At 69.0% G+C, this 226,467-nt stretch carries 216 protein-coding genes, 1 tRNA gene, 3 pseudogenes and 1 riboswitch (1 of these 221 only partly in view); of the genes and pseudogenes, 80 read left to right on the top strand and 140 right to left on the bottom strand.

Translation table 11 applies throughout. From position 1 onward, the window contains the following. Positions 1 to 243 (top strand): hypothetical protein (locus AC25YV_RS08660; protein WP_488123445.1); only part of this gene is annotated, 243 nt, incomplete at its 5' end. 34 nt (positions 244 to 277) lie between these two features. On the opposite strand, the gene rocD is transcribed toward AC25YV_RS08660, so the two are convergent. Next, a complete protein-coding gene (gene rocD / locus AC25YV_RS08665; protein ID WP_488123446.1) occupies positions 278 to 1,504 on the bottom strand; it encodes an ornithine--oxo-acid transaminase in 1,227 nt (408 codons plus the stop codon). 11 nt (positions 1,505 to 1,515) lie between these two features. Then, a complete protein-coding gene (ddaH, locus tag AC25YV_RS08670) occupies positions 1,516 to 2,388 on the bottom strand; it encodes a dimethylargininase (protein ID WP_488123447.1) in 873 nt (290 codons plus the stop codon). A 228-nt stretch (positions 2,389 to 2,616) separates the two neighbouring features. Between ddaH and AC25YV_RS08675 the strand changes: the two genes are divergently transcribed. After that, entirely contained in the window at positions 2,617 to 3,462 is an 846-nt protein-coding gene (locus AC25YV_RS08675) for a PIG-L deacetylase family protein (RefSeq protein WP_488123448.1), read from the top strand. 41 nt (positions 3,463 to 3,503) lie between these two features. After that, positions 3,504 to 4,238 (top strand): hypothetical protein, encoded by a 735-nt coding sequence (locus AC25YV_RS08680; RefSeq protein WP_488123449.1) that lies wholly within the window; start codon positions 3,504 to 3,506, stop codon positions 4,236 to 4,238. Between the two features lie 163 nt (positions 4,239 to 4,401). Here AC25YV_RS08680 and AC25YV_RS08685 read toward each other — a convergent pair whose 3' ends face one another. Next, positions 4,402 to 8,094 carry a proline dehydrogenase family protein gene (locus AC25YV_RS08685; protein WP_488123450.1) on the bottom strand — a complete coding sequence of 1,231 codons (3,693 nt, stop codon included), beginning with the start codon at positions 8,092 to 8,094 and terminating at the stop codon, positions 4,402 to 4,404. Between the two features lie 154 nt (positions 8,095 to 8,248). Here AC25YV_RS08685 and AC25YV_RS08690 point away from each other — a divergent pair, with 154 nt between their 5' ends. After that, positions 8,249 to 9,181 (top strand): LysR family transcriptional regulator, encoded by a 933-nt coding sequence (locus AC25YV_RS08690; protein ID WP_488123451.1) that lies wholly within the window; start codon positions 8,249 to 8,251, stop codon positions 9,179 to 9,181. On the opposite strand, the pseudogene AC25YV_RS08695 reads toward AC25YV_RS08690, so the two are convergent. Then, positions 9,178 to 10,106, bottom strand: a pseudogene (locus AC25YV_RS08695) (IS481 family transposase). The gene AC25YV_RS08690 and the pseudogene AC25YV_RS08695 sit on opposite strands and share 4 nt — an antisense overlap. Before the next feature lie 158 nt (positions 10,107 to 10,264). Here AC25YV_RS08695 and AC25YV_RS08700 point away from each other — a divergent pair. Together AC25YV_RS08700 and AC25YV_RS08705 are read left to right on the top strand one after the other, a co-directional pair. Next, complete coding sequence (locus tag AC25YV_RS08700) at positions 10,265 to 10,771, top strand: N-acetyltransferase family protein (RefSeq protein ID WP_488123452.1); 507 nt, start codon at positions 10,265 to 10,267, stop codon at positions 10,769 to 10,771. 6 nt (positions 10,772 to 10,777) lie between these two features. Further along, entirely contained in the window at positions 10,778 to 11,533 is a 756-nt protein-coding gene (locus AC25YV_RS08705; protein ID WP_488123453.1) for a coenzyme F420-0:L-glutamate ligase, read from the top strand. A 14-nt stretch (positions 11,534 to 11,547) separates the two neighbouring features. Here the strand turns inward: AC25YV_RS08705 and AC25YV_RS08710 are convergent, their stop codons facing one another. The 4 genes from AC25YV_RS08710 to AC25YV_RS08725 are packed head-to-tail and all read right to left on the bottom strand — an operon-like array spanning position 11,548 to position 15,908. Continuing rightward, on the bottom strand, positions 11,548 to 12,363 hold the full coding sequence (locus tag AC25YV_RS08710) for an MBL fold metallo-hydrolase (protein WP_488123454.1): 816 nt from the start codon (positions 12,361 to 12,363) through the stop codon (positions 11,548 to 11,550). Further along, positions 12,363 to 14,168, bottom strand: a complete 1,806-nt coding sequence (locus AC25YV_RS08715) for a cytochrome b/b6 domain-containing protein (RefSeq protein ID WP_488123455.1) — start codon at positions 14,166 to 14,168, stop codon at positions 12,363 to 12,365. Before AC25YV_RS08715 ends, AC25YV_RS08710 begins: the two co-directional genes overlap by 1 nt. 3 nt (positions 14,169 to 14,171) lie before the next feature. Then, the gene (locus tag AC25YV_RS08720; protein WP_488123456.1) at positions 14,172 to 15,122 is read right to left on the bottom strand and encodes an electron transfer flavoprotein subunit alpha/FixB family protein; all 951 of its coding nucleotides are present in this window, start codon (positions 15,120 to 15,122) and stop codon (positions 14,172 to 14,174) included. Positions 15,123 to 15,131: 9 nt separating this feature from the next. Beyond that, entirely contained in the window at positions 15,132 to 15,908 is a 777-nt protein-coding gene (locus tag AC25YV_RS08725; protein WP_488123457.1) for an electron transfer flavoprotein subunit beta/FixA family protein, read from the bottom strand. A 166-nt stretch (positions 15,909 to 16,074) separates the two neighbouring features. On the opposite strand from AC25YV_RS08725, the gene AC25YV_RS08730 reads away from it, so the two are divergent. Continuing rightward, complete coding sequence (locus tag AC25YV_RS08730; protein WP_488123458.1) at positions 16,075 to 16,611, top strand: MarR family winged helix-turn-helix transcriptional regulator; 537 nt, start codon at positions 16,075 to 16,077, stop codon at positions 16,609 to 16,611. 13 nt (positions 16,612 to 16,624) lie between these two features. Here the strand turns inward: AC25YV_RS08730 and AC25YV_RS08735 are convergent, their stop codons facing one another. Next, positions 16,625 to 17,401, bottom strand: a complete 777-nt coding sequence (locus tag AC25YV_RS08735; protein ID WP_488123459.1) for an enoyl-CoA hydratase — start codon at positions 17,399 to 17,401, stop codon at positions 16,625 to 16,627. A 146-nt stretch (positions 17,402 to 17,547) separates the two neighbouring features. Between AC25YV_RS08735 and AC25YV_RS08740 the strand changes: the two genes are divergently transcribed. From AC25YV_RS08740 to AC25YV_RS08765, 6 genes are read left to right on the top strand one after another with little or no spacing between them, the layout of a single operon-like run. Continuing rightward, the gene (locus AC25YV_RS08740; protein WP_488122753.1) at positions 17,548 to 17,835 is read left to right on the top strand and encodes a WXG100 family type VII secretion target; all 288 of its coding nucleotides are present in this window, start codon (positions 17,548 to 17,550) and stop codon (positions 17,833 to 17,835) included. Positions 17,836 to 17,872: 37 nt separating this feature from the next. Beyond that, positions 17,873 to 18,205, top strand: a complete 333-nt coding sequence (locus tag AC25YV_RS08745; RefSeq protein WP_488123460.1) for a hypothetical protein — start codon at positions 17,873 to 17,875, stop codon at positions 18,203 to 18,205. A 12-nt stretch (positions 18,206 to 18,217) separates the two neighbouring features. After that, positions 18,218 to 19,570, top strand: a complete 1,353-nt coding sequence (locus AC25YV_RS08750) for a hypothetical protein (protein ID WP_488123461.1) — start codon at positions 18,218 to 18,220, stop codon at positions 19,568 to 19,570. Continuing rightward, positions 19,567 to 20,229, top strand: a complete 663-nt coding sequence (locus AC25YV_RS08755) for a hypothetical protein (protein WP_488123462.1) — start codon at positions 19,567 to 19,569, stop codon at positions 20,227 to 20,229. The genes AC25YV_RS08750 and AC25YV_RS08755 overlap by 4 nt, the downstream gene beginning before the upstream one ends. Beyond that, positions 20,226 to 20,825: a hypothetical protein gene (locus AC25YV_RS08760; protein WP_488123463.1), complete on the top strand. Its 600-nt coding sequence runs from the start codon at positions 20,226 to 20,228 to the stop codon at positions 20,823 to 20,825. The genes AC25YV_RS08755 and AC25YV_RS08760 overlap by 4 nt, the downstream gene beginning before the upstream one ends. Further along, entirely contained in the window at positions 20,822 to 21,439 is a 618-nt protein-coding gene (locus AC25YV_RS08765) for a hypothetical protein (RefSeq protein WP_488123464.1), read from the top strand. The genes AC25YV_RS08760 and AC25YV_RS08765 overlap by 4 nt, the downstream gene beginning before the upstream one ends. 12 nt (positions 21,440 to 21,451) lie before the next feature. On the opposite strand, the gene AC25YV_RS08770 is transcribed toward AC25YV_RS08765, so the two are convergent. Together AC25YV_RS08770 and AC25YV_RS08775 are read right to left on the bottom strand one after the other, a co-directional pair. Further along, the gene (locus tag AC25YV_RS08770) at positions 21,452 to 22,624 is read right to left on the bottom strand and encodes an acyl-CoA dehydrogenase family protein (protein WP_488123465.1); all 1,173 of its coding nucleotides are present in this window, start codon (positions 22,622 to 22,624) and stop codon (positions 21,452 to 21,454) included. 125 nt (positions 22,625 to 22,749) lie between these two features. Continuing rightward, entirely contained in the window at positions 22,750 to 23,040 is a 291-nt protein-coding gene (locus AC25YV_RS08775) for a LysR family transcriptional regulator (RefSeq protein WP_488123466.1), read from the bottom strand. 94 nt (positions 23,041 to 23,134) lie between these two features. Here AC25YV_RS08775 and AC25YV_RS08780 point away from each other — a divergent pair, with 94 nt between their 5' ends. Then, positions 23,135 to 24,799: a flavin-containing monooxygenase gene (locus tag AC25YV_RS08780; protein WP_488123467.1), complete on the top strand. Its 1,665-nt coding sequence runs from the start codon at positions 23,135 to 23,137 to the stop codon at positions 24,797 to 24,799. 24 nt (positions 24,800 to 24,823) lie between these two features. Here AC25YV_RS08780 and AC25YV_RS08785 read toward each other — a convergent pair whose 3' ends face one another. Next, complete coding sequence (locus tag AC25YV_RS08785; protein WP_488123468.1) at positions 24,824 to 26,068, bottom strand: acetyl-CoA hydrolase/transferase family protein; 1,245 nt, start codon at positions 26,066 to 26,068, stop codon at positions 24,824 to 24,826. Between the two features lie 92 nt (positions 26,069 to 26,160). On the opposite strand from AC25YV_RS08785, the gene AC25YV_RS08790 reads away from it, so the two are divergent. Genes AC25YV_RS08790 through AC25YV_RS08810 form a run of 5 tightly spaced genes read left to right on the top strand, consistent with a single transcriptional unit; the run spans position 26,161 to position 29,987 of the window. Continuing rightward, positions 26,161 to 27,327, top strand: coding sequence for an acyl-CoA dehydrogenase family protein (locus AC25YV_RS08790; RefSeq protein WP_488123469.1), 1,167 nt, complete (start codon positions 26,161 to 26,163; stop codon positions 27,325 to 27,327). 2 nt (positions 27,328 to 27,329) lie between these two features. Further along, the gene (locus AC25YV_RS08795) at positions 27,330 to 28,088 is read left to right on the top strand and encodes a FadR/GntR family transcriptional regulator (RefSeq protein WP_488123470.1); all 759 of its coding nucleotides are present in this window, start codon (positions 27,330 to 27,332) and stop codon (positions 28,086 to 28,088) included. Positions 28,089 to 28,109: 21 nt separating this feature from the next. Beyond that, a complete protein-coding gene (locus AC25YV_RS08800; RefSeq protein WP_488123471.1) occupies positions 28,110 to 29,021 on the top strand; it encodes a hydroxymethylglutaryl-CoA lyase in 912 nt (303 codons plus the stop codon). Positions 29,022 to 29,046: 25 nt separating this feature from the next. After that, positions 29,047 to 29,523 carry a MaoC family dehydratase gene (locus AC25YV_RS08805; protein WP_488123472.1) on the top strand — a complete coding sequence of 159 codons (477 nt, stop codon included), beginning with the start codon at positions 29,047 to 29,049 and terminating at the stop codon, positions 29,521 to 29,523. Beyond that, entirely contained in the window at positions 29,520 to 29,987 is a 468-nt protein-coding gene (locus tag AC25YV_RS08810) for a nuclear transport factor 2 family protein (RefSeq protein ID WP_488123473.1), read from the top strand. Before AC25YV_RS08805 ends, AC25YV_RS08810 begins: the two co-directional genes overlap by 4 nt. A gap of 4 nt (positions 29,988 to 29,991) precedes the next feature. On the opposite strand, the gene AC25YV_RS08815 is transcribed toward AC25YV_RS08810, so the two are convergent. The 14 genes from AC25YV_RS08815 to AC25YV_RS08880 all read right to left on the bottom strand — a co-directional run bounded on the left by AC25YV_RS08815 (position 29,992) and on the right by AC25YV_RS08880 (position 44,845). Next, the gene (locus tag AC25YV_RS08815) at positions 29,992 to 31,140 is read right to left on the bottom strand and encodes a thiolase C-terminal domain-containing protein (RefSeq protein ID WP_488123474.1); all 1,149 of its coding nucleotides are present in this window, start codon (positions 31,138 to 31,140) and stop codon (positions 29,992 to 29,994) included. Further along, positions 31,137 to 31,532, bottom strand: a complete 396-nt coding sequence (locus AC25YV_RS08820; protein ID WP_488123475.1) for a Zn-ribbon domain-containing OB-fold protein — start codon at positions 31,530 to 31,532, stop codon at positions 31,137 to 31,139. Before AC25YV_RS08820 ends, AC25YV_RS08815 begins: the two co-directional genes overlap by 4 nt. Positions 31,533 to 31,536: 4 nt before the next feature. Then, positions 31,537 to 33,081, bottom strand: a complete 1,545-nt coding sequence (locus tag AC25YV_RS08825; protein WP_488123476.1) for an AMP-binding protein — start codon at positions 33,079 to 33,081, stop codon at positions 31,537 to 31,539. Then, positions 33,078 to 34,094, bottom strand: coding sequence for an acyl-CoA dehydrogenase family protein (locus AC25YV_RS08830; protein ID WP_488123477.1), 1,017 nt, complete (start codon positions 34,092 to 34,094; stop codon positions 33,078 to 33,080). The genes AC25YV_RS08825 and AC25YV_RS08830 overlap by 4 nt, the downstream gene beginning before the upstream one ends. Next, positions 34,091 to 35,287 (bottom strand): acyl-CoA dehydrogenase family protein, encoded by a 1,197-nt coding sequence (locus tag AC25YV_RS08835; RefSeq protein WP_488123478.1) that lies wholly within the window; start codon positions 35,285 to 35,287, stop codon positions 34,091 to 34,093. Before AC25YV_RS08835 ends, AC25YV_RS08830 begins: the two co-directional genes overlap by 4 nt. Next, entirely contained in the window at positions 35,284 to 36,204 is a 921-nt protein-coding gene (locus tag AC25YV_RS08840) for an LLM class flavin-dependent oxidoreductase (protein WP_488123479.1), read from the bottom strand. The genes AC25YV_RS08835 and AC25YV_RS08840 overlap by 4 nt, the downstream gene beginning before the upstream one ends. Before the next feature lies 1 nt (position 36,205). Then, entirely contained in the window at positions 36,206 to 37,000 is a 795-nt protein-coding gene (locus tag AC25YV_RS08845; protein WP_488123480.1) for an LLM class flavin-dependent oxidoreductase, read from the bottom strand. 14 nt (positions 37,001 to 37,014) lie between these two features. After that, positions 37,015 to 38,205 (bottom strand): ABC transporter substrate-binding protein, encoded by a 1,191-nt coding sequence (locus tag AC25YV_RS08850; protein WP_488123481.1) that lies wholly within the window; start codon positions 38,203 to 38,205, stop codon positions 37,015 to 37,017. 120 nt (positions 38,206 to 38,325) lie between these two features. Further along, positions 38,326 to 39,474 carry an ABC transporter substrate-binding protein gene (locus AC25YV_RS08855; protein ID WP_488123482.1) on the bottom strand — a complete coding sequence of 383 codons (1,149 nt, stop codon included), beginning with the start codon at positions 39,472 to 39,474 and terminating at the stop codon, positions 38,326 to 38,328. A gap of 8 nt (positions 39,475 to 39,482) precedes the next feature. After that, complete coding sequence (locus tag AC25YV_RS08860; protein ID WP_488123483.1) at positions 39,483 to 40,370, bottom strand: MaoC/PaaZ C-terminal domain-containing protein; 888 nt, start codon at positions 40,368 to 40,370, stop codon at positions 39,483 to 39,485. Positions 40,371 to 40,422: 52 nt separating this feature from the next. Further along, the gene (locus AC25YV_RS08865; protein ID WP_488123484.1) at positions 40,423 to 41,511 is read right to left on the bottom strand and encodes an acyl-CoA dehydrogenase family protein; all 1,089 of its coding nucleotides are present in this window, start codon (positions 41,509 to 41,511) and stop codon (positions 40,423 to 40,425) included. 70 nt (positions 41,512 to 41,581) lie between these two features. Further along, a complete protein-coding gene (locus AC25YV_RS08870) occupies positions 41,582 to 42,193 on the bottom strand; it encodes a TetR/AcrR family transcriptional regulator (RefSeq protein ID WP_488123485.1) in 612 nt (203 codons plus the stop codon). 85 nt (positions 42,194 to 42,278) lie between these two features. After that, positions 42,279 to 43,463, bottom strand: coding sequence for an acetyl-CoA acetyltransferase (locus AC25YV_RS08875; protein WP_488123486.1), 1,185 nt, complete (start codon positions 43,461 to 43,463; stop codon positions 42,279 to 42,281). Then, positions 43,463 to 44,845, bottom strand: coding sequence for a hypothetical protein (locus tag AC25YV_RS08880; RefSeq protein WP_488123487.1), 1,383 nt, complete (start codon positions 44,843 to 44,845; stop codon positions 43,463 to 43,465). The genes AC25YV_RS08875 and AC25YV_RS08880 overlap by 1 nt, the downstream gene beginning before the upstream one ends. Positions 44,846 to 44,957: 112 nt before the next feature. Between AC25YV_RS08880 and AC25YV_RS08885 the strand changes: the two genes are divergently transcribed. From AC25YV_RS08885 to AC25YV_RS08895, 3 genes are read left to right on the top strand one after another with little or no spacing between them, the layout of a single operon-like run. Then, complete coding sequence (locus tag AC25YV_RS08885; protein ID WP_488123488.1) at positions 44,958 to 46,148, top strand: acyl-CoA dehydrogenase family protein; 1,191 nt, start codon at positions 44,958 to 44,960, stop codon at positions 46,146 to 46,148. Then, a complete protein-coding gene (locus tag AC25YV_RS08890) occupies positions 46,145 to 47,176 on the top strand; it encodes a TIGR03617 family F420-dependent LLM class oxidoreductase (protein WP_488123489.1) in 1,032 nt (343 codons plus the stop codon). Before AC25YV_RS08885 ends, AC25YV_RS08890 begins: the two co-directional genes overlap by 4 nt. After that, positions 47,173 to 47,643: a nuclear transport factor 2 family protein gene (locus AC25YV_RS08895; RefSeq protein WP_488123490.1), complete on the top strand. Its 471-nt coding sequence runs from the start codon at positions 47,173 to 47,175 to the stop codon at positions 47,641 to 47,643. The genes AC25YV_RS08890 and AC25YV_RS08895 overlap by 4 nt, the downstream gene beginning before the upstream one ends. A 7-nt stretch (positions 47,644 to 47,650) precedes the next feature. Here AC25YV_RS08895 and AC25YV_RS08900 read toward each other — a convergent pair whose 3' ends face one another. Further along, complete coding sequence (locus AC25YV_RS08900; protein ID WP_488123491.1) at positions 47,651 to 48,613, bottom strand: nuclear transport factor 2 family protein; 963 nt, start codon at positions 48,611 to 48,613, stop codon at positions 47,651 to 47,653. A 193-nt stretch (positions 48,614 to 48,806) separates the two neighbouring features. Between AC25YV_RS08900 and AC25YV_RS08905 the strand changes: the two genes are divergently transcribed. Genes AC25YV_RS08905 through AC25YV_RS08930 form a run of 6 tightly spaced genes read left to right on the top strand, consistent with a single transcriptional unit; the run spans position 48,807 to position 54,755 of the window. After that, the gene (locus AC25YV_RS08905) at positions 48,807 to 49,607 is read left to right on the top strand and encodes an SDR family NAD(P)-dependent oxidoreductase (protein WP_488123492.1); all 801 of its coding nucleotides are present in this window, start codon (positions 48,807 to 48,809) and stop codon (positions 49,605 to 49,607) included. A 28-nt stretch (positions 49,608 to 49,635) separates the two neighbouring features. Then, on the top strand, positions 49,636 to 50,820 hold the full coding sequence (locus tag AC25YV_RS08910; protein ID WP_488123493.1) for a thiolase family protein: 1,185 nt from the start codon (positions 49,636 to 49,638) through the stop codon (positions 50,818 to 50,820). Between the two features lie 2 nt (positions 50,821 to 50,822). Next, positions 50,823 to 51,794: an amidohydrolase family protein gene (locus AC25YV_RS08915; protein ID WP_488123494.1), complete on the top strand. Its 972-nt coding sequence runs from the start codon at positions 50,823 to 50,825 to the stop codon at positions 51,792 to 51,794. Then, positions 51,791 to 53,353 (top strand): class I adenylate-forming enzyme family protein, encoded by a 1,563-nt coding sequence (locus AC25YV_RS08920; protein WP_488123495.1) that lies wholly within the window; start codon positions 51,791 to 51,793, stop codon positions 53,351 to 53,353. Before AC25YV_RS08915 ends, AC25YV_RS08920 begins: the two co-directional genes overlap by 4 nt. Beyond that, positions 53,350 to 54,234: an LLM class F420-dependent oxidoreductase gene (locus AC25YV_RS08925; protein WP_488123496.1), complete on the top strand. Its 885-nt coding sequence runs from the start codon at positions 53,350 to 53,352 to the stop codon at positions 54,232 to 54,234. Before AC25YV_RS08920 ends, AC25YV_RS08925 begins: the two co-directional genes overlap by 4 nt. 5 nt (positions 54,235 to 54,239) lie before the next feature. Beyond that, complete coding sequence (locus AC25YV_RS08930) at positions 54,240 to 54,755, top strand: nuclear transport factor 2 family protein (RefSeq protein WP_488123497.1); 516 nt, start codon at positions 54,240 to 54,242, stop codon at positions 54,753 to 54,755. Positions 54,756 to 54,786: 31 nt separating this feature from the next. Here the strand turns inward: AC25YV_RS08930 and AC25YV_RS08935 are convergent, their stop codons facing one another. The 5 genes from AC25YV_RS08935 to AC25YV_RS08955 are packed head-to-tail and all read right to left on the bottom strand — an operon-like array spanning position 54,787 to position 59,058. Then, complete coding sequence (locus tag AC25YV_RS08935) at positions 54,787 to 55,698, bottom strand: SDR family NAD(P)-dependent oxidoreductase (protein WP_488123498.1); 912 nt, start codon at positions 55,696 to 55,698, stop codon at positions 54,787 to 54,789. A 39-nt stretch (positions 55,699 to 55,737) separates the two neighbouring features. Further along, entirely contained in the window at positions 55,738 to 56,457 is a 720-nt protein-coding gene (locus AC25YV_RS08940) for an ABC transporter ATP-binding protein (protein WP_488123499.1), read from the bottom strand. Continuing rightward, on the bottom strand, positions 56,387 to 57,238 hold the full coding sequence (locus AC25YV_RS08945; RefSeq protein ID WP_488123500.1) for an ABC transporter ATP-binding protein: 852 nt from the start codon (positions 57,236 to 57,238) through the stop codon (positions 56,387 to 56,389). Before AC25YV_RS08945 ends, AC25YV_RS08940 begins: the two co-directional genes overlap by 71 nt. After that, a complete protein-coding gene (locus AC25YV_RS08950; protein WP_488123501.1) occupies positions 57,235 to 58,137 on the bottom strand; it encodes a branched-chain amino acid ABC transporter permease in 903 nt (300 codons plus the stop codon). Before AC25YV_RS08950 ends, AC25YV_RS08945 begins: the two co-directional genes overlap by 4 nt. 33 nt (positions 58,138 to 58,170) lie before the next feature. Further along, a complete protein-coding gene (locus AC25YV_RS08955) occupies positions 58,171 to 59,058 on the bottom strand; it encodes a branched-chain amino acid ABC transporter permease (protein WP_488123502.1) in 888 nt (295 codons plus the stop codon). A 186-nt stretch (positions 59,059 to 59,244) separates the two neighbouring features. On the opposite strand from AC25YV_RS08955, the gene AC25YV_RS08960 reads away from it, so the two are divergent. Continuing rightward, a complete protein-coding gene (locus AC25YV_RS08960) occupies positions 59,245 to 59,997 on the top strand; it encodes an SDR family NAD(P)-dependent oxidoreductase (protein WP_488123503.1) in 753 nt (250 codons plus the stop codon). Positions 59,998 to 60,073: 76 nt separating this feature from the next. On the opposite strand, the gene AC25YV_RS08965 is transcribed toward AC25YV_RS08960, so the two are convergent. From AC25YV_RS08965 to AC25YV_RS08985, 5 genes are read right to left on the bottom strand one after another with little or no spacing between them, the layout of a single operon-like run. Continuing rightward, positions 60,074 to 61,252 (bottom strand): thiolase family protein, encoded by a 1,179-nt coding sequence (locus tag AC25YV_RS08965; RefSeq protein ID WP_488123504.1) that lies wholly within the window; start codon positions 61,250 to 61,252, stop codon positions 60,074 to 60,076. Further along, positions 61,249 to 62,433 carry a bifunctional 2-methylcitrate synthase/citrate synthase gene (locus tag AC25YV_RS08970; protein WP_488123505.1) on the bottom strand — a complete coding sequence of 395 codons (1,185 nt, stop codon included), beginning with the start codon at positions 62,431 to 62,433 and terminating at the stop codon, positions 61,249 to 61,251. Before AC25YV_RS08970 ends, AC25YV_RS08965 begins: the two co-directional genes overlap by 4 nt. 1 nt (position 62,434) lies before the next feature. Continuing rightward, positions 62,435 to 63,337, bottom strand: a complete 903-nt coding sequence (gene prpB, locus AC25YV_RS08975) for a methylisocitrate lyase (RefSeq protein ID WP_488123506.1) — start codon at positions 63,335 to 63,337, stop codon at positions 62,435 to 62,437. Further along, positions 63,337 to 64,863, bottom strand: coding sequence for an MmgE/PrpD family protein (locus tag AC25YV_RS08980; protein WP_488123507.1), 1,527 nt, complete (start codon positions 64,861 to 64,863; stop codon positions 63,337 to 63,339). Before AC25YV_RS08980 ends, prpB begins: the two co-directional genes overlap by 1 nt. A gap of 25 nt (positions 64,864 to 64,888) precedes the next feature. Then, on the bottom strand, positions 64,889 to 65,563 hold the full coding sequence (locus AC25YV_RS08985; protein ID WP_488123508.1) for a GntR family transcriptional regulator: 675 nt from the start codon (positions 65,561 to 65,563) through the stop codon (positions 64,889 to 64,891). Between the two features lie 146 nt (positions 65,564 to 65,709). Here AC25YV_RS08985 and AC25YV_RS08990 point away from each other — a divergent pair, with 146 nt between their 5' ends. Continuing rightward, on the top strand, positions 65,710 to 66,240 hold the full coding sequence (locus tag AC25YV_RS08990; protein ID WP_488123509.1) for a ribonuclease H family protein: 531 nt from the start codon (positions 65,710 to 65,712) through the stop codon (positions 66,238 to 66,240). 4 nt (positions 66,241 to 66,244) lie between these two features. Here the strand turns inward: AC25YV_RS08990 and AC25YV_RS08995 are convergent, their stop codons facing one another. The 4 genes from AC25YV_RS08995 to AC25YV_RS09010 all read right to left on the bottom strand — a co-directional run bounded on the left by AC25YV_RS08995 (position 66,245) and on the right by AC25YV_RS09010 (position 70,760). Next, positions 66,245 to 66,793: a TlpA family protein disulfide reductase gene (locus AC25YV_RS08995; RefSeq protein ID WP_488123510.1), complete on the bottom strand. Its 549-nt coding sequence runs from the start codon at positions 66,791 to 66,793 to the stop codon at positions 66,245 to 66,247. Continuing rightward, positions 66,790 to 67,251 (bottom strand): hypothetical protein, encoded by a 462-nt coding sequence (locus AC25YV_RS09000; protein WP_488123511.1) that lies wholly within the window; start codon positions 67,249 to 67,251, stop codon positions 66,790 to 66,792. The genes AC25YV_RS08995 and AC25YV_RS09000 overlap by 4 nt, the downstream gene beginning before the upstream one ends. A 95-nt stretch (positions 67,252 to 67,346) precedes the next feature. Further along, the gene (locus AC25YV_RS09005) at positions 67,347 to 67,940 is read right to left on the bottom strand and encodes a hypothetical protein (RefSeq protein ID WP_488123512.1); all 594 of its coding nucleotides are present in this window, start codon (positions 67,938 to 67,940) and stop codon (positions 67,347 to 67,349) included. A 162-nt stretch (positions 67,941 to 68,102) separates the two neighbouring features. After that, a complete protein-coding gene (locus AC25YV_RS09010; protein WP_488123513.1) occupies positions 68,103 to 70,760 on the bottom strand; it encodes a M6 family metalloprotease domain-containing protein in 2,658 nt (885 codons plus the stop codon). Positions 70,761 to 71,147: 387 nt separating this feature from the next. Here AC25YV_RS09010 and AC25YV_RS09015 point away from each other — a divergent pair, with 387 nt between their 5' ends. The 4 genes from AC25YV_RS09015 (at position 71,148) to AC25YV_RS09030 (ending at position 76,744) form a co-directional block, all read left to right on the top strand. Then, positions 71,148 to 72,794: an ABC transporter substrate-binding protein gene (locus AC25YV_RS09015; protein ID WP_488123514.1), complete on the top strand. Its 1,647-nt coding sequence runs from the start codon at positions 71,148 to 71,150 to the stop codon at positions 72,792 to 72,794. A 95-nt stretch (positions 72,795 to 72,889) separates the two neighbouring features. Then, positions 72,890 to 73,987 (top strand): ABC transporter permease, encoded by a 1,098-nt coding sequence (locus AC25YV_RS09020; protein ID WP_488123515.1) that lies wholly within the window; start codon positions 72,890 to 72,892, stop codon positions 73,985 to 73,987. A 7-nt stretch (positions 73,988 to 73,994) separates the two neighbouring features. After that, entirely contained in the window at positions 73,995 to 75,071 is a 1,077-nt protein-coding gene (locus AC25YV_RS09025; protein ID WP_488123806.1) for an ABC transporter permease, read from the top strand. Then, a complete protein-coding gene (locus AC25YV_RS09030; protein ID WP_488123516.1) occupies positions 75,068 to 76,744 on the top strand; it encodes an ABC transporter ATP-binding protein in 1,677 nt (558 codons plus the stop codon). Before AC25YV_RS09025 ends, AC25YV_RS09030 begins: the two co-directional genes overlap by 4 nt. Before the next feature lie 73 nt (positions 76,745 to 76,817). Here the strand turns inward: AC25YV_RS09030 and AC25YV_RS09035 are convergent, their stop codons facing one another. The 4 genes from AC25YV_RS09035 to rlmN form a co-directional block, all read right to left on the bottom strand. Further along, positions 76,818 to 77,615, bottom strand: a complete 798-nt coding sequence (locus AC25YV_RS09035) for a TIGR03943 family putative permease subunit (protein WP_488123517.1) — start codon at positions 77,613 to 77,615, stop codon at positions 76,818 to 76,820. Continuing rightward, positions 77,609 to 78,940: an Ig-like domain-containing domain gene (locus AC25YV_RS09040; RefSeq protein ID WP_488123518.1), complete on the bottom strand. Its 1,332-nt coding sequence runs from the start codon at positions 78,938 to 78,940 to the stop codon at positions 77,609 to 77,611. Before AC25YV_RS09040 ends, AC25YV_RS09035 begins: the two co-directional genes overlap by 7 nt. Next, positions 78,930 to 79,925 (bottom strand): permease, encoded by a 996-nt coding sequence (locus tag AC25YV_RS09045; protein WP_488123519.1) that lies wholly within the window; start codon positions 79,923 to 79,925, stop codon positions 78,930 to 78,932. The genes AC25YV_RS09040 and AC25YV_RS09045 overlap by 11 nt, the downstream gene beginning before the upstream one ends. Before the next feature lie 70 nt (positions 79,926 to 79,995). Continuing rightward, positions 79,996 to 81,273 (bottom strand): dual-specificity RNA methyltransferase RlmN, encoded by a 1,278-nt coding sequence (gene rlmN / locus AC25YV_RS09050; protein WP_488123520.1) that lies wholly within the window; start codon positions 81,271 to 81,273, stop codon positions 79,996 to 79,998. Between the two features lie 90 nt (positions 81,274 to 81,363). Between rlmN and AC25YV_RS09055 the strand changes: the two genes are divergently transcribed. After that, positions 81,364 to 82,215, top strand: coding sequence for a Cof-type HAD-IIB family hydrolase (locus tag AC25YV_RS09055; protein ID WP_488123521.1), 852 nt, complete (start codon positions 81,364 to 81,366; stop codon positions 82,213 to 82,215). A 37-nt stretch (positions 82,216 to 82,252) separates the two neighbouring features. On the opposite strand, the gene AC25YV_RS09060 is transcribed toward AC25YV_RS09055, so the two are convergent. From AC25YV_RS09060 to AC25YV_RS09070, 3 genes are read right to left on the bottom strand one after another with little or no spacing between them, the layout of a single operon-like run. Then, on the bottom strand, positions 82,253 to 83,101 hold the full coding sequence (locus tag AC25YV_RS09060) for an SDR family oxidoreductase (protein ID WP_488123522.1): 849 nt from the start codon (positions 83,099 to 83,101) through the stop codon (positions 82,253 to 82,255). Next, positions 83,098 to 83,874 carry an enoyl-CoA hydratase/isomerase family protein gene (locus AC25YV_RS09065; protein WP_488123523.1) on the bottom strand — a complete coding sequence of 259 codons (777 nt, stop codon included), beginning with the start codon at positions 83,872 to 83,874 and terminating at the stop codon, positions 83,098 to 83,100. Before AC25YV_RS09065 ends, AC25YV_RS09060 begins: the two co-directional genes overlap by 4 nt. Continuing rightward, positions 83,871 to 84,632 (bottom strand): SDR family NAD(P)-dependent oxidoreductase, encoded by a 762-nt coding sequence (locus tag AC25YV_RS09070; protein ID WP_488123524.1) that lies wholly within the window; start codon positions 84,630 to 84,632, stop codon positions 83,871 to 83,873. Before AC25YV_RS09070 ends, AC25YV_RS09065 begins: the two co-directional genes overlap by 4 nt. 97 nt (positions 84,633 to 84,729) lie before the next feature. Here AC25YV_RS09070 and AC25YV_RS09075 point away from each other — a divergent pair, with 97 nt between their 5' ends. Beyond that, complete coding sequence (locus tag AC25YV_RS09075) at positions 84,730 to 85,077, top strand: DUF488 domain-containing protein (protein WP_488123525.1); 348 nt, start codon at positions 84,730 to 84,732, stop codon at positions 85,075 to 85,077. On the opposite strand, the gene AC25YV_RS09080 is transcribed toward AC25YV_RS09075, so the two are convergent. The 3 genes from AC25YV_RS09080 to AC25YV_RS09090 form a co-directional block, all read right to left on the bottom strand. Continuing rightward, positions 85,078 to 85,866 carry an energy-coupling factor transporter transmembrane component T family protein gene (locus AC25YV_RS09080; protein ID WP_488123526.1) on the bottom strand — a complete coding sequence of 263 codons (789 nt, stop codon included), beginning with the start codon at positions 85,864 to 85,866 and terminating at the stop codon, positions 85,078 to 85,080. Next, the gene (locus AC25YV_RS09085; protein ID WP_488123527.1) at positions 85,863 to 87,344 is read right to left on the bottom strand and encodes an ABC transporter ATP-binding protein; all 1,482 of its coding nucleotides are present in this window, start codon (positions 87,342 to 87,344) and stop codon (positions 85,863 to 85,865) included. The genes AC25YV_RS09080 and AC25YV_RS09085 overlap by 4 nt, the downstream gene beginning before the upstream one ends. Before the next feature lie 2 nt (positions 87,345 to 87,346). Beyond that, positions 87,347 to 87,973 carry an ECF transporter S component gene (locus AC25YV_RS09090; RefSeq protein WP_488123528.1) on the bottom strand — a complete coding sequence of 209 codons (627 nt, stop codon included), beginning with the start codon at positions 87,971 to 87,973 and terminating at the stop codon, positions 87,347 to 87,349. Beyond that, a riboswitch (TPP riboswitch) is annotated at positions 87,967 to 88,076 on the bottom strand. It overlaps the preceding gene by 7 nt. A gap of 39 nt (positions 88,077 to 88,115) precedes the next feature. Between AC25YV_RS09090 and AC25YV_RS09095 the strand changes: the two genes are divergently transcribed. Beyond that, positions 88,116 to 89,597, top strand: a complete 1,482-nt coding sequence (locus AC25YV_RS09095; RefSeq protein WP_488123529.1) for a D-alanyl-D-alanine carboxypeptidase family protein — start codon at positions 88,116 to 88,118, stop codon at positions 89,595 to 89,597. A gap of 4 nt (positions 89,598 to 89,601) precedes the next feature. On the opposite strand, the gene AC25YV_RS09100 is transcribed toward AC25YV_RS09095, so the two are convergent. Genes AC25YV_RS09100 through AC25YV_RS09115 form a run of 4 tightly spaced genes read right to left on the bottom strand, consistent with a single transcriptional unit; the run spans position 89,602 to position 92,990 of the window. Beyond that, positions 89,602 to 90,540, bottom strand: a complete 939-nt coding sequence (locus tag AC25YV_RS09100) for a DnaJ domain-containing protein (protein ID WP_488123530.1) — start codon at positions 90,538 to 90,540, stop codon at positions 89,602 to 89,604. Positions 90,541 to 90,598: 58 nt separating this feature from the next. Then, positions 90,599 to 91,114: a hypothetical protein gene (locus AC25YV_RS09105; protein ID WP_488123531.1), complete on the bottom strand. Its 516-nt coding sequence runs from the start codon at positions 91,112 to 91,114 to the stop codon at positions 90,599 to 90,601. Continuing rightward, entirely contained in the window at positions 91,111 to 91,932 is an 822-nt protein-coding gene (locus AC25YV_RS09110) for an LssY C-terminal domain-containing protein (RefSeq protein ID WP_488123532.1), read from the bottom strand. The genes AC25YV_RS09105 and AC25YV_RS09110 overlap by 4 nt, the downstream gene beginning before the upstream one ends. Next, positions 91,929 to 92,990: an enoyl-CoA hydratase/isomerase family protein gene (locus tag AC25YV_RS09115; protein ID WP_488123533.1), complete on the bottom strand. Its 1,062-nt coding sequence runs from the start codon at positions 92,988 to 92,990 to the stop codon at positions 91,929 to 91,931. The genes AC25YV_RS09110 and AC25YV_RS09115 overlap by 4 nt, the downstream gene beginning before the upstream one ends. 115 nt (positions 92,991 to 93,105) lie before the next feature. On the opposite strand from AC25YV_RS09115, the gene AC25YV_RS09120 reads away from it, so the two are divergent. Together AC25YV_RS09120 and AC25YV_RS09125 are read left to right on the top strand one after the other, a co-directional pair. Next, positions 93,106 to 94,092, top strand: a complete 987-nt coding sequence (locus AC25YV_RS09120) for an ATP-binding cassette domain-containing protein (RefSeq protein WP_488123534.1) — start codon at positions 93,106 to 93,108, stop codon at positions 94,090 to 94,092. Next, complete coding sequence (locus AC25YV_RS09125; RefSeq protein WP_488123535.1) at positions 94,089 to 94,898, top strand: ABC-2 transporter permease; 810 nt, start codon at positions 94,089 to 94,091, stop codon at positions 94,896 to 94,898. The genes AC25YV_RS09120 and AC25YV_RS09125 overlap by 4 nt, the downstream gene beginning before the upstream one ends. Here AC25YV_RS09125 and AC25YV_RS09130 read toward each other — a convergent pair. Further along, entirely contained in the window at positions 94,891 to 95,316 is a 426-nt protein-coding gene (locus tag AC25YV_RS09130; protein ID WP_488123536.1) for a hypothetical protein, read from the bottom strand. The two genes, AC25YV_RS09125 and AC25YV_RS09130, sit on opposite strands and share 8 nt — an antisense overlap. Before the next feature lie 104 nt (positions 95,317 to 95,420). Between AC25YV_RS09130 and cofG the strand changes: the two genes are divergently transcribed. The 4 genes from cofG to cofC are packed head-to-tail and all read left to right on the top strand — an operon-like array spanning position 95,421 to position 100,925. Next, positions 95,421 to 97,823 (top strand): 7,8-didemethyl-8-hydroxy-5-deazariboflavin synthase CofG, encoded by a 2,403-nt coding sequence (gene cofG / locus AC25YV_RS09135; protein ID WP_488123537.1) that lies wholly within the window; start codon positions 95,421 to 95,423, stop codon positions 97,821 to 97,823. Beyond that, a complete protein-coding gene (locus tag AC25YV_RS09140) occupies positions 97,823 to 99,283 on the top strand; it encodes a flavin-containing monooxygenase (protein ID WP_488123538.1) in 1,461 nt (486 codons plus the stop codon). The genes cofG and AC25YV_RS09140 overlap by 1 nt, the downstream gene beginning before the upstream one ends. After that, positions 99,280 to 100,317, top strand: a complete 1,038-nt coding sequence (fgd, locus tag AC25YV_RS09145) for a glucose-6-phosphate dehydrogenase (coenzyme-F420) (RefSeq protein WP_488123539.1) — start codon at positions 99,280 to 99,282, stop codon at positions 100,315 to 100,317. The genes AC25YV_RS09140 and fgd overlap by 4 nt, the downstream gene beginning before the upstream one ends. Next, positions 100,314 to 100,925, top strand: coding sequence for a 2-phospho-L-lactate guanylyltransferase (gene cofC / locus AC25YV_RS09150; RefSeq protein ID WP_488123540.1), 612 nt, complete (start codon positions 100,314 to 100,316; stop codon positions 100,923 to 100,925). Before fgd ends, cofC begins: the two co-directional genes overlap by 4 nt. Positions 100,926 to 100,939: 14 nt before the next feature. On the opposite strand, the gene cofD is transcribed toward cofC, so the two are convergent. From cofD to AC25YV_RS09180, 6 genes are all read right to left on the bottom strand, one after another. Then, complete coding sequence (cofD, locus tag AC25YV_RS09155) at positions 100,940 to 101,911, bottom strand: 2-phospho-L-lactate transferase (protein WP_488123541.1); 972 nt, start codon at positions 101,909 to 101,911, stop codon at positions 100,940 to 100,942. Between the two features lie 9 nt (positions 101,912 to 101,920). Continuing rightward, the gene (locus tag AC25YV_RS09160; protein ID WP_488123542.1) at positions 101,921 to 102,760 is read right to left on the bottom strand and encodes a uroporphyrinogen-III synthase; all 840 of its coding nucleotides are present in this window, start codon (positions 102,758 to 102,760) and stop codon (positions 101,921 to 101,923) included. Positions 102,761 to 102,931: 171 nt separating this feature from the next. Then, positions 102,932 to 103,210 carry a hypothetical protein gene (locus AC25YV_RS09165; RefSeq protein ID WP_488123543.1) on the bottom strand — a complete coding sequence of 93 codons (279 nt, stop codon included), beginning with the start codon at positions 103,208 to 103,210 and terminating at the stop codon, positions 102,932 to 102,934. Further along, entirely contained in the window at positions 103,200 to 103,601 is a 402-nt protein-coding gene (locus tag AC25YV_RS09170; protein WP_488123544.1) for a phage holin family protein, read from the bottom strand. Before AC25YV_RS09170 ends, AC25YV_RS09165 begins: the two co-directional genes overlap by 11 nt. 1 nt (position 103,602) lies before the next feature. Continuing rightward, positions 103,603 to 103,998 (bottom strand): hypothetical protein, encoded by a 396-nt coding sequence (locus AC25YV_RS09175; RefSeq protein WP_488123545.1) that lies wholly within the window; start codon positions 103,996 to 103,998, stop codon positions 103,603 to 103,605. A gap of 94 nt (positions 103,999 to 104,092) precedes the next feature. Beyond that, on the bottom strand, positions 104,093 to 105,508 hold the full coding sequence (locus AC25YV_RS09180; RefSeq protein WP_488123546.1) for a protoporphyrinogen/coproporphyrinogen oxidase: 1,416 nt from the start codon (positions 105,506 to 105,508) through the stop codon (positions 104,093 to 104,095). 59 nt (positions 105,509 to 105,567) lie between these two features. Here AC25YV_RS09180 and AC25YV_RS09185 point away from each other — a divergent pair, with 59 nt between their 5' ends. Next, a complete protein-coding gene (locus tag AC25YV_RS09185; protein ID WP_488123547.1) occupies positions 105,568 to 106,140 on the top strand; it encodes an HhH-GPD-type base excision DNA repair protein in 573 nt (190 codons plus the stop codon). 44 nt (positions 106,141 to 106,184) lie between these two features. Here AC25YV_RS09185 and AC25YV_RS09190 read toward each other — a convergent pair whose 3' ends face one another. From AC25YV_RS09190 to AC25YV_RS09205, 4 genes are all read right to left on the bottom strand, one after another. Continuing rightward, positions 106,185 to 107,573, bottom strand: coding sequence for a glycine--tRNA ligase (locus tag AC25YV_RS09190; protein WP_488123548.1), 1,389 nt, complete (start codon positions 107,571 to 107,573; stop codon positions 106,185 to 106,187). 94 nt (positions 107,574 to 107,667) lie between these two features. After that, positions 107,668 to 107,991, bottom strand: coding sequence for a DUF4870 domain-containing protein (locus AC25YV_RS09195; RefSeq protein WP_488123807.1), 324 nt, complete (start codon positions 107,989 to 107,991; stop codon positions 107,668 to 107,670). Positions 107,992 to 108,075: 84 nt separating this feature from the next. After that, entirely contained in the window at positions 108,076 to 108,996 is a 921-nt protein-coding gene (locus AC25YV_RS09200) for a hypothetical protein (RefSeq protein WP_488123549.1), read from the bottom strand. Positions 108,997 to 109,000: 4 nt separating this feature from the next. Further along, on the bottom strand, positions 109,001 to 109,186 hold the full coding sequence (locus tag AC25YV_RS09205) for a hypothetical protein (RefSeq protein ID WP_488123550.1): 186 nt from the start codon (positions 109,184 to 109,186) through the stop codon (positions 109,001 to 109,003). A 198-nt stretch (positions 109,187 to 109,384) separates the two neighbouring features. Between AC25YV_RS09205 and AC25YV_RS09210 the strand changes: the two genes are divergently transcribed. The 3 genes from AC25YV_RS09210 to purU all read left to right on the top strand — a co-directional run bounded on the left by AC25YV_RS09210 (position 109,385) and on the right by purU (position 112,012). Beyond that, positions 109,385 to 109,588 carry a hypothetical protein gene (locus tag AC25YV_RS09210; RefSeq protein WP_488123551.1) on the top strand — a complete coding sequence of 68 codons (204 nt, stop codon included), beginning with the start codon at positions 109,385 to 109,387 and terminating at the stop codon, positions 109,586 to 109,588. Positions 109,589 to 109,673: 85 nt separating this feature from the next. Continuing rightward, positions 109,674 to 111,071, top strand: coding sequence for an MFS transporter (locus AC25YV_RS09215; RefSeq protein WP_488123552.1), 1,398 nt, complete (start codon positions 109,674 to 109,676; stop codon positions 111,069 to 111,071). A gap of 59 nt (positions 111,072 to 111,130) precedes the next feature. Further along, positions 111,131 to 112,012 (top strand): formyltetrahydrofolate deformylase, encoded by an 882-nt coding sequence (purU, locus tag AC25YV_RS09220; RefSeq protein ID WP_488123553.1) that lies wholly within the window; start codon positions 111,131 to 111,133, stop codon positions 112,010 to 112,012. A gap of 16 nt (positions 112,013 to 112,028) precedes the next feature. On the opposite strand, the gene AC25YV_RS09225 is transcribed toward purU, so the two are convergent. Beyond that, on the bottom strand, positions 112,029 to 114,011 hold the full coding sequence (locus AC25YV_RS09225; RefSeq protein WP_488123554.1) for a M13 family metallopeptidase: 1,983 nt from the start codon (positions 114,009 to 114,011) through the stop codon (positions 112,029 to 112,031). A gap of 64 nt (positions 114,012 to 114,075) precedes the next feature. Between AC25YV_RS09225 and AC25YV_RS09230 the strand changes: the two genes are divergently transcribed. Further along, positions 114,076 to 115,398, top strand: a complete 1,323-nt coding sequence (locus tag AC25YV_RS09230) for an MATE family efflux transporter (protein ID WP_488123555.1) — start codon at positions 114,076 to 114,078, stop codon at positions 115,396 to 115,398. 24 nt (positions 115,399 to 115,422) lie between these two features. On the opposite strand, the gene AC25YV_RS09235 is transcribed toward AC25YV_RS09230, so the two are convergent. Then, a complete protein-coding gene (locus AC25YV_RS09235) occupies positions 115,423 to 116,067 on the bottom strand; it encodes a TrmH family RNA methyltransferase (RefSeq protein WP_488123556.1) in 645 nt (214 codons plus the stop codon). 33 nt (positions 116,068 to 116,100) lie between these two features. Between AC25YV_RS09235 and AC25YV_RS09240 the strand changes: the two genes are divergently transcribed. Continuing rightward, positions 116,101 to 116,736: a metal-dependent transcriptional regulator gene (locus tag AC25YV_RS09240; protein WP_488123557.1), complete on the top strand. Its 636-nt coding sequence runs from the start codon at positions 116,101 to 116,103 to the stop codon at positions 116,734 to 116,736. 2 nt (positions 116,737 to 116,738) lie between these two features. Here AC25YV_RS09240 and AC25YV_RS09245 read toward each other — a convergent pair whose 3' ends face one another. Next, positions 116,739 to 117,683, bottom strand: coding sequence for an SDR family NAD(P)-dependent oxidoreductase (locus AC25YV_RS09245; protein ID WP_488123558.1), 945 nt, complete (start codon positions 117,681 to 117,683; stop codon positions 116,739 to 116,741). A 93-nt stretch (positions 117,684 to 117,776) separates the two neighbouring features. On the opposite strand from AC25YV_RS09245, the gene AC25YV_RS09250 reads away from it, so the two are divergent. Further along, entirely contained in the window at positions 117,777 to 118,586 is an 810-nt protein-coding gene (locus AC25YV_RS09250) for an HAD-IIA family hydrolase (protein WP_488123559.1), read from the top strand. Positions 118,587 to 118,775: 189 nt separating this feature from the next. Here the strand turns inward: AC25YV_RS09250 and AC25YV_RS09255 are convergent, their stop codons facing one another. Both AC25YV_RS09255 and pyrE read right to left on the bottom strand, forming a co-directional pair. Continuing rightward, complete coding sequence (locus tag AC25YV_RS09255) at positions 118,776 to 122,831, bottom strand: family 78 glycoside hydrolase catalytic domain (RefSeq protein ID WP_488123560.1); 4,056 nt, start codon at positions 122,829 to 122,831, stop codon at positions 118,776 to 118,778. 361 nt (positions 122,832 to 123,192) lie between these two features. Then, complete coding sequence (pyrE, locus tag AC25YV_RS09260; RefSeq protein ID WP_488123561.1) at positions 123,193 to 123,771, bottom strand: orotate phosphoribosyltransferase; 579 nt, start codon at positions 123,769 to 123,771, stop codon at positions 123,193 to 123,195. Between the two features lie 41 nt (positions 123,772 to 123,812). On the opposite strand from pyrE, the gene AC25YV_RS09265 reads away from it, so the two are divergent. Then, the gene (locus tag AC25YV_RS09265) at positions 123,813 to 124,652 is read left to right on the top strand and encodes an exodeoxyribonuclease III (RefSeq protein ID WP_488123562.1); all 840 of its coding nucleotides are present in this window, start codon (positions 123,813 to 123,815) and stop codon (positions 124,650 to 124,652) included. An 11-nt stretch (positions 124,653 to 124,663) separates the two neighbouring features. On the opposite strand, the gene AC25YV_RS09270 is transcribed toward AC25YV_RS09265, so the two are convergent. Continuing rightward, positions 124,664 to 125,272, bottom strand: coding sequence for a dihydrofolate reductase family protein (locus tag AC25YV_RS09270; protein ID WP_488123563.1), 609 nt, complete (start codon positions 125,270 to 125,272; stop codon positions 124,664 to 124,666). A 175-nt stretch (positions 125,273 to 125,447) separates the two neighbouring features. Here AC25YV_RS09270 and AC25YV_RS09275 point away from each other — a divergent pair, with 175 nt between their 5' ends. Then, on the top strand, positions 125,448 to 126,716 hold the full coding sequence (locus AC25YV_RS09275; protein ID WP_488123564.1) for a sensor histidine kinase: 1,269 nt from the start codon (positions 125,448 to 125,450) through the stop codon (positions 126,714 to 126,716). After that, positions 126,713 to 127,372, top strand: coding sequence for a response regulator (locus AC25YV_RS09280; protein WP_488123565.1), 660 nt, complete (start codon positions 126,713 to 126,715; stop codon positions 127,370 to 127,372). The genes AC25YV_RS09275 and AC25YV_RS09280 overlap by 4 nt, the downstream gene beginning before the upstream one ends. 125 nt (positions 127,373 to 127,497) lie before the next feature. Here the strand turns inward: AC25YV_RS09280 and AC25YV_RS09285 are convergent, their stop codons facing one another. Continuing rightward, complete coding sequence (locus AC25YV_RS09285; protein ID WP_488123566.1) at positions 127,498 to 128,067, bottom strand: NADPH-dependent FMN reductase; 570 nt, start codon at positions 128,065 to 128,067, stop codon at positions 127,498 to 127,500. A gap of 216 nt (positions 128,068 to 128,283) precedes the next feature. Here AC25YV_RS09285 and AC25YV_RS09290 point away from each other — a divergent pair, with 216 nt between their 5' ends. From AC25YV_RS09290 to AC25YV_RS09310, 5 genes are all read left to right on the top strand, one after another. After that, positions 128,284 to 129,168, top strand: a complete 885-nt coding sequence (locus AC25YV_RS09290) for an ABC transporter ATP-binding protein (protein WP_488123567.1) — start codon at positions 128,284 to 128,286, stop codon at positions 129,166 to 129,168. Next, complete coding sequence (locus AC25YV_RS09295) at positions 129,165 to 130,283, top strand: ABC transporter permease (protein WP_488123568.1); 1,119 nt, start codon at positions 129,165 to 129,167, stop codon at positions 130,281 to 130,283. Before AC25YV_RS09290 ends, AC25YV_RS09295 begins: the two co-directional genes overlap by 4 nt. Positions 130,284 to 130,410: 127 nt before the next feature. Further along, the gene (locus AC25YV_RS09300) at positions 130,411 to 131,550 is read left to right on the top strand and encodes a type III polyketide synthase (protein ID WP_488123569.1); all 1,140 of its coding nucleotides are present in this window, start codon (positions 130,411 to 130,413) and stop codon (positions 131,548 to 131,550) included. Continuing rightward, entirely contained in the window at positions 131,547 to 132,251 is a 705-nt protein-coding gene (locus AC25YV_RS09305) for a methyltransferase domain-containing protein (protein WP_488123570.1), read from the top strand. The genes AC25YV_RS09300 and AC25YV_RS09305 overlap by 4 nt, the downstream gene beginning before the upstream one ends. Further along, entirely contained in the window at positions 132,244 to 133,383 is a 1,140-nt protein-coding gene (locus AC25YV_RS09310; RefSeq protein WP_488123571.1) for an FAD-dependent oxidoreductase, read from the top strand. The genes AC25YV_RS09305 and AC25YV_RS09310 overlap by 8 nt, the downstream gene beginning before the upstream one ends. A 14-nt stretch (positions 133,384 to 133,397) precedes the next feature. On the opposite strand, the gene AC25YV_RS09315 is transcribed toward AC25YV_RS09310, so the two are convergent. From AC25YV_RS09315 to AC25YV_RS09335, 5 genes are all read right to left on the bottom strand, one after another. After that, the gene (locus AC25YV_RS09315; protein ID WP_488123572.1) at positions 133,398 to 134,240 is read right to left on the bottom strand and encodes a UbiA family prenyltransferase; all 843 of its coding nucleotides are present in this window, start codon (positions 134,238 to 134,240) and stop codon (positions 133,398 to 133,400) included. Between the two features lie 62 nt (positions 134,241 to 134,302). After that, positions 134,303 to 134,770 carry a hypothetical protein gene (locus tag AC25YV_RS09320; protein ID WP_488123573.1) on the bottom strand — a complete coding sequence of 156 codons (468 nt, stop codon included), beginning with the start codon at positions 134,768 to 134,770 and terminating at the stop codon, positions 134,303 to 134,305. 25 nt (positions 134,771 to 134,795) lie between these two features. Then, positions 134,796 to 136,988, bottom strand: coding sequence for an ATP-dependent Clp protease ATP-binding subunit (locus AC25YV_RS09325; protein WP_488123574.1), 2,193 nt, complete (start codon positions 136,986 to 136,988; stop codon positions 134,796 to 134,798). Positions 136,989 to 137,159: 171 nt separating this feature from the next. Further along, a complete protein-coding gene (locus tag AC25YV_RS09330) occupies positions 137,160 to 138,380 on the bottom strand; it encodes a glycosyltransferase (protein ID WP_488123575.1) in 1,221 nt (406 codons plus the stop codon). Between the two features lie 7 nt (positions 138,381 to 138,387). Beyond that, positions 138,388 to 139,596, bottom strand: a complete 1,209-nt coding sequence (locus AC25YV_RS09335; RefSeq protein WP_488123576.1) for a glycosyltransferase — start codon at positions 139,594 to 139,596, stop codon at positions 138,388 to 138,390. A 114-nt stretch (positions 139,597 to 139,710) separates the two neighbouring features. Between AC25YV_RS09335 and AC25YV_RS09340 the strand changes: the two genes are divergently transcribed. Both AC25YV_RS09340 and AC25YV_RS09345 read left to right on the top strand, forming a co-directional pair. Next, positions 139,711 to 140,301 carry a hypothetical protein gene (locus tag AC25YV_RS09340; protein WP_488123577.1) on the top strand — a complete coding sequence of 197 codons (591 nt, stop codon included), beginning with the start codon at positions 139,711 to 139,713 and terminating at the stop codon, positions 140,299 to 140,301. A 19-nt stretch (positions 140,302 to 140,320) separates the two neighbouring features. After that, complete coding sequence (locus AC25YV_RS09345) at positions 140,321 to 141,721, top strand: DUF2252 domain-containing protein (RefSeq protein ID WP_488123578.1); 1,401 nt, start codon at positions 140,321 to 140,323, stop codon at positions 141,719 to 141,721. Here AC25YV_RS09345 and AC25YV_RS09350 read toward each other — a convergent pair. Genes AC25YV_RS09350 through dnaK form a run of 4 tightly spaced genes read right to left on the bottom strand, consistent with a single transcriptional unit; the run spans position 141,691 to position 145,604 of the window. Continuing rightward, the gene (locus tag AC25YV_RS09350) at positions 141,691 to 142,140 is read right to left on the bottom strand and encodes a heat shock protein transcriptional repressor HspR (RefSeq protein WP_488123579.1); all 450 of its coding nucleotides are present in this window, start codon (positions 142,138 to 142,140) and stop codon (positions 141,691 to 141,693) included. The two genes, AC25YV_RS09345 and AC25YV_RS09350, sit on opposite strands and share 31 nt — an antisense overlap. Positions 142,141 to 142,153: 13 nt before the next feature. Beyond that, on the bottom strand, positions 142,154 to 143,149 hold the full coding sequence (locus tag AC25YV_RS09355; protein ID WP_488123580.1) for a DnaJ C-terminal domain-containing protein: 996 nt from the start codon (positions 143,147 to 143,149) through the stop codon (positions 142,154 to 142,156). A 12-nt stretch (positions 143,150 to 143,161) separates the two neighbouring features. Then, positions 143,162 to 143,743 (bottom strand): nucleotide exchange factor GrpE, encoded by a 582-nt coding sequence (locus AC25YV_RS09360; RefSeq protein WP_488123581.1) that lies wholly within the window; start codon positions 143,741 to 143,743, stop codon positions 143,162 to 143,164. Between the two features lie 4 nt (positions 143,744 to 143,747). Further along, complete coding sequence (gene dnaK / locus AC25YV_RS09365) at positions 143,748 to 145,604, bottom strand: molecular chaperone DnaK (RefSeq protein WP_488123582.1); 1,857 nt, start codon at positions 145,602 to 145,604, stop codon at positions 143,748 to 143,750. A gap of 258 nt (positions 145,605 to 145,862) precedes the next feature. Here dnaK and AC25YV_RS09370 point away from each other — a divergent pair, with 258 nt between their 5' ends. Continuing rightward, positions 145,863 to 147,260, top strand: coding sequence for an MFS transporter (locus tag AC25YV_RS09370; protein ID WP_488123583.1), 1,398 nt, complete (start codon positions 145,863 to 145,865; stop codon positions 147,258 to 147,260). Positions 147,261 to 147,508: 248 nt separating this feature from the next. Here the strand turns inward: AC25YV_RS09370 and AC25YV_RS09375 are convergent. Next, positions 147,509 to 148,119: pseudogene (locus tag AC25YV_RS09375) on the bottom strand (BCCT family transporter); the annotation flags it as partial. 122 nt (positions 148,120 to 148,241) lie between these two features. After that, positions 148,242 to 148,847 carry a dCTP deaminase gene (gene dcd, locus AC25YV_RS09380; RefSeq protein WP_488123584.1) on the bottom strand — a complete coding sequence of 202 codons (606 nt, stop codon included), beginning with the start codon at positions 148,845 to 148,847 and terminating at the stop codon, positions 148,242 to 148,244. A 76-nt stretch (positions 148,848 to 148,923) separates the two neighbouring features. On the opposite strand from dcd, the gene AC25YV_RS09385 reads away from it, so the two are divergent. Next, positions 148,924 to 148,994: transfer RNA gene (locus tag AC25YV_RS09385), tRNA-Gly, on the top strand. A gap of 113 nt (positions 148,995 to 149,107) precedes the next feature. On the opposite strand, the gene AC25YV_RS09390 is transcribed toward AC25YV_RS09385, so the two are convergent. The 6 genes from AC25YV_RS09390 to AC25YV_RS09415 all read right to left on the bottom strand — a co-directional run bounded on the left by AC25YV_RS09390 (position 149,108) and on the right by AC25YV_RS09415 (position 154,219). Further along, positions 149,108 to 149,407 carry a metal-sensitive transcriptional regulator gene (locus AC25YV_RS09390; protein WP_488123585.1) on the bottom strand — a complete coding sequence of 100 codons (300 nt, stop codon included), beginning with the start codon at positions 149,405 to 149,407 and terminating at the stop codon, positions 149,108 to 149,110. Positions 149,408 to 149,416: 9 nt separating this feature from the next. After that, positions 149,417 to 151,093, bottom strand: a complete 1,677-nt coding sequence (locus tag AC25YV_RS09395; RefSeq protein WP_488123586.1) for an FAD-dependent oxidoreductase — start codon at positions 151,091 to 151,093, stop codon at positions 149,417 to 149,419. Positions 151,094 to 151,118: 25 nt separating this feature from the next. Further along, complete coding sequence (locus AC25YV_RS09400; protein ID WP_488123587.1) at positions 151,119 to 151,283, bottom strand: hypothetical protein; 165 nt, start codon at positions 151,281 to 151,283, stop codon at positions 151,119 to 151,121. Positions 151,284 to 151,469: 186 nt separating this feature from the next. Then, positions 151,470 to 152,462, bottom strand: a complete 993-nt coding sequence (locus AC25YV_RS09405) for a hypothetical protein (protein ID WP_488123588.1) — start codon at positions 152,460 to 152,462, stop codon at positions 151,470 to 151,472. Further along, positions 152,459 to 152,782, bottom strand: a complete 324-nt coding sequence (locus AC25YV_RS09410; RefSeq protein WP_488123589.1) for a hypothetical protein — start codon at positions 152,780 to 152,782, stop codon at positions 152,459 to 152,461. Before AC25YV_RS09410 ends, AC25YV_RS09405 begins: the two co-directional genes overlap by 4 nt. Positions 152,783 to 152,941: 159 nt before the next feature. After that, a complete protein-coding gene (locus tag AC25YV_RS09415) occupies positions 152,942 to 154,219 on the bottom strand; it encodes a serine hydrolase domain-containing protein (protein WP_488123590.1) in 1,278 nt (425 codons plus the stop codon). Positions 154,220 to 154,291: 72 nt separating this feature from the next. Here AC25YV_RS09415 and AC25YV_RS09420 point away from each other — a divergent pair, with 72 nt between their 5' ends. Continuing rightward, positions 154,292 to 154,603, top strand: a complete 312-nt coding sequence (locus tag AC25YV_RS09420) for a DUF2470 domain-containing protein (protein ID WP_488123591.1) — start codon at positions 154,292 to 154,294, stop codon at positions 154,601 to 154,603. 67 nt (positions 154,604 to 154,670) lie between these two features. Next, positions 154,671 to 155,327: a biliverdin-producing heme oxygenase gene (locus AC25YV_RS09425; RefSeq protein WP_488123592.1), complete on the top strand. Its 657-nt coding sequence runs from the start codon at positions 154,671 to 154,673 to the stop codon at positions 155,325 to 155,327. Between the two features lie 10 nt (positions 155,328 to 155,337). Here the strand turns inward: AC25YV_RS09425 and AC25YV_RS09430 are convergent, their stop codons facing one another. After that, positions 155,338 to 156,720, bottom strand: coding sequence for an ATP-dependent DNA helicase (locus AC25YV_RS09430; RefSeq protein ID WP_488123593.1), 1,383 nt, complete (start codon positions 156,718 to 156,720; stop codon positions 155,338 to 155,340). A gap of 97 nt (positions 156,721 to 156,817) precedes the next feature. On the opposite strand from AC25YV_RS09430, the gene AC25YV_RS09435 reads away from it, so the two are divergent. After that, positions 156,818 to 157,897, top strand: a complete 1,080-nt coding sequence (locus AC25YV_RS09435; RefSeq protein ID WP_488123594.1) for a hypothetical protein — start codon at positions 156,818 to 156,820, stop codon at positions 157,895 to 157,897. On the opposite strand, the gene AC25YV_RS09440 is transcribed toward AC25YV_RS09435, so the two are convergent. The 18 genes from AC25YV_RS09440 to AC25YV_RS09525 all read right to left on the bottom strand — a co-directional run bounded on the left by AC25YV_RS09440 (position 157,869) and on the right by AC25YV_RS09525 (position 173,866). Further along, positions 157,869 to 159,854 carry a bifunctional copper resistance protein CopD/cytochrome c oxidase assembly protein gene (locus AC25YV_RS09440; protein WP_488123808.1) on the bottom strand — a complete coding sequence of 662 codons (1,986 nt, stop codon included), beginning with the start codon at positions 159,852 to 159,854 and terminating at the stop codon, positions 157,869 to 157,871. The genes AC25YV_RS09435 and AC25YV_RS09440 overlap by 29 nt on opposite strands. A gap of 135 nt (positions 159,855 to 159,989) precedes the next feature. Beyond that, positions 159,990 to 160,277: an HU family DNA-binding protein gene (locus AC25YV_RS09445; RefSeq protein ID WP_376126992.1), complete on the bottom strand. Its 288-nt coding sequence runs from the start codon at positions 160,275 to 160,277 to the stop codon at positions 159,990 to 159,992. 96 nt (positions 160,278 to 160,373) lie between these two features. Then, positions 160,374 to 161,522, bottom strand: coding sequence for an alpha/beta hydrolase (locus AC25YV_RS09450; protein WP_488123595.1), 1,149 nt, complete (start codon positions 161,520 to 161,522; stop codon positions 160,374 to 160,376). A gap of 78 nt (positions 161,523 to 161,600) precedes the next feature. Next, positions 161,601 to 161,906, bottom strand: coding sequence for a 30S ribosomal protein S14 (rpsN, locus tag AC25YV_RS09455; RefSeq protein WP_488123596.1), 306 nt, complete (start codon positions 161,904 to 161,906; stop codon positions 161,601 to 161,603). 4 nt (positions 161,907 to 161,910) lie between these two features. Beyond that, positions 161,911 to 162,081, bottom strand: coding sequence for a 50S ribosomal protein L33 (gene rpmG / locus AC25YV_RS09460; protein ID WP_165140426.1), 171 nt, complete (start codon positions 162,079 to 162,081; stop codon positions 161,911 to 161,913). Further along, entirely contained in the window at positions 162,081 to 162,317 is a 237-nt protein-coding gene (gene rpmB / locus AC25YV_RS09465) for a 50S ribosomal protein L28 (RefSeq protein ID WP_488123597.1), read from the bottom strand. Before rpmB ends, rpmG begins: the two co-directional genes overlap by 1 nt. Positions 162,318 to 162,424: 107 nt before the next feature. Continuing rightward, positions 162,425 to 163,099: a DNA-3-methyladenine glycosylase gene (locus AC25YV_RS09470; RefSeq protein ID WP_488123809.1), complete on the bottom strand. Its 675-nt coding sequence runs from the start codon at positions 163,097 to 163,099 to the stop codon at positions 162,425 to 162,427. Beyond that, on the bottom strand, positions 163,096 to 164,490 hold the full coding sequence (locus AC25YV_RS09475) for a hypothetical protein (protein ID WP_488123598.1): 1,395 nt from the start codon (positions 164,488 to 164,490) through the stop codon (positions 163,096 to 163,098). The genes AC25YV_RS09470 and AC25YV_RS09475 overlap by 4 nt, the downstream gene beginning before the upstream one ends. Then, entirely contained in the window at positions 164,480 to 165,232 is a 753-nt protein-coding gene (locus AC25YV_RS09480) for a TIGR03943 family putative permease subunit (RefSeq protein ID WP_488123599.1), read from the bottom strand. Before AC25YV_RS09480 ends, AC25YV_RS09475 begins: the two co-directional genes overlap by 11 nt. After that, positions 165,225 to 166,265 (bottom strand): permease, encoded by a 1,041-nt coding sequence (locus AC25YV_RS09485; protein WP_488123600.1) that lies wholly within the window; start codon positions 166,263 to 166,265, stop codon positions 165,225 to 165,227. Before AC25YV_RS09485 ends, AC25YV_RS09480 begins: the two co-directional genes overlap by 8 nt. After that, on the bottom strand, positions 166,252 to 166,665 hold the full coding sequence (locus AC25YV_RS09490; protein ID WP_488123601.1) for a Fur family transcriptional regulator: 414 nt from the start codon (positions 166,663 to 166,665) through the stop codon (positions 166,252 to 166,254). Before AC25YV_RS09490 ends, AC25YV_RS09485 begins: the two co-directional genes overlap by 14 nt. Positions 166,666 to 166,674: 9 nt before the next feature. After that, positions 166,675 to 167,532, bottom strand: coding sequence for a metal ABC transporter permease (locus AC25YV_RS09495; RefSeq protein WP_488123602.1), 858 nt, complete (start codon positions 167,530 to 167,532; stop codon positions 166,675 to 166,677). Then, positions 167,529 to 168,335, bottom strand: coding sequence for a metal ABC transporter ATP-binding protein (locus tag AC25YV_RS09500; protein WP_488123603.1), 807 nt, complete (start codon positions 168,333 to 168,335; stop codon positions 167,529 to 167,531). Before AC25YV_RS09500 ends, AC25YV_RS09495 begins: the two co-directional genes overlap by 4 nt. Next, on the bottom strand, positions 168,332 to 169,273 hold the full coding sequence (locus AC25YV_RS09505; RefSeq protein WP_488123604.1) for a metal ABC transporter solute-binding protein, Zn/Mn family: 942 nt from the start codon (positions 169,271 to 169,273) through the stop codon (positions 168,332 to 168,334). Before AC25YV_RS09505 ends, AC25YV_RS09500 begins: the two co-directional genes overlap by 4 nt. A 44-nt stretch (positions 169,274 to 169,317) precedes the next feature. Next, entirely contained in the window at positions 169,318 to 170,607 is a 1,290-nt protein-coding gene (locus AC25YV_RS09510) for a dihydrolipoamide acetyltransferase family protein (protein ID WP_488123605.1), read from the bottom strand. Positions 170,608 to 170,638: 31 nt separating this feature from the next. After that, complete coding sequence (locus tag AC25YV_RS09515; RefSeq protein WP_488123810.1) at positions 170,639 to 171,604, bottom strand: alpha-ketoacid dehydrogenase subunit beta; 966 nt, start codon at positions 171,602 to 171,604, stop codon at positions 170,639 to 170,641. Positions 171,605 to 171,612: 8 nt separating this feature from the next. Next, positions 171,613 to 172,749 (bottom strand): thiamine pyrophosphate-dependent dehydrogenase E1 component subunit alpha, encoded by a 1,137-nt coding sequence (locus AC25YV_RS09520; protein ID WP_488123606.1) that lies wholly within the window; start codon positions 172,747 to 172,749, stop codon positions 171,613 to 171,615. Positions 172,750 to 172,753: 4 nt separating this feature from the next. Beyond that, complete coding sequence (locus AC25YV_RS09525) at positions 172,754 to 173,866, bottom strand: histidinol-phosphate transaminase (protein WP_488123607.1); 1,113 nt, start codon at positions 173,864 to 173,866, stop codon at positions 172,754 to 172,756. 90 nt (positions 173,867 to 173,956) lie between these two features. On the opposite strand from AC25YV_RS09525, the gene AC25YV_RS09530 reads away from it, so the two are divergent. Continuing rightward, positions 173,957 to 174,355, top strand: coding sequence for a phage holin family protein (locus tag AC25YV_RS09530; RefSeq protein ID WP_488123608.1), 399 nt, complete (start codon positions 173,957 to 173,959; stop codon positions 174,353 to 174,355). Here AC25YV_RS09530 and AC25YV_RS09535 read toward each other — a convergent pair. The 3 genes from AC25YV_RS09535 to AC25YV_RS09545 all read right to left on the bottom strand — a co-directional run bounded on the left by AC25YV_RS09535 (position 174,303) and on the right by AC25YV_RS09545 (position 178,663). After that, positions 174,303 to 175,673, bottom strand: a complete 1,371-nt coding sequence (locus AC25YV_RS09535) for a WXG100 family type VII secretion target (RefSeq protein WP_488123609.1) — start codon at positions 175,671 to 175,673, stop codon at positions 174,303 to 174,305. The genes AC25YV_RS09530 and AC25YV_RS09535 overlap by 53 nt on opposite strands. After that, positions 175,670 to 175,921 carry a hypothetical protein gene (locus AC25YV_RS09540; RefSeq protein WP_488123610.1) on the bottom strand — a complete coding sequence of 84 codons (252 nt, stop codon included), beginning with the start codon at positions 175,919 to 175,921 and terminating at the stop codon, positions 175,670 to 175,672. The genes AC25YV_RS09535 and AC25YV_RS09540 overlap by 4 nt, the downstream gene beginning before the upstream one ends. A 93-nt stretch (positions 175,922 to 176,014) precedes the next feature. Continuing rightward, on the bottom strand, positions 176,015 to 178,663 hold the full coding sequence (locus AC25YV_RS09545) for an ExeM/NucH family extracellular endonuclease (RefSeq protein ID WP_488123611.1): 2,649 nt from the start codon (positions 178,661 to 178,663) through the stop codon (positions 176,015 to 176,017). A gap of 145 nt (positions 178,664 to 178,808) precedes the next feature. Here AC25YV_RS09545 and AC25YV_RS09550 point away from each other — a divergent pair, with 145 nt between their 5' ends. Further along, positions 178,809 to 179,315: a low molecular weight protein-tyrosine-phosphatase gene (locus AC25YV_RS09550; RefSeq protein ID WP_488123612.1), complete on the top strand. Its 507-nt coding sequence runs from the start codon at positions 178,809 to 178,811 to the stop codon at positions 179,313 to 179,315. Between the two features lie 27 nt (positions 179,316 to 179,342). Further along, positions 179,343 to 180,725, top strand: coding sequence for an adenylosuccinate lyase (gene purB, locus AC25YV_RS09555; RefSeq protein ID WP_488123613.1), 1,383 nt, complete (start codon positions 179,343 to 179,345; stop codon positions 180,723 to 180,725). Here the strand turns inward: purB and AC25YV_RS09560 are convergent. From AC25YV_RS09560 to AC25YV_RS09600, 9 genes are all read right to left on the bottom strand, one after another. Further along, positions 180,722 to 181,030 (bottom strand): amino acid transporter, encoded by a 309-nt coding sequence (locus AC25YV_RS09560; RefSeq protein ID WP_488123614.1) that lies wholly within the window; start codon positions 181,028 to 181,030, stop codon positions 180,722 to 180,724. The genes purB and AC25YV_RS09560 overlap by 4 nt on opposite strands. After that, positions 181,027 to 181,728 (bottom strand): acyl-CoA synthetase, encoded by a 702-nt coding sequence (locus AC25YV_RS09565; RefSeq protein ID WP_488123615.1) that lies wholly within the window; start codon positions 181,726 to 181,728, stop codon positions 181,027 to 181,029. The genes AC25YV_RS09560 and AC25YV_RS09565 overlap by 4 nt, the downstream gene beginning before the upstream one ends. 142 nt (positions 181,729 to 181,870) lie before the next feature. After that, positions 181,871 to 182,659 (bottom strand): thioesterase family protein, encoded by a 789-nt coding sequence (locus tag AC25YV_RS09570; protein ID WP_488123616.1) that lies wholly within the window; start codon positions 182,657 to 182,659, stop codon positions 181,871 to 181,873. An 84-nt stretch (positions 182,660 to 182,743) separates the two neighbouring features. Beyond that, positions 182,744 to 183,310 (bottom strand): hypothetical protein, encoded by a 567-nt coding sequence (locus AC25YV_RS09575; RefSeq protein ID WP_488123617.1) that lies wholly within the window; start codon positions 183,308 to 183,310, stop codon positions 182,744 to 182,746. 84 nt (positions 183,311 to 183,394) lie between these two features. Continuing rightward, complete coding sequence (locus AC25YV_RS09580; protein ID WP_488123618.1) at positions 183,395 to 184,378, bottom strand: sensor histidine kinase; 984 nt, start codon at positions 184,376 to 184,378, stop codon at positions 183,395 to 183,397. Next, the gene (locus AC25YV_RS09585) at positions 184,375 to 185,058 is read right to left on the bottom strand and encodes a response regulator transcription factor (protein ID WP_488123619.1); all 684 of its coding nucleotides are present in this window, start codon (positions 185,056 to 185,058) and stop codon (positions 184,375 to 184,377) included. Before AC25YV_RS09585 ends, AC25YV_RS09580 begins: the two co-directional genes overlap by 4 nt. A 23-nt stretch (positions 185,059 to 185,081) precedes the next feature. Beyond that, on the bottom strand, positions 185,082 to 185,651 hold the full coding sequence (locus tag AC25YV_RS09590) for an NADPH-dependent FMN reductase (RefSeq protein WP_488123620.1): 570 nt from the start codon (positions 185,649 to 185,651) through the stop codon (positions 185,082 to 185,084). A gap of 104 nt (positions 185,652 to 185,755) precedes the next feature. Continuing rightward, a complete protein-coding gene (locus AC25YV_RS09595) occupies positions 185,756 to 186,574 on the bottom strand; it encodes an ABC transporter permease (protein WP_488123811.1) in 819 nt (272 codons plus the stop codon). Positions 186,575 to 186,585: 11 nt separating this feature from the next. Continuing rightward, positions 186,586 to 187,452 carry an ABC transporter ATP-binding protein gene (locus AC25YV_RS09600; RefSeq protein ID WP_488123621.1) on the bottom strand — a complete coding sequence of 289 codons (867 nt, stop codon included), beginning with the start codon at positions 187,450 to 187,452 and terminating at the stop codon, positions 186,586 to 186,588. Between the two features lie 153 nt (positions 187,453 to 187,605). On the opposite strand from AC25YV_RS09600, the gene AC25YV_RS09605 reads away from it, so the two are divergent. Further along, positions 187,606 to 188,001, top strand: coding sequence for a PPOX class F420-dependent oxidoreductase (locus tag AC25YV_RS09605; RefSeq protein WP_488123622.1), 396 nt, complete (start codon positions 187,606 to 187,608; stop codon positions 187,999 to 188,001). Positions 188,002 to 188,011: 10 nt separating this feature from the next. Here the strand turns inward: AC25YV_RS09605 and AC25YV_RS09610 are convergent, their stop codons facing one another. The 4 genes from AC25YV_RS09610 to AC25YV_RS09625 are packed head-to-tail and all read right to left on the bottom strand — an operon-like array spanning position 188,012 to position 194,842. Beyond that, on the bottom strand, positions 188,012 to 190,717 hold the full coding sequence (locus AC25YV_RS09610) for a TIM barrel protein (protein ID WP_488123623.1): 2,706 nt from the start codon (positions 190,715 to 190,717) through the stop codon (positions 188,012 to 188,014). Positions 190,718 to 190,761: 44 nt separating this feature from the next. Continuing rightward, a complete protein-coding gene (locus tag AC25YV_RS09615) occupies positions 190,762 to 192,525 on the bottom strand; it encodes a thiamine pyrophosphate-binding protein (RefSeq protein ID WP_488123624.1) in 1,764 nt (587 codons plus the stop codon). Next, entirely contained in the window at positions 192,522 to 193,397 is an 876-nt protein-coding gene (locus AC25YV_RS09620; RefSeq protein ID WP_488123625.1) for a citryl-CoA lyase, read from the bottom strand. Before AC25YV_RS09620 ends, AC25YV_RS09615 begins: the two co-directional genes overlap by 4 nt. Beyond that, entirely contained in the window at positions 193,394 to 194,842 is a 1,449-nt protein-coding gene (locus tag AC25YV_RS09625; protein ID WP_488123626.1) for an aldehyde dehydrogenase family protein, read from the bottom strand. The genes AC25YV_RS09620 and AC25YV_RS09625 overlap by 4 nt, the downstream gene beginning before the upstream one ends. 265 nt (positions 194,843 to 195,107) lie before the next feature. Between AC25YV_RS09625 and AC25YV_RS09630 the strand changes: the two genes are divergently transcribed. The 6 genes from AC25YV_RS09630 to dctP all read left to right on the top strand — a co-directional run bounded on the left by AC25YV_RS09630 (position 195,108) and on the right by dctP (position 202,682). Beyond that, complete coding sequence (locus AC25YV_RS09630; protein WP_488123627.1) at positions 195,108 to 198,086, top strand: outer membrane protein assembly factor BamB family protein; 2,979 nt, start codon at positions 195,108 to 195,110, stop codon at positions 198,084 to 198,086. A gap of 99 nt (positions 198,087 to 198,185) precedes the next feature. Continuing rightward, on the top strand, positions 198,186 to 198,800 hold the full coding sequence (locus tag AC25YV_RS09635; protein ID WP_488123628.1) for a hypothetical protein: 615 nt from the start codon (positions 198,186 to 198,188) through the stop codon (positions 198,798 to 198,800). 261 nt (positions 198,801 to 199,061) lie between these two features. Further along, positions 199,062 to 199,658, top strand: a complete 597-nt coding sequence (locus AC25YV_RS09640; protein WP_488123629.1) for a TRAP transporter small permease — start codon at positions 199,062 to 199,064, stop codon at positions 199,656 to 199,658. Positions 199,659 to 199,661: 3 nt separating this feature from the next. After that, positions 199,662 to 200,939, top strand: coding sequence for a TRAP transporter large permease (locus AC25YV_RS09645; protein ID WP_488123630.1), 1,278 nt, complete (start codon positions 199,662 to 199,664; stop codon positions 200,937 to 200,939). Between the two features lie 32 nt (positions 200,940 to 200,971). Continuing rightward, positions 200,972 to 201,421, top strand: a complete 450-nt coding sequence (locus AC25YV_RS09650; RefSeq protein ID WP_488123631.1) for a type II 3-dehydroquinate dehydratase — start codon at positions 200,972 to 200,974, stop codon at positions 201,419 to 201,421. 199 nt (positions 201,422 to 201,620) lie between these two features. After that, entirely contained in the window at positions 201,621 to 202,682 is a 1,062-nt protein-coding gene (gene dctP / locus AC25YV_RS09655) for a TRAP transporter substrate-binding protein DctP (protein ID WP_488123632.1), read from the top strand. Positions 202,683 to 202,737: 55 nt separating this feature from the next. On the opposite strand, the gene AC25YV_RS09660 is transcribed toward dctP, so the two are convergent. Both AC25YV_RS09660 and AC25YV_RS09665 read right to left on the bottom strand, forming a co-directional pair. Beyond that, positions 202,738 to 203,505, bottom strand: coding sequence for an IclR family transcriptional regulator (locus tag AC25YV_RS09660; protein ID WP_488123633.1), 768 nt, complete (start codon positions 203,503 to 203,505; stop codon positions 202,738 to 202,740). A gap of 3 nt (positions 203,506 to 203,508) precedes the next feature. Next, on the bottom strand, positions 203,509 to 204,264 hold the full coding sequence (locus AC25YV_RS09665) for an IclR family transcriptional regulator (protein ID WP_488123634.1): 756 nt from the start codon (positions 204,262 to 204,264) through the stop codon (positions 203,509 to 203,511). Between the two features lie 90 nt (positions 204,265 to 204,354). Between AC25YV_RS09665 and AC25YV_RS09670 the strand changes: the two genes are divergently transcribed. Beyond that, positions 204,355 to 205,269 carry a shikimate dehydrogenase gene (locus AC25YV_RS09670; RefSeq protein ID WP_488123635.1) on the top strand — a complete coding sequence of 305 codons (915 nt, stop codon included), beginning with the start codon at positions 204,355 to 204,357 and terminating at the stop codon, positions 205,267 to 205,269. A 31-nt stretch (positions 205,270 to 205,300) separates the two neighbouring features. Continuing rightward, positions 205,301 to 205,948, top strand: a complete 648-nt coding sequence (locus AC25YV_RS09675; protein ID WP_488123636.1) for a TetR family transcriptional regulator — start codon at positions 205,301 to 205,303, stop codon at positions 205,946 to 205,948. Here AC25YV_RS09675 and AC25YV_RS09680 read toward each other — a convergent pair. The 7 genes and pseudogenes from AC25YV_RS09680 to dnaB all read right to left on the bottom strand — a co-directional run bounded on the left by AC25YV_RS09680 (position 205,917) and on the right by dnaB (position 213,489). Further along, positions 205,917 to 206,465, bottom strand: a complete 549-nt coding sequence (locus AC25YV_RS09680) for an IclR family transcriptional regulator (RefSeq protein WP_488123812.1) — start codon at positions 206,463 to 206,465, stop codon at positions 205,917 to 205,919. The genes AC25YV_RS09675 and AC25YV_RS09680 overlap by 32 nt on opposite strands. A gap of 36 nt (positions 206,466 to 206,501) precedes the next feature. After that, a pseudogene (locus AC25YV_RS09685) lies at positions 206,502 to 206,678 on the bottom strand (helix-turn-helix domain-containing protein); the annotation flags it as partial. After that, entirely contained in the window at positions 206,675 to 207,418 is a 744-nt protein-coding gene (locus tag AC25YV_RS09690; RefSeq protein WP_488123637.1) for an IclR family transcriptional regulator, read from the bottom strand. The pseudogene AC25YV_RS09685 and the gene AC25YV_RS09690, both read right to left, overlap by 4 nt. A 150-nt stretch (positions 207,419 to 207,568) precedes the next feature. Beyond that, positions 207,569 to 209,584: a ThuA domain-containing protein gene (locus tag AC25YV_RS09695; protein ID WP_488123638.1), complete on the bottom strand. Its 2,016-nt coding sequence runs from the start codon at positions 209,582 to 209,584 to the stop codon at positions 207,569 to 207,571. Positions 209,585 to 209,728: 144 nt separating this feature from the next. Next, positions 209,729 to 210,820 carry a Gfo/Idh/MocA family protein gene (locus tag AC25YV_RS09700; RefSeq protein WP_488123639.1) on the bottom strand — a complete coding sequence of 364 codons (1,092 nt, stop codon included), beginning with the start codon at positions 210,818 to 210,820 and terminating at the stop codon, positions 209,729 to 209,731. Next, positions 210,817 to 211,761 carry a YncE family protein gene (locus AC25YV_RS09705; protein WP_488123640.1) on the bottom strand — a complete coding sequence of 315 codons (945 nt, stop codon included), beginning with the start codon at positions 211,759 to 211,761 and terminating at the stop codon, positions 210,817 to 210,819. The genes AC25YV_RS09700 and AC25YV_RS09705 overlap by 4 nt, the downstream gene beginning before the upstream one ends. Positions 211,762 to 212,115: 354 nt before the next feature. Continuing rightward, complete coding sequence (dnaB, locus tag AC25YV_RS09710; protein ID WP_376129058.1) at positions 212,116 to 213,489, bottom strand: replicative DNA helicase; 1,374 nt, start codon at positions 213,487 to 213,489, stop codon at positions 212,116 to 212,118. Between the two features lie 469 nt (positions 213,490 to 213,958). Between dnaB and AC25YV_RS09715 the strand changes: the two genes are divergently transcribed. Together AC25YV_RS09715 and AC25YV_RS09720 are read left to right on the top strand one after the other, a co-directional pair. Further along, positions 213,959 to 214,915 (top strand): hypothetical protein, encoded by a 957-nt coding sequence (locus tag AC25YV_RS09715; protein ID WP_488123641.1) that lies wholly within the window; start codon positions 213,959 to 213,961, stop codon positions 214,913 to 214,915. 80 nt (positions 214,916 to 214,995) lie between these two features. After that, positions 214,996 to 216,114, top strand: coding sequence for a chaplin family protein (locus tag AC25YV_RS09720; protein WP_488123642.1), 1,119 nt, complete (start codon positions 214,996 to 214,998; stop codon positions 216,112 to 216,114). A gap of 206 nt (positions 216,115 to 216,320) precedes the next feature. Here AC25YV_RS09720 and rplI read toward each other — a convergent pair whose 3' ends face one another. The 4 genes from rplI to rpsF form a co-directional block, all read right to left on the bottom strand. Next, positions 216,321 to 216,773, bottom strand: a complete 453-nt coding sequence (gene rplI, locus AC25YV_RS09725) for a 50S ribosomal protein L9 (RefSeq protein WP_488123643.1) — start codon at positions 216,771 to 216,773, stop codon at positions 216,321 to 216,323. 10 nt (positions 216,774 to 216,783) lie between these two features. After that, positions 216,784 to 217,038, bottom strand: a complete 255-nt coding sequence (gene rpsR, locus AC25YV_RS09730; protein WP_045276591.1) for a 30S ribosomal protein S18 — start codon at positions 217,036 to 217,038, stop codon at positions 216,784 to 216,786. 83 nt (positions 217,039 to 217,121) lie between these two features. After that, the gene (locus tag AC25YV_RS09735; RefSeq protein WP_488123644.1) at positions 217,122 to 217,664 is read right to left on the bottom strand and encodes a single-stranded DNA-binding protein; all 543 of its coding nucleotides are present in this window, start codon (positions 217,662 to 217,664) and stop codon (positions 217,122 to 217,124) included. Between the two features lie 5 nt (positions 217,665 to 217,669). Continuing rightward, on the bottom strand, positions 217,670 to 218,059 hold the full coding sequence (gene rpsF / locus AC25YV_RS09740; RefSeq protein WP_488123813.1) for a 30S ribosomal protein S6: 390 nt from the start codon (positions 218,057 to 218,059) through the stop codon (positions 217,670 to 217,672). 238 nt (positions 218,060 to 218,297) lie between these two features. Between rpsF and AC25YV_RS09745 the strand changes: the two genes are divergently transcribed. Next, entirely contained in the window at positions 218,298 to 219,470 is a 1,173-nt protein-coding gene (locus tag AC25YV_RS09745) for a hypothetical protein (protein WP_488123645.1), read from the top strand. A gap of 50 nt (positions 219,471 to 219,520) precedes the next feature. Here AC25YV_RS09745 and AC25YV_RS09750 read toward each other — a convergent pair whose 3' ends face one another. Next, positions 219,521 to 220,948, bottom strand: coding sequence for a CCA tRNA nucleotidyltransferase (locus AC25YV_RS09750; protein WP_488123646.1), 1,428 nt, complete (start codon positions 220,946 to 220,948; stop codon positions 219,521 to 219,523). Positions 220,949 to 221,021: 73 nt separating this feature from the next. After that, a protein-coding gene (locus AC25YV_RS09755) for a Calx-beta domain-containing protein (protein WP_488123647.1) crosses the window boundary here: on the bottom strand, positions 221,022 to 226,467 show its final stretch. 22,091 nt of this gene lie beyond the right edge of the window; the window shows 5,446 of its 27,537 coding nt (coding positions 22,092-27,537); the start codon falls outside the window, past its right edge; its stop codon occupies positions 221,022 to 221,024.

Raw genomic sequence — 226,467 nt, forward strand, 5'->3', positions numbered from 1 at the left:
CCCCAGGCGTTCGGCCTCAAGCCAGCCCGCCGGGCAACTTCTCTATCTTATGTCTTGCTTCGCGCCTGTCAAATCGGCGTTTCCGACGTGATGTCGGCTACAGCAGTCAATGACGACTTCGCGAAGCTAGATCGGCTGCTGTCGTTTGGCTTCAAGCCATCCCGCCCGGCAGCTCACTCAGTGTATGTCCTGTTCCGCCTCCGTCAAAATCGGCGTTTCCGGCGGGCCGATCGGCCGTGCTGAAGACGCTCGATCCGCCCGCCCGCCCGTCTGAGACTCACGCGCCGAGCGCGACCCGCAACTGCTCGACGGCCCAGTCGAGCTCGGTCACCCGCACGACCAGGGGCGGGGCGAAGCGCACCGTCTGCCCGTGCGTGTCCTTCGCGAGCACGCCCCGCGCAAGCAGTCGTTCGGCGACCTCGCGACCCGTCCCCACGGCGGGGTCGATGTCGATCCCCGCCCACAGTCCGGCGCTGCGCACCGCCGTGACCCCGTGACCGAGGAGCGCCGTGAGCTTCTGCTCGAGGTGTTCACCGAGCGCGAGGGCACGGGATTGGAACTCGCCCGACTCCAGCATCTCGACGACCCTCAGCCCGACCGCGGCGGCGAGCGGATTGCCGCCGAAGGTCGACCCGTGCTCACCCGGTCGGATGACACCGAGCACATCGCGATCGGCCACGACGGCAGACAGGGGCAGGATGCCGCCACCCAGCGCCTTGCCGAGCAGATAGACATCGGGCACGACCTGTTCGCGGTCACACGCGAACGTCGTGCCGACGCGGCCGAGCCCCGATTGGATCTCGTCGGCGATGAAGAGCACCCCGTGACGCGTGCATATCTCGCGGACCGCTCGCAGATACCCCTCGGGGGGCACGATGACACCCGCCTCGCCCTGTACGGGCTCGATCAGCACGGCGGCCGTGTGGGGTGTGATGGCCGCTTCGAGCGCCGCGGCATCGCCGAACGGCGCGTGCACGAAGCCAGGTGCGAACGGGCCGAAGCCATCGCGCGCCGACCGGTCATCGCTGAAGCCGACGATCGTTGTCGTGCGCCCGTGGAAGTTGCCGTGCGCGACGATGATCTCGGCCGCATCCGTCGGGATGCCCTTGACCCGCTCACCCCACGCCCGCGCGACCTTGATGCCGGTCTCGACTGCTTCGGCGCCCGTGTTCATCGGCAGCACGAGCTCTTTGCCGGCGAGTTCGGCCAGCGCCTCGGCGAAGACCCCGAGCCGGTCGTTGTGGTACGCGCGACTCGTGAGGGTCAGCCGTTCGAGCTGTTCGCGGGCGGCAGCCAGCAACGCCGGATGCCCGTGCCCGAAGTTGAGCGCCGAGTAGGCCGACAGCAGGTCGAGGTACCGCTTGCCCTCGACGTCGGTGACCCACGCGCCGTCGCCGCGCGCGATGACGACGGGCAGCGGGTCGTAGGTGCGCGCGACGTGCTCGGCCTCAGCGGCGATGATGGCCGCGGTCGTGGCATCCGTCAGGAACATTTCGGTGGTCATGACTCTCCCCCTCAGCGTCGCAGTTCGAGCGTGCAGCACTTGATGCCGCCGCCGCCCAGAAGCAGCTCCGACAGGTCGACGAGCACGGGGTGGTAGCCCCGTGCTCGCAGCTGCGCTTCGAAGCCCTTCGCGCGCGGCGAGATGATGACGTTGCGGCCGTCGCTGGCGGAGTTCAACCCGAAGACAGCGCCATCCTCGTCGGATACGCGGATCGCATCGGGGAAGCGCTCAGCGAGCACGCGCTGCGAGCGTTCATCGAAGGCGTGCGGCAGGTACGCGATGTTGGCGCGCTCGACGCCTCCGTCGCCTTCGACGGGGTCGAGCACTGTGAGCGCGGTGTCCAGGTGGTAGAACCGCGGGTCGACGAGGCCGAGCGAGACGACCTCCTTGCCGAAGACCTCGCCGAGCTCCCGGTGGCTGTCATCGGACGAGCGGAACCCCGCCCCGGCCAGAATCGTGTCGCCCACGAGCAGGAAGTCACCCTCACCCTCGTTCACCTCGCGCGGCTCGACGACGTCGAATCCGGCATCGCGGAACCAGTCCATGAACGCCGGCCCTTCGGGCACGCGCTCGGCGAAGCGGAACTTCGCACCGTAGGCGACGCCGTCCACGATGAAGCCGCCGTTGGCGGTGTAGACCATGTCGGGAAGGCCGGGCACGGGGTCGATCAGCTGCACGTCGTGACCGAGCGAGACATAGGTGTCATAGAGCGTCTGCCACTGCCGCACGGCGAGCGCCGTGTCGGTGGGCCGGGTGGGCTCCATCCACGGATTGATCGTGTAGCTGACCGTGAAGTGCTCGGGCCGGCACATGAGATACGTGCGGTGCTGCTGCATGCGGTTCACGGTGACGATGTCCTCGGGCACGGTGTTCGGCGTAGGCATGATGCTCCTTGCGGAATCCGGCGGACGCTGTCCACAGGCCCGGCGGGACTCGCAGAGGGGAGTCGGCGACACGGGCACGCCAGTGAATATTCTGACACGGCCGACCGGGCGGCGCCTGAGCGCCCGGTGTGTCGCATCACAACATCGCAACCCGTCGATTCTCGGATGCCGCCCGCTTTAGGATGCTTCGACCGTCACAGCCGACGGCACCCGAACACCGGAGCTCTCATGCGCAAGCGCTGGATCGCGCTCATCGTCGTCGCCGCCGTGCTCGTCGTCGCCCTCGTCGGCGGCTACTGGGCCGGCCGCAGCCTGTTCCATATGCCCACGGCGAAGGGCGTCGACTCGGTCATCGGCGAGATCGGCGGCGAGCGCGTGCTCGGCGTCTTCGCGCACCCCGATGACGAGCAGACGGTCAACGGCCTGTTCTGGCGGGCGAAGGACCGCGACGGCGCCTACACCGCCATGATGACGGCGACCGCCGGCGAGGCCGGACACCAGGTTCCCGTGGTGGCACGGCAGGATGACCTGGGCATCGTGCGTACGGCCGAAGCCCTCAAGAACAGCTTCAACCTCGGCGTCGATGAGCACGAGGTATGGGACTACCCCGACGGCGGCGTGCCCGACGTTTCCGAGGAAGAGCTCGTCGCCCGGCTCGTGGACACCATGAAGCGCGTGAAGCCGGACGTCGTCGTCGGCTTCTGGCCGGCCAGCGGCGCAACCGGCCACAAGGACCACATGCGGATGGGCCGCGTCACCGAGCTCGCGATCACAGAGCTCGCCGCCGAGGAAGGCCCGTACACAGGACCGGGTCACCTCGTCTACACGATCAGTCCGACCACGGCGCTGTCGCTCTTCGGCGGCGAACAGGGGGCGCTGGTCGTCGCGAACCAACCCGATCCCGAGTTCGCGATGTCGGCGGAGGTCGGCAAGAAGCACGAGGGCTGGGAGATCCATGCGTCGCAGGCGGACTACCTGCAGTCGGCGTACTCGCTGCCTGCATGGCTGGTCTACCTGCTGTGGGACGAGGAGTTCTACCACGTCCGCGATCTTCAGCAGGATCCGATCCGATGACGCCATCGACGCCGACCCTCGCGGTCTGAGATCCTGTGCCCATGGCCCGCCGATCCGCCGAGGAAACACGACGCCTCATCCTGGACGCCGCGCTGCAGCTGCTGTTGCAGCGCGGCGCCACCGCGGGTGTTCAGCACATCCGCCTGCAGGAGGTGCTGCGCTCGGTCAAGCTGACCACGGGGGCCGCGTACCGCATCTGGGCCGACCAGGACGAGTTCCATCGCGAGCTCGCCGTCGAGATGGTCAGGCTCCGGTTCGCCGAACCCGTCGCGAGCGCGTCGAACGCGATCCGCGACGTGCTCGAATCCGAGGGCACGATGAACGACGTCGTGCGCGCGGCGGCTCGGGATCACGTCACGTACGCGTCGCGGTTCCACCTGACGCCGAACTCCCGCGATTCCCACGCCTTCATCACGGCGCTCGCTCTGCGCACGGCCGCAAGGGCCCGGCCCGAGCTGCGCGAAGCGAGCGCCGAGCGCCATCGCGAATCGATCGAGTCCTTCGCGGTGTTCTATTCCGAACTGCTGCAGCGGTTCGGTTACCGGCTGCGCACGCCCTTCACGATCTTCGATTTCGCCGAAGCCATGGCCGCTCTCGGCGAGGGATACGCAGTGCGTGTCGCCGAGGGGCTGGATCACCCGGTCTACGTCATCCCTGATGATGCCGAGGCGCCGCCCGGAGAGTGGACGCTGTTCGGCATCTCGATCCTGGGACTTCTGTCGGCGTTCACGGTGCCCATCGAGACAACGGAGCATGCCCCGGCCGACCCGCGCTGAGGCGGACGACCGGGGCAGCTGGTCCCACTATTCGGACGAGCCGCACGAGACCGGAGCCCGGCGGCACGATTCGTCCCCCGGGACAATCGTCACCACTGGCATACGCGGCGTCCAGAAAGATAAGTTCTTTTCCTTCAGGACGCCGCGCACGCGTGCGGACGCGTCAGATGACGTCTTCCGACCACGGGTCGGCGTTGCCGAACCGGTGGGCGGTGATGGTGATCGACTGCTCGCGCAGGAACGGCAGCAGCTCGAGGCGTCCCGCCGTCGTGACCTCGTCGTGGTAGACCGCGACGTCGGGGTTGCCACCGGTCGCCTCGGCGATGCCGTGGCGCACCGCAGCGATGGCCTCGGGTGAGCCGACGAGGCGCACGCGCTCGACGGGCTCAGCGCCCTCGAGCGACGCGGCGATGCGCGAGGTCCACTCGGCGTCGGACTCGACCCAGACCGTGACGCCCACGTCCGACAGGACGCGGCGCACAGCCGGGGGCAGACCCACGGGCGTGGAGACCGTGAACGGGGCGCCGGCGCGGATGCCCGCGACGACGACGCGCAGCAGCGCCTGCCACGTGGCGTCACCCGTGGCGCGGACCGTGACGCCCGGGGCCGGACGGTAGCGGAACAGGTTGCGCTCGACGCCGAGGCGCGAGACGTCCTTGACCTGACCGAACTCGCGGTCCCACGCGATGGCGTCCGACAGGGCGCCGCGGCGCAGCCACTCGAACTCCTCGTAGCCCAGCGACGGCTGAGCCGCCTCGATGACCGAGGTGATGCGCGTGTCGAGGCCGCGCAGGTGCAGGGTCGCCGAGGTCGATCCCCCAGCCGATGCGCGCCACGATCCGAGTCCGATGAGGTAGTTCGGGCCACCGGCCTTCGTGCCTGCGCCGACCGACGAGCGCTTCCAGCCGCCGAACGGCTGACGTTGGACGATGGCACCCGTGATGCCGCGGTTGACGTACAGGTTGCCCGCCTCGACGCGGTCGAGCCACGTCGCGAGGTCGTCGGGGTTCTGCGTATACAGACCCGCCGTGAGGCCGTAGGCCACGGCGTTCTGCATCTCGATGGCCTCGCTCAGCGAGCTCGCGTGCATGATTCCCATGACGGGGCCGAAGAACTCCTCGCGGTGGAACCGCGAGCCGTTGCGCACGCCGGTGCGCACGCCGGGGGTCCAGAAGCGGCCCTCGTACTTCTCGGCATCCGCACCCTCGATCGTGATGCGCTCGGGCTTGACGAGCCACTGCTCGCCCTCGTCGAGGGTCGTCAGCGCCCACTTGAGCTTGCCCTGGGGAGCCTCGATGACGGGGCCCACCTCGCTCATGGGGTCGGTGGGCAGGCCCACACGCAGCGACCGGGTCGCGTCGACGACCTGGCGGGCGAAGCGCTTCGAGCGCGCGACGGGGCCGACGAGGATCGCCAGCGACGCCGCCGAGCACTTCTGGCCCGCGTGGCCGAAGGCGCTCTTGACGAGGTCGCCCGCCGCGAGGTCGAGGTCGGCCGACGGCATGATGATCATGGCGTTCTTGCCGCTGGTCTCGGCCAGGAGCGGCAGCTCGGGGCGCCACGAACGGAACAGCGCCGCCGTCTCCCACGCACCCGTGAGGATGACGCGGTCGACGTCGGGGTGCGAGAGCAGACGGCGACCGAGGTCGCCCTCGTCGATGTCGACGAGCGCGAGCACCTCACGGGGCACACCGGCCTTCCACAGCGCTTCGGTGACGACGGCCGCGCAGCGACGCGCCTGGGGCGCAGGCTTGAACACGACGGCCGAACCGGCCGCGAGCGCGGCGAGCACGCCACCGGCGGGGATGGCGACGGGGAAGTTCCACGGCGGCGTGACGACGGTGAGACGCTCCGGCACGAAGACGGCGCCGCTGACGCTGTCGAGTTCGCGCGCCGTCGCGGCGTAGTAATTGGCGAAGTCGACGGCCTCGCTCACCTCGACGTCGCCCTCGGCGAAGACCTTGCCCGTCTCGGATCCCGCGACCTCGATCAGGTCGCCACGCCGGGCTTCGAGTTCGCGCGCGGCGGCCTGCAGCACGGCGGCACGCTCTGCGGCGGGCTTGGCGCCCCACGCGGCGGCGGCGTCGCGCGCCTGGGTGATGATCGTCTCGAGCACGTCGGCGTCGTCGACGCGCGCGGCCTTGATGGTCTCGACGCCGGCGGTGGACTGCTCGACACGGCTGAGGATGTCGTTCGCCCAGTCGCGGTTGACCCCGAGTGCCGGGTCGCTGTCGGGTGCGTTCGCGAAGCCGGGGGCGCCCGCAGAGGGCTGGCCCGACTCGCGCGGCGCGTAGACGGCGGTCTCGACGTATGCGTCACCGGCGAACATCTGCGATTCGGCGGTGGGTTCGATCGGCGCCGTGTCGGCGGGCTCTGCACTGGCTGTGCGTGCAATGCCGAGCACGGCCTGAGTGAGGCCTTCCTCTTCGGCGGCGTTCTCGCGGCGAAGCGCCCGAGCGCCCGCACGCGTGAGGCCCTCGGCCGACTCGAGCGTGCGGTTCTGCGTGCGGTTCGGGCCGATCGCCAGGGTCGGGTCGACGGCGCGGGCGAGCGAGGCCGTGAAGCGGTCCTGCTCGCGCTGGAACATCGTCGCGTCGTCGGCGAGGTCGAACGCCGCCGAGAGGAAGTTCTCCTGGGATGCCCCCTCTTCGAGGCGTCGCACGAGGTAGCTGATCGCGACGTCGAACTCGTCGGGACGCACGACCGGGACGTAGAGCAAGACGGGACCCACATCACGGGACACCGCTTCAACCTGGCCCTGGGCCATTCCCAGCAGCATCTCGAAGTCGATGCCGTCACGCACACCGCGCTGGCCGGCGAGCAGCCAGGCGTAGGCGATGTCGAAGAGGTTGTGGCCGGCGACGCCGATCCGCACGGCGGCGGTGTTCTCGGGGTGCAGCGCCTCGTCGAGGCAGCGGATGTAGTTGGCGTCCGAGTCGACCTTGGTGTTGTAGGTCGCCAGCGACCAGCCGTGCACGGCCGCGTCGACGTGCTCCATCGCGAGGTTCGCGCCCTTGACGAGGCGGACCTTGATGGGCGCGCCGCCGTCGGCGACCCGCTGCTGAGCCCACTTCGTGAGGTCGCGCAGCGCCGGGGCGGCATCCGGCAGGTATGCCTGGAGCACGATCCCGGTCTCGAGCGACGTGAGCTCGGCGCGCTCGAGGATGCGCTTGTAGACCGCGATCGTCAGGTGCAGGTCGCGGTACTCCTCCATGTCGAGGTTGATGAACGTGCCGTTGGATGCTGCCGTGAAGTACAGCGGCAGGAGACGATCGACGACCAGGTCGACGACGTCATCGAACGCCCACATCGAGATGTGGCTTGCGATCGCCGAGACCTTGACCGACACGTAGTCGACGTCGGGGCGGCGGATGAGCTCGTGGATGCCCTCGAGGCGACGCAGCGCTTCGCTCTCGCCGAGCACGGCCTCGCCGAGCAGGTTGATGTTGAGGCGGGCGCCGGACTCGCGGATCTTCGCGATCGCCGGGCCGAGCTTCTCGGGCCGCGCGTCGATGATCAGGTGCCCGACCATCTCGCGCAGAACACGCCGCGCGATCGGCACGACGGGCGAGGGCAGGATGGGCGCCACGGCGCCACCGAGCTGTACGGCGGAGCGCAGGTACCACGGGAGGAAGTTCGGCACGAGCGGCGCGACCCGCTTGAGGTTCGTGGCTGCGGCCGTCAAGCTCTCGGGGCGCATCACACCGTCGACGAAGCCGAGCGTGAAGGGCAGGCCATTGGGGTCTTTCAACACCCCCGCGAGGCGCTCGGCGGAGGGGTCGACATCCGCTCGAGCGGCTTCTTCCACCCATCGCTTTGCAAGGGCGATGGAATCAGCGGCGATATCTATCGTCACGTCGTTGCTCACTATCTTTCAACTCCCGGAAGGCAGGGTCGACCACGCCCGGCACACGGGCTTCAACTCCTCAACTGTGCGGCATCCGACCCGTTGGAAAAAGTGGCCATCTATAATCAATACCGTTCTAGAAGTGCCACGAATGGTGGGGGCCATGTTCGAACTTCGACGCTTACGGATGCTGCATGAGTTATCGCTGCGCGGAACGCTGGCGGCCGTGGCCGAAGCGTTGTCGTACAGCCCTTCGACGATCTCTCAGCAGCTCGCGCTGCTGGAGCGCGATGCGGGGGTGCGCCTCATGGTTCCCGAGGGGCGCCGCGTGCGCCTGACCGAGCAGGGCAGAGCCCTCGCGGCGCACGCCGCGCGGGCTCTCGATCTCGAGGAGAGCATCCGCGCCGAGCTCGAGACGATCGAGCCGGGCATCGCACCCGTGCGCATCGCGATCATGCAGACCGCCGCGCTCTCCCTCGCCCCGTCGCTCTTGCGCATCGTCGCCGAGCGGGAGCCCGCTCTGCGGATCGACATGGCCCAGGTGCCGCCCGAAGAGGGCTTGTTCGAGCTCGAGGCCCGCGGCTTCGACCTCGTCGTGGCCGAGCAGTACCCCGGGCACACGCGTGAGCACCGGTCCGGGCTCGAGCGCGATGTGCTCGGCAGCGACCCCGTGCGCATTGCACTGCCGCCCGACGACCCCGCGACATCGCTCGCCGATCTCCGCGATCGCGTGTGGGTCATGGAGCCCACGGGGACGGCCGCACGACAGTGGGCCGTGCAGCAGTGCCGCGCCCTGGGCTTCGAGCCCGAAGTCCGCTTCGAACTGCCCGATCTCGTGTCGCACGTGCGGCTCATCTCGGCCGGCTACGCGGTGGGCATCCTGCCCGACCTGCTGTGGGCGGACCCCGCCTCGCCCGTCAAGCTCCTCGACCTGCCCGGGTCACCCACGCGCGAGGTATTCACATCGGTGCGCTCCTCGTCGACGGCGCATCCGCACATCCGTGCCGTGCGCCAAGCGTTGCGCGACGCTTACACCGAGACGGCAGCGCGCACGGCGGACCAGCCGTTCACGCCGACGCAGCCGGGCGACGCCTAGGTGTGATGTCCAGGCAGGTTGTCGAGTCTTCTGATCGGCGCCGAGCCGATTGCGGAGGGTCGCCTGTGGTGATTGTAGAAGTGGATCCACCTGGGCAGGGCGGCGCGACGCTCGGTCTCTGACGGGTAGAACTTGGCATATGCCCAGCCGTCGGCGAGGGTGCGATGGGAGCGCTCTATCTTCCCGTTCGTCTGCGGCCGGTACGGGCGGGTCCGTTTGTGCTGGATGCCGAGGTCTGCGCAGGCGTCGCGGCACGCGTGTGAGCGATAGCAGGCACCATTGTCGGAGAGCCCGCGTTCGACGGTGACGTTCCGGTCGTGGAACCAGGCCGTGGCGCGGCGCGGCGCAGGACGCTGATCGCGGTCTCGGATCGCTCATCAGCGTGCATCTCGACGTATGCGACGCGCGAGTGATCGTCCACGACGGTATGCAGGTAGCCGATCCCGAGCCGGGGCTGATGGAGGGCGTTGCGGTTCACGCCAGTCATCGCGTGCCGGTTCCGGGTGCCCGCGGCACGGCCGAGGAAGCGATGCCCGCCACCGTCCGGGATGTTGCCGAACTTTGTGACATCGACGTGGATCAGCGAGCCGGGATAGTCATGCTCATACCGACGGATCGGCTCACCGGTGACCCGGTCGATTCGGCTGAGCCGGTTGATGCGGCAACGCACGAGCAACGGTTGACGGCGCCAGGCCCAGCTCGCCCGCGATCCAACCGGTCCGAGCCGGCGTCGCCACCTCGCGCGCACGATCCGCTTGACCAGCGGGAGCGGCGTCTTGGTCGGCATCGAGCGCGGGCGGCTGGACCGGTCCTGCATTCCCGCGACGCCCTCAGAGCGCCATCGAGCCGCCCACTTCCGCGCGGTCACGGTCGAGGCCATGTACCCCAGGAGGTCGAGATCGGTGGGCAGCGTGCGCACGCGCACCCGTCCGACGGCGCGGGGGTCGATGAGTCCGTTCCGACGCACGAGGAGCTTCGTTCGCAGGATCGTCAGGAGGGTGCGCCAGATCACGTTCACGAGGAGCGATGCTGGGCGAATCAGGCGGATTTCGTGTCCTCGCGCGGCCAGCGTAGAGTCTGGCCATGGAAGCCGAAAGCCAGACAGACGTCGTTGTCCGTCCGGTCCGCGACGTCGACGCCGAAGCACTCGGTCGCGTCCACGCCACGTGCTGGCACGAGACCTACGACCACCTCATCAGTAAGGCGAACCTCGAGAAGATCTCGCCCCGCCGGATGGCGGAGCTGTGGACCCACTGGGCTGCGCAGGGTCCCGAGTTCACCATGACAGCCGCGCTCGTCGACGGCGAGATCGTGGGCTTCGCCGGTTCCGGACCCGCCCGCGACAAGGACGCCCCCGCGTTCCGCGAGCTCTATTTCATCTATCTGCTGAGCGCCTATCACGGCACGGGCATCGGCCAGAAGCTCTTCGACTCGGTCACCGCGAAGGACGAGCCGCTTTACCTCTGGGTCGCCGAAGACAACCCGCGTGCGCACAGGTTCTACGAGCGCAACGGGTTCACGCTCGATGGCGCCGCTCACACCGAGCCCTTCCTCGGTGAGATGCTCACCGAGGTGCGGTTCGTCCGCTGACCCACGGTGTTGCAGGTCTGGGCCCTAGCGGGCATTCCCGAGATCACCCCGGGAACGGATCTCGTCGCGGTCGTCGGGGATGCCGCGGGCGACACCCTCGCCGACGGTGACATCGTCGTCGTGACGTCGAAGATCGTGTCCAAGGCCGAAGGCCGAATCATCTCGGCCGACGACCGCGAAGATGCCATCACGGCGGAGACCGTTCGCACTGTCGCGACCCGCACGGCGCGGTTCGGTCACCGGACGCGCATCGTGCAGAACCACCTCGGCATCGTCGCGGCAGCCGCCGGCGTCGACGCATCGAACACCCCCGAAGGCACGGTGCTTCTGCTGCCGGTCGACCCGGATGCCTCGGCGCGAGCCCTCGCCCAGGGGCTGCGCGCCCGTCTCGGCGCCCGGGTCGGCGTCATCATCACCGACACGCTCGGCCGCGCGTGGCGCGAGGGTCAGACCGATGCGGCGATCGGTGCGGCGGGGGTTCACGTCTTCGAGGACCTGCGCGGCCAGACCGACGCTGAGGGCCGCGAACTCGTCGTCACTCAGCCGTGCGTCGCTGACGAACTCGCCGCGGCGACCGACCTCGTCAAGGGCAAGGCGTCGCGGCTGCCCGTCGCCGTCGTGCGCGGTCGCGCCGACCTCGTCGGCCCGCTCGATCTTCCCGGCGCGCGCTCGATCGTGCGCCCGCTCGAGCGTGACATGTTCCGCCTCGGCGCCGACGAAGCCTATGCCGAGGGGTTCGCCGCGGGAGCGGCATCCGTCTGAAGCCGGGACAGGTCTCAGCCGGCGAGGTAGGCGAGTTGCGCGGTCGTCGAGGCCTCGGCGGCGAAGCGCACGGCGGGAGCGATCTGCGGGTAGACCCGGTCGGTGACGGCAGCCACCGTGTCGGCGTCGGTCGCCGCGGACATGCCGAGGTCCGCCAGCGCCTGCTGGACCTCGTGCAGGCGCTGGCGCCGGTGCTCGAGGTAGCGACGAGCCGTGGTGGCCAGGTCGGGGAGGACCGGGCCGTGCGCGGGAAGCGCGAGGGTGCCGGCGCCTGTGAGCTGCAGGGTGTCGAGCGACGAGAGGTAGGCGCCGAGCGAGCCATCAGGGTGGGCGATGATGGTCGTGCCGCGCCCGAGGATCGTGTCGCCGGTCAGCACCGACGCGGTCGGGAAGGCGTCGAGCGTGGTGTCGTCGGGCAGCCGCAGGCACACCGAGTCCGCCGTGTGACCCGGCGTGTGCAGCGCCTCGATCCGCAGGCCCGCGACCTCGAGCAGCTCGCCGGGCTGCAGGGCCGCGGCGCCCTGACAGAGGGCCTGATCCCACGCGCGCACCGGGGCGCCCGTCCGCCGGGCGAGTTCGGGGGCGGCCTCGACGTGGTCGATGTGGTGGTGCGTGAGCAGAATGAGCTCGACAGGACCCTCGGCCGTGATCCGTGCGAGGTGGTCGTCATCGAGCGGACCCGGGTCGACCACGACGGCGCCCGTGGCGCCGGGAGCGCGCAGGACGTACGTGTTCGTGCCGTTGAGCGTCATCGGCCCCGCGTTGGGCGCGAGGATCCGTGTTGTGAGCGCGCTCGTCACCGCCCTGATCGGCAGCGCGTCGGCGGCCATCAGCGCGAGCTGACCTTGCCGAACAGGCGCGCGATCGGGGCCAGGACGAGCGGGCGCGCGGCGACCCAGGCGATCGCGATGACAGCCATCGAGGCGACGAAGAACCAGAACCCGGTCCAATTCTCGGCATAGGCGTTGGGGTCCGTCGACCCCAGTGCCGCATACATGTGGTTCAGGTTGCGCAGGGCTCCCGTCGCGAACACGAGGAAGACGTGGATCGCGATGAACACGACGAAGTACAGCATCACCGGGAAGTGCACGGCACGCGCCCACTCGACCGGGTAGAGCCGGTTGAGGGTCTTGGCCTTCTTGGGCCAGATGCCCGACATGCGGACGCCCGTGATGATGGCCAGCGGCGCAGCGATGAACACGGTCGTGAAGTACGCCAGCTGCTGCACGCTGTTGTAGTTGACCCACCCGTTTTCGGTCGGCCAGTCGAGCGAGATGTACTGCAGGATGGCCGAGAGGGCGTTGGGGAAGACTTCCCAGCTCGTCGGGATGATCCGCATCCACTGCCCCGAGACGAACAGCAGCACGACGAAGACGACGCCGTTGACGACCCACAGGATGTCGAGCGACTGGTGAAACCACAGGCTCAGGCTGATCTTGCGCTTGCTGTTCGTGCGCGGCGACCAGAAGGCGGTCGGACGCTTCTCGGTGCGCACCCGCAGACCCGACCGGATGATCAGCACGATGAGGAAGACGTTGAAGAAGTGCTGCCACCCCAGCCAGGCGGGGAACCCGACCGGCGCGCCCTCGGGCAGGTGGTACTCGCCGGGGTAGGCGGCGAGGAAGTCCTGCAGCGGTTCGAGTGAGAGCAGCCACCGCACGGCGACGACGGCCATTCCGGCGGCGAAGAGCAGACCGGCGCCGGCGACGAGCACCGCACCGGCCCACTGACCGCGGGTGAACGCTCCGATGCGCTCGGGCTCGGGAGCCGTCGCGACGACACCCGAGCGGCGCTGACGCTCGAACTCCTGCGCCGCGGCGCCCTGCCACACCGTGCGGGTGAAGGGCAGCGGCACCGAGACATCGCGAACGGATGCCGCGGGCACGACATCACCGACAGGTGCCGGCGCGGCGGTATCGGGCGCGGTGGTCTCGGCCGCCGTGTTCTCGGGCGGCGTGGCCTGAGGCGCTTCCACTGTGGTGACGGCGGTGTAGTCCGCGGGGGGCCAGGGGTCTCCGCCTGCTACGCGCGGCAATCCGCGCCGCACGGCGTGCGAGGTGGCGCCGGATGCCGACGGGCTCGCTGCCGCAGCCGGAGCGGCCGCGCTCGGTGCTGCCGGCGCCGGCGATTCCGCCGCCGACGGCTTGTCGGTCGCGGCCGGGGCGGCGGCGCCTGTAGCAGGGGTGGTCGGCGCCGGGGCGGCGGCCGGTGCCGCGGAGGCGGCGGGGGCAGCGGCGGCGCCTGCTGCGGCGAAGGATGCCGGGGGCCACGGCTCGCCGCCGGCGACGCGCGGCAGTCCACGGCGCACGGAGCGCGCAGCAGAGGCCACGGGCGTCGCGGCAGCCGCGGACGCTGGTTCATGTGCCGCAGAACGCTCGTCGGCAGCATCCGAAGCAGCAGATTGCGGCAACTCAGTCTCGGGCGCCGGAGCCGAGGCCGAGGCCGCGGCGACGTCCCGCGTCACCGCGCGCTCTTCGGCGACCGCGGGAGCGGCGGCGGCAGCGGGCGCCACGTCGGCCGTCGGCGCCGCAGCCGGGGAGCCGCCCTCTACCGGCGCTTCGCCGGCGGGAGGCCAGGGGTCTCCGCCGGGCCGCCGCGGAAGCCCACGACGAATCGTGCGCCCGAAAGTCGCCACGGGTTACGCCTTCTTCTTCGCCTCGAGGGCGGCGATCAGCTGCGGAACGACCGTGAACAGGTCGCCCACGACGCCGAAATCGGCGATCTCGAAGATGGGGGCGTCGCCGTCTTTGTTGATCGCGACGATCGTCTTGGCCGTCTGCATGCCCGCCTTGTGCTGGATCGCACCCGAGATGCCCAGAGCGACATAGAGCTGCGGCGCGACCGACACACCGGTCTGGCCCACCTGGAACGACTGCGGCACGTAGCCCGCATCCACCGCTGCGCGGGACGCGCCCACGGCGGCGCCGAGCGCATCGGCGAGGTCGTTCACGAGCTCGAACTTCTCTGCCGACCCCAGGCCACGACCACCCGAGACGACCTTGGCCGCACCGCGCAGTTCGGGGCGGGACGACGCCACGACCGCTTCCTGCAGGTCGCCGAACGTCGCCGACGCACGGCCGGATGCCGCAACCTCGAGCGTCTCGACCGTCGGCGAAGCGACCGCCTCGGCGCGCGTGTCCACGGCGCCCTGGCGGATCGTGATGACGGGTGCTCCGAAGGTCACGGCCGAATCCACGTTGTACGCACCGCCGTACACGGAGTGCCGCGCCACGACGCCCTCATCGTCGCGACCGACGCCGACGGCATCGGCGGCGATCCCGGAGCGGGTGCGGGCTGCGAATCGCGCCGCCGCCTCACGGCCCTCGACCGAGTGCGACAGCAGAACGGCATCGGGCTGCACGCGAGCGGCAGCCGCCGTGAGCGCGTCGACCCGGTCACCGGATGCCACGAGCACCGATGCCGCACCGAGCGCAGCGGCATCCTGCGCGAGCTTCTCGTCGCCGATCACCAGCGCGACGGGCGTTCCCACCTCAGACGCCGCGCCGAGCAGTCCCGCCGACGACTTCGCCAGCTCGCCCGAGGGCATCGTGTCGAGGAAGACCAGAATCGAATCCGCAGCAAACGCCATCTCAGTTCCTCACACCAGTCGGTTCTGCACGAGGAATTCCGCGAGCTTCTCGCCCGCATCGCCCTCATCGACGATCTTGACCCCCGCTTCACGCGGCGGCTTCTCACTCAGGCCGACCACGATCGACCGCGACGCGTCTGCGGCGAGCGCCTCGATACCGAGGTCAGCCAGCGACAGCGTCTCGAACGGCTTCTTCTTCGCCGCCATGATGCCCTTGAAGTTGGGGAACCGCGCGTCCGGCAGCGCCTCGGTGATCGAGATGACCGCCGGGAACGTCGCGGAGACGTCGACCGTGCCGGCATCCGTCGCACGAACGCCCGACACCGAGCCGTCGCCGATCTCGACCGACGAGAGGTTCAGTGCGGCCGGAGCATCGAGCATCTCGGCGATCATCGCCGGCACCATGCCTCCCGAACCGTCCGTCGACTGGTTGCCCGCGATGACCAGGTCGAACCCGATCTTCTTGAGCGCCGCGGCGAGGACCTCAGCCGTCAGGACCATGTCGGCGCCGAGCAGCTCTTCGTCGATGACCTGCACGGCAGAGGCCGCGCCCATCGCGAGTCCCTTGCGCACGGTCGCCTGCGCCGACTGGGGCGCCATCGACAGCACCACGACCTCGGTGTCCGCATTCTTATCGGCGTACGACAGGGCCACCTCGAGCGAGCGCTCACCGATCTCATCGAGAACAGCCTCGGACGCGGCACGATCTGCCAAGCCCGTCTCAAGACTCAGCTTGCGGTCACCATAGGTGTCCGGTACTTCCTTGACCAGGACGACGATCTTCATCGAACACACTCCTCACACCTGCGCCGAGTCTATCTGCGGTTTATCTGCGTATCCAATCGAGGGCGATCTGCGGGGATCCCGCCGCATAACCCGACCGTGTGTATACATTGAGGCGAATTCCGGGGATGATCCGCCCGACCGGTACCGTGGACTCAGGAGGACACCCATGGCCAGACGCGGACCGTTGCCGGTCGATCCCATCGCTGAAGCCAAGCGTCAGTGGATCTCGCACGGGTGGACGGATGCCGCCGCCGGAATGTCCGCCGTCACGAGCATCATGCGCGCGCAGCAGCTCATGCTGGCGCGCATCCACACGACGCTCAAGCCCTTCGGGCTGTCCTTCGCGCGCTACGAGATGCTGCGGCTGCTCGCCTTCACCCGTGAAGGACGGATGCCGATGGCCAGCGCGATCGCGAGATTGCAAGTGCACCCGACGAGCGTCACGAACACCGTCGACCGGCTCGTGCGCGACGGCTTCGCCGAGCGCGAGCCCCACCCCGAGGACGGCCGCGCCGCGATGCTCGTGCTCACCGGAACCGGGCGCGAACTCGTCGAGCGTGCGACGGCTGCGCTGAACACCTCGGTCTTCGAGAGCCCCGGCCTCGGCGACGACGACACGGCCGAACTCGTGCGCATCATCGCCCGGCTGCGCAAGGCGTCGGGCGACTTCACCGATCCTCGGCCGCTTCCCGACCCCCTGTGAGCCGACCCGCGGGTCAGCGGTGCCGGAACTCCGGCGCGCGCTTCTCGCGGAACGCCGACATGCCTTCGCGCTGGTCGTCGGTGTCGAACAGCGACGAGAAGACGTGCTTCTCCAGACGCAGGCCCTCGGCGAGCGGCGTCTCCAGCGCCGCATCCAGCACGGACTTCGCCGCGTACAGCGACGGCAGCGACTTCGACGCGATGGTCTCCGCCAGCTTCGACGCTTCGTCGAGCAGGTCGGCGGCGGGCACGACGCGCGAGGCGAGGCCGGAGCGCTCGGCCTCGTCGGCACCCATCATGCGCCCCGAGAGGATGAGGTCGGCCGCTTTGTAATAGCCGACGGCGCGCTGGAGCCGCTGCGACCCGCCCATACCGGGGATGACGCCGAGGTTGATCTCGGGCTGACCGAACTTCGCGGTGTCGGCGGCGAGGATGATGTCGCACATCATCGCGAGTTCGCAGCCCCCGCCGAGCGCGAAGCCCGAGACGGCGGCGATGACGGGCGTGCGGACGGCGGCGAAGTCTGCCCAGCCGCCGAAGTGGTCGCCGATCAGGATGTCGAGTCCGGACATCGACTCCATCTCTTTGATGTCCGCGCCCGCCGCGAATGCGCGCTCCGAGCCCGTCAGCACGATCGCCCCGATGCCGCTATCGGCATCGAAGGCGGAGGCCGCGGCGACGACCTCACGGCACACCTGCGTGTTGAGCGCATTGAGCGCTTCGGGGCGGTTCAGGGTGATCCAGCCGACGCGGCCGCGCGTCTCGACGAGGATCGTTTCGTACTCGCTCATGGGGGGTCCTCCATCGGATGTCCTCGTTCGATCATGTCGCACGAGATGGGCAGGTGGGTATTCCTCCCCATAGGGAGCACGGCGCGGCCTCGGTTAGCCTGTGTGTCGACCGGGGGACTCCCGGCGCACACACGAAGGGGTGGATGATGGCTGACTTCAAGGCTTCCTATGGCGAGATGGACGCGATGGCGGGCAAGCTCGAGACCGGTCGCGAAGAGATCGGTGACGTGCTTCGTCGCCTCAAGGCCGACGTCGATCGCCTACTGGGCGACGACTTCAAGACCGAGCACGCCTCGGGCAAGTTCGGCGAGGGCTACAACGAGCTCACGACGGGTCTCGAGAAGGCCATCGAGGGCATCAGCGACATGGGCGAGTCGCTGCGCAAGATGATGCAGGCCATCAAGGACACCGACCAGGCACTCGCCGGCAACTGATCGCCGAGTCGGCGACGCGCACGGAAGGAGGCCGGTTGTGCCCGACATCTATCTGAACATGCAGGAGCTCGACGAGGTCGTCGCCGGGCTCGACGCCTCGATCGCGGAGTTCGACGAGGCGACGACGGTGTCCCGCGGCATCCAAGACGCCATCGGCCGACCGGACGGTCGCGGGTCGCTGCGCGGACGCGCCGCCGACTTCGAGAACGACTGGAACAACACCCGCGACGATCTGAAAGAGAACCTCGATCAGATCCGCAAGCACCTGCAGGACATCATCGACGGCTGGCGCAATTGGGATGCCGAGGCCGCCGCCGCGATGCAGTCCAACGGAGCCGACAACGATCCCGCGCTTCATCAGCCACGGTAAGGACGCACACCCGTGACTCTCACCTCACCACAGCACAATGTGCTGCGCCGCCTCGAAGGCACTCCGTCCGACATCGACCGGTACGGAAACGACCTGAAGGATGCCGCACGCGCCATGCGGAGCACTGCGACGCAGCTGCGCAGGATCAGCGAGGGCACGCGGCAGATCGCCGAGTCCGTCGATGCCGTCCGCGAGGTCGCCGGGGAAACGCATCCCGAGCTCACCAAGGCGGCGACGCGCTACAGCCGCACCGGCACCGCGTTGACGACCTACGCCGGCAAGCTCGAGACGGCGCAGGACGCGATCCACCCGCTCATCCCGAAGATCGAGTCGGCGCATCAGACGGTGCAGACCAAGCGCCACGAAGAGCGCGAAGCCGAGTCTCGGGTGCGCGATCACGCGTTCCAGATGCCGTGGGAGGCCGACGTCACCGACGCTCAGAAGCAGCAGGCGCTGACGGACCAGACAACAGCGCGGTCGGCGACCGAGACCGCCGAGGGCACGCTCGAATCGCTGTGGGGCAGCTTCGACCGGTCGTTCTCGACGTGGTCCGGCGCCTACGACGAAGCGGTGAACGGCATCGAGGACGCCTTCGACGCCGCCGACAACAACGACGCGTGGGGCGAGGACCTGCTGCCCGTGCTCGGCTGGATCGCCGTCGGGCTGGCCGTGGTCGCGCTGTTCGTGACGGGGCCGATCGCCCTCGCGATCGCCGCGATCGGCGCGGTCATCGGCCTTGTCATGCTCACGATCAACGCGTTGAAGTTTGCCAAGGGCCGCGGCAACTGGCTCGACCTCACGATGTCGATCGTCGGCATCATCCCGTTCGCGAGACCCCTCATCCAGGGGATGCGCGGCGGCCTCGCGGGGCTCCGGGGCACGTCGGCGCTGTTCTCGACCGGTCGCGCCGTGCTGCGTCAGTCGGTGCGCTCGACGTTCCCCCGGTTCGGCTACGCGCCGATGTCGGGCGGAGTCTTCTCGCGGGTCGGTGCGGCGGGCCAGAACACGTGGAACGCCACGAAGAACGCCTGGTACGGCACGCGGTCGTGGGTGCGCAGCAACAGCCTGCTCGGCCGATTCTCGATGCGCGACTTCTTCGTCGACCGCCCGATCATGAACGCCTTCCGCGGCGGGCACAACTCGGTCACGAGCTTCTCGAACTTCCTCTTGCGCAACGAGGGCACGGTCGGCAACGCCGCGGCCGCGTGGGCGCGCAGCGGGTCTGTCGCGGGCATGGCGCCCTCGTCGGCCGCGCAGATCGCGAGCCGTTTCGAGTTCGCCGGCACATGGATCGCGAACAGCGACTTCATCGGCTCGAGCGTGTCGGAGCGATTCAACTCGTTCCGAGGAGCATTCGCGCAATGAGCCCGCGGTCCCGGCAGTTCGCGTATGAGTTCGTCGACGACGCGGACCGACGCCGCGAGAAGCGCCTCGGGCTCGTGTGGCTGCCGATGTCGATCGGCCTACTCGCCTCGCTGCTGTTCATCATCATCACCGTGGTGAACTTCCTCGCTTCGGGCATCCCCGATCTGCAGAGCGGATCGAGGGCGTGGGAATCGGACGTCGCGTTCCCCCTCATCCCGCTTCCCTCGTGGCTCACGATCACGGTGGGCTTCCTGCCGCTCGTCACGGCGGTCCTCATCTGGCCACTCGTCGACAAACGGCACGCGCCGCTCGTGAGCAACACGATCCTGTACACCGCGACGGTCTTCCTGCTGCTGCCGGTCTTCTTCGCGCTGACCTACACCGAGCCGAGCCCGTTCACGGACGGCGACCGCACGATCGGCTGGCACTGGCTCGCGATCCCCGTCGTCGTGGTCGCGCTCATCGCGCTCATCATCCGGCGCGTGACCCTGCGCCCCTCCCCCGTGCCCGAAGAGCCGGAGGACCCGTTCTTCGAAGAGGCCGTTGCCCTCCGCCGCCGCGCGCGGAACAGCCGCCGACACCGCGAGACACTCGAATCCGATCTTGCCGATGTCGCCGCGCGGCGCGCGGCAGCGGGCATGACGGGACGAGAGCTGTGAGCGATCAGGGTGCACGCGGCATCGGCTTCTCGATGCTGTTCCCCCCGGGGTGGCAGGAGTTCCGGCCCGATATCGAGAGCGAGAAGGCCCTCACCGAGCTGGCCACCGCGGGTGCGCGTGACGTCGGCCGCGCCGACGTCGTGATGGCCATCCGCCAGCACGTCCATCGCATGTTCGAAGGCCTGCGCCGTCGGCGTGCGGTCGGGGTGCACCTGCCCGTCGCCGTGCCGAACGACCTCACCGTGCCCGCGTCTCTCACGGTCGTCCCCGTGCAGGTCACGGCCGGTTCGACGCTGGACCGCGCCGTCTCGGGGCTCGCGACGGGCCAAACGCCCGAGCCCGTCGACGTCGACGGCACGCGGTGGTACCGGTGGATCGATCGCCAGGACACGCTCGAGGGGTCTGACGAGGCCGGCTCGACGACGATCCACTACGTCATCCCCCGCCCCGACGACGCCGCCGAGGCCACGGCGGGTCTGCACCTGCTCTTCGCCATCACGATGCTCGCCGAAGACCGCGACAGCGAGTTCGCCCACGCACTCGAAAGCCTCGGTCACGGCATCATCGGAACCTTCGCGTGGGGGCAGCGCACATGACCGAGTACATCATCGACCTCAACGAGAACGACTGGCTGGGAGTGCCCCCCGGGTTCCCCTATCTGCAGTGGGCGGATGCCGCGGCCTGGGCCGCTGATCTCGCGGCCGCCGCCGTGCCCGATGACGCCGAGCAGCGCGCCGTGTTCGAGGCGATGGCACTGAGCGTCGCGTCCGAGAGGCCGCCGCAGGTCGATCAGGCGCTGTGGTTCGCGCCGCTTGACGGACGAGGCATGGGAGTCGCCTACCTCAGCGTCTTCGAGCAGGACTCCGAGACGCCCCCCGTCGCCGACCTCGCGGTGCTCGGGCTGGATTCGCCCACACCGGTGCAGGTCACCAAGCACACCTCGGTCCCGTTCGGCGAAGTCGTGCAGTCCGCCGCGACGATTCGACTCTCCGACGTCGGCGGGGCTCCGGGCGACGGCGTCGCGGGAAGCATCCGGACCGTCGGCATCGCGGGCGGGCTCGTGTTCATGCTCAACGCGGTCGATGAGAACCTCGATGTGCTCGCGATGATGCAGGAGCCTCTGCTCGAGGTGATGGAGGGGATCCGCCTCCTGCAGGGCGAAGACGATCTCGACCGCGCGGTCGCCCGCATCCTCAGCGGCGACACCTGACGCCTCCCGCTGCTAGCGCAGCACCTCGCGCCCGATGATGACGCGCATGATCTCGTTCGTGCCCTCGAGGATCTGGTGCACGCGCAGGTCACGCACGACCTTCTCGATGCCGTAATCCTGCAGGTAGCCGTAGCCTCCGTGCAGCTGGAGAGCGCGGTTGGCGATGTCGAAGCCGGCATCCGTCGCGTAGCGCTTGGCCATGGCACACTGCATGGCCACGTCGGGAGCGTGGGCGTCGATGGCGGCTGCGGCATCGCGTACGAGGGCGCGCGCGGCGCGCAGCTCGGTGGCCATGTCAGCGAGGGCGAACTTGATGCTCTGCTTCTCGGCGATGGGCTCGCCGAACGTGAAGCGCTCCTTGACGTAGCGGATCGCCTGGTCGAGCGCCCACTGGGCTCCGCCGAGTGAGCAGGCCGCGATGTTGATGCGGCCGCCGTTGAGGGCCGACATCGCGATGCGGAAGCCGTGACTCTCGCCGCCGAGCACGTTCGCGGCGGGGACGCGCACCTCATCGAGGATGACCTGGCGCGTCGGCTGCGCCTTCCAGCCCATCTTCTTCTCGGTGGCGCCGAACGACAGTCCGGCCGCGTCGCCCGGCACGAGGAAGGCGGTGATTCCGCGCGCTCCCGCGCTGCCTGAGCTCGTCGAAGGGTCGGTACGCGCCATAACGACATAGACGGATGCCTCGCCCGCACCCGAGATGAACTGCTTGACGCCCGTCAGCACGAACTCGTCGCCGTCGCGGATGGCGCTCGTCGTGATCGCGGCAGCGTCGGAGCCCGCTCCTGGCTCGGTGAGGCAGTACGCGCCGAGGTCGCCCATCGTCGTCAGGCGCGGCAGCCATTCGGTGCGCTGGGCGTCGTCGCCGTAAGTGTCGATCATCCAGGCGACCATGTTGTGGATCGTCATGTAGGCGGCCATCGTCGGGTCGCCGTACGCGAGGGCCTCGAAGATCTCGACCGCTTCGGCGCGGCCGAGGCCAGCGCCACCGACGTCTTCGCTCACGTAGATGCCGCCGAGGCCGAGCTCACCGGCGCGGTGCAGCACGTCGCGCGGAAAGTGGGACCGCTCATCCCAGTCCAGGGCGTGCGGAGCGAGTTCAGCCTGCGCGAATTCGCGTACGGCGTCGAGGATCGCCTCGCGCTCGTCGGCGGTGAGCGTGCTCGCCATGCTCGTGGTGGACATCGACGTCTCCTTCCTGCACAGCCGAAGGAGACGTTGTGAGTCGATTCGGCAGCAGATCACGTGCCGACTGCGGCACGGTGATCACTTTACATGGAAGACCTAATAACTAGGCGGGGGGCCTGTCATTACCGAGGTGACGTCACATGCCCCGCTGCGAAGTCACGGGCATACGCTTCGAAGCGCCTGACCTCTTCGACGATCTCGCGACAGTGCTCGGCGAATTCGCGCGCGGCGGGCGTCGGCTTGATCGACCGCCCATCCGGCACGAACAGCCTCACGCCCAAGCTCCGCTGCAACCAGCTCATCTGGCGGGAGACCGCGGCGGCCGAGTAGCCGAGCGCGCGAGCTGCCCCGACGACGGATCCATGGTCCATGACGGCCACGAAGGTCTTGAGCACGGGCAGGTTGGCGATCATCGCGGCCTCCTGGGATAGCGCAGCCGGAGAACGACCGTTGTCCGCGGCGCCCCCATGCTAACATTTGAGCAAGCGCTTGATTTATGGAGGACACATGAACCGTGCGAAGGATGCCGCGACGATGCCCGACTTCGTCGAGTACTTGATCGTCGGCGCGGGCGTCTGCGGACTCTGCCAGCTGCAGAAGCTCGTCGACATGGACGTCGATGTCCTGCTCGTGGACGCCAACGCCGACCTCGGCGGCACGTGGTTCAAGAACCGCTACCCCGGCTGCCGCTTCGACTCGGAGTCGTACACCTACCAGTACTCGTTCTCGAAGGAGATGCTCGAGGAGTGGGACTGGTCCGAGCGCTTCGCCGCCCAGCCCGAGACCCTCTCGTACCTCAACTACTTCGCAGACAAGTTCGATCTGCGACCCCACATCCGCTACAACTTGTCGGTCGTCTCGATGCAGTGGCTCGAAGACGAGCTGCTCTGGGCCGTCGGCTTCGCCGACGGCCGCACGATCAAGGCCCGGTTCCTCCTCTCGGCGATCGGCATCCTCTCGGCGCCGACCTATCCCCGCATCGACGGCATGGACACGTTCGAGGGCGTCGCCGTCCACACGTTCGACTGGCCCGAAGACCTCGATGTCACCGGCAAGCGCGTCGCCGTCATCGGCACGGGAGCGAGCGGTGTCCAGGTGATCACGGACATCGCCCCGCACGTGGACCAGCTGTACGTCATGCAGCGCGGCGCCAACTGGGGCGCTCCGCTGGGGAACAGCCCCATCTCGCCCGAAGAAATGGCCGACTTGCGCTCGCGCTACGACGAGATCTTCCAGTGGTGCAGCGAAACACCCGCGGGGTTCATCCACCGGCCGAGCCGCGAACTCAGCACGGACGTCACCCGCGAGGAGCGCCTCGCGCGCTGGCACGAGCTGTACAACGGGTCGGGTGCCGGCATGTACATGGGCAACTACCGCGACACGATGATGAAGGAAGAGCCCAACGCCGAGCTGTCGGAGTTCATCGCCGAACGCATCCGCGAGCGCGTGCAGGATCCGCGCATCGCCGAGATCCTGATCCCGAAGGATCACGGCTTCGGCACGAAGCGCGTCGCCGGGGAGTCCGGCTACTACGAGGTCTTCAACCGCGACAACGTCGAGCTCGTCGATCTCAAGGCGACGCCCATCACCGAGATCACACCCCGCGGCATCCGCTTCGGCGAGACCTCGGGCCGGCAGCCGATCGACGTCGACGTCATCATCTACGCGACGGGATTCGACGCCGTGACGGGGCCGTTCGACAAGATCGACATCGTCGGTGCAGACGGGCTGCGCCTGCGCGACAAGTGGGCCGCCGGTCCGATCACATGCTTCGGCGTGCAGGTCACGGGCTTCCCGAACCTGTTCATCCTCGCGGGCCCGCAGTCAGGCTCGGCGTCGGCGAACTTCCCGCGCGGCATCGAGGACGTCGTGAACTGGATGACGGGCTTCATCCGCGTCATCGAAGCCGACGGCATCGTGCGCGTCGAAGCGCGCGCCGAGGCGGAAGCCGAATGGACCGAGCACGTGCACGACATCAACGCGAAGATGCTCATGTCCAAGACGCGCTCCTGGTTCAACGGCCACAACAAGAACCTCGATCGCGACGACGCGCCGCGCGCGATGGTCTATCTCGGCGGCGGGCCCCGCTTCCGTCGGCGTCTCACCGAGGAGTCCGAGAACGGCTATCCGAGCTTCGACGTCGAACACGCCTCCGTCGGCGCGAGCCGCTGACCCCGGGGCGAGGATGTGCCGCTGCTAGGCGGATGCCTCGAGCTCGGCGCGATGCTCGGGCGCGGCCACCGCGATGAGGGCTTCGCGGCGCTCCCGTTGCGACGCACCGCGCAGCCGGGCGACGCCGTGCTCGGTCACGACGGCATCGACGCTGTGGTGCGGTGCCGTGATGAGGTCTCCCGCCCCGTGTGCTGCCACGATCGTCGAGTGACCGCGCGCCGTCGTGGCGGCGAGCGCGATGATGCGCATACCGCCCGGCGAGAGGTGCGCGCCCTCGGCGAAGTCGGCGCTGCCGCCCACCCCCGAGATGACGCCGCCTCGGACGGTCTCGGACACCACCTGACCCGACAGGTCGACCGCGACGGCGGAGTTCACCGAGACGAACGACGAGATGGCGGCGATCGCCACGGGGTGGTGGATGCGCTGCGAATCGTGCATCTCGATCGCGGGATTGTCGTCGGCCCACTCCATGAGTTCGCGAGAACCGAGGATCTCGACCGTCTGCACGGGCGGGCCGCCGGCTGCGTGGATCGCCTCGATGAGCGGGCGCGTCGGATCGGAGATCATGCCGTGCAGCCGGAGCGAGCGCTCGCCGCCCACGCGGGACAACTCGGTGGCGACGGCGTCGCCGATCGCGCCGATCCCCAGTTGCACCGTGGATCCGTCGGCGATGATCCCGGCGACGTGCCGGGCTACGGCGGAGGCGGCGGGGGTCGGAGGTGTCATCTCGGTGACCGGCATCGGCACGTCGGACTCGACGAAGCGGTCGATCTCGGAGACGTGGATGCGGGTGTCCCCCCGAGTACGCGGCACATCGTCGGCGATCTCGGCGATGACCAGGCCCGCCAACGCCGCAGCCTCACGCGTGTAGCTCGCAGAGGGACCGACATTGCAGAAGCCCTCGGCGTCGGGGCGGCTCACGCGGATGAGGGCGACGTCCGCCTCGGCGAGGACGAGTCGCGGCACGTCGACGAGACGGAGCGGCGCATACTCGACGAGGCCCTCTCGGCGCATCGCCCGGATCTCGCCGTGCACATGCCAGCTGCGCACCTTCAGGGCGCCCGCGGCGACGGCCGGCCGCAGGTGCGGATCCCCCATCGTGAGGCCGAGCGTGAGGGTCACCGCGCCCGCGTCGGCGGCCCGCCTCCCGAGGGCACGCAACAGCGTCAGCGGGGTTCCGCAGGCGTTCCCCGCGACCAGTCGTGTTCCGGAAACGAGGTCGCTGACAGCTGCGTCAGCGGTCACGTACTCAAGCTGCAGGGCATTCATATATCCGAATATTAGAGGCTTGACGCCGCCGTTGACAGCATCACTACAATGTCTCTGGACTTAATATCCGCATATTTCAACGAGGAGATCCCGTGGACTTCGAAGAACCCGAACACCTGCGCGACATCCGCAAGGCCGTCCGAGGTATCTGCGATGGGTTCGGCCCGGAGTACTGGCGCCGATGCGATGACCAGCACGAGTTCCCCTGGGACTTCTACAACGCGATGGCCGAAGCGGGCTGGGTCGGGATCTCGATCCCCGAGGAGTTCGGCGGCGGGGGCGGCGGCATCACCGAGGCATCCATCGTGCTCGAAGAAGTCGCTGCCTCGGGTGCCGCCATGAACGGCGCGAGCGCCCTGCATCTCTCCATCTTCGGGATGAACCCCGTCGCCAAGCATGGTTCGCAGGAGATGAAGGAGACCTACCTGCCTCTCGTCGCCTCGGGCGAGATGCACGTCGCCTTCGGCGTCACCGAGCCCGACGCCGGCACGGACACGACGTCCATCACGACGCGCGCCGTGCGAGACGGCGACGAGTACGTGGTGCATGGCCAGAAGGTATGGATCACGAAGGCGCACATCGCGGACCGGGTCCTGCTCCTCACCCGCACGACCCCGCTCGACCAGGTCGACAAGCGCACCCGCGGGATGAGCCTCTTCTTCGCCGATCTGAAGGCACCGGGCGTTCAGGTGACCGAGATCGACAAGATGGTGCGCAACGCCGTCGGGTCATGCGAAGTGCGCTTCGACGGACTGCGCGTGCCCGCGAGTGACCTGCTCGGCGAAGAAGGCCGCGGCTTCACCTACCTGCTCGACGGCTTGAACCCCGAGCGCATCCTGATCGCCGGCGAAGCAGTCGGCATCGGCCGGGCTGCGCTGGCGCAGGCGACGAAGTACGCGAAGGAACGCGTCGTGTTCGGCCGCCCGATCGGCAAGAACCAGGGCATCTCGTTCCCGCTCGCCGAAGCCCACATGCGGCTCAAGGCCGCTGAGCTCGCTGTGCGCGAGGCGTCGTGGCGCTACGACCAGGGACTGCCCTGCGGCGAACAGGCCAACGCAGCGAAGTTCCTCGCCTCGGACGCCGCCTTCTTCGCCGCCGACTGCGCCATGCAGACCCTCGGCGGCTATGCCTATGCGAAGGAGTACGACCTCGGACGGTACTGGGCCGAGGCGCGCCTCATGAAGAGCGTTCCCGTGCCGCAGCAGATGGTGCTCAACTACATCTCCGAGCACGCCCTCGGCCTGCCGCGCTCGTACTGACGATGTCCGAGTCGCCCGAACACACCGCGCGCCGCGCACGCCCCCGCAAGCCCGTCGTGCTCGCCGAGGCGATCTCGGACGGCATCGTGAGCGCGAACCTGCGACCGGGCGACCGGCTCCCGGTCGAGGCGGACATGGCGACGCAGTATCAAGCCGGTCGCGCGTCGATCCGAGAAGCGCTGCGCATCCTCGAGGCCGAGGGCATCGTCCAGACGCGGGTCGGGTCCGGCGGGGGCGCCTTCGTCGCCCACCCCCGGCGCGAGACGATCGCCCGACCACTGTCGGTGCTGATGCGTACGAGCGACATCGGCCTGCGCGAGATCCTCGAGGCGCGACTGCTGATCGAGCCCACCCTCGCCGCATCCGCCGCCGCGCGCTGCACACCCGAGGACGCCGAGCGTCTGCAGCGGGCGAACGACGCACTCGAAGGACTCGATGAGGGCGGCGAAGAGTGGCGGGTGCGCAATCGCGAGTTCCACAGCCTGATCGCCGAGGTCGCCGACAACCGTCTGCTGGCGCTCATGTGGGACATCCTCAGCATGATCGCCGACGGTCACGACGCCGGGGTGCGGTACCCCGCACACTCGCTGAGCCTCGCCGAGGCCGCGCACCGCAAGATCCTCCGCGCCATCATCGCCGGCGACGCCGAGGGTGCGGCGGCGGCGATGCACACCCACCTTCAGGCGATGGTCGATCATGTCGCCCGCTATTACCCGCAGCTGCTCGGGGAACCGGTCGCGATCGTGCGGTCGCACATCTGACGACGAGACGAAGGAACACGCATGACGACACTCCCCGCTTCCGTGGTCATCTACGAAGTCGGCGCACGCGACGGGCTGCAGAACGAGTCCGCAGTCGTGACGACCGACGACAAGATCGAGTTCATCCACCGACTCGCAGCCGCTGGCCTCACCACGATCGAGGCGACGAGCTTCGTGCACCCGCGCTGGGTGCCGCAGCTCGCCGACGCTGAAGACGTTCTCGCGGGGCTCGACCTCGCGAGCGACGTCGAGCTTCCTGTCCTCGTGCCCAACGAGCGGGGTCTCGATCGGGCGATCGCCGCCGGCGTCGAGCACATCGCGATCTTCGGCAGCGCGACGGAGTCGTTCGCGCAGAAGAACCTGAACCGGTCTGTCCACGAGCAGTTCGAGATGTTCGCCCCCACGGTCTCTCGCGCGCGCTCTGCCGGCATGGACGTGCGGGCATACGTGTCGATGTGCTTCGGTGACCCCTGGGAGGGCGACGTGCCCGTTGCTCAGGTCGTCGACGTCGGCCGCCGGCTGTTCGACCTCGGCGCGTCCCAGCTGTCGATCGGCGACACGCTGGGCCTTGCCACGCCCGGTCGCGTGCACGATCTGATCGGAGCCTTCCAGGACGCCGGTCTGGCCACCGACGACCTGGCCGTGCATTTCCACGACACCTACGGGCAGGCGCTCGCCAACTCGTATGCCGCGCTCCAGGCCGGCATCCGCACGTTCGACGCGTCCGCCGGCGGCCTCGGCGGCTGCCCTTACGCTCCGGGCGCGGCCGGCAACCTGGCAACCGAGGACCTCGTCTGGATGCTCGACGGCCTCGGGATCACGAGCGGCGTCGACGTCGCGCGTCTCGCCGAGACGAGCCGGTGGATGTCGGAGAAGCTCGGGCGACGGTCGACGTCGCGCGTCGTGCAGGCCCTCGGTTCGACCGAGGCCTGAGAACCCCTGCAGAAGGAGACCGCAAATGACGGTGCACACGCGGCGCGGCCGCTATTACGAAGAGATGATCACGGGCGACGTCTACCGGCACGACCCGGGCCGCACGATCACCGAGGCGGACAATGTGTTCTTCTCCAGCATGACCCTCAACAGCCAGCCGATGCACATGGATGCCGTCGCGGCCGCCGAGTCCGAGTTCGGCCAGCGGCTGGTCAACAGCATGCTGACGCTCTCGATCGTGTGCAGTATCGGAGGGCCGGACGTCACGATGAAGACGACGATCGCGAACCTCGGCTTTCAAGGGATCGATTTTCCCGCTCCCGTCTTCATCGGCGACACGCTGTACTGCGAGACCGAGATCGGCGACAAACGGCTGTCGTCATCGCGTCCGGGTCAGGGGATCGTGACGCTCGAGCACCGTGGCCGCAATCAGGAGGGCGTGCTCGTCTGCCGCGCCGTGCGCACGGCGCTTGTGCGGTGCCTTCCTGAGGAGGCCCCGTGAGCGACGCGCGGGAGGACCTCCGGTCTCTCGCGGCTCGGGTGCGCGAACTCGAGGACGTGCGTGCGCTCGAGCAGCTGGTCGCTCGGTACCACACCCTGTGCGACGGCGGGTGGGCGGGCCCGAGCCATGCCGACCCCGACGCTCTGGCTGACCTGTGGACAGCCGACGGGGTCTACAGCATCAACCCCCGGCGCCCCCCGTGTCGCGGGCGCGACGAGGTGCGGGCCCAGTTCGTGCGCCTGCAGACCTCGATGCCCTGGATTCTGCACACGTTCACCAACAGCGACGTTCGAGTCGCCGGTGACACCGCAACGGGGGTCTTCACGGGCACCGCGTTCTATCGCCGTGAAGATGGCAACCACATCGTCGTCGGCACCTACACCGGCGAGTTCGCCCGCACGCCCGACGGGTGGCGCTTCGCCTCGTGGGTCGCCGACCTCGCCCACGGCTCGGTCCTCAGCTGAGCGGCTACAGCGTCGCGGCGCTGCCGAGGACGAGCGTGCCCGAGCTCATGAACATGCCGCCTACACCCGTCGCGACGCTGACGTCGACGCCCTCGACCTGAGCGGGCGCCGTGCCGCGGATCTGTCGCACCGACTCCTGAATCGCGAACATGCCGTACATGCCGGTGTGCGTGTACGAAAGCCCTCCGCCGTTGGTGTTGAGCGGCAGGCGCCCACCCGGAGCGGTGTTGCGGTCAGCCACGAACCCGGGGGCTTCACCGCGGCCGACGAAGCCCAGGTCCTCGAGACCATAGAGCGGGACGTGCGCGAAAGCGTCGTAGATCATCAGGTGATCCACCTCGTCGTGCCGCACGCCGGCCTGAGCGAAGGCGCGTTCGCCGCCCACCCGGATCGCGCGCGATGACGTCAGGCTCTCGAGCCCGGCGACGGTCGATGATTCACTCGACTCGCCGGCGCCCAGAACGTATACGGGCGTGGCCGCGAGATCGCGCGCCCGTTCGGCCGACGTGAGCACGAGGGCTCCCCCGCCGTCGGTGACCAGGCAGCAGTGCAGCAGATGCACGGGATCGGCGATGACCGGTGACGCGAAGACGTCCTCGACCGTGATCGGGTCGCGCAGCTTCGCGCGAGGGTTCATCGCGGCCCACTCGCGCTGGATCACCGGCACGAGTGCCAGTTGCTCACGCGTCATCCCGTAGGTCGCCATGTACTCGCGGACACCGATGGGAAAGAGCGAAGGCGCCCCGACCGGGCCGTAGGGCACCTCGAACTGGCCCATGGGCGACTGCGGTGCGGGAGCCCAGGGCAGCATCCCGATGCGGGAGCGCCCGGACTCGCCGTGCGTCACGAGCACGGTCTCGCACAGCCCCGATGCGATGGCAGCCATCGCGTGCCTCACGTGGAGCATGAAGGACGACCCGCCGACGTTCGTGCCGTCGAGGTACTGCGGGACGATGCCGAGGTAGTCGGCCACATCGTTCGGCATCTCGCCCGCCGAAGCGACACCATCGACATCGGCGGGAGTGAGCCCGCAGTCCGCCAGGGCGTTCAGCGCAGCATCCACGTGCAGTTCGATCGCCGACTTGTCGGGAATGCGTCCGAGATCGGTCGTCTCGGACGCGCCGACGATCGCGACAGCGCCGCGCAGGTTCATACCGTGGTCCCTTCGGGCTGGAAGTACACGACGCGACGATCGCCGCGTTCCTCGAAGACGGCACGCACCGCGGCGCCGACGGACAGCGCTTCCGCCTGCTCGGCGATGATGCCGGCGAACATGCGGGGGCCTTCGGCGAGTTCGATGATGCCGAGGGCGTACGGGGGGTCGAAGCCCTGAGGTCCACGGTGGTTGACGACGAACGACAGCAGCCGACCGGTGCCGGCAGCGTCGACGAGTTCGACCCCACGGTGGCCGCAGCGGGGGCAGGAGCTTCGGGGATAGAGGAAGAACGACGCGCACGAGAGACAACGCGGCACCGTGAGGCGGCCCTGGTCGATCGCATCGAACCAGGCCTGCGTATCGGGGGTCGGGGTGGCGACGGGTTTCATGAAGTCACTTCGCGATCAGGTCGGGGATGAGGTGCTTGCGCAGCTTGCCGTTCTCGCCGCGCGGCAGGGCGGCGACGACATCGAGCCGACGCGGCACCTTGTAGCGGGCGAGCCGCGTCGTGAGGAACTGCAGAACGGCCTCGGTGGCATCGGCCGCAGCGGTGGCGAGAGCTGAGCCCGGCACGGCCTCGACGACGGCGCAGACCTTCTCACCCCACTCCGCGTCGGGGAGGCCGACGACTCCGGCATCGCGCACGTCGGGGTGCTCGAGGAGGGCCGCCTCGATCTCGGCGGGGTAGATATTGACCCCTCCCGAGACGATCACTTCGGACACGCGGGCGTGCAGAAAGAGGTACCCGGCCTCATCGAGGCAGCCGATGTCGCCGACGGTCACGTAGTCGCCGTGCCGCGTGGCGTCGGTCTTGTCGGGGTCTCCCCGATAGACGAAGGCGTGTGCCCCCATGCGAAGGAATACGGCACCGGATTCGCCGGCCGGCACCGGCTCGCGGGCCTCATCGAGGATCTGGACATCGGCTCCGGGCTGGGGACGACCGACGCTCCCCGGGCGTTCGAGCCACTCGTCGCTGCTGATCGCCGTGCCCGCCGCTTCGGTCGCGCCGTAGTACTCCCACACGACGGGGCCGAACCACTCGATGATCGCGCGCTTCACGCTTTCGGGGCACGGCCCCGCGCCGTGTACGAGGTTTCGCATCGAGCTCACGTCGTAACGCGCCCGAATGTCGTCGGGCAGGCGCAGCAGCCGGTGCAGCTGCGTCGGCACCATGTGGGTCGTCGTGACTCGCTCCTCCTCGATGAGCCGCAGCGCCGTCTCGGCGTCGAAGCGCTCCATCAGGACGACGGCATGGCCGAAGTGAAGCGAGGTCACCGCGAGCCCGCTGACCGCCGTGTGACTGAGGGGAGAAGTGACCAGGTGGATGCCCTCGTCGAGCGGCGTGATGCCGAACATGCCGAGCTGCCACTGGGCGCCGGCGGCGAACACATCGTCGGGATCACCGCTCGCGAGCGCACGGGCGACGCCCTTGGGGCGCCCGGTCGTCCCTGAGGTGTACCCGAGGAATGCTCCCGGGGAACGCTCCGGCGGCGTGCTGTCGGGGAGCCCTTCGAGCACCGCCGAGAGGTCACGGAACCCGGCGTCGGCACCGAACGAGAAGCAGACGTGCGGGTCGAGCCGGCTCTCTGCCACCGCCGAGGCGACGACATCGGCGTAGGCCGACGACGTGAACAGGGCGACAGGGGCCGCATCGCCGATGATGTACGCGATCTCGTGCGCAGTGAGAGCGGTGTTGACGGGCACGTAGTAGACGCCGGACTGCTGGCAGGCCAGGGCCAGCGCCAGCGCGAGCGGCTCGTTGGAGACGACCCCGACGACCCGGTCCCCGCGCTGCGCCCCGCTCTCGCGCAGCAGGCGCGCGATGCCGTTGTTGAGCGACAGGAGCTCGCCCCTCGAGACGACACGCCCATCGGCACAGACGACGGCACGCCCGCCCGGCTCTGCTGCGGCGAGGCGCCAGAAGCCCAGCTCGGTCATGCCTCGTCCAGTTCGGCCAGCAACTGGCGCGCGAGACCCCGGCGCAGCTGTCGGGTGGTGCCGTACGCAGCCGACAGACTCATGACGCGCTTGAGCCAGATCTGAAGCTCGTACTCCCAGGTGAAGCCGATACCCCCGTGCAGCTGCAGGCTCTGCACATTCGCGGCCTGCCCCGCGTCGCCGGCATAGGCCTTCGCGGCCGCGGCGCGGCGCATCGCATCGGGGGCGTCCACGTCGTCGAACGCCGACAACGCCGCCGATGTCGCCATGTCGACGCGGACCGCGACATCGGCGATCTTGTGCTTCACAGCCTGGAAGGATCCGACGGGACGATCGAATTGCTTCCGCATCCCGACGTACTCCACGGTGATATCCAGGAGGCGACGGGCCGCGCCCGCGAGAAGGCATGCAGCACCCGCGACGGCGAGGGCACGAGCACGACGCACACGCTCGGCCGGCACCGCGAGATCGACGCCGGGGCCGTCCGTCTGGACGATGCCGAGCGGACGCAGCGGGTCGAGCGCGGCGGCATCCGTCACCGTGAACTGCTCAGCCGTGAAGGCACGCACCGAGTCGTCGGCCCCGATCTCGATCAGCAGGTCGGCGTCGTGTGCGAAAGCGACGTGCGCGGCGCTGTCGAGTCGCAGGGCGACGATCGCTTCGCCCGCGGCGATCTTCTCGAGCCAGGTGCCGGCATCCGACCATGGCGAATCGCCGAGAACGGATGCCGCCACCACCGCGGTCTCGAGGAAGGGCTCGGGCACGGCGTGCCGACCGAAGGCGAACAGCACGCCCGAGAGGAAGGCGGTGTCGAGGCCGAGTCCCCCGTGCTCGTCGTCGATGAGCGCCGACAGGAGCCCCGCATCGGCGAGCTTCGCCCAGAGTTCATCGGTGTGTGCCTGGCCGCGGTCGAGGAGCACGCGCAGATGCTCGACGGTGCACGCGCGGTCGAGGATGGACTCGCTGAGCTCGAGGAGCTCGCGGTGGTCGGGGTCGAGGACGGTATCGATCATCTCCGGCTCTCCGTGGGCAGTCCGAGCACGCGCTCGCTGATGATGTTGCGCTGGATCTCGTTCGTGCCGCCGAAGATCATGGCAGCACGGGCGTACCAGTAGCGGTGATGCCAGTCCGCCCAGGCGCGGCGAGTGCGCTCGTCGGCGTCGGGAACGGCTGCGGGGTCACCGACCACCGCCGCGTCTTCGTCGAGCAGCCGCAGCCCCGCGTCGAAGATGTCGAACTGCATCTCGGTCCAGAAGATCTTGTTGATGCTCGCCGTCGCGGTGAGATCGACGCCTGCCTCGGCAAGCTTCGCGAGCCGGTAGACGTTCGAGCGGTACACCTCGGTCTCGACAAGGACGCGCCCCAGCTCGTCGAGCACGGCGCCGTCGTCTTCGGCACCCCGCGCACGCACGAGCCGCGCGAGGTTCTCGACGTCCTTGGTGTATTTGGCGTGGTCGCCGAACACCGCACCGCGCTCGAAGCCGAGCGTCGACATCGCGACGGCCCACCCGCCCCCGATCTCACCCACGACGTTGTCGACGGGCACCCGAACATCGGTGAAGAAGATCTCCGCGAAACCCTGCGTGCCGTCGACCATCGTGAGCGGCCGCACCTCGACCCCCGGCGATCGCAGGTCGATGCAGAGGAACGTGATGCCGTCGTGCTTGCGCGCGGCGCCGGAGTCGGTGCGCACGAGAGCGAAGATCCAATCGGCGAACCCGCCCATCGAGGTCCAGATCTTCTGCCCGTTGACGACGAAGTCGTCGCCGTCGCGATCTGCCCGTGTGCGCAGCGACGCGAGATCCGACCCTGACTCCGGCTCGCTGAATCCCTGACACCAGATCGTCCGGCAGCTGAGGATGTCGGGGATCCACCGCGCGCACTGCTCGGGTGTCCCGTGCTGCATCAGGACCGGCCCGAGCAGGTAGAGACCGCCCATGTTGATCCGCTCGGGGGCGCCGGCCCGGTAGTACTCCTCGCCGAAGACGATCGAGCGTCGCAGGCCCGCATCCCTCCCGCCGTACTGCGCCGGCCAATCGATGGCGGCGTAACCACCCTCGAAGAGCACGCGCTCCCATTCGCGGTGCTGATCGAATCCCTCGCGCTCGGTCCACGGCTCGAGCGGTTCGGCGGGCACGTGCTCGGTGAGCCACGTACGCACCTCACGTCGGAAGTCGGCGATGCCGGCGTCGTCGTCTGCGGTCATGCTGCGAGCTCCAGGGTCTCGGATACCGCCGAAAGCTGATCGGCGAAGGTTCGGGTGTCGGTGCGCAGGGAGATGTTCACGGCGTCTGCGCCGAGGCGTGCGTAGCCCTCGACGATCGCGGGAAGAGCATCGATGTCGCCGCTGAATCGCAGTCCTGCGACGACCTGCTGGTCGGCGAGGTCGCGGCCGCTCGCGCGCACCCGTTCGCTGTACGTCGCGTAATGCTGCGCGAACTCCGGCATCGTGAGGTTCCACGGGTACCACCCGGTCGCGACCTGCGCCGCACGACGGATCGCCGCCGGCGAGTGGCCGCCGACCAGCATGCGCGGGAACGGCGCCGTCGAAGCGGGGAAGAGGTCCTCGTCGTGCCACTCACGCTGCATGTCGATCATCATCTGCTCGCAGCGCTTTCCCCGCGTCGTGAAGTCGGTCTCGCACGCTTCGAGCTCCTCCGACGACCAGCCGACGCCGACGCCGAGATCGAAGCGATCGCCCGTGAGTTCGCCGACCGTCTTGAGTTCGCGCACGATCATGCGGGGATTGCGCAACGGCAGCAGCATGACCGAGGTTCCGAAACGGAGCCGTGTCGTGGCCTGGCAGACATGCACGGCGGTCTGGAAGACATCGAGAAGCCCCTGATCTGCCGAGGCTTCGACGCGCGGCTTGCCGTCGACCGTCTTGTTGTGCACTTCGGCGGTGTCGGGATTCGTCGCCGATGGCGCAGCGGGGTACGGGTAGGCGGAGGCGTACTGATCGAAGAAGAGGATGTGCTCGGGCAGCCAGATGCCCGTGAAGTTCAGGTCCTCGGCTGTCTGCGCGAAAGCGCGGATGAATCCGGGGTCGCGCTCAGGCGACCCGTCGAAGAGGTCGACCAGTCCGATTTGCATCGGCCGGCCGGTCGTCGTCAGTGCGACCATGTCAGGCCACCGCCTTCTCGATGTCACCGGGCGTCGGGATGCTGCCGAAGTACGACACGAGCTCGTCGACGCCCAGCGCTGCCGCTGTTGCGCGGTCCGGCCGTTGCGACGCGGGCACAACCCACGTCAGCCGGACATCGTCCGCCGCATGACCGAGGACATCGTCGAGGACTGCTCGGGCCGAAGCCACGTCGTCGACATGGGCCGACCACACCGTCCACCCCTGCGGTGCACCGTTCACCGCGACGTACCGCTCCAGCCGATCGGCGGTCGTCGCCCGCAGGTGCGTGAGGGGAATGCGATCCCCCGCAGGCTTGGGCAGCGAGATGGCGCCGTCGAAGGAGATGTGCGGACGGGAAGAGCTCGCGCGGCGCTTCGTCCAGAGCGCGTGCATCGCGGCCGTCTGATCGATGACCTGCCCGAGCTGATCCTCGGCGCCGGGCCGACTGTCATCGATCAGCGCGGCCGGCGGCGGTGCGAGGTCGATGCCATGCTCGACCCTGCCTCCGCTGAACCAGTCGAGCGTGGCGATCTGCTTCGCCCGCACCGGCGCGCTGTATAGGGAGGGGATGTCGCCGGAGACCACGAGCCGCAGAGCGCTGCTCGCGCCGGCGACGACGTGGAGTCCGAGCGTCGGCTCGTACGACCGGTCGGCGAGAACCTCGCGATCCCCCGGTGCCCACCAGGAGGCGACCGCGCAGTCTTCTGCTGCACGGACCGCCGCCCGGAGGGCATCAGCGAGCGAGACGCCGCCATCGAGTCGGAAACTGCACGCGACACCGGTGTCCGGCGACATCCCCGTCGTCACTGTCAGCTGTTCCAGTCCACGAGCGTTCCGTCACCGGTCCACTCGAGGTAGAGACCCGGAGCGTCGAGGCTCGCCTGGCCACCGGTGTACGTCAGCGGACCGTAGACCGAGTCCTGCTCCGTGATCTTCTCGAGTGCTTCGGCGACCTTCTGCGGGTCGGAGCTGCCGGCGGCCTTGATGCCCTCGGCCATCAGCCACATGGCGGTGTAGCCCTGCGCACCGTACATGTCGGGGACCTCGCCGTACTCGGCCTCGTAGGACTTGACGAACGAGAGGGCCGTGTCGTTGGTGTTGAAGCCTGCGTGGAAGGGCGACATGAAGATCGTGCCCTCGAGTCCGCCACCAGACGTCGTGAAGAGCTCTTCGCTGTCGACGCCGTACGTGGTCAGGAGCGGCTTGTCATAGCCCCGCTCGCGCATCGACTTCGCCAGGAGCGCCGTCGGGGTGCCGAGCGTCGATCCGATGACGGCGTCGGGGTCGAGCGCCTCGATCTCGGTCGCGGCCTGCGTGTAGTTCGTGTCCGCCCCCGACGTTTCGATCGTCTTGAGGATCTCGACGCCGTTGCGCTCGAGAGCAGCCGCCCACACCTTCGAGTCGCCGACCATGCCGTCGTTGTCCGCCGTCACGACGATGACGGCGGTTTCGATGCCCTCACCGGGAACGACGGCGTCAACGAACTGGTCGTACATGCCGCCCTCTTCGGCGGGCAGGATGACGGGGCGGTAGACGTACGGCGGGTTCGCGAGTCCTGCGAGGATCGCAGAGGTGACGATTGCAGGGGTCTGCGCGTCTTCGATGACGGGAGCCAGCGCGCCGGCCTCGGAGGACAAGCCACAGCAGAGGATGCCCGAAGCACCGTCAGCCGCGTACTGGTTGAAGATCGCGATGGCCTGCGCCGGGTCGCCCTTGATGTCGTCGATGCGGAGGTCGATCGTGGATCCCTCACCGAGGAATCCGCTCTCGTTGATCTCCTTGACGGCGAGCTTCGCTCCGTCGGCGATCGGGACACCAGCGAAGGCAGCCGGGCCGGACAGGATCGCCGGGAAACCGACGATGTACTCGGTGGCCGTGCCGTCGTCGGCGGCCTGCTCGCCGGAAGCACAGCCGGCGAGCCCGATCAGTGCGGCGGCGGCGATCGTGGCGATCGCGGCTCGCGTCCGCAGTCGGCGGGGGGTAGTGGTGGGAGACATCATCGTCCCTTCTTCGGGTTATTCGTGAATGTGAAGCAAGCACTTGATTTTGACATAGCGGACCGGAAGGCGCAACGGTCAAGCCGCGGTCGGGCGGGAACGACTCGAACCCGACCGCGGGACTCACTCGCCGAGCCGGGAGAGCGCCCCGTCGGCGCCCCAGACCAGTTGCAGCGCCGGCTCTGCGACTGCCGCTTGACCCCCGTCGTAGGTGAGCGAACCGTACACACTCTCCTGCTCGGAGATCGCAGCGAGGGCCTCGCCGACCGCGACGGGGTCCTCGCTTCCTGCATCGCGGATGCCCGTGGCAAGAAGCCAGGCCGCTGTGTAACCCTGCGCAGCGAACATGTCGGGCGCGGTGCCGTAGGACTCCTCATATGCGGCGGCGAAGTCGGCCGCAAGGTCATTGAGGGGATAGAGGGCCTGGAACGGCGTCGGGAAGATGGTGCCGGCCATGGCACCGGCCGACGCGTCGTAGGCCGCGCGACTGTCGGCGCCGACGTTGGAGACGATGGGCTTGTCGTACCCCAGTTCACGCAGAGCCTTGGCGAGATTCGCGGTCGACGAGCCGATCGTGCTCGCCACGACGACATCGGGGTCGAGAGCGATGATCTGCGTCGCCGGACCGATGTACGACGTCTCAGCGACCGGCACCTCGACCGTCCGCTGCAGTTCGACGTCGTTGCGCTGCAGGCCTTCGGCGTAGACAGCGGCATCCTGGACCATCGCGTCGTTGTCGCTGTTGACGACCATGACCGCGGTCGCGTACTCACCGCCGCCGAAGACGGCGTCGAGGAACTGGTCGTATACGCCACCCGGGCTCGACGGCACCTCGAACGGCCGGAACAAGTGCGGCGGATCGGCGAGCCCGTCGAGGATCGAGACGGTGACGACGCCCGGCGTCGCGCCCTCTTGCAGAAGCGGCAGCAGCGCCCCGGCTTCGCCGCCGAGCGTGCAGCAGAGCACGCCGACGGCGCCGGATGCTTCGGCCTCTTTGTACCCCGCGATCGCTTTCGCGGGGTCGCCGGCCGTGTCGAAGAACTCGAGCTCGATCGTCGACCCGTCACCGAGGAAGCCGGACTCGTTGATCTCGTCGATCGCCAGCTCGATGCCCTGAGAGACCGGGATGCCGGCGAACGCGCCGGGCCCGGACTGCACGAGGGGCGCCGAGACCTTGTACACGGTCGCCTCGCCCGCAGCCCCTCCGCCGTCGTCGGCGGCGCAGCCGGAGAGCGCCAGGGCGCCCGCGACGAGAACCGCAGCAGTGCGCATCCGATGTGTCATGACTGCACCTCTTTCTTTTCAGGCCCCGCCGTCGCCGCGGGGACGAGAGTCACTTCACCGCGATCGATGACGAGCTCGTCCTGGCTCGTGAGCACCTGGAACGCGGCACCCTCCGCCGTGCTCCACGCGCGCAGACGGAGCGGATCTCCGGGCAGGACAGGACGCACGAAGCGGCCGGACATCGCACGGAACGGTGCGACGTCTCCGCCGCAGAGCTCGTTCACAATGAGCCGAGCGGCGAATCCGTATGTGCACATGCCGTGCAGGATGGGTCGTTCGAACCCCCCGCGGGCGGCGAACGACGGGTCAGAGTGCAGCGGGTTGCGGTCGCCGGTCAGCCGGTAGAGCAGGGCTTGATCACGGCGAGGAGTGAACGGCACGTCGACATCGGGCGGCACGTCGGGTGCCGACCACACCGCACTCGGTCCCCGCTCGCCGCCGAAGCCGCCGGCACCGCCGAGGAACGCGCCCGTCCGGCTGCGAGCAAGGAGCGCGTCGCTCGCTTCGTCTCGCAGTTCGGTCTCGGTCCAGACGATCGCGTGCGGGTCTTTGTCCCACATCTCGGTGATCGTCGTCGTGACGCGCGCGCGCCCCTCCGCCGGCAGCGGACCCGAGACCTCGAACGACTGCTCGGCCTGCACGGCGCGCGTCGGGTCGTAGGTGCCGACGTCGGGCATGCCGCCGACGAACCCGAGCACGACCGCGAAGCTAGGGATCACCTGCTGGGGCGTGCCGTCGGTGTTCTCCGTCGTGAAGGCGAGCTCCTCGGCGGGATCAGCCTGCCCCGCCCCGACGGAGAGGGCGTAGAGCAGCGATTCGCGGGTGCTCCAGCGAACGATCTCCGGCTCCGTGCGGAAGCCGAGACGGGAGGGGTCAAGCGGCATGGTCGCCTCCATTGGCGGGTGAGGGTGCGGGCGCACCGGGGCGGAACGGCGGTCAGAGCCCGCTCAGGCTGGCAACGATCGCGCGATGCGCCGTCGGCGTGCCGTAGAGCGCGCGCGACGCGACGACGCGACGGAAGTGGTGGGAGACCTCGTGCTCCCATGTGAAGCCGATACCGCCGTGCACTTGGATCGATTCGCGCAGCACCTGCATCGCGGCGTCGCCGGCCCGGGCCTTGGCCGCTGACACCGCGAAGCGCCACCCCTCGTCGGAGGGATCGGTCGCGACGGCGGTCGCGACGGCGCTGTAGGCGGTCTGCAGGTCGCCGTACATGTCGACGAGCTTGTGCTTGATGCTCTGGAACGACGCGATCGTGCGACCGAACTGCTCCCGCACGAGCGAGTAGTCCCGCGCGAGCGCGAAGGCGCGCAGCCCGGAGGAGAGCAAGTCGACACTCGTGAGGAGCGCTCCGACCCGCCACGCCTCGGCGAGCGCGCCGGTCACAGGATCACCGGTCGAGAGGATCCTCGCCGGGGCATCGATGAGGTCGAGCGTCGCAAGCCCCCGCCCCGGGTCAACCGAGTCCATCGCGGTGCGGCGCAGACCCGGGGCGTCCGCGTCGACGACGACCACGGATGCGCGACCGTCGGCATCGATCGCGGGCACGAGGAACGCCTGGGCATGCATTCCGCTGTCGACGAAGGTCTTGCGGCCGGAAACACGGCAGCCCTCGCCCACGCCGCCGGCGCGGGTCTCGACGTCGAGCGATGCACCGTGATCGTCTTCGTGGAACGCGACGACCGCGACGAGGCCTTCTTCGGCGATCGCCCGCTGCACGCCGGACTCGTCCTGCGGATCGATGAGCCGCAGGAGCCACACGGCGCTGCCCGCGGTCGCCGTGAGAGGTCCCGACCACCCCACCCGTGCGGCCTCGGCGACGGCAGCGGCCAGCTCGGTCATCGAGGCGCCCTGACCGCCGAAGTCGTCATCGACGAGCAAGCTCGCTGCGCCGACCTCCTCGACGAGAGCGCTCCACAGGGGCGGGCGCCCGTCACCGTTCGTGCGGCTGACCTCCCACGGGCTGCGTTCGTCCATGAACCGCGCGAACACGGGACTGATCTCGGGACTGAGGGGTGCGAACACCGGAAGGCTCCTCTTCGTTGAACAAGCGCTTGCTTTCCCCAGGACAGGGGTGGGCCGTTCGGCCGGGAGATCAGCTCGGTGCGCGGACGCCCTCGAGCAGGATCGCGGTTTGAATGGCGATGATGTCGTCGATGCTCGCGCTGCCACGCGGATCGAACCAGCGGATCACGGCCTGGACGGCACCCATGATCGTCCGGTAGACCATGCGTGCGTCGATGTCGCTGCGCAGCGAACCCCCGTCGATGCCTTCTTGAATCGTGCGCAGCCAGATCTTCTCGATCTGAGCCTGGCGCTCGTGGATCTCGGCCATCGGCCGCACGTACTGCCAGTCGTTCTGCAGGATGGTGAGGTGCTCACGGTGCGTCACCGTGCCGCGCAGAGCTTCGGCGAGCAGCTTCTCAAGCCGTGGCACCGCGCCCTCGGTCTCTTCGATGGCGCGCTCGTACGCGCGGATCTGCTTGTCGAGGTACTCCACGAGCACCTGCTCGACGATCGATTCCTTGGAGTCGAAGTAGTAATAGAGACTGCCCGAGAGCATGTCGGCTTCGTCGGCGACATCGCGGACGGTCGCCGACGAGAAGCCGTTGCTCGCGAAGACCTTCGCGGCGGCGCGCAGGATGACCTCTTTGCGCGCGACCCCTGCGGGAGAGCCCGCGGACCTGCGCCGGGTGGTGGTTGTCACTGTGGGTTCCCCCTCTGGGACTGCTCCGGCTTCGGGGGAATACTACCGAAGCGGTGCCCGCAGACCGCATGAGCCGCGCGGAACATCACGGCTGACCCGACACGATCGTCACGAGACTCACAAGGTCGCCGGGGCTCCCGCCCTGGTTCTGGATGAGCCCGTACCGGGGGTCGGCGATCTGGCGTTCGCCTGCCTCGCCGCGGAACTGCAGCCACATCTCGTACATCATCCGCAGGCCGCTCGCGCCCACGGGGTGCCCGAAGCTCTTGAGCCCGCCGTCGACGTTGACCGGCAGTGCGCCGTCGCGGTCATAACGCCCCTCGAGCACGTCGCTCCACGCACGGCCGCGTTCCGAGAATCCGAGCTCCTCCATCAGCACGAGCTCGGTCGGCGTGAAGCAGTCGTGCACTTCGGCGAGCGAGATCTGGGATGCCGGGTCGGTAATGCCCGCCTGGGCATACGCCCGCTGCGCCGACACCGCCGCCTCGGAGAGGTCGGAGTAGTCGTAGTCGCTGTCGAAGCGGCCCGTTCCGGACCCCGCGTCGTGGGCGAGTGCGTGGATAAAGAGGGGGCGGTCGGTGTACTTGTAGGCATCCTCCGCTCGCACGATGACGGCGGCCGCGGCGCCGTCGGCCACCCCCGAGCAGTCGAACACGCTGAGGTTGCCCGCCAGCGCAGGGGCCGCGGCGATCGTCTCCTTCGAGACGACCTTGCGGAACTGAGCACGAGGATTGAGCGCGCCGTTCGCGTGGTTCTTCCACGCGATATGCGTCATCGCCTCTTTGATCTGCTCTTCCGAGACACCGTACCGACGCGCGTAGGCGGGGACGATCATCGAGTACATGGCCGGTGCGCTGAGCACGGCGGGGGTCCCGTCGTTGGGAACGCTCGGCATCTCGAGACCCGAGTAGCCGGCGTCCTTCAGCTTCTCGCCGCCGACCGCCATGACGATGTCATAGGCGCCCGATGACACCGCGAAGCACGCGTTCCGGAAGGTCTCCGAACCGGTGGCGCACATGTTCTCCACGCGTGTGACGGGCTTGTGCGAGATGTTCAGCGGTCGCGTGAGCGTGAGGCCGGACACCCCGGACACCATCGAGCCGAGCCAGAAAGCGTCGACGTCCTGCACGTCGAGGCCACCCGCGGACGCGAGCGCGCCATGGGTCGCTTCAACCAGGAGGTCGTCGACCCCGCGATCCCAGTGCTCGCCGAAGGCGGTGCACGCCATCCCGACGATCGCCACCGGGTTCTTCAGCGCATGCGTTCCCATCAGCCGACCTCCTCGTCGTGCGGGCGGACCTTCCACACATAGTTGCGTACGCCGTTGGCGCCGACGTTCGCGAGGCGGAACGTCGGGCGGACCTGATCGCCGATCTTGAACGAGCGACCGACGGCATCCGTCATCTCGCACTCGAATCGGCCGCCGCCCTCGAAGTCGACCGCGACGACCTTGGCGGGCAGTTGGATGGATTCGGAGAGCCAGTCGTCGGTGAAGGTCGCGACGCGACCCGGCACGTCGACCATCGAGACCGGTGTGAAGCCGTCTGTGGCCGAGCACTTCAGGCATACCCGGCGCGGCGGCATGTTGCGGTAGCCGCACGAGGTGCACTCGCCGGCGACGAAGCCGAACTTCCACGCCGCGGTGCGACGTGCCGCCGGAGGCACGGGGGGACGCACGTCAGGCCGACGGGCGGGTTCGCGCGGAAGCAGCCCCCGCCAGGACAGGAACTCGCCGTAGCCGATTGGGTAGCCACTCGACATCGCCCCCGCGACACCCGAGTCACGCGGTGCGTGCTTCGCCGTCATGCGAAAGACGAAGGCGTCGGCTCCGTCCGCACCGTGCACGACGAGCACGCTCTGCCCCGGCGTCGCCGCGTCGAGGACGGCAGCGAGCCGCACCGCGAAGTCGGCCGCACCGACGTACCCGAATCCGCAGGCGTCGCTCGCCGCGAGCTGCTCGGGGTGGAACCCGCGACGCACGACACCCGCGGCACGGGCGTGGGGAGTGCTGACGACGACGTGATCGACCTGATCGCGGTCCATGCCCGCACGTTCGAGCGCCTCGGTGAGCGCGCCTTCCATGAGCGGGACGTATTCATCGACGGCGAAGCGCTCTTCCCATGTGCGCGTGCGAGCCGAACCAGGCTCGCGCCAGCGGTCGAGGAACTCGCTCGTGACAGAGGCCTGCCCGATGAGCTCGGCGAGGGGATCCGGTCCGATCACGAAGGCGGCGGCTCCGTCAGCGCCCGCCGACTCGTCGGCCGACGCGGGGAGTCCGTAACGGATGTCACTCATTGAGACGACCGAGGAACCCGACGCCAGTCCCGCGCGCAAGGCGCCTGCACCGCCGCGCAGCGCGCCGCCGACGTCGAAGGCTGCGACGTGCTCGCCGAGACCGGACGCGACCGCCACGGTGGAAGCGTTGGACTTCTCTTCGTAGGCGGGGCGACTCGTCGCGAACCACAGCGTTTCGACACCCGTTGCGTCTTTCAAGGCGCGGCGAGTGGCCTCGACTGCCATCGTCGTGGTGTCCTCGTCGTAAGAGGCGACGGGCCGAGCGCCCTTCGCACGGATGCCGAGCACGCGAGCCGCGTCGGACAGGTCGAGCCGCGGGGCGGGCACGTAGGCACTGTAGGTCTCGATGCCGATCACGACACGTCCTCTCGGCGACTGACAGTTTAAATCAAGCACTTGCTTTGCTAGTGTACGAAGTCAGTCACCGCCGACGCAACCGATGTCGGAACGGGTCGGCCAAAGGAGGACGATGACGAGCGTGAGCGAGGCGCAGTTCCGAGAAGAGGTCACCGCGGCACTCGACGCGTTCACCGAGCGCCGACAGACCGATGCCTCTGCAGGCCCTGCCGATGACCGGGTGTCGGTCGTCGCGGAACGGTCGGAGGGCGAAGCGGAAGAGCTGGCCGAGCTGCGCCGCTACCGTGCGTACCTGGCCGACTGCGGCCTCGCCTGGGTCGATGGCCCGAAGCAGCACGGCGGACGCGAGCTTCCGTCGTCGTTCGGCGCGCTGCTGCGCGACATCGAAAGCGAGTACGTCCTGCCCGACGACGGGTACCTGCGCTTCAGCGTCTCGACGCTGTCTCCGACCCTGCTCGCGCACGGCACCGACGCCCAGCGTGACGACCTGCTCCCCCGCCTGCGCGCTGCCGACGTCATCGCGTGTCAGCTCTACAGCGAACCAGGTGCCGGATCCGACCTCGCAGGTCTGTCGACACGCGCGGAGCGCTCCGGCGACGGCTGGCTCATCTCGGGCCAGAAGGTGTGGAGCTCCGGCGCCCACTTCAGCGACCTCGGCCTGTGCATCGCCCGGACCGATCCGTCGACGTCGAAGCATGCCGGCCTCACGACGTTCCTCGTCGACATGCGCGCGCCGGGTGTGGAGATCCGCCCCATCCGCCAGCTGACCGGAGGCGCGTCGTTCGACGAGGTGTTCTTGACCGACGTCTTCGTTCCCGACAGCGCACGCGTGGGCGACGTCAACGGGGGCTGGTCGGTCGTCGTGACGTCGCTCCTCAACGAGCGCTCCGCGATCGGCCGCGAAGTGGGCGTCGACGCGACGCTCGTCGATCGACTCGTGGATCTGGCCCGCACCTCGTCGACGCCGCTCGACGAGCGCACCCGCGACGCCGTCGCCGACGTCGTCGTGCGCGCGTGGGCAGCCCGACTCACGACCGAACGCATGCTCGGATCCGACGGCACGCCCGGGCCCGAGCTGGCCCTGACGAAGCTCCTCACGACCGATCTGCTCGCGCAGATCAGCGACATCTCCGCCGACATCCTCGGCGCGGCGCACGTCGCCGACACGGGCGCCTGGGGCACATACGCCTGGTCCGAGCTCACGCTCGGACTGCCGGGTCTGCGCGTGGGCGGCGGCACCGACGAGATCCTGAAGAACGCCGTCGGCGAGCGGGTCCTCAACCTTCCGAAGGACGCGCGATGAAGATCGACATGGGCATGATCGGTGCGACGGGAGCCGAATGCGGCCCGATCGCGTCTGCCGCGGAGCGCCAGGGATTCGATGCCGTCTGGGCCAGCGAAAGCGTGACCGATTCGTTCCTGCAGTCTCAGGCGGCCCTTCTGCAGACCTCTCGGCTCACCGTGGGGACGGCGATCGCCGTCGCGTTCGCCCGCAACCCGATGTCGACGGCATACGCCGCCTGGGATCTTGCCGCGACATCGAAGGGGCGGTTCATTCTGGGCCTCGGCAGCCAGATCAAGCCGCACATCGAGCGTCGGTTCTCGATGCCGTGGTCGGCGCCGATCGCGCGGATGCGCGATTACCTGCTCGCCCTCGAGGCGATCTTCACGTCGTGGCGCGACGGATCGAAGCTGGACTATCGGGGCGACGTCTACCAGCACACACTCATGACGCCGGTCTTCACACCACCGCACCACGAGTACCGCATTCCGCTCATGGTCGCGGCGGTCGGCGAGCGCATGACCGCCCTCGGCGCCGAGCTCTGCGACGGACTGCTGCTGCACGGCATGACCACGACCGCCTATCTCGATGGCGTGACCCTGCCCGCCGTCGAACGCGGGCTCACCGCGTCGGGGCGCACGCGCGAGTCGCTCGAGCTGTATGTGCCGCTCTTCCTCGTGATGGGCGACACCGAGGAGCAGATCGCCGAAACCGCGCGCAAGACTCGTGAGCAGATCGCTTTCTACGCCTCGACGCCGGCCTATTCGGCGGTGCTCGAGAGCGTCGGCTACGACGCTCTGCAACCCGAGCTTCAGCGCCTGTCCCGCGAAGGCCGCTGGGCCGAGATGGCCGACCTCATCGATGCGCCCCTCTTCGACGCGATCGCACTGACGGGAACGCCGGACGAGATGCCCGATCTCTGCCGTGCGCGCTTCGGCGGACGCGTGGACCGGATCTCGTCCTACTACGGCTGGCCTGTCGACGATCCCGATCGCCTGCGCGAAATCCTCGCGCGCTTCCACGACGCCCCCTCGGAAGGGACACGATGACAAGACTCACCGCCGCAGACCTGGTCGCCCGCGCTGAGATCGCGGACACCCTGCACGCATACAGCCGCGGTGTCGATCGCCGCGACATCGACCTGCTCGCCGACCTCTTCACGGCCGATGCCACGTTCGACTACGGGCACGGCAACGTGACGACAGGCCGCGAGGCGCTCCGAGCGCTCTTCGTCACGGCGACGGGCAAGTACATCGCGACGAGCCACCACGTGTCGACGATCGCCTACCTGCGTCTTGATGAGCACAGCGCCTCGACGATCAGCTACGTCTACGCGTTCCACGACACGGGCGACGTGCACTTCCACATCTGGGGATGCTACGAAGACGAGCTCGTCGACGACGGGGAGCGCTGGCGGATCGCTGCCCGCAAGGTGCGCACGGCCGGTGCCGGCACGGCCGACTCCGACGTCCTGCCGGAACGATTCGAGCGCTACCTGCGCGCTGCGGTGGACTGAGCACACCTCACAGCGGCAGCTCGTAGACATCGAATGCGTGCTGCGTGTCGCAGTACTCGCGCACCTCGTCGATGAGCCCGTCGCCGCGCACCGACAGCACGAACGCGTACCGGTTCTGGTAGCGACGCCCGTTGTCGAGGCGCACGCCCTCGCCGATCGCCTCGACGCACACGAGCCCCGTGCCGGCATCATCTTCGATGAGTCGGTGCGCACGCACCCGCAAGCCGTCGACGTACGCCGCCTGCAGCTGCGAGATTCGCTCGCCGCGCTGCGAGACGAGCACGCGACCGACGACGAGCATGTCGGGGTCACGGTCGACGTGGCCCTCGACGTCGGACCAGCGGCGGTCCGCGCCGCCGTCGGCCCACCACGTGGCATCGGGCGTGAACAGCGCGAAGAAGCCGTCCTGGTCTCCCGCCGAGATCGCATCGAGGAGGGCGAGCGCTGCGCGTCCGGGGGCGCCTCGCGGATCGAGCACGACCGCAGGGAGGTGCGCGGCCTCGGACCGCCGATCGAGGTGCCGACCGTCGAAGACGTCGGCTGCGTGCCGCGTGTCGAGATACTCCCGCACAGACAGCACGAGCCCGTCGCCGACCTCGATGACGAAGCAGTACCGATTGCGGTACGGGCGCTCCCCCCGGTAGAGGCCGTCGCCTGCGACCTCGAGCACGGCGAAGGGCCCGCGCGCGAACGAACGGCGCACGATCTGCCGCACGCCGCCGGGAAAGCGCTCGCGAACCCCTGCGAGGCCGTCGCACTTGACCTGCGCGTCCATCTCACCGTGCAGCGGCCAGCCGCGCGCGTCGCCCGGGTCGACGCCGAACACGCCGCTTGCCCGATCGAGTCCCGTGTCGACCCACCAGGTCGCGCCCGGGGCCATCCACGACCGCACGGCTTCGGCATCGTTCGCGTCGAGCGCGCTCATGAAGGCAAGAGCGACGTCGAGCGTGCGTGTCGGGGCGGATTCCATCGTCACTCCTTTGTTGAGCAATCGCTTGATTGACTATGAGAAAACCACAGGATTCCGCGGATTCGCAACCCTTTCGACCCCTTCATACGCGTTGCGTAGATCAAGCACTTGCTCTACAGTCGGATCACCGCCGACGACGCCGAGAAGGACTGACGATGATGCCGATGAGCCGCCCTCCGAGAGGGGCCGACCAATGACCGCCGGTCGGCTCGCGGGCCGCGTCGCCTATGTGCTCGGCGGAGGCAGCGACGGTCCCGCTCGCCCCGGCGAGAAGATCGCGATCGGCAACGGCCGCGCGATCGCGATGCGCTTGAGCGCCGAAGGTGCGACCGTCGTCGTCGGCGACAAGGTGCTCGAACGCGCCGAGACGACCGTCGAGAATCTCACCGGCCAGGGCCTCGCCGTCGAAGTGGATGCCGCAGACCCGGAATCGTGCCGAGCCGCTGTACGCGCCGCCGCCGGCCTCACCGGGAGCCTCGACATCGTCGTGTGCAACGTCGGCGTGTCAGGGCGCGAGCCGCTCAAGGTTCAGTCGCTCGAGGACTGGGAGTTCGCCGATGACGTGAACGTCCGTTCGCACTGGATCACCGCTCAGGAAGCCCTCCCCACGATGCTCGACCAGCAGCGCGGGGCCTTCGTGTTCGTCGGGTCCACAGCCGGCATGCTGAGCAGCCGCCGCTCGCTGTCGTACGAGGCGACCAAGGCCGCGCAGCTCGCCGTCATGCGCCATGTCGCCGTCCGCTACGCCGACCGCGGCATCCGAGCCAATGCGGTCGTGCTCGGCAACATCGATTCCGCGCTCGTGAGACGCGAGTTCGGCGCCGACGCATCGAACGCTCGCGCCGCCGTCGTGCCGATGCGGCGCGAGGGCACGCCGGAAGAAGCGGCATCCGCGGTGAGCTTTCTCGCCAGCGACGACGCCGGATACATCACGGGCCAGAGCCTGATCGTCGACGGCGGCGTGAGCGCCGCGTGGCCGATCCCGCCGCGGTGATGTCAGACGTGAAGACAAAGGAGTCAGCGTGAACAGTCAAGTCGTCGTGAGCGGCGTCGGAATGCACCCGTTCGGGAAGTTCCTCGATCTCTCGATGAAAGACATGGCCCGCGTCGCCGTCGAGGCTGCCCTCGCCGACGCGCAGATCGGCGTGAAGGACGTGCAGGCGCTGTTCTTCTCGAACGCGCTGGCCGGTCTCATCACGGGCCAGGAGTGCATCCGCGGCGAGGTCACGGTGTACCCGCTCGGGCTCGCCGGCATCCCGATCCACAACGTCGAGAACGCGTGCGCGTCGGGCGGCAATGCGCTGCACCTCGCGTGGATGGCCGTCGCCTCGGGCATGTACGACACCGTGCTCGCGCTCGGCGTCGAGAAGGCGAACCACGAGGACAAGCAGCGCACGTTCAGCGCGTACGCCGCCGGTATGGACGTCGAGCAGGGATTCGCCACCGGCGAGGGTGCGGGTCAGGAACGCAGCCCGTTCGTCGACCGTCAAGCGAAACTCGCCTCCGCGCTGTTCGATGACCGAGGCGTCACGATGGAGGGACTCGCGCGGGTCACGTCTCGCTCACTCGAAGCAGCCCGACTCAATCCCTTCGCGCACCGCCGGTTCGGGGGGAGCCCCGAAGACGTCCTCAACGCGCGAGTCGTCGTCGAGCCCCTCACCGTGCTGATGAGTTCGCCCGTGAGCGACGGCGCCGCCGCCGTCGTCGTGACGAGTCGGCCCGACGTCGTGAAAGCCGCCCGCTCGGTGCCGATCCTCGCCTCACGGATGGCGACGCGGCCTCCGCGCGACGAGCCGGACGCGCCCAACGCCGTCGAGGCGTCGGCGATCGCCGCCTACGAGCAGGCCGGCCTCGGCCCCGACGACATCGACCTCGCCGAGGTGCACGACGCGTCGGTCGCCTACGAGCTGATGGCCTGGACCGACACCGGCCTGTGTGCGCCCGGTGACGAACAGCGGTGGGCGATGGAGGGCGTGACGGCGGCGGGTGGCGCGCTGCCCGTCAACCGCTCGGGCGGCCTGGTCGGCCGAGGCCACGCGCTCGGTGCGAGCGGCCTCGCGCAGGTGCACGACGTCGTCGCACAGCTGCGCGGCGAAGCGGGCGAGCTGCAGCTGGACAAGACCGACCGAGCCCTCGTGCAGATCGGGGGCGGCGTCGTCGACTGGCTCACGGCCGCCTCCAGCGTGCACATCCTCGGAAAGGCCTGACCGTGGCGGACGACCTCGTCATCGACGCCCACATGCACGTGTGGGACGCATCGTGGCTGCCCGAGGGCCTCCGACTGGCGTGGGCGCGGCAGGGCGCGGGGCGCCGGCTTCCCGAGCGCGACCCGCAGGACATCCTGCCCCACGTGGCCTCGGGGCAGAGCGACCCGGATGCCGAACTCACGATCCGCGCGTTCGACCGCGCCGGTGTCGCGGCCGGACTCGTCCCCGTGGTCGACTGGACGATCGTCGGCGCTCCGGCCGGCGAGCACCTTCCGACGGCGCAGCTCAACGCGCGCTACGAGCAGCTGTGCACCGAGCGCGAGGGGCGTCTGTTCTTCGCGGCGGGCATCGACCCGCGGCATCCCGATGCCCACACCCTCTTCGACGAGGTCGTGTCCCATCCACACTGCCGCGGAGTGAAGCTCTACCCCGCCGCCGGCTGGGACCTCACCGACCCGGCGTTCGACTGGGTCTTCCAGGCTCTTGTCGAGCGCGACCTTCCCGCTGTCATCCACTGCAGCCCGCTCGGCGGCGACCCGCTGCAGGTCATCCGCTCCCGGCCCGGCGCCGTTGCAGCCGTGCTCGCCAATCACCCGACACTGCGTGTCTCATTCGCTCACGCGGGCATCGAAGCGTGGTGGGCCGAAGCCCTGGACTGCGCGACGGGCTGGCAGCACGCGTACCTCGAGCTGTCGCTCTGGCAGCGTGTCGCCACCCGGGATTACCGCGAGTTCCGGCACCGTATCAAGCTGATGCGCGACCAGCTCGGCGCCCACCGCCTCGTGTTCGGGTCCGACATCATGCGCGGCACCAAGCACGATCCCGACGGTGCCGACCTCGAGAATTGGATCGCGCAAGTGCGCGATCTCGCGTCGCCCTACGAGGGTTCCGCCCCCGTCTTGTCCGAGGAGGAACTGGGTTTCTTTCTCGCCGACAACGCCATCCGCCTGTTCGACCTCAAGGAATTCGCATGAGTGCCACTCTCGGTGAGCTCTTCGCCCACGCTGGTCACCGCTTCACCCACAACGTCGCGATCGAATCGTGCGGACAGCAGAGGACGTTCGGCGAAGTGATCGAGCGCGGCTGGCGGCTCGCGCACGCGCTCCGGGACCGTGGCATCACCGCCGGCTCCCCCGTCGCCGCGCTGCTGGGCAACCGCGTCGAGTCGCTCGAGGTGTACGTGGGCCTGGCACTCGGCGGCTACACGACGGTGCACGTCAACGATCGGCTCACGTCGGCCGAGGTCGACTACGTCCTCTCGGATTCCGGAGCCGTCGCACTCATCCACACCGACACAGCGTCCGAGACCGCCGCGGGTGTGAGCTGCCACGCGCAGCTGCGTGCGTGGCTGGCCACCGGCGATGTCCCCCCGGAGGGCGCCGAGTCGTTCGATGAAGCTCTCGCAGCGGCATCCGCCGACCCCCTGCCGATCACTGCGGAGCCCGAGGACACGGCGCTCATCGGATACACCAGTGGCACGACCGGGTTCCCCAAGGGCGTGCTCGTGAGCCACCGCGCCGTCGTGAACTGCATCAAGCTCGTGCCGTTCGCCTACCGCCTCCCCCTGCGGGGTCACGCGGCCTTCGCGGGCGGGTGGTCGTTCGTCTCGGGGCTGTGGGGCGTCATCTTCCCGCACTTCTACACCGGAGGCACGGTCTCGTTCGTCCCCGGCGTGACGCCGGACGAGCTCGGGCGGCACATCGTCGAGCGCGGATCGACGTTCGCGCTGGGCCTCACTCCCCTGATCCCGGGGCTGCTCGAGGCGATCCACCTGCACCCGCGCGTCCTCGACACGCTGCAGACCGTCCTGCACTCGGGAGGACCGCTTCCTCCCGAGTTCGCCCAGAAGCTCGTCGGCGTCATCGGCGATCGCCTCGTCGAGACCTACGGCATGACCGAGGTGATCGGGCCCATCACGATCACCAACCGCAGCGATTACCGAACGGGCGGCCCCGAGCGCATCTTCGAGTCCGTCGGGCGCCCCCTGCCGACATCGTCGATGCGGGTCGTCGATGCCGACCGCAACACGCTCGGACCTGGTGAGATCGGCGAACTCGTGATCTCGGCCGACACGATGTTCTCGGGATACCACAACGCCCCGGAGAAGACAGCGGCCGTCCTGAGCGATGGCGAGTACTTCACGGGCGACCTCGGCTACCGCGACGAGGACGATTACTACTACCTCACGGGCCGCGGGCAGGACCTCATCCTGAGCGGCGGCGCGAACGTCTACGCCGCCGAGGTCGAGCGGGTGCTGCTGCTCATGGACGACATCCTCGACGCCGCCGTCTTCGGCCTGCCCGACGAGAAATGGGGCGAAGCGGTCTCGTGCGCGCTCGTGCTCGCGGATGGGTCGACCGTGACGGAGGACGACATTCGCGCGTTCGCGCGCGGACAGCTCGCCGGCTACAAGAAGCCGGTGCACGTCTTCATCGTCGACCAACTGCCGCGCAACGCCGGCATGAAGGTGATGAAGCACGTTTTGAAGGAACAGCTCGAAGAGCGAATCGAACAGACGAAGGTGGACGCATGAAACTCGGCATCAGCGAGATCTTCACCGGCACGGGGACCCGTTCGGGATCCTGGGCCACCGACGCCGCCCAGCTGATCGAAGAGATCGGCTACAACTCCGTGTGGCTGCCCGAGCACGTCGTGTTCTTCCCCGAATACACGTCGCAGTATCCGTATGAATCCGGCGGTGCCGAAGAAGTGCACCGGATGCTGGGAGTCATCGACCCGCTCGTGCTGGCCTCGAGCATCGCTGCTGCCACGAAGACCCTTCGCATCGGCACGTATGTCTTCGTCGTGCCGCAGCGTAACCCCATCATCACCGCGCGACAGGTGGCCAGTGTCGATCAGCTGAGCGACGGCCGCTTCGAGTTCGGCGTCGGCGTGGGGTGGTCCGAAGAGGAGTACTCCGCCCTCGACGTGCCGTTCGGCCGCAGAGGGGCCCGTATGGACGAGTACCTCGCCGCGATGCGGGCGCTCTGGTCGCCGGAGGAGCTCACGAGCTTCTCGGGCGAGTTCGTGGACTTCCCTCCCCTGTACTGCTTCCCCAAGCCCGCGCAGCCGCGCCTGCCCATCATCGTGGGCGGCAACAGCGACGCGTCCCTGCGGCGCATCGTCGAGTTCGGTGACGGGTGGGCAGGCTACAGCCGAACACCCGAGGACATCGAGGTCTTCATCGAGCGTCTGTCGACGCTCATGGATGCCGCGGGCAGGAACATGTCGGAGCTGTCGCTCAAGGTCGGCAGGCGCAGCAAGGGAAAGACCGAGCAGGACTGGGAGAACGACCGCGCCTACATCGACCAGGTGATGCGGCTCGGCATCGACGAGGTCGTCGTCTCACCCCGGATCGGCGACGAGAACTACGAGCGCGACATGAGGCGATTCGCCGAGATCGTCGGCCTCTGACCATCATGGCCACCGTCTCGAGCGTGGAGCGACTCCTCGCGGAAGACGCGATCCGCCGCGCCCTGGTGGAGTACTGCCGCGGTGTCGACCGCGGCGACGCCGCGCGAGCGGTGCGCTCGTACCACCCGGACGGCGTGGACCACCACGGCACGTGGGACGGCGTCGCCGCGGCGGATCTCCCGGGCGCGCTTGCGCGTCTGGTCGCGCGCACGCGCTCGACGGTGCATCTGCTCGGACCGTCGACGTTCGACTGGCGCGCCCCTGACGAGGTCGCCGTCGAGTCCGACGTACTCGCGCTGCACGAGATCGTCGGCGACGACGGTCGACGGGTCGAGCACCTGCACGGGCGCTACCTCGACGTCTTCACGCTGCGAGATGGCGAGTGGCGGATCAGCGAGCGGACATTCGTGCACGACATCGACTTCCTCGACGATCGCGGCCTCGACGCCTATCCGCGAGGCATCTTCGCGAACGGCGAGCGCGGCGACCAGGACCCCGCCGCAACGCACCGCGCCCGCTGACCTCACGGGCAGCGGGCGCGGTGGGCGGGCGTCAGGCGTCTGCGGAAGCCTCGGTGCTCAGCATCCCGACGAGCAGCTCGAACTCCTGCTGGAACGTCTCCATGACCTGCGCATTCGAGACGTCGTTGAGCGCGTCCCAGTTGTCGCGGAGCTCCTCAGGGCTCAGCGATCGGGAGAAGTACCCGGGCGTCTGGGCGATCACGACGCGCGCGACCCTTCCGCCACCGACGTTGTAGGCCTCACCCGTCGTCGTGCACTCGTCCGCGCTCAGCCACACCACGACGGGCGCGACGAGGCTCGGGTCGAGCCGGTCGGCGAACTCGCCGAGCAGGTTCTCGGTCATGCGGGTGCGCGCGCCCGGTTCGATCGCGTTGACCTGGATGCCATGGCGAGCGCCTTCGATCGCGAGCGTCTTCGTGACGCCCCAGATCGCCGCCTTGGCCGCACCGTAGTTGGCCTGGCCGAAGTTGCCGAAGAGACCCGCCGCCGACGTCGTGTTGACGATGCGACCATGCCCCTGCGCGACCATGACGGGCCACGCCGCCTTGCTCATCCAGGCGGTTCCGCCCAGGTGCACGGCGAGGACGGGGTTCCACTCGTCCTCGGTCATCTTCGCGAACGACTTGTCGCGCAGGATGCCGGCGTTGTTGATGAGGATGTCGAGGCGACCGTACGTCGATGTCGCGAGCTCGACGATCTTCGTCGCGCCCTCGAGTGTGCTGACGTCGTTCGTGTCGGCGATCGCGGCGCCCCCCGCGGCGACGATCTCGTCGACGACCTCCTGTGCCGGTGACGTCCCGGCGCTGCCGTCGAGCGCCCCGCCGCGGTCGTTCACGACGACCGTCGCGCCCCGCGAGGCGAGGGCCAGTGCGTGCTCGCGGCCGAGACCGCGGGCTGCTCCCGTGACGATCGCCACGCGGCCGTCCAGACTGATGTCGGTCATTGATTCACATTCCTTGTCTCTGAGCCGCATGCGGCCGGATCAACCGAACAGGGCCGCCATCACCTCGGAGCTGCCGCGCACCTCGTCGGGTGTTCCGTGCGAGACGATCCGGCCGCGCTGCATGACGTAGACCTCGTCGCTCACCTCGAGGGCGAGCTCTGCGTTCTGCTCCACGAGCAGGATCGTCGAGCCGCTGCGGTGCAGCGTCTCGATGGTCTGGAAGAGGATGTCGACGATCGAGGGGGCGAGCCCCATCGACGGCTCGTCGAGCAGCAGCACCTGCGGCATCGTCATGAGAGCGCGACCGAACGCGAGCATCTGCTGCTCGCCACCGCTCAGTGAGGCGGCGAACTGGTTGCGACGCTCGGCCAGGCGAGGAAAGAGCTCGAAGACGCGGTCCAACTCGTCCTTGCGCTCGGCGCGTGTGCCGCGGCCGCTGAACGAGGACAGCTCGAGGTTCTCGAGCACCGTCAGCGGCGGGGCGACGCGGCGTCCCTCAGCGACCAGCGCGACACCCGAGCGGACGACGCGATGGCACGGCCACCCTGTGATGTTCTTGCCCCCGACGGTCACGGTGCCGCTGGACTGCTTGTGCAGCCCAGCGATCGTGTTGAGCGTCGTCGTCTTGCCTGCGCCGTTCGAGCCGATCAGAGCGACGAGCGTGCCCTGAGCGACCTCGATGTCGACCTCACGAACCGCCGGAATCGCGCCGTACCCGGCGGAGAGTCGCGATACGCGCAGCATCGGATCGTTTGCCAAAGTAGGCCTCCTTCACGTCGTCCTGTTCGAGACACCAGGTCGGTGCCCCCTCGGCGAGCAGCACGCCGGAGTTCATGACCGAGACGGACTCGCAGAACTCCTCGACCAGGCGCATGTTGTGCTCGATCAGGATGAGGGTGTGGCCGAGCTCCTTCAGCCGGACCAGCAATTGGCCCACCTGTTCGGACTCGGCGTCGTTCATTCCGGCCGTCGGTTCGTCCAGCAGCAGGATCCGCGGACTGGTCGCGAGGGCGCGGGCGATCTCAACGCGGCGCTGGTCGCCGTAGGAGAGCGTCTCAGCCAGCGTCGAGTGCGGGGCTGTGCACCCCACCATGTCGAGCAGCTCGGCGGCGCGCTCGCGCACCGCCTTGCGCTCGCGACGCTCGGCGGGGCTCATCAGGATCGCTCCAGCGATCGTCGAGGAGCGCTGCATGTAGGCACCCGCGATGACCGTCTCGATGACACTCAGCCCGGGGAACAGCCGGATGTTCTGGTAGGTGCGCGCGACACCGAGTCGCGCGATGTTGAACGGCTGCATGTGGGTGACGTCGTCACCGAAGACTTTCACGTGCCCTGCGTCGGCGCGCACGAAGCCGCTGATCATGTTGAGCACGGTCGTCTTGCCGGCGCCGTTGGGGCCGAGGATCCCGTGCACGCGCTGCTTGGGCACCTTGATCGTGACGTCGGCGACGGCCTTGAGTCCACCGAAGGTCTTGGTCAGGTCGACGATGTCGACGGCGAGCTCTTCGCCCGGCGCGAGCGGGTGCTGCGGATCGGTCATGACGTCGCCCCTGCCGTGATCTGCTCCTGCGAGTTCGACTGTGCGGACCCGGCGTCGGGCTTCTTGGCCCTACGACTGTCCCAACGCGCTCGCAGCAGTCGCATCCGTCGCATGTCGACCAGGCCGCGGGGCAGGTAGATGATGATGACGACGAGAAGAATGCCGGTCACGACCCGGTCGAAGTCGCCCATCGGTCCGCGCAGCAGCTCGGGGAGGATCGTGAAGACGATCGCGCCGACGATCGGGCCGAGCCAGTAGAACGCGCCGCCGAGGACGACAGCGGCAAGACTCACGAAGCCGAGGTGCGTATAGAAGGTGTCGGGGCCGATGTACTGCAGGAAGCTCGCCTGCAGAACCCCGGCCGCGCCGCCGAGGGCGCCCGAGATGACCATGCCGATGAACTGCACGCGGCGCGGTGAGATCCCGAGCGTCTCTGCGACGGCAGGATCTTCGCGCACGGCGTCTGCGGCGAGGCCGAACCGCGACGCGCCGAGGCGCCACATGACGAAGCCGGCGACGACGAGCACGCCGATGAGCCACAGCCATGAGCCGAGCTCGCCCGGCACGCGGGTTCCCGTCGCACCGCCGGTCAGTTCGGGCACGTTCAGGATGATGACGCGACCGATCAGCACCATGGCGATCGTGGCCATCGCGAGGTAATGGCTGTCGAGTCTGATGAGAAGGAGCGCCGTGATCGCACCGACGACCGCGCCGACGAAGATGCACAGGACGAATGCCACGACGGCGGGAAGCCCCATCGAACCGACGAGATAGGCGAAGGTGAAAGCGGTGAAGGCGCCGAAGAACACCGGAGCGAGACTCAGGACACCGGTCCAGAGCGACGCATAGATGGCGAGGGCGAAGAGGGCGCTGACCCCCGCGAACTGCAGGGTGGTCAACCAGGCTGTAATACTCACAAGTCGGGCTCCCAGTCAGGCTCGGACGAATTGACGTTCGCGGAAGATGCCCCGGGGCCACGCGACGAGCACCAGCAGCAGGATTCCGAAGGTGATGGCGTCGCGGAATCCGGACGAAATGTACTGGGCGCTCATGACCTCGAGGACGCCGATCGCCAGGCCCGCGATCGCGGCGCCGCGGATGTCGCCCCACCCGCCGACGACGACGGCGGCGAAGCCCTTGAGCAGCAGCGCCTCACCGAGGCTGAACGAGACGTTGTTGTCGGAGAGTGCCGCGAGGACGCCCGCAAGACCGGCGATCGCGCCGGCGAGGAAGGCCACCGCGATGAGCGTGTTGCGCGAGTTGACGCCCACGATCGTCGCCGAGGGGGTGTCGGCGGAGACCGCGCGGACGGCGGCGCCGAAGCGCGTGCGCGTCAGAAGCATGTGGACGCCGGTCACGACGACGATGAGTGCGATGACGCTGTACAGCTGAGCCGGGAGGATCACGAAGCCGCCGATGCGGAACGCCTCGGTCTGCACCGACCCGGCGGGGTAGCTCGTGGCCGACGGACCCGCGAACGCCTCGGCGGCAGCGAGGAGAACGATCCATATGCCGATACTCGCGATGATGGGGGCGAACGTGCCCGCTTTGCGCTTGCGCAGCGGCTCGAAGGCCAGAACATCGGATGCCACGCCGAGAATACCGGCGAAGAGGACGCCCGCGAGCAGCGCGACCCAGAAGTTCACGCCGACTTCGGCGACGAGCCAGTACGAAGAAAGGGCGCCCCACGTCGCGAACGTTCCGTGAGCGACATTCAGGATGCCCATGCGTGCCAGGATCAGAGAGAAGCCGATGGCGAAGAGGGCGTAGATCGACCCGAGCGCCAGGCCATTCATCAGCTGCTGAATCAGGAGTTGCACGAAGGCCCTCTTTCGTGTGCGCCGTTTCGGATCATGTTCTGAATCAAGCGCTCGCTTGACTTCGATGTCAACGAGCCCAGTGTATGCCACCGCGCCCCGGGCATGTCAAGCATTGGAATGCACTTCATCAAGCGCTTGCTCGACAGGGGCGAGGCGGACCATTAGCCTCCTCGGTAGGGGGTATCCGTGGATCTGCAGCTGAACGATTCGATCGCGCTCGTGACGGGCGCGAGCGCGGGCATCGGCCGCGCGACAGCGACCCTTCTCGCGGCGGAGGGCGCCCACCTCGCCCTCTGCGCTCGGCGCGGCGATGCCCTGCGTGAGCTCGCAGATGAGATCGAGCGATCCGGGGGCCACCGGCCCCTCATCGTCGAGGCGGATCTCATCGAACCGGGTTCTGCCACCGCGGTCGCGACCACCACGCGCCAGCACTTCGGCCGACTCGACGTGCTCGTGAACGTTGCAGGCGCGGCCGAACAGCCCGGCACCGTGCTCACCGAGGAGATCTGGCAGCGTCAGTTCGAACTGAACTTCCACTCGAAGCGGCGCCTCACCGAAGCCGTCCTCCCGATGCTGCGCACGAGCGGGCGCGGCCGCGTCGTCAACTTCGTGGGTCTGCTCGAACCCCTCGTGGTCTCCGCGGCGCAGGCAGCCGTCGCCGCGTGCATCCTCTGGTCCAAAGCCCTGTCGCGCGACGTGGCGGCCGACGGCGTCACCGTCAACTGCATCGCGCCCGGCCGCATCGACAGCGAGCAGGTGCGCCGCGCGATGCCCGACGGCGCTGCGAAGGAAGAGTTCATCGCCCGCCGCATCCCCGCCGGTCGCTTCGGGACGCCCGACGAAGCCGCGGCGCTCGTCGCGTTCCTCGCGTCCGGCCCTGCTTCGTACATCACGGGCGACATGTTCAGCGTCGATGGCGGGATGCACTGGTCGGCCTGACACGCACGGACCACCGGTCCCGCGAGGCTCGGCAACGAGATCAGGGTGATGCCGAGCCTCACGGGGTCACACGGCTCTACCCGTCCCACCTCTTGATGAGCGCCGCGAGCGCCTGCCCGCCGCCGATGCACATCGTGACGACGGCGTACTCGAGGTCGCGTCGCTGCAGATCCAGCGCGGCCCGCACCGTGAGGATCGCACCCGTCGCACCGACCGGGTGTCCGAGCGCGATCGCGCCGCCGTACGGGTTGACTTTCGCCGCATCCAGACCTGCGTCACGGGTCACCGCGATGGCCTGCGACGCGAACGCCTCGTTGAGCTCGATGACGTCGACGTCGGCGGGCGTCAGCCCGGTCTGCTCCCACAGGCGCGCAAGCGCGAAGACGGGCGCATAGCCCATCAGCTCGGGCTCGTTGCCGGCCGTGGCGACGGCCTCGATGGTCGCGAGCCCCGACAAGCCGCGCTCACGGACGTCCGACGCGCGCATGAGCACGGTCGCCGCCGCGCCGTCGTTGATGCCCGACGCGTTGCCGGCCGTGACCGACCCGCCCTCGCGGAACGCCGGGCGCAGCCCCGCGAGCACCTCGAGGGTCGTGTCGGGGCGGGGGTGCTCGTCGGTTGACACCTCGACGGGCCGCCGGCCCCCCGAGGACACGGCGACGATCTCTTCGGCGAACACCGCGCGCGCGGCATATGCCCGGCGCTGCGATTCGAGCGCGAACTCGTCCTGTTCGACGCGCGAGACGCCGTACTTGTCGGCGACGTTCTCGGCCGTGACACCCATGTGCTCCTTGCTGAACGGATCGGTCAGGATCGCCAGCGTGCCATCGAGCAGCTTGCGATCGCCGAGCCGGCCGTTGCCGCGGGCGGTGAAGTCGAGGAACGGGGTCCGCGACATCGCCTCGTTGCCGCCGGCGACGACGACGTCGACCCCGCCCCACAGCAGCGCCTGTGCGCCCGACCAGATCGCCTGCAGGCCCGACCCGCACAGCCGGTTGACGTTGAAAGCGGGCACGCGCGGCGAGAGCCCCGCCGCGAGCGCCACGCGGCGCGCGTTGTAGGCATCCGGACCGACCTGCGAGATGTTGCCCATGACGACTTCGCCGACGTCGGACCCGTCGACGCCCGATCGAGCCAGCGCCTCGGTGACGGCGGCCGCCCCGAGCTCGTACGCGTCGACATCCTTCAGCGAGCCGCCGAACGACCCGATGGGCGTGCGCGCGCCGCCGACGATGACGATCTTCTCGCGCGTCACCCCGCGGACTCCTCTGCACGCTCGGCGGCGGCCACCATCGCCTCATCCGGAACGTAGCCCTCGATGTGGCGCTCGTCGGGTCCGTTGTACTCGGACAGCGGGCGGATGAGCGCATTCGAGGCGAGCTGCTCGAGGATGTGCGCGGTCCACCCGGTGACCCGCGCCGCGACGAACAGCGGCGTGAAGGTCAGCGTGTCGAAGCCCATCAGGTTGTAGGCCGGCCCCGACGGGTAGTCGAGGTTCGGGTAGATGCCCTTGCGTGCGACGAACTCGGACTCGAGGGCGTCGTACAGCGCCGCGACATCGGGACGGTCGTAGTGCTCGACGAGCGTGTCGAGGGCGGCCTTCATCGTCGGCACACGCGAGTCGCCGCGTTTGTAGACGCGGTGGCCGAAGCCCATGATCTTGCGCTTCTCCGCCAGCGCCGTCTCGAGCCACTCCTCGACGTTCCCGGCATCGCCGATCTCGTCGAAGATGTGCAGCACCGCCTCGTTGGCCCCGCCGTGCAGCGGACCCTTGAGCGCACCGATCGCGCCGACGACGGCCGAATACAGGTCGGACAGCGTCGAAGCGATGACGCGACCCGTGAACGTCGAGGCGTTGAACGAGTGCTCGGCGTACAGGATCATCGAGCGGTTGAAGGCGTCGATGACGACATCGTCGACGTCTTCGCCGAACGTCATCCAGAGGAAGTTCGCGGCGTAGTCCAGGTCATCGCGCGGCGGCACGGGCTCCTGCCCGCGGCGGCGACGCTGACCGTACGCGACGATCGCCGGAAGAGACGCGAACAGCCGGATGCTGCGCGCGAGGTTCTCGTCGGGATTGCCCGAGGCATCGAGCACCGAGCCCGAGCCGGCGAGGTCGCGCGCGCCGATGAGGCTGACCGCGGTACGCACCTCGTCCATGGGGTGAGCATCCAGCGGCACACGGTCGATGACGGCGCGCACGTCGGGGTGCAGGGCGCGGTGCTCGCGCTCGACGGCCCGCAGGTCAGCGAGCTGGGAATCGGTCGGCAGCTCGCCGTGCCACAGGAGGTAGGAGACCGCCTCGAACGACTGGGTCGCCGCGAGCTCCTGCACGGGGTACCCGCGGTACAGCAGCGAGTTGGTCTCGGGGTTCACCTTCGACACGGCCGTGTAGTCCACGACGACGCCGGCGAGGCCCTTCTTGATGTCGGTCATGTCAGTCCTTTTCGATCTGGAAGTTGAAGACGCTCGTGTCGAAGTGGTTGTACTGCTCGTAGTCGATCAGCTCGTACAGGTCGGCGCGGTGCTGCATCTCGCCGAGCTTCGACGTGAGGTGCCCCTCATCGGTGAGCGTATCGAGAGCGCGTGACGCCGCACCCATCGCGATACGCAGCAGTGACACCGGCCAGATCACGATGTTGACTCCGACATCGCGCAGCTGGTCGACCGAGAAAAGGTCGGACTTTCCGAACTCCGTCATGTTGGCGAGGATGGGCACGTCGACCGCGGCACGGACCGCCGCGAACTCCTCGAGCGAGCGCATCGCCTCGGGGAAGATCGCGTCGGCTCCCGCGTCGACGAGCGCCTTCGCGCGGTCGACGGCGGCCTGCACCCCGTCGACCGCTGCGATGTCGGTGCGCGCCATGATGAGGAAGTTCGGGTCGCGTCGCGCGTCGGCGGCGGCCCGGATGCGCTTGATCGCCGTGTCCTGATCGACGACCGACTTGCCGTCGAGGTGACCGCAGCGCTTGGGGTTGATCTGGTCCTCGATGTGGGCGCCGGCGATGCCGGCGTCCTCGAGCGTCTGGATCGTGCGGGCGACGTTCATCGGCTCGCCGAAGCCGGTGTCGGCGTCGATGATGGCCGGGAGGTCGGTCATGCGCGCGATCTGCTGACCGCGCGCGGCGACCTCGGTCAGCGTCGTCAGCCCGATGTCGGGCAGGCCGAGGTCAGCCGAGAGCACGGCACCCGAGATGTAGACGCCCTCGAAGCCCTTGCGCTCGATGAGTCGCGCGCTGAGCGGGTTGAACGACCCGGGAAAGCGCAGCAGCTCCCCCGTCGCGAGCCGCTCGCGGAACGCCCGGCGCTTCTCGGCGGGCGAGACGGTGGAGTACAGCATCAGAAGAGGCCCTTGGGGGCGGGAGCCGATGCCAGCACGCCGGGCTTGGCGACGATCGTGAGCTGGCGCACCTCTTCGGGCGTGAGCTCGGGCAGACGCTCAGCCAGCGCCAGGAAGCGCTCGATCTCGGCCTCTTCGAGCACGGGCTCGGCCAGGATCCGGAACTTGCGGACGTAATCGGCGCGGGCGAACGGGCGCGCGCCGAGGGGGTGCGCGTCGGCGACGGCGATTTCGTCCTCGATCACGGTCCCGTCGGTCAACGTGATGACGACGCGGCCGCCGAAGGCCTTCTCGCTGGGGTCCTCCGAGTGGTAGCGACGCGTCCACTCGGCATCCTCGGCCGTCGTGATCTTGTGCCACAGCGCCACGGTGTCCTCGCGGCCCGCGCGCTCGGGAGCGTACGAGTCGACGTGGTGCCATCCGCCGTCCTGAAGGGCGACGGCGAAGATGTACGGGATGGAGTGGTCGAGCGTCTCGCGCGACGCGGTCGGGTCGTACTTCTGCGGGTCGTTGGCGCCCGAGCCGATGACGTAGTGCGTGTGGTGCGACGTGTGCAGCACGATGGACTCGACGTTGGCGGGGTCGGTCGCCTCGGGGTGCTCGCCGTTCAGCTTGCGCGCGAGGTCGATCCACGCCTGCGCCTGGTACTCGGCCGAGTGCTCCTTCGTGTACGAATCGAGGATGCCGCGCTTGGACTCGCCCGGAGCCGGGAGCGGCACGTCGTACGACGCGTCGGGTCCGTCGAGCATCCAGGCGACGACGCCGTCTTCGCCTTCGTAGATCGGCGACGGCGAGGTCTCGCCGCGCATCGCGCGGTCGACGGCCTCGATCGCGAGCTTGCCGGCGAACGCGGGGGCGTGTGCCTTCCACGTCGAGATCTCGCCCTTGCGGGACTGGCGGGTCGCCGTCGTCGTGTGCAGCGCCTGGCCGACGGCCTGATAGATGGTCTCGACGTCGAGGTCGAGCAGGGTGCCGATGCCGGCGGCGGCCGACGGGCCGAGGTGGGCGACGTGGTCGATCTTGTGCTTGTGCAGGCAGATGGCGCGCACGAGGTCGATCTGCACCTCGTAGCCGGTCGCGAGGGCGCGCACGAGCGCGGCGCCGTCGGAGCCGACGTGCTGGGCGACGGCGACGATCGGCGGGATGTTGTCGCCGGGGTGCGAGTAGTCGGCCGCGAGGAAGGTGTCGTGGTAGTCGAGCTCACGCACGGCGACGCCGTTGGCCCACGCCGCCCACTCGGGCGACGTGCGACGGTCCAGCGAGCACCCGAAGACGGTCGCGCCGTCACCCGAGACCGAGACGGCGTGGTCCAGCGCCTGCTGGCGGGCCGCGCTCACGGGGCGACGGGTGAGCGATGCAGCGGCGACCGCGGCGTTGTCGATGACACGGTTGATGATCATGTCGACGACGTCGTCGTCGACGGCGACGGGGTCGGCCGCGACCTCGGCGATGTGCCAAGCCAGCTGGTCCTCGCGCGCGAGGTTCTCATCGCTGCGGTGGACGCGGAGGTGGTGGGTGACGGTCATGATGTGCCTTTCAGGAACGCGATGCTCAGCCCGATTCGGCGACCGCGATGACGGGTATCCCCGCGGTCGTCGTGCCGATCGAAGCATCGAGGATGGTCGCGAGCGCATTGTGCAGGTGCACGTGCGTCGCATGCGCAGCGAGTTCGGCGTCGCCCGTGGCGATCGCCGATGCGATCAGGCGGTGCTCGTCGACGGATGCCGCGAGCCTCGCCGGGTTGTCCCGCGCGAGCCGTCGGACGCGCACGAGGTGCGTGCGAATCGTCCGGAGCGCGGAGGTCAGGTAGTCGTTGGCGACCGAGGCGTCCAGCGCCTCGTCGAAGCGCCGGATGAGCGCGTAATAGGCCTCGCGGCCGTCTTCGGCGCGCAGGCTGGCGTGCGAGAATTCGTCGGCGAGGGCGGCGAAGGTGGCGGAATCTCCGCGCCGGGCGGCCAGGCGCGCGGCGGTCTCTTCGAGCGCGCGCCGCACCTCGAACAGCTCGAGGATGTCGTCGGCGTCGACGTCGGTGACGACCGTGACGCGGGGCGACTGCTGCGCGACGAGCCCGTCTGCCACGAGGCGCCCGAGCGCTTCACGCAGCGGCGTGCGGCTGACGCCGAGGCGGGCGGCCTGTTCGACTTCACCGAGGACGGTTCCCGGGGCGAGGACACCCGACTGGATCTCGTCGAGAAGAGTGGCGTACGCGCGGTCACTGGCTCGCATCGGCGCCCCCTTTCCTCCCGCTAGCGTATACACAAACCGCTTCAAGAGCCAATAACGCCTCCCTTCGCGGCACCGAGCGTATACAAACTGCGTCTGGGGTGCCCGCGAGGTGCCGGCCGTCCGCCGCGGCCGGGTAGCCTTGCTCGGTGACCGACGCATCCCCCTACACCGTGGCCACCGACGGCGCCTGCAAAGGCAATCCCGGACCCGCCGGATGGGCGTGGGTCGGCGAAGACGGCGAGTGGGCCGCCGGGTCGCTGCCGGTCGGCACGAACAACATCGGCGAGCTGATGGGCCTGCTCAAGGCCATCGACGACCACCGCGACGTCGCCCACCTCATCGTGCAGGCCGACTCCCGCTACGCGATCGACACATACGAGAAGTGGATGGACGGGCACCGGCGCCGCGGCTGGAAGACCTCGAGCGGGGCACCGACGAAGAACATCGACCTGCTCGAGCAGCTCATCGTGGCGCGCGACGCCCGCCGCGCGGCGGGCCTGCCCGATGTCGTCCTCGAGCACGTGCGCGGCCATTCCGGGCACGTGCTCAACGCGTGGGCCGACGAGCGAGCCGTGCGGGCGTCGGAGCACGCCGCTAAGGGCATCGCGAGCGAATGGTCATCGCTCGGCGCACAGGAGCGCATCGATGTGTCGGTGGCTCCGAAGAACGGGCGCTGAGCCCCTATTCGAGGAGCGCGGCGAGTTCGTCGTCGAGCTGCTCGGCGGTCGCACCACCGGGCCACATGCGCACGATCCCGCCGGCAGAGTCGAGGACCGCCGTCACGGGCGGCTCGACGACGGCGTAGCGGTGGAAGAGCTGGCCGTCGCGGTCCATCACGACGGGCACGTCATCGGCGTTGTCGCGCAGGAACTCCTGCAGCGCTTCGTCGTCCTTGTCAGACGACACGAAGACGACGTGCACGTCATCGCCGTGCTCTTCGGCCGCCTCGGTGAGCAGCTCGGCCTGGCCGACGCACTGCGTGCACCAGCTCGCCATGAACTGCACGAGCGTGACTCGCCCCGTGAACAGGTCGGCAGAGTCGACCTCGGCGCCGTCGGCGAGCTCGGCGGTGAACGACGGCGCGGGCACAGCCTCGGCGACCGTCGCCTGCGATGATCCGGTGCCCTCGGGGAGCGCGTCGGCGCCGCCGAGCGTCGATGCGGCGGTGCAGCCGGTGAGTGCGAGCGCGAGTGTTGCACCGGCGGCGAGGACTGTCAATCGGCGCTTCATTGCGTGCCCTTCATGGCGGGTTCGGGGATGAGGATCGTGGGGATTCCCTCGGCGTCGGGGAGGTATGTGAAGGAGCCGTAGGACTTCTCGGCGACCACGACATCGTAGGTCGCATCGCCGGCGAGGTTTCCGGCGTCGAGGGAGAAGATGCAGATCGTGGGGATGCGCGGCGTCCCCTCGAAGTCGATGTCGCTCGCCTCCTTGGCAACCCCGGGCGTGAGCGTGGCTCGGAACGCCTCGTCGCCGGAGGCATCCGTCAGCACGACCTCGGCACCAGCGTGGATGTGCCGATACGCACCGGTGCCAGCGCAATCATCGCCCACCGCCCGCAGCGAGCCGTCGCCGACGGCGATCTGCAGGGGCCGATCAGGGGCACCATCCCCGGCGCCGCCGGAGCATGCCGCCAGCAGGGGAAGCACCATGAGGGCCCCCACGATCGTGGCCGTCGTTCGTCTCATCACCATCGTTCCTTCGTGCCTCCGTCATTCAGGGTGTCATCGGATCCACGCGGAGAGGCCGCACCCGTGGGGCACGGCCTCTCGCGTGTGAAGGTTTACTCGAAGAGCGAGAGCGTCATCACCGAGGTGTAGCTGCCCGTGGCGGCAGCGGTGGCTGCGACCTTGAGGGTCAGGTCGGCGGTGGCGTCCCAGGAGCCCTGGTCGTAGGTGCCTTCCTGGTCGGTGTTCATGTAGAGCAGTTCCTGGTCGACCAGGCCGGGGCCCTCGTCCAGGACGCCCTCGACGTCGCCACCGACGGAGACGGCACCGTCGGTGTCCTGAGCGGTCTGCGGCGACCAGCCGAGGAACTCCGCACCGATGCTGTTCGTGCCGGAGGTGAAGGCGCTGGCGGTGCCCATCACGTACCAGGGGGTGGTGGGAACGACAGAGCGCGTGTCGGTGACGGTCACGGTGGGCAGCATGCCCGTGAACTCGCGGACCATCGGGTCGCCGGAGTCCTGCTCGGTGAGCGAGGTCTCGTTCGCGGCAACGCTCATCGCGAGCACGCCCGAGGGGTAACGGTCGGTGACCTCGACGTTGATGTTCACCGAGCCGTTGTCAACGACCTCGTCAGCGGTGGCGACAGCAGCACCGGCCGAAGCCAGCAGCAGCGTGCCGAATGCCATCGCGCCCACGCGGGTGGCAGTCATGTTCTTCATTGCGGGTTGTTTCCTCTTTTTTGAGCGGAATTCCGACCCTCGGCTGAGGGGCGGCTTCTTCGGATAGAGATCTGTTGCTTGGGGCGGCGCAGGGCAGCCACGCGGGTGCCGCTCCGGGGTGGGAAGCCCCACCCCGGAGCGGCAGGAGGGCTATCAGCCCGCCGGGTAAGCGGCGTACGGAGCCGTGGCCGTCTTGACCACGACCTGACCGTCGAAGTCGAGGGTCGAGGTGACCGTCGCCTCTCCAGCCGGGACCGAAGCCAGTCGCGAGTTCACCGAGACCGAGACCGTCTTGCCCGGGGCGACGTTCGTGAACGTCTTGGAGCCGTAGGCAGTGGTGATCTCGATGTCCGCAGGCACCGTCGCGTTGTTCGTCGCCGACACCGACAGGTAGACCTTGCCCGCGAGGGTGCGAGCGGTCGTCTCTGCCGTCACGGCGTCACCGATGGTGAAGTCGAACGTCTTCGTCGCGGACGCGTTGCCCGCGATGTCCCGCGCGTTGTAACGGAGCGTGTACGCACCGTCCGCGAGGGCGACCGTGGCCGTGTGCGTCGCCGAGGTGGCGCCGCCCGCAGCCGAGGACGTGCTCTTGATGAGCGTGCCGCCCTGGTAGACGTTCGCGGTGATGGTGGCAACACCGGTGTCATCGGTCGACGCGAGCTCGATGGAGAGCTCGTCGTGCGGGCCGACGTACGACGGCGAGACGAGGTTCGTCTCGGGACGCTGCGTGTCGACGACGCACTCGATCGTCGACGTCGCCGCCGGGTTGTTCTCAGACGTCGCCGTGACCGAGACGCGGGCGCCGTTGGTGCCCTCGCCGTCGCGGTAGACGTAGACCGGCACGTCGACCGTCTCGCCTGCCGTTGCCGTCACGATGGCGCTCGGGGTGTGAGCGTTCCAGCCCTCACCCGCGACCGTCGTCGAGATGCGGTAGATGTCGCTGTTGGCAGCGGCATCCTCGACAGCGGCGCCCGTGTTGGTGAGCGGCACGACGCACTGTGCGATCTGACCCTGCTCGACGGCTTCCTTGCCCGCCGTGATGGCCGGCTGCGCGAGGCTCACGCCACGCTGCTGCGGACCGGCGTTGCCGATCGAGCGAACGGCCACGTCGTACTCGAGGAGGCCGGTCTCGTCGCGACGCATCTCTTCGATGTAGAAGTGCAGTCCGTTGAGTTCGTCGACGTACTCGTACTCCGAGCCGGAGTTGACCCCGGCGTGGAAGAGGGCGTCGTTCAGCTGGCGCTGGTCACCGCGCGTGATCGGAACCGGCACACCGTCGCCACGGATGTAGTCGAGCGTGTCGATGTCCTGCGGGTTGGCGTCGATCGTCCAGAGGAACGGGTTGCGGTCGGCAACCTTCGTCTTGGCGATCATGACACCGGCGTCGGGCTGGTACGAGTCCGTGCCCATGCGGTCGATGACCTCGAGCGTGTAGTGGTTGAAGCCACCACCGTCGCAGTCCCACTGCGCGCGGCGCGTGCACGTGCCGGTGGACTTGTCGCCACCGTCGAGCGCGAGGTTGATGCCCGTGAGGCGGTTCTCCTGCATGACGGCGCGGCTGAGGATGTTCGCCGTGATCGAGCCCTTGGCGGCGATCTCGGTCGTCGAGGTCTGCAGCACGTTGTCTTCGCCGATGATGCCGAGGTTCAGACGGTTGCGCAGAGCAACGCCGGCGGGGGCGGAGCCACCCTGCACCGAGGGGATGTGCCAGCGCGTGTGCGTGCCACCGGGGCCGTTGAACGAACCGCGGGCCATGATGTCGAACGGACCGGAGGTGTCGCGCAGCGGTCCGCCGTCAGCGGCATCCGTGCCGTACGGGTTTCCGTAGTTGTCCGCGATCTCGAGGATGTGCGCGAACTCGTGCGCGAACGTTCCCATACCCGAGGACTCGGCCTGCGTCGAGTTGCCGGCGCGGGTCGCGGTCGGGAAGTTGGCGTTCGGCCAGTGGCTGATCGCTGCCTTCCACGACGTCCAAGGGATGTAGCGCGTCTTGGCCCAGTTGGCCATGTTGTTGCCGTTCTGATCCGGCGCGAAGCCGTTCTCGTCACGGGGCGGGCCGAACGCGTCCGGCACGTCTTCGGGCGTGGCGAACATCATCTGACCGAACTCTTCCCACGTCGAGGACTCGTCCTGGCCGGCCGTGATGTAGAAGACCTGGTCGAACTGCGTCAGCGGGTCGGCGACCTCGAGGTCAGCAGACCACAGACGGTTCGCGTCGGTGCGGATGACCTTGTTGCAGGTGTCGCCCTGCGGGCAGAACGCAGCGTTCGGGCGGTTGAAGCTGTCGTTCAGGCCGTACTCGTGGATCTTGCCCGGCATCTGGTAGGGGCCGAAGGCCTCCATCTGGACGCTGATGCGGCCGCCGGACTGCTCCATCCAGTAGTCGTTGAGCGTCTGACCGTTGTTCAGCTCGCTCGGCTTGTTGAGCAGGTCGAGGTAGAACTGCGGCACGTCCTCACGAGCGACCGGTTCGAAGCCCGCGGTCGGGTTCTTGAACGCGTCGGACTCAGGCTCCTGCGTCACGACGAACGGCTGGTCCGTGAAGTCGAGCAGAACGATGGCACCGTTGAAGGTCGTCAGGCTGCCTTCGGTGTCGTTCGCCCAGTCGGTGTTCGGAACGGGAACGTAGTCCTCCGTCGTCATGTCGTCCATGTTGACCCAATTCTGCGGGTCGACCGGCTCGAGCACCGACGGGTCGATGATCGGGTCGGCGGGCGCTGCAGTGGCTGCCTGGCCGGCGATGGCGCCGGTCATGACGACACTGAGGGCGGCCGTGGCGGCAAGCCCTGCGCGCCAGCTGCGCGAACGCATTCGGCGTGGTGATGTCAAGAGATCACTCCTCTGATTCTTGGTGCGTGCGCCTCCGCACCCGTGGGCAGCGTTACCCCCAGAAAGGCACACACGTGTGACTTGTAGCATGTCACGCACTCAGGCCCCCTGGGAATCGGGAAAAGTGGACTGTACTCTTCGGAAAGAGTGATGAGTGCCGCATCTACCGGCAAGTCCCGCGTCGTTTCGCGGTTATTATGCGTTAACAGCATCCGTTCGCGCGCAACCCCTCCGGAGCGCGATGTTACGGTTCCGCATACGTCCGAAACCGCGAGAAATCGCTGTGATAGGACTGATACGTCACACAGCGCGCGAGGCTGCTTCTGTGGTCTCGTCCTTCAGCGCTGAACCCTTGCAGACAGGAGAAGCATGGCAACCGCTACGACTACTGGTCGTCGCATCGTCATCGGCCTCGGTGGAGCGGCGGCATTTGCCCTCGTTCTCGCCGGATGCGCCGGTGGATCGACGCCCGATGGCACCGACGAGGGCAACACGGGCGGTGAGGCCATCACCATCGGTACGACCGAGCAGGTGACGGCCCTCGACCCCGCGAACGCCTACGACAACGGGTCCTTCACGGTCATGAACCAGATCTACCCGTTCCTCATGAACTCGGTCCCCGGCGACGCCGAGGTCAAGCCCGACATCGCAGAGTCGGCCGAGTTCACGGCGCCGAACGAGTACACGGTCACCCTCAAGGAGGGCCTGACCTTCGCCAACGGCAACGAGCTGACGTCGTCCGACGTCAAGTTCTCGTTCGACCGCCAGCTGGCGATCGCGTCCGAGACCGGCCCGTCCTACCTGCTCGGCGCGCTCGAGTCGGTTGAGGCCCCGGATGACCTGACGGTCGTCTTCACGCTCACGTCCGAGAACGACCAGACCTGGCCCCAGGTGCTTTCGAGCCCCGCCGGCCCGATCGTCGACGAAGAGGTCTTCCCGGCCGATGAGGCGCTTTCGGACGACGAGATCGTCGCGGCCCAGCCGTTCGCCGGTCAGTACGTCATCGAGAGCTACGACTTCAACAACCTGATCTCGTACAAGGCGAACGACAGCTACAACGGCCTCCTCGGTGCGCCGCTGACCTCTGAGGTCAACGTCAAGTACTACACCGACGCGTCGAACCTGAAGCTCGACGTCCAGGAAGGCAACATCGACGTCGCGAACCGTACGCTGTCGGCCACCGACATCGACGACCTCCGCGGCAACGACAACGTCAAGGTCGTCGACGGCCCGGGTGGAGAGATCCGCTACCTCGTCTTCAACTTCAACACGATGCCCTACGGCGCCACCACGCCCGAGGCTGACCCGGCGAAGGCTCTCGCCGTCCGTCAGGCCATCGCCAACGTGATCGACCGTGACGCCATCGCCGAGCAGGTCTACAAGGGCACCGTTGAGCCCCTGTACTCGTACCTGCCCGAGGGTGTCCCCGGCGCCACCGTGTCGCTGCGCGACGCGTACGGCGACGGCAACGGTGCGCCCGACGTCGACAAGGCCACGGCAGTCCTCGAGGCCGCTGGTGTCGCGACGCCCGTCGAGCTCAACATCCAGTACGTCGCTGAGCGTTACGGCCCCTCGTCGGGTGACGAGTACGCCGTCATCAAGGACAGCCTGGACTCGAGCGGTCTGTTCACGACGAACATCCAGTCCACCGAGTGGGTCACCTACTCGAAAGACCGCGTCGCGGACGCGTACCCGATCTACCAGCTCGGCTGGTTCCCGGACTACGCTGACCCTGACAACTACCTGACGCCGTTCTTCGCCACGGAGAACTTCCTCGCGAACCACTACTCGAACGCCGACGTCGACGCGCTGCTCAAGCAGCAGGGCTCGACGATCGACTTCGACGAGCGTCTTGCGCTCATCGAGGAGATCCAGGAAGTCGTCGCGGGCGAACTGTCCACGCTCCCCTACATCGCGTTCGCTCAGAACGCAGTGACGGGCACGGACGTGTCGGGCGTCGAGAACACTCTCGACCCGACGTTCAAGTTCCGCTACGGCGTTATCACCAAGGGCTGATCGCTCCGCGTTCAGTCTGAGAGGAGGTGGTCCGACCACGTCGGACCACCTCCTTATTTTCTTGCCAGCCCCATCCGACCCGAGGATCCGACCCCATGACCACGACGGCAACCCCGCAAGAGGCGCCGGCGTCTCCACGGAGCACACGCCAGAAGAAGACACGTTCCTCCGGTGGCAGCCTGTGGCGCTATATCCTGATCCGCTTCCTGCTGATCTTCCCCACGATCTTCATCCTCGTCACCCTGGTGTTCGTGCTCATGCGCACGACCGGTGACCCCATCACCGCCGCTCAGGGCGGACGTCTCCCCCCAGACAAACTCGCTGAACTGATCGCAGCTGCCGGCTATGACCGGCCGCTATGGCAGCAGTACTTCGAGTACCTCGGTCAGCTGCTGCGCTTCGACCTCGGAACGACGCTGACCACGAACCGCCCCGTGGCCGAGGTGCTGGTCACCTACGGTCCGGCGACGTTCGAGCTCGTCTTCTTCTCCGTCATCGTGGCGCTGATCGTGGGCGTCCCGCTCGGCGCCGTGGCCGCGTACTACCGCGACCGCGGTCAGGACGCCGTCCTGCGCGTGTCGGCGATCCTCTTCTACGCCACTCCCGTCTTCTTCTCGGGTCTCCTGCTCAAGCTCGTCTTCGCCGTGTGGCTGAAGTGGCTCCCGGTCGCCGGCCGGGCCTCCACGGGGGCGGAACTGCAGATGATGCGCTTGGACGACTCCTCGGGCTTCTACACGATCGACGCCTTCCGCACGGGCAATCCGGCCGTCATCGCCGACGTGCTCTCACACGCTGTCCTCCCGGCGATCGCGCTCGGCCTGCTCACGGCCGGCGTCTTCCTCCGCCTCGTGCGCACCAACATGATCGGCACGCTGTCCACCGATTACGTGGATGCCGCTCGCTCGCGCGGCGTGAGCGAGCTCCGCCTCGTGCGCAAGCATGCGTTCCGGCCGGCGCTCATCCCGATCATCACCGTCATCGGCATGCAGATCGCGCTCCTGCTGGGTGGCGCTGTCCTCACCGAGACGACGTTCGAGTGGAAGGGGCTCGGGTTCATGCTCGCCCAGTTCCTCCAATCACGCGACTTCGTCGCCGTGCAGGGCATCGTCGTGCTGCTCGCGGTGATCGTCGCGCTCACCAACTTCCTCGTCGACATCGTCGCGGCGATCATCGACCCGCGAGTGAGGTACTGACATGACGATGACCACCACCGTTCCCCTCCCGCCCCGTCAGAAGCAGTCGCTCCTGAGCCGCCTGCCGGTGGTGCACCAGCTGCGCCAGTCCGTCGGACTCCAGCGCGGCATGCTCATCGCGGGCCTCGTCATCACGTTCATCTTCATCCTGACGGCACTGCTGGCTCCGTACATCTCGCCGTTCAGCTTCAACCAGCGCCGCGGCGAAGACGGCGTCTTCGGTGCACAGCAGCCGCCGTCCGGCGAACACCTGCTCGGAACGACCGTCGGCGGTTACGACGTGCTGTCGCGCGTCATCTGGGGCGCCCAGACCGCACTCCTGGTGATCGTCGTCGCCGTAGCGCTGTCGATCTTCATCGGGGTGCTCCTCGGACTCGTCTCCGGGTATCTCGGCGGCTGGGTCGACCGCGTCCTGGTCGTCGTCTGCGACGCCATCTACGCGTTCCCCTCGCTCCTTCTCGCGATCGTCATGTCGATCGTGATCTCGGGCGGGCAGTCGAGCCTCATCGGGGGTGTGATGGCGGCGGCGATCTCGATCACGGTCGTCTTCATCCCGCAGTACTTCCGGGTCATCCGCGCAGAAACCGTCCGGATCAAAGCGGAGGCGTACGTCGAGTCGGCCAAGATGCTCGGCGCGTCGAACCGTCGCATCATGTTCCGTCACGTGCTGCGCAACGCAACCCGCACGCTGCCGCTGATCATCACGCTGAACTCGTCCGAGGCGATCCTGACCCTCGCGGGCCTCGGCTTCCTCGGGTTCGGCATCGAGCCGACGGCAGCCTCCGAGTGGGGTTACGACCTCAACAAGGCGATGTCCGACGTCACGAGCGGCATCTGGTGGACGGCCCTCTTCCCGGGTCTTGCCATCGTGCTCGTCGTCCTGGGCATCACCCTGGTCGGTGAGAGCCTCAACGACTTGGCCGACCCGCGTCTTCGCGGCCGTCGCCGCGTCGCGAAGGCCGCCGGCCTCGTCGCCGAGACCTCGGTCGTCCCCGGTGGCCCGCTCACGGCAGGCCCCGGCGGCCTCAAGGGTCTCGAAGACGGCGAATCGTTCGAAAACCACGGAATCGGAGAACGCTCGTGAGCAACAGCGTCGTCGACATCACCAACCTGGGCGTCTCGTTCGCCACGGACGCGGGCGCCGTCAAGGCCGTCAATGATGTCTCACTGACGGTCGCGCGCGGCGAGGTCGTCGCGATCGTCGGCGAGTCGGGCTCGGGCAAGTCGGTCACTGCCAAGACGATCCTGGGGCTGCTGCCCGAGACGGCGACGGCTCACGGAGCGGTCGTGCTCACGAGCAAAGACGGGTCCTCGCACACCGAGATCCTCGGCGCCAACAAGCAGACCCTGCGCAGCGTCCGCGGCACCGATGTGGCGATGGTCTTCCAGGAGCCCTCGACCGCGCTCAACCCCGTCTACACGGTGGGGTGGCAGATCATCGAGGGACTCCGCGCACACACGCGGATGAGCTCGAAGGAAGCGCGCCGCCAGGCGATCGACATCCTGCGCCGCGTCGGCATCCCCGACCCGGAAACCCGCGTCGACTACTACCCGCACCAGTTCTCGGGCGGGCAGAAGCAGCGCGTCGTGATCGCGATGGCGCTCGTGCTCGATCCCGGACTCATCGTCGCCGACGAGCCCACGACGGCGCTCGATGTGACCGTGCAGGCTGAGATCCTCGACCTCCTGCGCCGCTGCCGCGACGAGTTCAACACGGGGATCGTGCTCATCACCCACAACATGGGTGTCGTCGCCGACCTCGCCGACCGCGTCGTGGTGATGTACCAGGGCGATGTCGTCGAGCAGGCGACGGTCCATGAGCTCTTCACCGCGCCGAAGGCCGACTACACCAAGAAGCTCCTGGCCGCCGTCCCCCGCATCCGTCCCGCTGAGGTCAGCGAGCGCGAGCGCTTCGTGCCCGACCCCGCCGCCGAACCGGTCGTCGTGGCCAAGGACATGCGCATCGAGTTCCCGGGGCGGATGGGCAAGCCCCCGTTCGTGGCCGTGGACGGTATCTCGTTCGAGATCCGTCCCGGTGAAGTGCTCGGTCTCGTCGGCGAGTCCGGATCGGGCAAGACGACCACCGGTCGCGCGATCGGCGGTCTGACCAAGATCACGGGCGGCTCGCTCAAGGTGCTCGGCACCGAGATGTACCGCGTCCGCGAGCGCACGTTCAAGCCGCTGCGCAGCCGGATCGGGTTCGTCTTCCAGGACCCGGCGTCCAGCTTCAACCCGCTGCTGACGATCGCCGAGTGCGTCGCCGAGCCGCTGGTCATCCACGGTCGTGCACGCAACCCCGAGGCCGCGCGTGCACGTGTCGACGAGCTCCTCGAGGCCGTGCAGCTGCCGCGTGCCTACGGCGATCGCTACCCGCACGAGCTGTCCGGAGGACAGCGTCAGCGCGCGAGCCTGGCCCGCGGACTCGCGCTCGAGCCCGAGCTGCTGATCGCCGACGAGCCGACGTCTGCCCTGGACGTATCGGTGCAGGCCCGCGTGCTGGACCTGTTCACCGAGCTGCAGCGCGAGTACAAGTTCGCGGCGCTGTTCATCAGCCACGACCTCGCCGTCGTCGACCTGCTCGCCGATCGCATCGGCGTGCTTCATCGCGGCAAGCTCGTGGACGAGGGACCGAACGCGCAGATCCTGCACGCGCCGAAGGCTGCCTACACGCAGCGCCTGCTGGCGTCCCTGCCCGTTCCCGACCCCGTCGAGCAGCGCCAGCGGCGCGAACTGCTCGCCTCGCTCACGGCGTCGTAGCAGCGCACACCGACAGAGATGCCCCGGACCAGCGGTCCGGGGCATCTCTGTCGGTGGCCTCGTCTATCGAGGGTCAGTATTCGTAGGGCTCCGCGGGTTCATCGATCTGCTGGATCTCGACCGGCTCCAAGACGACTCCGGCGCCGTCCTCGTCGGCGGGCACGAAGCGCACGGTGGCCTCGACCCACCCGTCGACCGGGAACTCCTCGGCCCAGCCCTCGAGGCGCACCGGCACACTGACGGGCTGGGCATCCACCGTGCAGCACGTGACTTTGAAGCGAGAGAGCAGGAAAACGTCAGCCTTGTTCTCGGCGGGCATGACGAAGCCCGACACCGTGGCGGTCATGCCGGCGAAGTAGCCGGCATCGGTCTGGCGGGCCATCAGCGTCGCCCAGTCACCGAGACTGAGCAGATCAGCCGAACCGGTGCTGATGAGGTCCATCGATGCGGATCCGTCGAAGACGATGGGCGCACCGTCCCCGCTCATCGAGCGCTGTGATGCACTCGAGGCGGAGAGGCTCGCCGGCGGCACGACGACCATCGCGGCCGTGAGGGCGCCGGTGGTCACCAGCGTGCCGATTGTCGTGGCGATCCCCTGCGCAGTCGGCCGACGGTCCTCGTGCAGGTGCCCTCGCCATACGAGCGCACCGGCAACGAAGAGCAGTGCGGCCACGGCGAGCACGATGGTGAAGACGAAGTAGCGGGGATGGATGTACAGGCCGAGCTGACCGGTCACGCCGAGGACGATCGTGATCGTCGCCAGCACCAGGCTGAGCACGACGCCATGCCAGCGCGTGACGAGCGCCGGGAGACTCGTCTCCGCGTGGGCGTCGTGGTCGTCGTGGTCATGGGTGATATCTGCGTTCACCATCGCGCCCCTCTTCCCTCCCAGGTCGTGACGATGCGACCCGTCGCGCGTTCGACGATATGCGTGCGCGCGGGCAGCACCTCGACGGCGACGTACTCGCCGTTCGGGGACAGTGAGGTGGCCACGAGCGCCGCACCGTTCTCCGACGCATCGAACACGGTGCGCGCCGTTCCCGCGTCATCGACCTCGCGCAGCACCTCACGCGGCGCGGCCGCGGCGCCGTCGAAGATCAGTCGCCACTCCAACAGCAGATCGGTGTCAGGGATGACATCGACCTTCGAGACATGGGTCCTGTCCCCGATGCCCTCCAGCGACGACGGCGCGGGGCGGGTGCTGCCATCGACGAGATCGAAATAGCTCAGCACCCCGTCGCCCGGGTCGATCACCGTGCGCCGCACATCGTCAGAGGCTCCGTAGAGCACCGCGGCGCGGCCGAGCGGAGTGGGGTCTGTGCCTGCCAACGGGTTCGCGGCGATCAGATCGCCGCTCATCAGATGCGCGATCACGTCGCCTCGCTGTGGAAGAAAACTCCAGCGGTCCACGCTCGGGATCTCGCCCTCGAGGTCGGTGACATACTGTGGCTCGGAATCCGGATCCACCATCTGCACCACGAGCGCGCGCGATTGGCGGAAGGCATCCGACGCGACGGACGTGAAGAGGTAGCCGACGGTCCCGCCGTCACTGGACAGGGCGATGTCCGTGATCGTCCCCTCGCCCGGAAGGCGCAATTCGCTGACGCCTCCGCCGCCGCTCGGCACGACTTCGAGCACGTTCCCGCTGCGGTCGGAGCGGGCCACGGCGAGGGTGCCCGCAGAGACCGCGTACGCGGTGATCCCGCTCGCGCGGTATACCGATTCGGGTTCCTCGTCGCCGAGCGTGGCCCGCAGGATGTCCTGCTCGCCACCCTCGCCGATCTCGCTCAACAGATACATCTGCGCCGGCGGGGTGCGAAAGCGCGTCGTCAGGACCGCCTGGCGACCGTCCCGGGCCGTGGCATCCACGGTGACGGTGTAATCGGTGTCGTAGTCCAGCCGCTCGGCGAAGTCCACGGCGACCTTGTCCGCGGCGACGCGGGCGCTCGCCGAGACAGGTGGATCCACGCGCACATCGGCGTCTGCGACTTCGGACAGCTGCCGGTTCGTGTCGATGACGACGCTCTGCCGAGAGAACGACACGAGCGCCTCGGGAGCAACCGACGCCCCGGTGACCCGAAGGGGGGCGACGACGTTGAGCGCGCCGGCCACAACGGCGAAGGCCCCGAGCGAACCCACGATGACCCACAGCGCCCGCCGGTAAGCGCGCTCGGAGCGGGGCGCATCAGGCGACAAGGTTGATCACCAGCCCGATGCCGACACTGACCAGGGTGGTCACCGCGGCGATGGTGACGATCGTGCGCGTCGTGAAGGTCGTGCGCATGAGGGCGATCATCTTCACGTCGATGATCGGGCCGAAGATCAAGAAGGCGGCGATCGCTCCCGGCAGGAACGTCCCGGCGAACCCCAGGACGAAGAAGGCGTCGACGTTCGAGCAGACCGAAACGATCAGGGCGAGGAGGATCATCGCGAAGATCGACAGGACGGGGTCGGATCCCACGGCGACGAGGACATCACGGGGGACGAACACCTGGATCGCCGCGGCGATGAAGGACCCGATGAGCAGCACCGGCATGATGCTGCTCGTCTCGCGGATGAATATCTCGATGCTCCGTGCCCAGCGGGATCCCCCGTGCGTGTCCTGGTCAGTCGCGCAGACCGCTTGGAACGACGTTGTGAGCAGCTGCTCGGGGTTCGGGTGCCTGCTGAACAGCCACCCCAGGAGATTCGCGATGAGGAATCCGCCCACGAGCCGGGCGACGAGGATGTGGTCGTCCCAGCCGAAGGCCTGATGCGTCGTGATGATCGTGACGGGGTTGAGAATCGGGGCGGCCACGAGGAAGGTGATCGACTCCGCGACGGTGAATCCGCGCAGGATGAACCCTCGCGCCAGCGGCACATTGCCGCACTCGCACACGGGGAAGAACATGCCGAACAGCGAGATGAAGGCGCGCCGCAGGATCCCGTTGCGCGGCAGCCAGCGAATCAGGATGCCCGCGGGCAGCCAGACCTGGACGACGACCGAGAGGATGATCCCGAGCATCACGAACGGGACGGACTCGATCACGACGCTCATGCCGAGCGTGAGGAAATCCTGACCGGCATCCGGCAGCGGAATCGCATCGGGGGCGATCCAGCGGATGCCGACGACGAAGGCTGCGAGGGCGAGCGCGAGCGCGACCACGACGGGCGCGCGTCGCGTCGGGGGGAGGGCGCGCACAGCAGAATCATAGCGTTCCGGGAAGAGCGCTCCCGCACGCCGCCGTCACCGGCGAGCGCGCGGTGTCTGGTCACTCCTCGGCGGGTGTGGCGGCGGCGATCGTCGCGTCTTCCTCGGTCGCGACGAGCTGTCCGCAGGCACCGTCGATCTCTTTGCCCCGAGTGTCGCGCAGCGTCGTGGGAATGCCCTTCGCCTCGAGCCGGCGCACGAACTCCTGCTGCGCGGCGCGGGTCGACGACGTCCACACCGAGCCGGGAGTCGGGTTCAGCGGGATGGGGTTGACGTGCACCCAGCCGCGGCCGCGCTCGTTGAGCTTGTCGCCGAGCAGGTCTGCACGCCAGCCGTGGTCGTTCATGTCTTTGATGAGGGCGTACTCGATCGACACGCGGCGACCCGTCCGTTCGAAGTAGCCGCGTGCGGCGTCGAGTGCTTCGTCGACCTTCCAGCGGGAATTGACGGGGATGAGCTCGTCGCGGAGCTCGTCGTCGGGCGCGTGCAGCGACAGCGCGAAGGTCACTGGGATGTCCTCGTCGGTGAGCTTGCGGATGGCGGGAACGAGGCCGACGGTCGAGATTGTGATTCCGCGCGCACTCATGCCGAGTCCGTGCTTCTTGTCGACCATGACGCGCACGGCCTGCATGACCCGGGCGTAGTTGGCGAGGGGCTCGCCCATCCCCATGAAGACGATGTTGGTGACCCGCTCGTCGGGGTGCTCTCGCGGCCCGAGCTGGCCGTCGCGGATGACCCGGTTCGCCCGGACGATCTGCTCGATGATCTCGGCGGCCGACATGTTGCGGGTGAGGCCGGCCTGGCCGGTCGCGCAGAACGGGCAGTTCATGCCGCAGCCGGCCTGGCTCGACACGCACAGCGTGATGCGGCCGGGGTAGCGCATGAGGACGGATTCGACCAGGGCACCGTCGTGCAGCTTCCACAGGAACTTGACGGTGTCGCCACGGTCGGTCTGCAGGCGGCGCACTTCGGTGAGCAGCGGCGGCAGCATTCCGTGTACGAGCTCTTCGCGCCCGGATGCCGGCAGGTCGGTCATCTCGGCGGGGTCGTGTGTGAAGTGGGTGAAGTAGTGCTTCTCGAGCTGCTTGGCACGGAAACCCGGCAGGCCGAGCTCGATGACCTTCTCGACACGCTGCTCGGGAGTGAGGTCGGCCAGGTGCACGGGCGGCTTGCCGCGCTTCGGCGAGGCGAACTGCAGCAGCGGCCGACCCTCGGCGTCCTTCTTCTGCGTCCACCCCTCGGTGCGCGGGCGCACCTGTGGCGTCGTTTCTCGCGGTGTCGTCGAGCGCACGGGCGTGTCCCGCGGGGTCGTGGCACGCACAGGCGGCTGAGTCGTCATCCTTCGAGCGTAGGCGACGCACCTGGACGCCGGTCGACCGTCGCGGTCAACCCCCGGAGCGGCTGCGGGCTGGCGGGGGACAATGGAGGGGTGACTTCTCAGAGCACCGACCGCATCGTGTTCATCGACGTCGACGGAACGATCATCGACCACGACGAGTACGTCGCCCCCTCGACCGCCGCCGCGATCCGGAGCGCCCGCGAGCGCGGACACCTCGTCTACCTGTGCACGGGGCGCGCCCGGGGCGACCTGCACCCCACCGTCCGGGCGATCGGCTTCGACGGCGCCATCACCAACGGCGGGGCGACCGCCCACGTCGGGAGTGAGCGGATCCTGTCGCAGCTTCTGCCCGCGGCATCCGTCTCGCGGCTCGTGCGGTCGTTCCACGCGCACAGGATGCACTACTTCCTTCAGACCGACGACGAGGTGTTCGCAAGCTCCGGGATGCTGGCGCTCGTCCGCGAGCGCGCGCGAGAGGCGGGGGCCGCCCAGACCGACGAGCCGGAGGATTCGCTGGCCGGCGTCGGCAACCGGACGTACCGCGACGTCGCGGATGCCCCGCCCCACGAGATCACCAAGGCCGTCTTCGTCAGTGGCGACGACGATGCCGTGCGGGTGCTCGACGACGAGCTCGGCGACGAGTTCCACGTCGTGAACGGCAGCATGCCGCGGACCGGCGTGACGAGCGGCGAGATCGCGCTGCTCGGCACGAACAAGGGGTCCGCCATCCGGACGGTGCTCGAGCACCTCGGGCTCGACGCCGCCGACGCCGTCGGCATCGGCGACAGCTGGAACGACGTCGAGATGTTCGAGGTGTGCGGCACGGCGGTCGCGATGGGCAACGCCGAGCCGACGCTGAAGGCCCTCGCCGACCACATCACGACGACCGTGCGCGCGGACGGCGTCTGGAACGCCTTCCGCACACTCGGCCTGCTGGACTGAGGTCGCCGGCGGCGGGGCGCCCGGACGCGGATTCCCGCTACAGGAAGATGTCGGGGAAGAGCGCCGAATCAGGGGTGCCCGGCACGGCGGCGTAGCCCGCGAAGTCCGTCACACCGGCCGCCTCGAGCACGTCTTCGACGATGAGCGTCTGGCCCGTGTACGAGCGTGCGGGCTGCAGCATGACCTCGAACGCCGCGTCGGCATAGATCTCGGGCGTGCGGCTGACCCTCATCATCTCGTCACCGCCGAGCGCGAACTGCACGGCTGCCGTCGCGATCGTCGTGCGCGGCCACAGCGTGTTCGCCGCGATGCCGAACTCGGCGAATTCCGCCGCGATGCCCAGCGTCGCCATCGTCATGCCGTACTTCGCGAGCGTGTACCCCGTGTGCGCACCGAGCCACTGCGGTGTGAGGTTGAGGGGCGGCGAGAGCGAGATGATGTGCGGGTTCGGGGCGTCTTTCAGGATCGGAACCGCCGCCCGCGACAGCATGAAGGTGCCGCGCACGTTGACGTCCTGCATGAGGTCGTACTTCTTCGCCGACAGGTCGAGCGAGCGCGACAGGTCGATGACCGAGGCGTTGTTGACGACGATGTCGATGCCCCCGAACTCGCCCTGCGTCGTGAGGACCGCCTCGGTGACGTCGTCGTCGTTGCGCACGTCGCCCACGATGGGCAGCGCCTGCCCGCCGGCCGCACGGATCGCCTCGGCCGCCGTGTGCACGGTGCCCTCGAGCTTCGGATGCGGCGTGTCGGTCTTCGCCAGCAGCGCGACGTTCGCCCCCTCGCGCGCCGCGCGCAGCGCGATCGCAAGGCCGATGCCGCGGCTGCCACCCGACATCAGGATCGTCTTGCCGGCGAGTCGTCCGGCGGAAGGCGTCGTGGTCAAGGGGTCCCCTTCTGTCGGGAGCGTGCGGCGAACGCCGCGACGCGGGCCTGCGCTTCGGCGGTGTCCAGCGCCGCGCCGATCGTGCGTGCCTCTTCGGCCAGCTGCTCGGCATCGGTGCGGCCGGGCTGCGAGCGGACGAGGCGCTTCGCCTCGCCGTACGCGCGGTACGCCCCGTTCAGCCAGAACCGCGCGATCTCCTCGGCGCGTGCTCCGACCCGGTCAGGCTCGACGACCTCGGCCACGAGGCCCCACTCGAGCGCTTCCTGCGCCGAGAGCAGCCGGTCCTGCAGAACGAGCTGCAGGGCGCGGCGCTCGCCCACGGCGCGCGCGAGCTGCGTCGTGACGGACAGGTCGGGGGTGAGCCCGATATTGGCGTACAGACTGCCGATCTTCGAGTCTTGGCCGACGACGGCGTAGTCGCTCGTCATCAGGATCCCGAGACCCCCGCCCGCGGTCGTGCCGTGCGCCGCGGCGACAACGGGAACCGAGGACTCGACGAGCGCGAGGATGCCGCGATTGATGACGCCCGCGAGGTCGGCGATGTCGCCGCCCGTGAAGACCTCCTTCGCCATCGCGAGCACGTCGCCGCCCGCGCAGAACGAGCGACCGGCCCCCTCGAGGAGGATCGCCCCGACATCGGAGCGCGACGTCGCCTCGGCTGTCACCTCGGCCCACCCGTGGGCCATCTCGGCGTCGAAGGCGTTCAGGCGGTCGGGGCGGTTCAGCGTGATGCGCGCGAGGCCGTCATCGATCCGCAGCACGACACCGCTCATTTGGGTGCCATCCGGATCGACCCGTCGAGGCGGATCGTCTCGCCGTTGAGGTACTCGTTGTCGATGATCGCCATGACCAGGCGCGCGTACTCGTCCGGCCGCCCGAGGCGAGACGGGTACGGGACCTGCTGCCCGAGGGAGTCCTGAGCCGCCTGCGGCAGGCCCAGGAGCATGGGCGTCTCCATGATCCCGGGGGCGATCGTCACGACTCGGATGCCATGGCGCGCGAGTTCGCGCGCGACCGGCAGGGTCATCGCGTGCACCCCGCCCTTCGAGGCCGAATACCCCGGCTGGCCGATCTGGCCGTCGAATGCCGCGACGGATGCCGTGTTGACGATGACGCCCCGGCTCCCCTCGTCGGTGGGCTCGGTCCGAACGATCGCGGCAGAGGCCTGCGCGATGACGTTGTACGTGCCGATGAGGTTGACGCGCACGATCTTCTCGAAGGTCTCGAGCGGCGTCGGGTTGCCCTCACGGTCGAGCACCTTGGCGGGCGGCGCGATGCCTGCGCAGTTGATGACGACCCGCAGGGGGCCGGCCGCCGACGCGGTCTCGACGGCCGCGGCGACCTGCTCGGGCGACGTGACATCGGCGGGCGCGAAGGACCCTCCGAGTTCGGCCGCGACGTCGGCTCCGGCCGAGCTGGGCAGGTCGACGATCGTGACGGCTGCGCCTTCGGCGGCGAGGCGGCGCGCGGTCGCCAGACCCAGCCCGCTGGCGCCGCCCGTGACGAGTGCCGAAGCTCCGGTCAGATTCATGTGCTCTCCTTCGAACCGAGCGGCGTCCGCCGCGACATCGCATCCAGCCTATGGGCGAAGCCGTGCCCTCTCGGCGCGAAAGGTGTTGGATGGGAGCATGCAGCTGCAGCTCAAGCGCATCTACGCAGACGCAGAACCGGGCGACGGCTTCCGTGTGCTCGTGGATCGGGTGTGGCCCCGCGGCGTCTCGAAGGAGCGCGCGGCGCTGGACATGTGGGCGAAGGACGTCGCCCCCTCCGCCGCCCTGCGCGAGGCCTTCCACCACGGCGGCCTGCCGTGGGAGGACTTCGTGTCGGCCTACCGCACCGAGCTCGCCGGCAACCCCGCTGTCCGCGCGCTGCGGGCAGAGCTGCTGCAGCATCCGGTCTGCACGCTGCTGTTCGGAGCGCACGACCCACAGCACAACCAGGCCGTCATCCTGCGCAAGGTGCTCCTCGCCGAGTGATCACGACGGGCCGAGGATGAAGTTCCACGTGCCCGCCCACAGCGCCGCGCCGATCGCGATGAGAGCGATCGCGAGACCGATCCCCATGAGCGCCCACTCGCACAGTCCGAAGCGGGACTCGCGCGCCCACGTGCGCCGCGTAGGCGCCCCGAATCCGCGGGCCTCCATCGCCGTGGCCAGCTTCGTGCCGCGGCGGATCGAGAGCACGAGCAGTGCGAAGGCCATGCCCAGGAACCGCCGGGTGCGGCCGCGGTCGGCCACGCCGCGCGCCCTGCGGGACAGCTCGAGGGCACGCCAGTCGTCGAGGAAGAGTCCGACCATCCGCAGGCCCGCGAGTGCCCCGAGCACGAATCGTGCGGGGAGCCGCACGATCTGCGCAAGGCCGTCGGCGAGGTCGGTGGGGTCGACAGTGGCGAACAGCACGACGGACGGCAGCGCGATCGCCAAGACACGCAGTAGCGTCGCGAAGGCGAGCTCGAGCGAGCCGTCGCTGATCCGCACGACGAACCACTCGACGTAGATCTGGCCTGACGTCTCGCCGTAGAGCGCGATCGTGACGGCGGTGAGGGGCGCAGCGAGCCAGACCGGCCACGTCCGCATCCAGAACTCCCGCCAGCGCAGTCCGGCGAAGGGCAGCAGCAGGCACTCGAGCAGCAGGGCGACCGCCGCCGAGACGGGGTCGAGGGTCAGCACGAGCGGGATCGCGATGAGCGCGCTCGCGCCGAGCTTCGCGACGGGGTTGAGGCGGGCGACGGCACCTGTGCGGGCCTGCGTGTCGAGGAGGGTCATGGCCGCGACCCCCGGGCATCCGGGTCGGGGCGGCGCATCCGCAACTGATCAGCATGCAGCGCCTCGACGACGTCGAGGTCGTGCGTGATCGTGATGATCGCCGAGCCTTCGTCGCGCAGGCGAGCCAGCAGAGCGATGAGCTCGGCCCACGTGCGCGCATCCTGTCCGAACGTCGGCTCATCGAGCACGAGCACCCGAGGCGCCGTCGCGAGCGCCGCGGCGACCGTGAGCCGGCGCTTCTCGCCGCCGGACAGCGTGTACGGATTCGCCTCCGCGAGACGCGCGAGGCGCAGCCGCTCGAGCAGCTCATCGACGCGGCGCGAGATCTCGTCTTCGGCAAGGCCCAGAGCGCGCGGGCCGATCTCGAGCTCGCCGCGCACGGTGCGCCCGAGCAGCTGGTGCTCAGGGTCTTGGAAGACCGTGCCGATGCGCGTCAGCAGCTGCCGCGACGACCAGCGGATGGGCGAGTCGCCCGCGTCGCCCGCGAGGAGCGGGTGCGCACGCAGGGATCCGGATGCCGGCGACAGGAGGCCCGCGAGGGTGAGCCCGAGCGTGGACTTCCCCGCACCGTTGGGGCCCGTGACGGCCAGGGCCGCGCCGGCGCGCACCTCGACCTCGAGGCCCGTCGCGACGGCGCGTCCGCGGACGCGCTGGACGGCGAGCTCCCGCGCCTCGAGCAGCACGGCGCCGGCGGGGCGAGCGGGCGCGGGCGGATGAGCGGGCGGGTGCCCCGGAACCCAGACGCCACCGGCGGCGAGCTCGACGGCGCGCCCGCGCAGCACGTCGTCGACCGGCCCGTCAGCCACGACGCCGCCCGCACCCAGCACGATGACGCGTGTCACGAACGGCAGCCACACCGCGACCCGGTGCTCGACGACGACGAGGGTCGCATCGTGCGCGTCGAGCATCGCCGCGACGGCCGTGCGCACTTCGGCGACCCCGTCGGGGTCGAGGTTGGCCGTGGGCTCGTCCAGCAGCATGAGTCCCGGCCTCATCGCGAGGGCCCCGGCGAGCGCGAGCCGCTGCTTCTGGCCGCCGGACAGCTGCTTCGTCGGCCGATCCAGCGCCACGTCGAGTCCGACCGCGTCGAGCGAACTCGCTACGCGCCGCCAGATCTCGTGGCGCTCGATGCCGAGGTTCTCGCAGCCGAACGCCACGTCGTCGCCGACACGGGCGAGGATGACCTGCGAATCCGGGTCTTGCAGCACGAGACCGGCCCGCCCTCGGGTCGCTGCAGCGGGCACGCCGTCGAGGAGCAGCTCACCCTCGGACTCCCCCTCCTCCTCGCCGCCGAGCACTCCCGCCAGTCCATGCAGCAGCGTCGACTTTCCCGAGCCCGACGCGCCGAGCAGCAGCACGCGCTCGCCGGGCTCGATGCGGAAGGTCGCGCCGCGCACGGCCCACGCGTGACGGGACGCGTGACGCCACCCCCACCCGCGCGCTTCGACGACAGCGGGCCGCGATGCGGTGCCCGGCACGGCTAGACGCGCACGCGGGCGGCGCGCCCGGACGCGAAGCGGTCGAGCGCGCCGGTCGCCGCGAGGCCCCTCGCGAGCACCCAGGACAGCGCACCGGCGATGACCGCCCCCGAGATGAGTGTGCTGATCATGTAGACGACGGTGAAGGTCACATCCGCTCCGGGATACCACAGGAGCAGGTTGTTGATCCCGCCGGCCAGCGCGGCGCCCGCGCCCGCCAGCACCGCGACGGGGAGCGACCAGCGCTTGTAGAAGAAGAGCAGGAAGATCAGCTCGGCGCCGAGTCCCTGCACGAGACCGGCCTCGATCGTGAGGAACCCGCCCCACGTATTGCCGACGAGCGCCGACACGACAGCGGCGAGGGTCTCGGTGTAGATCGCGGCGCCCGGCTTGCGGATGATGAGCGCTCCGAGCACGCCGGCGAAGAGCCACGGACCGTCGAGCAGGCCCTGGATGCCCGGCGCGAGCGGTTCGAGCAGGGTCTTGGGACCCAGATAGCCGATGTTCCACAGCAGGAAGATGAGTCCCGCCGCGACGCCGATGACGCTGGCGACGACGATGTCGACGACTCTCCACCGCAGGCTGCGGACGGTCGTCGACCGGGTGGATGCGGACGTGGCTGTAGGCATCGGATGCTCCTCCCTGCGCCGGCATGATCCGGATCAGGTTCGACGGTCGAAGCGTGGATCGCTTCCTCTCAGCCCGGCTCACCGGACTCCCGTGGTTGTGCCGATGAGTATATCCGTGTGACCTGCGTTGTACCGTAGGCGGGTGACACCCGACATCACCCCGCCCCCGACGCGACGCGCGCTGCGCAAGCAGGCGGCGAACCGGTCGGTGACGGCGACGCTCGAGCCCGACGCCGCTCTCGGGGTCGCCGGGACGACGACCGAGGTCGCCCTGCCCTCCCGCGCATCGGCGGGCACGAGCACGGGGCCCACCGTCGGCGGTCGCGCGCTGACCTGGGTCGACCCGGCCGCTCTCGGCACGTCGTCGGCTGTCACCGAGGCTGGGCCGGACCTGCTCGCGCGCGCCCCGCGGCGGTCGCCGCTGCGTGCCAGTGTGCTCATCCCGGCTTCACTCGTGACACTCATCGTCGGCGCCTACGCCGCCACGACGCTGCTGTGGCCGTTGCACGCCGTCGCACCGACGGTCGAGGCGATCGGCGTGCAGCCCGTCGCCGCAGCCGAGGCCGCTCTGCCGTGGCCTGAGGTGGGCGCGGCCGCCGTCGCGGTCGAGGGCTTCGACACACAGCTCGCGTCGATGCCCGAGCAGGTCAGCATCGCGAGCATCACCAAGGTCGTCACGGCGCTCGTGGTTCTCGAAGAGATGCCGCTCGCGCTGGGCGAGGCCGGACCGGAATACCAGTTCACCGGCTTTGACCGCGCCCGCTACTGGCAGTACCGGGCCAACGGCGAATCGGCGCTCGACGTTCCCGTCGGCGCCTCTCTGACGCAGTACCAGATGCTCGAGGGCATGCTCATCGGCTCCGGCAACAACTACGCCGATCGCCTCGCCACGACGCTGTGGCCCACCGACGACGTCTTCGCCACAGCGGCGAACGGCTGGCTGCGCACGCACGGTATCGAGGGCATCGAGGTCGTCGAGCCGACGGGACTGGATCCGCGCAACGTCGCCACGCCGGCGGCCCTGCTGACCCTCGCGCAGAAGGCCCTCGCCCACCCGGTGATCGCCGAGATCGTCGCGAAGCGCTCCGTCGACCTTCCCGGCGTGGGCGTCGTCGAGAACACGAACCGCATGCTCGAGGACCCCGGCGTCATCGGCCTCAAGACGGGCACGCTGGACACCTGGAACCTGCTGACGGCGAAGGACATTATGGTCGGCGACACCCGCGTGCGCGTCTACGCGTCGGTCCTCGGACAGCCCGACGGCGAAGCGCGCGTCGACGTCTCACGTGCTCTCTACGCTCAGCTCGAGGCCGAACTGCAGCCGCGCCCGTCGGTGACGGCGGGCGCGACCGTGGGGCGGGTGACGACGGCGTGGGGCGCGAACTCCCCCATCGTGACGGCCGAGGATGCCACCGTCGTGCTGTGGAACGGCAGTGCCGCTGACGTGTCGACCACGTTCGACCTCGGCGAGGCACGTGCGAAGGGTGACACCGTGGGCGAACTGTCGGCTGTCGGGCCGCTCGACCAAGCCGCTGTGCCGCTGCGTCTGGCCGAAGACATCGAAGACCCGGACGCCTGGTGGCGGCTGACGCACCCGCTCGAGCTGTTCGGACTGACCCGCTGATCGATCAGGCGAAGCGCACCGTCTGCTGAAGACGCGTGCGCACGTCGAAGACCTCGGTGCCGCCCATCGGTCGTGCACCGGCGATGCCGCGACGAAGGATCGTCGTCAGCGCGCTGCGCGACACGATCGCGACGGGCGTGCCGCGCACCTTGCCGAGCTCGTCGATGGGGTGGGCGACATCGTCGTCGGGCAGCACGACGATCGCCCCTCGGAACCGCACGCCCGCGGCGCGCGCCACGACGCGGGTGCGGGCGACGAGAGTCGCAATCGGCGCCCCGGTGACGCCGTCGCCGATGAGCTCGCCACGGCGCAGTCGCACCGGCGCGCCCGTGTCGATCGACTGCACGGAGTAAAGCCCGCTCGGGCCGAGCACGATGTGGTCGATCTTGGCGTCGGGTGCGTCGCTGCGGCCGGCCGCGCGCACGTCGTGCCAGACGGTGTAGCCCATGCCGAGATCGGCGACGATGCGGGCCGTCGCCTCTTCGGCGAGCGCATCGGCGAGGAGCTCGCGCACGTGGTGGGGCGCTGAGCGCACGAGGGCGGGGTCGTAGGGATCGTCCAGTTCGACCCCGCGTCCGACCCACTCGCGCATCAGCTGCAGATAGCGCTCGCGGTTCCACCCGCCGGGGTGACCGTGCGACCGGGCGCGGGGCCGCGTGTCAGCGGTCGGTCGCGGCGGCCGCCACCCCGCGGCATCCTGCGTGAAATCCGGCGCAGCGTGCGCGCCGAACCCGTGACCGCGGTCGTACGCCGCCCGCGCGTCACTCGTGCCGACGAGCTCCCACGCACGCTGCACCTGCACGAAGACGGTCGCATCGCCTCCCGTGTCGGGGTGCGTCTGGCGCAGACGCAGGCGATAGGCGCGGCGCAGCGTCTCATCGTCGGCATCGGGAGCGACGGCGAGCACGTCGTAGGCCGACGCCGAGAGTGGACTGTCGAACACGCACCCTCCCGAGCGGATGCCGCGGCCGCGGCGGCTTACAGGTTATGCCACGTCGCCTTCAGCGTCGTTCGGTGCGACGCGCATAGGCGGCGGCACCGCGGCTGGACAGCGCCAGCAGGATCAGGATGTCCAGGCTCAGCGACACGAAGGTCGTGCGCAGCGTGATGTCCTGACCCTGCGCCCACCACGCGACGAACGACGACGTGATCGAGATGACCGAGACGAGCATGACGATGATGCGGGCGACGTTGCGCCCGCGAAAGACCAGCACGCCGAACGTCAGATCCAGCAGCAGAGTGAGCGCACCCACTCCCACGATGAGCGCGATGACCCTCTGGCCGGTCACGGAGTCCTCGCGCATCGACGCGAGCTCGTCGGCGTCGGGCAGCATGAGCCAGTCCCACCCGAACGCGATGCCCAACAGCAGGACCGCGCCGGCGATCACACGCAGGATCACCAGCACGAACCCGGCCACGATCGGGGCGGGTCGGCGCATGCCGGGGTCGTACCCGGTGGGCACGAGCAGACGCGAGGCCGGTTCGAAGGCGGGGCGCTTGTGTGGCATCTCGGTCATGTCGTCACCTCCGCGATGGCGCGCACATCGATGATCGGCAGGTCGCCGTCGGTGCGGATGCTGTCGCCGCCGCCGTTGCGCGAGTGATAGCCCGTCGAGAAGTCCCGGATCACGTCGACGGTGACACGGGGATCGGCCCCGGTCACGGTCTGCACGATGTGGTCGCGCTCGACGTCGGTGTCCGCGTCGATGCGGTGCGTGATCTGCAGGGTGAACAGCGACAGCCCGACGCTCGTGTCGAACGTTCCCGCCGCGAGCCAGTCGACCCGGCGGCCGCCCGGCAGCAGCCAGCCGTCGGGACACCTCCAGAAGCGCACGTGGTGCCGCTGGGCCGGATTGCCGTCGACCTCTTGCTGATACGCGAAGTCCTGCTGCCGCCCGAACAGGAACAGCGGGCTGACGGGTGCTTCGTGGTAGCTGCGCCGTCGCAGCGTCGAGGTGACGATGTTCACCGACGATGCGAGGGTGACGGGGTCGGCCTTCGTCCAGCCGGCCGCCCGCATCGCCCGTTCGATCTGCTCACCTTCGCCGAGGAAGGCGAGGTTGACGGGGTCGCCGAGCAGTCCGTCGCTCGTGCGCGCGCGCCCGATGAAGTAGTCCGGCACATAGATCGTGGTGAGGATGCGGTGCAGCCGCGGCAGCACGAGGTAGGCCAGCAGCAGCCAGAACAGCACGGCGAACAGCACGCCCCACCAGCCGACGTGGAACGTCTCGGTCAGGCTGAGGTATGCCAGCCAGACCGCGGCGAGACCCGCGAAGACGAAGAAGAACCCGTCGATCGCAACCCCGATCGACACGGCGCGGCGTCGGGTCGTCATGCCCACAGAGGCGTGCGCGGCTCGTATCCGAGGGCTTTCTCTCCGAGATCCGGTGCGAGCTCGTCGATCGTCGGCGGTGACCAGTGCGGCGAACGGTCTTTGTCGACCAGCTGTGCACGGATGCCCTCGAGCAGGTCGGGCTGCGTGTGGGCGAACCACATCACGAGCCCGTACTCCTGCGCCAGCACTTCGCGCAGGCCCGACGCTGCGCGGGCCGCGCGCACGGATGCGAGCGTCACGGCGAGCCCTGTCGGCGACAGCTCGCCCAGCACCTCGGCGGCCGCGTGCGCATCGCTCTCGGGGCGGGCCCGCAGCCGCTCGACGATCTCGGCGACACTGTCGGCCGAGAACGCGTCGTCGATCCACGCGCGAGAGGCCTCGAGGCGCGAGGGGGCGGGGGTCTCGTCGAAGAGCAGGACGATCTCTGTCGGGGTCGCGGGGTCGGCGCGCGTCTGCAGCGCGTGGCGCACGTCATCGAGGCGTTCACTCGCGACGACGTGGTCGGCGAAGCCGGCGTAGACGGCATCGGCGGCATCCATCGTCGCCCCCGTGAGCCCGAGGTACTCACCGATCCGGCCCGGGGCGCGAGCGAGCAGCCACGTGCCGCCCACGTCGGGAGTGAAGCCGATCCGCGTCTCGGGCATCGCGAGCTTGGAGCGCTCGGTGACGATACGCACGGCCGCGTGGCCTGCCAGACCGATCCCGCCGCCCATCGTCACGCCGTCGGCGAAGACGACGACGGGCTTCGGGTACTCGGCGATACGCGCGTTGAGCGCATACTCCTCACGGAAGAACACCCCCGCCGCCTCGGCGTCGCCCTGCCGGATCTGCGCCGCGAGACCGCGCACGTCGCCGCCGGCGCACAGGCCCCGATCGCCCGCGCCGTCGATCAGCACGATGTCGACGTCGTGGTCGTCCTGCCAGGAGTCCAGGGCCGCGGCGAGGTCTCGGACCATGCCGAGATCGAGCGCGTTGATGGCGCGCGGCCGGTTGAGCGTGAGGCGGCCGAGGCCCGCTTCGGCGCGGACGAGGACCTGGGGTTCAGAGGCATCGGTCACGCCCGCAAGGCTACCGTCCGCCCCGGGAGTGTCCACCGCCCACGTGGCAGACAGCGATCGGGGCGGTTTTCGGCCAGGATAGGGGGGCACGGTTCACACGACGAGGGGTCTCGACATGCCCGAAGGACACGTGGTCGAGTTCGACCGTGTCTCGAAGCGCTTCGGCGCGATCTCCGCGGTCGCGGGGCTGACGGCACGTGTCGAACCCGGGCGGGTCACCGGGTTCCTCGGGCCGAACGGCGCGGGCAAGACGACGACGCTGCGGATCCTTCTGGGGCTCGTGCGAGCGACGGAGGGCGTCGCCACGATCGGCGGCACGCCGTACGCCAAGCTCGACCACCCCCTGCGCACGGTCGGCGCGGTGCTCGAAGCCTCGAGCTTCCACCCCGGCCGCACGGCGGCGAACCACCTGCGCGTCTACGCCCGCGCGGCGGGCCTCGATGACGCGCGGGTCGATGACGTCCTGGGGCTCGTGGGCCTCGCGGATGCCGCGGGGCGCAAGGTCGGCGGATACTCCCTCGGCATGCGCCAGCGTCTGGGGCTTGCCACCGCCCTGCTCGGCGACCCGGGCGTGCTCGTGCTCGACGAGCCGACGAACGGACTCGACCCCGAGGGCATCCGCTGGATCCGCGGGTTCCTTCAGCAGCTCGCCGCGGAAGGGCGCACGGTGCTCGTCTCGTCGCATCTGCTCAGCGAAGTGCAGCAGACCGTCGACGCACTCCTGGTCATCTCGCAGGGCCGCCTGGTCTTCCAGGGGAGGCTCGAAGACCTCGCCGATGCGACCGAGTACGCCACGGTCGTGGACGCACCCGAGCGCGCGCGGCTGACAGAAGCCCTCGACGCGGCGGGTGTGGCGTACGACGTGCTCCGCTCGGGCCTCACGGTGCGCGGGCTCGGTCCCGCAGACATCGGCCGGATCGCGGCGGATGCGGGAATCGCGCTGTCCTCGCTGGAGCGTCGGGGCCCCGCGCTCGAAGAGGTCTTCCTCGAGCTCGTGAGCGGTCAGCGCGTGCATTCGGCTGCGACGGGCCTCAGCGCGCGTGACGATCGGGCGGCCGATGCCGTCGACGCGCCTGGCCACGAGGGAGGTGACCCGCGATGAGCCTCGCCGCTGCAGCCCGGTCCGAGACCACGAAGCAGTTCACGACGTCGATGTGGTGGATCCTCGCGATCATCCTCGTCGTGTACGTCGGTTTCACGGCCGCCGTCCTCGGCGGCGTGTTCGCCGCGACCGCATCGGGAAACCTCCCCGGCGAGGCGATGCTGCCGGCTGATGGGCTGTCCGCCACGCTCTACAGCACGGCGACGACCGTCGGGTACGTCTTCCCGCTCCTGATCGGCACGCTCATCGTGACGGCGGAGTTCCGCCACAAGACACTCACCCCCACCTTCCTCGCGACGCCGCAGCGCGGCACGGTGCTCTCGGCCAAGGTGCTCGTGGGCATCGCACTGGGGCTGCTGTACGGCGTGCTGGGCATCGTCGCCTCGGTCGGCCCGGGCGCGGCGTTCCTCGCCGCCTTCGGCCTCGACACCGATCTGGGGTCGCCGGAGACCTGGGCGATGCTGGGGCGGATGCTGCTCGCGTACGTCCTCTGGGTGATCGTCGGCATCGGAGTCGGGGCGCTCGTGCGCAACCAGGTGGGCGCCATCGTCGGCGTCCTGGTGTTCACGCAGTTCCTCGAACCGGTCGGCCGGGCGGCGGCATCCTTCGTCGAGGGCCTGTCCGACGTCATCCAGTTCCTGCCCGGGGCGGCAAGCGACGCCCTCGTCGGAGCGAGCGTCTTCGCGGTCGCCGCCGTCGACTCGGCGGGCATGCAGTGGTGGGCCGGGGGCCTCGTGCTGCTGGGCTACGCCGTCGTGCTGCTCGTCCTCGCGTATGCCACGAGCTGGCGGCGCGACGTCAGCTGACCGGCGTCTCGGCGATCGGGATCGCGCCGGTCGCGATGTCGACGACGTCGGCCGGCACGGCCGAGACGTCATCGAGCTGCAGCGCCTGCACGAGCGCGAGCCCGTGACGCGTCGTCAGCACGATACGCGCGAACTCGGGGTGCCCGTCGAGGTCGATCACCACACTGGGACGCCGTCGTCGCACGAGGACGAAGTCGGATCCGCCCGCTGACTTCCAGGTGCCCATCGCGATCACACCGCGCACATGCGTGCCGGGCGACGGCACGCCGCGCAACCACGTCCACGCGTCATCGGTGAGCTGCACCTTGGCGATCTCGGACCGCTCGACGAGCACGTTGCCTTTGCGCAATGCCAGCGCGCGCTCGGTTCCCGACAGTGCGACCTCGAGCCGCGTCGAGTCCAGAAGAAGCGTCACCATAGCCCCAGTCTGCCAGCGCCGGGCCTGGGGAGCCCGGATCGTTTGCTTACGGTGAAGCAACGATCCGTGACGCCCGGTGTGCGGGGCGGTGCCAGACTGGGACGGTGACCCTGCTCGATCCGGCGCCCGCCAGGCGGGCCGATGCCGCCGCGGTTCTGGACCGCGTCGCGGCAGGCGCGCGCGTCGTCGCCGACGATGCCGAGACGCTGCTCGGTGCGACGGGCGACGACTTCGAGCGACTGCTCGCCCTCGCCGGCGCGATGCGCGATGCCGGCGGCGCCGATGCCGGTCGACCGGGCGTCATCACCTACTCGCGCAAGGTCTTCATCCCGCTCACGACCCTGTGCCGTGACCGCTGCCACTACTGCGTCTTCGTCGACACACCGGGGCAGCTGCTGAAGAAGAACAAGCCCGCCTACATGTCGCCCCAGCAGGTGCTCTCGGTCGCCCGGCAGGGGGCTGCCCTCGGCTGCAAAGAGGCGCTCCTCACCCTCGGCGACCGCCCCGAAGACCGCTGGCCCGAGGCGCGCGCATGGCTCGACAAGCACGGCTATGCGTCGACGATCGACTACGTCGCCGCCATGGCGCGCCTCGTGACAGCCGAGACGGGACTGCTCGCGCACGCCAACCCCGGGGTCATGACGCCCGACGAGTTCGCGACACTGCGCCCCGTGTCGCCGTCGATGGGCATGATGCTCGAGACGACGTCGCGGCGCCTGTTCGAAGAGCCCGGACAGGTACATTTCGGCTCGCCCGACAAAGACCCCGAACTGCGCCTCACCGTCATCGACGACGCCGGGCGGGCGCGTGTGCCGTTCACGACCGGCATCCTCGTCGGCATCGGCGAGACCGTGCGCGACCGCGCCGAATCGCTCATCGCCCTGCGCGACGCGCACGAACGGCACGGACACGTGCAAGAGATCATCGTGCAGAACTTCCGCGCGAAGCCCCGCACCGCGATGCAGGGCGCTGCGGATGCCGCGCTGCTCGAGTACGTCGCCGCGGTCGCGGTCGCCCGGCTCGTGATGGGCCCCGCGATGCGCGTCCAGGTGCCGCCGAACCTGTCCGACCGCGAGGAGTTCGCGCTGCTCGTGCGCGCGGGCGCCGACGACTGGGGCGGCGTCTCGCCGCTCACCGCCGACCACGTCAACCCCGAGCGCCCGTGGCCGCACATCGACGAGCTCGCCGAGCACACGGCATCGCTCGGCTTCACCCTGCGCGAGCGCCTGACGGCGCACCCCGAGTATGTGCGCAGCCCCGAGACCTGGCTCGCGCCCGAGATGCGGGACGCCGTCGCGGCGCTCGCGGATCCCGAAACGGGGCTCGCGCGCGAAGCGGACCTCGGGTCGGTGACCGACACCCCACGGCCGGTGGGCGGTGGCGGTTCGACGACCGGCTCGCGGGCCGGGGTCGCGCGGCGGCTCGCCGAGGCCGCGGCATCCGACCCCCTCTCGCTCGATGACGACGACTGGACGCTGCTGCTCGAGGTGTCCGGAGACGGGCTCGACGCCCTCACGGCGACGGCCGACGACGTGCGGCGATACACGGTGGGCGAAGCGGTCACTCTCGTCGTGAACCGCAATCTGACGTCGTCGGGCTTCCGGCGCGGTGGCTCCGACGCTCCGGACGAGTTCGATCTCGCCGATGCCGCCGCGATCGCCGCCGATGCGTGGGACCTCGGCGCGACCGAGATCTGCGTGCAGGGCCTCGTCTCGCCGAGCGAAGACCCCGGCGCCTACCTCGACCTCGCGCGCGCCATCGTGCGCGCGGCCCCCGGGCTGCACCTGCACGCCTTCCGACCGCAGGATGTGCGCGACCTGGCCGATCGCACGGGCCTCGGGCTCGACGCCGCGCTCGCGGCGATGCGCGAGGCCGGCGTCGGCACGGTCCCCGGCACCGGGGTCAAAGTGCTCAGCGAGCGCGTGCGCGCCCTCATCGCGCCCCGTGACCTCGCGATAGACACGTGGACCGACGGTATCGTGGCCGCCCACCGAGCCGGCTTCCGCTCGACGAGCGTGCTCTTCTACGGGCACGTCGAGACAGCCGCCGAGCGCATCGCCCATCTGCGCTCGCTGCGGCGCCTGCAGGAGGCCGCCAATGCGGCCGGCGCCGGCGGCGGGTTCAGCGAGTTCGTACCGATCCCCCTGCCCGGTCACGCGGGCGGGGTGCCCCTCGTCGCCGGACGTGCTCCTCTCGACGAGCATCGCGCCATGGTCGCGGTGTCGCGGCTGCTCTTGAGCGGCAGCATCCCGCACGTGCAGATCCCCTGGACGCGGGTCGGGCTGGACACCGCCGCCGAACTGCTGCGCGCGGGGGGCAACGACCTCGGCGGCACGCTCTTCGACGGTCGCGTCAAACCCGAGGCGGGGATCGAGTTCGGGCTCGAACTGCCCGTGGCGACCGCGTCGCGGCTCGCGGCTCGCCTGTTCCGGCCCTTCCGCCTGCGCACGACGGAGTACGGCACACCGACCCCGCGGCACGCTGCGGTGCCGAGCGAGGACGGGTGATGACGCGCGTCGAGGTCGCGATCGTCGGGTCCGGGTTCGCCGGACTCGCGATGGCGATGGAGCTGCGCCGCAGAGGCATCGACTCCTTCGTCGTGCTCGAGCGGGCGGCCTCTCTCGGCGGCACATGGCGCGACAACACCTACCCGGGCGTCGCATGCGACGTGCCGAGCCACCTGTACGGCTTCGCCGCGCACCCCAACCCGGACTGGTCGGGGCTGTACGCGCGTGGTGACGAGATCCGCACCTACCTCGAGCATGTCGCCGAGGTCGAGGGCATCCGGCCGCGCTTCGAATCCCCGCTGCTCGGCGCCGCGTGGCACGACGAGACCCAGACCTGGCGCCTCGACGTGGGCGGCTCACACCCCGGCGTCATCGAAGCCGATGCGCTCGTGCTGGCGTGCGGGCGCCTCACCGAGCCGAGGATCCCCGAGATCCCCGGACTCGAGACGTTCCCCGGTCCGCTCTTCCACTCCTCGCGCTGGGACCACGCCGCCGACCTGACCGGCCGCCGCGTCGCCGTCGTGGGCACGGGAGCGTCGGCCGTCCAGCTCGTCCCCGAGCTCGCCAAGATCGCCGAGGTGACGCTCTTCCAGCGCACGCCCGCGTGGATCGTGCCGCGCGGAGCGCATCCCTACACCGACGCCGAACGCGCCCGCTTCGCGGCACACCCCGATGAACTCGCCCGTCTGCGGGAGGCTCTCGACGTCGAGGGCGAAGCACGCTTCGCGTCGCGCTCGGGCGATCCGGATGCCGCGACCGCCGCCGCCGGGACCGCGACCGCCCACCTCGAGGCGCAGGTGAACGACCCCGCGCTGCGCGATGCGTTGACACCCCGATACGCCTTCGGGTGCAAGCGGGTGCTGCTCTCGGACGAGTTCTACCCCGCCGTCGCGTCGGACCGCGTGCGACTCGAGCCGTCGGCGCTCGCCTCGGTGCGCGAGTCGACGCTCGTCGCCGCGAGCGGCGCGCGGCACGAGGTCGACGCCATCGTGCTCGCCACCGGCTTCGCCTCGACGCGCCAGCCCTATGCGGAGTTCGTATGGGGCGAAGACGGAACCCTCGCGGAGCACTGGTCGGCGGGCATGACGTCGTTCGGCTCGACGGTCGTGAGCGGGTTCCCCAACCTCTTCGTGCTCAACGGTCCCAACGCCTCGCTCGGGCACTCCTCGTCGGTCCTCATGCTCGAGGAGCAGGCCGCCTACGCGGCCCGCGTCCTGGCATCGCGTGACGGGGTCTTGCGCGTCGATCCCGACGCCGAGCGCGCCTACAGCGCCGAGATCGATCGGCGCGCGGCATCCACCCCCTGGATCGCAGGCGGATGCCGCAACTGGTACGTCGACGAACGCTCCGGCCGGCTCACACTGCTGTGGCCCGGGACCGTCGCCGCCTTCCGTGAGCGGCTCGCCGCCGCGGACGGCTCGGAGTTCCTTCCCGCCCCCGTCAAGAGAGGCCACGTATGACACTTCGCACCGCCCAGGAAGTCCCCCTGCGTTTCGGATACAAGGCATCGGCAGAGCAGTTCGGGCCCTCCGAACTGGTGGATCTCGCCGTCCTCGCCGAAGAGGTCGGCTTCGACTCGGTCTTCGTCTCGGACCACTTCCAGCCCTGGATGCATGAGGGCGGCCACGCCCCCGCCGTTCTGCCCGTGCTGGGCGCGATGGGAGCCAAGACGTCGCGCGTCATGCTGGGCACGTCGGTGCTGACACCGACCTTCCGCTATCACCCCGCCGTCATCGCCCAGGCGTTCGCGAGCCTCGGCGTGATGTACCCGGGCCGCATCGTGCTCGGTGTCGGCACGGGTGAAGCGCTCAACGAAGTGACCCTGGGCATGGAGTGGCCCGAGTCCCCCGAACGATTCCAGCGTCTGAAGGAGGCCATCGCCCTCATCGAGGCCCTGTGGTCCGACGAGCGCGTCACGTTCGAGGGCACCTACTACTCGGTCAAGGACGCGACGGTGTACGACCGTCCGGCACCCGACCAGGCCGTGCCGATCTACATCGGCGCAGCCGGCCCCGCAGCCACACGCTTGGCCGGGCGCATCGCCGACGGCTTCATCACGACCAGCGGCAAGGACCCGGCGCTGTACGCCGACAAGCTCCTGCCCGCTCTTCACGAGGGCCTCGAGAAGGAGGGGCGCTCGGCCGACTCGATCGACACCCTCATGGAGGTCAAGGTCTCGTACGACCCCGACCGGCAGACGGCCCTCGAGAAGACGCGCTTCTGGGCACCGCTCGCGCTCTCCGCCGAAGAGAAGATGGGCATCCACGACCCCATCGAGATGCAGCGCCGCGGCGACGCGCTGCCGATCGAGCGCGCGGCATCCCGCTTCATCGTCTCGACGGATCCCGACGAGCACGTCGAGCAGATCCTGAAGTACCACGAACTGGGCTTCCGGCACCTCGTCTTCCACGACCCGGGGCACGACCAGGAGAAGTTCCTGCGCACGTACGGCGCTGAGATCCTGCCGCGGCTGCGCGCCCGCCTCGGAGCGTGACGACCCGCTGGGCCGTCGTCATCCCGGTCAAAGATCCCGCGCGCGGCAAGTCCCGACTCGCCGTCCCCGGGGTCGACCGGGTGGCGCTCGCCCGCGCGATAGCCCTCGACACGATCGCTGCGGCCGCGGCCTGCCCGGCTGTCGAGCGCGTCGTCGTCGTCGGCGATGACGGGGGCCTCGTCCTCGGAGCACTCGACATCGCGCACCTGCTGTTCGTGCCCGAGGGTGAGCCCCGCGGGCTGGACGCGGCGATCGCGACGGGCATGACCGCGGTTCCGCACCTGCCACGGGCGGCGCTCCTGGGCGACCTGCCTGCCCTCCGCCCCGACGACCTCGCGGCAGCGCTCGCGCTGGCGGCGTCCGTGGATCGCGGCGTCGTCGCCGACGGCGAGGGCACCGGCTCGACGCTCGTGACCGCAGCGGCGGGGGTTCCGTGGAGCTCGGCCTTCGGCGACGACTCGTTCGCGCGCCACGTCGAGCTCGGCTGCACACCGCTCGAGGTGGATGCGGCCTCGACCCTGCGCCGCGACGTCGACACCGCCGAGCAGCTGCACGCCGCGCGCGGGCTGGGACTCGGCCCCCGCACGGCGGCGATCGTGGGGTCGTAAGGGCGAACCGCGCGTCAGAGACCGGCGACGGAAAGGGCCGCGTCGACGATCTCGGACGAGGCTGAGGCATCGGTCATCCACAGCGGGGCGACGACGGCGCGCACCCCGAGGGCGTCGACGACGCCGGCGTGCGCCGCATCCTCTTCGGCCAGCAGCCACGAGTCCAGGATGCCGCCGGCCGAGCGCGCACCGTAATGCTCCGCGACGGAGGGCGCCGAGGTCTCGACACCGATCGCCGTGAGGCAGATGTCGGCCATGCCCCGCACGACGCGTCCGCCGATGATGGGCGACACTCCGACGACAGCGGCCGGCGTCTCACGCAGAGCCTCGCGGATGCCCGGTACGGCGAGGATCGGTCCCAGCGAGACGACGGGGTTCGAGGGCGCCAGCAGCACGACGTCGGCCGCCTGGATGGCCTCGATGACGCCGGGGGCCGGCCGGGCATCATCGATGCCCGGGTTCTCGAACGCGGCGGGCGTCAGCGCCGCACGGTGGCGGGTCCACCACTCCTGGAAGTGCATCCGTGCACCGTCAGCCAGGACGACGTGGGTATCGACCTCGGCGTCGGTCATGGGCAGCAGGGTCGCCCCGAGGTCCCACCGCGTCGACATGCGTTCGAGCACGCCGGTGGGGGTGAGCCCGTCACGCAGCCACCCCGTGCGCGCGAGATGGGTGCCGAGGTCGAGGTCGCCGAGGGTGAACCACGGCCATCCCGCGCCCCACTCCTGCAACTCGGCGTTGACCCGCTCGGTGTCACCCGCGCGACCCCACCCTCGGCCCGTGTCGTTGACTCCTGCGAGCGCATACATGATCGAGTCGATGTCCGGCTGCAGACGGACGCCCGACAGCCACAGATCATCGCCCGTATTGACCACGACGGTCGCGGGGGCTGCGCCACGGCGCTGCAGGGCGGCGCGCACGCCGAGCGTGAAGCGCGCACCGCCCACGCCGCCCGCGAGGACGACGACGCGCGGGCTCTCGCTCACGTGCGGAACTCAGTCGTGATCGCGGACGATCGCACGGAAGAGGCCCGTGCGCGGCGCGACCTCGTCGGCTGCGTGCGGAAGGGGGAACCGGGCGACGGCGTCGATCAGCGCGTCGACGGTCTGCGTGTCGGCCACGATGTCGACGGCGAGGCCCGCGCGACGGGCGTCCTTCGCCGTCCGGGGGCCGATCGCGGCGATGACGGTCGTGACCGGCAGGTCGGGGAACTGCTCGTGCACCTGCTCGGCGACCGAGCCGCTCGTGACGAGGATCGCGTTGATGCGGCCCGACTCGACATCGTGGGCGATGCGTTCGGTCACGGGAACGCCGACGGTTCGATAGGCTACGACGCTGCGCACATCGTGCCCCGCGTCGGTGAGCATGCGCGTCAGCATGGGCTTGGCCAGTTCGCTGCGCAGCGTCAGGATTTCGCGGGGCTCGGGTTCCAGCGCGATGAGCTGACCGGCGAGCCCGGCTGCCGAGTTGTCCTCGTCGGGAATCAGGTCGACCTTGTAGCCGACCGCGGTCAGCGCCGCGGCCGTCGTCTCACCGACAGCGGCGACCTTCGTCTTGGCAGGGATCGTGGCGCGGAACGCGTACAGCACATCGACCGTCGTCGCGCTGGTGACCGTCAGCCAGTCGAACCGGCCCGCAGCGAGGTCGGCGAGCGCCTGTTCGAGACCCGCGGGGTCGTTCGTCGGGGCGAAGTTGATGAGCGGTGCGATGACGGGCGTCGCTCCCTGTCGGCGCAGGGTCGCCGCGACGCCGTCGCCCCAGGGGCCACCGCGCGGAACGAGCACGCGCCAGCCCGCGAGGGGCTTGTCGGGAACAGACGATGTGGGTGTGTTCATGGGGTTGATCGACTTTCGTGGGACTCGATCGGCCACCCAGTCGTCGAGGCAGCCGACGCGCGATTCAGTCGGGTTCGCGCGGCCAGCAGCATCCGCACCATTGCACTGCCTGACCCTGAGCATACCCCTCGGACGGGGGCGGGGGCCGAGTTCGCCGCCCGCAATGTCCGCTCAGCGCGTGTAAAGGCGCACCAGCCCCCACACCGCAGCGCCGACCACGACCGCTCCCGCGAAGACTGCCGCTGTGGCCGCGCCGGGGTTGCGACGCGCGAACGCGCGGCCGGCAGCGACGTTGCGCTCGGTCACCTCGCTCATGCGGCGCGGCAGATTCGCCTTGACCTCGATCGCCGCGAGAGCGGCTTTCAGCTCAGCACGAGCCTTCTCGACGGGGTCATCGATTCCGATCGGAACTCCGGTGCGCGGCACCGGCACGGGCACCTTAGAGCTCATCGCGCACCTCCTTGATGTCTTCGCTGATGGCCTGGACGGGGTTCTTGGACGCTGAGATCTTCTTGAAGCGCAGGATGCCGAGCAGCGCGCAGACGATCGCGATCAAGAGCATCGCGCCGAAGACGACGAGCGCCGACAGCCACGCGGGCCACCACGACGACAAGCCGATGATCACGAACGCGGAGAGCGCGGGAACGGTCCAGAACAGGAAGAACAGAGCGGCGGCCAACCAGCCGGCGCCGATCCCCGCGTCCTTCGCGGTGCGCCGCACCCACGCCTTGCCGGCGTCGATCTCGGCGACCACCAGGTTGCGGATGAGCTCGGGAATCTCGCCGAGCAGCGTCAGAAGGCTGTCGTCGGCGCGATCCCGGAATCCTCGGGGTGTCGTCATCTCAGGCCCCGCCGCTCCCCGACGTGTCATTCGCAGCGTCATCGACGGCGTCATCGGCGGCCTTCTTCGCGGTCTTGGCCGAGGCCTTCACCGTCTTGGCGACATCCTCGGCGCTCTCCTTGCCGGCGGCGACTGCCTTGTCGACCTTCTCACGCGGCGTGCCCTCGGACGAGGCGGCCTTGGTCACCTTGACGGCGGAAGCCCACAGCGTGCTGGGCAGCGCCGTGGCGGCTTCCTTCGCGAACGTGCTCACCTTCTCGACCTGCTTCTGTACGGGGTCGGTGTGCCACACCTTGAGCCACTGTGTCTTGATCTGCTCGTATCGCTCGCGACCCGCGCGCGTTCCGAGCACGTAGCCCACGGCGAGTCCGACGACGAGTCCTGTCTTGCCCCTCATGGGGTCTCCTCACGTTGGGTGGTGCGCCAGCTGACGTGACCAGGGTAGTCCCGTATTCCTCTTCGGGTATCCACCCTTGACAACCGGCGCCGTGTCACTGCAGCGGTTCATTGCCGAACAGAGCGCGCCGTCGCACGCGTTCCGCCTCGGCGACGGCGTCGGGGACGACCTGCGCGAGCCCGCTGCCCGAAACCCATGCCCCGACGACGGCGAGCCCCTCACGGGCGTGCACGTCGGTGCGCGCCCGCTGTACCTCATCAAGCCGGCCGCGCGCAGACCGGGGCGGCGCCATGTCGAAGCGCTCGCGTCGCCCCGCCTTCACGACGGGGTCCGCAAGACCGAAGAGGGCGGACGCGTCGCGGGTGGCCGCTGCGATCGCGCCCTCCTCGTCGGCGGGCCCCGCGGGCAGCATCACACGCACCACACGGGTGCCGGCACCCACAGAGGCTGCGACCGACGGCCAGCGTGCCGTGATGTCGACGGCCGACGACGCGGCGTGCGCGCCGGGCACGGGATAGACGGCGGCGCGAGCGGGATCGGGCGTGCCGTCGAGCACGAGCGTTACTACGTCGGCCGACCTCGGCTCGGCAGCGCCCAGCCCGCTGACGTGGGGCGCGAGCAGGCCACGGGCTGCGTGCTCCTCTGTCGCGACGAGCACGACGTCGGCGTCGATGCGGGTCTCGTCGTCGCCTGCGCACACGACGACCCACCCGGCTCCGGGCACGCGGTCGAGGCGGGCGACCTCGGTCTCGGTCCGCAGCTCGGCGCCGAGCTCGGCGAGTCGCTCCGCGAGGGCGGCGACGAGCACCCGCATCCCGCCGTCGATCGTCTCGTACGCGGGCCCTTCCGGCGCCATGCCGCGCAGCTGGGCCACGGCGCCCGAGAGCGAGCCCGTGCGCGTGAGCGCCGTGTTGAGGCCCGGAGCAGCCACCTCGACATCGACATCGTCGGGGGCGAGTCCGTGCCGGCCGGCGGTCAGCGGCGCCACGAGGCGTTCGACGACGCGGGGACCCATCCGGCCGCGCACGAGCGTGTCGAGGTTGCGCTGCTGGCCGATCGTGAGCGGCGGGCGCAGCCGGTCGAGGTACGCGCGCCACGCGCCGCGCCACCCGATGATGCGGCGCACGGCGGGATCCCACGCGTTGGCGGGGATGCCGAGCACGTTCTCGGGGGGCAGGGGTGCGGCACCGCCCGCGAGACCGGCGACCCACGGTGTCGTCGGCGCCTCGGCGCGCACACGGTCGGTGAGGCCCAGCTCATCGACGAGTGCGCGCACGTGACCTCCCGCCGTCGCGTAGCCGTCTGCACCGAGATCGAGCTCGGTCTCGCCCACCGTGCCGGAGCGCACGGCGCCACCGGGCGCCTCACGGGCCTCGAGCACCGTGACGGCGAGGCCGACCTTGGCGCATTCGTACGCCGCGACGAGGCCTGCGATGCCGGCTCCGACCACGACGACATGGGTCTCCCGGGCGTGCGCGGCGAGGTTCTCGAGGGGCGCGGCGTCGTTCACGCCGTCCATCCTCGCACCCCGCGCCACGAGCCGACCGGGCCGGTGCGAGACTGAGGGGCATGACGCTGCACATCACGGGCGACGACCGTGCCGACGATCTGCTCACCATCAATCCGCTTGCCCTGCTCATCGGGATGCTGCTGGACCAGCAGATCGCGATGGAGACGGCGTTCGCGGGGCCGTTGAAGATCCAGGAGCGCGCCGGCGCGGTCGAGGCGGGCACCCTCGCCGCCTACGATCCTGACGCGTTCGTCGAGGTCTTCCGCAAGACGCCCGCCGTGCACCGGTTCCCCGGTTCGATGGCTGCGCGGGTGCAGGCGCTGTGCGCAGCTGTCGAAGCGGATTGGGGCGGGGATGCCGCGGCCATCTGGACGCGGGATGCACCCGACGGGGCGACCGTGCTCAAGCGCCTGAAGGCGTTGCCGGGCTTCGGCGACCAGAAGGCCAAGATCTTCCTCGCACTGCTGGGCAAGCAGTACGGGTTCACGGGCGACGGCTGGCGTGAGGCATCGGCCCCCTATGGCGAAGAGGGGTCGTACCGCAGCGTCGCCGATATCGTCTCGCCCGAATCGCTCACCAAGGTGCGCGAGCACAAGCGCGCGATGAAGGCCGCCGCCCGCGAGGCCACCTGAACCGGGCGCACCTGGACCATCGCCACCCGTGAGCGGCGGATGCGTCAGGCGCCCTTGAGTCGCTCAGCCAGGAAGTCTGCGAGCCCTTCGATCGGCAGACGCTCCTGCGACATCGTGTCGCGGTCGCGGACCGTGACGGCGTTGTCGTCGAGGGAGTCGAAGTCGACGGTGACACAGAACGGCGTGCCGATCTCGTCCTGGCGGCGGTAGCGTCGGCCGATCGCGCCGGCGTCGTCGAAGTCGATGTTCCAGCCGTGCGCGCGCAGGTCGTCGGCCAGGCCACGAGCAAGGGGCGACAGCCGCTCGTTGCGCGAGAGCGGCAGCACGGCGACCTTGACGGGAGCCAGGCGCGGATCGAGCTTGAGCACGGTGCGGCTGTCGGTACCGCCCTTCGCGTTGGGCACCTCTTCTTCGTGGTACGCGTCGACGAGGAACGCCATCATGGCGCGGGTCAGGCCGAACGAGGGCTCGATGACGAACGGGGTGTACCGCTCGCCCGAAGCCTGATCGAAGAACGTCAGGCTCTGCCCCGACGCCTCGGTGTGGCTCTTCAGGTCATAGTCGGTGCGGTTGGCGATGCCCATGAGCTCGCCCCACTCCTTGCCGGCGAAGCCGAAGCGGTACTCGACGTCGATCGTTCCGGCCGAGTAGTGCGCGCGCTCCTCGGTCGGAACGTCGAAGCGGCGCATGTTGTCGGCGTCGATGCCGAGGTCGATGAACCAGTCCCAGCAGGCCTCGACCCAGTGGTCGAACCACTCGCCGGCCTCGGCGGGCGGTGTGAAGAACTCGATCTCCATCTGCTCGAACTCACGCGTGCGGAAGATGAAGTTGCCCGGCGTGATCTCGTTGCGGAACGCCTTGCCCACCTGGCCCACACCGAACGGGGGCTTCTTGCGGCTCGCCGTCAGCACGTTCCCGAAGTTGACGAAGATTCCCTGGGCCGTCTCGGGGCGCAGGTAGTGCAGGCCGGTCTCATCGTCGACGACGCCGAGGTACGACTTGACCAGGCCGGAGAATGCCCTCGGCTCGGTCCACTGGCCCTTGTTTCCGCAGTTCGGGCACGGCACGTCGGCGAGGCCGTTCTCGGCGACGCGACCCTTGCGCTCTTCGAAGTCCTCCAGGAGGTTGTCAGCACGGAAGCGCTTGTGGCACTGCAGGCACTCGACGAGAGGATCGGTGAAGGTCGCGACGTGGCCTGAGGCCTCCCATACGCGCTTGGGGAGGATGATCGACGAATCCAGTCCCACCATGTCGCCGCGACCGCGGACGAACGACTGCCACCACTGGCGGCGCACGTTCTCTTTGAGCTCCGTGCCGAGGGGGCCGTAGTCCCAGGCCGATCGGGACCCCCCGTAGATCTCACCCGCTTGGAAGACGAACCCGCGGTGTCGGGCGAGGGCGATGACTTTGTCGAGACGGGACTGCTCGGCCACGGTGGCTCCAATGGTCGGGTGGGGAGGCGCGAAGAGGGCGCGGATGCCGCACAGCGCGGCATCCGTCGAGTCTAGCCGCGCAGCGGCAGGCCGCTCAGCTGACGAAGCGGATCGCGAGGGGGTACTGGTACCACTCCCCGCGGCCGGCCTTCACAGCCGCGATGATCGCGAACACGATGTTCACGATCGCCGCGGCGATCAGGATGAAGATCCCTACGAGCACGATGGTCAGCACGCCGCCGACGACGTAGGCGATGAGCAGCGTGAGCTGGAAGTTGAGCGCCGTCGCGGTGTGCGAGCGCACGAAGGGCCCCCGATCCTTCAGCACGAGGTAGCCGATGAGGGGCACGAGGATGCTCACGAGCGCTCCGCCGAGGTGCACGAGCACCGCCCACATCTTCTCGTCGGAGGGGCTCATCGGCTGCGGCCCCGCGCCGTAGACGGGCGGGGGCGGGGGTTGCGGGGGAAGCGTCACGGCGCCGAGCCTAGCGCTCGGCGCCGCTCATCCGGCGCACCACCGGCTGACCCACGTCAGGATGCGAGCGCGCAGGTCGGCAGGCGCCGCGAGCTCGATCTCTCCTGGCTCGCCGTCGAGGTCGACCGCGAGAGTGAAGACCGTGCCTCGCTTGTCCTCCTGCACGGCGTGCGGATCGCAGCGCAGGGGCACGACAGGAAGGGGGACCGCGACGGGCCCCGCCTCGGTCATGATGTCGAGCGGCAGAGTCTCACCGGCGGCCACGCTGTCGAAGCGCAGCAGGTTCGTCGGCTGAACCCCCGCGATGATCGCCTCGGCGCGACCCGTCGGCACGACCTCGAGTTCGAGCACGGCAGGCTCCGGGGGCAGCGAGGGCACGAAGGACGCGAACGCGACGTCGGCCGCGGCCGCGAGCCGCGCGGCGCGGCACTCGCGCTCGTGGAGCGGCGCGATGACGTCGAGCGGATCGGAGGCCGAAGCCTCGACGGCCATGCCCGCGAGTTCCAGTCGCACGCGGGGGTCGCCCGACGGCGAGGCGCAGTCCATGTCGGGCAGCGCGACGCGGATGTCGACCGTCGCTCCCGGCCGCACGGTCGTGATCCGGGCCGGATCGGTGCGCGTCGCGGGTTCGGCGAAGCGTGCGTCGACGACTTCGACGGCACCGATGTCGACGGAGGCGTCGGTGATGTTGCGCACGCGCACCTGCGCGTGGCGATCGGCGACGTCGGAGCGTGACTGCACCACGGCGACCTCGAGGCCGTCGGTGATCGCGGGCTCCGCGCTCGGCGCACACGCGGCGAGCGCGACGACGCAGACGGGCAGCATCCGTGCGATCCGCCGGACCGTGCGCTGCGCGCCGACGTGCCGGACCCGATGGCGCGCGCTCGTCGTGCCGATCGCGCGCGATCGACCCGCTGGGGCGCACGCGGCCGGTGTCGCGGTGGGCATGCGATCAGGGTAGACCCGGCCGGGCCGCCAGACGGCGGATGACCTCGACGTCGGTCACGGGGCGGTAGGTCGATCGCGCCGTGTGCGGGCGCAGCGCCCGCGGCAGGCGCGGCGCCCTGCCCTGCCCGCGCCCACTCGTGATGGTCCGCACGAGCTGTTCAAGCACTTCGCGCACCAGGGACTCCCTCATCGCCTTCTCCTTTCACTCGATCCAGAGACCGCGCGGGCCGCGTTGCATGACGCGGGTTTCGAGAGAGAGGAGCGACTGAGCCGTCGGCTGATACGCCGCGCGACCGGGACGGCGAAGTAGCGCACGCGTCGCGCCACGGCAACCCCGTCCTGCCCGCCGCCGGGCGCCCGTACTCTCGACGCATCGGAAGGAGCGGCCATGGGAACGGATGAGACGGGCATGACCGACGAAGAGAAGCGCCGCGACCAGCTGCTCGCGGCGCCGAACGCCGTCGAGGCCGACGCAGCGCCACGGATCGACGTGACCCACCGTGAGGGTGTCACGCGGATCGACGTGCGCGACGACGCCGTCGTGCGACCGGGCAACCCGTACGAAGAACCCGACCGAGAGAAGGGCGCGTAGCCCTTTCGGGCCGAGGCACCCGCCAGTGCCGATAGCCTGAGTCGTAATGAACCGGGACGAGAACGCACGCAGAAGACTCACCCGGATGCCGTCACAGGCCGCCATCATCGCGGTCCTGGCGGTGGCCGGGCTCGCCTCGTCGTTCATGTTCACGCTCGTCGTCCCGATCCAGTCGAAGCTGCCCGAGCTGCTCGACGCGAGCCGCGAGGACACCGCGTGGGTCGTCACCTCGACGCTCCTCGCCGCCGCCGTCATCACGCCCATCGCGGGGCGCCTGGGCGACATGTACGGCAAGCGTCGGATCCTGCTCGTGCTCGTCGCGGTGATGGTCGCCGGGTCTGCCGTCGCGGCGCTGTCGACCGACATCGTCGGGGTGATCGTCGGCCGCACGCTGCAGGGCGCGATGACCGGTGTCATCCCGCTCGGCATATCGATCCTGCGTGACGTGCTGCGGGCGGACCGCGTCGCCGGGGCCGTGGCGCTCATCAGTGCGACGCTCGGCGTGGGCGGCGCGATCGGGCTCCCGATCAGTGCCCTCGTGACCGAGTACACCGACTGGCACCTGCTGTTCTGGGTCTCTGCGGCACTCGGCGTGCTCGTCTTCGTGCTCGTGCTGTGGATCGTGCCCGTCAGTGTCCTGCGCACCGCGGGTCGCTTCGACTACATCGGCGCCGCGGGCCTCGCTGTCGGCCTGGTCGGCATCCTGCTGGCCGTCTCGCGCGGCAACGAATGGGACTGGGCCGCACCGGCCACCCTCGTATGCGGCATCGGAGGCGTCGTCGTGCTCCTTCTGTGGGGCTGGTACGAGCTGCGCATCGACGAGCCTCTGCTCGACCTGCGCATCGCGGGTCGTCCCGCCGTGCTGCTGACGAACCTCGCCTCGGTCGCGCTCGGATTCGCGCTCTTCTCCTCGAACGTGAGCTACCCGCAGATGCTCGAGCTCCCCGTGGGAGCAGGCGGCTTCGGGCTGTCGCTTCTGGCGGCGAGTCTCATCATCATGCCGTCGGGCCTGGTGATGATGGTGCTCTCGCCGGTCTCGGGACGCCTGGCGGGCACGATCGGCCCGAAGGCACTGCTCGTCATGGGATCGACCGCACTCATCGCGGCCTACGGGTTCACCCTGCTGTTGTCGGCCGAGGTCTGGCACCTGCTCATCGCGAACCTGCTCATCGGCGTCGGCATCGGCTTCGGCTACGCCGCGATGCCCATGCTCATCATGCGCTCCGTGCCGCAGAGCGAGACGGGCGCCTCGAACGGCCTCAACGCGCTGTTCCGTTCACTCGGCACGAGCGTCGCGGCGGCAGTGACCGGAGCCGTCCTCGCGACCTCGTCCCGACCGTTCGAAGGCGTTTCGATGCCGACACCCGAGGGCTTCCAGCTGTCGTTCGTGCTCGGCGGCGCCGCCGCCGTCGTCGCATTGGGCATCGCGGTGTTCATCCCGTCGCGTCCCGACGCGCACGAGCGGCATCCGTCGCTTCGCTGACTCGCCCCGAATCCGCGTCCGTGGACGCGGCATCCGTCAACTGAGGGCAGAATCGAGGGATGTCCGCGCCGTCTTCACCGCAGCTCCTTCCCGAACACGCTTGCCTCATCGTGCACGGCAGCGACCAGCCGGGGATCGTCGCCGCCGTCTCTGCGCTCATCACGCGCAACCGGGGGAACATCGTCGCCCTCGACCAGTACTCGGACGACCCGACGGGCGGAGCGTACTTCCAGCGCGTCGTCTTCCACCGCCCGGGACTCGACGCCGCCCTGCCCGAGATCGAGGCCGACCTCGCGACGACGCTCGGCGGGTTCGACCTGGAGTGGTCGCTCACCGACCAGTCCGTGCCCAAGCGCATGGCGATCCTCGCCTCGAAGCAGGACCACTGCCTGCTCGACCTGCTGTGGCGGCACCGCCGCGGGGACCTGCCCGTCTCGATCCCGATGGTCATCTCGAACCACACGACCGCGGCCGAGGACGTGCGCTCGTTCGGCGTGCCGTTCTTCCATGTGCCCTCGGCGCCGGGCCCGGACAAGAGCGCGGCTGAGGCCGAGATCCTCAAGCTGCTCGTCGGCAACGTCGACTTCATCGTGCTGGCGCGCTACATGCAGATCCTCTCGAGCGACTTCCTCGCCCAGCTCGGTGTGCCCGTCATCAACATCCACCACTCCTTCCTGCCCGCCTTCATCGGCGCCGAGCCGTACAAGAAGGCGAAGGAGCGCGGCGTCAAACTCATCGGCGCGACGAGCCACTACGTCACGGAAGACCTCGATGAAGGGCCCATCATCGACCAGGACACCGTGCGCGTGACGCACGCCGACGGCGTCGCCGAGCTCGCGCGCCGCGGAGCCGACGTCGAGCGCCAGGTGCTCTCGCGCGCCGTGCTCTGGCACGCGCAGGACCGCGTGATCCGCCACGGGAACCACACGATCGTCTTCTAGGCCCGGGGCCCTGCGGTCACCAGATCGTGACGCGCTGATCCTTCGGAAGCCACAGCGCATCGCTCTCGGTGACGCCGAACGCGTCGTAGAACGCGTCGAGATTGCGCACGATCTGATTGCACCGGAACTCGTTCGGCGAGTGCGGGTCGATCGTGAGCAGCCGGATCGTCTCGGCATCCCTGCTCTTCTGCTGCCAGATCTGCGCCCATGACAGCAGCACACGCTGGATGCCGGTGAGCCCGTCGATCTCGGGGGCTTCGACCGGGTCACCGACCGAATCGGCACCCAGCGACAGCGCATACGCCTTGAGGGCGATGCCGAGGCCGCCGAGGTCGCCGATGTTCTCGCCGATCGTGAGCGCGCCGTTGACCGTGTAGTCCTCGGAGATGCCCGCCGGAGTGAGCCCGTCGTACTGGGCGATGAGCGAGGCTGTGCGCTCCTCGAACGCCGCCCGGTCTTCATCGGTCCACCAGTCCCGCAGCGATCCGTCGCCGTCGAAGCGGCTGCCCTGGTCGTCGAAGCCGTGGCCGATCTCGTGCCCGATGACGGCCCCGATGCCGCCGTAGTTCGCGGCCGCGTCGCGCTCGGCGTCGAAGAACGGGTACTGCAGGATCGCAGCGGGGAAGACGATCTCGTTCATGAGCGGGTTGTAGTACGCGTTGACCGTCTGCGGCGTCATGTACCACTCGTCGCGGTCGATCGGCTGCCCGACCTTGCTGAGCTGCCGGTCGTGCTCGTGCACGTTCGCGCGCCGGACGTTGCCGATGAGGTCGGTCGGGTCGATCTCGAGAGCGTCGTAGTCCTTCCACTTCACGGGGTAGCCGATCTTCGGCGTGAACGCGTCGAGCTTGGCCAGGGCCCTCTCGCGCGTCTCCGGGCTCATCCACTCCAGCGCGACGATCGACTGCCGGTAGGCCTCGACGAGGTTCGCGACGAGCTCGTCCATCGCGACCTTCGCGGCGGGCGGGAAATACCGCTCGACGTAGACCCGGCCGATCGCCTCGCCCATCGCCGCTTCAGCGAGGCCGACGCCGCGCTTCCACCGTTCGCGGATGACCGGCACGCCGGTGAGCTGGGTGCCGTAGAACGAGAAGTTCTCGTCGACGAACTCGTCGGACAAGAACGCCGCCGATCCGTGCACGACGGCGAACCGCAGCCAGGCCTTCCAATCCTCGAGGCGCTCCGGGGCGAGCAGCCCGCCGAGACCTTCGAGGAAGCTCGGCTGGTAGACGTTGATCTCGGCGAACGCATCGCCGTGCGCCGGCGCGACACCGTCGCGCCACGGCGACAGATCCACCCCGACGAGGCTCTGCACGTCGTCCCACGTCATGAGGTTGTAGGTCGCGACGGCGTCGCGGCTCTTCACGTTGTCCCAGTGGTGGGTCGCGAGTTCGGTCTCGAGCGCGAAGATGCGATCAGCGGATGCCTCGGCGTCGGCGACGCCGGCGAGATCGAGGATGCGGTGCACGTGCGCGCGGAACGCGGCGCGCGTTTCTTCGAAGCTGTCGAGGCGGTAGTAGCTCTCGTCGGGAAGCGACAGCCCGCCCTGCATGAAGAAGGCGACATAGCGCTGCGGGTTGCCCGGGTCGGGCTCGATGTAGAGGTGGAAGATCCCGGCGACTCCCTCGCGCTCGAGTTCGCCGACGACCCGCAAGAGGCTCGGGATCGAGTCGATCGCGTCGATCTTGGTGAGCTGATCGCGCAGCGGTTCTGCGCCACGCTCGGCGATCCGATCGACGTCCATGAAGCTCGTGTAGAGGTCGCCGATCTTTCGCGCCTCGGTGCCCTCTGCGGCATCCTGCGATTCTTCGACGATCTCGCGCACGTGCTTCTCGGCCTGCTCGGCGATGAGGTGGAACGACCCCCACCTCGCCTTGTCCTCGGGGATGTCGGTGCGGTCGATCCACGAGCCGTTGACGTGACGGAAAAGGTCGTCCTGAGGGCGGATGTCCGCGCTGAGTTCGTCGAGAGCGATACCGGACGGGAGAGCTTCGGTCATGCGAACCAGGATAGGCGCCCGGGGGCAGACGGAGGCGGAGGACGTTCACTCGTAGCATCGGAGCATGCCCCCCATGCGCGGATTGAACCGCGACATCCTGCGCCTCGCGGTCCCGGCCCTCGGCGCCCTCGTCGCCGAGCCGCTGTTCCTCATCGTCGACGCGGCAATGATCGGGCACCTCGGCATCGTTCCCCTCGCGGGCCTGGGCATCGCCGGCGCGGTGCTGCAGACGATCGTGGGGCTCATGGTGTTCCTCGCCTACGCGACGACACCGGCCGTGGCGCGCCGGTTCGGCGCGGGCGACCACGGATCGGCCGTCTCGGTCGGCATCGACGGGATGTGGCTCGCGCTCGGGCTCGGGGCGGTGCTCGCCGTGTCGGGATGGTTTGCGACACCCCTGCTCGTCTCGCTGTTCGGTGCGACGCCCGAGGTGGCAGAGCAGGCCCAGATCTATCTCGGACTGTCGATGTGGGGACTGCCTGCCATGCTCGTCGTCTTCGCCGCGACGGGGCTCCTGCGGGGATTGCAGGACACCGTGACGCCGCTGTGGATCGCGGGCCTCGGCTTCGCCGCGAACGCGCTCCTGAACTGGCTCTTCATCTATGGCTTCGGATGGGGGATCGCCGGTTCGGCGGCCGGCACCGTTGTCGCACAGTGGGGGATGGTGGCCGCGTTCGCCGTCGTCGTAGGTCGCGTCGCGCGGCGGCACGCGGCATCCCTGCGTCCGCAGCGCGCCGGAGTGCGCGGTTCGGCGCGCTCGGGCGGATGGCTGTTCCTGCGCACGGTGTCGCTGCGCGTCGCGCTGCTTGCCACTGTCGCGGTCGCGACGGGGCTCGGCACCGCCGAGCTTGCGGGGTGGCAGGTCGTCTTCACGCTCTTCTCCACCACGGCGTTCGCTCTGGATGCCCTCGCGATCGCGGCGCAGGCCCTGATCGGCAAAGGGCTGGGCATGGGCGATGAATCGTATGTGCGGCGCGTCCTCGCGCGCACGCTCGCGTGGGGCGCGTGGTTCGGCGTGCTGGTCGGGGCGGTCGTGGCGGCGCTGTCGGGGGTGATGGGACTCATCTTCACGGGCGACCCCGCCGTGGCCGCCCTCGTCATGCCGGCGCTGCTCGTGCTCGCCGTCGCACAGCCGATCTGCGGCGTTGTTTTCGTGCTCGACGGCGTGCTCATCGGGGCGGGCGACGCGAAGTACCTCGCGATCGCGGGCGTGGTCAATCTCGTGCCGTTCTTGCCGGCCCTCGTGCTGATCGCGGCGCTGCAGCCGACCGGCGCGGCCGGACTCGCGTGGCTGGGCGTCGCGTTCTTCGGCGTCTACATGCTCGCCCGACTGGCGACCCTGGCGTGGCGCGTGCGCGGGCCGGCGTGGCTGACGGCCGGGTCGTGATCCCGGGTCACCCCGGACGGGCCCTCACGCCCAGCGGCGGCACCACTCGTACATGACGACGGCGGCTGCCGCGCTGGCGTTGATCGAGCGGGTCGAGCCGTACTGCTGGATCTCGACGACGCCGGTCGCAGCTTCGACCGCCTCTGCCGACAGCCCGGGGCCTTCCTGCCCGAAGAGGAGCACGCACCGCTCAGGCAGCTCGGCGTCGGGCAGCGGCACCGACCCGGGCACGTTGTCGATCGCGACGATGGGCAGCGCCTCGTCGGCGGCCCACGCGGCGAAGGCGGCGATGTCCTCGTGGTGCCGCACGTGCTGGTAGCGGTCGGTGACCATGGCCCCGCGGCGGTTCCACCGGCGCTTGCCGACGATGTGCACCTCGGCGGCGAGAAAGGCATTGGCGCTGCGCACGATCGAGCCGATGTTCATGTCGTGCTGCCAGTTCTCGATCGCGACGTGGAACCGGTGGCGGCGCGTGTCGAGGTCGGCGACGATCGCATCCATCGTCCAGTACCGGTAGGAGTCGACGACGTTGCGTCGATCGCCGTGCGCGAGCAGATCGCGGTCGTAGCGCGGGTCGTCGGGCCACTCCCCCGGCCAGGGCCCGACACCGTGCAGCACAGCGGGCTCGGCGGGGTCGGCGGGGTCGGCCGGGTCGGCGGGGTCGGTCACCGGCCCAGGCTACCCGGCGGGTACGCTGAACCCGTGGCCTCTCCCGTCGTCGACGACTACCTCAAGACGATCTACCACCACACCGAGTGGCAGGATGCCCGCATCACTCCGTCGCAGCTCGCGGCCGAGCTGGGGCTCGCCCCCTCGAGCGTGACCGAGATGGTGCAGAAGCTCGCCGCGCAGGGGCTCGTCGCACACCGCCCCTACGGACCCATCGCACTCACGGCCAATGGCCTGCGTCGCGCCGCAGCCATCATCCGTCGCCACCGGCTGATCGAGACGTGGCTCGTGCAGGAGTTCGGCTACGCGTGGGACGAAGTGCACGACGAAGCCGAGATCCTCGAGCACGCCGTGAGCGACCGGCTGCTCGAGCGCATCGACCAGCGACTCGGCCGGCCGCGGTTCGACCCGCACGGCGATGCGATCCCCGACGCCCAGGGCCGCGTCCAGCGGACGCCCTTCGTCCTGCTGTCCACCGCGGCGCCCGGGCACGCCGGGCACGTGCTGCGCGTGAGCGACCGGAACCCGGGGTTGCTGCGCGCCGTGGAGTCGGCCGGAGTCGAGGTCGGGGCGCGGGTCACGGTCGTCGACGCCGTCACGCTGCGCTTCGCGCACGGCGAGGTCACTCTTCCCGAGGGCAGCGGCGACGCGGTCTGGCTGAGCGCCTGAGCTCAGCGGCGGTTCTGCGCGGCTCGCTCGAACGCCCAGCGCACGCCCGTCGCGTCTTCGGCGACTTCCCACAGCTGCGCGCCGAGTTCGGGGTCGCGCCCGAGCCGCGAGGGCCGAGCTCGCCGCGGCGTGCCGTGCATGACGTAGCGCGGGCCCCAGAACGACCCGCCCTCGACGCCATCGGCGGCCAGGGCATGCACGAGCGGCAGTGCACCAGCCTCTTTGGACTGCGTGATGGGCGTCTGCAGGTTGTCGGTGAACCGCGCCATGCGGCTGGGCTCGTTGACGCCCACGATGCCCGGCGAGCGCCCGCTCGTCGAATAGCCGGGGTGGGCGACGACGCTCGACACCGACACGCCCGCCTCGCGCAGTCGGCGATCGGCCTCGAGCCCGAGCGAGGTCGCGGCCACCTTGGACTGCACGTACGCGCGCCACGCAGTGTAGCCCTCGACGAGGTGGGGATCGACGGGGTTGTAGGGCCACAGTGACGTCGACACGCTGCCCACCCAGACCATGCGCCCCGCCGTGCCGGCGAGGGTCGACAGCAGCGCGCCACCGAGCGCGAAGTGGCCGAGAACGTTCGTCGCCAGCACGCGCTCGTGCCCGTCGGTCGTCGTTTCGCGGCGAGTCGGAGGGCGCACCATGCCGGCGTTGAGCAGCACGCCGTCGAGCCGGCCTCGGCCGCGCACGCTCGCCGCAGCGGCGCGCACCGAACCGTAGTTGCTCGTATCGAGCAGCATCGTCTCGACACGGTCGGCCGGCAGATCGGGGATGCGACGGTGCAGCGCCGCCCGCGCGGCGGCAAGGCGGTTCGGGCTCCGACCCGTCATGAGCACACGGGCACCGGCACGCACGAGGTGCTCGGACGAGAAGTAGCCGAGACCGGCGTTGGCCCCCGTGACGAGATACGTGCGGCCGGTCAGATCGGGAAGACTCCAAGACGGCACGATCCGACCCTACGCCGCGCGCTCGGTCGCCCGTGTCGGACGCGCGGGACGGATGCCGGGACGGCCGGCATCCGGCCGGGATAGGCTGACCGCATGCGCACGCGCGCCGACATCGAATGCTGGCTGACCGACATGGACGGCGTTCTCGTCCACGAGAACACGCCCATCCCCGGGGCAGCGGAATTGCTCGAGCACTGGCGCGACACCGGCACGCCGTTCCTCGTCCTGACGAACAACTCCATCTTCACGCCGCGCGACCTGTCCGCCCGGCTGCGGGCATCGGGTCTCATCGTTCCCGAGGCGGCGATCTGGACCTCGGCGCTCGCGACCGCAGACTTCCTGCGCGGGCAGATGCCCGGCGGCACGGCCTTCGTCATCGGCGAAGCAGGCCTCACCACGGCGCTGCACGAGGTCGGATTCATCATGACCGAGACGGCGCCGGATTACGTCGTCGTCGGCGAGACCCGGCATTACTCGTTCGAGGCGATCACGAAGGCCATCCGGCTGATCGGGGCGGGGTCCCGCTTCATCTCGACGAATCCGGATGCCACGGGCCCCTCGATCGACGGCGTCCTGCCGGCGACCGGGGCCATCTCAGCGCTCATCACGAAGGCGACCGGCATGGAGCCGTACGTCGTCGGCAAGCCGAACCCCATGATGTTCCGCTCGGCGCTGAACCGGATCGGGGCGCACTCCGAGACGACCGGGATGATCGGCGACCGCATGGACACCGACATCGTCGCCGGCATCGAGGCGGGCCTTCACACCGTGCTCGTGCTCACGGGGATCAGCGACCCGCTCGCGATCCAGCGGTTCCCCTTCCGCCCCGACGAAGTGCTCGGCTCGGTCGCGGATCTGCTTCCGGCAGAGCCGATCGAATCCGACCTGCCCGAGAACCTCTGAGCGGTGAACGAGTTCGAGCAGTCGCTGCTCTTCGCGACGAGCGGCATCGTGCTTGTGGGCACCCTCATCGCGTTCATCTGGCAGTGGTGGCGCGGTCGCGACGACGAGGACTGAGATCGATGGACGGCCTCCCAGGACGGTGCCCCCACGGCGACCGCCCTGGAGACACCGTCTTGTTCGAGATGAGGCTCAGTCCGCGGGCGGCCGGGCTCCGTACGACGCCGTCTTGACGGCCGTGACCGGGACCCCGTCGATGATCGCCGACACCGTGATCGAAACCTCACCGGCGGCGATCGAGGTCGCACGGGTGTTGAACGACACGCTCACCGTCGCCCCCGGTGCAACGCCCGTGAACGTCTTGCCGCCGAATTCGGAGGTCACGACGAGATCCACCGCGACATCCTCGTCATTGGTCACGGTCACGGAGACGACCTGCTTGCCCGCGAGCGTGCGCGGAGTCGCCGACGCCGTCACACCGGGGAGCGGCTCGGCAGCGACCAGCGAGTAGGCACCGGACTGAAGGCGCAACTGGGCCCGCCCGTCGTCGACGCCGATCATCTCCACGCCTTCTGCACGCTCGGCGGGAACCCCATCGACTGTCACGACGTGACCCTCTGCCACGGGAATCGACGTGAGAGCCGTCGTGCCCACGGGAACTTCGACATCGAGCACGAACTTCTGCTCGTCTTTGGACCACGAGGAGGAGACGGTGCCATAGGGCGTGACGGTCGACCCTGACGCGCTCGTGAGTTCGCCCACGGCTTGCGGGGCGATGGAGATCTCCTTGAATCCCGGTTCGAGCGGAGTGATTCCTGCGAGATCCTGGGCGAACCAGTCATCGATCGTCCCCAGGAAGTAGTGGTTGCGTGAGCGGTAGTCATCCCACGCCTCCCACATCGTCGTCGAACCCTCTGCCGAGTCGAACCAGCGACCCCAGCTCGGATAGTCACGCTGGGTTGCCACCGTGTATGCGAGGTCGCCGTGACCGTACTCGGTGAGCAGGGGGAGCAGGTACTTGGTACCCAGGACGCCCGTCCACAGGTGGTCGTTGCGCACGACACGAATGTCACGCGCCAGGTTGTCGACCACGGCCTGTTCCTGCCCCTCCGGCGCGAGTCCGAACTCGACGGCGAGGACGTTGTGCGTCTGCCGATAGCCCGCGACCGCATCGCGGTACACCTGCGCTGCGGCATCGAAGTACGCGGCATTGAAGGCGTCCTTGATGCGGGCCGCCTCTTCTCGAAGGCGCGCAGCGTCATCGGGCTTGTTCAGCACATCGGCCATCTCGGCGACGACATTCGTCATCTCGTAGACGTACGCGGTGGCCGCGACCTTCAGATCCTCCGGCGGGTTGGCGACATTGTCGGGCGACATGTAGTCCCCCAGGAAGCTGTCCGAAATATGCCCGACCGAGATCGAGTGCTCGAGCTCGACATAGTCGAGCATGCCCTCATAGTGCTCCTCGATGATGCTCAGATCACCGGTGTACTCGTAGACCCACCAGGGGATCAGCACGTACGCGGCGTTCCACGTGGGCGAGATGTCGTAGGCGGAGCCCCAGTTCGGGTCCGGCGCGATCGCTGCCGGGCGGCCGGTCGCCAGGCGTGAATCACTGACATCGCGCATCCACTTGGTCAAGAAGCTGTGACTGTCGAAGTTCCACAGGAACATCTCCGCGCCCACTTGCGCGTCACCCGTCCAGCCGTTCTTCTCATACGTGGGCGTGTCCGTCGGGATGTGGTGGAAGTTGTTCAACATCGTCAGCACGACGCCGTCGTGTATCGAGTTGAAGAGCGGTTCCGAGCTCTCGAACGTCGAGATCGTCTCGACGTCGGTGTGAAGCCAGCGGGCCGAGATGTCATCGACGGTCGGAGCCCGGCCGCCCGGCCAGCCGACGATCTCGATGTACTTGAAGCCCTTGTAAGAGAACTTGGGTTCCCACGTCTCTTGGCCGCCTCCCTTCAACGTGTACCGGTCGGTCTGGAACGCACCACCCGTGAATCCGGTCGCAGAGTTGATGCTGCCGTCGGCGTTAAGGCGTTCGCCGTAGCGCAACTGAACCTCGTCGCCCGCTTCACCGTTGACGGTGATGGTCGCCCATCCGGCGATCTGCTGGTCGAAGTGCGCGATGTACACGCCGGGCGAGGGTTCGGAGACCGCTGAGGGCTTCAGCGTGTCGGCGACCCGGATGGGCGGCTGCACGCGAGCGGTGAGTTCACCGACGGGTCCTTCCACCGCGCCGGCGCTCTTCCACGCAGCGTCGTCGAAGCCGGCACGGTCGACCCCCGGCACTTCGAGACGGGCGTCATAGAAGTCGCCCTCGTAGAGGGAGTCGTACGTGGTCGGTCCCTCAGCAGCACGCCAATTCGTGCTGTCGGTACCGAACTCCTCCACACTGCCGTCACGGTACTCGACGCGCACGAGCGCGCGAACCGTAGGCGAGTCCTGCACCCAGGGGGCGCGCTCCCAGCCCCAGGAGTTCTGCGTCTGCATGGAGTAGAAGCCGCGCCCGAGCTCGAACAGGAGTGCGTTGTCACCCTGATCGAGCTGATCTGTGATGTCGTGGGTGACGTAGTGCACCGTCTTGCCGTAGTCGGTGTGGCTCACGGAGAGGACCTCATCACCGACCTGCGCGCCGTTGAGTCGCGCATCCACGATTCCGCCCGCCGCCACGTAGAGACGAGCGTTCGCGATCTCGCGCCCGACCGAGAACTCGTTGCGCAGGAGGGGGGCGCCGTCGCCCGCTTCGGTCACGACGACGTTGTTCCCCCAATCACCGGAACCGTATGGCGCGTGCACGACAGCATTCGTCCAGTCCGAGTCGTCGAATCCGTACGTCGACCAGTCGCTCTGCAGTGTGGCGCTGGTCAGCCAATCCGCGCTCGTGCGGATGAGTTCGACGGTTCCGCCCAGGTATGTCAGGCGAATCGTTCCCAGCAGGCCGGCGGGCGACATCGCGCCCGAGGCGAAGTTTCGATTCTCGGCCCGCACGGCGAGCGTGTTCGTTCCCGGCCGGAGAGTGTTGAGTGACGAGACCTTGGCTTCGCGCCAGGCCTCGGAGGACTCTGAAGAACGCGCGACGACGGCACCGTCGAGGTAGGCGGTGTATTTGTCGTCGGCCGTCATGATGAGTTCCGCCGAGAGCAGTTCGAGACCCGGGTTCACCTCGAAGTCGTAGCGGAAGTAGCGCGCTCCGCTCGGCGCCGCCGGTGCGAATCCATCCGGGTACCAGATCCACGAGGACCCCGCGATCGGAGAAGCTGCAGCGCTGACCGGATCGGCGACCACGTTCCCACCCCACGGACCAGTGCCGTAGACGCCATGCGACACGACCGGAACCCAGGCTGTGTCATCGAATCCCGGTGACGCCCATCCGCTGAGCTCCTCGTGGTGCGACACCCAGCTCGCACTCTTGCCGGTCTGGATCAGCGACGAGGTGCCGTCGCTGTAGTTGATGCGGACGTTGGCGATGATCCCGGCCGGTGACTTGATGCCCACGCCGGCGGCCTCCCACGAGTTGTACGCCTCGACGGCAACGACGTTCGGGCCGGCATCGAGCGGGACGGTGAACCGCTGCGCTGACCTCCACGTGTGGTCAGCCGGAGCGCTCTGTCCGAGCAGAGAACCGTTCAGGTAGAGCTTGTACTTGTTGTCTGCCGTGAGCAGGATGTCGGCGGAGACCGCCGTCTTCCCGGCCTCGGGCTCGAGCGCGGCCCGAAAGTAGCGGCTGCCTTCGGGCGCCGTGGGCGGGGTTCCATCCGGGTACCAGACCCAGTGGGTGTCTGCCAACGTCAGCGGCGTGCGTTCGCCGTCGTCGTCGGGCGTCGGCACCGAGATCCACTCCGACGCGCTCCAGCCGGCGCTGCCGATGCCCGTCTCGAACCAGCTCGGTTCACTCCATTCGCCGGCAGAGTCGTGCTCGGTCTGCACGAGCACACGCCAGTGATAGCGGGTGGCGTCACTCAGCTCGGGGCCACCGTATTCGAGCTCTGTCGACTGATCGCCTTCGACGACACCGGTGTCCCAGACGTCGCCGTCAAGATCGGCGGATCGTTGGGCCGACGACGAGACGAGAACCCGATAGCTCGTTTGTGCGGTGGCCTTCTCGGTCGACGTGGTCTTCCACGACAATCTCGGCGTCGGGTCGTCGATTCCGAGCGGGGCGACCGTGTTGTTGACTCTGAGGTCCACGACAGCCACACCGTCGTCGACCGCCCGCGATGCGGGGACACCAGCGGTGAACACCAAGCCGACACTCAGGGCCGTTGCCAGCGAAACCGCGAGGATCGGCCGTGTTCGAGGGCGTCGCCCGGGGATGCTGACCGCGCTGCTTCCACGGGGTTCGTGGGCGGCTGTGGCTGAAGACATTCGAGTTCCGATCGTCATTGATCTGGGCGTCATGGCCCATGCAGGATCTCTGGTGCGGCGGAAATGAACCGATTCAGAGCGGGCCGTCCTACTCTGCCAGGGGACGAGCTCCGCTCACAAGAGTGAACCGTCCCGGGCCCCTCGATCGTCGAGCGGTGTCGACCCGGGGCGCCCCGACGGTTGCGTGCGGCCTGACGCACGCCTTCGCGACGCGCCAGCTCGGTGTGGCCCTGCCGGGCTACTGCGGTTCGAGCCCCAGGTCGTCGAGGTCGACGGCGGCGAGCCAGGTGAGGCCCTCGGCTTCGATCGCGGCCTGAGCCCCGGTCTTGCGGTCGACGATGACGGCGACGGCGACGGGCTCCGCACCCTCGCGGCGCAGCGCCTCGACGGCTTTGAGCGCCGACTGCCCCGTCGTCGAGGTGTCTTCGACGACGACGACGCGCTTGCCCACGATGTCGGCACCCTCGATCTGGCGGCCTCGGCCGTGGTCCTTGGGCTCCTTGCGTACGACGAAGGCGTCCAGCGGACGAGGGGTGCGCACGGATTCGTGCATGATGGCGTTCGCGATCGGGTCGGCGCCGAGCGTCAGCCCGCCGACGGCGACGATCCCGTCGACATCGCGCAGCAGGTCGAGCATGATGCGACCGATCGACGGCGCGGCGCGGTGGTCCAGCGTGAGCTTGCGCATGTCGACGTAGTAGGTCGCCTTCTTGCCGCTGGAGAGCGTGAAGTCGCCGTGGAAGACGGCTTCATCTTCGATGAGGGCGATGAGGTACTGGCGATCGGCTTCGAGCTCGGGCGTGGACGCGACGGTCATGGATGAGAGTCTAGAGAACCGCTCGTCCTAGGCTGGACCGCATGCGCCTGGCCACCTGGAACGTGAACTCCATCCGTGCTCGCGTCGACCGGATCGTCGACTTCGCCGTACGCGAGCACATCGATGTCCTGGCGATGCAGGAGATCAAGTGCAAGGTCGAGCAGTTCCCGTTCGCGGCGTTCGAAGAGGCCGGATTCCACGTCGAGGCGCACGGCTTCTCGCAATGGAACGGCGTCGCGATCGCGAGCCGCGAGCCGATCGAGAACGTGCGCACCTCGTTTCCGGGGATGCCCGGCTTCGAGAAGGGCTACGAGGGACCGGATGCACCGCAAGAGGCGCGCGCGATCGGCGCGACGATCAGCGGGGTCGAGGTGTGGAGCCTGTATGTTCCCAACGGCCGTTCGCTCGGCGACCCGCATTACTACTACAAGCTCGACTGGCTGGCCCAGCTCGCCGGTTACACACGTGACGCGCTGACCCGCGACCCCGATCTCGCTCTCGCCCTCGTCGGCGACTTCAACATCGCCCCGACCGATGCCGACAACGGCGTGCCCGAGATCGTGCAGGGGTTCTCGACGCACGTTTCACCGCCGGAGCGCGAGGCGTTCGCCGCGATTGAGGCCGCCGGCGTGCAGGACGTCGTGCGTCCGCTCGTGCCGACGGGCTTCACCTACTGGGACTACAAGCAGCTGCGGTTCCCCCGCAATCAGGGCATGCGGATCGATTTCATCCTGGGCTCGCACCAGCTGGCCGAGGCTGTGGCCGGGGCATCCATCCACCGCGACGAGCGCAAGGGCGAGGCGCCGAGCGATCACGTGCCGGTCGTGGTCGACCTCGACCTCACGGGCCCGGACGACGACGACCGTCCGATGATCTTCTAGTCGCCCGCGGTTCAGCCGGTCATGTCGCCCGTGGCGGGCCGGCCGGCCGGGGCGTAACGCAGTTCGACGACCGCGCCGCCCGTCGTCGGCGGAGCGATGAGGCGCAGGGCCGCGGGAGCCACCCCCTCGGGGAAGACCTTCTTGCCCTGCCCGAGCACGACGGGATGCACCCAGAGCTTGAGCTCGTCGTACGCCTCGGCGGCCAGGAGGGACTGCACGAAGTCGATGCTGCCGATGACGTGGATATCGTCGTGGCGCTCACGCAGCGCCGCGACGGCTGCGGGGGCATCCGGTCCGAGCAGCGACGATCCCGCCCACGTCAGGTCGACGCCGCGGCGTGAGGCGACGTACTTCGGGATCTCTGCGAATCGGCGGCCGATGGGGTTGTCACGGTGCTTCGGCCAGTAATCGGCGAAGATGTCGTACGTGCGCCGTCCCAGCACGAGTGCGTCCATGCTGGCGATCCCGGCGCCCACGCGCTCGTCGATGACGGCGTCGTCGATGGGGGCCTGCCAGCCGCCGAAGGGGAATCCGTTCGACGGATCCTCGTTGGGACCGCCCGGCGCTTGAGCGACGCCGTCGAGCGTCGTGAAGAGGTCGATCGTGATGCGTCCGGTCATGATGGACTCCGTTTCAGGCCGCCGTGACGACGACGGGATCCGACGCGGGAAGTCTCGGCGTAGCGCTCGAGCAAGACCATCATGCTCGTAAGAAAAAACAAGACCTGTCAAGAGCAAGCAGGAACTCCGTCGCGCGGCGGATGTCGCGCGTCGTCCTCCCCCGTACGGTGGAAGGATGCCCGACCACGCCCTCCCCGGCGCCACGGCGCCCGTTCAGCGCACGCCGGTGACCCCCGAGGGGCTCCGCCACGACGTCTGGCTCGCCGGCGGGCTTCTCGTCGCCGGCATCCTCAGCATGGCTCTCGGCTCGGTCGCCGGGGTCTACGGGACCGACTCGCCGCACCTCGCGTGGGGCATCCTCTACGCCCTCGCACTGACCGCGCCCCTCGCGCTGCGCCGGCGCTTTCCCGAGATCGTGGCTCTCGTCGTCGCGCTCGTCTTCTTCGTCGGCGTGACGGTGCAGATCCCCGAACTCTACGTCGGCAACGTCGCCGTCTTCATCGCGATGTACACCGTGGGCGCGTGGGTCGACAACCGGCGCCGGGCGACCGTCGTGCGTGTCGTTGTCATCGTCGCGATGTTCGTGTGGCTGCTCGTGACGATGTTCCAGGCCGCGATCGCCCCCGGCGATGAGGGCCTGTCGCGCGTGGGGCTGTTCTCGCCGTTCGTCGCCTTCATGCTCATGCAGCTGCTCATCAACGTCGCCTTCTTCGGCGGCGCGTACTACATGGGCGATCGGGCGTACGCCTCGGCACTCGAACGGACGGCGCTCGAGGAGCGCACGCGCGAACTCGAAGCCGAGCGCGAAGTCACCGCCGCCCAGGCCGTCGCCCTCGATCGCGTGCGCATCGCTCGAGAGCTGCACGATGTCGTCGCGCACCACGTCTCGGCGATGGGCGTGCAGGCGGGCGCGGCGCGCGCCGTTCTCGACCGGGATCCCGACGCCACCCGCACCGCCCTCGTGACCGTCGAGGAATCCTCCCGCTCGGCGCTGGGAGAGCTGCGGCATCTGCTCGAGACGCTGCGCACGTCGGCCGGCGACACCCCCGACGCCTCGACCCTGCGCATCGACGCGATCCCCGCCCTCGTCGCACACGCGAACGAGAACGGACTCACAACGACCCTCACGGTCGTCGGCGACCCCGTCCCCCTGCCCGACGTGACGCAGGTCAACCTCTACCGCATCACGCAGGAAGCGCTCACGAATGCCCGGCGTCACGCCGGACCGGATGCCACCGCCGACGTGCGCCTGCGGTACGCACACGGCTCAGTCGAGCTCGAGATCGCCAACACGGGGCGGGGTTCGGGCCTCATCGCGCCGGGCCTCGGACTCGTCGGCATGCGCGAGCGCGCCGCGGCCTCGGGCGGCACGCTCGAATACGGGCCCCGAAATCGCGGCGGATTCCTCGTGCGGGCGCACGTGCCGACGGGTGTCCTCGCATGATCGGCGTGCTGCTGGTCGATGACCACGCCGTCATGCGGGCGGGATTCCGGATGATCTTGGAGGCCGCGGGCGGGATCCGCATCGTCGGTGAGGCCGCAGACGGCGTCGAGGCCGTGGCTGCGGCATCCGCTCTTCGCCCCGACGTCATCTGCATGGACGTGCAGATGCCCACGATGGACGGGCTCGAGGCGACGCGGCGCATCGTCGCGGATGCCGCCGTTGGCGCCGCCGTCGTGATCGTGACGACGTTCGACCGCGACGATTACCTGTTCGCGGCGCTCGGCGCCGGTGCGAGCGGGTTCCTACTCAAGAACGCCGGCCCCGAAGAGCTCGTCTCGGCCGTCCGCGTCGCCGCCGCCGGCGATGCGCTGCTCGCCCCCGAGGTGACGAAGCGGGTGATCGAGCGCTTCGCGGCGACTCCCGCACCGGCCGCGGCCGAGGCACCCGCGCACGACGCGCTCGCAGAGGGACTCACCGAGCGCGAAGCCGAGGTGCTGCGGCTCGTCGCGCGGGCGATGAGCAACGCCGAGATCGCCGCGCAGCTCTACATCGGCGAGGCGACCGTCAAGACGCACGTCTCGAACGTGCTGCAGAAGCTCGGCGCGCGCGATCGGGTCGCCGCGGTCGTCTACGCCCACCGGCACGGTCTGACCTGAGATCGGCCGCTCCGACGACGATCGGCCGCAAGGCGGCACCCGACGGCGAGACAGCGGGGAACCCCGCCGACTCCGCCCGACGATGCCGACTCGCGACCGATCAGTCAGTCAGTCTCGCGACGCGGTCAGGCGGCGACGGCGACGCGCGCGTAGCGGTCGATGAGGGCGTTGAACGCCTCGAGGTAGCCCACGAGGAACTCGGCGGTCTGGTCGTTCGTGACCTCGCCGTCATCGGTGAACAGGCCCGGAAGCGACTGGACGTAGCCCTCGGGCTGGCCGAGCGTCGGAGCGTTGTAGTGGCTCAGGATCGCCTTCAGGTGCTGCTGCGCAGCGGCGGTCGCGATACCGCCGGCCGACGTGCCGATGACGGCCGTCGGCTTGCCGTCGAACGAGGCCTGGCCCCACGGGCGCGCCGACCAGTCGAGCGCGTTCTTGAGGACGCCGGGGATCGAACGGCTGTACTCGGGCGTGACGATGATGACGCCGTCCACGTCGGCGATCGCCTGCTTGTAGTCCCGCGCGACCTGCGGGAAGTCCGCGTCGTGGTCGGGCGAGTAGAACGGCAGATCCGCGATCGGGATCTCGACGAGCGTCGTGCCCTCGGGAGCCAGCCGCTCCAGCGCCTTGGCGAGGCGCCGGTTGATCGAGGTCGATGAGATGCTGCCGACGATGTAGCCGATGGTCCGATCGGTCATTGCGTGATTCCTCCGTGAAAAAGAATGGGGATCCCCGTGGGGACCACCGTGGACGTTCCCCAGAGCCAACCGGGGATCGACCGCGTTCTATTCCCGCGCATGAAGAGGGGTGCCGACTCCTCCCTCGGGGGGAGCCTCAACACCCGCCCCTCGGGGGAGGACGGCCGCGCGACCGATCCGTAGCGTTGATCCCGTCCGAAGACCGAAAGGCGGATCATGCTGAGCCTCAGCGGCATCACCAAGAGCTACGGCGCGCGCCGTGTGCTCGACGACATCACGTTCGACGTGCGGCCGGGCCGGCTCACGGGGTTCGTCGGCGGCAACGGCGCCGGCAAGACCACGACGATGCGCATCATCCTCGGCGTGCTCTCGAAGGACGACGGCACCGTGACGCTCGACGGCGTCGATGTCACGGCATCCGACCGTCGCTCCTTCGGCTACATGCCCGAAGAGCGCGGGCTCTATCCGAAGATGAAAGTGCTCGAGCACATCGTGTACCTCGCGCGCCTGCACGGCTTCTCGAAGACGGATGCCGCCGCCCGCGCGCAGTCCCTGCTCGAGGAGCTGGGACTCGGCGAGCGCCTCCATGACAACGTCGAGACGCTCTCGCTCGGAAATCAGCAGCGCGCCCAGATCGCGGCGGCGCTCGTGCACGACCCGAAGGTGCTGATCCTCGACGAGCCGTTCTCGGGCCTGGATCCGCTTGCCGTCGATGTCGTCGCGAACGTGCTGCAGCAGCGGGCCGCCGCCGGAGCTTCGGTGCTCTTCTCGTCGCACCAGCTCGACGTGGTCGAGCGGCTGTGCGACGACCTCGTCATCATCGCCGGCGGAGCGATCCGTGCGTCGGGCGCCCGCGACGCTCTGCGCGCCGAATACTCCACGCGCCGCTTCGAGCTCGTCTCTACCGGCGACGCGGGCTGGCTGCGCGACGAGCCGGGCGTCGAGGTGCTCGACTTCGACGGCGGGTATGCCGTGTTCGACGCCGACTCCGATGAGACCGCGCAGCGGGTTCTGCGCCGCGCCGTCGCCCAGGGCGACGTCGCGAGCTTCGCCCCGCAGCATCCGTCTCTCGCCCAGATCTTCAAGGAGGTCATCCAGTGACCACGCAGACCCACGCCCGCCGGACGCCCGCCGTCACCGCGCCGAGCTTCGCGCAGAGCACGTGGCTCGTCGCCGAGCGTGAGATCGGCTCGAAGCTGCGCAGCAAGTCGTTCCTCATCTCGTTCGCGATCCTCTTCGCCATCGCGCTGGCCGCTGTGCTGTGGGCAGGCTTCGCGGCGAGCAGCGGCGGGGGGACTCCCGTCGCCGTGACCGCCGATGCGCAGCCGTATGTGCCGCCGACGACGGGCCTCGACATCACCGAGGTCGCGGATCGAGCCGCCGCCGAAGAGCTGGTGCGCGCGGGCGATGTCGATGTCGCCCTCGTGGGTGACTCGTCGTCGCCGGTCGGGTTCGTCGTGCTCGCCGAGAATGACGTGTCGTCGACGCTCCTGCTCGGCCTGTCGGTGCCGCCGCCGGTCGAACTGCTCGATCCCGAGAACGCGCCCAACTTCCTCGGATACATCGCCGCGATCGGCTTCGGGATCATCTTCCTGTTCTCGGCGCAGCTGTTCGGCGCGACGATCGCCCAGTCCGTCGTCGAAGAGAAGCAGACGCGCGTCGTCGAGCTGCTCATCTCGGCGATCCCGGTGCGCGCGCTTCTGGCGGGCAAGGTCATCGGCAACACGATCCTCGCGATGGCGCAGCTGCTGATCCTGGCGGCGATAGCGGTCGTGGGACTGACGGTCACAGGGCAGACCGAGTTGCTGCGGGGGCTCGGCGCACCGATCGCCTGGTTCGCCATCTTCTTCCTCTTCGGGTTCGTTCTGCTCGCCGCGCTGTTCGCGGCGGCGGCGGCGATGGTGTCGCGCCAGGAGGACATCGGCTCGACCACGACGCCGCTGATGTTCCTCATCATGGGTCCGTACTTCCTCGTGATCTTCTTCTGGAACAACCCCGCCGTGCTGTCGGTCATGTCGTACGTGCCGTTCTCCGCGCCGGTGGGCATGCCGATGCGGATGTTCCTGGGCCAGGCCGAGTGGTGGGAGCCGCTGCTCTCGCTCGCGATCCTGCTCGTGACGTGCGTCGCGGCGATCCTCGTCGGAGCGAAGATCTACCAGAACTCGCTCCTGCGCATGGGCGCTCGCGTCAAGCTCACCGAGGCCCTGCGCGGCTGACCCGTACGGCGGCATCGACGGGCCGAGATGGTGGGGGGACCCCGCCGTCTCGGCCCGCCACAATAGACGTCCCGTTCACCCCGCGCCAGACCGCGCGCCAGCGGCTTCGCGCGGTTTATCGTGAACCATGCGCCCGAGCGTCCTGTCCATCGGCACTGCCGTTCCCCCGACGTCTCTCGCGCAGGATGCCGTGCGCGACCTGTTCGCGAGCCAGCCCGGCATCGACCGCCGTGCGCGGCGCCTCATCCACGCCGCGTTCGGCGCATCCGCCATCGAGTCGCGCCGCACGGTGCTTCCCGATCTCGCGGGTCAGCCCGCCACACACCTTCCGGTCGTGAGCGAGGACGGCGTGCTTCTGGCTCCTCCGACGGGTGCGCGCAACGACGAGTACCGGCGCAGCGCTCCCCCCCTGTTCGCCGCCGCATCCGGTGCCGCGATCGCGCGAGCAGGGATCGAGGCGCGCGCGATCACACATGTCGTGACGGTCTCGTGCACCGGTCTCTACGCGCCCGGACCCGACGTCGAGCTCGTGCGCGACCTGTCGCTCGACGCGGGAGTGCAGCGCTACCACCTCGGCTTCGTCGGGTGCGCTGCCGCCGTACCCGCTCTTCGCCTGGCAGGACACATCGCAGCGAGCGACCCCACCGCGGTCGTGCTGGTGGCGACCGCCGAGCTGTGTTCACTGCACCTGCGCAGTTCGTCCGATCCCGAGCAGATCGTCGCCGCCTCGGTCTTCGCCGACGGCGCCGCGGCCGCGATCGTGACGGCCGACCCGGCATACGAGAGTGCTGAGCGCCTCGAACTCGACGGGTTCCAGACCCAGCTGCTGCCGGACGGCGAGAAGGAGATGCAGTGGACGATCGGCGACACCGGGTTCGAGATGACCCTGACGGCGCAGGTGCCCCGCCTCGTCGGCGCACACGCGCGCTCGTCGCTTCCTGTGCTGCTGACCTCGCACGGCATCGATGTGTGGGCCGTGCATCCGGGTGGGCGCAGCATCCTCGATCGCGTCGAAGAGGCGCTCGGCGCGCCGACTGACGCGCTTCAGGCGTCGCGCGACGTGCTGCGCCGTTACGGCAACATGTCGAGCTCGACGATCCTCTTCGTCCTGGACGAACTGTGGTCGCAGCACACCGCCGACGGCGCGCGGATCGGCGCGATGGCCTTCGGGCCGGGGCTCACGGTCGAGGCGGCCCGCCTCGTGCGGCGTGCGGCACGAGTGCCCGTTCCGACGACGGCCCGCGACCTCGAGACGGTGGCCGGATGACGGCGGACGCCCCCGTGGATCTGCGTCGGCGGGACCGGCATGTCCGCGAGCTCATGGACGACCCGGCGTGCGATCCGCAGTTGCTCGCGGCGACATACGCGCGCTTCGCCGTGGTGAACCGGCTCATCTCGGGGTGGGGGCGTGTCTACCGCGACCGTCTGCGACCTTTTCTTCGGCAGCTCGACCGCCCCGCCCGCGTGCTCGATCTGGGCTCGGGTGGTGGCGACCTCCTCCGGCGTCTGGACGGGCTGGCCCGCGCCGATGGACTGAGCGTCGAGTGGGTGGGTGCCGATCCAGACCCCCGTGCCCTCGACGCATCCCTTCCCACACCGGGCATCGTGCACGTGCAGGCGACGTCTGATGACCTGCGTCGTGCCGACGAGCGCTTCGATGCCGTGCTCTCGAACCACGTGCTGCACCACCTGTCAGACGACGAGCTGCCCCGCTTCGCCGAGGACTCCCTCGCGCTCTCATCGGGCATCGTCCTGCACTCCGACATCGCCCGCAGCCGGCGCGCGTACGGCCTGTTCGCCGTCGGCATCACTCCGCTCGCGCGCGGCACGTTCCTGCGCACCGACGGGCTGCGCTCGATCCGGCGCAGCTACACGCGCGCAGAGTTGCAGCGCGCGCTGGGCGCACCGTGGCACGTCACCGAACCCGCCGCATTCCGCTTGCTCGCCGTCGGCGGCGAGCGTGCCTGACGTCGTCGTCGTCGGCGCGGGCCCGGTCGGTCTCCTGCTCGCCGGTGAGCTCACCCGCCACGGCGTCGAGGTCGAAGTGCTCGATCGACGTCCGTCGGCGGCGGGGGGCTCGCGGGCGATCGGCGTGCATTCGCCCGCGCTGGCGGCGCTCGAGGCGAGCGGTGTCACGGAACGTCTGCTCAGCGAGGCGACACGGGTGACGCGCGGCGAGGCCCGCTCGGGCGAACGCCTTCTCGGCATCGTGCGCTTCGATCGGATGTCGACGCGGTTCCCGTTCGTCGCGACGCTTCCGCAGTCGGCGACCGAAGGCGCACTCGCTGCGCGCACCCCGACGCCTGCGCGGGGCACGCACGTGACCGCGGTGCGCCCGTGCGATGACCGGGTGATCGTCCGTGCGAGCGCCGGTGACCGCACCGTCGAGCGAGAGCCTCGGATCGTCGTCGTCGCGACGGGTGCCGGCGGTCGCGACCTCGTCCTGCGCCAGACCGCCACGCGCGTGCACGCGTACCCTGACCGGTACGTCATGGCAGACGCCGTCGCCCCCGGATCGTCGGATGTCGCCGTCGTGCACCTCGACGCGGGCGGAGTGCTCGAGTCGTTCCCGCTGCCCGGTGGGCAACGCCGTTTCGTCGCGTCGGACGCGGCCGACGCCGACCCGGAGCCCGCGGCCCGTCTCGCTCGCCTGCGGGCAGCGGTGGCGGCGCGCGGCCTCGACCCGTCGGGCATCGCCACGGCGACGGGCTTCGGCGTGCGGCGCTTCGTCGCTCCGCGGCTGCGCAACGGGCGGGTGTTCGTCATCGGCGACGCCGCCCACGAAGTGAGCCCCATCGGCGGTCAGGGCATGAATCTCGGCTTCCTCGACGCGGCCACGCTCGCGCCGCTCCTGGCGGAGTGGGTGCACGCGGGGGTCGCGCCCGACGCCGACCTCGCCCGGTGGGAACGTCGGCGCGTGGCATCCGCCCGCACGGCCGCACGGCTCGCCGCCGTGAACACGGCGGTCGGCAGATCGCTCGGTCGCGGCGACGCTGTGCGACGCGTCGGGGTGCGTGCGATGCTCGCGCCGCCACTGCGGCCCGCGCTCGCGCGGGCGTACGCGATGGGGTTGGACCGCGACGCGCGGTCCTTCGGCTGAGGCGCTCCGCCGGTTCAGCCCGACAGCGCCGATCCCGAGGCGACGAGCTGCGCCGCGAGCAGGAGCGCCGCGAGCATGACGAGGCGGAAGAGGATGCGCGCCGGGGGCCTGATGACCGCGCGGACCACCGTGGCGACCGCGACGAGGAGCACTCCCGCGAAGAACACCCACGACAGCGGCGTTATGGCCGCCGGGTCTCCCGCGGCCGGGCCGAGCAGCACGGCGAGGGCCCCTCCGCTCACGGCGACGGCCGCGATGACGGCAGACCACCGCGGGCCGATCCGGTGCGGCAGACCCCGCACGCCCGTGCGCGCATCGTCATCGAGGTCGGGCAGCACGTTCGTGAGATGCACGGCGACGCCGAAGGCGGCCCCGGCGATCCACGCCCATCCCGCGGCGAAGGCCGGGTCGGCCGCCGAGAGCGGCGCGAGCGAGGGGAAGACGCCGAAGCTCACCATGAAGGGCACGACCGAGACGGCGGTGGCCTTGAGCCCCGCGTTGTACGACCAGCCCGATCCCAGCAGAAGAGCGTGCGCTGCCAGCATCCGCCAATCGAGGATGTCGGACAGCGCGAGTGCGATCGCGAGGGTGCCCCATGCCGCGATCCACGCGGTGCGAAGGCTCACGTCGCCGCGCGCGAGGGGTTTGTCGGTACGGCCGACGGCGCGATCACGGCCCGCGTCGAACGCGTCGTTCGAGATGCCGATCGACAGCTGCCCCGCGAACACGGCGATCGTCAGCAGCGCGAGTCGCCACAGGTCGAGCGAGACCGCGAGACCGAGGGCGAGCGCGAGGGCGGTCACGACGAGCGTCGGCCCGGGGTGGGATGATCCCCACAGTCCTCGTATGACGCTCACGCTCGATACTCTCACGTCCACGCGCTCTCGCCGCGAGCGCGCAGGCAGCGCCCTGTGTGGGGTCAGCCGACCTTACGGCGGGCGCGGACGATACCGGCGATCGCCGCCGCGAACGCGACGATCAGGGCCACGAAGCCGACGAGTACGGCCATGAGGGCGATGACGTTGGATGCGTCATCCGACAGGGCGCCGCCTGTCCACACCGTGAGCGCCGAGCCCACTTCGCCGTCGTCGCCGCCGTCGACGAGAGTGACCGCGAACACGACGAGCGCTGCCCACAGCACCCACGTCGCCGCGGTGTAGACCGTGCGCGTGGCCTTCGCGGCGCGCACCTCACGGTCGAACAGCGTCAGAACGGGCGGCACGTACAGCGCGATGATCCCGAAGAGGCCGAACCAGACGCCGATCACCATCATCCAGCCCAGCGGCGAGCCGACGATCCCTCGCCCCACGATGACGAACAGGGGCAGGAGGAGCGCGAGAATCCACTGCGCGACGAAGACGAAACGGCCGGAGGTTGCGATGTGCATCCCCCGACCGTATCGGCTATCGCGGTCAGTCCTCGATCAGCTCGGCGTCGACGATCTCCTCGTCCATCGGGGGCATGCGCTCGCTCGTGAGCACGAGCGTCGCTCCGTCGGCGGCGACATCGACGCGCACGGCGTCGCCGTCGTGGATGCCCCCGCCGAGGATCGCCATCGCGAGGCGGTCCTGGATCTCGGACTGGATGAGCCGGCGCAGCGGCCGCGCCCCGAACAACGGGTCGTATCCGCGTTCGGCCAGCCACGCGCGGGCATCCGGCGTCACAGCGAGTGTCAGGCGACGGTCCTTGAGGCGGCGTTGCAGCGCATCGACGGACAGTTCGACGATCTGCGCGAGGTCGTCCTCGGTGAGAGCGTGGAACACGACGGTGTCGTCGAGCCGGTTGACGAACTCCGGGCGGAACGTCTGGCGCACGAGCGCCAGCACCTGCTCGCGCTTCTGCTCGGTCGTCAGGGTCGGGTCGATCAGGATCGGTGAGCCGAGGTTCGACGTCAGGATCAGGATGACGTTCGTGAAGTCGACCGTCCGGCCCTGGCCGTCGGTGAGGCGCCCGTCGTCCATGACCTGTAGCAGCACGTCGAACACTTCGGGATGCGCCTTCTCGACCTCGTCGAGAAGAACGACCGAGTACGGACGCCGTCGCACGGCCTCGGTCAGCTGCCCGCCCTGCTCGTAGCCGACGTACCCCGGAGGGGCACCGACGAGGCGGGAGACCGAGTGCTTCTCGCCGTACTCCGACATGTCGATGCGCACCATGGCGTGCTCGTCGTCGAAGAGGAACTCGGCGAGCGCTTTGGCGAGCTCGGTCTTGCCGACGCCGGTCGGGCCGAGGAACAGGAACGAGCCGGTCGGACGCTGCGGGTCGCTGATGCCGGCGCGCGAGCGGCGCACGGCATCGGAGACGGTCTTGACGGCGTCCTTCTGCCCGATGATCCGCTTGCCCAGCTCGCTCTCGAGGTGAAGCAGCTTCTCGGTCTCGCCCTGCAGCAGGCGCCCGACGGGGATGCCGGTCCACGCGGCGATGACTTTGGCGATGTCCTCATCGGTCACCTGGTCACCGACCATCCGGTCGTCGCTGCTCTCGGCCTTCTCTGCGTCCATGAGCTTGCGCTCGAGCGCGGGGATGTCGGCATAGAGCAGCCGTGACGCCCGTTCGAGGTTGCCCTCGCGCTGCGCGCGATCGGCTTCGATGCGGGCGGCATCCAGCTGGGTCTTGAGGTCACCGACGAGGTTGAGCGATGCGCGCTCCTGCTCCCAGCGGTTCTGCAGCTCGGCGAGACGGCCTTGTTCGGTCTTGAGCGTTTCGCGCAGTGTCGCGAGGCGCTCTTTCGACGCGTCGTCCTTCTCGCGCTTGAGTGCCATCTCTTCGAGCTTGAGCCGGTCGACGTGCCGCCGCAGCTCGTCGATCACGAGCGGTGCCGAGTCGATCTCCATGCGCAGCCGCGACGCGGCTTCGTCGATGAGGTCGATCGCCTTGTCGGGCAGCTGGCGCGAGGGGATGTAGCGATTCGACAGGGATGCCGCAGCCACCAGCGCGCCGTCGGCGATCGCCACCTTGTGGTGGGCTTCGTAGCGCTCCTTGAGCCCGCGAAGGATCGCGATCGTGTCTTCGACACTGGGCTCGCCGACGTACACCTGCTGGAAGCGGCGCTCAAGCGCGGCATCCTTCTCGATGAACTCGCGGTACTCGTTGAGCGTCGTCGCGCCGATGAGGCGCAGCTCGCCGCGCGCGAGCATGGGCTTGAGCATGTTGGATGCCGCCACCGAGCCCTCGCCGCCACCCGCACCCATGAGCACGTGCAGCTCATCGATGAAGGTGATCACCTGGCCTTCGGACTCGGTGATCTCTTTGAGCACGTTCTTGAGTCGCTCTTCGAACTGACCGCGGTACATCGCGCCGGCGACGAGGGCGGACATGTCGAGGCTGATGAGTTCTTTGCCCTTGAGCGACTCGGCGACATCGCCCGCGACGATGCGCTGGGCGAGACCTTCGACGACGGCCGTCTTGCCGACGCCGGGTTCGCCGATCAGGACGGGGTTGTTCTTGGTGCGGCGGGTCAGCACCTGGCTGACGCGGCGGATCTCGCTGTCTCGCCCGATGACGGGGTCGAGCTTGCCCTGGCGGGCTCGGTCGGTGAGGTTGATCCCGAACTGCTCGAGGGCACTCTGCTGGTCGTCCTGCCCGGGCTGGGGCTGTGCGTTCATGGGAGCTCCTGAGGCCTGAGGGCTCAAAGGTTGAGCCGAGTTGACTCAAGTTTAGCGCAGGGGGCTCCATCGCGGCAAGGGTCTGCGCCGCCGCCCACCGGCGCGCGGGCACAGCGAGACCATCGCCGCGTGCGCGACGAAGTGTCCGGCTGACCCGGACGCGGCGGGGTGTCAGGCCGTGGACGCGCGCGCGCGGTCGTACACCTCGACCATCGCAGCCGTGCGCGACGACTGACGGAAGCGCTCACGGATCCCCGGATCCGGCTGCACCGCCGACCCCGCAGCGATGTCCCGCACCGCCTGCTGCAGCGCCGAGGCAAGTGCGTCGACCGATGCGTCGGCCACCGCGGGGGGCGCATCGACGTCACCACCGACGGCCCAGAACCCCCGGCCGAGCTCGCGCGCGAGGTCGGTGTCGCTCACGATCGACGGCGTGCCGAGCGACGCCGCCTCGAAGATCGTCATGCCCTGCGTCTCGAAGCCGATCGAGGTCTGCACCACGGCGTCGGCGGCTTGGATGCGGCGGAGGGTCTGGGCATACGGCATCCGGCCCGAGAAGACGACGGATGCTGCGGGCCGAAGCCGCTCGACGGTCCGACGGGCCGCGGCGAGCTGCCCACCCCCGCCGATGATCTCGACCTCGGCACGCACGCCGGACCGCGCGAGGGCCTCGAGGAACGGCAGCAGGCGCTTCTCGGGACTCATGCGCCCGAGCCACACGAACCGCGCCGGGCCCGGTTCGCGCACCGCAGGGGCGGCGGCGAGCACGTCGTCGAGCACGTCGTCGTCGATGCCGTTCCATACGACGTCGACGTCGACGAAGACTCCGTGCTGCTCAAGCCGCTCGGCGAAGTGCTGAGACGGAGCAGTGACCGCCCGGGCACCGCGCGCGAGGCGTCGCAGGTAGGCCCACCCGTCGCGGCCCGGTGTCGGCTCGGCCAGCGCGACGCGACTCCACGCGTTCAGCGCGCTCAGCACGAGCCCCGGGAACGGGGCCGTCGCTTCGATTCCCACGTCGACGCGGTTGTGCATCGTGTGCACGACCGGGAGCCCGTGCCGCTTCGCGAAGCGGTATCCGATGAACGCACCCCAGAAATCAGCCTGCACGTGCACGACATCGACGGGCGCGCGGCCCGCGAGCGCCGCATCCACCCGCTCGTCTGTGCGCCGACCGGGCCACGACATCGCGTACTCGCGATCGAGCGTGATGGGAATCGAGGGCACGTCGACATAGGCCGTGTCGAACGGCGCCGCGCGACGGCCGTGCCTGGCCGGTGCGACCAGCGTCACGGTGTGGCCGGCCTTTTCGAGGAACCTCCGCTGCAGCCGCATCGACACCTGCGCACCGCCGAGAGTCTCGACGTGCTGATCGCCGAACATCACGACGTGCACGGGCGGCTCACTCCGGCAGGGGCTCGTCGCGGTACAGCGCCTCGAACGTGTCGAGGGTGCGCTGCATGTCGTGGATCTTCACGCCGTCGAGCGATGCCTGCTGCATGCGCAGGCGCTCTTCGGGCGACTGCGTCAGCACGCTCGTGAGCTTGGCCGCGAGGTCGTCGACGTCGCCCGGCTCGAAAAGATATCCGTTCTCGCCGTCGTGCACGAGGTGCGGCAGTGCGACGGCGTTCGCCCCGACGATGGGCAGTCCCGACGCCATCGCCTCCATCGTCGCGATCGACTGCAGCTCGGCGATCGATGCGATGGCGAAGACGCTCGCACGGCTGAGGATGGCGCGCAGCTCTTCGTCGGTCGTGTAGCCGTGGAACGTCACCCGGTCGGCGAGGCCCAGCTCGCTGGCGAGCTGTTCGAGGTTGCGGCGCTGATCGCCGTTCCCGACGATGTCGAACGTCACATCGAGCGCGGGATCGAGCTTGGTGATCGCTCGCAGCACGACATCGATCTGCTTCTCGCTCGTGAGCCGGCCGACGAACACGATGCGGTTCGCGTCACGAGGCGTGAGATCGGGAGTGTAGTTGCGGGCATCCAGACCACAGCTGATCGGCACGACGCCGCGGATGTCGATCGTCGTCTCGAGGAAGTCGGCCGCCCGCCGCGTCGGCGTCGTGACGGCGCGCGTCATGCCGAAGGTGCGCTTGGCGTCGTTCCATGCGAGCCTGACCACGATCTTGTCGAGAACCGGCGGCAGGGTCGTGAAGTCGAGGATGTTCTCGGCCATGACGTGGTTCGTCGCCACGACGGGGATGCCGCGCTTGCGGGCTTCGCGCGCCAGGCCCCGGCCCACGACGATGTGCGACTGGATGTGCACGACGTCGGGGCGCACCTCGTCGAGCACACGGCGCGCGTAGCGCTTCGACATCCACGGCAGCACGAACGTGAGCCAGTCATGCGGGGGCCAGCGCCACGACGGCAGGCGGTGCAGGGTCATCTGCTCGCCCTCGATGACCTCGCGGAACGTGCCGTGGTTGCGGTGCCCGGCGCTCGGCGCCATGACGTGTACGTCATGGCCGCGCTCGACCAGTCCCGCGGCGAGACGCTCGGCGAAGCGGGCGGCGCCGTTGACGTGCGGCAGGAACGTATCGGCGCCGATCAGGATCGTCAGCGGCCGCGCGTCGGCGGCATGGTCGGCGGGCGTCGCGGATTCGGTCACGAAGAATGCGGCCTGTCTGTAGTGCGGAGCGGCACGCAGTGGGGAGGACGCGCGCCGCTCCCACTGTAGCCTGAGCGCCTCCGAGGGTCCGGGGAACACGCCTACCCTGGAGTCATGCCCCGACTGCACGCCGATGCCGACGCGACGCTGTGGGTTCCGGTCACGGAATCCCTCGGCTGGCGCGGACGCCGACACCGCAAAGCCGCGATCCGGATGCTGCTGACCCGAGCGAACAGCGCCATGGGGGCCGAGCGCCCCGGCAGCGGCGTGGCGGCGTGGGCGATGAGCCAGGCGGCGCCCTTTCTCATGCGCAAGGCGGCGGGCCGCGTCCTGGTGTGGGTGTGGAAGGCCGACCCCGAGCTCGTCGTCGTGATGGCACAGGTGCAGGAGGCCACCCCGCAGCTGCGCACGGCGCGAGCCATGATGCCGATGGAATACGACGACACCGAGACGTTCCGCGGCACATACCTCGGCGCAGGCGAGAAGCTGGCGATGCCCCTCCCCCCGGATCCGCGGACGCCGCCGTTCGCGACCTACACGTGGGACACCGGGACGCACTTCGTGACGGTGTCCGCCGTGTGCGCCGACCGCGAGCGATTCGGCACCGTGATCGGGGCGGTCGACGACCTCGCGAGGAGCGTGCGCATCAGCGAAGATCTGCCCGTCGGAGAGACACCGGGAGTCTTGCGCCTGGGACCGTCCTGACCTGCGAGACAATGCACGCATGACAACGCCGGTCGCATCGCCGTTCGCCGAGACGTGGACCCTGCCGCCGACGGTGGCGGCCCGGACCGCGGAGGGCCGCGCTGTCCGCTCGCGCGTGCCGCGCAGCACGCTGTCGCAGCTCACGACCACGGGCCGTGACCCGCTGCGCATCCTCGACGACCAGAACGCGACACGGATCCCCGAACTCGTGCCGCTGCGCACCGAGCGGATGGCGGCGAGTCCGTTCGCGTTCTACCGCGGCACCGCCGCCCTGCAGGCCGCCGATCTGGGGCGGGACCCGCACAGCGGCATCCTCGTGCCCTCGTGCGGCGACGCCCATGTGGCGAACTTCGGGTTCTTCGCGTCACCGCAGCGCACGCTCGTGTTCGACCTGAACGACTTCGACGAAGCCGCATGGGCGCCCTGGGAATGGGACGTCAAGCGTCTCGTCGCCAGCATCGTCATCGGCGGGCAGGCATCCAGTCGGGACGAGACGGTGGTGCAGGATGCCACCCTGGCCGCGGTGCGCACGTATGCGCGTGCGATGGCTGCCCACTCCGCCCGGAGCCCGCTGGACCGGTACTTCGTGCAGTTCGACGTGCGTGCGGTCGCGGCGGCCGCCGACCGCGAGACGCGGCTCGTGCTCAAAGAGGCGATCCGCGACGCCGAGAAGCGCACGGGCGAGCGCGCCGCCCGGAAACTGACCGAAACGCTGCCCGACGGCCGCATGGTGTTCCTCGAGCGCCCCCCCACCATGGTGCACGCGAGCGCCGCTGCACGGGACCGGCTGCACGAGAACGCCCGGGCATACGCCGAGAGCGCCGACATCGACATCCGCCTGCTGATGACGCACTACACCGTGTCAGACCTCGCCCGCCGGGTGGTGGGGGTCGGCAGCGTCGGGACGGTGTGCAGCCTGATCCTCCTGCAGGACGGCGACGGCGGCTCGCTCATCCTGCAGGCCAAGCAAGCCGGTCAGAGTGTGCTCGCGCAGTACGGCGGCATCTCGCAGCCGGCAGCCGCTCACGAGCACATCGACCGCTACGGCCAGGGCGGACGCGTCGTCGCGATGCAGCGCATTCTGCAGGCGACCTCCGACCCGTTCCTGGGACACCTGCGGGCGTTCGCGGGCGACTTCTACGTCCGCCAGTTCCACGACATGAAGGGCGGCCTCGATCTCGAACAGCTCGAGGACCGGCCCTTCCGCGTCTATGCCGAAGCCTGCGCCGCGACGCTGGCTCGCGCGCATGCGCAATCGGCGAACGCCGCGGTGGTGTCGGGATACATCGGCAACGGACGGCTCATCGGCGAGGCGCTGCTCGAGTGGGCCAACGCCTACGCCAGGCTGTCCCGCGCCGACTACGACGCGTTCGTCGCGGCATCCGCGGATCAGTCGTCGTCGTTGTCACGCCCCAGCTGACGAGGCCGCCACACGGTGAGCCCGGTCGAGCGGCGCACGCGCGTGCCGCGACGCAGCGGCACGACGGCCCCGGTCGATTCGGCCACGAAGACGCGCGCACCGGGGCGGCGCTCGAGCTCGGACTGCATGCGCTCCTCGAGCTCGTAGACGCGAGACGTCAGTTCCCGAACCCGACGCTCGAGCTCGAGGATGCGCATGATCGCGGGCAGGCCGATGCCGTCACACGACAGACGTGCGACCTCGCGGAGCTGCTCGATATGCCGCAGCGAGTACCGCCGCGAGCCACCCTGCGTGCGCGCGGGCGTCACCAGACCGAGCCGGTCGTACTGCCGCAGTGTCTGCGGGTGCATGCCCGACAACTCGGCGGCCACCGCGATCGCGAAGATGGGGGCATCTTCGTCGAGATCGTCAGACATCATCGGTCACCCCCTGTCAGCCGCGCGACTTCGCCATGAGGTCTGCCCGCGGGTTCTCTTTCGGCTCGAGCGACTGGAACCGCTCGAGCGCCTCGCGCGCGGCGTCGTCGAGGTGCGCCGGCACGGCGACCTGAACCTCGGCGAGAAGGTCGCCCGTGCCCTTGGATGTCTGAACGCCGCGTCCCTTGACGCGCAGCACGCGCCCCGACGGAGTGCCGGGTGCGACGCGCAGCTTGACGGGGTCGCCGCCGAGCGTGGGCACCTCGATGGTGGCCCCGAGGGCTGCTTCGGTGAAGGTGACGGGCACCTTGACGCGCAGGTTCAGCCCGTCCCGCTCGAAGACGGGGTGCGGGCGCACCGCGACCTGAACGACGATGTCACCGGGCTCGCCGCCGTCGAGCGACGGTCGTCCGCGCCCGCGCAGTCGGATCTTCTGCCCGTCTGAGACCCCCGCGGGGATCTTGACCTTGAACGGCTTTCCGTCTTCGCCCTGCAGCGAGATGGTCTCGCCCTTCGTCGCTGTGACGAAGTCGACGGTCGTGCGTGCCGTGACGTCGGCGCCCTTGGTAGGACCCCCGTAGCCGCGGAATCCGCCCGTCGTCTGCCCGAAGCGGCCCGAGCCGAACCCGGCGCCCTGCTGCTGCCCGAACATGGAGAAGATGTCGTCGAAATCAGCGGCGGAGGCATAGCGTCCACCACCGCGGCTCTGCCCGAACTGCGAGAAGACGTCTTCGAACCCGCCGGCGCCCTGGCCGCCCGCCGTGAAGCGGGCGCCCGAGCCCATGGCGCGGATCTGGTCGTACTCTTGGCGCTGCTCGGCGTCCGACAGCACGGCATACGCTTCGCTGATCTCTTTGAACTTGGCTTCAGCCGCGGCGTCCGCTTGATTCGAATCGGGGTGATACTTGCGCGCGAGCTTGCGATACGTCTTCTTCAGGTCTGCGTCAGAGACGTCCTTGCTGACCCCGAGGACCTTGTAGAAGTCCTTGTCGAACCAGTCTTGACTGGCCATGAACGCCCCTGCCTATTCCGCCGCCACGGCAACCACGACCTTCGCAGGACGCAGTTCGACATCGCCCAGGCGGTAGCCCACCTCGGCGACCTCGACGATCGTCGGGGTCGCCTGCCCCGGCGTCGGAACCTGGAAGATCGCTTCGTGCTGCTGCGGGTCGAAGACCTCGCCGGCGGCGCCGTGAGCGGTGACGCCCAGCTTGGCCACCGCAGCGCGCACCTTCTCGGCGATCACGGCGAAGGCAGTGCCCTCTTCGAGGTCGCCGTGCTTCTCAGCGCGGTCGAGGTCATCGAGCACGGACAGCAGGCTCTTGGCCGCCTCGCCCTTGGCTCGCTCGATCTCGAGCTGCCGCTGCTCTTCGGTGCGGCGCCGGTAGTTGGCGTACTCGGCGGTCAGCCGTTTCAGGTCGGCGAGGTAACCCGACGCCTCGGGCGGAAGATCCACCGCATCGTCGGCCGTGAGCGCGTCGTCCGTCTGGTCGGCGCCGAGGATGTCCTCGACCGTCAGGTCGTCCTGGTGCGACGCGGGGTCGGAGACGTTTGCCTCCGACCCCTCGTCGCCCGGACGGACCTCTTCGAAGTCCTTGTCCGTCATAGTTCTACTTCTTGTCCTCTTCGTCGTCGACCACTTCGGCGTCGATGACGTCCTCCTCGGCACCGCTGGGTGCCTGGGCTCCGTCTTCGGCCGCGCCGCCGGCGGCAGCATCCGAGTTCTGCGCGTAGATCGCTTCGCCGAGCTTCGTCTGGCTCTGGCTGAGCTTGTCGAAGGCCTGCTTGACCTTGTCGTCGTCGTCGCCTGCGAGGGCCGACTTCAGGTCGGTGATGTCGGCCTGGACCGATTCCTTCACGTCGGCGGGGATCTTGTCCTCGTTCTCCGAGATGAGCTTCTCGATCTGGTAGGCCAGGGCCTCGGCCTGGTTGCGGGTCTCAGCGCCTTCGCGGCGCTTCTTGTCCTCGGCGGCGTGCTCCTCAGCCTCGCGCACCATGCGGTCGATGTCTTCCTTGGGCAGCGACGAGCCGCCCGTGATCGTCATCGACTGCTCCTTGCCCGTGCCCTTGTCCTTGGCGGACACGTGCACGATGCCGTTCGCGTCGATGTCGAAGGTGACCTCGACCTGCGGGATGCCCCGGGGCGCCGGCGCGATGCCGGTCAGCTCGAACGTGCCCAGCGGCTTGTTGTCACGGGTGAACTCGCGCTCGCCCTGGAAGACCTGGATCGCCACCGACGGCTGGTTGTCGTCGGCGGTCGTGAAGGTCTCGCTGCGCTTGGTCGGAATTGCGGTGTTGCGCTCGATGAGCTTCGTCATGATGCCGCCCTTCGTCTCGATGCCGAGGCTCAGGGGGGTCACGTCGATGAGCAGGACGTCCTTGCGCTCGCCCTTGAGGACACCGGCCTGGAGCGCGGCGCCCACGGCGACGACCTCATCGGGGTTCACACCCTTGTTGGCGTCCTTGCCCGTCTCCTTCTTGACCAGCTCGGCGACCGCGGGCATGCGGGTCGAACCGCCCACCAGGACGACGTGGTCGATGTCGGCGACCTTGATGCCGGCTTCGCGAATGACGTCCTCGAAGGGCTTCTTGGTGCGGTCGAGCAGGTCCTTCGTGAGGTCCTCGAACTTGGCGCGCGTGATCGTCTCGGAAAGCGACACTGGGCCGCTGTCGGTGAGCGACAGGTACGGCAGGTTGATGCTCGTCGACGTCGAGCTCGACAGCTCCTTCTTCGCCTGCTCCGCGGCCTCCTTGAGGCGCTGCAGGGCGATCTTGTCGCCCGAGACGTCGACGCCCGTCGTGTCCTTGAACTGCTTGATCAGGTACTCGACGAGACGCTGGTCCCAGTCGTCGCCACCGAGGCGGTTGTCACCGGAGGTCGCGCGCACCTGGATCGTCGAGAAGTCGTCGTCCTTGCCCACTTCGAGCAGCGACACGTCGAACGTTCCGCCACCGAGGTCGAAGACGAGGATGAGCTCGTCCTCCTTGCCGCGGTCGAGCCCGTAGGCCAGCGCGGCCGCGGTGGGCTCGTTGATGATGCGGAGCACGTTGAGGCCCGCGATCTCGCCGGCCTCCTTCGTGGCCTGGCGCTCGGCGTCGTTGAAGTAGGCGGGCACCGTGATGACGGCATCCGTCACCTTGTCACCGAGGTACTCCTCTGCGTCTCGCTTGAGCTTCTGCAGGATGCGCGCGGAGATCTCCTGCGGCGTCCACTTCTTGCCGTCGACGTCGAAGCCCCAGTCGGTGCCCATGTGGCGCTTGACCGAGGCGACGGTGCGGTCGACGTTGGTGACGGCCTGGCGCTTCGCGGTCTCGCCGACGAGCACCTCGCCGTCTTTCGTGTAGGCGACGACGGAGGGCGTCGTGCGGAAGCCCTCGGCGTTGGCGATGACCTTCGGCTCGCCGCCCTCGAGGACGCTGACGACGGAGTTCGTCGTGCCGAGGTCGATTCCCACAGCTCGTGCCATGTGCGTTCTCCTTCTGTCTGGGTGGCAAAAGCCACCCGAGGTCAATGGTCGGTGAAGTTCGTGGGCGGCCCGCCACAGAGGTTGAGCCGAACTGACTCAACCTTACTGCCGACCCGCGGCGGCTGTCAACCCAAACTTGATACCGACCGACTCAACCCCGCAGATCGCGCGGCGGCGACGGCCGGTCTCGATGGCGGGTTTCCGCGGTCTCGCCGTGCGGATGTCGCCTCACGATCAGAGGCCGGTAGCGTGACGGGCATGTCGCTTCCCGATCAGCCCGCGCCCGAGGCCGAGGTCGCTGCGGCGACGGTCGGCACCACCGAGACGACGCGCCCACGAGGCGTCGTGGCATGGGCACTGTGGGATTGGGGCTCGGCCGCCTTCAACGCCGTCGTGACGACCTTCGTCTTTTCGACCTACCTCGCCTCGCCTCTCTTCGTCGACCCGGCCGTCCTCGATGCCGCGGGCGGCGACGCCAAGGACCCCGCGCTTGTGCGGGCCCTCGCCGACAACGCCTCGCTCGTGGGCATCGCGCTCATGATCGCCGGCATCCTGATCGCGGCGCTCGCTCCGGTCATGGGGCAGCGTTCCGACGGCACGGGCCGGCGCAAACTGTGGCTCGGCATCAACACGATGCTCGTCGTCGCTGCGATGGCCGCGATGTTCTTCGTCGAGGGTTCGCCCGCCTTCCTCGTGCTCGGTGCGACACTGCTCGCGATCGGCAACGTCTTCTTCGAGTTCGCCGGCGTCAACTACAACGCCATGCTCGTGCAGGTCTCGACGAAGCAGAACATGGGGCGCGTCTCGAGCTTCGGGTGGGGCATGGGCTACGTCGGCGGCATCGCGCTGCTCGTGCTGCTGCTCGTGCTCTTCATCGGTCTCGTCGACAGCCCGGGCCCCCTCGGCGTCACGACCGACAACGGCATGAACATCCGCCTCGCGATCGTCGCGTCGGCCGTGTGGTTCGGGATCTTCGCGATTCCGGTCCTGCTGCGTGTGCCCGAGGTCCCCGCTCGCGAAGGTCAGGCGCGCGTCGGGTTCTTCCGGTCCTACGCCGTACTGTGGGCGACCATCACGAAGCTCTGGCACGGCAACCGCCAGGTGCTGATGTTCCTGCTCGCGAGCGCCGTCTTCCGCGACGGCCTGGCCGGCGTCTTCACGTTCGGCGCGATCATCGCGGCGCAGGTGTTCGGCTTCTCGTCGTCGCAGGTGCTCTACTTCGCCGTCGCGGCGAACGTCGTCGCCGGCGTCTTCACGATCCTCGCCGGCCGCTTCGACGACCGCTTCGGCCCCAAAGCCGTCATCATGGTGTCACTCGTGGGGCTCGTGCTCGCCGGCAGCGCCGTGCTCTTCATCGGGACGGCCCAGATCGGGTTCTGGATCGCGGGTCTCGTGCTGTGCGCCTTCGTCGGACCGATCCAGGCCGCGAGCCGGTCGTTCCTCGCCCGCATCGCCCCCGCCGGCCGCGAGGGCGAGATCTTCGGCCTGTACGCGACGACGGGCCGCGCCGTGTCCTTCCTCGCGCCGGGGCTCTTCGCCCTGTTCGTCGCCCTCTCGGGCGACACGCGTCTGGGCATCCTCGGCATCGTGCTCGTGCTGCTCGCGGGCCTGCTGCTCATGCTGCCGGTCAAGACCACGCAGGCCGTCATCGAGTGACCTGAGGCTGGGCTCAGTCGGTGCTGCGTCCGCGCGGGCGCAGCCACGACGGCAGTCGCACGCCGGACTCGTTGGGCTCCTCGACTTCGAGGCCGTAGTGCGTTCCGATCTGCTCGACGAACAAGCGCCGCTGCGCGCGTTTGTAAAACCGCCTCTCCGTTGGAAGGCGACGATCGTCGCCCAGCAGATGAGCAGCATGACCACGCTGAAGGGCGTCGGGCTCGTCGATGAGTCCGGCGGCATTGAGAACCTGCGCCGATCTGCAGCACACCGAGGCCGAGCGATGTCGCGACGCCGAACAGCGTGCCGACGAGGGCGACGGTGTCGATCAGGTGGCCCCATCCGCCCTTGACCTTTGCGCCCACGATCGGTTCGAGCGCGTACCGGATCGACAGGGGGCGTCCTCGACGGTGGATCGCGTACGCCAGGCGAGCCCGACGACGACGTAGATGGCCCACGCCTACACACCCCAGTGCAGGTAGGTCTGCGTGAGCGCCGACTGCGCGAGCTGCGCGGGGGTGCCCGCGACGCCCGGCTTCGGGTCGACGAAGTGGCTGAGCGGCTCGCTCACGCCGTAGAAGACGAGGCCGATGCCCATGCCGGCCGCGAACAGCAGCGAGAACCAGGCGAGCATCGAGAACTCGGGATCATCGTCGTCGCGGCCGAGCGTGATGTCGCCGAATCTGCTGAAGCCGAGGAAGAGCGCGAAGGCGACGAGGAACGCCGTGATCAGCACGTAGTACCAGCTGAAGGTGTTCACGACGGTGGTCTGAATCGCGCCGAAGACCGACTCTGCGGCATTCGGGAAGATGATCGCGAACGCGCTGAACGCGACCACGATGACGGCGGCGAGCCAGATGACCCAGGGCGCCGGGCGGAACCGACGCGCCGCCTCTTCGGAGGGACCGGCTAGGGGTGGGGGCTGGCTCGTCACCCGACCGCGCTATCGAGGCGGGCCCGGCCTGCCCAGAGCTCGCCCGATCAGGCGCCGCGGGATCCGGCGTCGGTCGTGGCGACGTCGGAGCGGTGGAAATTGAAGAACGATCGGGATGCCGTGGGTCCGCGCTGGCCCTGATAGCGGTTGCTGTACGGCCCCGTGCCGTAGGGGTTCTCGGTCGGCGAGGAGAGCCGGAAGAAGCACAGCTGTCCGATCTTCATGCCGGGCCACAGCTTGATCGGCAGCGTCGCGACATTGGACAGCTCGAGGGTGACGTGCCCCGAGAAACCGGGGTCGATGAAGCCCGCCGTCGAGTGCGTCAGCAGGCCCAGCCGGCCGAGCGAAGACTTGCCCTCGAGCCGCGCGGCGACGTCGTCGGGAAGGGTCACCTGCTCGAACGTCGATCCCAGCACGAACTCGCCCGGGTGCAGGATGAACGGTTCGTCGGGCGCCGTCTCGATGAGGTGCGTCAGCTCGGGCTGGTCCTCGGCGGGGTCGATGAACGGGTACTTGTGGTTGTCGAACAGCCGGAAGTACCGGTCCAAGCGCACGTCGACACTCGACGGCTGAACCATCCCGGGCTCGAACGGGTCCAGACCGATACGGCCGGCGCCGAGCTCGAGCTTGATGTCACGGTCAGAGAGCAGCACGCGACCAGCCTAGAGGCTCCGCCCGCCGCCCCCCACGCTGCTTTTGTTATGCTGGCGTCGCGCCTTCGGGCGCAAGGGGGATGTAGTTCAATGGTAGAACTTCAGCTTCCCAAGCTGATAGCGCGGGTTCGATTCCCGTCATCCCCTCGAAAGGCTCGAGATGGCACGACGGGTGCCGGCTCGGGCCTTTGGCGTTGATGCCGTCCGAAACGAAGCCGCTTGCGAGTGGGCCCCGCTTCAGAGCCCCGACCCTGTGCGGCTCAGGCGAGGCTCAAGAAGAGCTTTTCGAGTTCCTCGACGGTGACGGGGTCAGCGCTGTCATCGGTCGTCGTCATGCACTCTCGCATCGCCGAGGACACGATCGTGAAGCCGGCACGGTCCAGCGCCTTGGAGACGGCCGCCAGCTGAAGCACCACATCGCGGCACTCGGCGCCGGACTCGACAGCCGCAATGACCGAGACGAGCTGGCCCTGTGCGCGGCGGAGCCGGTTGAGGATCTTCTTCTGACTCTCGGACCGGGGTTCGACCGGAGTGGCGCCGGAATCTGCTGATGTCACCATGAGAGTCCTTTAGGCGTGGGTGAGGGACGAGGGTATGGGGGCCGGCAGATCCGTCCGCTGGACGGCGGCGGTTCCCGCCAACCAGGTTCGGTATCCGCCATCGAGGTTACGCACGTCATACCCGTACTCGCTGAGCAGTCGGGCCGCCGTGTGCCCGCGCTGCCCGACCTGGCAGTGCACGATGAGGGGGGCCTCGGGAACGTCGCCCATCCGTGAGCGGATGTCGTCCAGCGGGATGTTGAGGGCTCCGGGGATCGCACCTCGCTCGAACTCCGCGCTCGAGCGCACGTCGATCAGGACGGCGCCGTCGCCGCGCGCCTGCTCCAGCTCGTGCCACTGCACGCTGCGCACCAGACCGGAAGCGATGTTGTCGGCGACGTATCCGAGCATGTTCACGGGGTCCTTGGCCGATCCATACTGGGGTGCATAGGCGAGCTCCAGGCGTGACAGCTGCGCGGCGGTGAGGCCGCCGGTCATCGCCGTGGCGATGACATCGATGCGTTTGTCGACACCTTCACCGCCGACGATCTGAGCGCCGAGGATGTGGTCTGTCTCGGGGTCGACGAGAAGCTTCATCGACATCTGCTCGGCACCGGGGTAGTAGCCCGCGTGCGAAGACGGGTGCGTGTGGACCACACGGTGCGGGCGGCCCGCGGCTGCCAGTCGCGTCTCGCTCCAGCCCACCATCGCGACAGTGAGGCCGAGCACGCCCACGATCGCCGTGCCGAGCGAGGGCCAGGTGGGTTCGGTGCTTCCGGCGATGGCATCTGCCGCCGTGCGGCCGTGCCGGTTCGCCAGCCCGGCCATGGTCACGAGGGTCGCCGATTCGTCGACCGCGTCGACCTTCTCGACGCCGTCTCCGACGGCGTAGATCGAGGGATCGCTCGTGCGCTGGAACTCGTTCACGGCGATACCGCCGGTGGCGCCGATCGCCAGCCCGGCATTCCGCGCGAGGCCGGTGTCGGGTCGCACTCCGCGTGCTTCGATGACGAGATCTGCCGGGACGGTGGCCCCGTCATCCAGATGCACTGTGCCTGGACTGATCGAGGTGACCGTGGTGTTGAGGCGCACGTCGACGCCGTGGCCGACGAGCGTGTCGAGAACCGGTGTCGCCATCTCGGGATCCAGCGGTGAGAGAGGGCGGGGACCACGCTGCACGAGAGTGACCCGTGCGCCGCGGCGCACGAGATTCTCGACCGCTTCCAACCCGATGAAACCCGCGCCGACGACGACGACGCGCGGCTCGGCGGCGGCACCGTCGAGCACGGCGGTGATCGCATCGACATCATCCACGGTCCGGAGCGCGTGAACCGGCACGCCGTGTCCGGCAACGGGCTCGAGGCCGGTCGCGCCGCCGGCCAGAACGAGAACGTCATACGGTTCCTCGCGGGGAGCACCACCCTGAGCGCTGACCTGGACGGTTTTGCCCTCACGGTCGATCCCGATCACTTCGTGGTTCACGCGAACGTCGAGGCGAAAGCGTGCCGCAAGAGACTCGGGAGTCTGAAGCAGGAGCGCATCCCGGTCTTCGATGACTCCTCCGACGTAGTACGGCAGGCCGCAGTTCGCGAACGAGACGTGGGCTCCGCGCTCGAACACCACGATCTCGGCGCGCTCATTCAAGCGCCGCAGGCGCGTAGCCGCCGACATCCCGCCCGCGACACCACCGACGATGACGATCCTCATCCCATCTCCTCTGCGTGCCATGGGGTCAGCGCGAGAACAGCCGCGAAAAGAACCCGCCGGTGTTCTCCTGCTCGGCATGGCCTGCGCACCGGCCAGCCCGCGGGACATCGCGCATCACATCGTCGACGTGCTGACCACAGCCCGCCCAGGTCGTCTTTCCACAGGTCTTGCACTTCACAGCTCTGCACATTGCGTATTCTCCGAACATGGCAGATACCCCGGGGGGTATCGGATGACGTGTTCCATGGTACGCCTGCCGCGCGTGGACGACTCCCGAGTCGGGCGCGACGGCACCGTGCGCCGGGCGCAGGATCCCCCGGCAGAGCGGGGAAAGCGGGCCCCCTGGGATTTGCCCGTGAACGCGCCGTAGCGCGGCTCAGCCCGGTACGACGCCCCGCCAGATCGAGCCCGCCCACTGCAGCTGCGCACCCGAGCAGGAGACGTTGCCACTGCCGTAACCGCGCTGCGCCGCCATGCAGTTGGCGAGCAGTTCGATGTTGCTGCCGAACAGCGACGAGTACCCCGGCGAGCTGACGAGCGGACCCCAGACGTTGAACTGGTACACGTGGGCGAGCTCATGGGCCATCGCCCAGTACAGGCGGCCGTCCGACCAGCTCGCCAGCCCCGGCGTGAACCTGATGACCCCCGGCGACGCGCAGGCAGCCGCTGCAGCGCCGCCGCACGCCCCGGCGAACTCCTCGAGCCGCACGTGACCGCCGCCGACGTTGTTGAGCGCGGCGCGCACGCGCGCGTAGCCGCCCGCAACCGGGGCAGCGCCTGCACCACCGCCGCCCATCGACGTCCCGCCGGAACCGGAACCGCCCGACCCGCCCGACCCGCCCCAACCGCCGCCTGATCCCCCGCCGCCGGAGTACCCGCGCGATGCGGCGGCGGCTCGTTCAGCCGCGAGGCGCGCCTGCTCGACGTCGTGCGCCTCGACAGCCTTGACGATGCCGGCAGTGTGTTCGTCGACATCTGCCTGCGCCCGCGCGACGACGGCGACATCGGTGCGCTCGGCGAGCACCTTCTGCTGCAGCTTCAGGATGCCGGCGCGCGCGGCCGCCGTGTCGACCTTGCCGTCGGCGGCCGACATCGCGGCGTCGGCCTTCTCGAGCGACGCGACGAACCCCTTGCGCGCGTCGATGAGCTCGTCGTACGTCGCCGACGTCGCGCGCAGGCCCCCGGCGCGCTCGGCCAGCACGGTGGCCGCGGTGCGGGCATCGTCCTGTGCGGCCTGTGCCGCCTCGAACTCGGCCGCGGCGGCATCGCGCTCGCCCAGCACGGCCGAGCGGTCGGCAAGTTGCAGCCCCATGACGGCCACGGCGCACGCCGTCAGCACGACGAGCGACCGGCGAGTCGTCGAACTCATTTCAAGAACCCCGACGTCGATGCGAGCGTCTTGCCCTGCTCAGCCAGTTGCACCCGCAAATCGGCTTCGCGCACGCGCGCGACGGCATTGGCTCGGTGGGTGGCGGCGGCGGTGTCCTCGACGAGAGCGGTCTCGGCGATCAGCGCATCGCGCTGGAGGGCGAGATCCTGCTCGGCCACCTCGATGAAGAGCACGCCGACCACCGCGGCGACGACGATAAGCGCTGCGGCGAGCCAGCGTGGACGCACGACGTGCGCGGCGCAACGCAGCGCAACCGCGCGCGGAGAACTCCAATCCGGTGATGGAATGGACTGGGCCATGGCGCGGCCTGCCTTCGACGAACCCAGTGGCGACGCACAGTGGGTGCTCCGCTCCCGCGGCGTTGGGGACCGCCTGGGAACCGGTGGCCGGCGAGCCGACCACGCCCTCCGTGCATGGGTAGGACCCACACTAGAGCCCGACGCGGCCGGGCTCTAGTGTCACTCGGCGGGGGGTGTGCAGACGGCCTTGGCGGCAAGCTGCTCGCGGTACTGCTCGGGAGTCCAGGGCAGCCCTGCCTCGGGCGCGGTTTCACCGGATGCCGCGGGTGCCTTCGAAGCGATGGCGGCGAGCTCCCACGCGAGCGAGAGCGCAGGTGACGCGCCGCGCACGGAGTTGTTCAGCGATACGACGACCGTGAGGCCCGTCTCGGGGTCGGCGAACGCCGCTGTCGCGTAGCCGGGCATCGAGCCGTAGTTGCCGATGAGCGAACCGGCGATGACGGCGCCGCCCGCTGTCGTGAGCCACGAGGGCGACGAATCGTTGAGCGGCTTCGCGTCGGCGAACCGCTTCTCGGCGAGCTGCTCGGACAGCAGCGCACCCGTCGCGAGGGACTGAACGTACTGACGCATGTCATCGACCGTCGACACGACACCCGCGTCGGTGAACCCGATGCTCGCGGATATCGCCGAGACGTCGACCGGCTCGGCGCACTTCCACGCGCCGGCTTCATCCTTCTCGAGGGTGAGCCCTGTCATGCCATCCGCGACAGGAGCGGCGGCACCCGCGGGCAGGCGGGTGGCCGTGAGACCAAGCCGGTCGGCGATGTGCTCTTGCAGTAGGGCGCGACCCGAGGCACCCATGGCGCGCTCCATCGCGAGTCCGAGCAGCACGTAGCCGGCGTCGGAGCTGAGGTACTTCTCGCCGGGTTCGATCGTACGGGGCTGACCGAGGCCGTAGCTGGCCAGCTCGCGGGCGTTCCACACGCGCTCCGGGTTCCTCGTCCACACCGGTCGCAGCTGCCCCGCATAGACGCCGATCCCCGACGTGCTGTCGCACAGCTGCTCGAGGGTGACGTCCTTGAGGTCGGGCACACCCGAGACATACCGCGAGACGGGTTCATCGAGCTCGACGACACCGTCATCGACAGCCTTGTAGAGCAGATCACACGTCATAGGCCGTGTCAGCTGGCCGATGCGGAAGGGCATGTCGGCCGTGACGGCCGCGCCGCCGGGCGTCTGCGTACCGACACCGGCGACCCACGAGCCGCTCCACGGCGCCCACACGCCGACGACGGCGCCCGTCGCCCCGATCGTGCCCATGGCGTGAGTGACGGCGTCGTCCAGCTGCTGCTGAGTCTCATCGGGGAAGGCGCCTTCGACCTGGACAGGAAGATCGACCCTCGGTTCGGGCGCGGAACAGCCGCTGAACGCGACGGCGAGCACGAGCGCTGCCGCGACCGCACCCGCGGCGCGGCGCGGTTTCCTGACTGCGCGCATGGCTACCCCCGACAAGAGATTCAAACACACCCAGGTCACGAGGATGTCACGCCTGTCCGTAGGCTGTGACGCATGACGCACACCTTCGACGATTCCGTGCGCACTGCGGTGCTCCACCACATGAACGACGACCACAGCGACGACAACCTGCTCATCGCCCGCGCGTTCGGACCGGCCGGTGACCCCGCCTCGGCGACCATGACCGGGTTCGACGGCGACGGGGGCGAGTGGGTCACCCTCCTCGCCGACGGCGCCGAGGTCTCGTTCCGTGTTCCGTGGCCCGGAGGCGCCATCACCGAGCGCGCCGAAGTGCGTCGCGAGATCGTCGCCCTGTACGACGCCGCGTGCGAGCGCCTGGGCGTCGAACCGCGTCCGCACGCGTAAACACGGGACTCTCCGGCGGATTCCGCCAAGTAGGTTAGGCACGCCTCACCGCCCTAGACTGAGCGGCATGAACGACGTCATCCCCTTTTCGAAGACACTCTGGGAACGCTCCACGAGCGCACACTCGGGAAGCGAGCACTCCGGCTTCATGGCCGACCTGCTCAAGGGCGACGGCACCCGCGAGGACTACACGGCCCTCGTCGTGCAGCACTGGTTCATCTACGAGGCCCTCGAGCGCACCGCGACGCAGATGCGCAACGACCCCGTCGCATCCGTCTTCATCAGCGACAAGCTGACGCGCTTGCCCGCGCTCGAAGCCGACCTCGAGTTCCTGATCGGCAGCGACTGGCGCGACCAGATCGAACCGCTCCCCGCCACGAAGCGCTACGTCGACCGCATCAATGAGGTCGGCGCGACGTGGGCGGGCGGTTTCGTCGCACACCACTACACGCGCTACCTCGGCGACCTCTCGGGCGGCCAGTTCATCGGTCGCCTCATGGCCCGACGCTTCGGCTTCGGCACGAACGGCATCGGCTTCTACGTCTTCGACGACATCGCCGACCCCGCGGCCTTCAAGGACGTCTATCGCGAGCAGATGAATCAGGCTCCCTGGGATGCCGCCGAGCAGGAGCGTGTCATCGACGAGGTGCTGCTGGCCTACCGCTTCAACACCGAGCTGTTCGAAGACCTCGCCACCGCGAAGTCAGCGACCGCGGTCGCCTGACGACAGAAACTCAGGGGCCCGGCAGCTGCAGCGCCGACGCCTGGCGGCGCACCGACGCCATGAAGCGCCTGACGTCGGGGTCAACCCGGATGTCGCTCGGTCGCAGTGGTCGCGAGAGATAGAGACCCTCGAGCGAGGTCAGCCGGGACAGCGCGACGTAGGTCTGTCCCGGAGCGAACGCCCCCGACCCGAGGTCGACGATCGCGCGATCGTAGGTCTTGCCCTGGGATTTGTGGATCGTCACGGCCCACGCCAGCCGCAGGGGGAACTGGGTGAACTCCGCGACGATCTCGCGCGTGAGCGCCTTCGAACCGGGGTCGTAGGCGTAGCGGTACTTCTCCCACACTGCCGGCTCGACCTCGACCTCGTCGCCGTCGACATCGACGCGTACGGTGTCGCCGGCGATGCGGGTGACCCGGCCGATCGTGCCGTTGACCCAGCGGGGCGGGTCGGGGAAGGCACCCCGGTCGTTGCGCAGGAACATGACCTGCGCGCCCACCTTGAGCTTGAGCTCGGGATCGGCGGGGTATCCGGCCTCACCGCGGCCGAAGTCGCCGCTCACGTCGGCCTGCGCCGTCTGCTCGCGACCCCGGAGTTCGGCGAGGTGTCGCCGGTTGATGTTGTTGACGATGTCGTTGCGCGTCGCGAGCGTGATGATGGGCGTCTCGCCGTCACTGGGCTCGGGCGGAGTGCGCGCACCCGTGTCGTTGAGCACCTGCGCGATGTCGGCCGTCACAACGCCGTGACGGACGGCGTTGAGCATCGCCTTGAACCCGGCATCGGACTGGCGATGGATGTCGACCAGCTCGCGGATGTGCAGTTCGGCACCGTGCCGACCGAGCTCGATGAGCCCATCCGCCGCGGGCTCCTCACCGGCCCACACGTGCGCGTCGAAGAACCAGAAGGACCGGTAGTGGTCGCGCACGTAGCGCAGCTCGTCTCCGCGCGGCGGCACGGGAGCGAGCTGATAGGGGTCGCCGAACATCACGATCTGCACGCCGCCGAACGGCTCGTGCCGACGCCCCCGCGCGATGCGCAGCGAGCGGTCCATCGCATCCATCAGGTCGGCGTTGACCATCGAGATCTCATCGATGACGAGCGTCTCGATGGCGTTCAGGATCTTGCGCGTGGCATCCGTCTGCTTCTCGTCACTCGGTCCGATCAGGCCGATCGGAAGCCGGAAGAGCGAGTGGATCGTCTGGCCCTCGACGTTGAGCGCCGCCACGCCCGTCGGAGCGCACACCGCGATCTGCTTCGACGTGTTCCACGCCAGGTGCTGCAGGAGCGTCGACTTGCCCGTGCCGGCGCGACCGGTCACGAACACGTGCTCGTTCGTGTCTTCGATGAGTCGGAACAGCGCCTCTTGCTCGGCGGAAAGGGGCGGCGTAGTCACCGATTCATGGTAGCCACCGGATACCACAGTGCGGCCCGGCCCCGCTCATCCGGGCGCGGATGCCCGCACGGGAAAGCAGGCTTCCTAGACTGGAGTGGTGAATGACGAGGCGGGGAGCACCCGAGCGCGGCGGCCCCGCACCAGCCGTCGAGGACTCGCGGTCGACCTCACCCTGCTGGGCCTTGTCGGCGTGCTCCTGGTCGGAGCCGTCGCCGCCGGCGTCGCATCGCTTCACCGCGAGTTCTATTCGCCGACGGCGTTCGTCGAGCGGTATCTGAGCCTGCTCGCCGACGGCCAGGCGGCCGAGGCTCTGCGGATTCCCGGCGTCGCGGTCGACACCCCGCAGCTCGAGGCCGCGGGGCTTCCGGCAACGGCCTCCGACGCCCTGCTGCGCCGCGAAGCCCTCTCGACCCTCACCGACGTCGGCGTGGTGTCCGAGACGGAGCAGGACGGCATCTCGCGCGTCTCCGTGACATACCGGGCGGGCGGCGTCGAGGGGCAGACGACCTTCTCCATCGAGCGTGACGGCACGATCGGCCTCGCCCCCACGTGGCGATTCGCCGAGAGCCCGCTCGCGGTCATGGACCTCGTCGTGCGCGGTTCGATGTCGTTCGAAGTCAACGGCTTCGAGATCGACAAGCGACAGGTCTCGCCCGACGGCGTCGATGCCGACCCGCTCGCGCCGGTGTCGCTGCTGGTGTTCTCACCGGCGTTCTACTCCGTGTCCGTCGACACGGCGATCTCATCGACCCCGGGCGTCGGGGTGCTCTCGGACAGCCCGTTCGCGGCCGTCGCCGTCGACGTGCAGGCCGAGCCCACAGAAGAGTTCATCGGCGTCGTGCAGCAGCGCGTCGAGGAGTTCCTCACGTCGTGTGCGACGCAGCAGGTGCTGCAGCCGACAGCATGCCCCTTCGGGTTCTACGTGCAGGAGCGCATCGCCTCGGCGCCCACGTGGTCGATCGTGACGCAGCCGACCATCACGCTCGTTCCCGACGGCGCGGCGTGGGTGATCCCCGAAACCGAGGCGGTGGCGCACATCGACGTCGACATCCGCTCGCTCTTCGACGGGTCGGTCAGCTCCGTGAGCGAAGACGTGCCGTTCGTGCTGACGGCGCTCATCACGGTGCTGCCTGACGGCACCGCGACGATCACGGTCGGCGGGCCTGGCCTTCCCTGACGCTGCGGCGGGCGTCACGCTCGGCCAGCTGCGCGAGCTGCGCGTTGTACTCCTCGAGCTCGGCGTCGCCCGTGCGGTCGGCGTGCCGGTCGCTGCGTTTCTGCGCGCGGGCGTCGGAGCGCGACCACTGGATCGCGACCGTGATCGCGAGGATGAGCGTCGGGATCTCACCGACCGACCATGCCACGCCCCCGCCGATGTATTGATCCTCGAGCGGCGTCGGGCCCCACTCCCGGCCCATCGAGCCGTACCACTCCGCGACCATGAGCCCGGACTGCATCATGATCGAGATGCCGAAGAACGCGTGCATCGCCATGACGCCGACGAGCAGCACCAGGCGGCCGGGGTACGGCAGGCGCCACGGCACGGGGTCGATGCCGATCAGCGTCAGTGCGAACAGGTAGCCCGAGATGAGGAAGTGCGCGACCATCCACTCGTGGCCGAGGTGGTCGTAGAGCGCCCACCGGAAGAGGTCGGTGTAGTAGAACGCCCAGAGTGATACGACGAAGATGGCCGCGGCGACGAACGGGTTCGTCAGGACCCGCGAGACCGGCGTGTGCACGGCCCACAGGATCCACTCGCGCCCGCCGCGCGTGCCGTCATCGCGTTTGCGGATCGCCCGCGCCGCGAGGGTCACAGGGGCGCCCACGACGAGCAGCAGAGGGATCGCCATGCCCAGCAGCATGTGCCCGATCATGTGCACGCTGAACAGGTAGTCCTGGTAGACGTTGATGGGTCCTGCCGTCACCCAGAACAGCAGCAGCAGTCCGAGCGTCCACGACACCGACCGGAGGATCGGCCAGCGGTCGCCGCGCACGTGCATGCGCCGCACGCCCGCCCAGTAGAAGAAGAGGCCGAACGCCACGGCGAAGGCCCAGAGCAGGTCGGGGTTCCACGATGTCAGCCACCGCTCGGGGGTGAGCTCGGGAGGCAGCGGCGCCAGAGTGAGGATCTGCGCCGGCGTCGGCACGACGGGAATGACGGGGTCGACGGGCGGAGGTGTGCGCGCGAGGGCGGCTGCGGCACCGCTCGCGATCCCCATGAGGGCGAGCTCGAAGACGATGAGCCCCCAGAAGCGCCGCGACGCGCCGTCTTCGCGGAGGCGCCCGATCAGTCGCTTGCGGTACCAGGCACCGAGCGCGCCGATCGCGATGAGTGCGACGACCTTGACGATGAGGATGACGCCATACGCCGAGGCGAGCATCGACCATTCGCCGAGGCCGATCATGGCGCGCACCGTGCCGCTCGCGGCCACGACGATGAAGGCCGCGAGCGCGATGCTCGAGTAGCGGCCGAGCACGGTGGCGACGCCGTCGCGGTCGAGGAGAGGCCGCACGAACACCATGAGCATCAGTCCGCCGAGCCATACGGCGGCGGCGATGATGTGGATGATGAGCGCCGTCATCGCCTCGTGGTGGAACGCCGCCTCGCCGGAGTGCCCCTGCGTGCCCATCGGCACGAGGGTCGCGATCGCCAGTGCCGCGACGAGGAGCGTCGCCGTCCACGATCGGACGGCGAAGGTCAACACCGTCAGCAGAGCGCCGGCGACCGTCGTGATGAGCCAGGTGCGGCCGACTTCGGTCTCGGTGAGGAAGCGTCCCAGCTGCGCGCCGAACTCCGGGCTCGCGCTGATCGCCGGGTTGAACGCGTCGACGAAGGTGAAGAAACCGGTCGCGCCGGCGGCGACCGTGAACACGGCGGCCGAGACGGATGCCGCATCCAGCGCCACGTCGAAGGGCCGGTCGCCCGCCTTCAGCGCGAACAGCGCCGTGACGAGCACACCGACGACGCCCGCTGCCGAGAGGTTGACGAAGAGCTTCGCGATCGGAAGACCCCAGCGGGCGATGGGCCCGGGGTCGGCGATCGCGAGGGGCTCGGCACCGCCCCCGTAGGCGAGCGCCCACGTGAGGGTGAGGAGTGCGGCGACGACGAGGATCGCCGGGCCGACCGAGCGCAGCGTGCGGCGTGGACCCTGTCGCCTTGCGGCTTCGGGAGGCGCAACGGCGACGGGAGAAGAGGGCGCGGGGGTCACGGCTCCAGCCTAGGCGCGCAGAAGGGGGATGCCGCCTTCGGCATCCCCCTTCGACGGGTGTTACTTGACGGCTGCCTTGAGCTTCGAGCCGGCCGTGACCTTGACGCGCTGGCCCGCGGGGATCTTGATCTCTTCGCCGGTCTGCGGGTTGCGGCCCGTACGTGCCGACGTCTCGACGCGCTCGAACGAGATCCAACCGGGGATCGAGACCTTGCTGCCCTTGGCAACGGCCTCGGAGACGGTCGAGAAGAGGGAGTCAAGCATGCCCGAGACGGCGGACTGGCTCTGGCCGGTCGCGCTGGCGATGCTCGCGACGAGTTCGGTCTTGGTGATGGACTTGTCAGCCATGGGGTTGTCCTCCAAGGCGGCGTGAGCGCCGCCCCTATTGCTGGGACCGGTTGGCGAACGCCTTCCGGCTGGTCGGATCGACCGCCTTGACTATAGTCACGAAACCGCGGAATCTCGCGGATTTCTACCGCTTTTCGGCGTTCGTGGCGGCGTGTCGGGCTCTTCTGTGACTGTTTCGGCCGCTGTGGCATGCGAAACGGGGTCTCCGGCGTGCAGGCGCCGAAGCGCCGAGACGACGTCGTCATGCCAGCGGCGGGCGGCCGGAAGGGCTCCCGTGAAGATGGCTGTGTCATGCGTGACGCCGAGGTACCGGGTCGTGCTCGCATCGACGCCGGCCGCGCGCAGCGCCGCGCCATAGGCCTCGCCGTCGCCGCGCAGCGGGTCGTACTCGGCGGTGAGGATGACCGCCGGCGGCAGCCCCGCGTGCGACGGCGCGCGCAGCGGCGACGCGTACGGTTCACGGGCATCCCCCGCCGTGCGCAGGTAGGTGCGCGCGACCGAGCGCAGTTCGCGCCGCGCGAGGAAGCTCGGGATGCCGAGCGCGCGAGTCGCGCGCAGATCGAGGTGGTGCCCCGTGAGGTCGGTGACGGGCACTTCGAGCAGCTGCAGCCGCAGCGGCAGCGCGGCGCGGCTGCGGTTGACCAGCGTCAGCGCCGCGGCGATGTTCGCCCCCGCCGAGGTTCCGGCGAGGCCGATCCGGTCCCGTTCGATGCCCAGCTCATCCGCGCGCGCGAAGAGCCACTCCAGCGCCGCGTAGGCCTGCTCGACCTGCACGGGGTAACGGTGCTCGGGGGCCAGCGCGTAGTCGACGGCGACGATGATGACGCCCGCATCGTGTGCGCGCCGGCGGAACGCGGCATCCGTCGTGGGATAGTCGATGCCTCCGATGCGGAACGCCCCGCCGAAGAAGGCGAGGACCGCCGGCAGGGGGGTCTCAGCAAGCGGCGGTCGGTACACGCGCACGCGGAACGGAGGCTCACCCGCGACCTCGTGCTCGCTCGTCGGCAGATCGGGCCCGGGCGTGCCCACGGTCCGAAGCTCGGTGCGATCCCACGCGAGGGCTGCACGACGGTGACGCTCACGCGGACTCAGCGGCGTCTTCGTGCTCGGGGATGGAGGCGGGACCTCGGTGCGTGCGAAGGGCCAGAGCGCCGCCAGCCGTGCGCGAGCCGACCCGAGCGCCTGATCGATCAGGTAGCGGCGGTGCACCCGGAGTCGCTCGGCGAAGAAGGGGTCGACAGGCACGCGTCCATTGGACCACGGTGCCGCCGGGAAAGCAGAAAGGCCCGGAGGGAACTCCGGGCCTTTCTTATGCTGTGATGCTTACCAGCTCGACTTGGTCACGCCGGGCAGCTCGCCACGGTGCGCCATGTCGCGGAAGCGAACACGCGAGATGCCGAACTTGGTCAGCATTCCGCGCGGGCGGCCGTCGATGACGTCGCGCGAACGCAGACGCACGGGCGACGCGTTGCGCGGCAGCTTCTGAAGGCCCAGGCGGGCGGCTTCGCGCTCTTCGTCGGTCGAGGTCGGCGACACGAGCGCCTTCTTCAACTCGGCGCGCTTGGTGGCGTAGCGGTCGACGACCGCCTGGCGCTGCTTGTTGCGCGCGATCTTGCTCTTCTTGGCCATGTGATCAGCGCTCCTCTCGGAAGTCGACGTGCTTGCGCACGACAGGGTCGTACTTCTTGAGCACGATGCGGTCGGGGTTGTTGCGGCGGTTCTTGCGCGTCACGTAGGTGTATCCCGTGCCGGCGGTCGAACGCAGCTTGATGATCGGACGGACGTCCTGAGACTTCTTAGCCATCAGAGCTTCACACCCTTCGCGATCAGGTCCTTCACAACCGACTCGATACCGCGCACATCGATGACCTTCATGCCCTTAGCGGACACGTTGAGGGTGATCTTGCGGCCAAGCGAAGCCACGAAGTAAGTCTTCTTCTGCACGTTCGGGTCGAAGCGGCGCTTCGTCCGGCGGTGCGAGTGCGAGATGTTGTGACCGAAGCCGGGAACTGCTCCAGTCACCTGGCACACTGCTGCCATAGTGATGTCTCCTTAGTACCGTGGCACCGGACGGTGCCACCCAAGATCCCTTGTCTGCATCCTCGTGAGGATACGTACTGCGTGCTGGAGTGCGCGCAGACAGAGAGTCAGCCTAGCACGGCGGCGTCCGCCGCGCCGCGCCCCCACCGGAATGCAGACACCGTCGGGTCGGCGGGGATCCAGAATCGCCACGGGAATGCGGCCGTCCCGGCGATGCCCGCCACTCCGACCCGAGGGCCCGTCGCCGCCTCGGTGAAGGGCTCGTCGCGCAGCCAGAGCCGAGCGACGGCGCCGTTCAGCGGTTCTCCCGTGATGACGTCGATGCCGTCGTGTCGCGGATGCCGCAGACCCACGGCGTCGCCGAATCGGCCAGGACCGCGGGCGAGGTCGCGCGCGGCGCGCGCGGCGGGGCGCCGCCGGAATGCGGCATCCGCCCCCTCGATCACTTCTCCTGCGCGCAGCAGCACACCGCCGGCGAGACCGTCGGGTGCGCACACGACGTTCACGCACGAGTGGATGCCGTGGCTCAGGTAGACGTAGAGGTGCCCCGGCTCGCCCCACATCGTCGCGTTGCGCGCCGTAGGCCCCATCCGCGCGTGCGAGCCGGGATCGGGCACCTCGCCCGTTCCGCGGCCGTGGTAGGCCTCGACCTCGGTGATGCGCACCGCGACCTCGTCACCGTCGACGACGGTGCGCAGTACGCCGCCGAGAAGGCGCGGCGCGACGGCGAGCGGCAGGTCGACGAGCTCGTCGCGCGTCGCGGGGTGCGAACGGTCGGTCATGAGACGGGCACGCGGCACCAGGAGATGGCGAAGCCCTGCAGCGAAACGACCGGCGCGGCGTCGTCGAGCTGCACGATGCGGGTCTCGAGCCGCTCGGGCAGCGGCAGCAGATAGCGGTCGTAGGGGTTGGCGACAGCGTCGGGGGCGACCGTCAGGGCGGCGTAGCGTCCGCTGGGTGAGACGCACGTCTGCATGAGCGCGTCGGCGGGGCCGATGTCGGCGATGATGCGGGTCGCCCCGCCGGGGTCGACGAGGGCGACAGAGGTGCCGAGCGACCGCGTGCCCGCCTCGTCGAGCACGACCGATGAGCGCAGCGTGCCGCCGCCGGGAACGGGCAGCGCCGTGCCGAGAAGCCCGAGCTCACGCTCGGGCGCGACGAGCGGCTGCTCCGTGCCGTCGGTGAGGTCGACGACGACCATGCCCTCGAGGCGCTCGACGATCGCTTCGGTTCCGGCGACGCCGTCGATCGCGATCGCGGTGCCGAACGAGGTCGCCTCGCCGCCGTCGGCGCCGGTGAGCAGCAGGTTCCCGTCGAAGGTCAGGAGCAGGATGCTGTCGGTCTCGGGGACGAACCGCCAGTCCGCGATGCGCGCGTCGGTGCCGGGCACCTCGATCCGGGCGGGCGTGTCGCCGGCGACCGTGAACAGAGCGCTCTCGAGGCCCCCCGTATCGCTGAGGAGGGCGTCCGAATACGTGAACCCGATCAGGTCGCCGCGATCCGCCGCCTGCAGGTTCGTCACGACGCCGTCGTCGCCGGGGAGCGGCAGTTCGCGCTCGTCCGAGCCGTCGAGGTCGGTGACCAGCAGCGCGGGGTGATCGTCCTCGGTGCGCACCGAGACGACGAGCTGCGACGCCGTCGCGCGGAAGTCCTGGATCGCGGGGTGGCTGAACACCGGCTCGGCCTGCTCGCCGGCGAGGTCGGTGCGAAAGATCGTGTCGTCGCTCGGCCCGCCGCGCTGCAGCAGGTAGACGGAGAGCGCCGGGGTGCGGAACGTCTCGACGATTGTCGCGTCGGGGCCGCCGCCGAGGCCGCGCACGCCGTCGATCGTCACGGTGTACTCGGTGTCATCGCGCAGCGGCAGGCCGAAGCGCACGCCGACGCTTCGCCCCGACGTGTCGACGGCGAACGGCGTCTCGGGGTCGACGGTGACCTGGTCGGGGTCGACCTCCGCGAGCGACTGCGACGTCGTCACGATCATGCGCGAACCGGATGCCGCCACCGAGGCGGCCGGATCCACCTGCACGTCGGTGATGCGCGGGCCCTGCACGACGCCGATCGCCGCGGCCCCGACGCCGACCACGGCGAGCGCGGCGACGACGACGCCGAACGACAGCAGGAACGCGCGGCTTCGCCTGGCGCGTGCGCGACCGCGACGCGTGTCAGTACTCATACGGGTCGCTCGGCTCGTCAATCGGCTCGACGTCGCTCGCCGTGATGGCGAGGCGCCCGTCGCCGGTTGCGCGCACGGTTCCCGTCACCGTGACCCACTGGCCCGTTTCGGGCACGGCGTCCGTCGTGATGGGCACGGTGGCGGGTTGCGCGTCGATGACGCAGTGCGTGATGACGAGGCGCGTCAGGTCGAAGCCGTCGTCGCCGGGGGTGACGAACCCCGTGAGGGTCACGGGGTCGCCGTCGAACGCATCCGGGTTCGTCGCGGTCGCGAACGCCGACGCCCACTCGCCGACGCCGAACTCCGAGGTGTCGCCCGTCGTCGCGAGCGTGACGGCGTCTGCTCCCGCGAACAGCGGCGGAGCCCCCACGTCACGCGACATCGCCAATTCGGCGCTGAGGGATGCCGGGGGCAGCACGAGCGTCAGCAGGACGATGCCCGACGCCGCGATGCCGCCCGTGGCGACGACGGCGCGCCCCACGACAGGAGTGCGCGGGTGGTCGTGGTCGTGGTCGTCGCCGTGATCGTGATCGTCTTCTTCCGCGCCGAGCGGCAGCGCGAAGCTCGTGATCGCACCGATCAGCACGACGACGGCCATCCCGACGGCGAACCACGCCGAATCCGGATTGATGTACAGCGCGAGCCTGCCGGTCACAGCGAGCGTGATCGTGACGACGGCGAGCACCGCGGCGAGCCCGACGCCGAGCCAGCGGGTAAGGAGAGCGCGGGACGGATCAGCCAATGAGGTTCACCCCCGCACCGATCGCGAAGGCGGCGAGCACCACGATGACGACGATCCCCGCGAGGGCGCGCGTCGTGAACGTCGTGCGCAGCAGAGCGAGCATCTTGACGTCGACGAGCGGACCGACGAGGAGGAACGCGATGATCGAGCCCGGGGTGAAGGTCGAGGCGAAGGACAGCGCGAAGAATGCGTCGACGTTCGAGCAGATCGACACGACCATTGCGAGGGCGATCATCGCGATGATCGACAGGGCCGGGTTCGATCCGATCGCCAGGAGCGTCTCGCGAGGGATGAGCACCTGCACGGCGCCGGCGAGCGCCGATCCGATCACGAGCGCGGGCATGACGGCGCGCAGTTCGACGATGAACTGGCTGAGGGTCCGACGTCCGCGGGCGGCGGTGCCCTGCGCCGCGTGCTGGCGGGCGCACGTGCTGCGGAAGCGCCTCGTGAGCAGGCCGTCCGGTGACGGATGCCGCGAGTACAGCCAGCCGATCAGGTTCGCGATGAGGAACCCGCCGACGAGCCGAATGACGAGGATGCCGTCGGAGAAGCCGAACGCCTGGTGCGTCGTGATGATGACGATCGGGTTGACGATGGGCGCCGCGATGAGGAACGTGAGCGTTTCGGGCACCGTGAAGCCGCGCATCATGAGGCCCCGGGCGAACGGCACGTTGCCGCACTCGCAGACCGGCACGAACATGCCCAGCAGCGACAGCACCGCGCGTCGAGCCCAGGCGCGCCGGGGCATCCATCGCTCGATGGCACCCGGGGGGATCCACACCTGCACGACGATCGACAGCACGACACCGAGCGCGACGAACGGCAATGACTCGATGAGCACGCTGATCGCGAGGGTCAGTCCGTCCTGCGCGCGGGCGGGCAGGCGCGCGGGGAAGAGCTCGGGCACGAAGAGGTCGATCGCGAACAGACCCACGACGATGGCGGCGCCGATGGCGATGGGGGCGACGAGGCGTGCTGCGCGCGGGCGGCCGGCCTGACCGTCGGGGCGCAGCGCGAAGTCAGCCCGAGACACGCTCGCTCGTCCGCGTCCGCGCGCACATCGCGCACAGTCCGAAGATGTCGACCACGTGCTCGGCCTCGGCGAAGCCGTGACTCTCGGCCGTGCGGCGCGCCCACTGCTCGACGTCGGAGGCCTCGATCTCGACCGTGAGCCCGCAGGAGCGGCAGATCAGGTGGTGGTGGTGCGCCGTCGTCGTGCACGCGCGGTAGAGGGCCTCGCCCTCGGGGCTCTGCAGCGAATCGGCTTCGCCCTGCGCCGCGAGACCCGCCAGAGCACGGTAGACGGTGGCGAGGCCGATGCCGGTGTTGTCTTCGCGCAGGGTCGCGTGCAGCGTCTGAGCGCTCACGAAACCCGGCGTGTCGGCGAGGGCTTCGCGCACGCGCTCGCGCTGCCACGTGTTGCGCTGGGCCATGCCGGGATTCTACCCGCGGGCTCTGAGCGGTGCCCGGGAGCCCCGGAACCGGCAGGCGAGGTAGATCACGAACGAGATCGTCGTGATGTACGGGCTCACGGGGAGCGTGCCCATGATCGCGAGCAGGATCCCGCCCACGGCAGAGACGAAGCCGAAGATCGCGGCGAGCACGGGAACGGCGACGGGCCCCGTCGCGACGCGCATCGCGGCGGCGGCGGGTGTCACCAGGAGCGCCATGACGAGCAGGGCGCCGATGATGTGCACGGCGACGGCGACCATGAGTCCGAGCAGCAGCATGAAGGTGAGTGACACCGCCGTCGTGGGAACGCCGCGCGCCGCGGCGGACTGCGGGTCGAGCGAGTCGAAGCGCAGGGGCCGCCAGATGAGCAGCATCCCGACCAGCACGAAGAGGCTGATGCCGACGAGCCAGCCGAGCTCGCCGGTCTGCACCGACACGATCTGGCCCGTCAGCAGGCTGAAGCGGTTGGCGCTGCGCCCGTCATAGAGCGACAGGAAGAGGATGCCGAGACCCAACCCGAACGGCATGAGCACGCCGATGATCGAGTTGCGATCCCGTGCGCGGGCGCCGAGCCAGCCGACGATCGCGGCGGCGAGGACGGATCCGACGATCGACCCGGTCACGACGTCGACGCCGATGAGGAGGGCCGCCGCGGCGCCCGCGAACGACAGCTCACTGATGCCGTGCACGGCGAACGCCATGTCGCGCTGCATGACGAAGACGCCGACGAGGCCGCCGACGAGGCCGAGGACGGCACCGGCGATGACCGAGTTCGACACGAGGCCGAGGATCTCGGCGTAGTCCGCGAGGCCCCCGAACATGGCGTCGGCGATGTCCGGCCAGGTCATTCGTGGTCTCCGTCGTGGTGGTGATGCGCGCTCTCGGCGTCGGGCGCGCCGACGACGACGAGACGGTCGCCCGCACGCAGCACGAACACGTGCGCGCCGTACAGGTCGGTGAGCACGTCGGAGCGCAGCACCTCGCCGGGTGTGCCGAGCATGAAGCGGCCGTTGGCGATGTAGAGGATGCGATCGACCTTGCCCAGCAGCGGGTTGATGTCGTGTGTGACCAGCAGCACGGCGGCGTCGGTGTCGCGGCGATGACGGTCGATGAGACCGATGACCTCTTGCTGGTTCGCCAGGTCGAGGCTCGTCAGCGGCTCGTCGCACAGCAGCAGGCGCGGGTCGTCGGCGAGCGCCTGGCCGACACGGAGTCGCTGCTGCTCACCACCCGAGAGCAGCCCGACGGGGCGGTCGGCGAACGAGCGTGCGCCGACGGCGTCGACGAGCGCGTCGATGCGCGCGCGATCACCGCGCCGCGGGAGGGGCAGGCCGAAGCGGTGCCCGTCGACGCCGAGGGCGACGAGGTCGCGACCGCGCAGTGGCGTCTCGGGGGGCAGCGGACGCTGCTGCGGGATGTATCCCACGCCGCGATTGCCGCGGCGGTGCACGCGCTGGCCGAGCACCTCGATCTCACCGCCGCTGAGCGGCTCGAGGCCCAGGATCGCCCGCAACAGCGTCGTCTTGCCCGTGCCGCTCGGGCCGAGCACCGCGATGAGCTCGCCGGGCGCGACGTCGAGGTCGAGCCCTGACCACAGTTCGCGGTCGCCTCGGTGCAGCGACGCGTCGCGGATGACGAGCGGCTGGGTCATCCGCGCAGCGCCTCGTCCAGCAGCGTGACGTTGGCCTGCATCCACTCGAGGTACGTCTGCCCCTCGGGCAGCGTCTCGCTGAACTCGACGATGGGGATGCCCAGTGCCGTCGCGTCGTCGATGATCGCGGTCGTCTCGGCGCCGCCGGTCTGCGTGTTGACGATAACGGCAGCGACCTGGCCGGACTCCAGGAGCTTCGTCGCGGTCAGAAGTGTCGCCGCCGGCACATCGCGCCCGTCTTCGACGGCGTGCGTGAAGTCGTCGGGTGCGACGTTGACGAGACCGGCCGCTTGGGTGAGGTACTGCGAGATGGGCTCGGTGACGAAGATCTCGGTGCCGCCGAACTCGGTCGACATCTCATCGAGCGCCGTCTCGATCTGATCGATGCCGTTCGTGAACTCGGCCAGGTTCGTCGCGAACATATCGGCGTTGTCGGGGTCGAGTGCGCTGAGCTCGACCGAGATCGCCTCGGCCAGGTGGGCGACGACGTGCGGGTCGTACCAGACGTGCTCATTGACCGAGTGGTCGTGGTCGTGGTCGTCGTCGTCGTGATCGTGGTCGCCGTGGTCGGCGGGGGGCGTCGCCTCAGAGAATTCGACGGCGGGCACAACGGGCCGGACCCCACCCGCCCCGTCGACGAGGGCGTCCATGAACGCGTCGTACCCGCCGCCGTTCATCACGACGAGGTCGGCTCGCGAGACGGACAGCTGGTCGCGCGCGCTCGCCTCGAACGAGTGCGGGTCCTGCGCGGCCGACGACACGATCGACACGACGCTGACGGCGTCTCCGCCGATCGCTTCGACGATCTGGCCGTAGACATTCGTCGAGGCGACGACCGCGACACGGCCGTCGTCGGCGGGAGCACCGGATGCGCAACCGGCAAGGCCGAGGGTCGTGGCAAGGCCGAGAGCGGTCAGAGTGCGGCGCGTCGAAGTCACTCGGCGAGTGTACAGCTAATGAGAATCGTTCTCAACACGGTCGCTCAGTCGAGGAGCAGCGCGGGCTCCTCCAGCACCGCGGCGACATCGGCGATGAACCGCGACATGCCGTCGCCGTCCACGACGCGGTGGTCGAACGACCCCGCGACGGTCGTCACCCAGCGCGGGCGGACCTCGCCATCGACGACCCACGGCTTCTGCCGGATCGTGCCGAGCGCCACGATGCCGGACTCACCGGGGTTGAGGATCGGGGTGCCGGCATCCATTCCGAACACGCCGATGTTCGTGATCGTGATCGTGCCGTTCTGCTGGTCGGCCGGTGTCGCGCGGCCCTCGCGCGCCGTCGCGGTGAGCTGCTCGAGCGCACGGGCGAGCTGGCGCAGGCTGAGGTCCTGCGCTTCTTTGATGTTGGGCACGAGCAGTCCCCTCGGGGTCGCCGCGGCGATCCCGAGGTTGACGTAGTGGCGCACGCGGATCTCGGCGCCGCCGTCGACATCGACCCACGCCGCATTGACCATGGGTGTGCGCCGCACGGCCCAGACGACGGCACGCGCCATGATGAGCAGCGGCGAGACCTTGACGTCGGCGAAGTCCGGTGAGGCCTTGAGCCTCTTGACGAGTTCCATCGTGCGAGTCGCGTCGACGTCAGTCCACACCGACACGTGCGGGGCCGTGTAGGCCGAGCGGACCATGCCGGATGCCGTGGCCTTGCGGACACCCTTGACCGCGATCGTCTCTTCGCGGGCGTCGCCGGCGGGGTGGTCGACGGCGATCGTCTCTTCGCGCACGGCGCTGGGCTCGGGCGTCGCGATGTTGCGGAACACCGATGCCTGAGACGCATGGCTCATGACGTCGTCGCGGGTCACTTCGCCCGCAGGCCCGGTCGGGGTGACGGTCGTCAGATCGATTCCCAGGTCTCGGGCCAGCTTGCGGATCGGCGGCTTCGCGACGACGCCCACCGACGCCTCGATGCGCTTCGCCTGGTCGGCGGGCTTCTTGCGCCGCGACTTCACCTCGCCGCCGGCCCCGTACCCGACGAGGACCGAGCCCGCGCCCTCGGCGGCGACGGGCTCGGGGGCCGCCGCCGGGGCGGCGGCATCCGTGATCGTGATGATGGACGCGCCCACCTCGACCGTCGCCCCCTCGGCCACGAGCAGATCGCCGACCGTGCCGGCGAAGGGCGAGGGCAGCTCGACGAGCGACTTCGCCGTCTCGATCTCGACGAGGACGTCGTTGACGGCGACCGTGTCGCCCGGCGCGACGCGCCACGAGACGATCTCGGCCTCGGTCAGCCCCTCGCCGACGTCGGGCAGTGTGAAGGTCTGCACACTCATACTCATTCCTCTCCGAACCTGCGGTGGGCGGTCAGTAGGCGAGGGCGCGGTCGACGGCCTCGAGGATGCGGTCGGCATCGGGCAGATAGGTGGCCTCGAGCTTCGCGGGAGGGAAGGGCGTGTCAAAGCCCGACACCCGCAGCACGGGGGCCTCGAGCGCATAGAACGCGCGCTCCATGACGGTCGCGGCGACTTCGGAGCCGAGCGACGTGAAGCCCGGCGCCTCCTGCGCGTAGACCATGCGGCCCGTCCGTCGCACGGAATCCAGGATCGGGCCGTAGTCGATGGGTGACAGCGACCGCAGATCGATGACCTCGCACGACGTGCCCTCGGACTCGGCGAGGGCCGCCGCCTGCAAGAGCGTCGTCACCATCGCACCGTGCCCGACGAGCGTGACGTCGGTGCCGGGCCGCACGAGTCGCGATGCGTGCAGTGGCAGCGCGCGGGTCATCGTGTCGACCTCGCCCTTCTGCCAGTACTTCGCCTTCGGCTCGAGGAAGATCACGGGATCCGGCGAGTCGATCGCATCCTGGATCATCCAGTACGCGTCGTTCGGCGTCGACGGGCTCACGACCCGCAGCCCCGGCGTGTGCGTGAAGTACGCCTCGGGGCTCTCCTGGTGGTGCTCGACGGCGCCGATGTGGCCGCCGTACGGAATGCGGATGACGACGGGGAACGAGATCGCCCCCTCGTGCCGGTTCGTCATCTTGGCCAGCTGTGACGTGATCTGGTCGAACGCGGGGAACACGAAGCCGTCGAACTGGATCTCGCACACGGGGCGGAATCCCGCCATCGCGAGCCCGATCGCCGTGCCGACGATGCCCGACTCGGCGAGCGGGGTGTCGATGACACGGCGGTCGCCGAACTCGGCCTGCAGCCCCTCGGTGACGCGGAACACCCCACCGAGCGGCCCGATGTCCTCGCCCATCAGCAGCACGCGATCGCTGCCGGCGAGCGCAGCGCGCATCCCGGCGTTGAGGGCGCGGCTGAACGCCATGGTGTCCGTCACTCGCCGGCCTCCTCGAACGATGCCTCATAGTCGGCCAGCCATGCCCGCTGCTCGTCGATGAGCGGATGCGGCGAGCTGTAGACGTGCCCGAACATGGTCTCGTTCGGGATGCCGCCGAGCTCGGTCGTGCGCACCCGGATGTCCTCCGCGGTCGCCTCGGCCTCGGCGTCGACGTCGGTGAAGAACGCGCTCGAGGCACCCCGTCCTTCGAGGTAGGCGCGCATCCGCGCGATCGGGTCGCGCTTCGCCCAGGACTGCTCCTGCTCGGACGTGCGGTACTTCGTCGGGTCGTCGCTGGTCGTGTGTGCACCCATGCGATAGGTCATCGCCTCGATCGCGCGGGGCCCATCGCCGCCGCGCGCCTCGTCGAGCGCCGTGCGGGTGACGGCATAGCTTGCCAGCACGTCGTTGCCGTCGACCTGAACGCTCGGGATGCCGTAGCCGTGTCCGCGGCGCACGAGCGGAACGCGCGACTGCGTCGAGACGGGCACCGAGATCGCCCACTGGTTGTTCTGCAGGAAGAACACCTCGGGGGTCCGGTAGCTGGCCGCGAACACCATCGCCTCGTGCACGTCGCCCTGGCTGGAGGCCCCGTCGCCGTAGTAGACGATGACCGCCTCGTCGCGCTCGGGATCCCCCGTGCCGCAACGGCCGTCGAACACGAGTCCCATGCCGAAGCCCGTCGCGTGCAGCGTCTGCGCACCGAGGACGAGCGTATAGATGTGCGTGTTGCCGTTCTTGGGATCGGTGGGGTCCCACCCGCCGTGCGTCAGACCCCGCATGAGCCGGATGATGTCGATCGGATCGACGCCGCGGATCCTCGTCACCGCGTGCTCGCGGTACGAGGGGAAGAGGTGGTCCTGCGGCCGAGCGGCGCGGGCCGAGCCCACCTGCGCGGCTTCTTGACCGAAGCTGGGCGGCCACAGGGCGAGCTGACCCTGACGTTGCAGGTTCGTCGCCTGCCGATCGAACGCGCGGATGACCGCCATGTCGCGGTAGAAACCCTCGAGCTCCGCCTCGGGCAGGGCGTCGATGAGCGCGAGATACGGTTCCGCGGCGGCGGTCGGGGCGAACCTGCCGTCGGCCGCGAGTACGCGGACGACCTCGGAATCCTCGCTGAGCGGCGTCGTCATCGTTCTACGCTATCGACCGGCCCGCGTGCCCTTCTGGGAGGTCCTTCACAACGGATTCTGCAATCCGTAGGACCTTCTCGACAGAGGCTTCCTCGCCGACCGAGATACGGATTCCGTCGCCCGCGAAGGGCCGCACGATGAGTCCGGCCGCATCGAACGCCTCGGCGATCGCGAGGGTGTGCTCTGCTGCGGGGAGCCACACGAAGTTGCCCTGCGCCTGTGGAACCGCCCACCCGGCGACGCGCAGCGCCTCGGCCAGGCGATCGCGGCGCTCGGCGATCGTGCGTGCGCGCTCGACCAGGTCGGCCTCGGCGACGAGGCTCGCCAGCGCGGCTTCTTCGGCGTGATTGGTGACCGAGAGCGGGATCGCGGTGCTGCGGGCGGCATCGAGGATGCGGGGGTGCCCGACGGCGTAGCCGATGCGCAGACCCGCGAGGCCGAACGCCTTCGAGAACGTGCGCAGCACGACGACGTTCGGACGGTCCGCGGCTTGGAGCACGCGTTTGCCGTCGACGGCGTCGAGGTCGGTCACGAACTCGGCGTACGCCTCGTCGAGGATCACGAGCACGTCGGCGGGGACCTGCGTCATGAACGCGTCGAACTCCGCCTGCGTCACGATGGGGCCCGTGGGGTTGTTCGGGCTGCACACGATGATGGCCCGCGTGCGGTCGGTGATCGCGGCGGCCATCGCCGGCAGATCGTGGCGCGCGTCGGCGGTGAGAGGCACCTGCACGGCGGTCGCGCCCGCCACGACGGCGAGCCACGGGTAGGCCTCGAACGAGCGCCAGGCGTAGACGACCTCGTCGCCGGGGCCCGACGTCGCCTGCACGAGCTGCGCGAGGATCGACACGCTCCCCGCGCCGACGTGCACGGAATCCGGCCCGACCCCGAAGCGCTCGGCGATGCGCTCGCGCAGACGCGCCGCGGACGCATCGGGGTAGCGGTTGAGCGAGGTCGCGGACTGCACGGCCTCGACCACGCCGGGCAGCGGGTCGAACGGGTTCTCATTGCTCGAGAGCTTGAAGGCGTCGACGCCGGCTTGCCGTCCCTGCTTGTACGGCGGCAGGGCGGCGATCGCGGCACGGACACGGATGGGGAGGTCGGGGGCTTCGGTCACGATGCAGAGTCTACGAGCGAGAGCAGGTGCCGCGTCAGTCGGCGATTGCCGCCACTTCCGGGCACGTGGGCCGCGTGGGAGACTGCCGGTATGCGCTTCATCATCCGCGTCGTCGTCAACGCGTTCGCCATCTGGATCGTGACGCTCATCCCCGCACTGCAGGTCACCGTCATCGCGTTCCCGCCCGGCGAAACGCTGCAACTCGTGCTGACTCTGCTGCTGGTCGCCGCGATCTTCGCGATCGTCAACACCGTCATCGGCACGGTACTCAAGGTGCTCGCTCTTCCCCTCTACATCCTGACGCTCGGGCTCATCGGGCTCATCATCAACGCGTTCCTGCTCTGGCTGACGGGGTGGATCACGTCGTTCTGGGACTGGGGCCTGCGGGTCGAGAGCTTCTGGTGGGGTGTCGTCGCAGCGATCATCATCTCGATCATCAACTGGATCTTCGGAATCCTGCTGCGCCCCCAGCAGAGCCGTCGGGACTGACGACGCGCTTCGCGCCGAACTCGACGACGTCGACCCGCTCGGCCGTGCCGAGCTCGGCGAAGACGGCGCGCACGGCGTCAACGCGCGGATCGGCGGACGCGTCGACCATCGCCGCCGTCTCGACGTAGTGCCGCATGCCGTGCGCGGCAGTGGCGGCGTCGATCGCATCAGGCGTCGGATCCGTCGACCGCTCGACCACGAAGCTGCCCGGGGCACCGACGGGCGCCGTGCTCCCGCCGCCGGCGAGCCCCGCGATCGGGTCGTCGGTGTGCCGCAGGGCGACGCTCAGCGTGCCGTGCCCGACGTCGGCCTCGACGGGCGAGCCGAACGACACGAGCGTGTGCGTGTCGAACCCTCCCTCGAGCGCGAGATGCGAGGTGATCATGGCGCCCTGCGAATGGCCGAAGGCGTGCACCGTGTCACCGGGTCGCGCCCCCGCGGATTCGAGCGCTGCGAGGGTCGCCTCGTACGACGCCGACGCCCGTCCGGTGGCGAGGTCGGCGTTGGAGCGGGTATCCCACGCCTCGCGCCCGCCGACACCGACCGACTTCGTGCCCGACACGTAGACGGCGTATTGGGGGGATCCGCCGGGCATCGCGTACCGCTCGACCCGCACGCGCGACGCGCCGTCTCCGGGCATGCGGGATGCCGCGGCGGCGAGGCTCGCCGGCGCGCTCGTCGTGCCCGTCGACACGCGCTGCACCGTGACCGCGTCGCGCGCGGGGGCGAGTCGCTCACGTCGTCCGATCTGCCCCCAGCGGCTGAATCCCACGACGCCCGCACCGAGGATCGCGCCGAGCCCGCCCACGACTCCGCCGATGACGGCGCCGGGTGCACTGTAGATGCCGCCGATCTCGAACCCCGTCTCGGTCGCCTGGCGCACGAGCTCGGACGGCCACATGATCGCCCGCTCGAAGGTGAGCAGCGATGCCTGCTCGCCGATGCCCGAGTACTCGGCCCCGAGCGCAGCGCGGCGCCGAGCGATGCGCGATGCTTCGGCGTCGTCACCCGCTGCGACAGCGGCCGCGTGCTGTGCGTGCAGGTCGACGAGCTCATAGATCGCTGCGGCCATCCGCAACTGCTCGGCGATCGCGTCGGCGTCGAGCTGCACTTGCAAGAGCCGGTTCCACAGAACGGATGCCGCACTCTGGGCCCCGGCATGGCGCTCGGCGAACAGCATGTTCTGCACCGAGCCGAGGCGCGCGGACAGCTCGTCGAGGTCGCCGCGAGCACCGATGAACCGCGCAGCCGTCGTACGCAGCGTCTCGGTGTCGACGGCGACGGCGCCACCCCCGCGGATGTCGAGCTCGCCCGTCACAGCCCGCCCCCGTCAAGACGCGCCCGCTCGAGGGCGCGAGCCTGCACTGCGGCGGCGCGCGCCGTGTCGGCGAGCGCCGCGAGGGTCGCGACATCTCCGGCCCAGCGATCAGCGCGCTCGTAGAACGCCGTCGCCGCGCGGGACTGCCATTCGGTGAGCCCCGCGAGCGTTCGTGCGTGCTGAGCGGCGTCGACGAACCGGTCTGCCAGCACGTCGAGCTCGCGGATGATGATGTCGAGCTGCGTCACCCGGCCATGGTCGGCGGATCACTCCTCGTGCGGCCGACGCCCGCCGGCGTCCGTGGACTCGCGAGAGGATCCCGCGTTTGGGGAGGAACCGGGTCAGTGGCGGAAGATCGCGGTCCCGACGTAGACCTTCGTCGTGGCGGTCGAGGTGTTGCCCGCGGCATCTGTCGCCGAATAGGTGAAGGTGTACACGGCGTCGTTCACGGCGCGGACGAGGAAGGACGTGTCGCTCAACGTGGCGATCGCCGCCTTCTTGGCCCCGGATGTCGTCGCCGAGATGAGCGTCACCGTGACGTCACCGCTGTCGTCGGCGGCCCGCACGGCCATGTCAACGCGGCGGTCGCCGAGCGGCAGGACGATCCACCGCTGCGACGGTGTGACGGTGATGGTCGGGGCGGTCGTATCCGGCGCCTCCAGGTCGAGCCCCACGACGACCGGGTCGTGGTCGCTCGAGCGGTAGGCGTCCGGCGCGTAGAGGGCATCCTGCGCGTCGGCCTTGAAGGTCGTGTCGTAGTCGACGAGGCTCGGCTCGTCGGCGTTGACGTTCCAGACGGCGGCGCCGGTGACCTCGTCGACGATGTCCGCCCCGGCCAGCGCGTGGTCGAGCGAACCGAGCTGCCCGTCGAACACGTAGGTATACGTGTCTGCGGCGACGACGTCGGTGTAACCCGCGCCGTAGAGCACCTGCATCGGGTCTTCCTGCGCATACGCGTTGAGGTCGCCGAGGATCAGCTCGCGCCCCGCGCCCTGGCCCGTCGGATCGGTCGCGAGCCAGTCGGCCAGCGCGGCGGCGGCCTGCGTGCGCACGCCGTTGCAGTTGCCCTGCCCGTTCGGGTCGGTCGGGTCGCCCACCGCGGCGCAGGTCGAGCCCTTCGACTTCAGGTGGTTCACGACGACCGTGAAGGACGCCCCGTTCGCATCGGTGAAGCTCTGCGTGAGGCCGGGCCTGTTGAAGGCGTCGAGCCAGCGAGCGTCTTCGGACTGGTCCATGAGCTGGAATGCGCCCGCGGGAGTGACCGACGCCGGCTTGTACAGGATCGCCGTCGCGATGACATCGGTGCCGATGACGCCTGTGGCGATGTAGTCGTACACGTCGGCGCCGAGCCGCGCATTGAGCGCGTCGGCGAGGGCGGCCACGGCGGTGCCGTTGTTCTCGATCTCGACGAGCCCGAACACGTCGGCGTCGATCTCGGCGAGTGCCGCGACGATCTTCGCCTGCTGCCGCTCGAACTCGACGGGATCATTCGCGCCGCGCGCGTCGGGGCCCGTGAGCGTCGTGAAGTAGTTCAGCACGTTGAAGCTCGCGACCGTCAGCGCCCCCTCGACCGCCGGTGCCGCGAGGCGTGGGTTGGCGACCTCGTATTCGGCGCCCTGCGTGGCCTGGATCGCCCACGTGTCGAAGCGGTAGTCGAGCACACCCGTCACGTTCGTGACGAGGTCACCGCCGCGGAACGTGTTCTGCAGTGTGAACACGCTCCCGTTCGGATGGATGGCGGGATCGGGGTTCTGTATGCCGCGGCCGTCGTCGACCGCGATCGACTCGGCGGCGTTGCGGGCGGCGAGCGCGGCGGCTTCGGGGGATCCCGCGTCGTACAGCTGCGTCGGCTGCATCTGGCGGCCGACGGTCAGAGTGATCGTGCCGAACCGGCCGAAATCGAAGTGCTCGCCGATCGCGAGCTGCTGCGGCAGCGTCACGCGCATGCCCTCGAGGGCTTCGCGCTGCTCGGGCGACGCGGGAAGGGTGAGCGACGTCGCCGCCGGAAGCTCAGCCGTGCCGCACACCTCGATGCCGCCTGCCGTGATCTGCGTCATCCCGAACGCCTCGTCGACGACGCCCGCGACGCTCACGACGTCACCGGATGCGACCGCGGCGCCGCCGGGTGCGTAGACGAAGATGCCATCCGACGTGGCAGGCACGGCGTCCCCGGCGTCCTGCACGTAGTAGCCGTCGAAGCCGCCGCCCTGGAAGTCGCCGATCACGGTTCCCCTGACACGCACGGTCGTACCCGGGACGGGCGTGACGGCGCCCGTGCCCTGGATCGAGCCGATCGTGACGGCCTCGAGGTCGCAGCCGGCGTCGCCGGGGCCCGGCTCGGCAGGCGCGAGGGTCGTGGAGTTCGCCGCACCGGGGGTGTTGACGGCCTCACCGGCCACGAGGGTTCCCGTGAACCCCGCGATGCCGGCCAGGTCGAAGTCGTTGCGCACCCAGTCGGCGGCACCATCGGGCACACGCGAAGCGCCGCCCGGGGCGAAAGCGAGGCCGTCGTACGCGACGCCGAGCGTCACGCCGCCGTACGTCCGGTCGGTCGCGCCGCCGTCGCTGACCGCGACGGCATCGACGATCTCGAACCCGAGTCCGCCGTCGATGATGCCGTCGTCGTCGACGTCGATGTCAGTGCCGACCGCGGGGATCGTCCCGGTCACCAGCAGCAGGCTCAGACTGCCGTTCTCCAGCGTGTTGGCCGCGAGCTCGGCGAGTGACCGGCCCGAGGCATCCGGAGCGGGGAACGTGAGGACGTTGTCGACGATGCCCGTCGCGGGGGCGTCGCCTTCGACGCCGAGAACCGCGTAGCGGGTGAGGTCGACGTCGGCCGGCACGAGCAGCTCGACGTACTCCACGTCGGTGCCCGTCGTCGAGGCCGAGAACTCATTGATGACGAGGCTGACCGGGGGCGCCGCTGCGGCGGGGGCGATGCCGACCAGGACGAGCGCGCCGGCGGCGATGAGGGCGGAAAGACGACGCACGACAACCTCCAGCACAAACGCGGGGAGCGCTTTTCAGGGGCAACGCTAGGGCACGCGGCATCCGCGGGGAAGACCTTCCCGCCGCGGGCATCCCTCGAGGAATCGGATGATGCGTGAGGGCGGACCGCACGACACAATGGGGGTCATGACTGCGACCGCCGTGGATCCCTTCCGCGTCGTCTTCGTCTGCACGGGTAACATCTGCCGCTCCCCCATGGCCGAAGTCGTCTTCCGCCGATTCGCCGAAGACGCCGGTCTCGGCACGCGGGTCTGCTCGTCCAGCGCAGGCACGGGGGACTGGCACGTGGGCGAGCGCGCCGACCACCGCACGCTCGCGGCCCTCGAGCGGCGCGGCTACGACGGCACGCGGCACCGCGCACGCCAGTTCGCCCACACGGACTTCGAGCGCAGCGACCTGATCGTCGCGCTGGACCGATCGCACGAGCGGATCCTGCGCGGGTGGGCGCGCTGCGAGGCGGACACCGACAAGATCGCGCTGCTGATGACATTCGGGGCCGCTCCGCAGGTCATGGACGTGCCCGACCCGTACTACGCCAGCGCGGGAATGTTCGATGACGTGCTCGGTATGATCGAGACTGCGAGCCGGGCGCTCTTCCGGCAGCTCGAACCCGCGATCCGCCCGGCCGTCTGACGTCCGCGGGTCGCCGACGGGAGACCCGTGACCTCTCTGCCTCCCCAGCCGCTCAGCCCCCTCGACGGCCGCTATCGCTCCGCCGTGACGGGGCTCGCCGACTACCTGTCCGAGGCGGGCTTGAACCGCGCCCGCGTCGAAGTCGAAGTGGAGTGGCTCATCGCCCTCACCGACCGTTCGCTCTTCGGCACGTCACCGCTGTCCGACGACGACAAGGCGCGCCTGCGCGCGCTGTACCTCGAGTTCGGGCAGGCCGAGATCGACTGGCTCGCCGAAACGGAATCGGTCACGCGCCACGACGTCAAGGCCGTCGAGTACCTCGTGCGCGACCGGCTGTCGACCCTCGGGCTCGACGCGATCGCCGAGCTGACGCACTTCGCGTGCACGAGCGAGGACATCAACTCGGCGTCGTACGCGCTGACGGTTAAGCGCGCCGTCGAGAACGTGTGGCTGCCCAAGCTGCGCTCGGTCATCACGCGTCTCGCTGAGCTGTCGGTCGAGCACCGGGATGCCGCGATGCTGTCGCGCACGCACGGGCAGCCGGCAACGCCGTCGACGATGGGCAAAGAGCTCGCGGTGTTCGTGTGGCGCCTGGAGCGAGTCGCCCGCCAGATCGAGGGCGGCGAGTACCTCGCCAAGTTCTCGGGCGCGACGGGCACGTGGTCGGCGCACCTCGCCGCCGAGCCGAACGCCGACTGGGTCGACGTGTCGCGCTCGTTCATCGAGGGCCTCGGCATCGGGTTCAACGTGCTGACGACGCAGATCGAGTCGCATGACTGGCAGGTCGAGCTGTACGACCGCGCGCGTCACGCGGGCGGCATCCTGCACAACCTCGCGACGGATGTCTGGACCTACATCTCGCTCGGCTTCTTCTCGCAGATTCCGGTGGCCGGTGCGACGGGGTCATCGACCATGCCGCATAAGATCAACCCGATCCGCTTCGAGAACGCCGAGGCGAACCTCGAGATCGCGGGCGGGCTGTTCCAGACTCTCGCGCAGACCCTCGTGACCTCACGTCTGCAGCGCGACCTCACCGACTCGACGACGCAGCGCAACATCGGTGTCGCGTTCGGGCACTCCCTGCTCGCGCTGGACAACCTGCTGCGCGGCCTCAGCGAGATCTCGCTCGCCCAGCCGGTGCTCGATGCCGATCTCGACGCGAACTGGGAGGTCCTCGCCGAAGCGATCCAGACCGTCGTGCGTGCCGAGATCGCGGCGGGCCGCTCGCAGATCACCGATCCGTACGCCCTGCTGAAAGAACTCACGCGCGGCCGTCGCGTCGGGGGCGTCGAGCTCGCCGAGTTCGTGCGCGGCCTCGACATCGGTGACGCCGCGAAGGAGCGCCTGATCGCGCTCACGCCGGCCGGTTACACCGGACTCGCGTCGCGCCTGGTCGACGAGCTGAACTAGCTCTTCGCGTCGTCGTCGCCCTGCTCGTCCTCGGGCAGGAGCACGGCACGGTCGACGTTCTTGGTGATCTGGGCGGGGTCGACTGCGAGCAGCAGCAGCGCGACGACCAGGAGCACGACGATGAACGTGATGCCCGCGACGACGGCGGCCACGACGAGCGCGTGCTCTGACTGACCCTCGAAACGCTGCTGGAAGAAGCCCATCGAGACGAGCGTCACGATGCCGGCGAAGAGCGCCGCCCCGAAAGCCAGACCGAGCAGCTGGATCGGCTTCATGAGGTCACGACGAGTGGGGCGTTCGGTCATGACTGATCCTCCGATTGGGGGGCGTGCACGTCGGACGGAGCCGGGACGCGACGCGGTGAGAAGCCGGCGATGCCGAGGTAGACCGCGACGACCGCCGCGTACGCGCCGAACAGGCCGACGGCGATCGTGATTCCGGTGAGGGTGAACGATGCGTTCGCCTCTTCGACCGTGTACGGCAGGGCGTATTCGGCCGGCACGAGCAGGAGCGCACCGGCCAGCGCGATGCCGACGATTCCCACGACCATCGATTCGCGGGCGGCGAGCGGCGAGACGGAGGCCGTCGGCGTGCCGTCGGACCACGGAGCGACGTCGCCGGGCTTGAGCGCGCGGGGGCCACGGAGTGAGACGAATCCGTCGATGGCCTCGACGAGACCCGTGACGAACGCCCACGTGATGACCACGACGAAGAAGCCGGTCGTGGTGCGCAGGTCACCGACGCTCGCGACCATGCCCGCCGCGATCGTGAGCACGCCGAGGAGGATCGACGGCCAGCGCCTGCCCGCGGGCTGGACGAGCCATGCCCCGAGTACGTGCACGATGCCGGTCGCGAGGGCGAAGCCGCCGAAGACGGCGAGACCGACCCCCGCGGAGTGATCCTGCGAGAAGGTGATCATCAGCGCCGCGATGGCCGCGAAGGCCGCGCGCGCGAGTTGAACGTGGCGCGCGTCGAAGACACGAGAAGGGGAGGCGGTGGTCACGAATTTCCTCAGAAAGAAGAGCGGCCTGACCAGTCTAGCCGCGGTGCGTCGCACGGTCGCCCGGTGGTCCCGCGGGGAAACCTCCCCCGCCGCCGGGTCATGCCACCCGCCCGGTTCGAACCGTTGGCCGCGGCACCCGCGCCTAGGTCGTGCGGCTTCGGATCGTGAGGATCTGCTGCGCGGTCCCGACGGGACCGTCGAGGTCGTGCAGGATCGTGCTCGTGAGGCCGACTCCCGTCGGGCCGTAGGCCACCGTCGTATCGAGCCCCACCCATGGGCCCGAGGGCGACCGGAAGAAGTGCATCGTGAGGTCGAGGTTCGGGAAGAGCCACTCCTCATGGCTCTGCCGCGCGGCGATGCCGTTGGCGGTGTCCACGAGCGCGACGAACCGCGCGAGCGGGCTCGTCTCCTCACCGGCGACGAGATCGAGATCCGTGGTGAGCCACGCGGTCGCGCGACCCGGACGGTGAGGGCCGGCATACCGAGCCTGGATGCTGCGGATGTAGCCTCCGCGCCATGCCTCGGCGAGCGGGTAGTCGGGGAGCCCGTCCGGGGACGGCAGCGCGGTCCATTCATCGCCGGCCACCGCCTGAGTGTCTTCGGGCGCCAGGAGCCACGCACGCGCGGTGAGTGTCAGCCGCCCTGCGATCGTGGCCGTCGTCTCGAGCAGTTCGATCGTGCGCCCCGGACGCGTCGGCACCGTCTCGATCTCGATATCGCCGCGGGCGAGCCTGCCCAGGATGTCGACGCTGATCCGACCGACCACCTTGTCCGCGTCACCGTGCTCACGGCGCCAGCGGTCCATGTGGTGCACCATGAGACCGACGACGGTGGCGACGTGCAGGTCTTCGTCGCTCCACGCCCCACCGACGTGGTCGGTGGGGGTGTAGCGGTCGGGTCCGGCGGGGATGAAGTAGCTCTCGCGGGTCATCGGTCTCTCTCGGTCGGGTGGCCTCCCTCCAGCATGGCGCAGAGCGGGGGCGAACCCGCGCCGCCTCCCGCCCTGCGCCCGAGATCAGGTCGTGGGCGTCTCGCCGGGCGCCGGTGTCGTCGGGGAGGTGGGGCGCGGCGTGGGTTCTGCGTCGGTCTCGCCGTCCGGGTGGCCGGGGCGTTCGTCGGCCTTGTCCGCGCCGTCGCCCTTCATGCCGCCGCCCTTCATGCCGCCGCCCGGACCGCGCTCTCCCCCACGCGGGTGGGAGTCACCACGGTGGTCATGCCCGCCCCGGCCGCCCTCACGGCCGCCGTCACGCCCGCCGGAGCCCGAGTCGCCGTCGGCCTCCTCCCACGGTGCGCGGTCCTGCTCGGCCGCGGGCGAAGACGGACCGAACGCCGTCAGGGCGCCGAAGCCCGTGCCCGAGGCGAAGCCGGCCCCGAGCAGCAGTGCGCCCGCTGCCGCGGCACCCGTGACGCGCACCCACGTCTTCTGGAAGAACGACCGTTCGGATGCCGCCGGCACAGCCGACGCGGTCTGGTCGGTGGGCGGCTGCGGTGCATCCGTGGTCGGGGGGAGCTCCACGGTGGGGAGCGCGTCCTGCGCGTCCTGCGGGTCGGGTGTGTTCTGAGTGTCATTTGCTGAAGTCATGACCTCACCCTCGCGAAGCCGTTCAAAGACGACGCCAAGATTCAGCCGCATCCAGTGACTTCATAGACGGCGCCGACGAAGTCCTCAGCCGGTTCGGCGCCGAGCCGGCAGTCGCACGCGCACGATCGTGCCGGCACGCGACGTCGACTCCACGACAGCCTCCCCGCCGAAGCGCGTGGCGATGTCGCGCACGAGCGCGAGGCCCAACCCGAAACCAGCGGGCTCGCCGGGCGCCGCAGCCCGGGCGAACCGCTGGAAGGCGGCATCCGGATCGATCCCCGTGATCCCCGGGCCCTGATCGGCCACGCGGATATCCACGTGTCGTCCCGAGCGCGCCGCGGTGACGGTGACGGTGCCCCCGGGGGGTGAGTGCTTGACGGCGTTGTCGAGCAGCGCCAGCAGCGCACGGCTGAGCGCGGTCGCGTCGGCGCCGACCTCGAGGCCCGCCGGCGCGTCGACCCGCAGCGAGACACCGGCTTCGGCGGCGCGCGGCTCGATGATCAGACGGGCGTCGCCGATCGCGGCATCCACCGAGGCGACCGACGTGTCATCGGCGCGCTCCAGGCCCGCTGTTTCGGCGGCCACGAGCAGATCCGTGAGGATCCGGTCCATGACGTCGGCGTCGCGACGCAGATCGCCGAGCGCGGCGGTGACATCGCCGCCGCGCTCGGCGCGATGCTGGGCGAGCTGGATGCGGCTCGTCAGCGTCGTCAGCGGAGTTCGCAGTTCGTGGCTCGCGTCGGCGACGAAGGCGCGCTGCACGCGCAGCGCCTCTTCCAGCGGCCGGGCGGCACGGCGCGAGGCGTACCAGGCGATCAGGGCGAGCACGAGGACTCCGCCCACGCCCATCACGACCACGATCGGCACGACGTCACCGATGTCGAGCACCCGACCCGGTCCCCGGCCCGGTCGTCGCGGCCGGGAGGCGGCGTACATCACGACCACGACGAGCGCCGTGAGCCCCCCGACGATCGCGGCGGCGGCGAGTCCAACCCACAGCCCGGCCCGTACGGCCGACTGCTGCGCGCGTCGGGCATCCCGCTCGGAAGCCCTCGACCCGCTGCTCACGGCGCTCCGCAGCGGTACCCGCGCGCGCGCACCGTGTCGATGAGCTCGGGGGTCGACTTGCGCCTGATGTAGTGGACGTACGTGTCCACGGTCGCGGCCGACCCGCCGGGGAAGACCTCAGCGAGGATCTCTTCGCGGGTGAAGACGTGCTCCGGGCTCGACGTGAGAAGCTCGAGAAGATCCGTCTCGGCGGCGGTGAGAGAGACCCGCCGGTCCCCCGGTGAATACAGCGCCTGACTCGCCGGGCGGAAGACCCAGGCTCCGATCTCACGGCGGTCGCCCTCGTGGCGGCCCATCCTGCGCAGGGCACGCAGCCGCGCCTGGAGCTCGGCGAAATCGAAGGGCTTGACGAGGTAGTCGTCGGCACCGCCGTCCAACCCGCTGACGCGGTCGTCGATGGCTCCGAGGGCGGTCAGCATCAGCGCGGGCGTCGTGATCTGCGCCGTCCGCACCGCCTGGATGAACTCCACCCCCGTCATCCCGGGCAGGCGTCGGTCCACGACCATGACGTCATAGCGGCGGCGCAGCGCCTCGTCGAGTGCCGCCTCGCCCGTCGTGACGTGGTCGACGTCGTATTCATCGGCCAGCACTTCGGTGACGATGCCCGCGATGTCCGCTTCATCTTCGACGTACAGAAGGCGCGGACGAGCAGGAGCGGGAGTATCTCGCTGTGTCGACACGCCCTCAGTATCGCCTGTGGTCGCTAGTCGCGGGGCAGCACCGTGAGCACCCGCGCGATGTGGTCGCGGAACTCGTTCATGAAGTCGCGCAGGAAGCCGGCAGTCTCCTCGGAGGTCACTTCGCCGTCTTCCGTGTAGTGATCGGGCTTGAAGTGGATGTACGCCTCGGGCGAGGTCATCTGTCTCGCGTTGCAGAAGGACAGCACACCGCGCAGGCTCTGCTGAGCGACCGCCGTGCCGATCTGACCGATCGAGGCGCCGATGACGGCGGCGGGGATGTGATCGAAGGAGTTCTGCCCCCACGGCCGTGAAGCCCAATCGATCGCGTTCTTGAGCGCCCCGGGGATCGATCGGTTGTACTCGGGGGTGACGAACAGCACCGCGTCGGACGCTGCGATCGCTTCTTTGAGGGCAATAGCCTCGGGCGGGTAGTCCTCGTCGTAGTCCTGGCTGTACAGCGCGAGGTTTCCGATGGGGATCTCGGTGAACTCGAGATCCTTCGGCGCCAGAGCGATCAGCGCTTTGGACAGCGTTCGGTTGATCGAGGTCGACGACAGGCTTCCGACGAAATAGCCGACTTTGTACGTGGTCATCACTGTTTCCTCCGTTGAGGTGCCAGCATCCGTCATGCCCGTCACTCGGGGAACCCCCTTGTGCTGCGGCGTCTTCTCACTCGGATGCCGCGGAGCGGCGTGCGTCAGTCCCTGCGGATCCAGCGGAAGGTGATGCGGGTGAGGATGAGCCCCGCCACGAGCCAGATGCCACAGACGATCGCGACGCCCATCAGGTTCCACGACTCCCCCGCCTCGAGCGAGGCGTAGCTGTCAGGCAGGAACACCGCACGCATACCCCGCGCGAGCCACGCCAGGGGGAAGACATTGGCGATCTGCTGCAGCCAGTCGGGCAGCATCGAGAACTGGATGTAGACGCCCGAGATGAACTGCAGCACGAGCACGATCGGGATGATGACGGCGGTCGCGCTCTTGCCCGATCGAGGCAGAGCCGACATCCCGATCCCGAGGATCGCGCACGTGGTCACCCCGAGGAGGAAGACCCACGCGAAGGTCAGCCATGCTTCGGGCTCGGCCGGAAGCGGCACATCGAACGCCGTTGCCGCAACGACGATGAGCACGGCTGCCTGCAGGATGCCCGTCACGAGCACCTGCCCGATCTTGCCGAGGAAGTAGCTCACCGGCGACAGCGGGCTGCCGGCCAGTCGCTTCAGCGTGCCGTCGCTCTTCTCCATCGCGATGTCGGTCGCCATGTTCTGCAGTCCGGACAGCAGCACACCGGCGGCGAGCATGGCGGGCAGGTAGAACTGCGCGGCGGTCATCTCGCCGCCATCGGGCGTGCGCCCGAACTCGGCATCGCTGAAGGCGACCGCGAAGATCGTCAGCATCAGGAGGGGAAACAGGAAGGTGAAGAAGACCGTGTCACCCTGGCGGAAGTACGAGCGGATCTCGTAGCCGGCGCGCAGGACGCCCAGCCGCACCGTGCGCAGCGGCCCGAACCGCATCGCCGTCGTGCTCACGACAGGACCGCCTCGACGTCGACGGCTTTCTCGCCGACGAGCTCGAGGTAGATGTCTTCGAGGCTGGGACGGATGACCTCGAGCCGCTCGGGCTCGCCGTTCGCGACAAGCTCGGCCACGAACCGTCCGGGCTCGGTCGTGCGTTCCTGGTGCGGCACCCCGTCCTGTCTCCATCGGACGATCGGGATGCGGGCCTGCGCTCCGCCGAGCTCGTCGATCGCGCCGAGTGCGACGAGCTCGCCGGCGGCGATGATGCCGCCACGATCGGAGAGCTGCTGGGCTTCGTCGAGGTAGTGGGTTGTGAGCAGGATCGAGGTGCCCTCATCGCGCAGCTGGCGGATCAGTTGCCAGAACTGGCGGCGGGCCTCGGGGTCGAAGCCGGTGGTCGGCTCGTCGAGGAACAGCAGCTCAGGGCGCCCGATGATGCCCAGCGCCACATCGACACGGCGCTTCTGACCGCCCGAGAGCTTAGAGATGCGCGTGTCGGCCTTGGCTTCGAGGCCGACCGCCGCTATGACCTCGTCGACGTCGCGGGGGCGGGGGTAATAGCCGGCGAAGTGACGCAGCTGCTCGCGAATGGTCGCCGTGCCCGTCTCTCCGCTGGACTGCAGCACGATGCCCAGACGCGCCTTCCACGCGAGGTTGCCCTTGCGGGGGTCTCGCCCCAGCACGCTGACCTCGCCCGCCGTGCGGTCGCGGTAGCCCTCGAGGATCTCGATCGCCGTGGACTTTCCGGCGCCGTTCGGACCGAGCAGCGCAAAGGTCTCGCCGCGGTGGATGTCGAAGTCGATGCCGCGTACGGCCTCGACGGCGCGATAGCTCTTTCGCAACCCTCGCACTTCGACGACATTGTCGGCTGTCATGCGACGCCTCGCACGCGCCCGTGTCGATTTCGCGTGCGGGTCATGGCGCAAGGATACGCGACCGTCCCCCCAACGGCCTGAGTCCGTCGCAGCGGTCTGACGGGGAATCCGCGTCAGCGCCGTCGGCGTCTCGTACCGCGCCACAATGGGCGGATGACATCCCTCACCGCGCTGACCGACGACGGGCGCCGGTTCTTCGCCGACTACCACCTCGCGACGCTGTCGACCCTCGGGCCGGATGCCGGCATCCACGTCGTCGCCGTGGGGTACACGCTCGACGACGACGGTGTGGTCCGCATCATCACAACCGACGGCAGCCAGAAGGTGCGAAACATCGAGCGCGACCCGCGCGCAACTGTGGCCCAGGTGGCAGGCCCGCAGTGGGCGAGCATCGCCGGGATGGCCGTGATCGAGCGCGAGCCCGACGCGGTCGCCCACGCCGTCGCGCTCTACGCCGCACGCTATCGTCAGCCGCGCCCGAACCCGTTGCGCGTCGTCATCCGTCTGACACCCGCGAAGGTGCTCGGCTCAGCCGCACTGTGGGGGTGAGTTCAGCCCGTCAACCGCTCACGGGAGAGGGTGCCGCGGCATCCAGATGACGGCGTGAAGCGGCGATCGCGAGCCGCGCATGCTCCTTCGCACCGACCTGCGCGACGAGATTCGCGTGGGGGATCTCGAGCGCCAGGGGAAGATCGGGGGGGAGCGCATCGAGAATGCCCGCGATATCGAGGTCTCCCTCACCCGGGAACAGCCGTTCGAATCGGGCGGTGTGGATGAGTCCTGCGGTGGTCGCGGGTATCTCCCCCGGCGCATCGCACACGTGGACGTAGTGGAACCACTCGCGTGGCAGCGCACGCAGCTCTTCGAGCTCCGAATCCGACCGACAGAAATGCAGCACGTCGATGAGGAGACCCGCGTTCGGCTGATCCGCGGCACGCAGCACGCGAACGGCCTCGGCAAGATTGGGCGTCTCGGTCCACGAGGGGAACTCGAGGTCGAGCGTGAGCCCCAGCGGTCGCGCGAGCTCGCAGAGCTCGGCATATCGGTCGGACTTGCGCGAGAAATCGGCATCGGGCAGCTGCGTGATGACGTGGCGGGCGCCGAGCTCCGCACCCGCTTCGAGAAAGCGCAGATAGTCACGAGGACTGTCGCTCGAGGTCATGCGGGCGAGTTCGATGTCGAGCACTTCCACCCCCATCGCCGACAGGTGCGTCTTCGTCGCACGCATGAGCCGCGGGTCGTAGGCCAGGGGGTAGCTGGGCTCTTGCGCCGTCACTTTCGTCATGCGCAGCCCGACGTAGCGGTAGCCGGCCGCCGCCGCCGCGTCGACGAGCTCGGGCGGCGTCAGGCTCAACGCCGTCAAATGGGCGAGGGAGTAGTCGTACCGGTGCTCGGTCGTGACGTCGGCGGACGCGACGTCGAGCATCCGCATCCGCTGGCGGCGGTGGGCCGCCATCCGCAGAGGAACGCTGTGCGGATCCCCGAAGCCGTCGTACCCGTCGATGCGCTGCACGATCTCGAAGTAGATGCGCGAGCCCACCATTTCGGTGAAGAGATGCAAGTACTCGCCGCGCTGATCGCGGTCGTAGACGATGTCGTTCTCGCGGAGCACGGCGATGACGGCCGTAGGAAGACCCAGGCGCGCTTCGAGGTCGTCGTAGTAGTTGCCGGGGATGCGCAGAACAGCCGCACCGCTCTCGCGCAGCGCCCGCGCACACGCGACAGCATCGTCCGTGCGGAACGCGATCGACTGCGGGCTCGAGACGCTGGGCGCCCAGTCGCCTCGCCGCAGCGGCGACGTGCTCAGCGCGATCCGCATCCGGTGATCCGGATCGACCGCGGTCCACCGGTGTACGACACCGAAGGGGGCGTTGACCTCGGTCGGCTCACCCGCCGAAAGCCCGAGCACCGTGCGAAAGAAAAGGGTCGACGGCTCGAAGTCGTCGACGGAGTCCGTCATCGACACGTGGTCGATGTCGTGCAGGAGCGGCGACGGCGACACGAAGGCGCCCGTCGGCGCGAAGTCCGCGAACCACTTCGGCTCGCAGAAGAACAGCGCCGTGCCGTCGGGGGTGGCGACAGAGTTCAGATCGGCTTCGCCCTCGCTGAGCTTGCGGGCGAGCTTGGGGGCGAGCAGGCTCTGCGCGCGCCGGAAGGACGCGCCCGCGTCGGAGGTGTCGATACCCAGCGCGATGATCGACGCCGTCGCGGGATCGATGGAGCGCTCGGGCGCGAGGTCGAGCAGCACCCGGGCGGATCCCTGCTCCCACAGCTCCACCGGCTTCGAGCGATGCTGGCCCGTGTGGACGAAGCCGAGCATGCCCAGCAGACGCGCGACGAGCGGGTGCGACAGCGCATCGACCGCCAGCTCGGCGAACGCATACCCCTCGAGACGGGGCGCAGGCGGCAAGGGGCTCGATACGGAGCGGATGGCCGCGGGGCCGCGCTCACCCACGCTCTCGGCGAGGGCGCGCATCGAGCGCATGGCGTCGATCGCGGCGTGGCGGGGATCCTCCTGCTGATAGACGTCGTTGAAGACCTCGAGCGCGATCGATCCGCGGTATCCCTTCGCGTCGAGCTGCTCCAGGAAGCCGCGGACATCGAGGACGCCCTGTCCCGGGAACACCCGCGAATGCAGACTCCACTCGCGGACATCCATCCCGGTACGCGGTGCGTCGGCGAGTTGCACGTGGAAGATCTTCGCGGGATCGATCGGGGCGAGCTCGACCTGGGGATCGTTCGCGTGGGAGAGCACATGGAAGCTGTCCAGACACATCCCCAACGCCGCGTGATCGGCGCGGCGGACGATGCGCCATGCGTGCTCGTGCGTGCGGATGCGGCCCCACGGCACACCCTCGAACGCGAGCCGCATGTTCCGCTCCTCGGCGAGGTCGGCGATGCGCGACAGCTGCTCTGCATCCAATTCATCATCGTCGATGCCGTCGTCCGAGAGGGTCGAGCAGCAGACGAGCACGCGCGCGCCCAGATCGGCCACCAGGTCGAGCTTGCGTTCGGCATGGCGGAGCCGAGCCTCGAACAGCTCCGGCCGGACGGCCTCGACGTGCAGCGGTTGATAAGCGTCGATCGACAGACCCAGATCTGCAGCCTCTTCGGCGATGCGAGCGGGAGACCACGGCGACACGATCAGGTCGTGCTCGAGCACCTCCACCCCGCCGAACCCAGCCGCGACGGCCGCGCGCATCTTGTCCTGAAGCGTCCCCGCCAGAGACACCGTCGAGATCGAAAGAGACGACTCGCCGCTCATGATGTCACCGCTCGTTCACTGTCCGTCGGCGTGTGCAGCGCCGGTCACGGAACCGCGAGGTGCTCGATCTTCTCGGCCGGCGAGTAGATGTCGAGGATGTTCCAATGACCCGTGGTCGGGGTGGGAACGTTGACCATCGACACGTCGATCACGACGGGGCCGCCGTGTGCGATCGCCCGCTCGAGCGCCGGTTTGAACTGGTCGGCTGATTCGACCTTGATGCCTGTCACGCCGTACGCCTGCGCGATCGCCGCGAAGTCGGTGTACATCGGATCATCAGCCGTGCCGAAGACCGTGCCGTAGGTCGTGTCGAACGCCGCCTTTTCGAGTCCCGCGATGGTCCCGTAGGCGTTGTTGTTCATCACGACCCACACGACCGGGGTGTTGTGCTCGCGCGCCGTCGCGAGAACCGCGGGGTTCTGCCCGAACCCCCCGTCGCCGACGAGCGAGACGACGACGCGGTCAGGGCACGCCATCTTGGCGCCGACGGCTGCCGGACCACCGAAGCCCATCGTCGCGAAGCCGCCGGGAGTCAGGATCGAGCCGGGCGTCAGGATGTCGAATTGCTGTCCGACGCCGTTCTTGTTCCAGCCGACATCGGTCGTGATGATCGCATCCGCCGGCAGCACGGTCCGCGTCTCGGCGAGGATGCGCTCGGGGCGCATGGGCCACGCCTCCGACACCTGCGCCGCCTCATTGCGGCTCTTGACCTCGTTGCGGTTCGCCGCGATCTCGGCGATCAGCTCGGCGCGATCAACCCCTTCGGGGGCCAATCTGCGGGCGACGCGGATGAGGGCCCTGAGCGCGGGTTTGAGGTCGGCGAGCGCGCCGACCTCGAGCGGGTAGTTGCGCCCCAGCTCGGCGGGATCGATGTCGATCTGCATCAGTTTCGTCTTGGGGACGTCGAATGTGTACTCGGGGTACCACGAGCTCGAATCCGCCTCGGCGAAACGCGTGCCGAGGGCGAGGATCCAGTCGGCCGTCCGGGTCACCTCGTTGGTGAATGCCGCGCCCCAGAATCCAGTCATGCCCAGCACGAGCGGGTTGTCGTCAGGAACGGCGCCCTTGCCCATCAGGCTGTGCGAGACGGGCAGCGACAGCAGTTCGGCGAACTCCAAGAGCTCGTCGGTCGCATCGGCACCGATCACGCCGCCGCCGACGTAGAGCACGGGACGCTCGGCCTCCAGCAGATTGCGCACGATCTGCTCGGCGACCTCTTCGTCGAGGCTGGGTTTCGCGAGCGCACGCGTGTTGCTGAGCACCTTGTCGAACGTCGCGACATCGACTTCAGCAGAGAAGACGTCCATCGGCACATCGATCAGAACGGGGCCGGGCCGGCCGCTCTCCGCGAGGGTGAACGCCTTGTCGAGCACTTCAGCCACCAGGTGCGGCTGATCCACCCGCCACGCCCGCTTCACGAACGGGCGGTAGATCTCGTACTGCGCCGCGTCGGCATGGAGATTGACCTCCTGATGCGGATGCTTGCCGTAATAGTGCGACGGAATATCGCCGGCGATCACGACCATCGGGATCGAATCGAGTGCGGCGTTGGCCACTCCCGTCGCGGCGTTGGTCAAGCCCGGGCCCAGGTGCGACAGCACGACACCTGTCCGTTTGCCTGCGCGTGCGTAGCCGTCGGCGGCGTGCGCGGCGATCTGCTCGTGGCGCACGTTGACGAAGGAGATCTGCTCGCTCTTCTCAAGGGCAGCCAGGAGTGCGATGTTGGTGTGCCCGCACAGCCCGAACACGTGCTCAACGGCACGCGCCTCCAGGTACCTGATGATCTGGTTCGACACCAGGTCTTTCATGTGATTCTCCTTTGGTCGATCTCTGTCGGGACGGCACGTCGGGCCGGTCCGGTGTAGGTGTATCCGAGGGATTTCGGCAGAGGACCCTTGATCCGTTCGCCTTGCGTCATCTGCTCGTAGGCGTGCGCGAGGATGCCGACGGACCGCGCCAGGATGAAGACACCTCGACCGAGCTCGGGCGGAAGGCCGAGCTCGCAGTAGATGACGGCGGTCACTCCGTCCACGTTCATGGGGACACGACGTGCCTTGCCCTGGCTGATCTCGTCTTCGACGGCCCGGCCGATCTCGGCGAACCGCCCGCCGATCTCACCCCGAGCGACAGCGTCGTCGACGAGCGAGAGGAGGCGCGGAGTGCGCGGGTCGAGAGGGTGGAAACGGTGCCCGAACCCGGGAATGTATTTGAGGCCCGCCTCGCGGTGCCGCCGCAGAACCCGCCGCGTCGCCTCGCGGACATCACCGACGTTCTCGATCTCGGCATCGATCTCGAGGTAGAGCTCCATGCACTGCTGACCGGGGCCGCCGTGGATGTCGTCGAGGACGTTGATCGCGGACGCCATCGCGCCGTTCACAGGCGCCCCGCATGTGGTCGCCATGCGCGCGATCGCGATCGACGGGGCCTGCGGACCATGGTCCACGGATGCCACGAGGGCCGCCTCGAACAGCTGAGCGCGTGCGGGGGTCGGTAGTTCGCCCTGAACCATGAGCCAGATGGTGTCGACGAACCCGGCATTGCCGATCAGCTCTTGAATGGGATACCCGCGCAGCGCGATCTCACCGGGGTGGATGTCGATGATGTCGGTATGCCACCACCGCCGCGCCTCTGCGACGAGGGATTCGGGCGACTCATCGCCGGCCTCGTCGTCCGTGCTCACCGAACGACCGCTGTCGGCTCGGTCGCCTCGAGGGCGGCTTCGTAGAAGTCGCCGAACAGCTCTTCGTCTGACGGACGGTCTTCCGCGATGACGCGGGACACCCACGTCGTGTTCAGGTAGTGCCGCAGTGACACGTTCTCGGACGTGATGTTGCCGCCCCACGTGCCGCACCCCATGGACGAGGTCATCGGCATCCCGTTCGTGAACGCGCCGGCATTCGCTTTCGAGTTCGGCTGGCGCACCATGATCCGCGACACGGGCATGTGCCTGGCGAAGTAGTCGATGTGGGCGTCGTCCGTCGACGCGATGCCGCACGAGTGCCCCTTGCCCCCGATGTCGTACAGACGCTTGGCGACCTCGACGCCGTCTTCGAAGCTGCCGTCGTACGCGTGCACGGCCATGAGGGTCGTGAGCTTCTCTTTGCAGAACTGGCGGTCCTCGGCGATGCCGTCGCCTTCGACGATGATGAACTTCGTGCTCGCAGGCACCGCGAACCCCGCCGCCTGAGCAAGCGCCTGCGGGGAGACCGCGACGGTGTCGGCGAGGCGGTGCCCTTCGTCATCCCACATGACCGCCTGCAGCGCCGTCCGCTGGTCCGCCGTCGCGAGGTAGCCGCCCTCGTCCTGCAGTGCGGCGAGCATGTCCTGATAGCGCGCCGCGGGGACGAGGACGTTGCCGTCCGCCGAGCAGCCCGAGCCGAAGTCCGAGGTCTTGGAGAGCATGCAGTTGCGCGCGGTCTCTTTCAGGTCGGCGGTCTCGTCGAGGAACTCCGTCGCATTGCCCGCGCCGACGCCGTAGGCGGGCGTGCCCGAACTGTAGGCGGCGCGCACGAGCCCCTGCCCACCCGTCGCGATGACCAGATCGGAGCGGCTCATGATCTCCTGCGAGGCCGCGAGACTCGGTAGCGTGATGCACTGCAGGATGTCAGCGGGGGCGCCTTCGGCCTCGAGCGCTTCACGCATGAGTCGCACGGTCTCGAGAGTCGTGTCCTTCGAGCGGGGGTGCGGCGAGAAGACGACGACGTTTCGCGCCTTGATCGCATAGATCGCATTGCCCGCGGGGGTGAGGTCGGGATTCGTCGTCGGCACGACGCAGCCGATGACGCCGACCGGCTTGCCGTACTTGACCAGACCGCGCTCTTCGTCCGTTTCGATGATCCCGACCGAAGGGCTGCGCAGCGCGTCGCGCAGCACCCCGCGGATCTTCATGCGCTTGTTCATGCGGCTGTCGAAGTCTCCGAGCCCGGACTCTTCGATGCCCATGGCCACCAGTCGATGAAACGACGAGCGATTCGCGACGGCCCACGCGACGGCCTGGATGAGGCGATCGACGCGCTGCTGATCGTACGTCTCGATGACGGCGAGCGCCGCCTGCGCACGCGCGAACACCTCATCGAGTTCCTCGATCTGTTCGCTCGTGAGGGCTTTGGATGCTGATGCAGCCATGACAACTCCGTCCAGGGCATGTGCCGACGTCGCATGCTAAGCAGGCGCGCTCATCGCGACCAACCGTTGTCCCACTGAGCAGAAAGCGCGGACGGTGTACCACTCGATGGGCCGATCGGTTGCTCCCTCGGAGCGGGCGGTCTAGCGTCCGGAGCGCTGACCGGCGTCGATGTACATCGTTGGCCGTTCGGTCGGCGAAACCCCCACAGACGTGAAGCGGGTACGCACCGCCTCCGTCCGATCAATGACGATCAAGGAGCATGCAATGCGAAAGACATTGAGAACAAGGCTGGGAGCGGTGGGGGTCGGCGCACTCGCCCTCACGCTCGCCGTCGCCGCCTCTCCCGCACTGGCGGCGGGCACGGCGACGGACCCCGTGCCTCCGACCGGGTTGACGGGGCTCGAACCCACAGGCGCCGACATGCCCACGGTCGGCGGGAATCTCGGAAACCAGCACTACTCCGGTTTGACCCAGATCAACAAGGACAATCTCGACCAGCTCGCACCGGCGTGGCGCACCCACGTGTCGGCGGTTGCTCCGGCGACCAACGACACCGGCCAGCAGACGACCCCCATCGTCGTGGACGGCGTCATCTACCTCGACACTCCCGCCGGCGGAGTGATCGCCGTCGACGGCGCATCGGGCGACCCGATCTGGAAGTGGAGCGGAGGCGAGCTCGGCACGTCCGGAACACGACGCGGCGTCTCGGCCGGTGACGGCAAGATCTTCACGCTGGCACGCGGCAACAACATCGTCGCGCTCGACCAGGAGACCGGCGATCAGGTTTGGGCGGTTCCCGCACGCGACGCGGAGGGCGGGAGCCTCGGCGGCTTCGGCAAGGTCGCGACCGTCTACCACAACGGCATCGTCTACGCTCACGCGGCAGACGGCAACCGCGGCGCCGTTGCGGCATTCGACGCCGACGATGGGTCGTACCTGTGGCATTTCTTCGGTGGCCCGCAGCGCGGTGAAGAGTTCATCGGCGTCGACGGCATCCCCTTCGACGCGTCCGACACCTGGGGCCCGGTGCTGGAGAACGGCACGGATTGCGCCCTCGTGGCAGGTGCCGCTCCCTGGATGCACGGCTCGGTGGACCCCGAACTGAACATGTACTACATGACGTTCGGCAACGCGCGCAGCTGCACCTCGTCGCAGAACGGATCCCTCCGCCCCGGAGACAACCTGTTCTCGAGCACGATGGTCGCGGTGGATGCCACGACGGGTGCCTACAAGTGGCACTACCAGTCGATCCGCCACGACGTGTGGGACATGGACAACGTCCACCCGCCGACGCTCGCGGACATCCAGGTCGACGGAGTGGAGCGCAAGGTGGCGTTCTACGGCAGCAAGTCGGGTCACCAGTTCGTGATCGATCGCACAAACGGTGAGCCGGTCACGCCCACGATCGACAAGCCCATGATCGTCGACTCCCGTCAGGCTCAGCCTGACACGCAGCCGTTCCCCGTGGAACGACAGCTGCCGGAGTGCGTCGTGTGGGAGAAGCTCGACGCCGACAACGTGCCCGGCAACCCGTGGCGCGCAGTGCCGAACTACAACGGCTACCAGGCCGACGCCGAGGGCAACCTCGTGTTCAACCCGGACAGCTATGTGGCAGCCGACGAGCCGTTCCTCACGTACCCCGAGGGACACTCCGGGCACCGGGAGGGCTGCATGTACGACCCGCAGTGGGATCTGCCGATCCTCTCCACGACGAGCCAGAACGGCGGCGGCGACTGGTCGAACCAGTCGTACAGCCACAGCACGAACATGGTGTATTTCCCGTACGGAACGAACCCCGTCGCTCACTACAACGGCGCAGGCTCGAACGGGCTGCGTGCGATGGGTCAGTACCAGACCGGCGGCATCCTCGCCTATGACGCATCGACGGGCAAGGTCGCGTGGACGAACCACCTCGGTACCGACATGTCGCACGGTCAGGGACCGCTGACGACCGCCTCCGATCTGCTCGTCGTCGGGCAGATCGACGGCCGTGCCCTCATCATGGATGCTGTCAACGGCGACGTCCTCTGGGACTTCCAGACGGGGTCGGGCATCGCTGCCGCTCCTGTCACGTACGAGGTCGACGGGGAGCAGTACATCGCCGTGTTCGCAGCCGGGTCCACCAACCCGTACAGCGGGTCTGTCACGCAGGGCGACTCCCTGTGGGCCTTCAAGCTCAACGGTTCGTACACGACCGCGACGGGAAGTCAGGAGGGACCGAACACGGCTCCCCTGGCGATCCGTCGACCCGTGAGCGGCTCGGCTGTTGCCGGCGAGACCGTAGCGAACACGGTTCTGCTCGCCCGCACCAGCCGCACGGCTGACACCGCAGCGGCGCGGGACAGTGTGGCGACGAACGGCATGCAGCCCACGCACCTGCGCGTGCCCGTCGGCACGACGGTGACCTTCCGCAACCCCGGGGCCGAGACGTTCCCGAACTTCCCCAACCTGAAGGAGCACTGCGCCACGCAGTACTTCGAGGGTGAGTTCAACGCCAGGCTGCAGCCGGGCGAGACGTACGAGCACACCTTCACGCGTGCGGGTGAGTACTTCTTCAACGACTGCACCGACCCGCGTCCGACCGGCAAGATCGAGGTCGTCCTCGCTCCGCAGGATCAGCCGGGCGCGTTGCGGTTCACCCCGGGCCACCTGCGACTGGGCACTCCCTCGGGTCTGTTCACGCAGGTCGACGGCACGGTTGACGCCCAGTTCGACCTGCCCGCCGGGTACTCGTACGACAGCGCCGCTGAGCTCATCACTCCGCTGTCGGCGACGCCTGTCAAGCCGTCGGACGTCACGACCGGTCCCAGCCGGGTCACCCTGCAGTTCGACACGGCCGACCTCGACAACAACGTGCCGACCGGCGAAGTCGAACTGACGGTGCGGTTGAACGTGCTGAACGCCGCCGGCGAGCAGGAGCAGCTCACCTCGACGGCGACCGTGACGGTTTCGAAGGGCGTTGCGGCGCACACGACGCACCGCACGCTCGCGGGCAAGGCGTACGTGTCGGTGACGGCAACGAACTACACGGGCGCTCCTGCGGACATCACGGTGTCGACGGAGTTCGGCAAGAAGGTGTTCTCGAACGTCGCTCCCGGCAAGACCGTCGCGGTGTCGTTCAACACACGTGCGACGTCGGTCCCCGCCGGCGAGGTCACGATCACATCGACGATCACCGTCGACGGTGAAACCGTGACCGAGACCAGAACGGCGCCGTACCGGGCTTTCCCGACCGGCAGCTGACACCCGACGTGGGGGTGCGGCCCCTGGGCGCGCACCCCCACGTCACCCGAGCCTCCTTCACCCGATCGAGGCGCAAGTGATCACAGAGAAAGCGATTCAATGATGAACAGATCGACCTTCACGAGGGCGAGCGCCACGGCGTTCGGTGCACTGCTGCTCGCGTCGGCTGGCACAGCCGTCGCAACCGCCGACGAAGTCGACGAGGGCACCGTCGATATCAACGTCGAAGTCACCGACCGCTACCCGTCGGGCGTCTTGGCGCTCTCCGTCGCGGCGGACACCACCGCTCTCGAAGAGATCGACTCCGGCGACCCGCTCATCCGCGAGTTCACCGGTGTCCTTCCGACCGTCACTGTCACCGACACGCGCAGCACCGTCCCCGACACCCCGTGGTTCGTCCTCGGGACGGCGAGCGCCTTCGTGTCCGGCGATGACTCGATCTCGGCCGACCACCTCGGGTGGTCGCCGGCTCTCGCGGGCGATTACGGGTCGGCGATCGAAGTGGGGGGCGACATCGAGGGCGTCATCGATGACGAAGACAGCGAAGGCCTCGCCTACGCCGACGGCGAGCTGCTCTACCTGAACGCGGACCAGGTCGAGACATACGACCAGGGGGCGTGGTCGGCGAACGCCGCCCTGAACCTCAAGGTCGCCGCCGAGGATGCGGCATCCGGCTCGTACACCTCGGTGCTCACCCTTTCGCTCTTCGAGTAGGACTCACCGCCCGTCAGCCAGAGGCGGGGTGTGCCGTTGACCGGCACCCCCGCCTCTGTCGCGTCATCCGCGACCCAGGACATGCAGACGCTGTCCCATTCGGCGAGACTCGGCTTTGCGCGGCCAGCTGGGCCGACCAGAGTCGCAGAGGCAGCGAGCGCGGCGCCCGGCCGTATCAACAGAGAGGTTGACCATGCAGCCCGAACGAGTGGCACCGAGGCCATGACGACGAACGGTTCCGGGGACCCCATACCCGAGGACGTGCCTGAAGACGCGAGCGCAGAGCCCCTCGCCGACTCGATCTATCCCCCCACGCGAACGTTCTTCATGACGCCTGATCTGAACAAGGGCGTGCCCCCCGACCCGTGGTTCATCCGAGTCCTCTCCGGCATCGAGATCACCGTCGGCATCATCCTCTTCTCGCTCATCATCTTCGGCGTCATGTATCAGGTGACCGCGCGCTATTTCCCCGACGTCGGCTGGGTAGGTGCCGGAGAGCTCGCACTGCTGTCGATGATCGCGCTCACCTTCACGATGGCCGGCTACCTCGTGGGGCGGAACGGCCACATCGTGCTGGAGCTGTTCGACCGGCTCCTCGAAGGCACCTGGTTGTTCACCGCCCTGCGAGTGATCTCGGCCGTCATCATGGTGATCATCTGCCTGATGCTGTCGTACGAGGCGTTCGTGAAGCTCGATACGGAGTGGGCGCGCCTGAGCGCTGCAATGCGCATGCCGCTCGGCGTCCTCTATATCTTCGCGCTGGTCGGCTTCGCCTCGGCCGCTGTGCAGTCCGCATACAAGATTCGTTACGCAAACCGCCCCGAGCGCCAGCTCGACATCGGTGAGATGGAAGGCTGATCGATGGACCTCTGGCTCTACATACTGCTGTTCGTCGTTCTCTTGCTCCTGCGGGTCCCGGTCGCTTTCGCGATGATCGGGTCGAGCATGCTGTACTTCTACACCAACAGCTTGTCGGCCGGCTACGCGATCTCGTCGACCGTGAACGGCATCAACAGCTTCCCGTTGCTCGCGGTGCCGCTGTTCATCTTCGTGGGTGCGATTGCCAACAATCTCGGCATCGCCACCCGGTTGTATGACCTGGCACGTGCGCTGCTTGCCCGACTGCCGGGCAACCTCGCCTACGTGAACCTCGGCACGGCGGTCGGCTTCTCATGGATCAGCGGCTCGGCCCTCGCCGACGCGGCGTCCACCAGTAAAGTGCAGATCCCGCAGATGCTGAAGGCGGGCTACCCGTACGGCTTCTCCTCGGGGCTCACCGCATCGGCGTCGCTCATGAGCACGGTCATGCCGCCCAGCATTCCCGCGGTTCTCTTCGCCGCGACGGCGTCCATCTCGACCGGAGCGCTGTTCGCCGGGTCGATCATCCCGGCCATCCTCATGGCCGTCGGCTTCGCCGTCTACATCTTCATCTGGGTGCGCCTGCACCCAGAGGTCGCCGTGACGCGACACTTCGACGGCAAGCTGCTCGGGAAGGCTGCCGTACGGGTCATCGGGCCGGCCATGCTGCCGGTGATCATCCTGGGTGGCATCTTCAGCGGCATGTTCACCCCCACCGAGAGCGCAGGCGTCGCGTCCGCCTACATGCTGGTGCTCGGCGCTCTCTATCGCACCCTCACCTGGAAGGTGTTCTGGAAGTCCGCGAAAGAGACGATCATCATCTCTGGCGGCATCCTCCTGATCCTGGGCGCCTCGAACCTGATGGGTCAGGTGCTCGCCCGAGAGCAGGTGTCCCGCAACCTCGGCGAGTGGCTCACCACGTTCACGGACAACCCGATCGTGTTCCTGCTGATTCTCAACGTGCTGCTGATCCTGCTGGGGGTGCCGCTCGAAGCCCCGCCGGTCATCCTGGTGCTCGTGCCGATCCTGATGCCGATCGTCGCCGAGTTCGGGATCAACCCGCTTCAGCTGGGCGTCATCATGATCCTCAACCTCATGATCGGGTCTCTGACGCCACCCGTCGGCGCCGTTCTGTTCGTGGTGGGATCGATCACGCGCAGACCCATGGGCGAGCTGTTCCGAGGCATCCTGCCGTTCCTCATCCCGTTGGGGGCCGTGCTGCTGCTGCTGACGTTCTTCCCCGGCATCGTCACGTTCCTCCCCTCGCTCCTGGGGCTGTGACGTGCGGTCTGGACCGCAGAAGGGGTCCGTCGATGGTACGCAGACTGTTCGTGCTGAACGGCCCCAACCTCAACATGATGGGGCTGCGCCAGCCTGAGCTGTACGGCACGGAGACACTCGACGACGTCCGCGCCATCTGCGAGCGAACCTCGGACGAACTGGGTTTCTATCTCTTCTTCGCGCAGTCCAATGCGGAGCACGACCTCGTCGAGTGGGTCCACGAGGCCTTCCGACAGAATGCCCTCGTGGTGATCAACCCGGCCGGGTTCAGCTTCGCGTCGATCCCGCTCCTCGACGCATTGCGCATGCTCCCGACGCCGATCGTCGAGGTGCACATCACGAACATACTGGCGCGGGAATATGAGCCCTCGCTCGTATCGAGAGTTGCCCGGGCTGTCATCACCGGGGCAGGTGTGTACGGCTACGAGCTCGCGATCCGCGCCGCCCACCGCGCGTCGCCGGACGAGAGCGTGACCGGATGAGACCTCAACATGTTCCACTCGCCGGGACATATCTTTGTCACCGGGGCGAAGTCCGTCAGAGTCGGCACTGCCACCCACTGAAGCTTGGCAATCCGGTCGCATCGAGCAGTGCCCGAAATCAACCGTCGGCCGATTGACTTGTCGTGGTGACAGACGTCTACACAACGCACGACGACGTGCGCAGCCAGAGGAGAGTCCTATGAGCACAGCCCACCCGATTCGCCGCGGTCTGTTCGCCGCCACGGCTCTGGCCGCGACGGCGCTGATCGTCGCCGGCTGTTCCGGCGGCGGAGGAACGCCGACCGGCGACGGAAGCGAACCGCCCGCAGACCAGGCCAGCCCGGTCACCCTGACGGTGGCGACGAGCCAGAACGAGCAGACGCCCAACTACTTCTGTGGGGTCGAGCTGCTCAAGGAGCGCCTCGAGGGTGCGGACATGGGCTTCACCGTGGAGCTCTACCCGGCGAGCCAGCTCGGGCCCGACGCCGACCGCTTCCCGCTCGTGCAGGCCGGTGACATCGACATCGACCTGCAGGGCGCGTCGGCGCTCAGCGCGACGTACGAGCCGATCGGCGTCGTCGACGCGGCGTACGCGTTCAACGACGTCGACCACGCTTTCAAGTGGATCGACGAAGGCTCCGAAGACCTCTTCTCGGGGTTCCACGAGGCGACGGGCGTCAAGGTCGTCGACGGCTGGTTCTTCGGAAACCGCACGCTGACGACGAAGGGCGTCGAGGTCCGCAGCCCTGACGACCTGACCGGCGTTCCGATCCGGTTCCCGAACTCGCCGCAGTTCCTCGCGAACGCTGAAGCGCTGGGGATCAACAACGCCGTCTCGATCGCACTCGAGGAGCTGTACTCAGCGCTCCAGCAGGGCATCGCGGTCGGACAGGAGAACCCGATCGTCGCGACGAACTCGTCGAGCTACGACGAGGTGCTCGACACCATCGTGCTCAACAACCACAATGTCGGCATCCACTGGCTCATCGTCAGCGACAAGACCTACGAGAAGATGAACGACGAGCAGGCCGCCCTGCTCGAAGAGACCATCCACGACATCCGCCCCGAGAACCGCGACTGCGTCGAGACGGAGACCGAGGAGATCATCGAGTCCTACCGGAACGGTGACGCCCACACGGTGATCGAACGTGAGGACATCGACATCGACGCCTTCGTCACCAAAGCCGAGGAGTACTTCGAGAACCTCTACGACGGCGAGAACCTCGCCGCGTACCAGGCGATCCGTGAGATGGCCGACTGAGACAGACAGCCCGAAGGAGTGGGGGCGGGGCGCTTGCGCCCCGCCCCCACTCCTTTCACTGCGCGGTATGTGCCAGCAGCCCGCGGCTCAAGGTGAGCGCTGCGGCGCGAACTGACGGAACGATGGAATCGAGGAGGAACTCTCCCGTGGGTCCGGCCACCGAGATCGCCGCGACGGGCAACCCGGCGGCGCCCAGAACGGGACTTGCGGCACCGGTCACTCCCGGGACGTATTCTTCGTGATCCGTCGCTGCGCCGCGGTGGCGTACTCCGGCGAGATCCCGCAGCAGAGAAGGGGCATCGGTGATCGTGTTCGCGGTGCGGCGCTCGAACCCGGCCGCGGCCACTCGCTGCACCACCTCTGCTCCCGAGACGGCGAGAACGGCTTTCCCCATCGCGGTCGCATACGCAGGCAGGCGCGCACCCACTCTCAACGGAGGCGGCAGCGTCATGGAGGCCCCCGGGAGGACGGCGATGACGACGACTTCCAGACCGTCGAGCACACCGAGGTTCACCGTCTGCCCCGTGATGTCCCGAAGCTCCCGCAGCACGGGAAGGGCGTGCCGGCGCAGCACGCGCGGTTGCTGCACTGTCTGACCGAGTTCGAAGAGCCGGACACCGAGATAGAGCTTGTCGCCGTCGCGGTCCAGGAACCGCTGCTCGACGAGGTCGGCCGCGATCCGCGACACCGTCGACTTCGGCAGACCGGCACGTCGAGCGAGCTCTGAGACGCCCAGCCCTTCGTCATGCTCGCCGAACGCGTCGAGCACCGCTGACAGGCGATCGAGCACGCTGACCGAAGTGGTCCAGTCTGCTGTTCGCACGACTTACGCCGCCGCGAAGCGCCGAGCGATGGAGGTGCCGGCGGCGCGGATGAGCGGCGCCGCCCGTTCGGCATCCATCGCCGTGCTCGGACCGGCGATGGACACCGCTCCGATCACCGCGTGGCCGGTCGAGAGCACGGGACTGGCGAAAGCGGTGATCCCGGGGTACGACACTTGAGCATCCATCGCCACGACCGAGGAGCGTACGTGGGCCAGCTCATCGCGAAAATCCTCGGCGGCTGTGTCACCCAGCGTCGCGCTCACGCGCTCGACGACAGTCGCGTCGCTGCAGAATGCGAGGTAGGCCTTGCCGCTGGCGGTCGTCAGCGCGGGCGAACGCATTCCCGCGCGTGTGGGGAGCATCGACAAGCGGCCCGCTACAGCGATCGACACCATGTCGGTGCCCTGCTGCACCCACAGCCCGACACGCTCGCCCGTCGCGGTGCTCAGCCCACGCAGGACGGGAGCTGCCGCGTTGATCAAGCGCCGAGGCAGGTTCGCTCGAGAGCCCAGTTCGAACAGACGCAGTCCCAGCGTGACGCCCGCATTCGTGCGCTCGAGATATCGCTGATCGGTGAGGTCTGTCACCAGGCGCGACACCGTCGACTTCGGCAACCCCGTGCTCGCCGCGATATCGGTGACCGAGATGGATCCGTCGCACTCTTTGACGGCGTCGAGGATCGCGAAGATCCGATCGAGCACGGCAACGGGGGCTTTGACGGGGTGGGCGGTTGTGTTCCACTCGGCGAGACTCGGCATCGAGCATCCCCTTCTACGCAGTTGAATCGTCGGTGATCCTCCTCGCCCATCAAACGTACTAACCAGTACGTTTCGACACAAGGGTTCCCCATGCACACAACGGAGGCGCGGATGCGTTACCTGGTCGGCCTGATCGGCGAAGGGATTTCGGCATCTTTGACCCCGTCGATGCATGAAGCCGAGGGTGCCCATCTCGGCCTGGACTATGAGTACCGGATCTTCGATGTGTTGACGCCGGCGCACATCGGCGGCGATGTGGGTGAGCATCTCGCGACCGCACGAGCCGAAGGATTCTCGGCCGTGAACATCACGCACCCGTTCAAGCAGCGCGTGCTCGCGCTCGTCGACTGCCTCGACGATCACGCGGCCGCGCTCCAGGCGGTGAACCTCGTCGTCTTCACCGGCGGCCGACTCGTCGGGTACAACACCGACTGGAGCGGCTTCGCCTTCGGCATGGAAACCGGCCTGCCGGGGGCGTCTGTGGACCGAGTGGTCCAGGTCGGTTGCGGCGGGGCGGGCGCAGCAGCCGCATACGCCCTGCTGGCTCGGGGTGCCCGGCGCGTGGATCTGCACGACTCAGACCAGCTGCGCGCGGAGCGCCTCGCCCGACGCATGCGCGCGCGCTACCCCGACCGGGAGGTTCAGGCCGTGGGCGCGGAAGACCTGTCGACGACCCTCGCCGCTGCGACGGGAGTCGTACACGCGACGCCCCTGGGCATGCGGCATCATCCCGGCGTGGCCGTCGACATCGACGCCCTCCCGCACGACGCGTGGGTGTGCGATGTCGTGTACCGCCCCTTGAAGACCGAATTGATCCGGCAGGCCAGACGTCGGGGCCGCCGGACGATCGATGGCGGTCGGATGGCGGTCGGGCAGGCGTACGCCAGCCTCCGGATCATCACCGGCGCCGAACCCGACATCGATCGGATGCAGCGCCACTTCCGCGCCCTGGTGAAGGCCGAGGAACAGGACCCCGCAGCCTCCGATGACCGAGCGGACGATTGACGTGGGAGAAGGGCCCAGGACAGCCCGGGCCGTGCGCACACGCGCAGACATTCTGCAGATCGCGACGGCGGAGTTCGCCGCCAAAGGTTACGCGGGGGCGCGCGTAGACGAGATCGCGCAGCGCACCCGCACGACGAAGCGCATGATCTACTACTACTTCGGCTCGAAGGAGGGACTGTTCGTCGAGGTGCTCGAGCAGATCTACGCGCAGATCCGACGTGTCGAGCAAGGTGTCGACGTCGATCACCTCGCCCCCGATGAAGCCCTGCGCGCGATAGCCGAGGTCACCTACGACCATCACACGACTCACCGGGAGTCCATTCAGCTCGTGATCATCGAGAACATCCATCGCGCAGAGCACCTCGCCCGCTCCAGCACGATTCTGCGGGAGAACAGGACGGCGATCACGCTGCTTGAACAGGTGATCAGTCGCGGGGTGCGCGAAGGGACCTTCCGCGACGACGTCGATGCGGTCGACGTGCACATGATGATCAGCGCCTACGCGTGCTTCCACGTCGCCAACCGACACACGTTCAACGCTGTGTTCCAGCGGGACATGCTCGACCCCGCGCTGCAAGGTTCGCACCGTCGGCTCATCGGCGACATGATCGTCGCGACCATGACCTCGCCCCGCACGACACCTGATCTCACGGCGCTGGACCCGACAGACGGTGTGTGAGGATCGACGCCGCTGCCCGAAGGATCGGCGCGCACTGCTCGGCGTCCAGGGCGTCGGCGGGGCCACACACCGACAACGCTCCCGCAAGCCTTCCCGGGGCGGCGAGCACGGGAATGGCGATGCCGGCAACCTCTGAGTCGAACTCGCGCGCCTCGGTTGCCAGCGCGCCCGCGCAGATATCCGCCAGCTCCCGCCGCAGCGTCGTCTCGCAGGTGATCGTGCACGGCGTCAGTGCCACGAGGCCCGCGGAGATCACCTCCTCCGTGACCTCCGGGGGCGAATGCGCCAGAACGGCCTTGCCGAGCGCTGTCGCGTGCAGGGGCAGCCGCGCACCGACGCGAATGCGCGAAGGCGCCTCGGACCGGCCGCGCAAGGCAGCAACACAGACGAGTTCCGGTCCGTCCCGGATCGCGAGGTAGACGTTCTCACGGGTCTTGTCACGCAGGTGAACGAGGACAGGCAGCGCGATCGTTCGCAGCTCGCGAGGCTCACGAGCAAGCTGCCCGAGCTCGAACACTCGAAGCCCCAGATGGATGCGCGTTCCGTCGCGCTCGAGGTAATGCTGCCGAATGAGCGTCGCGACAAGTCGCGAGACGGTCGATTTCGGAAGCCCTGACCGACGGGCGAGATCGGATAGCCCCATGCCGCGATCATCGTGTTCGAACGCCTGGAGGATCCGGGTCATCCGGTCGAGGACACTCACCGTGTCATCGACGGGCGGGCGAGTCATCCCCCCGCCAGGGTCGCCAACCGGCGCGTGAGCACGAGCGCCGCGTGCCGGACGAGCGGGGCGATGCGGTCGAGGTTCATGTCGTTCACCGGGCCGGCCGCAGAGATCGCAGCGACAGGCAAGCGGTCGGGCGAGAGCACAGGACTCGCGATCCCGACGACGCCGGGGAACGTTTCGCAGTGGTCCACGGCGATCGAATCGGATCGGATCCCGGGAAACTCGCGCTCGAGACTGTGGCGCCGCGGAGCGTCGAGGTCGACCATGACCTGACTCAGAGACAGGTCACCCTCAGAGAAGGCCAGCACGGCCTTTCCGAGAGCGGTCGTGGCCGAAGGAACGCGCACGCCGGCGCGAGAGGGTGCCGGCACCAGGCGGCCTCGTACCGCGATCACCGACAGCATGTCGCTGCCTTCGTGCACGGCGACATTCAGGTGCTCGCCGGTCGCGTGGTACAGCTCCGCGAGGACCGGCATCGCCGCCATGCTGAGTCGGCGCGGTGTGAGCGCCTGCGCTCCGAGCTCGAACAGCCGCAGGCCGATCTCGACCCTTCCGCCATCGCGAGAGAGGTATCGCTGACGCACCAGATCACCGACGAGACGCGAGACCGTCGATTTCGGGATGCCTGTCGTCATCGCGAGCCGGGTGATGGTGCTGGAACCGTCTGCCTCGCGGACGGCGTTCAGGATTGCGAGGATGCGATCAAGCACTGACACGCGCTCGCCGCAGGGAGCGGAACGCATGTCTGCAGTATCCGCCGGGGCGGGAGGCCAGGCAAGGAAAGTGCCCCGCAGAACGGGGATGTTCCCGCTGAATGGGACGCACGAAGGTCCGGGCGGCCGATCGACCGGCCCGGACCTCCGGTGTGCGTCAGCGGACGAGCCGCGTCAACGTCACGAGGCGCAGAAAGGCTTGATGCCCATCGTGCTTTCGATGCCCGCGAGGACGTGCTGCTTGAAGAACTCGTCGCCCGCCAGCTCCGCATCCGTCCACGCCGCGACATCGTGACCCAGCGTTGTCAGCCACGACTTCGCACCGTCGTAGTACTGGCACCAGCTGACGGGGTGGAAGTCGCTGTGACCGTAGTCCCGCGCCTGGCTCGTGGCCTTGTCGACCTTGAGCAGGAAGTTCACGTTCGTCGGGAACGGATCCAGGTTGTACCACTCGTCCTTGAACTGCCACGTCTGCGGCATGAACGACGTCGACACGTCGCGACCGTTGAGCACCTCGACGGTGCCGTTGCGGTTCGGACCGTGGTTGACGAAGTTCGCGTTGCCGAGCAGACCCTCGTAATAGGCCCAGTCATACTCCGCACCGAACGCGTTGTGGATGCCGACGAAGCCGCCGCCACCGTTGAGGTACGCCGTCAGCTCGTCCTGCGCTGCGTCGTTGAACGTGTCGCGGTTACCGCTCAGGTTGATCACCGTGTGATACCGCTCAAGGTCCTTGAACTCCGCCAGATCCTCGGTGTAATCCACCGCGATCCCGCGCTCCTCGACCCACGACTTCAACGCAGCCTGAGCCACATTGTTCGCACCCAACGGCGGGTTCAAACCCGCCGGCAACGCCGAACCCAGATGCGCGTGACGAGGACCAGCCGTACGGCTCCAGATCAGAACCCGCTTCTGCTCACCCTCGACCCACCCATTGCCACCCTCGGCATTGAAGCACTCAGGATCGATACCACGACACACACCGTAATAGCCTTCGTATGCAGCCGTCGTGGTGGCGGTGAACGCCTCACCCTCGCGCGCGCCGGTCGCGGTGACCGTGACGTTTCCTGCGAGCATCGGCGACGTCCTGGAGTTGAGCGAGACCGCCACGGTCTGGCCGGGCTTGACGTTCTTGAAGGTCTTCGAGCCGAAGGCGGCGTCGACCTTGATCGTGACGGGAACGTTCGAGGGGTTCCGGGCCGAGACGGAGACGTAGGCGTTCTTGCCCAGCGCGCGAACACTTGTCGTCACTTCGGGCTCATCGCTGGCCGGAGCGCAGAAACTGCTGATGCCCATCGTGCTTTCGATGCCCGCGAGGACGTGCTGCTTGAAGAACTCGTCGCCCGCCAGCTCCGCATCCGTCCACGCCGCGACATCGTGACCCAGCGTTGTCAGCCACGACTTCGCACCGTCGTAGTACTGGCACCAGCTGACGGGGTGGAAGTCGCTGTGACCGTAGTCCCGCGCCTGGCTCGTGGCCTTGTCGACCTTGAGCAGGAAGTTCACGTTCGTCGGGAACGGATCCAGGTTGTACCACTCGTCCTTGAACTGCCACGTCTGCGGCATGAACGACGTCGACACGTCGCGACCGTTGAGCACCTCGACGGTGCCGTTGCGGTTCGGACCGTGGTTGACGAAGTTCGCGTTGCCGAGCAGACCCTCGTAATAGGCCCAGTCATACTCCGCACCGAACGCGTTGTGGATGCCGACGAAGCCGCCGCCACCGTTGAGGTACGCCGTCAGCTCGTCCTGCGCTGCGTCGTTGAACGTGTCGCGGTTACCGCTCAGGTTGATCACCGTGTGATACCGCTCAAGGTCCTTGAACTCCGCCAGATCCTCGGTGTAATCCACCGCGATCCCGCGCTCCTCGACCCACGACTTCAACGCAGCCTGAGCCACATTGTTCGCACCCAACGGCGGGTTCAAACCCGCCGGCAACGCCGAACCCAGATGCGCGTGACGAGGACCAGCCGTACGGCTCCAGATCAGAACCCGCTTCTGCTCACCCTCGACCCACCCATTGCCACCCTCGGCATTGAAGCACTCAGGATCGATACCACGACACACACCGTAGAACGGGTCGATGACAGGCTCGGAAGAGGGACTACTCGCCGCCGCCGCACCACCGGTCAGCAAACCAGCCCCGAGAGTCGCCGCAGCGAGAAGCGCGACCCCCGAGAGTTTGAGGGATTTCATGTGATCTCCTTTGATCGATCGGGCTGACGCCTCGGGCGCGTCTGCATGCTGGGCCCAGGCTCGACGCGAGAGTATGACGCGGCGCGCGAGCGTCGCAAAGGTCGTTCCACCCAGTAAGCCGCTGGCGTCTCGTGCCCCGGACGCTCACCCGCGGGTGTGGGAACGCCGCCGATCAGCGCGGAAGGCTTCGAGATCGACGACCTCACGGCTCACGGCAGAATGGTGCACGGCCTCGATCAGCGCGAGCGTGCGCGACGCATCCTCGACCGAGACGAGAGGTTCTGCAGCCTTCTGCGCGACGTCGATGAAGTGGTCCAGCTGCGCTTCGAAGGTGTTCTTCGGCTGCACCGGCAGGTACGTGCGCGACAGCGGGAAGTGCCAGTTCGGCGAGACGTCGGCGCCGTAGGTGTACTGCGCGAGATCGGGTACCGACAACGCGCCGGTCGTGCCGGTGACGCGGTACGCGACGCCACCGGGCAGGAAGGGAAACTGCATGGACTCCTCGGTCGATTGATCCCAGCCCCAGGGAGAGACACCGGCATCCGTCGCGAGGAAGCTGCCGAGCGCGCCGTTCTCGAAGCGCACGGTCACCGCCGCAGAGTCCTCCACGTCGAGTCCGCGCGTCGCCGAGCTCAGCATCGCGTGCACCTGGACGATCTCGCCGCACACGTGACGAAGCAGGTCGAGGTCGTGCACGAGATTGATGAACGTGACACCCGCTCCGGGGCGGCGGTGCCAGTCGATCTCACTGAAGTACTCGTCTTCTTTGCGAGCCGCCCACATTCCGCTGACGCCGACGATGTCGCCGACCGCTCCATTCGCCAGCGCTTCGCGGGCCCGCGCGATGGCCGGGTGGTGACGGCGGTGGTGGCCGACGAGGAGCGTCCCCTGCTCACGTTCGACCGCTTCGATCAGGCGAAGCGATTCCACGTAGCTCGTCGCGACGGGCTTCTCGAGCAGAACCGCGACGCCCCGCTGCATGCACGCGATGGCGGAGTCGACGTGGAACTGGTTCGGATTGACGAGGATGACAGCCTCGACGTCCGTATCGCCGAGGAGCTCTTCGAGATCGCGGTAGGCGGCGCACCCGACGCCGCCCAGGTCGGCGATCGGATCCGCGACTGCGACGAGCTGCGCCCGCTGTGATCGGCGCACGAAGTCGATGTGCTGTCGGCCCATGAATCCGATCCCCACGATGCCGATGCGCAGGGGTGATGGTGCGGTCGTGGTGCTCACGGCAACTCCTCTATCCAGCAGATTCCGTCGGGATTGCGACCGACGGCGACCTCACGGGTCACTTCGCCCCGGTCGAGGTCCACTTCGACGACGACTTCGTCGTGCTGACAAGCCGAGTAGGCGCGGCGAGTCTGTGCGTCCAGCACGATCATCTGCGGGCCTCGCGGCACGCCGATGACGTTCTGGATGTGCCCCGACTCTGGGTCGAGCACCGCGATCGCGTCGTCGTGTCGCAGCGCGACGACGATCGAACCGGTGGTCGTGATCGCGGCGCCGAATCCGATTCCCGGCAGATCGATCCAGCGGCGCACCTCAGCGGCCGCGGTGTCGATGACCGCCAGGCGCGGACGTCGTTGGTCAGCGGTGTACGCCGTGCCCCCGTCAGATGAGAGCACGATGCGGTTGATCCGCTCAGCGACGGGGACGACCGCGCGCGGTGCGCGCGTCTCGAGGTCGAGGACGCTGATGCTTCCCGGCTCGACGTTGGCCGTGCAGCCGATCCCGCCATCGGCAGACAGCGCGAGCATGTGCGCGTGCGGTGCGCCGGTGCGGATGCGACCCCGCACCTCGAAGGTCTCGGCGTCGAGCGCGAGCACCTCGTCCGTGAGCTCGGCCGTGACGTACAGGGTGGAGCCGACGAACCGCGCGCAATGCGGGCGTGCCGGTGCGCCGAGATCGATCGTGGCCACGCGCGCTCGGGTGACGAGGTCGATGACATCGATGGTCCGACCATCGGTTCCCGTCTTTCCGACGCCCGCGTCGCTGTAGATCGGGACCACCGCCCGGCGGCCGTCCGGGGAGACGGCGACTTCGTGCCCGGTGGTTCCACTCAGTGGAACGGTGCCGACCATGCGCTCGGATGAGAGGTCGACGAGCCCCAGCGTCTCATCCGCTTTGTTGACGACGAGAACGGCACCGGCACGCCCTGGAGAACCGCTCATCGCCGCGGAATTCCGCGCGTGCCGCAGGCGGGGCGGCGGGTGGAGTGACGTGGCATGGTGCTCGGGCTCTCGATCTCGGTGGTGCTCCGCACGATAGTGCCGCCGCCGCCACTGCCCGCGCCGCGGTCGGGTGACCGGCGTGTTCGGAGTTCGTGCGAAGCGACCACGGGCGCGCCGCAGCGCATCCAGTCGGGCGTGGGGTCGCGCACGTCGCCGCGGAGATGGGTATCTCCCGCACGACGGCGGCGGTGGTGGCGTCGATTCCGGGAAAGTGGTCCCCGTGCACGCCGCGATCGACGACCACTCCAGACTCGCGTACGTCGAGGTCAGTACATCTAGGCCGTCTGCTGACAACTACCCGAAGTCGCCGGGCGCCATGTCTGCGAAGCGCGAGAAGTGGCCCTGGAAGGCGACCGTGATCGTGTCGGTGGGACCGTTACGGTGCTTGGCGACGATGAGGTCGGCCTCACCCGCACGAGGGCTGTCCTTCTCGTACGCGGCCTCGCGGTGCAGGAGCACGACCATGTCGGCATCCTGCTCGATCGAGCCTGATTCACGCAGGTCGGACAGCGCGGGCTTCTTGTCGGAGCGCTGCTCGGCGCCGCGGTTCAGCTGCGACAGGGCGACGACCGGCACACCGAGCTCTTTCGCGAGGAGCTTGAGCGCACGCGAGAACTCCGAGACCTCTTGCTGACGGGACTCGACGCGCTTACCCGACGTCATGAGCTGCAGGTAGTCGATGACGACCATCTTGAGCCCGACGCGCTGCTTAAGCCGGCGGCACTTGGCCCGGATCTCGACCAGGGTCATGTTGGGGGAATCGTCGATGTACAGCGGGGCGTCGTTGATGCGCCCGCGGGTCGCGGCGATCGTCGTCCAGTCGCGGGAGTCGAGGGTGCCCTTGCGCATCGCCTGCAGTGGGATCGCGCCCTCGGCGCTCATGAGACGCATCGCGATCTCGCTGCGACCCATCTCGAGCGAGAAGAGGATCGTCGGCATGTCGTGCTTGATCGCCGCCGAGCGGGCGAAGTCCAGAGCGAGCGTCGACTTACCCATCGCGGGCCGCGCCGCGATGATGATCATCTGCCCGGGGTGCAGTCCGTTCGTCAGCTGGTCAAGACCCGCGAACCCCGTGGGGATGCCGGTCATCTGACCATCGCGCCCGCGCGCTGCCTCGATCTCATCGACGGCGGCATCGACGGCGATCGTGAGCGGGACGTAGTCTTCGGCGACCTCGGCACCGGTCACCGAATAGATCTCTGCCTGCGCGCTGTTGACGACGTCGACGGCTTCGCCCTGGCCCGAATAGCCCATCTGCACGATGCGGGTGCCGGCCTGAACGAGACGGCGCAGCAGCGCCCGCTCGGACACGATCGAGGCGTAGTACCCCGCGTTCGCGGCCGTGGGCACGATCGAGGTGAGCGTGTGCAGGTAGTCCGCACCACCGGCGCGCTGCAGCTCACCTGTCTTGATCAGCTCGTCGGTGACCGCGACGACGTCAGTCGGTTCGCCGTGCGAGTAGAGCGTGAGGATCGCTTCGAAGATCAGCTCATGCTTGGGGATGTAGAAGTCGGCGCCGCGCAGTGTCTCGATGACATCGGCGACGGCATCTTTCGACAGGAGCATTCCGCCCAGGGCGCTCTGCTCTGCAAGCAGATCGTGCGGGGGTGTGCGCTCATGCTCACGGGGGCCTCCGAGACGTTCCTCAGAGATGTCCGCGATCGACATGCGCTACCCCTTCTGCGCGTGAACGCGCGTCACCCACCTGCTCGATGACCACGCTATGGAGGGCCTCCGACACTCGCAAACCGGCCTGTGGATAACTGTGTGGAGAGTGGGCAGGAAACGCCGTGACCCTTGTGTACAAGTCCTGTGGAGAACTTTCGCCACCCGGGTGATTTTATGGACGAATAGTCCAACTGACCAGGGGTTTCAATTTCCACAGCCTGTGGACAAAGATGTGGTTCAGGTAGGCGTTGAAGGTTGCGAGGTTGTACACAGTTCACCCCGAATCGCAACTCGAGAACGCGCCGGGTCAGAGGCCATTTTCCGGTTCGGTCGATCGGCACCGGCGCAGACACAGTGCGAAAGACCTCGCCGGGTCCATCGACAGCCGATGCGGTCTCGGGTACGGTCGGACACCCAGGCACCCTCAGACGCGTTCAACCGGACGCGCACGACGTTCTTATCTCGGGAGATGAACGTGGAGACCGTCACCTGGAGCGAGCCGCGCAGGCTCGCTCGCGCAACGCTGATGGGCATCAGCGCTGCGTTCGCGGGCGCGGCGGTCTCGGTGTTCTTCGGGCTCGGTGCATCCGATGCGCACGCGTCCACAGATGACGAACGCAGTCTGACGGGTGCCCTGAGCAGTCTCATCGGCGGCACGACGGACGCGCTCGGAGCAACTGTGTCCGGCGTGACGTCGACGGCGTCCGACGTCGTCGAATCGATCGTCGATGTCGCGCCCGCACCGGTTCAGAAGCCCGTCCAAGCCGTCGGCCAGGCGGTGGACACGGCCGTCACCACCGTCACGACCCCCGTGCAGCAGGTCGTCTCGAGCGGCGTCGTGAGCGCCGTGACGACGCCGGTCGTCGAGGTGCTCACCGACGTTCCCGTCGTCGGGACCGTCGTGTCAGGCCTCGGCGTCGACGAGGTCGTCACGTCCATCGGCACCGGCGTCGATGACGCACTCGACACCACGATCGAAGCCGTTTCTGGTGTCGGCCGCGCCCTCGCCCCCGCTCCCACCCCGCCCTCACTCGACCACGTCGAGCCCGCCGCATCCCCCGCCGTCACCTCGACCGCGGCCGCTTCAGACGCCCAGAACGCGCCCGCCCACCTGGGATCGACGGCCTACGCAGCCGGCCCGCAGGTTCACGCCGCGGCATCCGCACGGGTCTTCGCCGCACCTGCTCCCGCGACGTCGAGCGCCTCGTCGGCCTCGCCCAGCGGGCATGCCCCACCCGGGTTCACAGGCGACCCCTGTCCTTCTCTCGCTTCGTCTTCGGGACCCGCCGGTGCGGGTTCCGGCGCCTGGGCGCTTGCCGCCCTCCTGCCTCTCGCCGCACACCGTGCCTGGGTGCGACGGGCCGGGCCGGGGGACGACAACGCGCCACCGGCGCCCGCCGACCCCACCGACGCTTCGCCCGATTGAGTCGAGCTCTGCCGCCCCCGGCGGCGAGCATCCTCGCGCGCATTCGCGTGCACCATCCGACTCACTCGAAAGAAGACATCATGAACACCTTCATCAAGCGCGCCCTGTGGGGCACGCTCCTCGCCGGCGGCGTCACGCTGCTGGGCGCAACCGCCGCCACCGCGGCGGAGACAACCGGAGACGACGGTCTGCTGTCCGGCACGCAAGCCCTCGTCGGCCTCTCGCTCCCCATCACGATCGACGGAACGTCGCTCTCGCTGCTCGGCGACTCGACGGCCTCGACCTCGGCCGCTCCCGCCACCTCGGCACCCGAGGCCGTCGCGGCTTCGACAAGCGGGACGGATGCCGCCGCGTCGGGCACACAGGCGCTCGTGTCCGTCGCGGTGCCGATCACGGTCTCGGGCAACGCCATCTCGGTGCTCGGCGACAGCGGTTCGGCGGCGTCGGAGGCACCTGCGGCCCCGGCTGCGGAGCGCGCACCCGCGGATGCAGTGACCACGAGCGGTGACGACGGGGCGCTGTCCGGCACGCAGGGCGCCATCTCTCTCGATCTGCCGATCGACGTGCGCGGCAATGCCATCTCGGTGCTCGGCGACAGCCGGTCCGAGGCCGCGGCGACGCCCACGGCCCCGGCCGGGACCGACACCACACCCGCTGCAACCACCGGCGGGCGCGACGGCATCGCATCCGGCACGCAGATCGTCGCACCCGTCGCGCTGCCCGTCACCGCGACCGGGAACGCCATCTCGGTGATCGGTGACAGCGCCTCGGTCGGATCAGCGACGACGGGCACGTCTGCCGGCGCCGCTGTCACGCCGCTGACCTCGGGGATCGACTCGCTGCTCGGCGGGACGCAGATCGTCACTCCCGTGGCACTGCCGATCACACTCGGCGGCACCGCGATCTCGGTTGTCGGTGACAGCACGTCGGAGACGCCATCGACGCCGACTGACCCGGGCACGCCCGGACCGCCCGGCACCACCAGCACGCCCGGCATCCCCGTCACCACCCCGGGAACGTCCGGAACCCCGATGGCCCCGGCACGCGCCCGCTCGATCGTCACGGGTTCGGTCGCTGGGGCTGACGGACACATGCTGGCCGAGACCGGCGGCGCATCGCTGCTCCCCTTCGCGGGCGCGGCACTTGCGCTCTTCGCGGCGGGAGGCGTGCTTCTCGTCGCGCGTCGACGCAGCGCCTGAGCTGTGAGGGAGGGCCGCGGCCCGCGGGCCTTCCTCACCCCACCTCGCCCGCGCAGCAGGGACTGTGCCTGAACTCTGTTTCGCGGGCGACGGACCGAGCGGAAACGACGGATGCCGCACCCCCGTGGGGATGCGGCATCCGTTCTCGACCGATCGGTGCGGGTCTCGATACGTCGTCTGCGACGACTGCTCGACCTGGACCTGATCTACTTTGCGGCGACCACCTGGAGGGTGATCACGGCGGTGAGGTCATCACGCAGGCGAATCGTCGCCTCGTGCTGGCCGACCGACTTGATCGCCGAGGTGATGTGGATCTTGCGCTTGTCGAGGTCACCGAGACCGGCGGCCTTGACGGCGTCAGCGATGTCACCGGTCTTGACCGAGCCGAACAGGCGGCCTTCGGCTCCGGCCTTGACGGGCAGACGCACCGTGTTGGACTCAAGGGCGTCCTTGAGTGCGACGGCCTCTTCGTGGTCGTGGATCGCGCGCGATTCACGGGCCGCGCGAATAGACGCGACCTGCTTCTCGCCACCGCGGCTCCACGCCACTGCGAAGCCCTGGGGGACGAGGTAGTTACGGGCGAACCCGTTCTTGACCTCGACCACGTCACCGGCGCTACCGAGCCCGGCGACCTCATTCGTAAGAATCAGCTTTGCCATCGGATGCCCCTTAGCGGCCAGCGCCGGCGTAAGGCAGGAGCGCCATTTCGCGCGCGTTCTTGATCGCCTTGGCGATCAGACGCTGCTCCTGCACCGAGACACCGGTGATACGACGAGCACGGATCTTCCCGCGCTCCGAGATGAACTTGCGAAGAGTGGCGACGTCCTTGTAATCGATGACGCCGACACGGATCGACTTCGCGGGGGCAGCGTTCTTCGCGCCCTTCCGCGGCTTCCGGCGATCGCCGGTTGCCTTTCCAGCCATGGTGTTTCCTTTACAGAGTGAGAAAAGTTGTTGCCGTGACCCGGTCTTGACCCTTCACAGAGGTCAGGGACCGGGAGGCGGCATCAGAACGGGGTGTCGTCGCCGTAGGACGAACCGGGCGTCGCCCAGGCATCGCCGCCAGCGGCACCGCCGGCAGCATTAGAGGAACCGGGGGTCGCCCACGGCTCTTCCGCCACCTGCGCGGGGCGCGACTGTCCGCCGCCACCGCCGCCACCGAAGTTGCCACCACCGCTGCCACCGCTCGCGGCGCGCGTGACCTGAGCCGTCGCATAGCGCAGCGACGGTCCGATCTCGTCGACCTCGAGTTCGATCGCGGTGCGGTTGTTGCCCTCACGATCCTGGTAGCTGCGCTGCTTCAGGCGGCCGGTCGCGACGACCCGCATGCCCTTGGTCAGCGAACCGGCCACGTGCTCGGCGAACTCGCGCCACACGCTCGCGCGGAGGAACAGCGCTTCGCCGTCCTTCCACTCGTTGGCCTGGCGGTCGAAGTTGCGCGGCGTCGACGCGATCGTGAAGTTCGCGACGGGGAGCCCGTTCTGCGTGTAACGCAGCTCGGGGTCCGCCGTGAGGTTGCCCACGACGGTGATGATCGTCTCGCCGGCCATCGCCGTTACGCCTTCGCGGCCTTGGCCGGAGCAGCGGCCTTCGCGGGAGCGGCCTTGGCGGGAGCAGCAGCCTTGCGGGCGGCCTTCTCGTCGGCGCGCTGCTTCTCGGAGGCGATCATCGCGATGGCCTCTTCTGCGCGGAGGACCTTCGTGCGCATGATGCGCTCGTCGAGCTTGAGCTGGCGGTCCAGCTCGTGCGTCGCGTCACTCGTGGCGGTGAAGTTGACGACGGCGTAGACGCCTTCGGTGTGCTTCTGGATCTCGTAGGCAAGACGGCGGCGGCCCCAGATGTCGACGTTGTCGACAGTGCCACCGTCGTTCGTGATGACCTTGAGGAACTTCTCGAGGTTCGGAGCGACCTGGCGCTCGTCGATCTCGGGGTTCAGGATCACCATGAGCTCGTACTGGTGTGTGTGCGTCACTAACCCACCTCCTTCGGACTAGAACGGCTGCGAGGAATCTCCTCACAGCAGGAGGGTGTGGTGCACGTCATCCGACTTACCGCGCATCGAACGCGAACGGACAACCCTCCTATGCTACCGGATGCCGCGCCACGGCGCAGTGCCCGGCCTGACGGCACGCCCGGCGACCGTGCGGGGGACGCAGCGACACGCCCGGTAGCGTGGGCGGGGCGTGACCCAGGGAGGACGGATGTCGCTGCATCACCCACAGGAATCGACCTCGTTCGACGCCCGCCCACTCGTCGAGCCCGTGGACCGCGACGAGGTGCGCGCGTTCACGCACCGGCTTCGGGCGACGGGAGCGCTGCGCGGAGCGGGACTGGGCAGTGTCGGTGGGATCGTCGCGGTCGCTGCCGTCGCGATCATGATGCTGTTCTCGGTGTCGACGACCGCGACCGCCTTCCTCACGTCGGCCGTCTCGGGCAACGCGCCGCCGTGGTTCGTCGCGGTCGGCGCGACGGTCTTCATCGTGATCGTGCTGGGCATCGTGGCGGTGATCGTCACGGTGATCGCGCGCTCAGTCGGCAGCGGAGCCGCGGCCCGCCGTTATCGACTTGACCGCTTCGCGCAGGCGAACGGCATGGGATACCTGCCGACGCTCGCCAATCCGCGCCTGCCCGGAATGATCTTCGGTCTGGGCTCGTCGCGGCACAGCCTCGACCTCGTGCGCGGGACGCATCCGAGGTTCGTTGAGTTCGGCAACTACCGCTTCACGACCGGCTCGGGCAAGAACCGCAGAACGCACGCGTGGGGGTACGTCGCCGTCAAGCTCGACGTGCCGCTGCCGCACATCGTGCTCGACGCCCTCGGCAACAACGGGCTGTTCGGGTCGAACCTGCCGACCTCGTTCGACAAAGACCAGCGCTTGAGTCTCGAGGGCGACTTCAACCACTACTTCTCGCTGTACTGCCCCACCGGCTACGAGCGCGACGCGCTCTATCTCTTCACGCCCGACATCATGGCCCGGTTCATCGACAACGCCGCCGCGCTCGATGTCGAGATCGTCGATGACTGGCTGTTCCTCTATGCCAAGCGAGACTTCTCGACCCTCGACCCGGCGACATGGGCGTGGCTCTTCTCGGTCGTCGGCGCCCTGCTCGACAAGCTCGCGCAGTGGGAGCGCTGGCGTGATGACCGCCTGGCCGCCTCGGCCATCGCCCCGCACGACGACCTGCCCTTCGCCGCACCGCCCAGCGCGCTTCGCCCGCCCCCGGGTGTCGCCACCGAGGGACGCCGGCTGAAACGCGGCATCCCATGGGCGGTCATCATCGTCGGGGCCGTCATCGTGCTGATGTGGTCGCTGCCGCAGATCATGAGCTTCATCTGGGCGTTCCTCGGACGCTGAGGCTCACCCGATCCCGACCCGGCGACGGTGCGCCGCGCGGGAGGGCCCGCTCAGGCGCGGTCCGCCCACCATGCGCGCAGACGCCGCTCGGCCTCGTCTTCGCCCAGCACACCCTCGTCGAGCCGCAGGTCGAGGAGGAACCGGTACGCCTCGCCCACTTCGGGCCCGGGTCTGAGGCCCAGGATCGCCTGGATCTGATTGCCGTCGAGGTCGGGCCGGATCGACGCGAGCTCCTCCTGTGCCGACAGCTCGGCGATGCGGCGCTCGATGTCGTCGTAGGCGTTGCGCAGTCGCGTGGCCTTGCGTCGGTTACGCGTCGTGACATCGGCGCGCGTGAGGATGTGCAGGCGTTCCAGTTGGGGGCCCGCATCGCGCACGTAGCGGCGGACGGCGGAGTCGGTCCACGCCCCCTCGGAGTATCCGAAGAACCGCAGGTGCTGCTCGATGAGCTGCGTCACGCTCGAGATCGTGTCCGAGTCGAAGCGCAGCGCCTGGAGGCGCTTGCGCGCAAGCCGGGCGCCCTTGACGTCGTGGTGGTGGAACGTGACAGCGCCCCCGGGCTCGAGCCGCCGGGTCGCGGGCTTGCCGATGTCGTGCAGCAGCGCCGCGAGCCGCAGGGCGACATCGGGGGCGGCATCCGGATGACGCTCGTGCTCGAGGTCGATCGTCTGCTGCAGCACCGTGAGGGAGTGCTCGTAGACATCCTTGTGGTGATGGTGCTCGTCGACCTCGAGCTGCAGGGCCGGGATCTCGGGCAGGAATTCGGCCATGAGCCCGGTCTGCACGAGAAGTCGGATGCCCCGTGTCGGATCGTCGGTCTGCAGCAGTCGCACGAGCTCGCCCTGGATGCGTTCGGGGCTGACGATGGCGAGCGTGGCGCGCAGTTCGGTGATCGCCGCAACCGTCGCGGGATCGACCTCGAAGCCGAGCTGCGACGAGAACCGCGCGGCGCGCAGCATGCGCAGCGGGTCGTCGCCGAAGCTCACGTGCGGGTCGGACGGTGTGCGCAGAACCCCGCGCACGAGGTCTTCGACGCCGCCCGTCGGGTCGATGAGCGTCTGCGACGGCACGCGCAGGGCCATGGCGTTCACGGTGAAGTCGCGGCGCACGAGGTCGGCCTCGATCGTGTCGCCGAACTCGACGGTGGGCTTGCGGGTGACCCCGTCGTAGCTGTCGGCCCGATACGTCGTGACTTCGACCTGGTCCCCGGCGACCTTGGCACCGATCGTGCCGAAGGCGCGGCCGATGTCCCACTGCGCCGTGCTGATGGGCTTGATGATTCGGAGGATGTCGTCGGGGCGCGCGTTCGTCGTGAAATCGAGGTCGTTCGTCTCGCGACCGAGCAGCGCGTCACGCACCGGCCCGCCGACGATCGCGAGGTCGAACCCCGCGTCGGCGAAGACGCGCGCGAGCGTCGAGACGACGGGAGACTCCGCGAGCGCGGCCAGGCGCGCGACACCGTCGGCCATATTGAGCATGGGTTCGAGCCTACCGAGAGCGGTGCGCGGCGTCCGTCGCGCCATCACCGCGACGAAAGCCCCGCGCGTCCGCTCAGTCGTCGTCGATGATGGTGATGACGCCCTCTCCGTCGGCGACGCTCACCCCCGCGCTGACCTCGGAGAGCCCCACAACGATCGTCTCGTCGCCCTCGGCGTTCTTGTCGGGCTTGATCGTGATCGAGAACGTCGCGGTCGTCTGTCCAGCGGCGATCGTGAGGGTGGCCGTCGTACTGCCCTTGTAGTCCCCGCTCGAGGCCGTCCCGCCGATCACCGACACGGTGAACGTCACGGCCGTCGTCATCATCGCCGACAGGGTGATGGTCACCGTCGCAGCCGAACCCGACCCGGTGTTCCCCTCGCGAATCGATGTATCGGAGACACTCAGCGACGGCAGCATCGGCGGAGTCGGTTCCGGCGACGGCGCGACGGGATCGGGATTCGGCGGCGGGTCCGACGGAGGCGGGTCCGACGGCGGCGGCGGCGGTTCAGAGGGAGGCGGCGGCGGCGGTTCAGAGGGAGGCGGCGGCATCGGCGGGGCGGGGGCGACCGTGCCGGGACGACCATGCTGGTCGAGGTCGGCGCCGTAGTTGTTGTAGCGGTCGAACTCCTGCATCTGCGCGTTGATGACGCCGTTGTTGCCGCTGGCGAGCGCGGCATTGGTCAGGGCGATCACCTCGGCCGTCGTGTACGGGTACGAGATGTAGGGGTGCGCGGCGGACAGCAGCGCCGCCACGGCCGCGCGCATCAGCGCCGTGATCCCGCCGCCGCCGCTGTCGAGCGACTCGTGCAGCGTCCGGGTGGCGTAGACACCGGTCGCCGCGGAGAACACGCTCCCCGTCATCTGATCCGGCCGGTACACCAGCGAGCCATCCGAGAGTCTCGGCCACGCGATCGCGTCCCGGTTGGTGGCGTTCGTCTTCCAGAACCCCGGAGTGAGCCCCTCGGCCCTCGCGCCCACGCGGTAGACGGCGGCATCGACGTCGCTCACGGTGACCCCGGACAGGGGATCGATGCCGCGCACCGTCGCGACGTTGACATACGGCGCGGTGCCGACGTGGTGCACGACTGCACCGGCCGAGGTGAACAGCCAGACCTCGCCGGGATCGAGCAGCCCGTTGCCGTTGACATCGCCGCCGACGTAGATGGGAATGAAGTCGTCGCCGGGATTCGCATGCGTGCCGTGGTCGTCGGTGAGCGAGACGGCGAGCGCCAGGTTGCCCGTGTTGGTGACGAGGTACGTCCACACGACGCGCGTGCCCTTCAGCAGTTCGCTCCCGGCCGTGTCGGCGTCTTCCAGCACCGTGGGCGCCCACGGATTGAGCGCGTTGATCGCCTTCTTCACCTGGATCCCGGGGGTCGCCGCGAAGATATGCGCCGGATCCTCGGCCGCATGCGTCGTACCGTATGCGTCGACGCCGCTCACCCGGGCGACGTTGCGCAGCGCACCCGCCTGGGCGATCGTCGTGAACCGGTAGAGCCACACCTCGCCGGGGTCGAGGACGGCATTGCCATTGATGTCGCCGCCGAGGAGCGTGAGGATCACGTCGTCCGACGGCGACGGAGTGCCGCTGTCGTCGACGAGGACGATGTCCCCGATCCCGACGGACCCGGGTATCAGGCGCACCTCGAACGTCCACTCGACCGTCGAGCCGACCGCAACCCTGACGGCGGTCGCGGCGCTGTCGGCGTCCTGTCCGTTCGCGCGCTTCAGGACGGACAGTCCCGACGGCGGCACCAGCACACCGGTGTAGTGGGCGACGTCGGTGACCGTCGCGGTGACGGTCGTCCCCGGTACGGCTGCCGTCACCGTCACCGTGTTGACGTACGCGCCCACCCGGGCGGTGCCGGTGGCCTGGTAGATCCAGATCTCGCCCGGGTCGAGCAGTCCGTCACCGTTGGTGTCGCCGGACACGAACACCGGGACGATGTCATCGGAGAGGTCGCCGGGGGTGCCGTTGTCATCGACGACGACGACCATGAGCGCCGTGTTCCCCGTGTTGGTCACCGTGTAGGTCCAGGTGACTGTGCTGCCGACGGGCACGAGGATGCCGGGCGCCGTGGCGGCATCCTCGCCGTTGACGCGCTTCACGACATGCGGCGCGGCCACCGCGCCCAGGTGGAAGGCCATGTCCTGGGCGGTGAGCAGGGCGCCGGCCTGGTCCCGCGCGGTGACGACGGCGGTGTTGCCGTACAGGCCGACGCCGGCGACATGGCCGACGACACCGGCCGAAGTGAACAGCCAGACCTCGCCGGGGTCGAGTTCGCCATCGCCGTCGAGGTCGCCCGAGACGTACACGGGAGCGAAATCGTCCGACGCATCCCCCGGTGTCCCGTTGTCGTCGGTGACAGCGACGTCCCGCAGACTGAACGCCGACTGGTTGGTCACGCGGTACGTCCACACGACGGGTGCACCGGGAGCGACGAGCTTGGCCGTCGCTGCGGTGTCGGCCTCGTCGGCCGCGGTCGGCGCGAGCGGCGCGGAGGCGTTGACGGCCTTTCGGATGCTCACGCTGCCGACCGGGACACCGAGGTAGTGGGCCATGTCGGTCGCGTTGAGGGTGCGCCCGCCGCCCGATCCCGACGCGCGGACGGTGTTCGCGTACGGTCCGAGCACGACCGTGCGGATCGCCCGGAACAGCCACACCTCGCCGGGGTCGAGGATGCCGTCACCGTCGGCGTCGCCGGAGACGTAGATCGCGGCGAAGTCGTCGGTGGGGTCGGCGGGCGTGCCGTTGTCGTCGATCAGGACGAGTCCGGTGACGCCGCCGCCGATCGCCGAGACGAGGTACGTGAAGGTGACCGCGGCGCCGACGGTGAGCTGCGGACCGCTCGGTGCGTCCGCGTCTTCGGCGACGGTGGGATGCAGCGGGTCGACCGCATTGACCGCTTTCTGCACGACGAGCTCGACCTGGGCACCGGCCACCCCGTCGTAGACGGCCGGGTCGCTGTCGCGCACGGACTGCCCGTTCGCGCCGACGCCTTCGACCGTGACGGTGTTCAGGTAACGGCCGGCGCGTGCGATGCCCTCAGCCCGGAACAGCCACACCTCGCCCGGATCGACGAGGCCGTCGCCGTCGAGGTCACCCGAGAGGTAAGTGGGGACGAAGTCGTCGGCGGGGTTCGCGGGCGTGCCGTTGTCGTCGAGGATGCGGGTGATCCTGATCGCGACCGCCCCGGGGTTCGAGACCTCGTAGGTCCACACGACGGCCGACCCGGCCGCCACCGTCGGGCCGGTCTGGTTGGCATCCTCACCGTTGACGTACTTCACCACGCGCAACAGCGTCTGCGGCTGGCAGGGGCAGTGCAGGTTGGGGCCGCCGACGTCGTCGCGACCGCCGCCGGGCAGGTTTCCGGGCTGGGGGTCGCGCGGACCGCCGTGCTGGTCCTGCCACAGCTGCCCGTCGCTCGGCTCGACCAGAGCCTCTTCGTCGAACGGCTCACCGGAGGGCACGCCGGGGCCTTCGTCCGATCCGCCCGCCTCGGAGAGTGCCCGGATGAAGTCGCGGATGTGCGGGCTGAATCCCCGGTTCACCGTCGGTGAGCCGAACGGGCTGAAGGGGACGAGGAAGCTGTTGAACTCGCCGCCCCAATCGAACATGCGGTCCTGGGCGGTGTTGGCGATGAGCACGTCGCGGCCGGCGCCTCCGAAGGCGAAGTCCCCGTCGCGGAACCGCGGGTCGTCGTTCTCGGGGTTCGTGTTCGCGCCGCCTGCGGTCTCGAGGTTGTCGTCGAGCTGAAGCAAGTCGTCGCCGAAGCCGCCGAAGAGCCAGTCGCAATTCGTGCCCCCCACGAGCCAGTCGTGCCAGAGGTCGCCGTACATGCGGTCGCGGCCGTCGTCGCTCTTGACCTTGACGCCGTCGATCACGATGACTTCGCCCGTGGTCTCGTCGAGCATGTACGCATCGAAGTTGAGCAGGAACCCCGGGATGATCGAGCGCGGGTCGTCGGCGTCGTAGTCGGCGAACATCGTCGTATCGGCGTTGTAGCGCAGCGGATCCGTGTCGACCGGCTGCAGTTCGGTCGCGAGGCGTGTGAGTGCTCCGATGCGCAGGTCGCGGTTGTAGAACTCCTGCATCGCCTCGGCGCCCGACATGGAGTCGCTGCCCTCGCCGCCGTGCATGAAGTCGTCGCCGAGTCCGCCGTACAGGACATCGTTGTTGACCGCGCCGTCGATCCAGGTCGCGAAGTCCGCCCGCTTCAGCAGTTCACCCAGGATGTAGATCTCCGCACCGGTGAACGGTCCCGGGATCGACACGTACCGCTGGGCGTCGGCGGTGGCCAGGTTGTTGAGCGGCTCGGCGAGGCCGTTTCGACTGGTCTGCAGCTTGCCGTCATCGCCCATGATGCCGTCGACCCCGGTGCCGCCGTAGATGCGGTCATTGCCCCACCCGCCGTAGATGTCGTCGTCCTGGCCCTCGCCGAACAGCACATCGTCGCCGAGTTGACCGTGGATGGTGTCGTCACCGTTCTCGCCGTGCACAACGTCGGCCGCGCCGATGCCGACGCCGACGCCTTGCGTGTAGTCGAGGAACGTGTACGCACGAGGAAGAAGGCGGATGCTGCCGCCGTAGGTGTCGTAGTTGAACGTGAGGAATGCGGTGCCGGGCGTGAACGGGTTGCCGTCCGCACCACCGGGAACGACTTTCACGAGGCGGTGGATGCTGCCGTTGTCGCCGAGGATGACGTCGCTGTCACGCGCGTGGCCGCCGTCTTCGAGATCGCCGTAGTTGTTTCGGATAAGGCGGATGCCCGCACCACCGAAGATCGTGTCGGCGCCGTCCGGGCGGCGGGCGGGTGTCGTGAGACTGAACAGCTCCGAGCTGCCGCCGATCAGGTCGTCGCGGCCGAGGCCACCGAAGATCACGTCGTCGCCGCCGTTGCCCTCGATGTAATCGTCGCCGTCACGACCGCCGCCGGCCCAGTCCTCGACCGACTCGCGGGTCGTGCGCACGTCGATCGTGATGACGCCGGCGTCGTCGATCACCGAGCCGTCGCCCTGGATCCAGTCGTTGCCGAGCTGCCCGAAAATGAGGTCGTCTTCGGCGCCGCCGGCGATCACGTCGTCGCCGTAGCGACCGGCCGGCGTCGACGTGTCGTGGTCGAAGAGCATGACGTCGCGCTCCTTGACGCCGCGCGGGTCGTCGTAGGAGTTCGTCGGGCCGACGCCGCAGGCGCCGGCGGACGCGATGTTGGCGCATCCGGTGTCCTGTCCGTAGATCCCCGAGGCCGTCAGGATCTGGAATCGACGGCTCGAGATGTCGCCTGTGCGCAGCAGGTTGGCGTTGTCACCCGCGATCGCGTCGTTCTGGTCGCCGCCGTCGACGAAGTCGCCGGCGTCGCTGCCGCCGGCGACGTTGTGGCCGCCGATGAGGTCGTCGTCACCCGTGCCACCGGTGATGCGGTCGGACCCCTGGCCGCCGATGATGATGTCTTCACCGGCGTTGCCGCGCAAGAGGTCGCCCGCACCGCCGTCACCGATGAGCGTGTGAATGGACGTC

The organism is Microbacterium sp. Y832 (assembly GCF_057669765.1).

Excerpts from the sequence above, each read along its gene's own strand:
- rocD (WP_488123446.1), bottom strand. The coding sequence starts at position 1,504 with ATGACCACCGAAATGTTCCTGACGGATGCCACGACCGCGGCCATCATC.
- ddaH (WP_488123447.1), bottom strand. The coding sequence starts at position 2,388 with ATGCCTACGCCGAACACCGTGCCCGAGGACATCGTCACCGTGAACCGC.
- AC25YV_RS08675 (WP_488123448.1), top strand. The coding sequence starts at position 2,617 with ATGCGCAAGCGCTGGATCGCGCTCATCGTCGTCGCCGCCGTGCTCGTC.
- AC25YV_RS08680 (WP_488123449.1), top strand. The coding sequence starts at position 3,504 with ATGGCCCGCCGATCCGCCGAGGAAACACGACGCCTCATCCTGGACGCC.
- AC25YV_RS08690 (WP_488123451.1), top strand. The coding sequence starts at position 8,249 with ATGTTCGAACTTCGACGCTTACGGATGCTGCATGAGTTATCGCTGCGC.
- AC25YV_RS08700 (WP_488123452.1), top strand. The coding sequence starts at position 10,265 with ATGGAAGCCGAAAGCCAGACAGACGTCGTTGTCCGTCCGGTCCGCGAC.
- AC25YV_RS08710 (WP_488123454.1), bottom strand. The coding sequence starts at position 12,363 with ATGGCCGCCGACGCGCTGCCGATCAGGGCGGTGACGAGCGCGCTCACA.
- AC25YV_RS08720 (WP_488123456.1), bottom strand. The coding sequence starts at position 15,122 with ATGGCGTTTGCTGCGGATTCGATTCTGGTCTTCCTCGACACGATGCCC.
- AC25YV_RS08725 (WP_488123457.1), bottom strand. The coding sequence starts at position 15,908 with ATGAAGATCGTCGTCCTGGTCAAGGAAGTACCGGACACCTATGGTGAC.
- AC25YV_RS08730 (WP_488123458.1), top strand. The coding sequence starts at position 16,075 with ATGGCCAGACGCGGACCGTTGCCGGTCGATCCCATCGCTGAAGCCAAG.
- AC25YV_RS08735 (WP_488123459.1), bottom strand. The coding sequence starts at position 17,401 with ATGAGCGAGTACGAAACGATCCTCGTCGAGACGCGCGGCCGCGTCGGC.
- AC25YV_RS08740 (WP_488122753.1), top strand. The coding sequence starts at position 17,548 with ATGGCTGACTTCAAGGCTTCCTATGGCGAGATGGACGCGATGGCGGGC.
- AC25YV_RS08755 (WP_488123462.1), top strand. The coding sequence starts at position 19,567 with ATGAGCCCGCGGTCCCGGCAGTTCGCGTATGAGTTCGTCGACGACGCG.
- AC25YV_RS08765 (WP_488123464.1), top strand. The coding sequence starts at position 20,822 with ATGACCGAGTACATCATCGACCTCAACGAGAACGACTGGCTGGGAGTG.
- AC25YV_RS08770 (WP_488123465.1), bottom strand. The coding sequence starts at position 22,624 with ATGTCCACCACGAGCATGGCGAGCACGCTCACCGCCGACGAGCGCGAG.
- AC25YV_RS08775 (WP_488123466.1), bottom strand. The coding sequence starts at position 23,040 with ATGATCGCCAACCTGCCCGTGCTCAAGACCTTCGTGGCCGTCATGGAC.
- AC25YV_RS08780 (WP_488123467.1), top strand. The coding sequence starts at position 23,135 with ATGAACCGTGCGAAGGATGCCGCGACGATGCCCGACTTCGTCGAGTAC.
- AC25YV_RS08785 (WP_488123468.1), bottom strand. The coding sequence starts at position 26,068 with ATGAATGCCCTGCAGCTTGAGTACGTGACCGCTGACGCAGCTGTCAGC.
- AC25YV_RS08795 (WP_488123470.1), top strand. The coding sequence starts at position 27,330 with ATGTCCGAGTCGCCCGAACACACCGCGCGCCGCGCACGCCCCCGCAAG.
- AC25YV_RS08800 (WP_488123471.1), top strand. The coding sequence starts at position 28,110 with ATGACGACACTCCCCGCTTCCGTGGTCATCTACGAAGTCGGCGCACGC.
- AC25YV_RS08805 (WP_488123472.1), top strand. The coding sequence starts at position 29,047 with ATGACGGTGCACACGCGGCGCGGCCGCTATTACGAAGAGATGATCACG.
- AC25YV_RS08815 (WP_488123474.1), bottom strand. The coding sequence starts at position 31,140 with ATGAACCTGCGCGGCGCTGTCGCGATCGTCGGCGCGTCCGAGACGACC.
- AC25YV_RS08820 (WP_488123475.1), bottom strand. The coding sequence starts at position 31,532 with ATGAAACCCGTCGCCACCCCGACCCCCGATACGCAGGCCTGGTTCGAT.
- AC25YV_RS08825 (WP_488123476.1), bottom strand. The coding sequence starts at position 33,081 with ATGACCGAGCTGGGCTTCTGGCGCCTCGCCGCAGCAGAGCCGGGCGGG.
- AC25YV_RS08830 (WP_488123477.1), bottom strand. The coding sequence starts at position 34,094 with ATGATCGATACCGTCCTCGACCCCGACCACCGCGAGCTCCTCGAGCTC.
- AC25YV_RS08835 (WP_488123478.1), bottom strand. The coding sequence starts at position 35,287 with ATGACCGCAGACGACGACGCCGGCATCGCCGACTTCCGACGTGAGGTG.
- AC25YV_RS08840 (WP_488123479.1), bottom strand. The coding sequence starts at position 36,204 with ATGGTCGCACTGACGACGACCGGCCGGCCGATGCAAATCGGACTGGTC.
- AC25YV_RS08845 (WP_488123480.1), bottom strand. The coding sequence starts at position 37,000 with ATGTCGCCGGACACCGGTGTCGCGTGCAGTTTCCGACTCGATGGCGGC.
- AC25YV_RS08850 (WP_488123481.1), bottom strand. The coding sequence starts at position 38,205 with ATGATGTCTCCCACCACTACCCCCCGCCGACTGCGGACGCGAGCCGCG.
- AC25YV_RS08855 (WP_488123482.1), bottom strand. The coding sequence starts at position 39,474 with ATGCGCACTGCTGCGGTTCTCGTCGCGGGCGCCCTGGCGCTCTCCGGC.
- AC25YV_RS08860 (WP_488123483.1), bottom strand. The coding sequence starts at position 40,370 with ATGCCGCTTGACCCCTCCCGTCTCGGCTTCCGCACGGAGCCGGAGATC.
- AC25YV_RS08875 (WP_488123486.1), bottom strand. The coding sequence starts at position 43,463 with ATGGGAACGCATGCGCTGAAGAACCCGGTGGCGATCGTCGGGATGGCG.
- AC25YV_RS08885 (WP_488123488.1), top strand. The coding sequence starts at position 44,958 with ATGACGAGCGTGAGCGAGGCGCAGTTCCGAGAAGAGGTCACCGCGGCA.
- AC25YV_RS08890 (WP_488123489.1), top strand. The coding sequence starts at position 46,145 with ATGAAGATCGACATGGGCATGATCGGTGCGACGGGAGCCGAATGCGGC.
- AC25YV_RS08895 (WP_488123490.1), top strand. The coding sequence starts at position 47,173 with ATGACAAGACTCACCGCCGCAGACCTGGTCGCCCGCGCTGAGATCGCG.
- AC25YV_RS08900 (WP_488123491.1), bottom strand. The coding sequence starts at position 48,613 with ATGGAATCCGCCCCGACACGCACGCTCGACGTCGCTCTTGCCTTCATG.
- AC25YV_RS08905 (WP_488123492.1), top strand. The coding sequence starts at position 48,807 with ATGACCGCCGGTCGGCTCGCGGGCCGCGTCGCCTATGTGCTCGGCGGA.
- AC25YV_RS08920 (WP_488123495.1), top strand. The coding sequence starts at position 51,791 with ATGAGTGCCACTCTCGGTGAGCTCTTCGCCCACGCTGGTCACCGCTTC.
- AC25YV_RS08925 (WP_488123496.1), top strand. The coding sequence starts at position 53,350 with ATGAAACTCGGCATCAGCGAGATCTTCACCGGCACGGGGACCCGTTCG.
- AC25YV_RS08930 (WP_488123497.1), top strand. The coding sequence starts at position 54,240 with ATGGCCACCGTCTCGAGCGTGGAGCGACTCCTCGCGGAAGACGCGATC.
- AC25YV_RS08935 (WP_488123498.1), bottom strand. The coding sequence starts at position 55,698 with ATGACCGACATCAGTCTGGACGGCCGCGTGGCGATCGTCACGGGAGCA.
- AC25YV_RS08945 (WP_488123500.1), bottom strand. The coding sequence starts at position 57,238 with ATGACCGATCCGCAGCACCCGCTCGCGCCGGGCGAAGAGCTCGCCGTC.
- AC25YV_RS08970 (WP_488123505.1), bottom strand. The coding sequence starts at position 62,433 with ATGACCGACATCAAGAAGGGCCTCGCCGGCGTCGTCGTGGACTACACG.
- prpB (WP_488123506.1), bottom strand. The coding sequence starts at position 63,337 with ATGCTGTACTCCACCGTCTCGCCCGCCGAGAAGCGCCGGGCGTTCCGC.
- AC25YV_RS08980 (WP_488123507.1), bottom strand. The coding sequence starts at position 64,863 with ATGACCGTCACCCACCACCTCCGCGTCCACCGCAGCGATGAGAACCTC.
- AC25YV_RS08985 (WP_488123508.1), bottom strand. The coding sequence starts at position 65,563 with ATGCGAGCCAGTGACCGCGCGTACGCCACTCTTCTCGACGAGATCCAG.
- AC25YV_RS08995 (WP_488123510.1), bottom strand. The coding sequence starts at position 66,793 with ATGAAGCGCCGATTGACAGTCCTCGCCGCCGGTGCAACACTCGCGCTC.
- AC25YV_RS09000 (WP_488123511.1), bottom strand. The coding sequence starts at position 67,251 with ATGAGACGAACGACGGCCACGATCGTGGGGGCCCTCATGGTGCTTCCC.
- AC25YV_RS09005 (WP_488123512.1), bottom strand. The coding sequence starts at position 67,940 with ATGACTGCCACCCGCGTGGGCGCGATGGCATTCGGCACGCTGCTGCTG.
- AC25YV_RS09010 (WP_488123513.1), bottom strand. The coding sequence starts at position 70,760 with ATGCGTTCGCGCAGCTGGCGCGCAGGGCTTGCCGCCACGGCCGCCCTC.
- AC25YV_RS09015 (WP_488123514.1), top strand. The coding sequence starts at position 71,148 with ATGGCAACCGCTACGACTACTGGTCGTCGCATCGTCATCGGCCTCGGT.
- AC25YV_RS09020 (WP_488123515.1), top strand. The coding sequence starts at position 72,890 with ATGACCACGACGGCAACCCCGCAAGAGGCGCCGGCGTCTCCACGGAGC.
- AC25YV_RS09025 (WP_488123806.1), top strand. The coding sequence starts at position 73,995 with ATGACCACCACCGTTCCCCTCCCGCCCCGTCAGAAGCAGTCGCTCCTG.
- AC25YV_RS09035 (WP_488123517.1), bottom strand. The coding sequence starts at position 77,615 with ATGGTGAACGCAGATATCACCCATGACCACGACGACCACGACGCCCAC.
- rlmN (WP_488123520.1), bottom strand. The coding sequence starts at position 81,273 with ATGACGACTCAGCCGCCTGTGCGTGCCACGACCCCGCGGGACACGCCC.
- AC25YV_RS09065 (WP_488123523.1), bottom strand. The coding sequence starts at position 83,874 with ATGAGCGGTGTCGTGCTGCGGATCGATGACGGCCTCGCGCGCATCACG.
- AC25YV_RS09070 (WP_488123524.1), bottom strand. The coding sequence starts at position 84,632 with ATGAATCTGACCGGAGCTTCGGCACTCGTCACGGGCGGCGCCAGCGGG.
- AC25YV_RS09075 (WP_488123525.1), top strand. The coding sequence starts at position 84,730 with ATGCAGCTGCAGCTCAAGCGCATCTACGCAGACGCAGAACCGGGCGAC.
- AC25YV_RS09080 (WP_488123526.1), bottom strand. The coding sequence starts at position 85,866 with ATGACCCTCCTCGACACGCAGGCCCGCACAGGTGCCGTCGCCCGCCTC.
- AC25YV_RS09090 (WP_488123528.1), bottom strand. The coding sequence starts at position 87,973 with ATGCCTACAGCCACGTCCGCATCCACCCGGTCGACGACCGTCCGCAGC.
- AC25YV_RS09105 (WP_488123531.1), bottom strand. The coding sequence starts at position 91,114 with ATGACCGAGATGCCACACAAGCGCCCCGCCTTCGAACCGGCCTCGCGT.
- AC25YV_RS09110 (WP_488123532.1), bottom strand. The coding sequence starts at position 91,932 with ATGACGACCCGACGCCGCGCCGTGTCGATCGGGGTTGCGATCGACGGG.
- AC25YV_RS09120 (WP_488123534.1), top strand. The coding sequence starts at position 93,106 with ATGCCCGAAGGACACGTGGTCGAGTTCGACCGTGTCTCGAAGCGCTTC.
- AC25YV_RS09125 (WP_488123535.1), top strand. The coding sequence starts at position 94,089 with ATGAGCCTCGCCGCTGCAGCCCGGTCCGAGACCACGAAGCAGTTCACG.
- AC25YV_RS09130 (WP_488123536.1), bottom strand. The coding sequence starts at position 95,316 with ATGGTGACGCTTCTTCTGGACTCGACGCGGCTCGAGGTCGCACTGTCG.
- AC25YV_RS09140 (WP_488123538.1), top strand. The coding sequence starts at position 97,823 with ATGACGCGCGTCGAGGTCGCGATCGTCGGGTCCGGGTTCGCCGGACTC.
- fgd (WP_488123539.1), top strand. The coding sequence starts at position 99,280 with ATGACACTTCGCACCGCCCAGGAAGTCCCCCTGCGTTTCGGATACAAG.
- AC25YV_RS09160 (WP_488123542.1), bottom strand. The coding sequence starts at position 102,760 with ATGAACACACCCACATCGTCTGTTCCCGACAAGCCCCTCGCGGGCTGG.
- AC25YV_RS09165 (WP_488123543.1), bottom strand. The coding sequence starts at position 103,210 with ATGAGCTCTAAGGTGCCCGTGCCGGTGCCGCGCACCGGAGTTCCGATC.
- AC25YV_RS09170 (WP_488123544.1), bottom strand. The coding sequence starts at position 103,601 with ATGACGACACCCCGAGGATTCCGGGATCGCGCCGACGACAGCCTTCTG.
- AC25YV_RS09175 (WP_488123545.1), bottom strand. The coding sequence starts at position 103,998 with ATGAGGGGCAAGACAGGACTCGTCGTCGGACTCGCCGTGGGCTACGTG.
- AC25YV_RS09185 (WP_488123547.1), top strand. The coding sequence starts at position 105,568 with ATGACGCTGCACATCACGGGCGACGACCGTGCCGACGATCTGCTCACC.
- AC25YV_RS09195 (WP_488123807.1), bottom strand. The coding sequence starts at position 107,991 with ATGAGCCCCTCCGACGAGAAGATGTGGGCGGTGCTCGTGCACCTCGGC.
- AC25YV_RS09200 (WP_488123549.1), bottom strand. The coding sequence starts at position 108,996 with ATGCCCACCGCGACACCGGCCGCGTGCGCCCCAGCGGGTCGATCGCGC.
- AC25YV_RS09205 (WP_488123550.1), bottom strand. The coding sequence starts at position 109,186 with ATGAGGGAGTCCCTGGTGCGCGAAGTGCTTGAACAGCTCGTGCGGACC.
- AC25YV_RS09210 (WP_488123551.1), top strand. The coding sequence starts at position 109,385 with ATGGGAACGGATGAGACGGGCATGACCGACGAAGAGAAGCGCCGCGAC.
- AC25YV_RS09215 (WP_488123552.1), top strand. The coding sequence starts at position 109,674 with ATGCCGTCACAGGCCGCCATCATCGCGGTCCTGGCGGTGGCCGGGCTC.
- purU (WP_488123553.1), top strand. The coding sequence starts at position 111,131 with ATGTCCGCGCCGTCTTCACCGCAGCTCCTTCCCGAACACGCTTGCCTC.
- AC25YV_RS09225 (WP_488123554.1), bottom strand. The coding sequence starts at position 114,011 with ATGACCGAAGCTCTCCCGTCCGGTATCGCTCTCGACGAACTCAGCGCG.
- AC25YV_RS09230 (WP_488123555.1), top strand. The coding sequence starts at position 114,076 with ATGCCCCCCATGCGCGGATTGAACCGCGACATCCTGCGCCTCGCGGTC.
- AC25YV_RS09250 (WP_488123559.1), top strand. The coding sequence starts at position 117,777 with ATGCGCACGCGCGCCGACATCGAATGCTGGCTGACCGACATGGACGGC.
- pyrE (WP_488123561.1), bottom strand. The coding sequence starts at position 123,771 with ATGACCGTCGCGTCCACGCCCGAGCTCGAAGCCGATCGCCAGTACCTC.
- AC25YV_RS09265 (WP_488123562.1), top strand. The coding sequence starts at position 123,813 with ATGCGCCTGGCCACCTGGAACGTGAACTCCATCCGTGCTCGCGTCGAC.
- AC25YV_RS09270 (WP_488123563.1), bottom strand. The coding sequence starts at position 125,272 with ATGACCGGACGCATCACGATCGACCTCTTCACGACGCTCGACGGCGTC.
- AC25YV_RS09275 (WP_488123564.1), top strand. The coding sequence starts at position 125,448 with ATGCCCGACCACGCCCTCCCCGGCGCCACGGCGCCCGTTCAGCGCACG.
- AC25YV_RS09280 (WP_488123565.1), top strand. The coding sequence starts at position 126,713 with ATGATCGGCGTGCTGCTGGTCGATGACCACGCCGTCATGCGGGCGGGA.
- AC25YV_RS09285 (WP_488123566.1), bottom strand. The coding sequence starts at position 128,067 with ATGACCGATCGGACCATCGGCTACATCGTCGGCAGCATCTCATCGACC.
- AC25YV_RS09290 (WP_488123567.1), top strand. The coding sequence starts at position 128,284 with ATGCTGAGCCTCAGCGGCATCACCAAGAGCTACGGCGCGCGCCGTGTG.
- AC25YV_RS09300 (WP_488123569.1), top strand. The coding sequence starts at position 130,411 with ATGCGCCCGAGCGTCCTGTCCATCGGCACTGCCGTTCCCCCGACGTCT.
- AC25YV_RS09305 (WP_488123570.1), top strand. The coding sequence starts at position 131,547 with ATGACGGCGGACGCCCCCGTGGATCTGCGTCGGCGGGACCGGCATGTC.
- AC25YV_RS09320 (WP_488123573.1), bottom strand. The coding sequence starts at position 134,770 with ATGCACATCGCAACCTCCGGCCGTTTCGTCTTCGTCGCGCAGTGGATT.
- AC25YV_RS09325 (WP_488123574.1), bottom strand. The coding sequence starts at position 136,988 with ATGAACGCACAGCCCCAGCCCGGGCAGGACGACCAGCAGAGTGCCCTC.
- AC25YV_RS09340 (WP_488123577.1), top strand. The coding sequence starts at position 139,711 with ATGCCCCGACTGCACGCCGATGCCGACGCGACGCTGTGGGTTCCGGTC.
- AC25YV_RS09345 (WP_488123578.1), top strand. The coding sequence starts at position 140,321 with ATGACAACGCCGGTCGCATCGCCGTTCGCCGAGACGTGGACCCTGCCG.
- AC25YV_RS09350 (WP_488123579.1), bottom strand. The coding sequence starts at position 142,140 with ATGATGTCTGACGATCTCGACGAAGATGCCCCCATCTTCGCGATCGCG.
- AC25YV_RS09355 (WP_488123580.1), bottom strand. The coding sequence starts at position 143,149 with ATGGCCAGTCAAGACTGGTTCGACAAGGACTTCTACAAGGTCCTCGGG.
- AC25YV_RS09360 (WP_488123581.1), bottom strand. The coding sequence starts at position 143,743 with ATGACGGACAAGGACTTCGAAGAGGTCCGTCCGGGCGACGAGGGGTCG.
- dnaK (WP_488123582.1), bottom strand. The coding sequence starts at position 145,604 with ATGGCACGAGCTGTGGGAATCGACCTCGGCACGACGAACTCCGTCGTC.
- AC25YV_RS09370 (WP_488123583.1), top strand. The coding sequence starts at position 145,863 with ATGTCGCTTCCCGATCAGCCCGCGCCCGAGGCCGAGGTCGCTGCGGCG.
- AC25YV_RS09390 (WP_488123585.1), bottom strand. The coding sequence starts at position 149,407 with ATGGTGACATCAGCAGATTCCGGCGCCACTCCGGTCGAACCCCGGTCC.
- AC25YV_RS09395 (WP_488123586.1), bottom strand. The coding sequence starts at position 151,093 with ATGAGGATCGTCATCGTCGGTGGTGTCGCGGGCGGGATGTCGGCGGCT.
- AC25YV_RS09400 (WP_488123587.1), bottom strand. The coding sequence starts at position 151,283 with ATGTGCAGAGCTGTGAAGTGCAAGACCTGTGGAAAGACGACCTGGGCG.
- AC25YV_RS09405 (WP_488123588.1), bottom strand. The coding sequence starts at position 152,462 with ATGAGTTCGACGACTCGCCGGTCGCTCGTCGTGCTGACGGCGTGCGCC.
- AC25YV_RS09410 (WP_488123589.1), bottom strand. The coding sequence starts at position 152,782 with ATGGCCCAGTCCATTCCATCACCGGATTGGAGTTCTCCGCGCGCGGTT.
- AC25YV_RS09415 (WP_488123590.1), bottom strand. The coding sequence starts at position 154,219 with ATGCGCGCAGTCAGGAAACCGCGCCGCGCCGCGGGTGCGGTCGCGGCA.
- AC25YV_RS09420 (WP_488123591.1), top strand. The coding sequence starts at position 154,292 with ATGACGCACACCTTCGACGATTCCGTGCGCACTGCGGTGCTCCACCAC.
- AC25YV_RS09425 (WP_488123592.1), top strand. The coding sequence starts at position 154,671 with ATGAACGACGTCATCCCCTTTTCGAAGACACTCTGGGAACGCTCCACG.
- AC25YV_RS09445 (WP_376126992.1), bottom strand. The coding sequence starts at position 160,277 with ATGGCTGACAAGTCCATCACCAAGACCGAACTCGTCGCGAGCATCGCC.
- rpsN (WP_488123596.1), bottom strand. The coding sequence starts at position 161,906 with ATGGCCAAGAAGAGCAAGATCGCGCGCAACAAGCAGCGCCAGGCGGTC.
- rpmG (WP_165140426.1), bottom strand. The coding sequence starts at position 162,081 with ATGGCTAAGAAGTCTCAGGACGTCCGTCCGATCATCAAGCTGCGTTCG.
- rpmB (WP_488123597.1), bottom strand. The coding sequence starts at position 162,317 with ATGGCAGCAGTGTGCCAGGTGACTGGAGCAGTTCCCGGCTTCGGTCAC.
- AC25YV_RS09470 (WP_488123809.1), bottom strand. The coding sequence starts at position 163,099 with ATGACCGACCGTTCGCACCCCGCGACGCGCGACGAGCTCGTCGACCTG.
- AC25YV_RS09475 (WP_488123598.1), bottom strand. The coding sequence starts at position 164,490 with ATGAGTACTGACACGCGTCGCGGTCGCGCACGCGCCAGGCGAAGCCGC.
- AC25YV_RS09490 (WP_488123601.1), bottom strand. The coding sequence starts at position 166,665 with ATGGCCCAGCGCAACACGTGGCAGCGCGAGCGCGTGCGCGAAGCCCTC.
- AC25YV_RS09495 (WP_488123602.1), bottom strand. The coding sequence starts at position 167,532 with ATGACCTGGCCGGACATCGCCGACGCCATGTTCGGGGGCCTCGCGGAC.
- AC25YV_RS09500 (WP_488123603.1), bottom strand. The coding sequence starts at position 168,335 with ATGACCCAGCCGCTCGTCATCCGCGACGCGTCGCTGCACCGAGGCGAC.
- AC25YV_RS09510 (WP_488123605.1), bottom strand. The coding sequence starts at position 170,607 with ATGAGTGTGCAGACCTTCACACTGCCCGACGTCGGCGAGGGGCTGACC.
- AC25YV_RS09515 (WP_488123810.1), bottom strand. The coding sequence starts at position 171,604 with ATGGCGTTCAGCCGCGCCCTCAACGCCGGGATGCGCGCTGCGCTCGCC.
- AC25YV_RS09520 (WP_488123606.1), bottom strand. The coding sequence starts at position 172,749 with ATGACGACGCCGCTCAGCGAGGATTCCGAGGTCGTCCGCGTACTCGCG.
- AC25YV_RS09530 (WP_488123608.1), top strand. The coding sequence starts at position 173,957 with ATGCGCTTCATCATCCGCGTCGTCGTCAACGCGTTCGCCATCTGGATC.
- AC25YV_RS09550 (WP_488123612.1), top strand. The coding sequence starts at position 178,809 with ATGACTGCGACCGCCGTGGATCCCTTCCGCGTCGTCTTCGTCTGCACG.
- AC25YV_RS09560 (WP_488123614.1), bottom strand. The coding sequence starts at position 181,030 with ATGACCGAACGCCCCACTCGTCGTGACCTCATGAAGCCGATCCAGCTG.
- AC25YV_RS09570 (WP_488123616.1), bottom strand. The coding sequence starts at position 182,659 with ATGACCCGCGAGAGCTACTTCATCCCCGCCGGACCCGACCGCTACACC.
- AC25YV_RS09575 (WP_488123617.1), bottom strand. The coding sequence starts at position 183,310 with ATGACTTCAGCAAATGACACTCAGAACACACCCGACCCGCAGGACGCG.
- AC25YV_RS09590 (WP_488123620.1), bottom strand. The coding sequence starts at position 185,651 with ATGACCACGTACAAAGTCGGCTATTTCGTCGGAAGCCTGTCGTCGACC.
- AC25YV_RS09595 (WP_488123811.1), bottom strand. The coding sequence starts at position 186,574 with ATGCGGTTCGGGCCGCTGCGCACGGTGCGGCTGGGCGTCCTGCGCGCC.
- AC25YV_RS09600 (WP_488123621.1), bottom strand. The coding sequence starts at position 187,452 with ATGACAGCCGACAATGTCGTCGAAGTGCGAGGGTTGCGAAAGAGCTAT.
- AC25YV_RS09605 (WP_488123622.1), top strand. The coding sequence starts at position 187,606 with ATGACATCCCTCACCGCGCTGACCGACGACGGGCGCCGGTTCTTCGCC.
- AC25YV_RS09610 (WP_488123623.1), bottom strand. The coding sequence starts at position 190,717 with ATGAGCGGCGAGTCGTCTCTTTCGATCTCGACGGTGTCTCTGGCGGGG.
- AC25YV_RS09615 (WP_488123624.1), bottom strand. The coding sequence starts at position 192,525 with ATGAAAGACCTGGTGTCGAACCAGATCATCAGGTACCTGGAGGCGCGT.
- AC25YV_RS09625 (WP_488123626.1), bottom strand. The coding sequence starts at position 194,842 with ATGGCTGCATCAGCATCCAAAGCCCTCACGAGCGAACAGATCGAGGAA.
- AC25YV_RS09630 (WP_488123627.1), top strand. The coding sequence starts at position 195,108 with ATGCGAAAGACATTGAGAACAAGGCTGGGAGCGGTGGGGGTCGGCGCA.
- AC25YV_RS09635 (WP_488123628.1), top strand. The coding sequence starts at position 198,186 with ATGATGAACAGATCGACCTTCACGAGGGCGAGCGCCACGGCGTTCGGT.
- AC25YV_RS09645 (WP_488123630.1), top strand. The coding sequence starts at position 199,662 with ATGGACCTCTGGCTCTACATACTGCTGTTCGTCGTTCTCTTGCTCCTG.
- AC25YV_RS09650 (WP_488123631.1), top strand. The coding sequence starts at position 200,972 with ATGGTACGCAGACTGTTCGTGCTGAACGGCCCCAACCTCAACATGATG.
- dctP (WP_488123632.1), top strand. The coding sequence starts at position 201,621 with ATGAGCACAGCCCACCCGATTCGCCGCGGTCTGTTCGCCGCCACGGCT.
- AC25YV_RS09665 (WP_488123634.1), bottom strand. The coding sequence starts at position 204,264 with ATGCCGAGTCTCGCCGAGTGGAACACAACCGCCCACCCCGTCAAAGCC.
- AC25YV_RS09670 (WP_488123635.1), top strand. The coding sequence starts at position 204,355 with ATGCACACAACGGAGGCGCGGATGCGTTACCTGGTCGGCCTGATCGGC.
- AC25YV_RS09690 (WP_488123637.1), bottom strand. The coding sequence starts at position 207,418 with ATGCGTTCCGCTCCCTGCGGCGAGCGCGTGTCAGTGCTTGATCGCATC.
- AC25YV_RS09695 (WP_488123638.1), bottom strand. The coding sequence starts at position 209,584 with ATGAAATCCCTCAAACTCTCGGGGGTCGCGCTTCTCGCTGCGGCGACT.
- AC25YV_RS09705 (WP_488123640.1), bottom strand. The coding sequence starts at position 211,761 with ATGAGCGGTTCTCCAGGGCGTGCCGGTGCCGTTCTCGTCGTCAACAAA.
- dnaB (WP_376129058.1), bottom strand. The coding sequence starts at position 213,489 with ATGTCGATCGCGGACATCTCTGAGGAACGTCTCGGAGGCCCCCGTGAG.
- AC25YV_RS09715 (WP_488123641.1), top strand. The coding sequence starts at position 213,959 with ATGAACGTGGAGACCGTCACCTGGAGCGAGCCGCGCAGGCTCGCTCGC.
- AC25YV_RS09720 (WP_488123642.1), top strand. The coding sequence starts at position 214,996 with ATGAACACCTTCATCAAGCGCGCCCTGTGGGGCACGCTCCTCGCCGGC.
- rplI (WP_488123643.1), bottom strand. The coding sequence starts at position 216,773 with ATGGCAAAGCTGATTCTTACGAATGAGGTCGCCGGGCTCGGTAGCGCC.
- rpsR (WP_045276591.1), bottom strand. The coding sequence starts at position 217,038 with ATGGCTGGAAAGGCAACCGGCGATCGCCGGAAGCCGCGGAAGGGCGCG.
- AC25YV_RS09735 (WP_488123644.1), bottom strand. The coding sequence starts at position 217,664 with ATGGCCGGCGAGACGATCATCACCGTCGTGGGCAACCTCACGGCGGAC.
- rpsF (WP_488123813.1), bottom strand. The coding sequence starts at position 218,059 with ATGGTGATCCTGAACCCCGAGATCGACGAGCGCCAGGTCGCTCCGAAC.
- AC25YV_RS09750 (WP_488123646.1), bottom strand. The coding sequence starts at position 220,948 with ATGCTCAATATGGCCGACGGTGTCGCGCGCCTGGCCGCGCTCGCGGAG.